Genomic DNA, 230,686 nt, shown 5'->3' on the forward strand with positions numbered 1-230,686 from the left:
ACATCTACCAGAAGCGCCTGCATCCGGACGTCACGGAGAAGAAAATGGTGTGGATCGGCCGCGTCACCGTCGTCGTGTCGATGCTGCTGGCCGTCGTGATCGCCCCGCTGATGGGCATCGACAAGAAGGGCGGCTTCCAGTACATCCAGGAATACACGGGCTTCGTCTCGCCGGGCATCCTCGCCATGTTCCTGCTGGGCTTCTTCTGGAAGAAGACGACGTCCAGCGCCGCGATGTTCGCCACCATCGGCGGCCTCGTGTTCTCGATCATCCTGAAGTTCCTGCCGACCATGATGGACCTGTCGTTCCTGGCGCCCATCGGCTTCGCCCACGACAACGGCAGCGGTGTCTACGAGATCCCGTTCCTGGACCGCATGTTCATCGTGTTCTGGCTCGTGGTTGCCGGCATGGTGCTGCTCTCGACCGTGTTCGCTCGCGGTAAAGTGAAAGCGCTGATCGTCGATACGAAGCTGTTCAAGGTCGACGGTGCGTTTGCGCTCGGGTCGGCTGTCATCTGCGTCGCGCTGGCCACGATCTACGGCATGTGGTGGTGATTCGGTCACGCACACATCCGCGTGGGCACGGGGTGCCCACCCTACCAAGGTCGACGGTGCGTTCGCGCTCGGCTCGGCCGTCATCTGCGTCGCGCTGGCCACGATCTATGGCATGTGGTGGTGATTCGGTCACGCACACATCCGCGTGGGCACGGGGTGCCCACCCTACCAAGGTCGATGGTGCGTTCGCGCTCGGCTCGGCCGTCATCTGCGTCGCGCTGGCCACGATCTACGGCATGTGGTGGTGATTCGGTCACGCACACATCCGCGTGGGCACGGGGTGCCCACCCTACGGCAGCGTGCTGGCTGTAGGGTGGGCTCCCCGAGCCCACAAAACGTCCGCGTTATCCGCGACATCGAGGCAGCCCGCGAGCTGCTTTTTTTATGTTTCTCACCAGGCTATACGAACTTCGTATATACGCTGGTAAAAAACATAATGGTTGCACTCCTTGCAAGACGACAGAATGCCGGTCAGTCGCCCGATTGGTTCGCCGCGTGCACCAACGACGACGCATACCGATAAGTCAAAACGACAAAGCAAGGAGATTACATGCAGCAGACAACCCTGAGCGTACTCGTACGCTCGCTCTTCCCATTATTGGTCCTCCCCGCCGTTCCCGCCCTTGCCCAGCAAGCCGCGCCCACCGGGTCGTCCGAACCCGCCGCGGGCGGCGACACGGCCGTGCAGCAGGTCGTCGTCTCGGGCATCCGCGCGTCCGTGCGCAGCGCCCTGTCCGTCAAAGAAAACTCCAACAGCATGGTCGAAGTCGTGGCGTCCGAAGACATCGGCAAGCTGCCCGACACGACGATCGCGGAATCGCTCGCGCGCCTGCCGGGCCTCGCCGCCGGCCTCGATCGCGGCAACGCGAGCCAGATCGTCGCGCGCGGCATGGGCGAACGCTTCATCGGCGCCACGTTGAACGGCCGCGAACTGGCGTCGTCGGAACCCAACCGCGCCGTGCGCTTCGAGCAGTTCCCGTCCGAGTCGCTGTCCGGCGCCATCGTCTACAAGACGCAGAACGCGGACCTCGTCGAAGGCGGCATCGCGACGACGATCGACCTGCAGACCGTGCAACCGCTGAAGTACAAGGGCCGCCAGGCGTCGCTGAAGGCCGACGCGCTGTACTATCCTCTCGCGAAGGACGTCGACACGCAATCCGTGCGGCCGCGCCTGGGCGGCATCTGGATCGACCAGTTCGCGGACAGGACGATCGGCGCTGCCGTCGCGTTCAGCTACCAGAAGCAGCCGTCGATCGAGGAGCGCAAGAACCATTGGGGCTTCAACGAAGACCACTCCGTCGACATGAACGGCGACGGCAAGGTCGACAAGACGCCGTGGGGCTTCGAGGATGAACTCAAGCGCGGCACCAATGAACGCAGCAGCGTGCTCGGCAAGCTGGAATGGAAGGCAAGCCCGGACGCGCTGATCACGGCCGACCTGTACTTCGCCCGCGACAAGATCCGCGAGCCGAGCGTCCAGCACTGGACGGGCGACGTCGGCAACTGGGACGGCTGGCAGACGGCGAACTATTCGAACCTCGACATCCGCAACGGCTACGTCGTGGGCGCGACCGTCAAGGACGTGAGCCTGTCCACGCACAGCACGCGCTGGATCCAGAACATGGACAACGCCGCCGGTGGCCTGAACGGCAAGTTCAACGTGGGCGACTGGAAGGTCGAGGCGGACGTCGCGACGTCGCGCGCGAGCCGCGCCAGCCAGTGGGCCGACGTGCGCAACACGACGGCGAACAACGGCACCCTGTCGTGGTCCTTCACGGGCAACGAGCGGCAGTCGTATGCGTTCAGCGAAGACACGGGCAACCTCGCCAACTTCAACGCGCCGCAGCTCTACATCGACAACGACGGCCACGTGCACGACCGCCTCGACTCCGCCCACGTCAGCGGCGCGCTGCCGCTGGAACTGGGGCCAATCAGCCGCATCAAGATCGGCGCGCGCTTCGCCGAGCGCGAGAAGTCGTACCACCAGACCACGTGGAACATCTCGCCAACGAATGCGTCGATTCCCCTGTCCGCGTACCAGACCCTCAACGTGCCCGGCTACTTCCCGGCACTGAGCCTGCGCGATTTCGAAGGCACCGTGTCGTCCGTGTTCGGCGGCAGCGCCCTCGACGCGAGCGGCCGGCCGCAGACGGCGAACGACCTGCTCGCGGGCTGGAAGGTCAAGGAACGCACGAGCGCCCTGTACGCGCAGGCGGACCTGGACGGCGAATTGTTCGGCCTGAAATACCGCGGCAACGCGGGTGTGCGCGTCGTGCACACGCACCAGACGGGCGAAGGCATGGAGTCCGTCAACGGCGCGGCGCCGACGCCCGTCGAAGGTGGCGCCTCGTACACGAAGGCGCTGCCCAGCATGAACCTGATCTTCGGCCTCGATGCGGAGCAGGCGCACCAGCTGCGCTTCTCGCTCGCGCGCGCCATGTCGCGCGCGCCGCTGGACGAGATGCGCGCGTCGCGCCAGATCTCGATGGACACGACGCCGGGCTCGCAGGCGCCGCTGACGGGCAGCGCGGGCAATCCGGGCCTGCTGCCGATGATGGCGAACCAGGCGGACCTCGCGTACCAGTGGTACTTCGACAAGGGCTCGCTGTTCTCGGCCGCGCTGTTCTACAAGCAGATCGACAGCTACATCGGCATCACGACGGACACCACCACCCTCGACGGCCGCCAGGCGATCGTCACGCGCTCCATCAACGGCGAAGGCGGCTATGTGCGCGGCCTGGAACTCGTCTACCAGCACGCGTTCACGCACCTGCCTGCACCGTTCGACGGCCTCGGTGTCGCCGCGAACTGGTCGTACAACGAGAGCGACATCCACGAGTACACGAACCACTACCCGATGGAAGGCCTGATGCGCAACAACGGCGGCGTCACGCTCTGGTATGAAAAGAACGGCTTCGAGGCGCGCGTATCGGCCAACTACCACAGCCCGTTCGTGCGCATGCCCCGCTGGACCGCGGGCTATATGGCGGAGAACGGCGAGGAAACGTATGTCACGGCGAACGTGTCGTACTACCTGACGCCGCAGCTGCAACTGCGCGTGGGCCTGGACAACATCACGAACCAGAAGGTCGTCTACACGCAGAACGCCAACGCGTACATGCAGAACGTGATGGAATACGGCCGCCGCTACAACGTGGGCGTTTCGTACAAGTTCTGATGAGGACGATCACGCAACCCACGCTGCTCCGCGCCGCCGTGCTGCTGGCCCTCGCCGGCCCCGCCGCGGCGGGCGCGGAACAGCTCCTTGCCGTCGACGCCAGCGCACCGGCGCCCGACCCGCGCACCGGCACGGTCAAGCTGGGCACGGCGAAGGCGCCGGGCGGGCACGCGCTCGGCATCAACAACCAATACCTCACGCGCGACGGCCAGCCCTGGCTGCCGGTGATGGGCGAGTTCCACTATTCGCGCAGCCCGGCCGCAAGCTGGAATGCGGAGCTGGCCAAGATGAAGTCGGCCGGCATCGACGTCGTGGCCACCTACATCATCTGGAACCACCACGAAGCGCGTGACGGGCAATTCGACTGGACCGGCAACCGCGACCTGCGCCGTTTCGTCCAGCTGGCGCACAGGCACGGCCTGGACGTCGTCGTGCGAATCGGCCCCTGGTCGCATGCGGAAGTGCGCTACGGCGGCTTCCCCGACTGGGTCGTCGACGCGATGCCCACGCGCGGCAACGACCCCACGTACCTGCGCTACGTCGAGCGCTTCTACCGCGAGGTCGGCCGCCAGCTGGACGGCCTGCTGTACAAGCAGGGCGGTCCCGTGATCGGCGCGCAGATCGAGAACGAGTACAACCTCGCCGGCCCGGGGCACGGCGCGGATCACATCCGCACGCTGAAAGGTCTCGCCGTGAAGGCCGGGATCGACGTCCCCTACTACACGGTCACGGGCTGGGACCAGACCCTGTATCCGTCCGGCGAAGTCACCCCCGTCTTCGGCGGCTACCCCGACGAGCCGTGGGCGACGAGTACGAACGAGCTGCCGCCCAAGGAGACGTACGCGTTCCGCTTCGGCACGCGCGTGAGCGGCGACCTCGGGGCGCAGACGCGCGCCAGCCAGCAGGGCACGGCGGAGACGGACGTCGACAGCACGCCGTTCCTCGGCGCGGAATACGGCGCGGGCCTGCCCGCCATGTACCGCCGGCGCACGCTCGTTTCGAGCGACGACATCGCGTCCATGCTGCCCGTGCAGCTGGGCTCCGGCGTCAACCTGATGGGATACTACATGTTCCACGGCGGGCGCAATCCCGTCGCCGGCACGACACTGGAAGAGAGCACGAAGAGCGGCGGCTACAACGACGTCCCCGCCATCAACTACGACTTCAACGCGCCGCTCGGACCGGATGGCCAGCAGCGCCCCGTGCTCGCGGCGCTGCGCCCGTTCCACTGGTTCCTGCACGACTTCGGCGCGCGCCTGGCGCCGATGACCGTGCGCAGGCCGGACGTCGTGCCGACGGATCCGGCCGATCTCGATACGCCGCGGTGGTCCGTGCGCAGCCGCGGCGACGCCGCCTTCCTGTTCTACAACGGCCACGTGCGCCAGTACCCGACACCCGCGCGCGCACTGGTCCGCTTCGCCATCAAGCTGCCCGGCGGGACGGTCACCCTGCCCCGCAAGCCGGTCGACCTGCCGGCCGGAGCGTACTTCGCGTGGCCCGTCAATTTCGACATGGACGGCATGAAGCTGACGTATGCGACGGCGCAGCCGCTGGCACGGCTCGGCGACGGGACATGGGTCTTCGCGGCGCAGGACGGCGTCCCGGTCGAATTCGCGTTCGGCGGCCGGGCCCGCGGCTGCGTGCACGCGGCTCGCGCCCACGTCGACGACGCGGCGGACGCTGTCGTGGTCGACGGCATCGAACCGGGGCTGAACGTTGCGTTCACCGTGGGCTGCGGCAGCAAGGCGCCGCAGTCCGTGCTCGTGCTGTCGCAGGCACAGGCCCGGCAGGCGGTCATCGGCACGTTCCAGGGCCGGCGTCGCCTCGTGCTGAGCACTGCGCAGGCGTACGTCGATGGCGGCCGCCTCGTGCTGCGCAGCACGGGCGAGCCGCACGTCCGCGCGGCCGTCTATCCGCCGTTGACGACGCCACCGACAGCCAGCACCGTCGTGAAATGGGATGGGCGCGACGGCCTGTTCCAGGTGATCGAGGCGACGCTGCCCGTGCACGATGCCGCCGTCACCGTAAAACCGCTGCGCGCGGCGCAGGCGGCGCGGCCCATCCGCATCGGCGGCAACGCCAAGGCGGCCGTGCAGCCCGACCCGGAAGCGTTCGGCGCATCGGCGGCGTGGCAGCTCGACGTGGCAGCGGCCAGCAGGACGAAGGACGTGGACGGCCTGCTGCTCGACGTGGACTTCACGGGCGACGTGGCCCGGCTGTTCGATGGCACGCGCATGGTCGACGACTGGTACTACAACGGCCAGCGCTGGCAATTCGATCTGGGTAACCTGCCGTCTAAACGCCACGGTCCGCTCACGCTGACGGTGCTGCCGCTGCGCGCGGACGCGCCCATCTACCTGCCGCGCGAACACCGGCCCGACTTCGGCGGCAAGCCGCAGCTGGCCGAGCTGAAGGCGGTGAGGGTCGTACCGGTGTACCGGGTGGAGATCGGGCGCTAGCCAGGATGCCCCCACCGGTGGGGCATGACGATCCATGGCGCGCCTGTCAACATGCGCGCCATGGATACGCCAACCACCGGATGCTTCCCCCGCCGCGCCGTCCAGTACACGGTCGAGCAGCACCCGGGCTTCGTGCCCGCGCCGACCGCGCCGGGGGACTACCTCGACGGCGCATGCCGCCGGGCCGGCCGCGTCGGCGTCCGCCTCATCGCAACCCTGGCCTGTGCCGCAACCCACCGAGGACCACCATGATCTTCCACGCTTCCATCCCCGCGCGCGATCCCGAGCGCGTCGCCGCCGTCATCGCCGAAATCTGGGGCGGCCAGTCGTTCCGCTTTCCGCCATGGCCCGGCGCCTGGGTCGCCATGGCCGGCGACGCGCGCGGCTCGATGGTCGAGGTCTATCCGCACACGATGCCGATGGCGCCAGGGAACGGCGCCGAGATGGCGCGGCCGCATCCGGACGCCGCGCCCCGTCCCTACGCCTGCTTCCACCTGGCGATCGCCACCGATCTGTCGGTCGACGACATCCTCGCGATCGGCGCGCGCGAAGGCTGGCGCGCCGTGCCCTGCTCGCGCGGCGGCGTGTTCGACGTCGTCGAGCTGTGGCTCGAGAACGGCCTGATGTTCGAGGTTCTTACGCCGGAGATGCAGGACGACTACCGCACCGGGGTCACCATCGACATGTGGCGCTTCACCCGCCGCGCGGCGCCGGTGCCGGCCTGACGGGGCCCGGCAGGGTAATTTTCTTCAATACCGGCCGGGCGGCGGCCGCTATCGTCTGCGCATCCCTCGACATGAAAGGAAACGCAGATGAGCATCATCGCTTCGATGGCCGCATTCGCCCTGGCCACCTCGATCACGCCCGGCCCCGTCAACGTCGTCGCCCTCGGCAGCGGCGCCCGCCACGGCTTCGCAGGGAGCCTCGCGCACGTCACGGGCGCGACCGCCGGCTTCTGCCTGCTGCTCGTGCTGGCCGGCCTCGGACTCCACGAAATGGTGGATGCGTGGCCGCAGGTGACGGCCGTCGTGCGCTGGGCCGGCGTCGCCTTCCTGCTGTACATGGCGTGGAAGCTGGCGGCCGACACGGGCGAGCTGGGCGCCGGGCAGTCGCCCGCACGTCCGTCGCTGCTGCAGGGCGCCGCGATGCAATGGCTGAGTCCCAAGGCCTGGCTGGCCGCGCTGGCCGGCATGGGCACGTACGCGGCCGCCGGCGACGCGGCGGCCGTCTGGCTGTTCGCCGCCATCTACTTCGTCGTGTGCTGGGTGTCCGTCGCCGCCTGGGCGTGGGCCGGCAGCCGCCTGCAAGCGCACCTGCGCGCGCCGCGCCGCATCCGCCTGTTCAACCGCACGATGGCGGGCATGCTCGTGATGAGCGTCGTCTACCTCGCGGCCGCGTGACCGTCAGTCGCGGTATTGTCCTGGCGTGGCAGCCGTCATCCGCTTGAACACGCGCTGGAAATGGGCCTGGTCGGAAAAGCCGACGTCCAGCGCGACCTGGGCCAGGGACGCCCCGTCGCGCAGCCGCGCTTTCGCGTACTGGATGCGGCGGTTCGTCTGGTATTCGTGCGGCGCGACACCGTAGCGCTTCTTGAACGCACGGATCAGGTAGGAGCCGGACAGTTGCGCGGCGTTGCACAGGTCCTGCAGCGGCAGCGGCTGGGCGAAATGCGCGTCGATGTAGTCGGCGAGCCGTTCGACCTTCTCCGCGGCGGCGGCGCGCCGCCGCCCCGGCGCGAGCGCGCCGTCGAGCAAGGCGACGAAGTCGACGACGGCCGCCTCGCGTTCGGCCACGCTGCACTGCGCATCCGCGAGCAGCGCGAACAGATGCACGCCTGCGTCGACCACGTGCGGCACATGCACCGCGGGCACGTCGTATGGCCGGAACGTGGTGTCCGCCGCGCCGCGCAGACCTGCCTGCACGCGGCCCAGCCAGGCGGGATCGATATAGAACATCACGTACGACCACGGCGCATCGGCCACGGGATTGCAGCCATGGACGTCGCCCGGATTGACGACGACGACGGCGCCCTGCTCCACCACTTCGGCATGCGTCCCGTTGACGTAGGTGCTGCGGCCGCCCGTGATGACGCCGATGGAGTGCGTCTCGTGCCAATGCCGCCCGTAGTGCAGTTCGCGCCCGTCCGTGACGTGGCGGGCTTCGATGAACGGCAAGGCGGGGTCGCGCCAGAAGACCTGTTGCGCGGGCTGTTGGAAGGTACGAGACATGGACGCATTCTAGCGAAAGAAAAAGCGCCCCGCAGGGCGCAAAGTGCCGAAACGCCGAACGCGGTTCAAGCGCGCCATGCGTGCGCGAAGGCCCGCGCCCGCGCCGCGAGATCATCGAGCGCCACGCCGGGCGTGAACAACTGGCCGCCGATCCCGGCCCCCGTCGCCCCCGCCGCCTTCCACGCGGGGATCTGCTCGGGCGTGACGCCACCCACGGGCCACAGCGGCGTCCCGGCGGGCAGCACGGATTTCATGGCCTTGAGGCCCGCGGGGCCGATGGACTCGGCCGGGAACAGCTTCAATGCGTGCGCGCCCGCGTCCAGCGCCGCGAAGGCTTCCGTGGGCGTTGCGACACCGGGCGCGCACAGCATGCCGGCCGCGCGCGCCTGCGCGATCGCCTGCGGGTTGCAGTTGGGCGCCACGAACAGCCTGCCGCCGGCCTGCGCGACGGCGTCGACGTCGGCCACGCTCAGCATCGTGCCGCCGCCGACGATGGCGTCCGGCGGGGCCATGTCGACGAGGATGCGGATGGCATCGAGTGCACCGGGCCGGTTCAGCGGGACTTCGAGCAGGCGCCAGCCCGCATCGAACAGCACGCGGCCGACGGCGGCGGCGTCGTTCGGGTCGAGGCCGCGCAGGATGGCGACGAGAGGCAGGTCGGGCAAGGCAATGGTCATGATGGGATGCGATCGAGGAAGCGCGCCAGCGCGGCGCAATAGACGCGGTCGGGGTCGAGCGCGTCCAGGGTCATGCCGAAGTGCCCGGCAGCGCGGACGTAGCGGTCGCGCAACGCCGGCGAGCCGATGCACGTCAGCGGCGCGCCGTCCACGTGGCCGCAGGCGACGAACTCCGTCCCGACGAGCAGGCCGCTGACGAACGAACGCGCTTGCGCGGCCGGCATGGCGCCCGTCACGACGCGCGCCCGCACGCCGAACAGCGTATTCGACAGCGGTGCGCCGCGGCGCGCGTCATCGAGGCCGGCAACGAACGCGGCGTCATCGTCGACCTCATCGTCGACATCATCGGCCATCAGCGGCGCCAGCGTGCCTTGCCGGGACAGCGTCGCGAACAACTCGCCGGTCATGAACGTGGCGATGCGGCGGATGACGCCCTGCTCCACGCGCACCCACTTGCTGTGCGTGCCCGGCAGGACGAACCAGCCGTCGCGCCGGCCCAGCGCCACGGCGCCGAGCAATTGCGTTTCTTCGCCGCGCATCACGTCGAGCTCGGCGCCGCGCTGGGCGTAGCCGGGCACGAGCCAGCACGGACGGCCCGCAAGCGGGTCGTCGACGCGCACGAGCCGGTCCGGCAGCGCATCGAGCGGCACGGCGATGTCGAGGTAAGGCACTTCGCGCCAGCCCTGGGCGCTGCCGATCATGCCGGAGGCGACGGCGGGAACGCCCGGGTCGACGTGCAATGCGTCCAGCAACGTCGCGAACGAGCGGGCGAAATCGGGACGCGCGGCCAGCATGCCCTGGTCGTCCGCGCGCGTGGCCAGGCAGGTGCCGGCCGCATCGACGAGGTAGGCGCGGCGGTTGCTCGTGCCCCAGTCGATGCCGAGCAGGCGCCGTGGCGTGGCGGGTGCGGACGTGTTCATGGCGTCATGCTACCCGCTCGGCGCCGCGGCCGCCCATCGCGTGTGCGCGTGCTGCTATCCCGATTTGATATACGTGACGCGCGCCGTCGGCTTCGGGCGCGTGGCCGTCTCGCGCAGCGCGCCCAGCATCGCTTCCGCCGCCGGCGACAACTGGTGATGGCGGCGCGTGATGATGCCGTAGACGTCCATGCGCAGGTTCAGTTCGTACGGCAGCACGGCCAGCAGGCCGCTGTCGAGATAAGGCTTGACGAGCTCCACGGACATCGGCGCGACCATGTCGCTGCCGAGCAGCAGCGCCGTCTGGACGGGCAGCTCGGCCGTCGACACCGTCTCCGCGGGCTGCTCGAGGCCTTGCGTGAGGAACAGCGACGCGATCCGGTCGCGCACCATGCTGCCCGCGGGCGGCACGATCCACGCCTGGCGCGCCAGGTCGGCCAGGTCCAGGCCGCGCGCACCCAGCAACGGGTGGCCGGCGCGCACGATCAGGCAGTGCGGCTCGTCGGTAATGGGCTCGAAGTGGAATTCATCGGCAATGGAACCATCGACGACGCGGCCGATCACGATGTCCAGGTCGCCCGCGCGCAGGTGCTCGACGAGCTGCTTGCTGCTGTTGACTTCGATGGACACGTTCAGGCGCGCGTGCCGCGTCTTGAGCAAGGTGACGGCCGCGGGCACGAGCGTCGTCGACGGCGTCAGGATCGCGCCGACGGCGACGCGTCCGCGCAGGCCGGACATCAGTTCCATCACTTCCTGGTAGGCGGCGTCCATCTCCGCGAGCGAGGCGCCAGCGCGGCGGATCAGCACCTTGCCGTACCACGTGGGCTCGACACCGCGCGGCAGGCGCTCGAACAGCGTGACGCCGAGCGCGTGCTCCAGTTCACCGAGCAGCTTCGACGCGGCCGGTTGGGTCAGGTTCGCGGCCTGCGCGGCCTGCATGATCGAGCCGTGCCGGCCCAGTTCCACGAGCAGCACGAGGTGGCGCGTCTTCAGGTAGGCGCGGACGAAACGGTCGGAGCGTGGATCGGACATGGCGGTGCGGCGTGGGCCCTAAAAGTTTCCACAATGATAGTTGCCCATCCGGTCAGGGTCAAACGCCGGGTGGTACGCGCGTATCCGGAATAACACTTAGCGCGCTGACCAACCGTTCGACGTACCGCAAACGGATGAGCGAGCATGCAGGCGCCGCCAGCCACCAACCTTTCACTATCGACCACAAACTGTCGATACCGGAGGCGCGTGCTGCCAGACGAATACGAGCACCGGTTGGCGAGATTTGACGTCGCGTCTATTTTCAGACAAAATATCTCACACAACCAATCGAGCGGGTCATGAGTACACCGCCCCCTTTACATGCCTACGATCCCTGCCGATATCCTGCAAGCGCACCAGGCCTCGCTAATCGATCAGCTCGAACAGATCGCGCAGGGGCTGGCCCAGACATTTGCTCCGTTTTGCGAGGTTGTCGTGCATGACCTCCGCGATCCCAAGCACGCCGTGCTCGCCATCCACAACAACTTGTCCGGCCGCGCAACCAGTGATCCGGCGACGGAACTCGGCTTGGCACGCATCGCCGACAACGACTATCCGCAGATCCTCGCCAACTACGCCAACCAGTTCGCGGACGGCCGTCCTGCCAAAAGCACGTCGATCGGCATCAAGGATGCGGAGGGCCGTTATGTTGCCGCGCTGTGCATGAACGTGGACCTGACGCTGTTCCGCTCGATGCAGAATGCGCTCGAACAATTCAGCGCGACCGATGCGTCGCCGGTGCAGGAATCCCTCGATCCGGCCAACGCCGAGGCGATCCGCCGGCGGATCGACCAGTATGCCGCGAGCCTGGCGTCGTCTCCGCAACTGCTGAAGGCCAGCGAACGGCGCGCGCTGATGCGCGAGCTGAAGGTCGGCGGCTTTCTCGAAGTCCGGCGCGCCGTCGAGATCGCCGCCTCGCACCTTGGCATCTCGCGCGCCACCGCCTACAACGACATCAAGTAATCGAATAAACCCAAGATGAACACGCTCAACTTACCTACGTACGACGACGTCGTCCAAGCCGCCGGACGCATTGCCGGCGCCGCCAACCGCACCCCCATCCTGACCTCGCGTACCGTCAACGAAGCGTTCGGCGCCGACGTCTACTTCAAAGCCGAAAACATGCAGCGCATGGGGGCATTCAAGTTCCGCGGCGCCTACAACGCGCTGTCGAAGTTCACGCCCGAGCAGCGCCGCGCAGGCGTTGTCGCTTTCTCGTCAGGTAACCATGCCCAGGCCATTGCCCTGGCAGCCAAGCTGCTGGGCATGCCGGCCACGATCGTGATGCCGCACGATGCGCCGGCGGCAAAGGTGGCGGCGACCAAGGGCTACGGCGGCAACGTCGTCGTCTACGACCGCTATACAGAAGACCGCGAGAAGATTGGGCGAGATCTTGCGGACAAGCATGGCCTGACCCTGATCCCACCCTACGACCACCCGGATGTCATCGCCGGCCAGGGCACGGCGGCCAAAGAGCTGTTCGAGGAAGCCGGGCGCCTGGATGCTTTTTTCGCCCCACTTGGCGGCGGCGGCCTGCTGGCCGGATCGGCGCTTGCGGCCCGCGCCCTGGCGCCGCGGTGCAAGGTGTTTGGTGTCGAGCCCGAGGCCGGCAACGATGGCCAGCAATCGTTCCGGTCGGGCACCATCGTCCACATCGACGCGCCCAGGACGATCGCCGATGGCGCCCAGACCCAGCATCTCGGCCACTGCACCTTCCCCATCATCCGGCGTGACGTCGACGACATCCTGACCGCATCGGACGATGAGCTGGTGCAGTGCATGCGCTTCTTCGCCGAGCGCATGAAGATCGTGGTCGAGCCGACCGGCTGCCTCGGCTTCGCGGCGGCGCAGCGCATGAAGGACCAGCTGCGCGGCAAGCGGATTGGCATTCTCCTTAGCGGTGGCAATATCGACATGGCGCGCCTGAGCGGGTTCCTGGCGGGCTGATGATCAAGGCGATCCTTGGTCGCCCCAAACGGGCGAGCTCGGTCCATCGAACGGCGACAGGTTCAGGCAGTATTTGACGACCAATCCCTGAGTGGTCGGATACACGAGATGCTTGATCGAATGGACCGTGTAACGCCTGGGGCGCTCCGGCGACGCGACGAGGCCGACGCCGTCGACGCGGTTCCAGCCGATGTCGTCGAAACGCTCGCCGACGGCGACCGCATGAAACGGCGCATCGGATTCGAAGGAGGCGATCGGCTTGTGGGCGCCGGACGTGTCGCACACGTCAAGGATATATCGGGTTGGCATGACGGAATATATTACCGAATATAGTCCACGGCATGGCCTGGCGCCGCATGGCGGACAACGCGATAACCGGATGCGGTCGCTTCGCCGGGGACGTTTATGCGGACCAGTTCCGCAAGAACGGCAGCACGCTGCGCGTCGGTCTCCACGGCGATCTCGACCCATTGTATGGATGCGCAGCCACCGCTGCGAAAGCGGTAGAACCAGTCACGATCCCATTCGGACACATAGCCGGTGCCGACATCTCGGGTGCGCCAACGGGGCGTCAGCGCATGCAGGCCATGCATGGCCCTGCGCGCAGTTCATCCCACTTGGTATCGTTCATCAATGGGTACATCGTCGTTCAACACGGCGGTTTGCTGTGAAACCCGAGATAGAGCTTCTTTAACAGATCGGGCATTCGAGCCCAATACGGGCGGGCACGGTCCGGCGACACCTCCCAGTACAGGTTTTCCACAAACGACACGTCGATACAATTCCGCACTTCCCCACAACCGATCATGAATTGGTCGCGCATGTAATCGAAGACAGCCCCTGCATCGTCTAAGCGGGCGCTCTCGCGCATATTCGCGTTGAACATGTCGGCAAGCGAATGAAACCACATGTATGCGTCCTCATCGTCCAAATCCCAGGTTTTCAGATGCACTTTGTCCGTCTCCGCCAGTATGTTCGGGAAGCGGTCTCGCGTCTCGCGGTAGAACTGCACAATTGGATCCATAGACAGGCCCTTCAGTCCAATGTTCCCGACGTCAGGGCACATACACCATATGGATGGCCACGACATATCCGGCATCGGCTTCCGATACGTCCACCTCCAGCACAAGGTCGCTTCGGCCTTCGTCTTCGGTCCAGAGATCGACGAGGGCGTCCCAGCGATTCCCCATCCAGATACACACCGACGTGTCCCAAGACTGCGGCGGCAGTTCGATGAGTTTCGCGCCGTAGTCCTGAATGTACTCGCGCACTTGCCGGGCCGTTTCTCCGGATACCGGAGTAACGCCAGACAGCCCATCTTTCAGTTCATAGTCTCCCCGTGCGAATGCATCGACGACGCTTTTCAGGATCGGTCGCCACGCAGAAGGAATCGGTCCCTCGTTGTGGGCATCCTTGGTCACGGGGACGTCGATGTTTTCGTTGCCAGGTCGCATTCGTACGCCCTTCGATGGCATCACGGGAAATCAAAATCCGCCGCATAGCCGCGAAACAGCCGCCACGCCCGATCCTCGTCGACCGAATACGAAAAACGCTCGTCGGGAAAGCGATCCTGCGCGTGCCGAATGAAGGCGTCGGCATCGAACAGTGGAGCGAGATAAACGTAGTAAGTCCGCTTTCCCGCAAATGTTTCGATCAGCGCGATCACGCCGTTCGTTTCGTCTTCGAACGGCGCGGCGAGGGTCATGTCGAACGATTCGAGGGATGCGTTGTAATCGCTCCGCGGCAGACCGTTTTCTTCGACATGCTTCAGCACGTGGGTGACGATCAATAATCGCGGATACCTGGGCTGGAGCGTCGCAAACTCCGACACCTCGATGTGCGGGCGCCGGAAATAGATCGGAAAGCCTTCATGCTCGGTGTTGGCGGTCAGCCAGGTTCGGGCCTGTGTCATTCGTGTTCGTCGTCCTCTTCCGCCTCGAGCGGCTTCTCCCAGCACTCCCAATAATGATGGGTATGTTCGGCCATGTCGGCGTAAAGGATCGGGTTCAACGGCGTCGCCACAGTGTAGGCTCATAGTTGCACAAAGGCAAGTTCTCAGACGCCCGCCGCTTGTCAATCGTGATACACCTGGCTCCGCCCGCCATCGACCAGCAGGTCCGTCGCATTCACGAACCGCGCCTCGTCACTGGCCAGGAACAGCGCCGCGTTGGCGACGTCGGCCGGTTCGCCGATCCAGCCGCATGGCAGCAGTGCAGCCTGGCGGCGGCGTTCCGCGTCCGGGTCGGGAAAGCCGGCCAGCCAGGCCTCGATGCGCTCCGTCAGGATCAGGCCGGGCGAGATCGAATTCACGCGGATGCCCCGCGCCGCGTACTCCACGCCCAGCGATCGCGTGAGGCCGATCAGCCCGTGCTTGGCGACGGGATACGGAAAACACCCTTTGATAACCTTGTGCCCGTGCACGGACGCGATGTTGACGATGCTCCCGGCACCCCGCGCAAGCATCGCGGGCAGCACGGCGCGGCAGGCGTTCCACGCGCCTTCCAGGTCGAGCGACAGGCAGCGCCGCCAACCCTCGGCATCCAGCTCGAGCGGGTCGGCGAACACGTTGACGCCGGCATTGTTGACGAGGATGTCGATCCGGCCGAAGCGCTCCAAGGTCAGCGCGGCGAGCCGCTCCATCGCCGCGGCATCCGTGATGTCCGCCTGTACGAACAGGCTGCGTGCGCCGCCGAGCGCCTCGCGCAGCGCCTTCGCGGCCCCGTCGTCGACGTGGCTGTTGATCACCACACGCGCGCCCTCGGCCGCGAAGCGGCGCGCCACGGCCGCGCCGATGCCCATGGTGGAGCCGGTGACGATCGCCACCTTCCCTTCGAGTCTTCCGTTCATCGCTTGCTGTCGTCCCCGGTTTTGTATGTTTTATATACCGTACATCGTACACCAGGGCCCGACAGGTCTACCACTCCGCGATGCTGCCGTCCGCGTGGCGCCAGACGGGATTGCGCCAGTCCGGCGCGGTGCGGCTCGCCTCGATCACGCGTTCCTCGTCGATCTCGACGCCGAGACCCGGCTTCGTCAGCGGCCGGATCCAGCCGCCGCTCAGGCGGAAGTCGTCCTTGTTCTTCACATAGTCCAGCAGGTCGGCACCCTGGTTGTAGTGGATGCCCATGCTCTGCTCCTGCAGCACGGCGTTGTGGGCGACGAAATCGACGTGCAGGCACGACGCCAGCGCCACCGGTCCGAGCGGGCAATGGGGGGCGAGCGCGATGTCGTGCGCCTCGGCCATCGCGGCGATCTTGACGCATTCCGTGATGCCGCCCGCGTGCGACAGGTCGGGCTGCACGATGGCGAGGCCGCCCCGGTCGAACACGCGCTTGAAGTCGAAGCGCGAGTACATGCGCTCCCCCGCCGCGAGCGGGATCGACGTCGCGTCGGACAGTGTCCGGTAATACTCGTCCTGCTCGGCCAGCACGGGCTCCTCGACGAACAGGGGACGGTACGGCTCCAGTTCGCGCAGCAGCACCTTCGCCATCGGCGCGGACACGCGGCCGTGGAAGTCGACGCCGAACTCGATCTCGTAGCCGAACTTCGCGCGCACCTCGGCCACGCGGGCGACGGCCTGGTCGACCTTGCGCGCGTTGTCGACGATGCCCAGCTCCTCGGTGCCGTTCATCTTGAAGGTATCGAACCCGGCCTCGCGCAGCGCGGCGATGCCGGCGATGAGTTCCGCCGGACGGTCGCCGCCCACCCAGCTGTACGTCTTCATGCGGTCGCGCACGAGACCGCCCAGCAATTCGTACACGGGCTGGCCCAGCACCTTGCCCTTGATGTCCCACAGGGCCTGGTCGATGCCGGCGATGGCGCTCATCAGGATCGGGCCGCCCCGATAGAAGCCGGCGCGGTACATCGTCTGCCACAGGTCGTTGATCCGGGCCGGGTCGCGGCCGACGAGGTAGTCGGACAGCTCGTGCACGGCCGCTTCGACGGTGCGCGCGCGCCCCTCGATGACGGGTTCGCCCCAGCCGGTGACGCCCTCGTCGGTCTCGATCTTCAGCAGCATCCAGCGCGGCGGGACGCGGTAGGTGGTGAGTCGCGTGATTTTCATGGGGCCCAGTGTAGCCCCGGTCGGCGCGATTCAAGCATTCGCAATCGTGGGCGATCTATACCGTTACGATATAGACACCCCAAGCCGACGCCATGCTACGCCATGCCCAACCCTGTACGTGAAACCACGCGAGCGTCGGCGCGCCCCGACAGCCGTGGTGGCAACCGACATCGACGATCTTTCTCCGGCCCGCAGCGCCGGCAGCCGCCGCGATACATCGGGATTACCGCCCCGGCATGCACGGCAATGTGAACCGCAGCATGACTGGAAGTGGTGCGGCCGGCCTCGCGGGCGGACAGCGGAGTCGCGACGTTCTGCCTCGGGGAAGGAAATGTTAAATCGCGGATAATACCGCCAGCGCGCAACGGCGTCCACGCGCGGCAGGCGGCACCGCCCACGCTGGAGACAGCGCGGACGCGCGCCGTTCAGATCTTGAACTCGTCCAGCGACCTGCCGCAGGCCAACGCCTCCGCGATCCAGCGCGGCTGGCGCCCCCGCCCCGTCCACGTCTGACCGCTGTCGGCCGGGTTGCGATAGCGCGGCACCGCCTTCGCGATCAGCGCGTCCAGCGGGATGCCCGCGTCGGCCGCCAGCGCGTGGATGCGGGCGCGCGCGCGCTCCCGCTCGTCGCGCGCGCGGCGCTTGATTTCCTGCTCGATTTCGAATTGCAAGCCTTTCAATTCGGCGAGGTCATAACCGGTGAGATCGAAGCGTGCCATGGGTCGATGTCCTTTTGGCAGGAGGGGAACGGAGCGCCCATTCTACTATGACAAGGGCATATGAATATGTGAACTGCAACGTCGCCGGCGCGCCACATTCTTCCATGCATTTCGACTTTCTGCAAAGAATTCCGTGTACGATGCCTGTTGGACGTCGGCCCCGATTCCCGGCAGCGTCTCCTCCTGCGGCCCTTGCCTCGCCGCCGTTCACCCGCCTGGAACGGCCATGCTGATGACCTCGACGATTTCCGAAACCAAACGCCTCGCGGCCCTGGCCGCACTGGACTTGCTCGACACCCAACCGGAGCCCCGCTTCGACCGCTACACGCGCCTGGCCGCGATGACGTTCGGCGTGCCGATCGCCCTCATCACGCTCGTGGACGGACAGCGCCAGTGGTTCAAGTCGCGCTGCGGCCTGGACGCCGACGAGACGCCCCGCGCCATCGCCTTCTGCAGCCAGGCCATCGCGCAGCGGGAGATGCTCGTCATCGAGGATGCCGCCTTTGACACCCGCTTCGCCGACAACCCGCTCGTCAAGGGTGACCCGCACATCCGCTTCTATGCCGGACAGCCCGTGTTTTGCGATGGCCACGCCGTCGGGACGCTGTGCATCGTCGACCGCAATCCGCGCCGCTTCGACGCCGCGCAGCGCGACAGCCTGCGCGACCTCGCCGACCTCGTCGAGGCGGAACTGAACCAGGCCCGCGTCGCGACGGCGCGCGTCATGGCCGAGCAGGCCCTCAAGTCGCTCAACGCGGAACTGGAACAGCGCGTTGCGCAGCGCACGGCCGAGCTGGAAGCCCGTCTCGTCGAACTGTCGGCGGAAGCCGCTCAGCGCAAGGCCGCCGAGCTGTCGTTGCGCGACGCCGAGGCGTGGAACCGCACGATCGTCGCGACGTCGTACAGCGCGTTCATCGGCGCCGATGCGGAAGGCCGCATCACGGAATGGAACCCGGCGGCGGAACGGATCTTCGGCTGGAACCGCGCCGAGGCGCTCGGCCGGCCGCTGGCCAAGCTGATCGTGCCGGAAGAACTGCGCGCCACACACTTCGCCGGCATGGCCCGCTACCTCGCGACGGGTGCGAGCAACGTCGTCGACCGCCAGGTCGAGCTGCCCGCGCTGACGGCCAGCGGGCGCCGTATCACCGTCGAGATGAAGGTCGGCGCCTACGAATGGCAGGGCCGGCGCTGCGTGGGCGCGTTCCTCGACGACGTGTCCGAGCGTAACCGCACGCGCCAGCAGCTCGAGGAAAAGCAGGAACTGCTGGACGCTGTGCTGGAATCGATCGACGTGGCCGTCGTCGCCTGCGACGCGGACGGCAACCTCACGCTGTTCAACAAGAAGGCGCGCATGCTGCACGGCCTCGACCGCGAGTGCATCAAGTCGCCCGACTGGTCCCGGCATTATTCGCTGTACGAGGCGGACGGCCACACACCCCTGGCCCCCGCCGACGTGCCGCTCGTGCGCGTGCTGCGCGGAGAAGTGGTGCGGGAACAGGCGATGACCGTCGCGCCGGCGGGGCGCCCGCCAACCACGCTGCTGGCCAGCGGCCGCCCGCTGAAGAGCAACACGGGACGTGCGCTCGGCGCCGTCGTTGCGATGCATGACATTACGGAACGGAACGCGGCGCGCGAACAGCTCGAAGCGAGCGAACGCCGCCTGCGTGCCATCACGGAAAACCTGCCCGCGCTGATCGGCAAGGTGAACGCGGCCGGCAAGTTCGTGTTCCTGAACGGCCGCGCCATCCAGTTCTACGGCAAGCCGCCCGAGGCCCTGATCGGCCACGACGTGCGCGATGCCTATTCCGAGCCGGAGTACGCCAAGCTCGAGCCGCACCTGCGCCGCGTCCATGGCGGCGAGCGCAGCACGTTCGAGGACGTCATCGAGGTCGGCGGCCGCCAGCTGTACTACCAGTGCGTGTTCGTGCCGCAGCGCGCGCCGGACGGCACGCCGGACGGCTATTACGCGATGGCGTTCGACATGACGGCCAGGAAGCTCAGCGAACTGCGCCAGGCCGAGAGCGAGGAACGCCTGCGCACGATCACCGACAACGTGCCCGTGCTGATCGCCTACCTCGACGCAGAGCGCCGCTACGCGTTCGCGAACGCCGTGCACGCGTCGTGGCTGGGCGTGCGTCCGGACCACATGCTCGGCCTCACCGTCGAGGAAGCGTTCGGCCCCGCGTTCCACGCGCCGCAGGCGAACGCACTCGAACAGGCCTGGCTCGGCAATGCGTCGCAGTGCGAACACGAGATCGTTCGCAAGAACCACACGCGCATCGTCCACTCCACGTTCCTGCCGCAGTTGCGCGACGGCCGCGTGGCCGGCGTGTACATCCTGACGACCGACGCGACGGCGTCGCGCCTGCACGAGCGCAGCCTGCACGCGCTGGCGCACACGGACCCGCTCACGCAGCTGCCGAACCGCCGCCGCTTCGAGCAAGCGCTGGAGGGGGCGACGAGCCGGTCGCGCCAGGGCGACCGCGATTGCGCGCTGCTGTACCTGGACATCGACTTCTTCAAGCAGATCAACGACCGCTACGGCCACGCGACGGGCGACGACGTGCTCGTCGAGTTCGCGCGCCGCCTGCGCATCTCGGTACGGTCGACGGACCTCGTCGCCCGCCTCGCCGGCGACGAATTCACGGTGTTGCTCCACGATGTGCGCAGCGAGGCCGACGCCGAACGCGTGGCCCGCAAGATCCTGGAAGCCGTCGCGGAACCGTTCGTGCTCGCCGCCCACACGCTGAAGGTCGGCACGACGATCGGCGTGGGCCTGGCGTCCGCCGGCGCCCTCGATCCGCGCACCTTGATGGAGACGGCCGACCGCGCGCTGTACGCCGCCAAGAAAGCGGGACGCCACACGTACGCCATCCTGCACACGGGCGAATACGCCTGAGCGGGACTGCCCTCCCCGCTACATGTCGAGGCGGGTGTCACGCCGCAGCATGTCCTGCAGGCCGTCCCGCGCGAGCGCGGCGCTGAAATAATACCCTTGCATCTGGTCGCAGTCGTGGTCGCGCAGGAACGTCAGCTGCTCGCGCGTCTCGACGCCCTCCGCGATCACCTGCAACTGGAGGTTGTGGCCGAGCGCGATGATGGCGCGCGTGATCACGGCATGGCCATTGTGCAGGTCGCCGGTCCCGCCGAGGAAGGAGCGGTCGATCTTGATGCAGTCCACGGGGAAGCGCTGCAGGTGGCTGAGGCTCGAATATCCGGTGCCGAAATCGTCGATCGACAGGCGCACGCCCAGCAGCTTGAGCTGGGCCAGCGCCTCGCGCGCCTCTTCCGGGTGGTCCATCAGCTGGCTTTCCGTCACTTCCAGTTCCAGCCGCCCGGGGGCCACACCATGCCGGGCCAGCGTCTCCGCGAGGCGGTTCACGAAGCGGCGCTGGCGCAGCTGGCGCGCGGACAGGTTCACCGCGATCACGAAATCGTCGATGCCCAAAGCGCCGAGCGCCCGCAACGTGCGGCACGCTTCGTCGATCACCCAGTCGCCCAGCGGTACGATCAAGCCCGTCTGCTCGGCCACGGGGATGAACACGTCCGGCGGGATGATGCCGTCGACGGGATGCTGCCAGCGCACGAGGGCTTCCGCGCCCACGACCCTGCCCGTGCGCAGGTCGACCTTCGGCTGGTAGCCGAGCACGAGTTCACGGTTGCGGATCGCCCGGCTCAGGCTCGCTTCCAGCAGCAGGTGCTGGTGCACGACCTGGTTCAACTCATCCGAATAGAACTGCACATTGTTGCGGCCCAGCGTCTTCGCGTGGTACATGGCGGCGTCGGCGGCGCGCATGATCTGGTCGACGTTGCGGCCGTCCTGCGGGAACAGGCTGACGCCGATACTGGTACCCGGCTGGATTTCCTTGCCGTCCACGACGATCGGCGCCGACACCCCCTGGCGGATCCGCTCGACGAGCATGCCCAGCTGGGCCAGGTCGGGCTGCTCGGCGATCACGAGCACGAATTCGTCGCCGCCGAGACGCGCCACCGTGTCTTCCTCGCGCATGCTGGCGCGCAGGCGCAGGGCGATCTCGCGCAGCACGGCGTCGCCGGCCTCGTGCCCGAACGTGTCGTTGATGTGCTTGAAATTGTCGAGATCGAGAAAGGCGAGCGCACCCTGCTTGCGGCGCGCGGTGGCGGAGTCGATCGCGGACTTCAGGCGTTCCTGCAGCAGCGTGCGGTTGGCCAGGCCCGTCAGCGCATCGTGGTGCGCGAGGTGCTGCAGCCGGCGCTCGTAGTGCTTGGCCTCGGTGACGTCGCTGATCACGCCGACGAAGTGCGTCACCTTGCCCTCCATGCTGGCGACCGGGTCGATGCGCAGGTCGTTCCAGAAGATCTCGCCGTTCTTGCGGCGGTTGCGCAGCACGGCGCGGACGCTTTGCTGGCGCGCCAGCGCGTCGTGGATCCGCTGCCGCTCGTCCACGTCGCAATCGTCGACGCGCATGAAGCGTGGGTTCTTGCCCTTGACCTCGGCCAGCGTATAGCCCGTGATCTGCTCGAACGCGGGGTTCACGTACTCGATCACGTTGTCCGCATCCTCGCAGCACGTGATGACGATGGCGTTCACGCTCGAATACATCGCCCGCTCGCGCACGCGCAAGCCGTGTTCCGCTTCCTTGCGCGCCGTGATGTCCAGCCCGGTACCGAACACGACGGGCAGGCTGCCGAGGTTCGTGCGCGCGCAATGGAACAGGAACGGCGTGCGCTTGCCGTGCCGCCCGATGAGATCGGACTCGTGCGACGACGTCCCTTCTTCGAACGCTTCCAGGATCTTTTGCACGATCTTCGCCTGGACGGCCTCGTCGAAGAAATTCTTGACGTTATAGGTCGGCAATTCGTCGCTCGTCATCTCGAGCGCGTCTTCCAGCTGGTGATTCCACAGCAGCAGATGCCCGCTCTGGTCGATGACGTAGAACACGCACGGCAATTCCTCGATGATGTCGGCGATGGGCAGGTCCTGGATGAGCGCGTAGCGCGTGGGGGCAAGGCCGGAGCGCGGCACGACGATCACGCTGTATGTGCCGGGCTGGTCGGGATCGAGCGATTGCGGGGCGACGGTCACGCGGACGGGCACCCGGCGCCCGTCTGCACAAATCAGTTCGCCCGTCGAGTCGGCGTTGACCCGGTCCGCGACCCGGTTCACGGCGGCGGCATCGTCGAACGCGATGATCGTGTCGAGCCCGCGATTACGGATGTCCTGCGCGCCATAGCCCGCCAGCTTCTCGCACGCACGGTTCCAACTCGTGATGGACCCTGTCGCGTCGACGACGAATACGGCGAGGGGCAAAGGCGAAAGGTTCACGGGTTCCTCCTGAGCACCGGCCGGGCTCGTATTGCATGACGTCCGGCAGGAAAACATCATAGCGCAGTCATGAAAGCCGGGGCGCCGCATTTGCCGTGCATGGCGCGCTGGCCCACCCTCGCCCTGGTGGCGCTGTTGGAAGTAGTCTGGCGCATCTGTCGGTTAGTTGCAAATTACCCGGACAACGATGCGCCTCTATGATGGGCACCGGGCATGCTTGCCGCGCCCGATGCCCGCCCCGCTTCAGCGCGATGCCTGCGGCGCCAGCGCCTCCGCGCCCGCGCACGCGTCCGCCTGCCCATGCGCGCTGCCCGCCTGGCCGGACGCGTCGTCCGGGACCGCATCGCGGCGCCGCAGCGCGTAGCGGTTCAGCCCCGCCATATGGATGCGGCACATGTACTCTTCCCAGTCGATCAGCCGGGCGTCGACGGGATACACCCGCCGCGTCTCTTCCCCGCAGCGCGCGGCCAGCGCCAGCAGGTTCGCGTTGTGGAAGCGGTAGCGCGGATGGGCGTAAAACGCGAACGTGACCGCCAGCGTGCGCGTCGTCCGCAGCTTTTCCATGGCGCGCGTCGTGCCGGGCGCGCCGACGAGGCGCCGCAGGCCGTTCCACGCGGCCGCGCCGAGGCCGAACGCGCCCATCACGAAACGGAACGTGCCCTCGCCCACGGTGCGGAAATCGTGCTTTGGCTCCGCATGAAACAGTCTGTCGTACTTCCGCCAGTTGCGTTTCGATTCCGCCAGCAGCAGGCGGATCAGCTCACCGAGCGCCAACGGATTCGTCGAGCCGCTGCAGCACTGGTAGATGCGCCGGCCCGGCCCGCCGGACAGCGCTTCCGCGCCCGCCAGCACGATGGCATTGGCGACGAGGTCGACGGGGACGATGTCGATGATGCCCTCGCGCCCCGCGGGGAAGAAGCTCGTCTTGCCGCGCGCGTAGGCGAGAATGACGGCGTCCGCCACCTTGACGCCCTCGATCCAGCCGGGCGCCGGATCGCGCAAGGTGCTCTCGATGATCGCGGGCCGCACGATCGTCAGCGTGCGCCCGTGCATCGCGCGCAGCGCGACCTGTTCTCCCAGCCATTTCGTGAACGTGTACGTGTCGTTCCAGCCGTAGCGCTGGGCCTGGGCGATACCGAGATCGGTCAGGCGGCGGCGCACGCGTTCGGGATCGTCGCCGCGCGCGCGGACGCGGGCGATCTTGCGCTGCAGCGATTCGATCAGCGCGTCGACGTCGTACCAGCCGTCGCCATGGCGCGGGATAGCGTCCTTCGCCGCGCCGGCCGGCCCCACGATCTCCTCGCGCATCTCGCCGCGGTTGTAGCCGTTCACGTAGCAGGTCGAGACGTGCACCAGCGGCGCGTCCGCCACGCGTGCGAACGCGGTCACGTGGCCCAGGCTCAGCGTGTTGATGGCCAAAGCCTCGTCGAGCGGTTCGCGGAAATCGACGCTGGCGGCCGCGTTCACGACGATGTCCACGCTCTCCGCCAGTGCCGCGAAACGCTCGGCAGACAGGCCGAAGGCGGGCGCCGTGATCTCGCCCGTCACGCATTCCACGCGCTCGGCGAAGAAGCGCTCCAGCCAGGCCGGCCGCACGCCGCGCAGGTGGTCGAACACGGACGATGCCGCGATCTCGCGCTCGAAGCGTGCGCGGGCATCGCCGTGTTCACCCGGGCGGACGAGCAGCAGGACGCGCCCCAGGTCGGGCACGGTCCGCACGAGCTTTTCCAGCACGACCTTGGCAACGAAGCCCGTCGCGCCCGTCAGCAGGATGCGCTTGCCGGCGAAGGCGTCGCGCGCGTCCGGTACGGCCGCAGCCTCCAGGGTAGTTCCGGTCATTGAATGCGTCATGGTGTCTCCATTGTTGTGGGCCAGGATGCTCCGCGTCGGGCGGAGCGCCGGCGTGGTGGCGCGCCCGGGCGGCGGCGAAACGCCGTCCCGGCGCACCCCGGCAATTCGGTCATCGGTCGGGCTTGCGGTCGGAAGCGCTGGCGCGCGTTGCGGCGCGCCGTCTCAGGCCGGGTCGCGGCCAGTGGCCGCCCTGGCGCCGGCGTCCGGTGGCTCGTGGCGCACCGGTGCGCCGGCCTGGCGGCCGGAGGTGGAGAAGCCGGAGGCCCCGTGCGGGTGACGGGAACCGCCGGCTCGGGCCGTGGCGCGCCGTCGTGGGCGCCGTCCGGCGGGACGGCGGGTGGATGCGGCGCCGCACGACGCGCCGGCCCCGTCGCGGGCCGGCCCTGCGGGCCTGTGGTGGTCTCTCATCGTTGCCCCTTCGGTCTTTCCGACCTTTGTTCTTGTATTGCGTGTCTCCTCGCGCCCGATCGTTGCAGGAACGTCAAGCAGTATTAGAGTAATGGAAAGCATGGATTTCCACGGGCCGGCGCCCTGTCCTTGCGAGCCAAAACACTGGCTTTGCAGGTCATCGCGTCAATACGGCCCTGCTCAATGCGCTGATTAAATGCGGTCGGCAGCCGGCCGTTCATTGACACTTGCGCCACCCGGAATCGATACTCGGCGGGCATGCTGTTCCCGACCCACGACCTCGCACTCACGGACGCACGATGACGCTACCCGCCCGCTTCCACCTGTCGCTCTGCGCATTCGCAGTGACGCTCGCCACCGGCGCCGCCGCCGCCGACCGCCTGACCATCACCGTCACCAACGATCTCGCCATCGCGCGCCCGGCCGAGACGATCGCCGTGCCGTGGAAAAGCGTCAACGACGCGCTGCCGCACGCCGGCGTCCAGCACATCGTCGTGAAGGACGCCACCGGCCGCGTGCTGCCGCACCAGGTGACGAACGTGGCGCCGGAAGCGAAAGACCCGCAGCGCAACGGCGTGGCGTACGGCGAACTGCTGTTCCAGCACGACTTCGCACCCGGCGAGAAGACGGCCACGTTCACCGTCGAACCCAGCGAGGCCGTCACGGGGCCGTTTCCGACCAAGGTCTTCGCCCGCATCGTGCCGGAACGCCTGGACGACTTCGCGTGGGAAAACGACAAGGTGGCGCACCGCACGTACGGCCCCGCCCTCGCCGCGCCGGCGCCGGCCGGTTCCGACAAGGAGGTGCTCAAGACGAGCGGCCTCGATATCTGGTTCAAGCGCGTGCCGTATCCCATCGTCGACCGCTGGTACAACGTCGGGCACGACCACTACCACCACGACGAGGGCGAAGGCCTCGACATGTACAACGTCGGCACGACGATGGGCGCCGGCGGGACGGGCATCTGGGCCGGCGGCAAGCTCTACTCGGGCATCAACTTCTCGCACTGGAAGGTGCTGGCGAACGGGCCCGTGCGCGCGATCTTCGAGCTGACGTACGACGGCTGGAACGCGGCGGGCACGCAGGTGTCCGAGGTCAAGCGGTTCACGGTCGACGCGGGCCACGACTTCGACCGCATCGACAGCACGTTCACGTTCGCGGGCAGCCGTCCGCTGCAGGTGGCCGTCGGCCTGAACAAGGACCCGGCCGACAAGGGCGAGGACGCCAAGGTCACCTTCACGCAGGACGCCGCGGCGAAAGCCCTCGTGCAATGGGTTGCGCAAAACAGGAGCGGCGATTTCGGCGTCGCCGTGATCATGCCGGCAGCCGGCAGTCCGGCATTCGGTGCCGACGCGCGCAACGCGTTCATGCTGGCGCCGGCCACGTCCGGCCAGCCGCTGCGCTACTACGTGGGAGCCGCGTGGACGCGCGGGGGCGACATCACGTCCGAGCAGCAGTGGAAGCGCCATGTCGCCGACGAGGCGGCCCGCGTCGCGGCGCCCGTGCGCGTGACGCTGTCCGCGCACTGACATGGCCGACACAGACGGCACGACACGGGGCTTCACCCGCCGCGACTTCTTCCGCGCCACCACGCTGGCCGCTGCCCTGCCGCTGGGGCGCGCCGCACCGGCGGCCCCGGTCGCGGGTCCCGCCGACGGCGCCAGGGTCGCGTGGCTGGAAGGCCGCCCCGCCCGCATCGGCGGCACGACGTTCGGCGTGCCGTGGCCACGCGGCGCGTTGCGCAAGGACCAGGCGTTCGTCGTCGAAGGCGCTTCCGGCCCCGTACCCGCGCAAAGCTGGCCGCTCGCGTACTGGCCGGACGGCTCGCTGAAGTGGACGGCGCACGCGCTCGGCGCGACGGACAAGCCGGACGCCGCCCTGCGGGTGCGCCCGGGCACGTCGCGCGCCCCCGCGGGCGGCGTCGTCACCGTACGCCGCGACGCCGACAGCCACGTCGTCGGCACCGGTGTCGTCGACTGCGTCGTCCCGTCCCGCGGCCCCGTGCTCGTGCACTCCGTCCGCCGCGGCGGACGCGACGTCCTGCGCAACGTGCGCCTCGTCGCGCTGTGCGACGACGCGCCGGAAGGCAGCACCCGCCGCACGGAATTCGAGAGCGTCGTCCAGACGGCGACCCTGGAACAGGAAGGCCCCATCCGCAGCGTGCTTCGGCTCGACGGCAAGCACCGCGGCGCGGGGCGCGACTGGCTGCCGTTCACCGTCCGCCTGTATTTCTACGCGGGCGCCGCGTCCGTCCGCATCATGCACACGTTCGTGTTCGACGGCGACGAGCAGCGCCACTTCATCCGCGGCATCGGCCTGGCGTTCGACGTGCCGATGCACGACGAGCTGCACGACCGCCACGTGCGCTTCGCCGGCGCCGACGGCGGCGTGTGGGCCGAGGGCGTGCGCAACCTGACGGGCCTGCGCCGCGACCCCGGTGCCGCTGCGCGCCGCGCGCAGCTGGCGGGCGAGCGCTGTCCGCCCGTGTCCGACGAGGTGCGCCCCCTGCTGCACCTCGTGCCCGCATGGGGCGACGTGTCGCTGTCGCAGCTGTCGGCCGACAGCTTCCGCATCCGCAAGCGCACGAAAGCCGGCTGCGGCTGGGTCGACGCGGCGTGGGGCGGACGCGCGGCCGGCTGCGGCTATGTGGGCGGCGCCTCGGGCGGCGTCGCGTTCGGCCTGCGCGACTTCTGGCAACGCCACCCGACGCAGCTCGACATCCGCGATGCCCACGCGGACACGGCACGCGCCACCGTCTGGATGTGGTCCCCGGACGCGCCCGCGATGGACCTGCGCTTCTACCACGACGGCATGGGCATGGACACGCACGCGCAAGAGCTGCAGGGTTTGCAGATCACGTACGAGGACTACGAACGGGGCTACGGCACGCCGGCGGGCGTCGCGCGCAGCAGCGAGATCACCTTGTGGGCATGCGACGCCACGCCGCCGCGCGAACGTTTCGCGCAGTTCGCAAGGGACCTGCAGACGCCGCCGCAACTGGCGCCCGCGCCGACGCACCTGCTGGCGACGGCAGTCTTCGGCACGCTGTGGTCGCTGCCGGACCGCAGCACGCCGGCCCGCGCCGCCATCGAGGACGAGCTGGATGCCCGCTTCGACTTCTACCGCCGCGAAGTCGAGCAGCGCCGCTGGTACGGCTTCTGGGACTACGGCGACATCCGCCACACGTACGACGCCGACCGCCACGACTGGCGCTACGACGTGGGCGGGTTCGCCTGGGACAATTCGGAACTGTCGCCCGACCTGTGGCTGTGGTACACCTTCCTGCGCACGGGACGGGCCGACGTCTTCCGCATGGGCGAGGCGATGGTGCGCCACACGAGCGAGGTCGACACGTACCACCTGGGCCCCTTCGCCGGCCTGGGGTCGCGCCACAACGTCCAGCACTGGGGTTGCAGCGCCAAGCAGGCACGCATCAGCACGGCCGTCTACCGCCGCTACTATTACTACCTGACGGGCGACGAACGCATCGGCGACGTCATGCGCGAGGTACTCGACGCGGACCGCAAGCTGGACGCCGTCGACCCCGTGCGCAAGCTGCCGAACGTACCGCCCAAGGGGCCGTATCCGGCGCGGATCAGCTTCGGCACGGACTGGGCATCGCTCGCCGCCAACTGGCTCGCGGAGTGGGAACGCAGCGGCAGCCCGCGCTGTCGCGACAAGATCCTGACCGGGATGCGCGACATCGCCGCCATGCCGCACGGCTTCTTCAACGGCGACCGCATGGGCTACGAGCCCGACACGGGCCACCTGCACGACATGATCGGCGCGGACGTGAAGGCATCGCACCTGAACGCCGTGTTCGGCGCCGTCGAGATCTTCGACGAACTGATACGCCTGACCGGGTACGCCGCGTTCGAGCGCGCGTGGCTCGACTACTGCGAATTGTTCAACGCGCCCGTCGACGAACAGCGCCGCCGGCTGGGCGCCCCGCACGGCGCCACGCACGCGCTGTACGCGGCCCACTCGCGCCTGACCGCGTACGCCGCGTGGAAGCGCCGCGATCCCGCGCTCGCGCGCCGTGCGTGGCGCGAGTTCGCCGGCGACGGCAAGCCGCGGCCATTCCGCACCGTCCATGTGGCGCCACCGCACGTGTTGCGGCCCGTCGACGAAATCCCGTGGGCCAGCACCAACGAGACGGCGCAATGGGGCCTGGCCGCCATCCAGAACCTCGCGCTGATCGGCGACCTACTGCCCCGCACCTAGGAGACTTCATGTACCGCTTTCTCGTCCTCGCCGCGGCCTTTATCGCCGCGCCCGCAACCGCCGCGACGTACTACGTGGCCCCGGCGGGCAACGACACGGCCGCCGGCACGGAAGCCGCACCGTGGCAATCGTTCGCCCACGCGCAGGCGCTGGCGCGTCCCGGCGACACCGTGCTGTTCCGCGGCGGCCGCTACGCGTACACGCATGCGACGACGAGCTGCGCGTCGCGCCGCGCCGCCGTCGCCGGCATCGCGATCGACAAAAGCGGCACCGACGGCCAGCCGATCCGCTACGAAGCGTATCCGGGCGAGACACCCGTGTTCGACTTTTCCGGCATGAAGGACGATTGCCGCGTCAAGGGCATCGAGGTCGCCGCCGACTGGATCGTGTTGAAAGGCCTGGAGATCACGGGGGCGCCGCAGCAGCCGGACAACCGGCTGAACCACGAATCGTGGGGCGTGTGGATCAACGGGAACCACAACGTCTTCGAACGGCTCGACCTGCACCACAATATGGGCCCGGGCCTGTTCATCAAGGACGGCGGCTGGAACCTCGTGCTGAACAGCGATTCGCACCACAACTACGACCCGTACACCTCGAACGGCGCGGGCCAGAGCGCGGACGGCTTCGGTGCCCACGTCAGCGCGGGCCACCCGGGCAACGTGTTCCGCGGCTGCCGCGCGTGGGCGAACACGGACGACGGCTTCGACCTGATCAACGCCTACTCCCCCGTCACCATCGAATACTCGTGGGCATGGCAGCACGGCTACCTGCCCGGCACGCACACACCGCTCCCGGCGGGCAACGGCAACGGCATCAAGGCGGGCGGCTACGGCGGGCGCTACGTGCCGAACGGCGTGAAGCACGTCGTGCGATTTTCCGTCGCCTTCGACAACAAGGTGTCCGGCTTCTATGCGAACCACCACCCGCTGGCGCTCGACTTCTTCAACAATACGGCGTTCGGCAACGCCATCGACTTCAACATGCTGGGCATCGCGCCCGACGGCGGGCCCGTGTACCTGGGCACCTTGCGCAACAACGTGGCCTACCCCGCGGGCACGCGGCTGAAGGTGGCGGGCGCGGACAGCGCCTCCAATTCATGGGACCCGGGCCTTACCCTGTCGCCGTTCGATTTCGACAGCGTCGCGGCGACCGGCTGGGACGCGCCCCGCAAGCCGGACGGCGCCCTGCCCGACGTGCCGATGTTCCATCCCCGCGCGGGCAGCCCTGTCGTCGACCGCGGGGTCGACGTGGGCCTGCCGTATCATGGCCGCGCGCCGGACCTGGGCGCCTTCGAACGCTGACCCTTTGCAACGACGGAGACACATGCACACAATCACTCGCGCCGCCTGCGCCCTTCTCGTCGCGGCCTGCGCTGCCAACGCCCCTGCCGCCGACGCCCGGCAATTCGCATTCGGCCCCGGCAAGCCGCCGGCCGGCTACACGGCCGTGACGGCCGACACGGTCTACACGCCCGCGCGCGGCTACGGCCTCGAGCCGGGCACGGCGCCCGATGGCGCGCACCCCTACTATTTTTCCGTCGACCTGCCGGAAGGGAATTACACGGTAACGGTCACATTGGGCGACGACACCGCGCCGGCCACGACGACCGTGAAAGCGGAGCTGCGCCGCCTGATGCTGGAAAACGTGGCCACGGCAAAGGGCCAGGCCGTGACGAAGACATTCACCGTCAACGTGCGCACGCCGCAGATCGCCAACGGCGGCGAAGTGAAACTGAAAGTCCCGCGCGAGACTGTCGACGAGGCATGGAACTGGGACCGGCGCCTGACGCTCGAAATCAACGGCGCGCACCCGGCCGTGCGCACGATCGCGATCGCGCCGGCCACCGTGCCGACCATGTTCCTGCTGGGCGATTCGACCGTGTGCGACCAGCCGGCGGAACCGTACGCCAGCTGGGGCCAGATGCTGCCGCGCTTTTTGAAACCCGGCATCGCCGTCGCCAACCACGGGGAGTCGGGCGAGACCTACCGCGATTCGATTGCGCGCCGGCGCCTGGACAAGGTCGTCTCCGCCATGAAACCGGGCGACGTCGTCCTCATGCAGTTCGGCCACAACGACCAGAAGCAGATCAAGGAAGGCAAAGGCGGCCCGTTCACCACGTACAGGGCGGAAATCAAGGTCCACGTGGACGCGGTCCGCGCGCACGGCGGCCTTCCCGTGATCGTGTCGTCGATGGAGCGCCGCGGCTTCGATGCGGACGGCCACGTCATCCCGTCGCTGAAGGATTATGCGGACGCGGCGCGCCAGTCCGCGCAGGAGCTGCACGTGCCGTTCATCGACCTGAACGCGTTGAGCATGACGTTGTACGAGGCGCTGGGACCGGAAGGCTCGAAGGCCGCGTTCGCGGAACCGGCACCGGGCCGCCTGGACAACACGCATCACGACAATTATGGCAGCTACGAACTGGCGAAGGCCGTCGTGCTGGGCCTGCGCGACGCGAAGGTGCCGGCGGCCGCGTACATCGTCGACGACTTCGCATTCGACCCCGCCCATCCGGACCCAGTGGCCGCATTCGCCGTGCCCCCGAGTCCGCACCGCACGGCGCAGCGCCCGCTGGGCGACGAGGCACACCGATGAAGCGGCGCGCGGCATTGGCCGCCATCGCCGCGGCCGCGGCCCTGCTTGCCGGCTGCGCGAGCGTCGCGCCGTCCGGCGACGCCTACGTGTTCGCCTACTTCGTCGACAACGGCCAGGACGGCCTGCACCTCGCGGGCAGCCGCGATGGCTATCGGTGGGACGCACTGGGCGGCGGCGCCAGCTTCCTCGCCCCGCACGTGGGCAAGGCGAAGCTGATGCGCGACCCGTGCATCGTGCGCGGCCCGGACGGCATCTACCACATGGTGTGGACGAGCGGCTGGAACGAGACGGGCATCGGCTACGCGTCGTCGACCGACCTCGTGCACTGGTCCGCGCAGCGCGAACTTCCCGTGATGGCGCACGAGCCGACGACGCTGAACGCGTGGGCGCCGGAAATCGCGTGGGACGCGAAGCGGCGCGAATACCTGATCTTCTGGTCGTCCACGATCCCCGGCCGCTTCCCGCAATCCGAGGCGGCCGGCGACGACGCGGGCGCGGCGAAGTACAACCACCGCATCTACGCGACGACGACGCGCGACTTCGTCACGTTCACGCCCACGCGCCTGTTCTACGACCCGGGCTTTTCCGTCATCGACGCGACGTTCGTCCGCACGAGCCAGGGCGACTGGCTCCTCGTGAAGGACGAGACACGGCACCCGCCGCGCAAATACCTGCAGCTCGCGCGCGCAGCCAGCCTGCAGGGGCCGTTCGAGCCGCTGGGCGCGCCCATCTCGCCCGCCGGCTTGTGGACGGAAGGCCCGACGGCGCTGCAAATCGGCGGCGACGTCATCGTCTACTACGACGCCTACACGGCGAAGCACTACGGCGCGCTGCGCTCGCGCGATCTCGTGCACTGGGAAGACGTGACGGCGCAGATGCACTTCCCCGACGAAGGCACGGCGCGCCGCATGCGCCACGGCACGGCGCTGCGCGTGCCGCCCGCATTGCTGGACGCGCTGCGCGCGCGCTGAACCACCCTGGCCGCGCACGGTGCCTTGTTGATGGGCAATGGTGCGCGGATGCGCGGCCGGATGGAGTACCCTCGCCTCTCCAACGTCGCGACCCCGGAGGCGGACCGTGTCCCTTGACCCAGCGAAACCCGAAGAGGAACAGCAGGAGCGCCAGGAACTCCTGAGGGTTCCCGTCGTACGGGAGGAAGCGTGGGTCGAGAAACGGATCGTCGACACGGGGCGCGGCGTGCGCATCCATAAGACCGTCGCCGAGCACCCATGCCAGATCGACGAGAGCCTGGCGCGCGACGATGTGCAGGTCAGGCACGTCGCCGTGGACCGCATCGTCCCGCTCGACCAGGCGCCCGCGACGCGCTACGAAGGGGACACGCTCGTCGTCCCGATCCTCGAGGAAGTGCTGGTCGTCGAACGACGCCTGCGCATCAAGGAAGAGCTCCACATCACCCGCACCCGCCGCGAAGAGCGCCACGTCGACACCGTCGTGCTCCGCGCCGAACAGGTCAGCGTGGAGCGCTTCGACGAGCACGGCGACACACCATCTACATGAATCTACCGGAGGACGCATCATGCAACATACCCTAGTGGCGGTTTTCGACAACCGCAGCGATGCCCAGAGCGCGATGGACGAACTGCTGGCATCGGGCTTCACCCGCGATAACGTCAACGTCTCCAGCGCCGACCTGGCCGCCGGCTCGTCCGCCACGACGGCGGCGACCACCACCGCCACGGCCCAGGAGGAAGGCGTGGGCGCATCGATCAAGAACTTCTTCGAGAGCCTGTTCGGCACCGACCACGACCAGCACGCGATCCGCTACTCGAATGCCGTCACGTCCGGCCGGCACGTGCTGACGCTCACCACGACGTCGGAACCGGAAGTGGAACGCGCGGCCGACGTCATCGAGCGCTTCGGTCCCATCGACATCGACGAGCGCCACGACCTGGCGGGTAACGCCGCCACGCTGGGCGCCAGCGCCTACCAGGGCGCCCCGTCCGCGTCGCTGCAATCCGGATCGCAATCGGGATCGCAACCGGGCAACCTGGCCGGAAGCCGCGCCGAATCGGCCGACCTGCGCACGGACTCGCAGCAGCGCGAAGCCACCGCCATGCAGACGGGTAAGGCCGCGATCCCCGTCGTGCAGGAAGAAGTCCACGTGGGCAAGCGCCTCGTCGAGCGGGGCGGCGTGCGCGTGTTCTCCCGCGTCGTCGAGACGCCCGTGAACGAAACGGTGGCGCTGCGCGAAGAACACGTGAGCGTGGAGCGCCGCCCCGTCGACCGCCCCATCGACCCGGCCGACGCCGCCGCGTTCAAGGACAAGACGATCGATCTGCGCGAAACGGCCGAGGAAGCGGTCGTGCAGAAGTCGGCCCGCGTCGTGGAGGAAGTCGTCGTCGGCAAGGAGGTCAGCCAGCGCGAGCAACAGATCAGCGATACCGTACGCCGCACGCAAGTCGACGTGCAGCCGCTGCAGGGCGCGGCCCGCGACGACGACACGTATTACCGCAACGACTGGCAGCAGAACTACGCGAGCCTCGGCGGCACGTACGACGACTACGCGCCGGCCTACCGCTACGGCTACGACATGCGCCGCGACGCCCGTTACCAGGGCCGTAACTGGGACGACGTCGAATCCAGCCTGCGCAGCGACTGGGATGCACGCTACGGCAGCGCCGGCGCGTCGACGTGGGAACGGATGAAGGCGGCCGTACGGTCGGGCTGGAACCGCATGACGTCCTGACGGGCTTGCGGGTGCAACGGGAGCCGGTAGCTCAGGCGGTCCGCCACCCGTTGCGCCCCGAGGCCGGCATAGAAGCGGATGCCGGCCTCGTTGGACGCCTTCACATGCCAGTCGATGCGGCCGCAGCCCTGCTCGGCCGCATGGCGCGCGATCCACGCCATCAGGGCCCGGCCCACGCCGCGCCCGCGACTGTCCGCGCGCACGAACAATTCCTTCATCATGCACTGGCGGCGGTTGGCCGGCGTCGGGTCGACGAGCGAATACAGCAGCACGACGGCCGCGAATCCGGCCACCGTCCCGTCTTCATCCGTCGCCACGACGAGCCGCAGCGGCGAGTCCGGCGCGAGCAGGTTGTGCAGCAGATGGTCGCGCACGGCGGCGCGCGCCACCTCCGCGTCGTCGTGGTAGTCGCGATACAGCTCGCACAGCAGGTCGACCAGCGATTCGTGCTGGTCGGGCGACACAAGAAACACTACAGGTGACACTACAGGGGACACGCGCATGACAGGGCCCGATCCGATCCGGTGGAAGACGGGAACGATACCAGAAACGGCGGAGCCCATGCAGGGCAGGCCTAGCCCGCCAGCGCCGCGACCTGGGCGGCGCTCAGCGCCCCCGCGTGAATGCGGAAGTCCTGGATGCGGCCGTTGAACGACGGATGCCCCCAATTGCGGCCCAGGAACGTGACCTGGTCGCCGACCTGGCGCGGCGACAGGAGGATCTCGTCGGACTTCGCCACTTCGGTGCCGTCCACGTAAAGCCGGCACGTGTTGCCCTGCAGCGTGACCGCCACGTGGACCCAGCGCCGCAACGGCAGCGGCGCCGGCGCTTCCACGGACTGCGCGTCGTTGCCCGTCGCGCCAAAGATCACGAAACGCAGCCCGCCCCGGCCGGACTGGGGCGCGAGCGCCATGGCTGCGTACGCATCCTGCCCGGCGAAGAACAGGCAGCTGTCCCAGTGCAACCCGTTCGCGTACGCCCACAGGGACACGCTGAAGTCGTCGAGGTCGCCGAACAACCCCGACGGCAGCTGCAGGCCCGCCTTCTTGCCGTCGAACGCGACGGCCTTGTCGTTGCGGCGCCCGTCGCCCCAGGTCGCGCCGTCCAGCAGTTGGCCCTCGACGAGACTCATGGCGCCGGCCGAGTCCAGCTTCAAGCCGACCGTGCCCGTGCCGTCCGGGTTATTCAACGGCAGCATCAGGCGATCTTCGCCAGGAACGGCGATACGGGCCACATTGGAATCGGCGGCCGGCGCCGCGGCGGTCGGCGCACCGTCGCCCTGGCTGACGACCTGGTAGAACCAGACGCCGTTGGGCGGCGTATCGCTGTAGGTGAGCAGGTCGCTGGCCGACACCGTGCCCAGCAGGTTGAAGGGGCCGCCGGCCCGGCTTGCGCGCTTGACCGCATACGACGTCGCGCCGACGCTGCCCCACCACGACAGCACCACGCGGTTGCCGCGCTGGTGGGCGGTGAGGCCCGAGGGCGGCTTCATCGGCCCGGGATAGGCCGGGCGGCGCAGCGCCAGCGTAGGGAACACCACGTCATCCCCGCCGCTGGACCATTGGTTCGGCTCGCACAACGCCAGCATGCGCGCGACGTTGGGCGCTGTCAGGCCCATGCGGTTCACGTAGTGGTTGTAGATGGGTTCCCAGGCGTTGCGGCCGTTCCCGAACGACTGGTTCACCGCCGTCCAGAAGGACGGATGCGGCGCCGTCGGGTTCTGTTCGCGCACGTACGGCATCGGGTAGGGCTGGCCATTCTCGTCGTGCAGGTTCGAGCGTGCCACGTATTCGGCGGCGGCGAGGAAGCGGTTGTTGTACAAACCGTAGAGGTCGTCGCCCTGGTTCCACGCCATCTCCAGCAGATCGCCGCCGAGCGACATGCCCAGCGTGGAGTGGCCCTGGTCGCGGCCGCTCTCCTCCCACTGCCCGAAGTGGCCCGGGTGCATGAAGTACACGCCGTGCACGATGGCGCCGTTGCCGAAGGTCCTGAGCTTGCCGCGGTTGTTGCCCGCGTAGCAATCGCACGCCAGCCGGTACAGGTCGGGGTTGTCGCAGAACACGCCGATGGCGAGCGCACCCGCCAGCGAGGCCATGTCCCAGTTGGCATGCGAGCCGATGCGGCCGTCGCTGAGGAACCACGACGAGACCGGGGCGAAGATGTTGGCCAGCATGTCCTGGAAACGCTTCAGGTTCGCCGGCGCCCAGCCGGCGTACCCGCGCATGATCTCGCCGGCCTGTGCCCATTGGTGTCCCTGGATCCCGGCCAGCAGGATGAACGTGTGATCGTCATGGGCGGTCGATCCCGGGCGCACGGTGCCGATCACCTGCAGGGTGTTCGCCCAGGCGTCCAGGGTTTCCACCGCCTTGTCGGCATAGCGGGTGTCGCCCGACAGCTGCCAGCGCAGCGCCAGGCACCACGCGCGCTGGATGTCGCGGTACATCGCGTACTTGCTGCCGTCCTGGCGGTAGACGCCCTGCTGCGGATTCGGCTTGCCGTCCAGGCTGGTGAGGCTGTCGGCGCACAACTTGTTCCACCAGCCCGTCCACGGCGCCAGCCCGGCCTTGATGTGCGCACGAATGCGCGCGAAGTCGTCGTCGGTCACCAGGAGGCCCGGGTGGCGGAAGACGCCGCTCTCCGAGGCCGGCGTGGCGGCGGGCGCAACGCCGGCAGCCGTGCCCGACAACGCCGCCGTTGCAACGCCGGCCGCCTGGCGGCTCTGCACCGACGGGTCGGCACCCTGCCCACCACCGCATGCGGTGAGCATGGGAATCATGGGCAACAGGCCCAGGCCCAGCGTAAAAGCCCGCCGGGCGGGGTTGCGCAATTCGTCTTCTTGATCCATTTGATTCAGGCCTTCGGCGCAAGTCTTCGACATCGGCATTTCCTCATTTAAAACAACCGTTACGTGGTGGTAGTCGCAGGATACGGTCCCGGCATGACCGAATCATTACGATTGTGACATTTCCCAAAAGAAATATCAACAATTCACGCTTCCGTGGCCGCGTGGGGACCGGGCACGCTGCGGTAGAATCGCGCCCATGTCCATGCAGCCCCCTTCCTTCGACACCATCGTGGCCGGCACCGGTCCCGGCGGCGCCAGCGTCGCGCGCGAGCTCGCGCGGGCCGGTGCGCGCGTGCTGATGCTGGAAGCGGGCGGCGACGCGCCCCTGGCCGGCACGCTCACGCAGATGGCCGGCATGGCCGCGGTGCCCGGCAAGGGCGCGTTCCTGCACCGCGACCTGTCGCTGCTCGTGCGGGCACTGACGACGGGCGGCACGTCGACGATCAACTTCGCCACCGCCGCGCCGCCACCGGCCGCCATGTTCGCCGCGCACGGCATCGACCTGGCGCCCGCCCTCGCCGCCTGGCGCGCCGAACTGCCGATGGCGCCGTTGCCGGATACCCTTGTCGGCCCGATGGCCGCGCGCATCATGGACGCCGCGCAGGCGGCCGGCCTCCCCTGGCGCAAGCTGGACAAGATGATCCGCCCGGCCACGTGCCGCACGGGATGCTGGCGCTGCGTCTACGGCTGCCCGTTCGGCGCCAAGTGGTCGGCCCGCGAGCTCGTCGACGACGCCCGCGCGCATGGCGCGCAGCTGCGCACGGGCGCGCGCGTGACGCGTGTGATCGTGGACGGCGGGCGCGCCGTCGGGGTGGAAGCCGTCGTGGACGGACGTATCGAAACGTTCCGGGCGGGACGCGTCGTGCTGGCGGCGGGCGGCATCGGCAGCCCGCGCATCCTGCGCGCGTCGAACCTGCTGGCGGGTCCCGTGCCGTTCTTCAGCGATCCGGTCGTCGCCGTGATGGGCACCGTCGACGGCATCGAGGGCGGCGGCGCGGAAGTGCCGATGGCGGCCGGCGCGATGCTTCCCGATGCGGGCATCAGCCTCGCCGACCTCACGTTGCCCCGTCCGATGTACCAGGCGTTCGCCGCCCAGGCGGGCCGCGTCGACCGGCTGTTCGCGCATGCGCGCACGTTGACGATCATGGTCAAGATCCGCGACGAGATCGGCGGTGACGTCGGTCAGCGCTGGGTCGACAAGGTGCTGCATCCGCGCGACCGCGGCCGTTTCGACGAGGGCATCGGGATCGCGCGGGACATCCTCGCCCGCGCGGGCGCCCGGCACGTATTCGCGAGCCACCACTTCGCCGCGCATCCCGGCGGCACGGCACGTATCGGTCACACGGTCGACGCCGACCTGCGGACGGCCACGCGCGGCGTGTACGTGTGCGATGCCTCCGTCATTCCGGAACCGTGGGGCCTGCCGCCCACGCTGACCCTGTTGTGCCTGGGCTGGCGCCTGGGCCGCATGCTGGCCCAGGCACCCGGCGCCGTCAGCGCGGACGCACGGGCAGCGTCGCCGTCAGCTTGATGTCGGCGGACGATTCGCCCACCATCAACTTGACTGGCACCGCTTCCACGTCGAAGCGGCCTGCCTCCGTGTTCCAGTACGCGAGGCGCCGCGCCGCGAGCGGGATGCGCACGGTGCGCGTCTCGCCCGGCTTCAAATTCACCCGCTGGAAACCGACGAGCGCCTGGCGCGGCCGCTCGACCCGCGACTTCGGCCACGCGGCGTACAATTCGACGACGCTGTCGCCCGCCACCTTGCCCGTGTTCGTGACGTCGACGTCCACGCCGACCGTACCGTCCGCCGCCAGCGCCGGCGCGCTCGTGCGCAGCTTCGTGTACTTGAACGTCGTGTAGGACAGGCCGTGCCCGAACGGGAACAGAGGCTCGCCCTTGAAGTACATGTACGTGCGGCCGTGGCGGATGTCGTAATCCATCATCGGCGGCAGCTGGGACTCGGCCGCGGGCCACGTCGCCACGAGCTTGCCGCCGGGATTGTAGTCGCCGAACAGCACCTGCGCGAGCGCCGTGCCCTGGTCCTGCGATGCATGCGCCATCTGCACGATCGCGGGCACGTGCGCCTCGGACCAGTTGATCGTGAACGGGAAGCTCGACACGAGCACCATCACCGTCCGCGGATTCGCCGCGAGCACCTGCTTGACGAGGCCTTCCTGCGCCAGCGCCAGCGATTCGCGGTCGCGGCCTTCGCGGCCGTCGCCCGGGTCCGCGCAGCGCTTCGTGCCCGCGTCCGTCCACTCCTGGGCCATGTTCGGACCGCACGTGGGGTCGTTGCCGACGACGACGATCACCACGTCGGCAGCGCGCGCCGCCTTCACGGCCGCGCCGTCCTTGTCGTCGGGCGCGTACGTCACCGTCACGCCGGGGCCCGCGGCCGCCCTGATGCCTTGCAGCGCCGTCACCGTGTACGGCGCGATGCCGCCATACCAGTCCCAGTGGACGCTGTCCGCGTGCGGGCCGATCACGGCGATGCGCTTGATGCGGTCCTTCGCGAGCGGCAGCGCGTGGCCATCGTTCTTCATCAGCACGATCGATTCCAGCGCCATGCGCAGCGACACGGCCTTGTGCGCGGCACCGTCCCACGGGGCGGGACCGTCCTCGATGGCGGCGTACGGGTTGCCGGCCGGCGGATCGATGAGGCCCAGTTTGATCGTCGTGCGGAACTTGCGCGCGAGCGCCTCGTCCAGGTCGGCGACCGTGATCGTGCCGTCCTTCAGCGCTGCGCGCAGCTCGTCCTGGTATTTGTCCAGGTATTGGTTGACGCCGGCCTTCAATGCGGCGACCGCGGCCTCTTTCTGGTCCGGATACCGTTTATACAGTTTCACGAGGGTGGAAATCGCGCCGCCGTCGCTCGAGATCACGTCCGCGCCCCACTCCTTGATGACGAGGCTGCGCAGCACCGGGTGCACGTCCATCGGCGTGCCGTTCCACGCGTTGTACGCGGCCATCAGCGCGCGCGCACCGCCGTCCTGGAACGCCATGCGGAACGGCGCCGCATAGTATTCATGGAACAGCCGGTCGTCGAAATTCGACGACGAATTGCCGCGCCCATCCTCGTTGCTGTTGGCGAGGAAGTGCTTCAACAGCGCCGCGCCGCGCCAGTATTTGGGGTCGTCGCCCTGGATGCCGCGCGTGTACGCCGTCGCCATCGTGCCCACGAGGAACGGGTCTTCGCCATACACCTCTTCGCTGCGGCCCCAGCGCGGGTCGCGCGCGAGGTCGGACTGCGGGCCCCATTGCATCAGCATCGGGTGCTTGTATTTCGTGCTTTGAGTGATGTAGCGCGCTTCCGTCGACTGCACGGCGCCGGCCTGGCGCACGAGGTCCGGGTCCCACGTCGCGCCCATGCCGGGCGGTTGCGGGAACTGCGTCGTCGTGATGCGCTCGCGCTGGCGCGTGCTCTCGCCCCGCTGCACGAGGCCGTGGATGCCTTCCGTCGCGCCGAAGCTGGGGATGCCGAGGCGCGGCACGCCCGAATCCGGCGACAACGCGGCGATCTTTTCGTCCGGCGTCATCAACGACAGGATGTTGGCGATGCGCTGCTGCGGCGGCAGGGCCGGGTCCTGGAACGGGTAGGTGGCCGCGTGGGCGGCGACGCCGGCGCCGAGCGCGGTTGCCAGCACCGCGGCCCGGGCTGCGGCCGCCAGAATGTTCGTCTGCATGGATGTCTCCTAGGGTTGATCTTGTTAGCGCAAACAGACAGATGATACCCCAGCAAGGAAACCGATTTCACCATAGCGTTGCAAAACCCGGTGTTCGGCGCTAAAAGTTTCTTGCGCCTCGTAAAGACGGCGGTACAATCGAATGCATACGAAGAGCGGCTGGACCGTACGCGGCCGCCATGAACACTGAACGGAGACAGCATGAGTTACGAACGCATCGTGGTCCTCGGCGGCGGCACGGCCGGCTGGATGACGGCAGTCGCCCTGGCCACGGGCCTGCAGGGGACGCAAGTGGAGCTGGTGGAATCGGAAGACATCGGCACGGTCGGCGTCGGCGAGGCGACCTTCCCCTCGATCCGCAATTACCACCAGATCGTCGGCATCCAGGAGGCCGACTTCCTGCGTGCCACGCAAGGCACGTACAAGCTGGGCATCCGCTTCTGCGACTGGCGCGTGCGCGGCGAGGACTACTACCACACGTTCGGCGACTTCGGCGAACTGGATGGCCCGCACGCGCTGTGGGGCCAGTATCGCCGCCACGTCAACGCGGGCCTGCCGAAGTTCGGCGAGCAATGCCTGCCGACGGTGATGGCGATGCGGGACCGCTTCTGCGCGCCGGGCCAGGGCGCGGCCAGTTTCAATTATGCGTACCACTTCGACGCCAACCTGTACGCCCGCTTCCTGCGCGACATCGCCATCAAGCGCGGCGTGCGCCGCACCGAGGGCAAGGTCGTCGACGTCACGCGCCGGGCCGACGGCGGCGTGGCGTCGTTGCGGCTCGACGACGGCCGCGTCGTCGCGGGCGATCTGTTCATCGACTGCTCCGGCTTCGTCTCGCTGCTGCTGGGCCGCACGCTCGAGGAACCGTTCCTCGACTACAGCCGCTGGCTCCCCGTCGACCGCGCCTGGGCCGTCCCCAGCGCCCGCACGAGCACGGCGCTGACGCCGTACACGCGCGCGACGGCGCTGGAATCGGGCTGGGCGTGGCGCATCCCGCTGCAGGACCGCACCGGCAACGGCCATGTGTTTTCCTCGCGTTTCATCGACGAGGACAAGGCGCGCGAACAACTGCTGCAGCAGCTGGACGGCGAGGCGCTGGCGGAACCCCGGCTGCTGCGCTTCACGACGGGGCGGCGCGAACGCTTCTGGGTCCACAACGTCGTTGGCATCGGCCTTGCGACGGGCTTCCTCGAGCCGCTCGAATCGACGAGCATCTACCTGATCCAGGCAGGCCTGGGCAACCTGATGCCGCTGCTCGTGCCGCGCACGCGCGTGGCGCCGGAAGCCATCGAGGCATACAACCGCGGACTCACGCGCCAGTTCGAACGCATCCGCGACTTCATCCTGCTGCACTACTGCCTGACGGCGCGGCGCGACACGCCGTTCTGGAATGCGATGGCGCACGTGGAGCTCCCGGACACGCTCGCGTACAAGCTGCACGCATGGCGCCAGACGGGCGTGCTGCACCAGTACGACGTGGAAGGCTTCGACGGCCACAGCTGGCTCGCGATTTACGCGGGCATGCACTGCTGGCCCGAGCGCGCCGACCCGCGGCTGTCCGACCTGCCGCTGGCCACGTCGCTCGACTGGGTGCAGACGCGCGCGCGCCAGCTCGCCGAAGCCGTCGCCCCGCTGGCCACGCACGACACCTACCTCGCGCGCATCCTCGGGCGCTGATCCCGCGCGGCCCCGTCAGCGGCCGCCAGCGTCTCCAGCCACGCGCACAGCATGTCGGCCAGCGCATCGGCATACGCGGCGATCTCGGCGCCCGTGCGCGGCCGTTCCGAGAATCGCTTGCCGACGGCGGATAACGTGTCCATCAGCAGATCGGCCGCGAGCGCCCGCAGGCGCGCGTGCGGCGGCTGCGTCGCATCTTCGAGGATGGATCGCAGCGGCGCCGTCGTGCGGCGCCATTCGTCGGCCTGCAGCCGGAACAGGATCGCCGCCTTGTTCGGGAAGTACTGGTACAGCGAGCCGACACTCACCCCCGCCTGTTCCGCCGCGCGCGACGTCGTGAAGCGGGCCGCGCCTTCCGTCGCCAAGACCCGAAGGGATGCCTCCACCACCGCGGCGACGAGGTCGTTCGAGCGGGCCTGTTTCGGCTGCTTGCGCGAGGCAATCCGGAAGCGGCCGGCCTCGCGGACCTCGTCGATATCCGGACGGGCGACGCACTGCAGACGCTCGCCGGCGACCTGCCCGCCACGATCGACCTCGTGCTGCTCGATGGCGCGAAAGCGCTGTACCCTGACGTGCTCGCGCTGCTGGAAGGGCGACTGCGCGCTGGCAGCATCGTCGTCGCCGCCAACGCGGACCACAGTCCGGACTACGTCGCGCGCGTGCGCGACACGGCGTCGGGCCATGCCAAAACGACACTATCCATAAACGCAATACCACTTTTCGTATAGTCCCTATGCGCTGCGCCGATATGTCGCCGGTGAGCTTCAGGCCTAAGCTTCACCACTCATAACGACGAGACACCCCGTCGGCACGCCCTTGCGGCGCGATCGGCGGGTCAATAACACAGAGGAGCAGCCGCTATGTCCCAGCCCCAAGTCCAACGCGTGGAGCGCGTGGAGACTTTCACGCCACCGTCCGACCCCATCGGTAAAATCGACAAGATCGACCACTACTTCCAGATCACGGCGAGGGGCAGCACGCAGCGCCGCGAAGTCATTGCCGGCATCACGACGTTCCTGGCGATGGTGTATTCCGTCTTCGTCGTCCCGGGCATGCTGGGCCAGGCCGGCTTCGACGTCAGCGCCGTGTTCGTCGCCGTGTGTCTGACGGCCGCATTCGGCTCGTTGCTGATGGGCCTGTGGGCCCGGCTGCCGATCGCCGTCGGCTGCGCCATCTCGCTCACGGCATTCACCGCGTTCGGCCTCGTGCTGGGCAAGGGACTCACGCCCGCCATCGCGCTGGGCGCCGTGTTCCTGATGGGCCTCCTGTTCACGGCGATTTCCGTAACGGGCGTGCGCTCGTGGATCCTGCAGAACCTGCCGTCCGGCGTCGCGCACGGCACGGGCGTCGGCATCGGCCTGTTCCTCCTGATGATCGCGTCGAGCGAGGTCGGCCTCGTCGTCAAGAACGCGGGCGCGGGCCTCCCGGTCGCACTGGGCCACGTCACGGCGTTCCCCGTCGTGATGAGCATCCTGGGCCTGGCCGCGATCTTCGGCCTCGAACAGCGCAAGGTTCCGGGCGGCATCCTGCTCGTCGTGATCGCCGTGTCCGCGCTCGGCCTCGCGTTCGATCCGAACGTGCACTTCAAGGGCATCTTCTCCTGGCCGCAGTTGAGCGCACCGGGCCATCCGTCGCTGATCGGCGCGATGGACGTCAAGGGCGCGCTGAGCATGGCCGTGCTGCCGAGCGTCCTCGCGCTCGTGATGACGGCCGTGTTCGACGCGACGGGGACCATCCGCGCCGTGGCGGGCCAGGCGGGCCAGGTCGATGCGCGCGGGTACATCCACAACGGCGGCCGCGCGCTGACGGCCGATTCCCTGAGCTCGATCTTTGCGAGCCTCGTCGGCGGTGCGCCCGCCGCGGCCTATATCGAGTCGGGCGTGGGCACCGCGGCCGGCGCCCGCACGGGCCTGACGGCCGTCGTCGTCGGCCTCGGCTTCCTCGGCCTGATCTTCTTCTCGCCGCTGGCCGGCCTCGTGCCGTCCTACGCCACCGCACCGGCGCTGATGTACGTGGGCCTGCTGATGCTGAGCAGCGTCGCCCACATGAACATGGACGACAAGCTCGACGCCCTCGCCGGCCTCGTGTGCGCCGTGTTCATCCTCCTGACCTGCAACATCGTCACCGGGATCATGCTGGGCTTCTGCACGCTGGTCGTCGGCCGCGTGCTGGCGGGCGAATGGCGCAAGCTGAACGTCGGCACCGTCAGCATCGCGCTGGCACTGGCCGTGTTCTACGCGGGCGGCTGGGCCATCTGATCCGTCAGAACATCCCGTCCCCATTCGCCATCGGGACGGGTGCCGGCTGGGCGATGTCCCACATCTCGGCGATGCGGTCGCCCTCGAAACGCAGGATGTGGACGATCGCCAGCTCCGTCCCACCCTCCTCCAGCACGGCGCGCGAATGCACGGCCACCAGCGGGCCCTCTGCAATCGCGCGCTTCACCTCGAACACCATGTGCGGGAACCGTCCCGCGTTCTCCTTCATTGCCGCCTGCAAGGTCGCCATGTCCGCCGCGAAATGTGGGTTGTGGTGGCGAAACCCCGGCGCCGCGTAACGCGCAAATGCCTCGTCGACTTGTCCGTGCGCCGTCAACCGCAGGAAGTCGGTCGCCGTTTCCTTCAATGTGATCGTGCCGCTCATGCCGGTCGCCTTTGTGGTCTGGATCCGGCATCGTGCCACCGCGGGGGCGGCGCGGCAAGGGGCGACGCAGGGCGCAGGCCAACCCGGCCGTATCGTACGCCGCGTCTCGACGGAATTGTGTAATCTAAGTGACAACTTCTTACAGGAGAAACCATGAAAGCCACTACCATTTCGAGCATCATGCTGGCCGTCGCCGTTCTCGTGACGGGCTGCCATAAAGCCCAGGACAAGGACGGCATGGGCCCTGCCCAGTCCGCCGGCAAGGCCATCGACGACACGGGCGCCAAGGCCGCCGCCGAGTCGAAGGAAGCCGCCGCCAACGCCAATGCGGCCGCCCAGCAGGCCGGCCGGAACGCGAAGGAAGCGGCCGAGCAGGCCAACGCCAACGTCAAGGCCGCGGCCGACCGCGCCGGCGACCAGATGCAGAAGGCCGGCGCCGAAGTCCGCCAGGAATCGCACGAAGCCGCGCAGAACGTGAAGGAAGGCGCGAAAGACGCGACGGCCGCCACGGGCCGCGGCCTGGAACGCGCCGGCGAGAAGATGCAGAACGCGGCCGGCAAGTAAGCCAGGCGCCGCACCCGGATGCGCGCGGCGGAGTGACCCCGGAAGGCGGTATACTCCGGCGATGCGCATCCAGCTCTTCTCCGACCTCCACCTCGAACGCGACCCCGGGTTCCAGCCGACCATCTTCCCCGACACGGACGTCGTCGTCCTCGCCGGCGACATCGGCTCGTACCAGGCCCGGTCGCGCCTGACGTCCGACGACTTCGGCCTCGCGCGCTTCGCGCCCGCCACCACGGGCGCCGGCGCGCGCGTGCTGTACGTACCGGGAAACCACGAATTCGACGGCCTCGATTTCGCCGAGACGCAGGCCCGCCTGCGAGAAACGTGCGCCGCATTCGGCATCACGTGGCTCGACGGCGAGATCGTCACGCTGGGCGACGTCCGCTTCGTCGGCACCACGTTGTGGGCCGACTTCGACGCGCTCGCGTCCGGCGAAACGGACATCAGCCGCCAACTGAAACAGCGCGACAAGGCGTTCCGCGCCGCGAACTACTACCTGAGCGGGAACACGACGCTCGTCGACGGCGAACCGCTGCTGGCCGAGGGCCAGCGCGAATTGTCGTTCGCCTGCCAGGCGTGGTTGCGCGACGCGCTGGCCACGCCGTTCGACGGCACGACGATCGCCGTCACGCACTACGCCCCGACATTGCGCAGCGCCGACCCGCGCTACGGCATCACGCCCGGCACGGCCGGCTTCTGCAATGCACTGGACGACCTGCTGCCGTTCGCCGACGTGTGGATGCACGGGCACCTGCATTGCGCGAACGATTACGTCGTCGAAGGCACGGGCTGGCGCTGCCGCGTCGTCGCGAACCCGCTCGGCTATGCGAACAAGGGCGAGCAGGCCGCGTTCCGCGAAGACCTGGTGATCGTCGTGTGAACCAGCGCGGCCCGGCGCCTCAGTCGCGCACGCCCTGGTACATCAACGCACTGTCGTTCAGGCCGAACTTGAACTTGCGGTTCATGGCGATGATCTCCGCGCCGGCCAGCAACGTGGGGCCGTAGCCATGCGCGGCCTTCACGCTCGTCGGCCGGTAGGCGTAGAACGCGGGGTCGAACGCCATGCCCGTGCCCACGCAGATGCCGGCGATGCGGCCGTCCGGCCCGACCTTGCCCGCGACGGCATTCCATGCGAGGTTCGCCATCGGGCCGTACGCCTGCGCATCCACGTAGCCGCGGTTGACGGCGCGTGCGATGGCGTACGCGTAGATCGCCGTGGCCGACGTTTCCTCGTACGTGTCGGGACGGTCGATCAGCTGGTGCCAGAAGCCGTCCTTCGTCTGGTAGCTCGCGAGGCCCTTGACGTGCGCGCGCAGCTGGTCGAGGACGGCCCCGTAATCCTTGTGGTCCTTCGGCAGCACCTCGAGCACTTCGACCATTGCCATCACGGCCCAGCCGTTCGCACGCGCCCAATGCAGTTCCGGATGGTCGCGCAGGCCTTCCACGTAGCCGTGCATGTAGATGCCGAGGTTCTTGTTGAACATGCGCTTCGAGAACTGCAGCACCTGGCGCGCCGCGTCGTCGTAGTAGCGCGCATCGCCTGTTGCCTTGCCCAGGTACGCGATCGTCGGCACGCCCATGAACATGTCGTCCAGCCACAGCGTGTCCGGCAGCGGGCGCATCTTCGCGCCACCATGGCCGTCCGGGCCGCCCCGTGCCAGCGTGCCGTCCTTCAGCCGGTACTCCTTCTTCGTGACGAAGTCGGCGCAGACCGGGATCATCTGGCCATAGTCGACGGGCGCCCCCGCCAGCTTCGCCTTCAGGAAGCTGTGGCACAGCGCGCCGGCATCGTCCAGCGCGTGCGGATTCAGGAAGCTCTTGATGGGCGCGGCCGCATGGTCGCGATCCGCCTGGACGAGCGGCAGATAGGTCTTCGTCAGCCGGGCCAGCAACTGGTGACGCTGGATGGCATAGTCCGTGTAGCGGCGGTCGCCCGTCGCGGCACCCGCGGCCAGCATGCCCGTGTACGTCACGCCCCACTCATAGCTCGTCAGGCGGAAGTCGCCGGGCTTCAGCACGGCGTTCGCGTCGGGCCTGGACACGTCCGCGATCGGGGCGCCCGTGCGCTGGTCGATCACTTCCGCGGGCGTCACCTTGTCGAGGTAGTCGAACACGCGGTCCAGCACGGCCTTGACCTCGGCCGCATCCATCGCGCCGTACGGTGTCGGGTAATGCACTTGCTGCGCATGCAGCAGCGCGTCCGCCGCCACCGGGCCCCGTTCCTGCGGCGCCGGCGCCTGCTGTGCGGATGCGGGCAAGGCGCACGCCGCGGCCAGCGCCAGTCCCAGCCCACGGCGCGCCATCGTTCGAGTCTTCACACTGTCTCCTGTCATTCGAGTCGTTGTATCGTCAGGTCGTCCACCGTCTGGCGCGACCACGTCGTGCGCAAGCCCAGGTAGCCGCGCGCGAGCGGATGCGGGTCGCGGTAGGTGAACCAGTCGGCGCCGTCCACGCGCACGCGCGTGCAGCCGTCGAACACGGCGATCTCGATGCGGTAGTCGCGGTTCGGCACCAGCAGATGGGCAGTGTCCGTGTATTCGCCCACGAGTTCCCGGCGGCCGTCACCGTAGCGGCGCAGACGTGTCGTCGTGTTGCGGTTGCCGCCGATGCCCACGTAGTACATGGCGAGGTCGTCGTAGTCCTCGAACTTGCCGCTGCGCGTGAACAGGCTGTCCCGCTGCGGGTCGCGCGCCATCCAGAACACGTTCAGGTCGGACAGCCGGTCGTTCGGGCCGCCCTCGACGACGACCTTGCGCGTGAAGCGGATCAACACGTTGCCGGACAGCGGCCGGTCCAGCCACACGGTGGCGCCGCCGTCCACGTCGATCAGCAGGCGGCCGTCGCGGACGTCCACGACGTTGCCGGGCTTGCGCGCATACTCGGCCACGTACGCGTTGGACGGCGCGCTGAAATCGTCGGCGAACAGCACGGCGCCCGGCCGGCCCCAATGCGTGCACGCGGCGGGTTCGGCAGCCGCCGCCGCGCCGGACGCCAGTACCAGCACGGCGAGCGCAATCCTCATCGGCCGGCCACCGTCTTGTCGGCGAAGTAAGGCCCCAGTGGATTGCCCGGCAGCGCCTTCAGGCCCGCGACGACGCGCTCCGCGGTGAAGGCGGCGCCGGCCTCGTTCGTGTGCGTACGCGCGTCGGCGAAGAAGGTGTTCACGCGGTCGGCGCCGATCTGCTTGTAGCCATCCGCCACGAGCAAGGTCAGGTCCAGGAACAGCGCGCCGTTCGCGTCGGCTACCTGGCGGTCCCAGTCGGCGAACGTCGCGAAGTCGCGCCCGTCCTGCCAGCGGTCGCGATGCGGCACGGGCGCCGCGAGGATCACCGTCGCGCCCTTCGCCTTCGCATCCGCCACGTAGCGCGCCATGTACCAGCCGAACGTGTGGACGGCTTCCTTGCTGCCGTCCGGGCGCGTGTCCTCGACAGTCTCGGAAGCGGTGCCGGGGGCAGAGGCACGGTTCTTCATCGCCGGGTCGCCGATGCGGCCGCCGTCGTTGTGGCCGAACTGGACGAGCACGATATCGCCCTTTTTGAGCTGGTCGCGCACTTTGTCCCAGCGGCCTTCCGTGAAGTAGGTGCGGCTGCTGCGGCCGCCGATGGCCGCGTTCACGACGTTGATCCGGCGTGGATCGAACCACGGTGCGATGCGCTCGCCCCAGCCGATGGCGCCGTGCAGGCCGCCGCTCTTCACCGTGGAATCGCCGACGAGGAACAGCGTGGGCAGCGCCGGATCGCGCGGCGCCTCGTCGCGGACGCTCGCCGCATCGACGACGGGACGGTCGTCCTCGCGCGCGGGCGGCAACGGATTCACGGGCGGCTGCGGCTTCAGCCACGCAGCGATGCGCGGGTCGCCCAGCGCCTTCAGGCCGGCGGCCACGACCTGCGCATTCAGCGCGGCGCCGGCCCAGTTGGTGTGCGTGTGCTCGTCGGGCACCGTCTGCGGGAACAACTGCATGACGGCGTCGTGGCCCAGCGCGTCGTAGCGGCGCGCGACCTCGTCGTTCAAGTCGATGAAGCCGGCACCCTGCTCGCGCGCGACGGCCGCGGCCCAGCCGCCGTACGTGTCGCGGTCGCGCTTCGTACGGCCTTGCGCATCCCACTGCTTGTGCGGGATCGGCGAGCAGATCACGGGCGTGGCACCCTTCGCGCGGATGTCCGCGACGTATTTGCGCAGGTACCAGCCGTAGGTATGCACGACCTCGTGCTGGTGCGTGAGCAGGTTGTCGATCCCCTCCGTCTCGTCCCCCGTGCCGCGCAAGGTGCCGCGCGCGCGGCTCGCATCGTTCACGGCGCTCGCGTCGTTGTGGCCGAACTGCATGACGACGACGTCGCCGCGCTTGACGACCGCCAGCGTGCGCTCCCAGTGCCCGCTCGTGATGTACGTGCGGCTCGACAGGCCGCCCACGGCGCGGTTGACGACGTTGACCTTCGCGGGATCGAACCAGGCGGCGATCGGATTGCCCCATCCCCACTGGCCGGCCGCGCCCTTGCCCTGGCCGTCGTCGCGGCCGTTGCGCACGGTGGAGTCGCCGATCAGGATCAGCGACGGCAGCGCCGGATTCGCGGGCACCGGCAACGTCACCTGCGCGCGCGCAGGATCCGTATTGACGGCAGTCGGCAAGGATTGCCCGTGGGCGCTGGCGATCGCCAGGAGAAGCAGCGCGGCGACGGCGCGCAGCACGTGGGGCAGCAGCATGGCGGTGTTCCTGTCTCGTTGTTCTGTTCCGCGGTCCATTCTATGCGAGGGGCGTGCACGGCCAGAACGGCCCAGGCGAAAGAATCAGGAACATGAGCGGATACGCGCGCCTGCCGCTGCAACAATGAGCGGATGCCAACCACGAGGAGACGGGCATGCGCCCCATCGCCATATTGACACTCTGCGCCCTGCTCGGCGCGGCCACCGACGCCTCCTGCGCCATCGGCCGGCGCTTCCCCTCCGAACGCCGCGAAGTCGTCGACCCCGTCACGGGCACCCGTCTGACCTTCCTCACGAGCCGGCCGCACGGCGACTCGAAGATCTACCAGACGCACCCGCAGTGGACGGCGGACGGCCAGTGGCTGATCTTCCGCTCCCACCTGGCCGGCAACGAGGCGATGGCCGTCAACGAAACGACGGGGGCCATCGTACAGGTCACGGAAGGCGCCTACGAAGGCATGCTGAACGTGGCGCGCAAGTCGATGAAGCTGTATTTCCTGCGTCGCGCCGGCGACGACAAGCAGGTCGTCGAGGTGGACCTCGCGCGGGTACTCGCCGACAGCGCGGCCGGCCACATGGACGACGCGGCCCGCTACCAGCGCGTGGCCGCCACCTTGCCGGCCGCGCGAGAAGCCTTCGGCGACACGGCGCTCGACGCGGACGAGGAATGGCTGTACGTGCGCGTCGGCCCGCACGAGGCGGCACGTCACCTGGCGCCGGGCACGACGCTGGAACCCGCATTCGGTCCGCGCCACATGGGCGCGGGCCCCGCGGGCATCGCCCGCGTGAACGTGCGTACGGGCGAGGTGCGCCACGTCGTGTCGGTGCCGTTCCAGGTCGGCCACATCCAGGCGAACCTGTGGAGCCCGGGCGAGATCGTGTTCTGCTGGGAGACGGGCGGCAAGTCGCCGCAGCGCACGTGGACCGTGCACGCGGACGGCAGCGGCCTGCGTCCCCTCTACCCGGAAGCGCCGTACGAATGGGTGACGCACGAAGCCGTGATCGGCAAGGACGAAGTGGCGTTCGCCATCATGGGCCACCGCCCGATTCCCGGCGCGGCCGCGGCCATCGACGCGCCCGCGACGGACGTGGGCGGCGCGAACCCCGGCCAGGACGACGGCTGGGGCGCCACGGGCACGCGCGCAAAACCGAGCGGCCTCGCGATCGTCAACCTGCGCACGCGCCAGATGCAGATCGTCGGGCAGACGCCGTCCGGCAGCGGGTTCTGGCACGTGCACGGCTCCAGCGACGGCCGCTTCGCCGTCGGCGACGATTTCAGCCGGAGCCTGTACCTGATCGACCGCGCCAGCCACGAGATGATCCTGCTGACGACTGGCCACAAGACGACGGCCGCCGACCATCCGCATCCCACGTTCAGCCCGGACGGCACGCGCATCGAGATCCAGTCCGCGATGCTGTCCCCGGACGGCCGCACCCTGAACATCTGCATCGTGCCCGTGCCTGACGCGTGGCTCAAGCGCGGCGCGCGCTGATGCGGACAACCCTACAGGCGCTCGACGTGCAGGTTGCGCAGCTCGTAAGGCGTGCCTTCGAGCTGGAAGCCGATGCGCCCCGTCGCGGGCTGCGCGAGCGTGACGGCATTCTGCGCGACGCCGTTGATCGTCACGTCGATGCAGCCGCCGCGCACGAGCACGTCCATCGTGTTCCATTCGCCGGGCGCCCGCTCGCTGTCGGACGCCGTGTGCGCCTTGATCGGCGGGTACGCGCCGGGCGCCGTCGTCAACGGTTCATGGAACGTGGCGCCGGCCATCGGCAGCAGGTCGCCCACGCTGCCATGCTTCGTCTGCACCTGGACGCTGTAGGGCCACACGCCGTCCTTTGGCCCCGACGCCACGTGCAGCAGCACGCCGCCGTTGCCCGGCTTGCCGGTCCAGCGCCATTCCACGTGCAGGCGGTAGTCCGTGTAGACGTCGCGCGTCGCGATGAAACCGGACGGCTTGCCCGCGACCGCGATGACGCCGTCGGACCGCGCTTGCCAGACCGTGTCCAGCGCCGCGGCCGGCGTCGTGACGATGTCCAGCGCGCCGAGGCCCCCCTCCGCGCGGGGCTGCGGCGCGGCGCAACCGAACACACCCGCGCACAACAGCGCGCCACCCAACCACCCAAGCTTTACCATGTCAGGACCTCACGATGAATCGTTCGAATGAATACAGGAGACATTACATGAAACTCGCCGCCGGCGCGTTGCTGGCCGCTGCCGCCGGTCTCGCCGTCGCGGCGCCCACGGCCGTGATCCCGCTGTGGCCCGAAGGCGTGCCGGACGCGAAGCCCGGCCTGGGCCCGGAGCGCGTCGACGACGGCCGCGTGGCCAACGTCAGCGAACCGACGCTGACCATGTACGGCCCCGCCGTCGACCGGCCGAACGGCACGGCCGTCATCGTCTGCCCGGGTGGCGGCTACGTGCGGCTGTCGATGCAGCGCGAAGGCGAGCAATACGCGGCGTGGCTCGGCACCCTCGGCGTCACCACGTTCGTGCTGAAGTATCGCATGCAGGAATTCGGCCATCCGGCGCCGCTGCGCGACGTGCTGCGCGCCGTGCGCCTCGTGCGCGCCAACGCCGCCACGTACCGCATCCGGCCCGACCGCGTCGGCGTGATGGGCAGCTCGGCCGGCGGCCACCTCGCGGCCAGCGCCGGCACCCTGTTCGACCATCCGCTCGGGCGTACCGGTGCGGAGCTGGACAAGGTCAGCGCCCGGCCGGACTTCCTCATGCTGCTGTACCCCGTGATCACGATGGACGGCCCGGCCGTGCATGCGGGCTCGCGCAAGGCACTGTTGGGCAGCAATCCGGCGGCGGAAGCGATCCGCCTGATGTCGGTGGACACGCAGGTGACGTCGGCCACCCCACCCACCCTGCTGATCCACACGCAGGAAGACGGCACGGTCCCCGTCGAGAACAGCATCCTGTTCTACCAGGCGCTCACGCGGGCGAAGGTGCCGGCGGAGATGTACCTGTTCGAGCACGGCGGGCACGGCATGGGGATGCGCGCGGGTCTCGGCACCTCGTCCGACTGGCCGAAGCGTGCGGAGGAATGGCTGAAGGCGCGGGGTCTGCTGGACCCGGCGTCCGCTCACGGCAGGTGAAACACGCGGCGCAGCGCCCACTCGCGGGGCCGGTTGTCCGGCGCCACGTCCATCAGCGGCGCCATGTGGTCCCACCAGCGCCGCATGACGGGGTGCTCGGGCAGCGCGCCGATCGCGTGCCCGGGCCGCAGCTTCAGCACGGCGAACAGCTGCAACGTATCCTCATCGAGGAAGATCGAATAATCGTGGATGCCGGATGCGCGCAGCAGGTCCGCGAGCTCGGGCCAGATGGCATCATGGCGACGCTCGTACTCCACCACGTTGCCGGGCTTCAGGCGCATGACGAATGCGCGGGTCTCAAACTGCTCGCTCATCGCGGGCCTCCCTGTGCCATGCGCTTCAGCTCCGCCGCCGCCAGCATGACGCCGCCGACGCCGTAGTCGTAGCTCGACGTGGGCCGGTAATACGCCGGCTCCGCGCCGGTCTGCTGGATATTGCCGACGCGGCCATCCGCGTACACGTTCTTCAGGATGCCGGCCCAGGCCTTGGCGATCACGGGACGGTAGCGGGCGCCGTCCAGCAGGCCGTGGTTCACGCCGTACGCCATGCCGTACACGAACAAGGCGGACCCGGAAATCTCCGGCAGCGGGTACGACGCCGGGTCGAGCAGGCCCGCGTGCCACAGGCCGTCCGCTCCCTGCAGCGACGCGAGCCTGTCCGCCATCTCGCGCAGCTGCGTCACGTAAAAGCCGCGCTGCGGATCGTCGGCCGGCACGTCGTCCAGCACGCGCGCCAGGCCGCCCATCACCCAGCCTTCGCCGCGCGACCAGAAGACCTTCTTGCCGTTCGGCTCGCGCTTCGTCTTGTAGCCCGCGTCGCGCGCGTACAGGTGCTCGTCCTGGTCGTACAGCTGGTCGTACGTGCGCTTCCAGTTCACGTGCATGTAGTCGAGGTATTTGCGCTCGCCCGTCGCGCGGTACATCTTCGCCCACACCGGGGGCGCCATGAACAGCGCGTCGCACCACCACCACGGGATGCGGGCATCGTTCGGCTTGACCGTCGCCAGCGGCAGCAGGTCGTCCATCTCCGCCTTCGTCAGCCGCAGCATGCCGGGATTCTTCTCTTGGAAGTACAGGTCGAGGTAGGTCTGCGCGATCGACAGGTCGTCCGCGTTCGGCAGGCGGTCGCGTTCCTGGAAATCGAAATGGCGCGCCATCGCGAGCATCGCGTCGCGGTAGCGCGGGTCGCCGGTCGCGTCGGATGCGGCCATGAAGCCCGTGTACATCACGCTCTCCGTCCAGAGGCGCGAAAAGTATGGCTGCGCGCGCGCCAGCTGCCAGTCGGCCACACGGCGCAATACCTTGTCGATGGCGGCGGGCGTCAGCTCGGGCGACAGGTCCGTCGCGAGCGGCCCCGCATCGACCGGCGCATCGCCGAAATGGCGCGCCACGTCCTTGTCGATGACGGCCTGCATCGCGGGCGTGGGCAACGGGTACGCCGGGGCGGTCTGCGCGAACGCCGGCAGCGCCAGCGCGGTGCCGGCCGCCAGCAGCGAATGTCGTAATGTCTTTTTCAAGATCCGGTCCTGTTCTGCGAAATGATCATCGTGTGGCCGCACCCATGAGCTTCACGGGGCCAAGCAGGCCGGAAGGCTGCGGCGCGATCAAAGCGGTATCCTGGGGCACGAAGCGCTGGCCGTAGCGGGCGGACAGCAGCCGGTAGTCCGGCAGCGCGCGGCCTGCCAGCACGTTCAGCGCCGAATTACCCACGCGGACTTCGATGCGGTTGCGGCCAGGCCGCAGCAGGCCCGTCACGTCGACGGCATACGGCGGATGCCAGACGGCGCCCGCATGGCGGCCGTTCACCCAGACTTGCGCCGCTTCGCGAACCGGGCTGTCGAACATGGCCCGCATGCCCGCCGGGACCTTGGGCGTCGTCGCCAGCGGCGTGCCGGAGCCGAAGTCCAGCACGAGCCGCGCCAACGCCAATTGGGCCGCCGTCAAGTCGACCTCCTTCTCGTACGTGGCGACGCCCGAGAAGTAACGCGTGGCGTCGACGTCGGTCCACGAACGCAGCGTGTCGAGCCGCTGCGCCTTGTCCTGGCCCGGGAAGCGCAGCGTCCAGCCGCGGCCCAGGTCCGCGACTTCCGTCGTCGCGGCGACGGGCGCGGGCACTGCCGGTAACGCATCGGCCAGCACCAGCACGCGCGATTCGTACGGCGCCAGGTCGAGCCGCGCAGGCAAGACGGCCGCCGTCATGCGACCGCTGTCCGGATCGAGCCATGCGGCCGCCTTCCGCTGGGCCGCGAAGCTCGCCTGCGCGTGCACGGGGTGATTGCTCGTGTTGGCGATGAAGTAAAGGTCCGCGTCGGCCAGCTTGCGCCGCACGAAGCCCACGTCCGCCACCTGCGCGGACAAGCGCATGTCCGGCGCGAGCACGGCCGTCAATGCGGCGCCGACGGCATCGTCGTCCGCGACGACGCGCACGTTCGGATGCGCGAACAAGGCCTGCGCTTGCGCGGCGACCGTTGCGGACACGCGCGCCGCGTCGAGCCAACCGGGCGCCAGCGACGGCGGGCCGCCCACCGCGACGATCCTGCCGCCCCCGCGCACATACTCGGCAAGTTTGTCGAGGACGGCGGGTGCGAGCCGCGTCACGTGCGGCATCACGAGGACGGGATGGCGCACGCCCAGCGCGAGGATCGCATCGGCGTCGATGTAGTCGAGGTTCTGGCCCGCGTCGAGGATCCGGCCCGTGAGCGCCGGCGTTACGTATTTATGCATCTCGGCCGACAGCGACACCTTGCCGGGCACGAGCGACGCGTAGACGTCGTCGTTCGGCAGCAGCACGGCGACCTGGTTCGCGGGCTCGCCCTGGCGCATCAGCCAGCTCATGCGGGTCAGATAGCCCGTCACCTCGGGCATCACGTTCCACCACGGGTTGTGGTCGTCGAACACGGCCGCCGCGTAGAACGCATAGCCGGGTTCCGGCGTGCCGGGCGGCGTGTACGGCCAGCCGTGGCCCACGAACTGGTTCACGCCCTGCAGCAGCATGCGGTCCGCTTCCGCCTTCATGTCCAGTGGCGTGGCGGCGAACGCGGGCGAATGGAGCCACGTCCACGTCTCGGCCGAGATCACGGCGCGGCCGTACAGGTGGCCGGCCGATGTCGCGAGGCGCGTGAACGAGAATTCGCGGAACTGCGGCCCCTCGCCTTCCGGCAGCGCGACGAGGCGGGTGCTGGACAACGACACGGCCGGTTCACCATACGTCTGCGAGCGAAAGCGGGTGCCGTGCGCGCGCGCCCAGTCGTCGATCGGTGTCAGGTAGCGCTCGTTGGCGAGTTCCGTCTGCGTCAGCGCCCAGTCGCGGCGGACGGCGGCGGCGTCCGGGCCCTGCCCCGTGAACACGGCCGGCAGGTGCGGCACGATGTCGTAGCCGCGGCGCTTCCTGAATTCCGCGGCAAAGTCGTCGGTCCAGTCGGTGTTGTAGACCTCGAGGCTGTCCGAGAACACGGCATACGGCGGCGTGTCGCCGAACGCCTTCAACAACGGTTCGGCGACCGTCGCCAGGTGATGGTCGACCGCATTGCGGCTCAGGTGGTCGAGCACGAAGCCTTCCGCGCCCAGCGCCGCGCGCTTGACCTGCTGGCCCGTGCGACTCGCGATGTAGGCGACGACCTTGCGTGGCATGTTCGCAGGCGCGATCGGCGCGCGGCCATCGAGGCCGGCCCGCAGCGCGATCGGCGTCAATGCGGCGGGATCGACGGCCGTGCCGACGAACGCGGCGATCAGCGTTTCGCCATTCGTCACGGCCGGCAGCGCAACGCTCGTCGCGCTGGCAGCCACCTCGACGACGGCCTGGCGCAGCCGCGCCGCCGCGTGATCGACGGTGACATGCGGCCCGCCGTACGGCCAGCCACTCGCCAACGTCATGTCGACGCGCATGCCGTTCGCGCGGCCCGTCCTGTTGGCGAACGCCACGGCGTCGAGGAAGTCAGGGGACAGGTACGGCACGTTGCGGATGCCGCGCGCGGCATCGTCCAGTGCCATCGGATAGACGGGCTGGATCTCGAAACCGCCGATACCGCCCGCCTTCATCGCGAGGATCTCGCGTTCCAGCTCGGGTTTCTGGACGGCGGGGCCGAACCACCACCAGCGCATCATCGGGCGGGCATCGGGCGGCGGCGCCTGGAGATGGGCCGCCACGTCGGCGAAGGTCGTCGACGGCGTGGCGGCGTGCGCGGCGAACGCGCACGACAGGACCGCAGCCAGCAAGGGATTGCGCATGCAACGAACCCCGCTCACACGATGCCGCTGCTGCTTGCCCCCGCCTTGGCCGGCCGGCTCGCGGCCACCTTGTCCCGGTAACCGCTCGTCCGGTAGCACGCCACCGGATCGGCCGCACCGCCCGCGCGCACGCGCGCCATCGCGAGGATGGGCGAGACGTCCGTGCGGAACGCCGTCTTCAGCGCCTGCGCCGACAGCAGCACGTCGTTCGCCTCCTGCAACTCGGCCAGGCGTGCACGGTCGACCAGCGCCGCCTGTACGTACGCGCGCTGCACTTCGACGGCGCTGTTCATCAGGCTTTCGATCGGGTCCGTCACGTTGTGCGACTGGTCCAGCATGTACGCCGGCTGGAAGGCGGCGCCGTCGCGCTGCGCCGCATCGGCCAGCTCGTTGAAGACCAGGAACAGCTGGAACGGATTGATGGAGCCGGAATCGAGGTCGTCGTCGCCGTATTTACTGTCGTTGAAGTGGAAGCCGCCCAGCTTGCCGAATTGCGCGAGGCGCGCGACGATCATCTCGATGTTCGTGTTCGGCGCGTGGTGGCCCAGGTCCACGAGGCATTTCGCCTTCGGGCCCAGCGTCGTCGCGCACGCGAAGCTCGTGCCCCAGTCGGCGATCGTCGTCGCGTAGAACGCCGGCTCGAACAGCTTGTGCTCGATGAAGACGTTCCAGTCGTCCGGCAGCGCGGCGTAGATGGCGCGCATGCTGTCCAGGTAGCGTTCCAGCGCGCCGCGCAGATTGCTCTGGCCGGGGAAGTTGGCGCCGTCGCCGACCCAGACCGTCAGCGCCTTCGAGCCAAGCGCGCGCCCCAGCTCGATGCAATCGATGTTGTGCGCGACGGCCTGCGCGCGCGTCGCGGCACTCCCCGCCGTCAGGCTGCCGTATTTATACGTGTGTTCCTGGCCCTGCTGGTCCTGGAACGTGTTCGAGTTGACGGCGTCGAACGCGAGCCCGAGGTCGTCCGCCTTCTGGCGCAGCTCCTTCGCATCCGTTGGCCTATCCCACGGGAAGTGCGGCGACACCGATGGCGTCGCCCGCGTCAGCTGGTGGATGACGGCACAATCGTCCAGCTTCTCGAACACGTTGCGCGGCTCGCCGCGGCCGGGGAAGCGCGCGAAGCGGGTGCCGCCCGTGCCCACGCCCCAGCTGGGCACGGCGACGGCGAAGCGCTGCGCGAGCGTCGTCAATACCTCGATGTCCTGGCCGCGGCGCGCCAGCATGCCGCCCAGCGCGTCGTAGTCGGCCTGCAGCTGGGCCGCGAGCTTGTCGTTGTGGTCCGCTACCTGCGCGGCGTCGATGAGGGTCGTCATTCTGTCTCCTGTTCGTCGGCGGCACCGCGCCCTGCGGCGCCGCTCATCTTATTCGTACTGTTCGATTATCGCGTGAAAGCGGCCGCGTTGCCCGCGTCGACGTTCAGCACATTGCCCGTGCTCTTGCCGGACTTGTCGCTCGCGAAGAAATACACGGCTTCCGCGATATCTTCCGGGAAGACGCTCTTCTTCAACATGCTGCGCTTGCGGTAGAACTCCTCGACGTCGTCCGCGCCGATCTTGTTCGATGCCGCGCGCTCTTCCTTCCACTTGCCGTCCCAGATGCGCGAACCGCGGATGACGGCGTCCGGATTGACGACGTTGACGCGGATACCGTGTTCCGCCCCTTCCAGCGCGATGCAGCGCGCCAGGTGGATCTCGGCCGCCTTCGCCGTGCAGTACGCCGATGCGCCGGCGGACGCCACGAGGCCATTCTTGCTGCCCACGAAGACGATGCTGCCGCCCAGCTGTTGACGCTTCATGATCTGGAACGCGTTGCGGCTCACGAGGAAGTAGCCGGTGACGAGGATGTCCTGGTTGCGCTTCCACACTTCCAGCGACGTCTCGTCCAGCGGCGCGGCGGACGCGATGCCCGCGTTCGACACCAGCAGGTCGACGCCGCCGAAGCGCAACGCCGTCGCGGACAGGATGCCGGCCACGTCGTCCTCGCTCGTGATGTTCGCCTGCACCGTCGCCACGCCGTCCTTGCCCGCCACCTTGACGAGGTTCTGACGCGCCTCTTCCAGCGCGTCGCCGTCGATATCCGTGAGCATCACGCACGCGCCTTCCTGCAGCAACTGGCGCGCCACGGCCTGGCCGATGCCGCCGGCGCCGCCCGTCACGAGGGCGATGCGGCCCGCAAGGCTCTTCGGCTTCGGCATGCGCTGGAGCTTCGCCTCTTCGAGCAGCCAGTACTCGATGTCGAACGCTTCCTGTTCCGGCAGGCCGACGTATTCATCGACACCGTTCGCGCCGCGCATCACGTTGATCGCATTGACGTAGAACTCGCCGGCGATGCGCGCCGTTGCCTTGTCCTTCGCGAACGACAGCATGCCCACGCCCGGGATCAGGTAGATGATCGGATTCGCGTCACGGACCTTCGGGGAATTCGACCGCTTGCAGCGCTCGTAATATGCGGTGTAGTCGGCGCGGTAATCGCTCAGCGCCTGATCGAGTCCGCTCACGAGGCGATCGAAGTCGGGCGCGGCCGGATCGAAATCGAGCACCAGCGGGCGGATCTTCGTACGCAGGAAATGGTCGGGGCACGAGGTCCCGAGCGCCGCCAGCGGCGCGAGGCCGGCGCTGCAGACGAATTCCAGCACGGCGTCGGCATCGTCGAAGTGCCCCAATTTGTATTCCTGCTGGCTGATCTTCCCGCGCAGCAGGGGCATCAGGCGCGCGGCCAGCGCCGCGCGCTCGGCTGCCGGCAGCGGCTGCGCGACCTGGCCGCCGAACACGGGCTGCCTGACGTTCGCGGCAAGCCACTCGTCGGCGCGCTTGATCATCGCGAGCGTCGTCTCGTAGCACGACTTCGCCGTATCGCCCCACGTGAACAGGCCGTGGCCTTCGAGGATGATGCCTTTCAGGTGCGGCTGTTCCCGCGACAGCTTTTCCAGTTTCAGCCCGAGGTCGTAGCCGGGACGCTGCCACGGCAGCCATCCCAGTTCGCCCTCGAAGATCTTTTCCGTCAGCGCGCGGCTGTTCTTGCAGGCGGCGATCGCGATCACGGCGTCCGGGTGCATGTGGTCGACGTGCCTGCGGTCGATGTAGGCATGCAGCGGCGTGTCGATCGACGCGGCGCGCGGATTCAGGTCGAACGTGCAGTGCGGCAGGTAGCCGACCATCTCGTCCTCGTGCTCCAGGCCGCGGTAACGCCCTTTCAATGCCTGCAGCTTGTCCATGTACAGCGTCGAGAAGCCGTCCAGCCTGATCGAACCCAGGTCGCCGCCCGAGCCTTTCACCCACAGCACGTCGACTTGCGCGCCCGTGAGCGGATCGGTCATCGCGATCTTGGCCGAGGTATTGCCGCCGCCGAAGTTCGTGATGCGCAGGTCGGAACCGAGCAGGTTGGAACGGTACAGCAGCAGTTCCGGCTCGCTCAGCGCAGCCGCGTGCTGGTCGTCCCAGCGTGACGTGATCGGTTCCTTGTGCTTCGTGTCGCTCGGTGCACCCATTCAAAATTCTCCATATGCGTTGTGTGTCGTCGCCGGACGGCGATCCCGTCTCCTTCGCCCGTGCCGTGGCGGACCACGGTCGCGGCATCCGGCACAGTAGAATTCAGCGGGCCAAGGGGTGTCAACGCGGAACCGATCAACATCGTGACCAAGAACGATTTAATCATCAGGTTGATCGAAACGCGCATTTCGCGGCATCGGGGCGGCCAAATAATCAACCGTTTGATCATTTAACGATTGACGCACTGTTAACTCCTCATTACTCTTTTTCCCACACAACGCGACCAACGGTACGACGTTGTCAGGCCGCTTCACAAAAACAGACGGCATCAGGAGGAGACAATGGTGAATCACAAACGCCGCAAGCGTTTGCTGAAACTGCTCGCCGAGCACCAGACGGCGACGGTCCAGCAACTCGTCGAATGGCTCAACGCATCGCCGGCCACGGTCCGGCGCGACATCAGCTGGCTCGCAGCCCGCAACCTGCTCACCCGCACCCGCGGCGGCGCCGAGAACCTGCTTCCGAAGAAGCGCCAGTTCCCGCTGTCGAGCGAAACGTTCCAGAACAACATCCAGTGCTTTGCGGCGCGCAAGCGCGCGATCGCACGCCACGCGGCCGGCATGTGCGCGGACGGCGAAACGATCATCATCAACGGCGGCACGACGACGTTCATGATGGCCGAATTCCTGGCCGACAAGCACCTCAAGATCCTCACGAATTCGTTCCTGATGGCGGAGCGCCTGCTCGTCTCGAGCGAGAACGAGATCATCGTCCCCGGCGGGAAGGTCTACCGCGAGCAGAACGTGATCCTGTCGCCGTTCGATAACGACATCACCCAGCACCACTACGCCGGCAAGATGTTCATGAGCGTCTACGGGCTGTCTTTACTGGGACTGATGGAAGCTGACCCGCTGCTGATCCAGGCCGAGAAGCGCCTGATCAGCCAGGCCGAGGAACTGGTCGTGCTGGCCGACAGTTCGAAGTTCGCGCGCAAGGCGGGCCTGATCCTGTGCGGACTCGATCGCGTGTCGACCGTCATCACCGACACGGGCGCCTCCGACAAGGCCGTACAGACCCTCGAGCAATACGGCGTCAAGGTCGTCGCCGTCGAACCGGACGACGTGGCGCCGGACGTCGGTGCACCTTTTTTTAATCCGCAATACGACCTGCAGTCCGCCGCGCTGTTCCAGCTGGACGCGCAGCTCGACCCGCGGCTCGACACGCAACTGGAGGCCGCACATTGAAGCTGAAAACCACCCTGCTTGCACTGGCGGCTGTCGGCATCCTCGCCGGCACGGCCGGCTGCGGCCAGAAGAAGCCTGAAAAGACCCGGATCGCGATGGTCGTGAAAAACCTCGGCAACGGCTTCTTCGACGCCGCGCACACGGGCGCCGACGAAGCGGCGAAACAGCTCGGCAACGTGGAAGTGATCTACACGGGACCGACGACGCCGAGCGCCGAAGGCCAGATCGAGATCATCAACGCCCTGATCAGCCAGAAGGTCGACGCCATCGTCATCTCCGCCAACGATCCGAACGCGCTCGTCCCCATCGCGAAAAAGGCCATGCAGCGCGGGATCAAGGTCATCTCGTTCGACAGCGGCATCGCGCCGGAGGGCCGGCAAATGCAGCTGAACCCGTCGAACGCGCAGCTGATCGGCGAGAAGCAGATCCAGATGGCGGCCGACGAGATCGGCGGCGCGGGCGAGATCGCGATCCTGTCGGCGTCCGCGCAGGCGACGAACCAGAACATCTGGATCGGCGTGATGAAGAACGTCTTGCAAAAGCCGGAGTACGCCAACGTGAAGCTCGTGGCCACCGTGTACGGCGACGACCAGTCGGACAAGAGCTACCGCGAGGCGATCGGCCTGCTGCGCAGCCATCCGCAACTGAAGGCGATCATCGCGCCGACGACCGTCGGCATCGTCGCCGCGAGCAAGGCCGTCGCGGACGAGCACCTCGTCGGCAAGGTGTACGTGACGGGCCTCGGCCTGCCGTCCGAGATGGCGGGCCATGTGAAGAGCGGCGCTGTGAAGGAATTCGCGATCTGGAACCCGATCGACCTGGGTTATGCCGCGACGTACGCGGCCGACCAGTTCGTGAAGGGCAAGGCCGAGGCGAAGCCGGGTGCCAGCGTCGCCGTCGGCCGCCTGGGCAACGTGACGCTCGACGCCAACGGCGAGGCCGCGCTCGGGCCGCCGTTCACGTACAACGCCGACAACGTCGACAAGTTCGCCAAGCTGTTCTGAGCAGTACCTCGCGCAATACCTTGATGCATCGCGCCGTTCCGCCTGCGCGGAACGGCGGCGTTTTCAATCACTCCGCACCACTATGCCAGCCACCGACACCACAAGTCCGCGAACGGACACGCCTCCGGTCCTGCAACTGACCGGCATCAGCAAGCGCTTCAACGGCATCCACGCGCTGAACGGCGTCGACATCACGATCCGCGCCGGCGAATGCATGGCCCTCGTCGGCGAGAACGGCGCAGGCAAGTCCACGCTCGTGAAGACGCTGACCGGAATCTACCGCCCGGACGCCGGCACGCTCTCCCTCGACGGCCGGCCCGTGACCTTCGCCAGCCCGCAGGAAGCGATGGCCGCCGGAATCACCGCCGTGCACCAGGAAACCGTGATGTTCGACGAGCTCACGGTCGCCGAGAACATCTACGTCGGCCGCCAGCCGGTGCGCGCCGGCCGCATCGACTGGGCTCGTATCGAGCGCGAAGCCGAAGCGCTGTTCGCCCGCCTCGAAGTCACGCTCCCGGTGAAGGCGCGCGTAAAAGACCTGTCCGTCGCGCAGCGCCACTTCGTCGAGATCGCGCGCGCCCTCGCGCAGGATGCCCGCGTCGTCATCATGGACGAGCCGACGGCCGCGCTGTCGCAGCGCGAGATCCGCGAACTGTACCGCATCATCGACCAACTGAAGGCCGCCGGCACCGCCGTGATCTTCATCTCCCACAAATTCGACGAGATCTTCGCCGTCGCCGACAGCTACACGGTGCTGCGCGACGGCCAGTTCGTCGCCGCCGGCCGCCTCGCCGACATCACGGAAGGAGAACTCGTCGCGCTGATGGTCGGCCGCGCCGTGCACCAGGCCTATCCCAAGGCGGAGGCCACCGTCGGCGCGCCGCTGCTCGTCGTGCAGAACCTGTCGCACCCGACCGAATTCGACGACGTCAGTTTCGCCCTGCGCCGCGGCGAAATCCTTGGTTTCTACGGCCTCGTGGGCGCCGGTCGCTCGGAAGTGATGCAGGCGCTGTTCGGCCTGACCCCTGGCGTGTCCGGCTGCGTCACCCTGGACGGCAAGCCCGTCGTGGCGCGCTCGCCGGGCGAGGCGATCGCCCTCGGCATCGCCTACGTGCCGGAAGACCGCCAGCACCACGGCGCCCACCTGACGATGACGATCCAGCAGAACATCACGCTCCCCATCCTGTCGCGCATCGGCTTCTTCCTGCGCGGGCGCCGTGCACAGGAGACGGCGACCGCGCGCCATTTCGCGGAGCAGCTGGAACTGAAGGCGAGCCACCTCACGCAGCACGTGGCCGAACTCTCCGGCGGCAACCAGCAGAAGGTCGTCCTCGGGAAATGGCTCGCCACGGCCCCGAAAGTGATCATCCTCGACGAGCCGACGAAAGGCATCGACATCGGTTCGAAGGCCGCGGTGCACCGCTTCATCAGCGAACTCGTGGCGCGCGGCCTGTCCGTCATCCTCGTGTCGTCCGAATTGCCGGAAGTGCTGGGCATGGCCGACCGCATCGTCGTCATGCACCACGGCCGCGTGCAGCGCGAGTTCACGCGCGACGAGGCGACGCCGGAAGCCGTCGTCGCCGCCGCGTCCGGCCTCGTTCTCGACCCCATCAGCGCGCCGGAGGCCGCATGAATTTCCTGAAACAACGCGAGCCGCTACTGGCCGCGATGATCGTGCTGCTCGTCCTCGCCGTCGGCCTGCGCGCGCCCGCCTTCCTGTCCGCCGTCTCCCTGGCGAACGTCGTCACGGACAGCACCCTGCTCGTGATGCTGGCACTCACGCAGATGCTCGTCATCGTCACGCGTGGCGTCGACCTGTCCGTCGCATCGAACCTGGCGCTGTCGGGCATGGTCGCCGCGATGCTGGGCGCACACGTGCCCGGCCTACCGCTGCCCTTGACCATGCTGGCGGCCGTCGCCGTGGGCCTCGCGCTGGGGCTCGTCAACGGCTGGCTGATCGGCTGGCTCGAACTGCCCCCGATCGTCGTCACCCTCGGCACGATGAGCGTGTACCGCGGCGCCGTATTCGTGCTGTCGGGCGGGGCGTGGGTGTCCGCGCACCAGATGCCCGCGCACTTCATCGCCTTCCCGCTGGACCGCCTCCTCGGCCTGCCGCACCTCGTGTGGATCGCGGCCGCCACCGCGGCAGTCTTCGCCTGGGTCGCGCGCGGCACGCGCTTCGGCCGCGACCTGTACGCGATCGGCAACGCGCCGCAATGCGCCGGCTATATCGGCATCCCCAGCCACAAGCGCCTGCTGTGGACGTATGCGCTGTCCGGTGCGGTGGCCGGTTTATGCGGCTACCTGTGGGTCGCCCGCTATGCCGTCGCCTACACGGAAATCGCGTACGGCTTCGAGTTCACCGTGATCGCCGCGTGCGTGATCGGCGGCGTCTCGATCGGCGGTGGCGTGGGCACCGTGCTCGGTGCGGTGCTCGGCGCGCTGTTCCTCACCGTGATCGGCAACGCATTGCCGGTGCTGCAGGTATCGCCGTTCTGGCAAAGCGCCCTCACGGGCCTCGTGATCCTCGTCGCCGTCCTGATCAACGCCCGCGGCGCGGGCCGCCGCAGCCGCCAGATCCTGCCCCTGCACGGCACCGCCGCCCAACCCGAACGGAGTGCCGCGTGAATCCGACCACGACCATGCAAACCGAAACCAAGTCGTCCTCGCGCTATACGATCCTCGACCGCGAAGCGCCGCGCCTTGCGACCTTCCTCGGCCGCTGGGAAACCCTGCTGGCGCTGCTGTTCCTCGTCGTCTTCGTCGTCGACAGCATCGCGCTGCCGCAATTCCTCGACCTGTACAACCTGCTGGACGGCACACAGAACTTCAGCGAGAAGGCCCTGATCGCATTGCCGATGGCGTTGCTGATCATCTGCCGCGAGATCGACATCTCCGTCGCCGGCACGCTCGCGCTGTCGTCCGTCGCGATGGGCCTCGCGCAACGGGCCGGCTTCCCGCCGGCCGCGCTGCCGTTCGTCGCACTGGCGACCGGCACCGCGTGCGGCTGCCTGAACGGCGTGCTCGTCACGCGCTTCGCGTTGCCGGCGATCGTCGTCACCATCGGCACCGTCTCGCTGTATCGCGGCCTGGCCAGCGTCGTCCTCGGGGACAAGGCGTTCACTGGCTATCCGCAACTGCTGGCCGACTGGGGCCAGGGCTACTTCTTCGGGATCGTCCCGCGCGAATTCGTCGTCCTGCTCGTGTGCGCCGCGCTGTTCGCGGTCCTCCTGCACACGACGACTTGGGGCCGCCGCATCTACGCCATCGGCAACAATCCGGACGCCGCGCGCTTTTCCGGCATCGCCGTCGACCGCTACCGCCTCGCGCTGTTCATGCTCACAGGCGCGATGGCCGGCCTCGCCGCCTTCCTGCTGACGGGCCGCATCGGCAGCACGCGGCCGAACATCGCGACCGGATGGGAGCTGGAAGTCATCACGATGGTGATCCTCGGCGGCGTCAGCATCGCGGGCGGCGCCGGGACGATCGCCGGCGTGATGCTGGCCGTGCTCACGATGGGCACGGTCACGTACGGGTTGTCGCTCGCGAACATCCCCGGCATCTACATGACGATCGTCGTCGGCGTGCTGCTGCTGGTGACGATCGCCGTGCCGCGGCTCCTGCGCAGGCGGCGCACGCGATGAGCGCCCCGCACGACGCGCTGATCGTCCTGGACATCGGCAAGACGAACGCCAAGCTGGCGCTGATCGATGCGGCCGGCACGGTGCTGGCCGAGCGGCGCCGCCCGAACGCAGTGCGCACGGACGGGCCGTATGCGCACCACGACACGGACGGCTTGTGGGACTGGATGCTGGGAACGTGCCGCGAGTTCGCGCCGCTTGCACGCGTGTCGGCCATCGTGCCCGTGACGCACGGCGCCACCGCGGCGCTGGTCGACGACGGGGGCCTCGTGCTGCCCGTGCTCGACTACGAAGCGGACCTGCCCGGTCTCGACTACGACGCCCCGCCGTATGCGGAGACGCTGTCGCCAAGCCTGCCGGCGGGCCTGAACCTGGGCCGCCAGCTCGCGTGGCTGCACGCCCGTTTCCCGGACGCCTTCGGCCGCGCCCATCACATCCTCATGTATCCGCAGTACTGGGCGTGGCGCCTGTGCGGCCGGGCCGCGTCGGAAGCGACGTCGCTGGGCTGCCACACGGACTTGTGGGACCCACGCCGGCAAGCGTATTCGAGCCTCGTGGCCCGTGCCGGCTGGACGGCCCTGATGCCGCCACTCGCGCCGCCGCACGCGGTGCTGGGCACGTTGCTGCCCGACGTCGTTGCGGCAACGGGCCTGCCGCCGGATTGCCGCGTCCTGTGCGGCATCCACGACAGCAACGCGTCGCTGCTGCGCTACCTCGGCAACGGAGAAGGCACCGTGCTCTCGACGGGCACGTGGGTCATCGCCGCCGCATTCGGCGCGCCATTGGACGGCTTGCGCGAACACGCCGACATGCTGGCCAATACGAACGCCCTGGGCCAGCCCGTCGCGTGCATGCGCTTCATGGGCGGGCGCGAATTCGGCGAGCTGGCCGGCGCCGCGCCCGTACCTTGCGGCTTCGACGACCTCGAACGCCTCGTCGCGCAGGGCACCGTGGCGCTGCCCTGCTTCGCCGCCACGGGTGGGCCGTTCGCGGGCCGCGCGGGTGCCATCGCGGGCCCTCACCCGGCGGACGCATGCGAACGCTATGCGCTGGCCACGCTGTACTGCGTGCTGGTGACGGACTACTGTCTCGACGCGCTGGGCGCCGCGGGGCCGCTCGCCGTCGAAGGCAGCTTCACGGCGAACCCCTGGTTCGGCCCGCTGCTCGCGGCGCTGCGGCCCGCGCAGGCCGTGTCGTATTCCGACGACGCGAGCGGCACCACGTGCGGCGGGTGGATGCTGCGCTACCGCGACGCGCCGCCGCCGGGCGGGAGCACCGTCGTTTTCGCGCGCACGCCCGAGGGCTTCGCTGCCTACAAAACCCGCTGGCGCGCAGCGCTGGCACGGGGCCAATGATAGACTCGATGGATCACAAGCACGGGAACCCGCCATGAGCATCGACTCCGTCGCCGCTTTCTTCGCCACGAACGCCCCCGACATCGCCGTCGAGCGCTACGCCACCAGCACGGCGACGGTCGCGCTGGCCGCTGAAGCACTGGGCGTCGAACCGGGACAGATCGCCAAGACGCTGTCGCTGCGCCAGGGGGACGACGTCGTGCTCCTCGTCGCGCGCGGCGACGCGCGGCTGGACAACCGCAAGTACAAGGACCGCTTCGGCCAGAAGGCCCGCATGCTGGGGTTCGAAGAAGTGGAGCGGGAGACGGGCCATCCCGTCGGCGGCGTGTGCCCGTTCGGGCTGGCGCGGCCGCTGCGCGTGTTCTGCGACGTGTCGCTGCGGGACTTCGACGTCGTGTATCCCGCGGCAGGCGCGCCGGATGCGGCCGTGCGCATGACGCCCGACCGGTTGGCCCTTCTCACGAATGCCGAGTGGGTCGACGTCGTGTGACGCGTACGCTGCGGCCGTGCGGACGTCCGCGCGACGAATGCGTTACGCGTGGGCTCGGGGAGCCCATCCTACGAGATGCGGGCGCGCCGGCGCGATACATACGTACACACCCGCCAGCCGTAGGGTGGGCACCCCGTGCCCACGCGGACGTCGGCACAGTGAAAACGTGACCGGCAGCCTGCGACTTTAGCCTCACACGCCGCGGTTCAAGCGTGCGACCAGATCGTCCAGCGGCAACGGCCGGCAATACAGGTAGCCCTGCATGCACGGCCGCCCGTTATCGGCGAGGAAGCGCGCCTGCGCTTCCGTCTCGATGCCCTCGGCGACGACGCGCAGGCCCAGGTGGTCCGCCATCGCGAGAATCGTCTGCACGATCGCCGTGCCGTTGGCGTCGTGCGGCGTGTCGCGCATGAAGCTCTTGTCGATCTTCAGCTCGTACAGCGGCATCTTCTTCAGGTAGCCCAGGCTCGAGTAGCCGGTGCCGAAATCGTCGATCGAGAAGCGGATGCCCAGCGCCGCCAGCTCGCGCATCTTCGTCGTGATCATGTCGAAGTCCTCGACGAGCAAGCCCTCCGTCACCTCGAACACGAACGCCTGCGGTGGCACCCCCGATTCGTCGAACGCGGCACGCACCTGCGCGACGAATTCCGGCTGGCGGAACTGGCGCGGGCTCACGTTGATCGACAGCTGCAACGGATGGCCGGCCGCTTCCAGCGCGAGGCGTGCGAGGCAGGCCTGGCGCAGCACCCACAGGCCCAGCGGCAAAATCATGCCAGTCGTTTCGGCGACGGGGATGAAGACGTCGGGCGGGACGAACGTGCCGTCGCCGCGACGCCAACGCATCAGCATCTCGGCGCCGACCGGCGTGCCGGCATGGTCGACTTGCAGCTGCAGGTGCATCGACAGCTCGCCGTTGGCCAGCGCCGCCGACAGGTCGCGCCCGAGGGTCAGCTGGCGTTCGGCCGCGGCCAGCATCGACGTCTCGAACATGGCCGCGCCGTTGCGCCCGGCCGCCTTGGCGTGGTACATGGCCAGGTCGGCGTCGCGCAGCAGGTCGGCGACGGACTGGCCGGGCCGCGTGGGCAGCGCGACGCCGATGCTCGCCGTCGAGCGGTAGGCCTGGTCGTCGATCGTCACGTCCTCCGCGAGCGCGGCACGGATCTTGTCCGACACGGCCAGCGCCGCAGCGGCGGCGCCCACGGCGTCGGTGCCGAGGCCCTCGAGCAGCACGACGAATTCGTCGCCCCCCAGGCGCGCCACCGTGTCGCCCTTGCGCACGACGTTCGCGAGGCTCTTCGCCGTGTGCTTGAGCAGCGCATCGCCCGTTGCGTGGCCGCGCGCGTCGTTCACGTGCTTGAAGTTGTCCAGGTCGATGTACAGCACGGCGCCGAGCCCGCGGCCCGCGTTCGCCGCCGCCACCATCGCGTCCAGGCGCTCCGTCATCAGGCGCCGGTTCGGCAGTCCCGTCAGGACGTCGTAGTACGCGAGGCGGTGGATCGCGTCGGCCGAGTGGCGGCGCTCCGTGATGTCGCGGCCCACGACGACCCAGTGGCTGATGTGGCCCGCGTCGTCCGTGAACGGCATCAGTTCCATCTCGACCCAGTACGGATCGCCGGCCTTCGTGTAGTTGACCATTTCCGCCGTCGCAGCCCTGCCCTGGTGCATGGAGTCGATGATCCGTTCCACGACGGCCGGATCCGTGCCCGGTCCGTGCAGCACGCGCATGCTGCGGCCGACGATCTCGGCGTCCGTATAGCCGGTGCGGCGCTGGAACGCTTCGTTGGAAAAGATGATCGGTAGGTCGCGATCGGGCGTGTCGACGGCGCGCGCGATCAGCACCATGTCGTTCAGGCGGGCCAGCGCGGCCGACGTCAGGCGCAGTTCCGCGTTCACGGCGTGCAGCGCGTCCTGCCCGCTCTCCAGCGACTTCGCGAAGCCGCGCACGTCGTCCAGTGACCGCGACAACCCCTTGAGCAATGCGCCGCACGAGAGCGTGAGCAGCGCGCCGACGCAGGAAAAGTTCAACGTGACGAGAAGCGCCGTCACGAGCGGATCATGGCCCAAGCCCACCAGCGTGGACGGGAACTGGGTGATGCCGAAGACAAGGATCACGGCGCTGGCCGCGAGGGCCAACAAGCTGGGTACGGTGCCGAGCAGCATCGCCGCCATCACGGGGGGCGCCATCAGGTAGTTCTGGCTGACCGGCCCGACATTCAGCATCAGGCAGATCGCGACCATGTAGATGATCGCGAGGAAGTTCAGCACGCGGAACGTGTACGGCACGCGCTCCAGGCGCCACAGGGCGAACAGCCACGCCAGCGCCGCGCCGTCCATCACGGCGACGGTCCAGACGCCATGGCGGACGACGACGAACACGCTGGGGATGGCGGCGATCGTGCCCAGGACGAGCACTACCGCCAACAGGCGCGAGAAAATCCGCGCGCGCCATTGTGCGATATCGTCAAACCCTAGCATCGAATGTATCCTCGCGGCGCGCCCGGGTGCTGATCCGGCACGGCCAATGTTCTCGTGAGGCAACATTGTAAGTGCCGGCCCCAGCCCTGTCACCTTTTTTACCACGAGGTGTTGCGATGCGGTGACTATTAGTTCAATAACTCAGGCCGGCCGGCGCGCTTCCCGCATCGTCGGCCACGCCACCGCGGACGGCGCGCAACACCACGAGCCGCACGGGCTCCAGCGCGTTGCCCGGCTGGCCATCCGTCGTCACGGCAAGCGCGATCGTGTTGTCGCCGTGCGGGTCGAGGATGCCGGGCGGGATCACGAACAAGCGCTGCGGTCCCACGTGGGCAATGAACTGCCCCATGTTCCAGCCGTTCACGAAGATCAGCGCGCGGTTTTCGCGGTCCGAGCGCGGCTGGTCCGTGACGCCGAACGCGAGGCCCAGCTGCACGTCGTGGTCGCGCGGCAGGTCGAGCGGCACATGGGCGCGCAGCCAGTACGTGCCCGGCGCGGGCGGCGCGTCGCCGGGATGCGCCGGCGCCCAGCCTTGCGCGGACGCGCCGGGCAGGTGCCAGCCCACGCGCTCGCCGTACAAGCCGCCGTCGTTCAGCGGGCCGCGCACGGGGTCGGCGCCGTCCTCGCCGCCGCGGTTGCCCTGAATGCGCCAGTCGATCTGCACGGCGAAACGGCGGCCCCCCTTCGCTGCCAGCGACGCCGCAATCAGGCCGCGCGCCTCGCGGTGGGCGTCGTCCCCCATCAGGTCCCAGTTGTGAGAGTCGTTGCGGACCATGACGGCGAGGACATGCCGGCCAGGCGCCATGTTGCCGAGGTCGAAGCGCGCCGTGTCCGTCGTCTCCGGGAACGCACGTCCCGTGTCCAGTTCATGCTGGCCAAGGAAGCGGCCGTCGACCCACGCCTGCAGCATGCCCGCGCCACCGCCGCCGTAGAACAGCTCGAGCCGCCGCGCGGCCGGGTCGGTCGTATCGAAGCGGCCGCGGTACCACACGTCGCCGTGGTGGAAGCCGTAGTCGCTCATCGCCAATGTGGGCTCCCCTCGCTCCGGCTGGGTCCACGTCTGCGCGGCCGACGTGCGGCCGTCCGCATGCGCCCAGTCGCTGTCGTCGAAACCGGGGTGCGCTTCCGGGCTGTCCATGCGGCGCGTCCATGCCAGCGCGGCGAGGTCCGGCACGGCCACGTGCGCGGGTCCCGCGAGCGGCTCTGCGCTGCGCAGGCTGCCGTCCGGCTGGCGCGCCAACCGCAGCGGCGTGCCATTGAACGTGGCCGCCGTCACGTTCGCACCCCAGATGTCCAGCGGGCTCGCGGCCTCCGTATCGCCCGCGAGATGCAGGCCGGCGGCGTCGATGCGGGCCGAGCGCACGAGCGCCGGCGTCAGTTCGAGGAGTCGACCGGCGCCCGTGTCCTGTGTCCAGAAGTGCTGCGACGTGGCCTCGTCCGCGATCAACAGCAGCAACGGCGGGCGCCCGCCGCCCGTCACGCGCACGCGCACGAGGCCCGCGTGCGTGTACGCCAGCCGCAGGTCGCCTCGTGCCGCGTCGAACGTGTGGCGCACGTCGCCCGCCAGCACCTCCACGCGCGGGGCGGACGCGTAGCGCAGCACCGTCTCGCCCTGTTCGCCGGCGCGGCCGTGCATGAGGACGACGTCGCGTTCGCCGTCGCGCAGCTGCGCCTGCAGCTCCGACGTCGAGTACACGAGGTGCTGGCGCTCCAGCGCGTAGTCGGCCAGCAGCATCTTCGCGTCCTGGCCGTCGACCCGCGCCGCCACGCGATAGGTGCCGTCGCGCGTGGTCACGTCGAACGCGAACGCGTCGTCCGTCAACAGGTCGGATGGCGCGTGGACGGCGAACAGCACGTGCGTCCCGAGTTCCGCATTGATGTTGTGGTAGACCCGCACCCGGGGATTCGTCGTCCGGATCTCCGGCCCCTTGTCCATGTGCGCCAGCACCGGACCGGCCGCCTGCACGAACATGCCCTGCTGCTTCAGCGCCAGCGCCTTCGGACGCAGGCCGCGGTCTTCCGCGATCGGCGCGCCGTAGTCGTACGACGTGTAGACGATGGGCCCAGGCAGCCAGCCCCACGACGTGCCGCCGAATGCCATGTAGAGGTTGTGGATCGTGATGCGGTTGATGAGGTTCGTGCCGTAGAACACGCGCTCGTAACCGTTACCCTGGCGCGCCGCCGTGCACGCATACGTGCCGTTCGAGCCCCAGTAGTCGAACCAGCCGGCGCCGACTTCGGCCGCGAAGCCGGGCGTGCCCGGGGAGCTCTGCGCGCCCGCCTTCGGCCCCGGCGCCGCGTAGATGCCCCAGTCGGGCGCCTTGTTCGGCCCGGCCGGATTCGCATGCACGTCGCAACTGCCGCCCGGGTAGCCGTCGAACGCGTACAGGTCCGTCGGTCCCGGGTTCGCCCACGGCGCACTGGACCCGCGTGGGGTCCAGTCGGGCAGCCGCCCGGCCGCGTTGTGGAAGAACGGCACCGTGATGCCGTCCGCGCGCGCCTTCGCGGCCAGGTGCGCCATCTGGCGCGCATGCTTGGTCTCCACCCTGCCCAGTTCGTTCTCGAGCTGGTAGGCGATGACGGTGCCGCCGCCCGTCGTCACCTGGTGGCGCGCGACGACGGCATCGATCTGCGTCATCCATTCGTCGACGGCGGCCAGGTAGGCCGGATCGTCCGTGCGCGCTTCCGCGCGGTTGCGGAACATCCAGCCGGGAAAACCGCCGCCGGACAGCTCGGCATTGATGTACGGCCCCGTGCGCGCGATCACGTACATGCCCTCTTCTTCCGCGATCTCGAGGGCCCGCTCCACGTTGCGCACGCCGGAGAAATCGTAGACGCCAGGTGCCGGCGAGTGATAGGCCCAGTCGAAGTAGAACGACACGCCATTGAAGCCGAGCGCCTTCATCTTCTGGATCACGTCGCGCCAGCGCGCGGGATCGGGCAGCCGGAACGGGTGGATCTCGCCCGACCACACGACGATACGCTTGCCGCCGACGATCAGCGAGTAGGCGTCCCACGCGACCGTCTGCGGTGCGCGGGATGGCGCCGCGGCGGCGGCAACGTCGGCCGCGGATTCGGCCAGCACGTCCGGTGCGGCCACGCGCGCGGCAACGCCGGCGAGCGCGCGCCTGGCCGTCCACGTCGCCATGCCGTCGCGGCTGTCCGCCTCCCACGCATGGCCTTCCACATCGGCGAACACGGCGCGCCAGCCGCCGTCGGCCCGATGCGCGAGGCCGACACCGGCGGCCGTCCGTCCCAACGCGGCAAAGGAACGCTCCACTGTCCACGGCCCGGCGACGTCGCGCGCGCGGGCCAGCGCGAGGACGCCGTCGGCGCGCCGGCGCGCGAGCGCCACATAGCCGTCGCCGTCCTGGACGACGGACGCATCCTCGTAGGCGTCCTGCAAGCCCGCGAGCCCGCGTGGCGCCGCGGTTGCGTCGGGCGACAGCACGGCCGGCCCGTGCGGCAAGGCGACGACGAGCCGCATGGCGCCGTCGCGCGCACGCACCCAGCGCGGCGCACGCACGGGGCCCGGCATCCGCACGGTGCGTTCGTATGTCCAGTGTTTCAGGTCCGGCGAGCGCGCGAGCCCGATCTCGTTGCCCGCGCCGGCCACGTACGCGACGCGATACCCGGCGCCCGCACGCGCGATGGCCGGGTCGCGCAGCATGCCCTGCGGCGGCGCGTACGCCTCCGAGGCCTGCGTGACGAACGTCGTGCCGTCATCCGAGCGATGGATGCTCAGGCGGTCCGGCAGGCCGGGCGCCGCGGCAGCCATCAGCCACGTCGTAGCGGACGCCTGCGGCCTACCCGCCTGCTGCGCCGCCGCGGGCGCGAGCACGAGTGCGGCAGCGAACGCCGCGAGCAGCCTTGCGGCGCTCATGCCGGCACGTCCGCGCGGTTCTCGAAGCCGACCACGTGTTCCGTGACGACGGGCGTGCCGCGCACCGCGCGTACCGCGACGTCGCGCAGGTGCACGTCGCGCACGGGGAGTTCCGCCTCGCCCTTCACGAGGCAGACGAAGCCCGCACAGTCGACGCGGATGCCGGATACGAACAGGCCCTCGATGGGCGTCAGCCGCCGCTCGAGCGTCGGCACGAGCGTCCTCCACTGGTACAGCACGTCCGTCTCGACGGCCAGCACACCGCCCTTGATGCGCGTGGCGCTCACGTTCGTCATGTGGATGTTGCGGACGTAGCCGCCGCGTCGTTCGTTCGTCTTCACGTACAACAGGTTGTTGATGGTGCTCGGCACGGAGGAATCCGCGTGGTCGAAATGACAGTCGTCGACGAACACGTTTTCCACGCCGCCGGACAGTTCGCTGCCGATGGCCATCAGCTGGTGGCCATTCTTGATGCGGCAGCGCCGCATGACGATGTTGCGGCACGGGACGCCGATGCGCCAGGCGTCGCGGTCGCGCCCCGATTTCACGGACACGGCATCGTCGCCCTGGTCGAACGTGCACCCGTCGACCAGCACGTTCTCGCTCATCTCCGGATCGACGCCGTCGTTGTTGTGACCGTGCGCGGCGATGTCGACGCGGCGGATCACGATGTCCCGGCACAGATAGGGATGCAGCACCCAGAACGGGCTGTCGACGATGTGGACGTCCTCCACGAGCACGTGGCGGCAGCGGTTGAACTGGATGAAGTGCGGACGCAGGTTCGCTTGGCCCGTCGTCATGTCGCGCCGCTCGACGGGCACCCCGTCGCGGCAGGCCATCCCGTACAGCGCGACCAGCGCATCCATGTGCGCCTGCGGCCGCGCGTACCACAGCCGCCACACGTCGAGCCGGGCGCGCAACGTGCCGCGGCCCGTCAACGCCACGTTCTCGCACTCGAACGCGTAGACGAGGGGCGAGTAGTTCATGCACTCCAGGCCTTCCCAGCTCGTCGGGACGGGCGGCAGATAGTCGCGCGGATCGGGCGAGAACAGCAACGTCGCACCCTCTTCCACGTGCAGCGCGACGTGACTCTTCAAGTGAATCGGGCCCGTCGGCCACGTGCCCGGCGGGACGACGACGACACCGCCGCCGGCGGCATGCGCGGCGGCGATGGCGCGCGCCAGCGCGGCGCTCGTCGCAGCCTGGTCGTCGCGGGCGGCGCCGAACGCGGTGATGGCAAAGCGCGGACAGACCGAGAAATCGGGGACGGCGATCGCGGGCATCGCAAACGGGGCGGTCACGCGTACGTCCGTCCGCGGCAGCGTGCCGGCCGTCTTCGGCATGAGGGACTGGCAGCCGGCCAGCACGGGCATGGCGAGGCCGGCGCGCAGCAGCGCGCGCCGTGAGAGAAAGCTTGGCACTGGACGTCTCCTTTGATTGCGCACCGCGCACGGGCAGCACGTATTGTGCCCCCAGTGTGAGCGCCGTTGTCGATGCGAACCGCAAGCGCTCAACAACGTGATTTTTACGGCGTTCGCGCCGGAACAGCCGTTCGCGGCCGGATGCTTGGCGCTACCATCGCCGTCCATGACCTTGCCAGTCATCGATAACTACATGGAGACTACAACGATGCGCCACATCGCAATTCCCTGGAACGTTCATCCACGCGCGCGTCGCAGCCGCATCAGCGTCGGCGTGCTGGCCATGCTCGCATCGCTGCACGCGCACGGGCAGGAAACCGCCGCGGCGGCCGATGCCGCGACCACGGCCGACGCCAAATCGCAGGACAGCGTCGTCGTCGTGACGGGCTTTCGCGCGAGCCTGAACAGCGCGCTGAACACGAAGAAGAACAGCGACGGCATCGTCGACGTGATCAAGGCCGAGGACATCGCCAAGTTCCCCGACGCGAACCTTGCGGAATCGCTGCAGCGCGTGCCCGGCGTCGCGCTGGCGCGCGGCGACGGCGGCGAAGGCAAGCAGATCACCGTGCGCGGCCTCAACGCCGGCTTCACGCGCGTGCGCATCAACGGCATCGAAGGCGTCGCGGCGACGGGGGCCTCCGACATCAACGGCAGCACGAACCGCGGCCGCGGCTTCGACTTTTCCGTGTTCGCGTCGGAGCTGTTCAACAGCCTCGAAGTGCGCAAGACATCGGAAGCCGACATCGAGGAAGGCTCGCTCGGCGCCACCGTCGACCTGCGCACGGCGCGTCCGTTCGACTTCAAGGGCCGCACGTTCAGCATCGGCGGCCAGGAGATGCACAACTCGCTGTCGCGCAAGACGCAGCCGCGCGTGACGGCGCTGCTGTCCGACCGCTGGGACACGGGCCATGGCAAGGTCGGCGCGCTGCTGTCCGCCGCGTATTCGAAGCGGCGCGCGACGGAAGAAGGCTACGAGGCCGTGGAACTGCTCAGCGCCAGCAATGACGGGGGCTTCTGCTCGCCGGTCGGCGTGACGCCGCAGAATCCGGCCAACGACGCGGTCAAGGGCATCACGGCGACGACGTGCGGCACGGGCATGCCGCGCGCGACGGACCCCACCGCGTACAACGACGTCATGGGCCGCAAGGACAACTACGGCGGCACCGTCGCCAACCCGGCCGCCGGCTCCGGCGCGTTCGCGCCGCGCATCCCCCGCTACCGCCGCTCGCAGACCGATTACGAGCGCACGGGCATCACGAACTCCTACCAGTGGCGCAACGCAGACAGTGAGCTGAATCTGGACCTGATGTACGGGAAGTTCGCCAATAAACGCTACGACAACTACATCGAAGCGATCTCGTTCGGCCGCAACCTCGGTTCCAACGGCAAGCCGCAGACGTCGATCCTGGACGCGCACTTCGACCCGAACGGCAGCTGGGACTACGGCAGGTTCAACGGCGTGGACGTGCGCACGGAGGGCCTGCTCGACGTCTACACGACCAAGTTCCGCCAGCACGTGCTGTCCGGCAGCCACCGCTTCAGCGACACGGTGAAGGCCGACTTCATGGCCGGTAATTCGAACTCGAACCTGAACGAGCCGATGCGGGCCACCGTGCAATTCGACGCGCCGAACGTCAACGGCTTCTCGTGGGACTTCCGCAACAACCGCAACGTGCCGACGCTGAATTTCGGCATCGACGTGGCGAACCCCGCCAACTTCCAGTTCGCCCCGCAGGACACGGCCGGCAACGTGCGCGGCATGTTCGTGGGCCGCTACCTCGACACGACGAACAAGCTGCAGACGCAGGCGGCGAACCTGCACTGGGAGATCAACGACCACCTGACGAGCCACGTCGGCATCTCCAGCCGAAAGAACATCTGGACCAATTACGAGATCGGCGACAGCGCCAACGCGGTGAATCTCCCGGCCGGCGTGACGATGGCCGACATCTCGCGCCGGATCGGCGGGTTCGGTGCGGGCCTCGGGGGCACGGGCGTGCCGTCGTCATGGTCCGCCGTCGACCTGACCAAATTCCTCGGCGTCGTCAACACGGAGTGCCATTGCGACGCGGTGCCGGGCTCGCAATATAACTACCTGAACCAGACGAACCGCCGCGTCGAGGAAAAGATCGACGCGCTGTACGGCATGGTCGACTTCAACTACGACCTGTTCGGCCTCACGTGGCGCGGCAACTTCGGCGTGCGCGGCGCCGAGACGACGGCCACGTCGACGGCGATGATCAACGTGCAGGGCAAGCTGCAACCGAACACGGGAACGAAGAAATACCGCGACTGGCTGCCCGCCCTGAACCTGACGGCCCAGCTGCCGAAGAACGTGTACCTGCGCTTCTCGGCCGGCAAGACATTGTCGCGGCCCGAGTACACGGACCTTGCGCCGAACGCCACCGTGTCGCCGATCGCGCAATCCGTCTCGATCGGCAATCCGAACCTGGACCCGATCCGCGCCAACACGTACGACCTGCAGGCCGAGTGGTATTACGCGAAGAATGCGATGATCTCGCTCGGGCACTTCCGCAAGGACATCAAGAGCTTCATCCAGAGCGTGAACGAGCGCGTGCCGTACAACACGCTGGGCCTGCCGAACGAATTGCTGATCCTGAACGGCTGCTCGCTGACGGGCGCCCCGATCTGCCAGACCTTGCCCACGACGGAAGTCAACGTGAGCCGCAAGGTCAACACGGCGGGCGGCCCCCTGAAGGGCTGGGAATTCAACCTGCAGGCGCCGTTCAGCTTCCTCCCGGGCTTCTGGAGCAATTTCGGCCTGCTCGCGAACGCGACGCGCGTGAAGTCGCGCATCACCTATATCACCCGCGTCGACAACCCGGCAACGCCGCAGAACGAGCAGCTGACGCAGGTGGCCGACTTCACGGGTCTGTCCCCGCGCACGCACAACCTCACCGTGTACTACGAGGATGCGAGGTTCAGCGCGCGCGTGTCCGCGGCGCACCGCTCCAGCTATATCTACGCGGTGCTGGGCGACGTGGCGGGCCACGACTACACGATGGTCGACGGCTCCACCAATATCGACATGAGCGTCTCGTACAACATCACGCCGCAACTGCGCCTGTCGCTGGAGGGCCAGAACCTGAACGACACGCCGCTGCGCTACGGCCGCGACACGCAACGCAACGACACGCTGCTGTACGTGCACTCGGGCCGCACGTTCGTGCTGGGACTGAATTACAAGTACTGACGGCGCACCCGCAGCGCGCGCCGATCTGGTATGCTTTCCGGTTCGACCACGATCCCGTCCGCCGGCGGGATCGCGGCGACTGAATCGAGCAAGGAGGCATCATGTACACCCTGTCCCGCGTCACCCCCATCCTGCGCATCTTCGACGAGGCGAAGGCCCGCGAATTCTACGTCGACTTCCTCGGCTTCAAGGTCGACTGGGAGCACCGCTTCGAAGGTGGCGACTTCCCCGTCTACATGCAGGTATCGCTGGGCGAATGCGTGCTGCACCTGTCCGAGCACTACGGCGACGGCAGCCCGGGCGCGTCGATCCGGATCGCCGTGCACGACCTCGACGCCTACCACGCCACCTTGCTGGCCAAGGAATTCAAGTACGCGCGGCCCGGCATCCAGACGATGCCGTGGGGGACGCGCGAGATGACGATCCGCGATCCGTCCTCGAACCGCCTATCGTTCGAGGAACCGATTCCGCCGCAGGCTTAACGGGGCGGTTGGCGCGTGCCGTCCAGCACGGCGAGCACGTCGTCCACGCTGATCCGCGTCACCCAGTCGTCGAGCGCCGGCACCATGAGCACGGTGCTGCGTTCGCGGTCGATCGGCGCCCACTCCGGGTGATTGCGGCGCATGAGCGCCACGACGGGCACGCCGACGGCGTTCGCCAGATGCATCACGGCCGTCTCCACCGAGATCACCAGGCGGCACAACGCCATCACGGCCGGCAGCTGGAAGAAATGCTCTTCCGCGCTGAACAGGCGCACGTGCGCCAGCGCGGGGTCGGCGCGCCGCTCCAGCACGCGGCGCGCGTCGTCCAGCGCTTCCGGCACGACGTTGACGACGACACCGGCATCGCGCCATTCGGCCCGCTCGCGCAGCGCGCGCGCGAGCGCGGCCACGCGCTCGAGGGGCCACGTGCGGTCCGGCGATTTCGAATACGCGTTCACGAATACGACGCTCTGCCCCGGCGCGAAGCCCCAGGTTGCGAACTGTGCCTGCGCCGCCTGCGCCCACCGCTCCGGCACGTCCAGCTGCGGCAGGCGGGCGGCGGGCGGCACGTCCACGCCGAAGCAGCGGGCGAACCAGCCCGCGTAGATGTCGCTGATGTGCTGGTGCGCGCAATCCTCCGGCCGGTACACGGCCAGCGCGGCATCGAGCTTGCGGTAGCCCGACCAGCGCGACACCATGTGCAGCAGCCGCTCGGCGGGCTTCGTGAGGCCCACGACGAAACCGTCGGGGCTGATGCGGCGCGCCAGGTGTGCGTAGCGGTGGCAGTCGACGACGGCCAGCGATGCGACGACGGGGTAGCGGGCCGCGCGCGCCTCGTCGATCGACTGCGCCAGCAAGGCGGGGCTGTACGTGCTGTCGTACACCTTGTCGATCCACGGACAGGCCGCGAGCCAGTCGTACAGCGCGTACTTGCGCAGATGCGGCCAGGCCTCCGGATCGGCCGTGCGCCGGCGCTCGTCGACCCACAAATGGATGCGCGTGTGCGGGTGAGCGCGCGAGAACGCGCGCAGGCAGGCCTGCAGGTAGGTGAAGTCGCCGATGGCGAGGTGCGTGACGAGCAGGATGCGGTCGGCCCGCGCCAGTACGGCGGGAGGCACGAGGGGCGCGCCTTGCGGCATGGCGGGAGCCGGCCGCGTGGCGCGTACCGGCATCGTTGCGGCGCGTGCGCGCGCTGTGTTTTCCATCGTCCTTTTCCGTCCGAGTGATTGCAAGGTTATCGATTACGTAACGCGATTATGCACAGTAAGGCCGACAGGAGGGCCAATCTGTACACTTTTTAATACTTCTTAACACTTCCTTACCGGTACACCGCGCGACAAAGGGCCGATACAGTGCCGGTCGGATTCCGCCGACTGTGCCTGTCCGCGCTTGCCGGCCGCGCATAGACTCGTCCCATCACAACAACGCGAGTCCCGCATGGCACACCTTCCTTTCAAGACCGTCGACGTGTTCACCGCCGTCCCGTTCATGGGCAACCCCCTCGCCGTCGTCTTCGACGCCGACGACCTCTCGACCGCGCAGATGCAGCGCATCGCCAACTGGACGAATCTGTCGGAAACGACGTTCGTGCTGCGCGCCACGCAGCCTGGCGTGGACTACCGCGTGCGCATCTTCACGCCGGGCGCCGAACTGCCGTTCGCGGGCCACCCGACGATCGGCACGGCGCACGCGCTGCTGGAAGCGGGCAGGATCGCGCCGCGGGACGGTGCGCTCGTCCAGGAATGCGCGGCGGGACGCGTGGCGCTGGCCGTGCGCCATGCGGACGACGGCGCGCGCTGGCTGTCGTTCGACCTGCCGCCCCCCGCGATCACGCCGCTCGACGCGGCCCATGCCGACGACCTCGCGCACATGCTCGGCACGCCGCTGGCGCCGGGCGCGCAGCCGTGCCTCGTCGACGCGGGCCCGCGCTGGGTCGTCGCGCAACTGCCGGACGCGACGGCCGTGCTCGCGGCCGCGCCCGACCTGCAGCGCATGAAGGCGAACGATCTGCGGGATGGTCACACGGGCGTGCTCGTGTTCGGCCCGCACGCTGCGGGCAGCAAGGCGCGCATCGAAGTGCGCGCGTTCGCGCCAGCGCACGGCATTGCCGAGGACCCCGTGTGCGGCAGCGGCAACGGCGCCGTGGCGGCCTACTTGCGCCACACGGGCCAGCTCGACACGTTCGGCAGGGACTACATCGCAAGCCAGGGCGCCGCGCTGGGTCGCGCCGGCTTCCTGAAACTGTCGATCGATGCGGCAGTGATCCGCGTCGGCGGCAATGCCGTCACCTGCGTCGACGGGCACCTCGCGTTCTGATCACCCTTGCCCGCGCGCCGCGTTCCCGCTACGCTGGCGGCTCGATCACGGCAAGGGAAAACGAGCATGGCAACGGAACGCAGTTTCATCGACTACGTCGCGGAAGTGGTGGGATTGGGTGCGCGGCTGACGCACCGGAAGATGTTCGGCGAATACGCGCTGTACGTGGACGACAAGGTGGTCGCCTTCGCCTGCGACGGCAGCCTGTTCGTGAAGCCGTCGGACGCGGCCGCGCGGCTCGCGCCCGACCTGCCGCAAGGCCCGCCGTATCCCGGCGCGAAGGATTATCCGGTCGCCGACGAATTGCTCGACGAGCCGGACGCCCTGCGTCGGCTGCTGCTCGAGACGGCGGCGCTGATGCCGCCGCCGAAGCCGAAGAAGCCGGCCGCCGCGGGCACGAAGCGGCCGGCCGGCTGACTTGACGCCGCCGCGTCAGGCGGCCGTCTTGCCCGACAGGCGCTTCAGGCGCTCCAGCGCGCTCTCGCCGGCCGTCTCCGGCTGGCTCACGGACTTGCGGATCGCATCGAGTTCCGCCTGCTGGTCCAGCGGCTTCTGGCCGATGTCGGCGACGATGCGCAGGCCCGACGCCTCGTTCGTCACGGACTGGGCGCGGCGCGTCAGCGCGGACAGCGCCGTCGAGCTGCCGTGCATGCTGGACAGGCCCGCCAGCTGTTCCTGCCTTTCGATGCGCAGTTCCTGCAGCTCCTTCTGCGCCTTCGCCGCGGCCAGCGCCTGCATCGCCTTCTTCGCTTGCGCGTCGAATTCCGCCAGCTGCTTGCTCAGCGCGTCGACGATCTTCTGCAGCTCGTCCATGTAGGCCTTCGCGTCCGCCTCTTCCTGGATTTCCTGCGGCAGGCGCGCCTTGTTCGCTTCCAGCTCGTCGCAGAACATGGTGACGGTCGCTTCCGAGATCGAGCCGGACGCCAGGCGTTCGGCCAGCTTCTCCGCCGCGCGCTCGTCGTTGGCGATCAGGGTCTGCAGGTTGACGACGTCGCCGTGTTCCTTGTCGAACGACGCGCGCGACGTGGCCAGCAGTTGCGCCGTTTCGCGCAAGGTGGCGACGAGGCGGTCGCGGTCGGCCTCGGTCGCGGTCTCGGGGTCGAAGTTGGCGATGGTTTCCGCGATGCGGTTGCCCAGTGCGCCGAAATGCTTCGTGACCAGCCGTGCGGTCAGGCCCCATCCACTAGCGTTGCTCATTGTTGTTCCTTTCGTCGGTGAAGAAAACGGTTTAGCTTATTTACTGAATGACGATGCGTTCCTGCTCCAGCGGGATGCCGATCACGAAATCGACGTGGATCCCCCGCTTGCTCGCGTCGCCGTCGACGCTCTCCACGATCTCAGTCGTGATGAGGAGGTATTCACGGCTGCCGTCCGCCAGCTTGCGCACGTACGGCATGAAGTACATTTCCTGGCGCAGGCCGTGCACCCCTTCCGCGTCGTCGATGCGCGTCTCGCGGCCGTGGAACGGCGTCACGAACTGCGCGTCGGGCGCGCCCGCGTCGCGCGCGTACTCGACGCGGTCGGCGCTGCCGAACACCGTGGCGAGGCTGGCGTCATCGAGCGTGTCGGCCAGTTGTTCGCGCCACAGCGTGTAGCCCGCGTCGCCCAGCCCGTAGCCGGCGGCGCCCGTGTACGCGTCCTGGTCGTCGGCCGTCTCGGGGATGATGCGCGCCAGCTGCGTGCAATACAAAACTTCCGCCACCTTGCCGTCGTCGCCGCAGAACACCTGCAGGAATTTTTCCTTCGCGTCCGCGTCGCCCTTGTCGAGGTAGAGGCGGTACAGTTCCGTGTCCGGCTCGAGCTTCACCTGCGACACCGCGAGGATGCGCGTGTCACCCGCCTCCGGCATGGCGATCATCGAACCGTTCGCCTGCGCACGGATCACCGGAGAGCACTGCATCTGCACGACGCTGCCGATGCGCGCGCCCATCGGCAGCGCGTCGTCCGCGTGGGCGTCGCGCTGCGTCACGCCCTTGGCGGCGGCGACCGCCCGCACATAGCTGAAGACATCCTTCCAGGCCATTCTCGTCAATTCCTTTCGAACGAATAATTCTGTTTCTTCGCGTTCGCGGCGCGGGCACGCTGCACGCGCCGCCACATGAAGTACACGCCCCAGGCGATGGCCACCAGCACGCACAACGTGAAGAACAGGCCGATGAACGACGTGCCCCCGCCGCGCGCGGGCGCCGTCACGCCGCCGCCACCCGAGGACGGATACGCGCCCGGGTACCCGTTGTTGCTCGCATGCGCGCCGCGCGCCGCGTTCGCGATCATGGCGCCCGCCAGCACGTGACCGAGGCCGCTGTCCTGGCGCACGACCACGGGCGCCTGCTGCTGGGGCGGCGGCGCGTACGTGGGCGCAGGCTGGCTAGATGCGCCCTGTTCGTAGCCAGGCACGGGCCGCGTGTCGCGCGCCGAGTCGGCCTGCGCCTGCCGGCGCGCGTCCAGGGTGCGCAGCGCGTTCGCCTCGGACGCGTTCTTGTTCAGCTTTTGCGACAGCGCGGAGTCCGATTTCTGCGGGGCCGCCTGGCCGCCGCCGAACGAGCCGAAGCCGCCGGACGGCTTGGCCGCAGGTGCGGTCGCATCGGACGGCGCGGCGCGCTTGCCGAACGAGCCGAAGCCGCCGCTCTTGGCCGGCGTGGACGATGTATGCGGCGCCGACGACGAGCGTTGCGACGAGAACCCGCTCTTGAAGCCGCTCGACGACGGCTTGGCGTCGACGGCATGCGCCAGCGGCACCAGCAGCGACAGCACGAGGGCGACTTGATAAGTCTTCAACATGGTCAGGTGTGCGATCAAAAGTTAAAATCAGGATAACGACCGGCATGTTGACACGCACCGGTAAAATTAGCAAAGGATTACCATGACCCGACGTTACCTCGACATGAACCAGCACGATGCCCTGTACACGGTGGCGCGCAAATACCCCGGCGGCATCGACGCCCTGGCGCGCGCGCTGGGCATGTCGGCCAACGTGCTGCGCAACAAACTGTCCCCCACGATCGCATCGCACTATCCGTCGTTCGAGGAGGTTTCGCTGATCGTCGAGTGCTGCCACAAGGCGGGCGTCACGGATGCGCACCTGCCGCTGCATGCGCTGCTCGTCCGGCACGGGATGGCGGCGTTCGTCGTGCCGCAGCCCGAGGCGGCGCGCCAGGACGACCTGTCGCAGACCGTGTGCCGCGTGATGAGCGACGTGGGCGCCGTCGCGGAAGCCGTGTCGACCGCCCTGCTCGACGGCGTCGTCACCTCGGTCGAGGCCGACCTGATCGAGAAGAAGTTCCATGCCGCGCTGTCCGCCCTCGGCGCCTGGCGCGCGCGCCTGCGCCAGGACGGCGAAGCGGGACTCCGCTGATCAGGAGCGCAGGCGGCGCGCGGCCGCCTCTTCGTCGCGCGCGGCGCTGCGCAGCGAACGCAGGAACAGCCCGAGGCCGCCGAACGCCAGCGCGAGGATGCAGATGAGTTCAAACGCCGACATCGTCCGCAGCGACAGGTTCACGGACGCGATCACCCCGAACACGAGCGCCGCGAACGCGCAGATCGAAAGCAGCCAGCCGATGGCGCTCTTCGCGTCGTAGAAGATGATGGCGATGCCGATCACGAGGGGGATCAGCACGATGCCGCCCCTGATGCCGTAGCCGCCGACGCCGAACAGCCGTGTGCCGAGGCCGAACCCGGAACTCACGACGACGCTCTCCAGCAGCAGATAAAACCCGCCGCACATCATGACGAGGCCAAGGAAAAACTGGCCAATGCCTCCGTTCGTACCGCCCGCTCCGTTCATCGCGTCCTCCACCGGATATTGTTATGACGGCGACAACAATACCAGAGTTGGCCGCGGCCCCGCTACTGGCGCGGACGGTGAAGCAACGGCCGTTTTACCGCGGCAGGTCCGCCACGGGTTCGCCGAAATCGGGCATGCCGTCCGCGCGCCAGTGGATGACCTGGGCGCGCGTGTGGCGGTTCGGGTCGTGCAGCGAGTCGCCCTGGATCTCGCGGTAGTTGCGCGCGTGGTAGACGAGGATGTCGGTCTTGCCGTCCGGCGTCGTCGTGAACGCGTTGTGGCCCGGGCCCCACTGGCCGTTCTTCTCGCTGCTGCGGAACACGGGCTGCGCCAGCTTCGTCCACGATTTCGGGTCGAGCAGGTCGGCGTCCGCCGGCGCGCTGACCATGCCGAGGCAGTAGTTCGCGTCCGTGGCGCTCGCGGAGAACGTGACGAACACGCGGCCGTGGCTCACCAGCACGGCGGGACCCTCGTCCACGTCGAACTTCACCTTTTCCCAAGCATACTCGGGCTTCGACAGCAGCACGGCCGGCCCCGTGATCGACACGGGCGTGTCCATCTTCGCCAGGTAGATGTTGGTGCCCTTGCTGCCGTCGGGCGCCGTCTGCGTCCACACGAGGTAGCGCTGGCCGCGGTGCTCGAACGTCGTGGCGTCCAGCGAGAACGATTCCCAGCCCGTCTTGATCTGGCCGCGCTCGACCCACTCGCCCTGGAACGGGTCAAAGGACGCGTTCTCAAGCGCATACAGGCGGATCTCCCACGGGTGCTCGGCGCTGCCCGCCGTGAAGTAGATATACCACTTGCCGCCGATGCGGTGCATCTCCGGCGCCCAGATGTGCGCGCCCATCACGCCCGTCGCGTGCTTGCGCCACACGGTCCTGGCGGGCGCCGCGCCCAGGTCGTCGAGCGAACGGGCGCGGCGGATTTCGATGCGGTCGTATTCGGGCACGGTCGCCGTGAAGTAATACCAGCCGTCCGGCTGCAGGCTCACCTGCGGGTCGGCGCGCTGCTGCACGAGCGGATTGTGGAACACGGGTTCGGCGGCGCGCGCGGGCGCGCACGCGGCGGCAAGGCACAAGGCCAGCGCCGGCAAGGCGCGTACGGTCAAGCGAAACATCGACACTCCCATTGGTTAGCCTGGCGGATCGAGCCGGATGCGCACGGGCGCGTCGCGGTCCGTACGAATGATACCGCCGTCGTCGAGCAATTCGGTCACCTGGATCAGGCTGCGGCGCTGTTCGACGCCGTCCGCCTTCGCATCCGGCCCGCGCCTGCCGGGGTGCACGAAATAAAAGAGATAGGCACGCTCGCCGCTGACGACGACGTCCGCGTGCCCGCCCATCACGCCGTCGTCCGGCCCTTGCCCCGGCTGTTCCAGCAAGGTAGCGTCCTGCTTGCGCCACGTGAGCGCATCGTCGGAGCGGAACACGCCGAGGCCATGCCACAGGTCGACGATCATCCACCACGCACCATGCCAGCGGAACACCTTCGGCCCTTCGCCGCGCTGGGCGACGGCGCGCCCGCGGTCCGTCCAGTGCTCGAGGTCGGGGCTGTCGGCGTAGTACGTATTCTTGTGATCGCGCTCGTTGTTGTACCACATGCGCCAGGAGCCGTCCGGCAGCCGGGCCAGCGACGGGTCGATGACCTTGTCATTCGCCAGCGGCACGACGGCGGGATGGCGCCACGTGCGCAGGTCGGTGCTCGTCAGGTGGACGATCACGCGCGGGTGCCCCCAGTCCTCGAACACGCCCGGCACGACGGTGACGAACATGTGATAGGTGCCGTCGCCGGCACGCACGACGTCCGGCGCCCAGTGCGTCGTGCCGGCGCCGCCGAGATCGGGCGGCAGCTCGATGTCCGCGGTGCCCACATAGGTCCAGTGCGCGCCGCCGTCGGGCGATTCCGCGATACCGATCCGTGTGCCGTGCACCCACGTCACGCCGGGCAGGCCGGCCGCCGTCGCGCGGCGGTTCGTGTAGAACATCCACCAGCGCCCGCGCGCCTGGTTCCACACGAGCGTGGGATCGGCGGCGCCGTCGTACACGGGGTCGCGGAACAGGGGCTTCGCGGCGACGGCGCCGGCAGGCGGTACCGCCGGCACGGCCGCGCAGCCGGCGAGCGCCACCAGCACCGCGGACAGGGCCGCGTACGGCCTGAATGTGGACAGCAAATCGTCTCCTTTGATGGCGGCTCGGGACCGCTCGATTCGCCGCGATGATAGCCCTCGGCGCGGGCGCCGACCAATGACATTTTTCGCGCGACCGATACGATTATTGCACGGGCTTGCGGCGGCGCCGCGGTCCGTCGTCCATGCCCGCCTCGTCGACGTCGGCCGACGTGGAGCGCGAGCGCTGGTATTCCAGTTCTCCCGCCTCGTCCGGCAGCGCGGGACCCGCATACAGCACCGCGACGTCGGCCAGCGCGCTCGCGCGGTCGGCGCCGAAGCCGGACAATGGCGTCAGGCGCAGTGCGCGCGCCGTCACCGTAGCGTCGAAGCGCACCGTCTGCGGATCGAACGTGGAGCCCAGCACGGGCCGCGCCACGTCGCGCCAGTGCTCGCCATCGTCGCTCGCCTCGATCCGCCATTCGTGCACGTCGCCTTCGTGGTCGCGATGGTTCTGGCGGGGCATCAGCGCGAGGCCGTCGAACGGCACGGCGTGCGCGAACGCGATCGTCAGCGGCGGCTGCGGCCGCGGCGCATCGCCTTTCACGGCCACGAGGGCGTACGTGTTCGGATCGCCGTCGACGACGTTCGCCGCACCGGGCCAGCCGCTGGCCGCCGCGCCCAGCTTCTTCATCACGCGCGTGTCGAACAGGCTCGCGCGCAAAGCAGCAGGGTCGATGTCCGCCGCAGGCCGGAAGCGGGCGCTCGCCATATAGTCGAGCAACGAGCGGCGCAGCTGGCGCGCGGCCGGGCGCTCATCCAGGCGGCTCTCCAGGTCGAACGTCGACACGACGAGGCGGCCCCGTCCCACGTTGGCCTCGAACACGGCACCCAGCCGGTAGTTGCGGTTCCAGTCGTCGATCGGCTGCACGATGGGTTTCAGGGCAGCCGGCAGGCGCTCGAGGTTGAACGCGCGGGCGCCGGACACCAGCTCGCTCCACTGCCAATCCATGTGGTCGGCCGTGGGGAAACCGGCCAGCGCCGGATGCGCGCGATCGACCCACAGGCCCAGCATGCGGCTCCAGGCCGGGTTCATCGAGCGGTTCCAGAACACGGGCACGTCGGCGAGCGGCGGCGACGTCCAGTCCAGGTCCGCCTTGCGCGGCAGGTACAGCACCTTGCCGCCGTCGGCCAGGCGGCGCTCCGCCTCGGCCCACGCATGCGTGACGAGCACGCCGTCCGGCACGGTCCCGTCCACAGCGGCCGGATACAGCCAGAAGTTCCAGTCGTTCGCGACCGCCGTCCCGTCCAGGCCCACGACGAGCTTGTAATGCGCGGGCGCCGGCAGCCGGGCGAGGTCCGCCGTCACGCGGCCCAGCGGGATGTTCTTGCCGATCGGGATGGCGAGCGCCTCGAACCGCCCGTCGACGACGGCATGCCCGGCATCGTCCTCGATGCGCCACCACGGCCGCGCGCCGGGCAGCGGCTTTTCGCCGTAGTGCGCGATCTCGACGGGGACATCGAACGCGTCGCGCGTCGTGAGCACGGTGCGCGTGAGGCGGGCCAGCGGCACCGTCTCGCCGTTGAAGCGGCGGAACGCGTCCGGCGTCGCATAACCCTTCGGTTCCCAGAACGTGTCGAGCAGGCCGACGAGCGCCGTGCCCTGGCCCAGGTAGTCGTGCAGGTCCAGCAGTTGATAGCCGCTCATGCCGCGCGTGCGCAGCGCGGCCTCGATCTCTTCCTTGTAGCACGCCAGCTGCCAGCGGCCGGACGCCAGCGCGAAGTCGTGGTCGCGATCGAGGATGCCGTGGCGGCGCGCGGACTCGCGGAAGATCTCGTAATTACCCGGTCGCAGATAGCCTTTGAACTTGTCGATGATCGTAAAGTCCGGGTAGGCGACCCACTGGCCCATCTCGTGCGCGAGCACGGGCACGCGGATGCCTTCGAGCGATGCCGCGTAATCGCGCCCGAACCAGCCCGTCTTGTTGCGCAGCGGCTTGGGGCCGATGCGCTGCACGGCCAGGTAGTCCGTGTCCTGGTCCAGGTCCGGCACGGCGGGTTCCGTGTGGCCCGTGCCGTTCGTGTACAGGCGGCGCGGGTCCTCTGCGCGGAAGCGCGCGCGCCATTGCGCGAACACCTCTTTCCACCGGCCGGACGGCTCGTTGCTGGGACTGAGCAGCAGGAACGACGGGTGGTTGCCGTAGGCGCGGATCAGGCGCTCCGTTTCCTCGGTCAGCATCGCGGAAATGGGCGAACCGGGCTCGAACCGGTTCCACATGCCCGGTTCCGGCTGCAGGTAAATCCCCACTTCGTCCGCGGCCTGGAATGCCGCTTCCGGCGGCGTGAACGAGTGGAAGCGCACGTGGTTGATGCCCCATGCCTTGTTGACGGCGAAGATCTTCTTCCAGTACCCGACGTCCGTCGGCGGGTAGCCGGTCAGCGGGAAGTCGCCGCCGTGGTGCGTCCCGCGCAGGAACACGGGACGGCCGTTGACGAGGATGTCCGTGCCGCGCGCCGCCACCTGCACGAAGCCGAACGACACGTCGCGCGCATCGTCGGCGCCGGGGCCGGCCAGGCGCAGCTTCAGCGACTGCAGCACGGGATGCCACTCGTCCCACGTCGGCGCGTCCTTCGGATACGCGACGCGGATCTCGGCACTGCCGCCCTGCGCGCTCCAGCGCACGGGAAAGCGCCGGCCGTTCGCGGCGATCGTCCCCTGCCCCGCCTTGCCGCCGCCGTTGCCGATGGCGACCTTCACGAGGACACTGCGGTCCGCCACGTCCGGGAACACTTGCGCATCGTCGATGTACACGGGCGACGTCGCGCGCAGCTCGACGGCGCCGACGATGCCGTTCCAGCTCATCCCGAGCGAGTCCGAGACACTGTGCGAATCGGGCCGGTAGGCCATCAGCACGCGCGAATCGACGCGCACCGTCACGCGATGCCGGCCCGGCGCGAGCGGACCGAGGTCGTAGTCGTGCGGCGCGACGAGGCTCAGGTTGGTGCCCAGCGCGCGGCCGTCGATCCACGCGGATGAACCCCAGCGCGGCCGCTCGAGATGCAGCACGATCCTGCGGCCGGCCCAGTCGCGTGGTACCTCGACGTCGCGCTGGTACCATGCCGGGCCGAGATAGTGGCGCGGCGGCTGGCTCAGGAACGGCACCTTCACGTGGCCGGGCGCCGTGAACGCCTGGTACTCGTCGCGCAGGTTCCAGTGCTTGTCGTACAGCGACAGCACCCAGGGCGTCTGCGCCGTGATCTCGTCGCCGTATCCCTGTGCGTTGAGGATGCCGGGCACGTGGATGCGATCCGGCAGCGCGCGACCTTCCCAGTGCGCGGCCACGCCCGCGTCGTCGCGGTCGAGGGCGAAGCGCCAGTCGCCGTCCAATGCCATCGTCGTGGCGGCACCGGCCGGCAACGCGCAGGCCAGCGCCATGACGGCGCCGGCGCAGCGGACGAGCAACGGTCGCGCCATCGTCAACCGCCGAAGCGGAAGTCCGCGCCCACCATGATGCGGCGGCCGGCGTAGCTGTAATCCAGGACGCTCGGCGCGCCGCTGGAGAACGGGACGTATTGGCCCTGGCTGGAGCTCGTCGCCGCATTGCCCAGGTTGCGCCCTTCGATGAACACGTCGATCTCTGGCGTGATGCGGTACTGGATCTTCGCGTCCACGAAGCGGGTCGCGTCGCGGAAGTTCGGCGAGCCCGGGTTGTACGCGGGCGGACGCGGGTTACCGCTCGCGTTCGGGTAGTTGTTCGGCGCCGTGCCGCTGGAACCCGCGAGGTTGTTGAAGTAGCTCGACACACCCTGCACGGCGACGCGCGCCATCAGGCGGCCGTCGTCGTACCAGAACGCCCAGTTGTACTGGAACTTCGATTCGCGCAGCGGCGGAAGCGGGTTACCCGTCAACAGGTCGACGATGTTCTGCGTCGACGTGACCGACGCGAGCTTCGTGTAGTTGCCGTCGAATCCGAGGTAGCGCAGGCGCCACGGCAGGAACGTGAATGCCGTTTTCGTGTTGAATTCCCAGCCCTTGCGGGTGGTCGGCACGCCGTTCTCGTAGGTCGGGAACGAGAACGGCAGGTCGGCGAGGTTCTTGCCCGTCGTCGGGTCGATGAGGGCCAGGCCCAGGGTGCCGGTCACGTTGCGCACGAGCGACGGGCCGACGATGCCGCGCTGGTTGAAGTAGGCCAGCGAAAACATCGTGTCCTTGCTGGGGTAGTACTCCGCGCTCCAGTTCTGGTTCAGGTTCTTCTGCGCCTGCAGGGCCGGGTTGCCGACCGTCCTGGTGCACGTCTGCGTGCCGTCGGCGTCAAGGCGCTCGTCGTAGCGGCACAGGCCCGACGGTAGCATGCTCGTGACCGGCGGACGCGCGACCGTGCGTGCGCGGTTGTAGCGCAGCACCAGCTGGTCCGGCACGAGCCACATGGCGAGGTTATAGCTGGGCAGGAAGTCGTGCGTCGTCGCGTCGACGGCCGTGTTGGTCGCCACGATGACGTCGTTGATGCCGGCCGGCGCGTTCGGGTTCGCGGGGTCGAAGCTCGCCGTGCGCGTGATCGACTCGAACTGCATGTTGCCGACACCGTGCACCTTCGTGCGGACGTAGCGGTAGCCCATATTGCCTTCGAGGTCCCAGCCGAACGGCAGCGCGCTGCTCGTGAACGGGACGTGGTCGAGGTTGAAGTCGCCCATCACGTACAGGGCCTCCGTGCGCTCGCTCATCTTCGTCAGTGGCTGCTGGTACGTGTTGCCGTCCGTGCCCTTGCAGCTGTAGACGCAGTTCAGGTTCGCGTTCGTGATGCCGGCCATCTGCAGCACCTTCGCCGGATTGATGTTCGGCCAGTTGGTCACGGCGCCGCCGAATTGTCCGTTCGCGCCGTTGAAGAACTTCGTCTTCGTCATGTTGCCGTCGATCGCCTGGCCGATGAGGTCCTGGAACTGCTGCGGCGTCAGCGTGACCGTGCCGGAACTCTGGCTGTCGTAGCGGATGCTCGGCACATAGCCGTACTGGCACTTGTTGCCGCCCGCGCCAAGCGAACCCGGCGTGTCCTGGCAACCCGTGAGCGTGCTCCGGACGATCGCCGTGTTCGCCCACACGTTCGGGTTGCTGCTAACCTGGTAGCCGCCGTTGCCGTGGGTGTCGTAGCGCGTATCCCGGAAGTTGAAACCGGTCTTGAAGCGCGTGAAGAACGGGACGGCTTCCGGCGTGCGGAACGCGAAGTCGGCCTTCGCGGTACGCTCCTCCGTGTCCGTCACGACGGGCGTGTACGTCAGCTGCGGCTGCGAATACGTCAGCAGCGGCTGCTGGGCGGCCGTGTACGCGGGCACGGCCCGGATGTTCGTGCTGCCGGCCGCCGCTGCCGCCGACGCCGCGGGCTGCACGAGCCGTGCGTAGTTGGCGGCGTTGTACAGGTCATAGCTCGAGCCCTGCGGGAAGTTGTAGGTCCACAGGCCGTTCGGCGTCACCGACAGCTGCGCCGGGCCGTAGGCGGTACTGAACGTCGTGCGGAACTGCTCGCTCACGTAGCTCGACTTGGCGTCGCCCACCATCCACTCGGCCGTCACGCCGTCGCGCTTCCACTCGCCACCGGTCTGGAAATACTTCGTCGTGACCTGGGCCTTCTGGTAGATCTGGTCGACGGTGGCCGCGCCGTCGCTGATGCCGAACGACGTCACGTGGTGGCTGGCGTCCACGGTGACGGTGGACGGATCGATGTTGGTGACGGCGCCTTTCGCGGCGGGCTGACCGCTCACGAAGCTGGCCGTCGTCGGGTACAGGTAATAACCGGCGCCGGCGGCGCCCGGGGCGACGGCGCGCACGCCGTTCGTGTCGACGAAGGTCTTGGCCAGGTTGGCGTTCATGCCGCCCAGGCTCAGGAACGACGTGTTGTTCTCCGTGCGGCGCCGCGAATAACTGCCTTTCGCGTACACCGTCATGTCGCGGTTGACCTTGAAGTCGGCGCGCAGGTCGAGGTCCTGGCGGCGGTCGATCTCGGTCTGGATCTTGTTGCGGATCGACGAAGGCGTGTAGTCGTTCCACTGGTTCAGGCAGCTGAGCAATTCGTTCGACCGCTCGACGACGGCATTGGTGCGGTTCGTCGCGCTCAGGTTCTTCAACGTCGCATCCGTCGTCGCGATCTGCGGGAACGCGGCATAGCAATCGGCCTTGGTCTTGGCAGCCGCCGACGTGGTCAGGATCTCGAGCGGCGTATGGGTCAGGTAATTGCCGGTGCCGTTCGTGTACGGATAGATGCCCGTCGAGCCGACCGCAGGCCCGGCCGGCGTCGTCGACGCCGGGTCGGCCATGTTCAACGTGGACGGGTTGAAGGTGAACGTCTTTTCCGGCGAATTGTCGAAGTCGATCGCGCGCAGATAGCCCTGGTTGGCGCTCGTCGCCACCTGCATCTGGTGCTGCTCGTTGGCGGTCGTCGACTTCGACGCGTTCAGGATGACGCCGAGGCGGTTGTCGAGGAATTTGCGCGACAGGATGACGTTCGTGTCGGGCTCCCACTTCTTGTTCAAGTTGTTGGTCGTGCCGGCCACCCGCACGGAGACGAACGGCTCCTTGAAGTCCAGGCCCGACCTCGTCTTGATGACGATGCCGCCGCCCAGCGACCCCTCGACCATGTCGGCCGTCGAGCCCTTGACGATGTCCACGCTCTTGATCAGGTCCGCCGACAGCTGGCGGAATTCGTTGCCGCGGCCGCTGCTGCCCGGACCGACGCTGTTCGCGGACTGCACGGCCTGGCCGTCGATCTCCACGCGGGTCAGGTCCGGACCGTTGCCGCGCACCGCCACGCTGACGCCTTCGCCGAAATCGCCGCGGTCGAGCGCGATGCCGGCCATGCGCGAGATCGCCTCGCCGATGTTCCGGTCGGGCAGCGAGCCCACGTCTTCGGCGACGATGGAGTCGATCGCCGTCGCGGCATTCTTCTTGCGGGCGATCGACGACTGCTGCGATTTGCGGGTCGACACGACGACCGTCGCGATGCCGCTCGCGACCTCGTGGTTGCCCTGCGGCGCGGCGCTGCCCGTGGCCGCTGACGTGGCCGATGACGTGGCGTCCGCGGGCGCCTGCGCGCTCGTCGCTTCCTGCGGTGGAGGGTTGTCCTGCGCCAGCGCGGCGTGGCTGGCCACCAGCGAAGCCAGCGCCAGCGAAACGGCATAGGCGACGCGTGTGGGACGGATGACCTTGCGGATGTCGTGCATTTTTCTGTCTCCAAGTGGACCGTGGTGAGCGGTCTGTCTTTTTTTGATGGTGACGCCCCGGGTCTGTGCCGCGGTCGTCGACGCTTCGACTTGGAAACAGTGTAGGGTCGCTCGCGCCGGCGGTGATATATCAGCAAGAAATACTCATCCGCGTGATCGAAGTGCGTGCACGAACGGTGCTCGAATCGCTCAATCCCTCGATTGCGATTCCGTTTTCGCGCGCGATGTGACATTTATCGCGCCTGCGGTTATCGCGGGGCCCTCCTGCGCCCCGCCGCGCTGCCGGAACGATCAATTCCGTGATCGAATCGCGCGGCGGCGTGCGGGCTGCGCGCCGTGCGCTATCCTTGCCGCCACCACCGCACCGCGCCCACGAGGACATCGATGAAGCCACCGATCCGCCGCACCGTTCCCGCCCTGCTCTCCCTGCTGCTGTGCGCCGCGCATGCGCAGACACCCGCGCCCGTCCCCGGCACCGTGGTCGTTAAGGGCGCGCGCGGCGGCGCCGGCGATCCGCACGCGATCGACGCGGCGAAGGACCGCATCCTGAACGGCAAATCGGCATCGTCGTGCGCGTTCATGGACCGGCGCCATCCCGCCAACGACCCCGTCACGCTCGCGTACCGGCGCGACTTCGACCTCGACGCCCCGCTGTCCGACGACGTCGTGCGCATCGACGCGCTCGCGCCGGATGGCGATGTGTCGAACCTGATCGATTCCTCCGGCATCGACAAGCACGGCGGCATGCCCGCGCCGCTCGCGGGGCCGAAGACACGCGGCTGTACGGTGGCCGACGTCCGCTTCGCGGCGGGCCGCAACTACATCGCCCGCAACGACAAGACGCTCGCGCTCGGGTTCGAAGCGTACGACAACGGGAACTACGCGCGGGCGCTGCAGTTGTTCGAGACGGCATGGAACAAGATCGGCTACGACGAGGCGGCGCTGATGCTCGCGCGCCAGCACCTGTACGGCCAGGGCACGCCAAAGGATGGCGCGGCGGCCGCCGCGTGGCTGGAAAAAGTGGACGACAAGCCATACGCGCCGGGCGACCGGATGCGCTTCGACCCCGCGCAGCCCGACGCGATGACGCCGCGCGTCGAGGCGGCGTTCATGCTGGCGCGGATGTACGACCGCGGCATCGGTGTGGCGCGCGACCCTGCGCGGGCGCGCACGTGGTACGACAAGGCGGCCGCCTATGGTTTCGTGCCTGCCCTCGACATTCTCGGCGAACGTGCGCTGGCCGGCACGGACCGGCCGCGCGATCCCGTGCGCGGCCTGTCACAGTTGAAGGAAGCGGCCGACGCGGGCTATCCGGCCGCGCAATTCCACCTCGCCCGCGCCTACTACGACGGCGACGACGTGCCGCGCGATCTCGCCATGGCGCGCTCGTATTTCGACGCAGCGGCCCGCGCCGGGATACCCGCCGCGCTGTTCGCGGCGGGCCGCATGCGCGACCTGGGCGAAGGCGTGAAGGCCGATCCCGCGCAAGCGATCGTCTTCTACAAGGATGCGGCGCTGAAGGGCGACCGCGATGCCCGCTTCGCACTCGGCACGTATTTCTACAGCGGCGAGGTCGTCGGCAAGAACCTCGCGACGGCACGGCAGTGGTTCGGCGCCGCAGCGCGCCAGGGCCAGCCGGACGCGCTGTTCAATCTCGGCGTCATGACGGCTGCCGGCGAAGGCGGCGCGAAAGACCCTGCAATGGCCTACGTCCTGTTCACGCTGGCGCAACAGGCCGGCCATGATGGCGCGGGCGCCGCGCTGAAGGCCCTCGCGCCCACGCTGACGCCGGAAGACCGCAAGCGCGCGGACGCGGTGCTGCATCCGCGCGTGGCATCGGCCAAATGAGGCGCGGCGACCGGCGCGGCGCACTGGTCAACGGGACGGGAAGGCTGTTAGCATTGGGCTTCCCAATCCGTATCAACGCAAAACGATGACGAAACCATTCAAACGTATCCTGTTCACCGGCGCCGCCGGCAACCTGGGCCGGCGCCTGCGCGAACGCCTGCACGAATTCGCCGACATCGTGCGCCTGTCCGACGTGGCCGACTTCGGCCCGGCCGCGCCGCACGAAGAAATCCACCTGTGCGACCTTGGCGACCGCGACGCCGTCCTGCGCATGTGCGAAGGCGTCGACGCCATCCTGCACTTCGGCGGGATCTCCACCGAAGAGGAATGGGCGCCCATCATGCAGGCGAACATCCTCGGCATCGTGAACCTGTACGAGGCCGTGCACAAGCTGGGCATCCGCCGCGTCGTCTTCGCCAGCACGAACCACACGATGGGCATGTACAAGACGACCGACCTCGTCGACGCCTCGATGCCGCCGCGCGCGGACGGCTACTACGGCGTGTCGAAGGTGTTCGGCGAGACGCTGTCGCGCTATTACTGGGACCGGTTCGGCGTGGAGACCGTCTGCATCCGCATCGGCTACTGCTGGCCGGAGGCGACGAATTACCGCCAGATGACGACTTGGCTCTCCCTCGACGACCTGATGCGGCTGCTGCACCGCGCACTCGTCACGCCGCGCGTGGGCCACACGATCGCGTTCGGCATCTCCGACAACGACGGCCGCTGGTGGGACGACCGCCATGCCGCCTTCCTCGGCTACAAGCCGCAGGACAGCTCGCGCCAGTTCGCGGACAAGCTGCCGCCGACCGTCGAGTACCCGGCCGCCGACGACATCGCGACGTTCTACCAGGGTGGCGTGTTCCTGCACAACGGGCCGAAGTACAAGCCGTAACGAGGCCGCATTGCAGGCAATCGCATGCTCGATGTCGTCTGACGTCCGATCTCAGCGAGGTGGGCGATTTTTTTGCGAACTTGTCAGACAAGTGAGTCCGCACGGCTATAATCGTGCCCTGGACCCACTGTTTACCACGCCCGCATGAACTCGCCGACCACCCTGCTTCCCGCCCGCAAGAAATACCGCAACCTCGCCCAGGGCGTCGTCGAAGAGCTGAGCAGCCGCATCCGCCGCTCCGAGTTCAGCCCCGGCGACAAGCTGCCGCCGGAATCCGCGATCATGGAAACCTACGGCGTGTCGCGCACCGTCGTGCGCGAGGCGATCTCGCAGCTGCAGGCTGGGGGACTCGTGCAGACGCGCCACGGCATCGGCACGTTCGTGCTGGAGCCGCCGGCCACGGGGCTCGGCATCGGCGCGGACAGCGTCGTGACGGTGCGCGACGTCCTCGCGATCCTCGAGCTGCGCATCAGCATGGAGACGGAAGCCGCCTGGCTCGCGGCGTCGCGCCGCACCGACGAGCAAGTGGCGCGGATGGGCGAGGCGTTGGGCGAGATGCAGCGCGCGCTCGAGAACGGCCGCACGTCGGTCGAAGCCGACGTACGCTTCCACCAGCTGATCGCGGAAGCGACGGACAACCGCTACTTCGTCGAGCTGCTCGGGCAACTGGGCAGCGCGATCATCCCGCGCGCGCGCCTGAACACGCCGGGTCTCGGCGAGGACAAGCCAACGGACTACCTGGAACGCGTGAACCGCGAGCACGAGGACATCTACAAGGCGATCCTCCGGCGCGACCCGGAAGCGGCGCGCGCCGCCATGCGCACCCATTTGTCCAACAGCCGCGAGCGGCTGCGCGAGGCGCAACAGCGGCTGCAGGACCGGCCCGCGTCCTGAGCGCGCGGCGCGGCAGCGGTATTGTCGCTACGCCGTCCGCACGAGTTTCAACGTGGGGCGGCCTGGCGCGAGCGCGGGCCGCGCGGGCACGCGGGGCAGTCCTCCCTGTTCCAGGGTGAAGATGCCGACGGCCTGCAGCAGCGCCTGCGCCTGTTCCTTCAAGCTCTCGGCTGCGGCCGCGGCCTGTTCCACGAGGGGCGCGTTCTGCTGCGCGATCCCATCCATCTGGTGCACGCCCGTGCTGACGTCCGCGATGCCGTTGCCCTGCTCCGCGCTGGCGCGGACGATGGCGCCGAGGATGCCGGACACCTGGCGGATGGCGCCCATGATCCCGTCCATCGCGTCGCCCGCCGTGTCGACGAGGCGGCTGCCCGTCTCGACGCTCTGCACGGCGTCGTCGATCAAGACCTTGATCTCGCGTGCGGCCGCCGCGCTGCGCTGGGCCAGGCCACGCACTTCCTGCGCGACGACGGCGAAGCCGCGTCCCTGCTCGCCCGCGCGGGCCGCTTCCACCGCCGCGTTCAGCGCGAGGATATCGGTCTGGAGCGCGACGCTGTCGATCACGCCGATGATGTCGCTGATGCGCGCCGAGCCGTCCTTGATCTGGCCCATCGTCGACACGACCTGCGCCATCACGTCGCCGCCCTTGCCGGCCGCGGTCGACGAACACGCAGCCAGTTCGTTGGCGTTCTGCGCGTTGGCGGCGTTGCGCTTGACCGTGTCCGGCAGCGCTTCCATGGCGCCCGCGCTTTCCTCGAGCCCGCCCGCCCGGGCCTCCGCGCGCGCCGACAGGTCGGCATTACCCGTCGCGATTTCGTCGGTGGCCGTCGCCATGCTTTCCGTGCTCAGGCGGATCTTCGCCAGCATGTCGTGCAGGTTGCCATTGATGGCGGCGATGGCGCCCATCAGCCGCCCCACCTCGTCGTCGAATTCGACGGCAACGTCGCCCGCATGAGGTCGGCCATCAAGAGGGTCAAGGCCAACAGGGTGATGAACGTCTGTTTGATCGTAAGATGGCGCATGGTTGTCTCCTCCTCGACAACACCAATCTATCCAAATCCATCCAGGCGAAACCGCTGGATCGCATAAAAGAAACTTTATGTTTTTATGCGCAACATTAATTATCGATTTGGAAATCAAGGAGGAGACGGACGCCGTCAGAAGCGCATGCGCACCCCCGCGCGGTAAGTACGGCCGATCACGTCGTAGATCGCCGGGTTGACGCCGATGCTCAGGTTCGTCTGCGGGACGAGCGCCGGGCCATGGTCGGCCAGGTTGTCGATCTTGAAGTACAACATCGACTCCTTCGCGAACTGGTACGCGGCACCCACGTCGACGTAGGTCGCGCCCGGCAAATGGTTGTCGTAGATGGTCGGATGCGCGGCCGTCGGCAACGGGCAATTCGCCTGGCATTCGATGTACTCGTTGCTGAACACGCCCGCGCTGACCCAGCGCTCCGTCAGGCTGAGACTCAGTTTGCCGTTGTCCCACGTTTCCGTCACGAGCGCCTTCCACTTCGGCGTGCTGCCCGCCATATTGCCCGCGCCCTCGCTCGGCGTGGTGCCGGGCAGGCCCGGATCGGACACGGCGTGGATCGTGCGGCTGGCCATGCCGCGCAAGGTGAACGCGCCCGGCAGCCCGAAGTCGCGCAGGTTCGTGCGGTACGTCGTCTCGATGTCGACGCCCTTCGTGTGCAGCGACGCGAAGTTGAAGCTCTGCGCCAGCACGTAATTCGTGCCGGCCGGCCCGTTGATCGACACGGCCGAGCACACGTTCTGGTAACCGGCGTAGCACAGGTCGACTTCCTGCTGGGGGCCCAGCGAGTTGATCACGTTCTTGACCTTGATGTCGTAGTAGTCGACGGCCAGGTTGAAGCCGCGCGCCCACGACGGCTGGCTCAGCACGATGCCGAACGAGTTGTTGCGGGCGACTTCCGGCTTCAGGTCGGGGTTGCCGACGTTACGCTGCTGGATCTGCACCGACGATCCCTGCGCATTGTTCACGGCCTGGTTCGTGACCGTCATCGCGGCGAACAGCTCCGACAAGTTCGGCGCGCGCACGTCCTTCGAGCTCACGGCGCGCAGGCGCAGGCCGTCGATCGGCGTCTTCCACGTGGCGCCGACCTTCCACGCGCTGGCGTGGCCCGCCGTGCTGTATTTTTCCTGGCGGTCCGCGACGTTCAGGTTCGCCTCGCCCCACGTGGCGGACTTCAGGAACGGCACGTTGAATTCGACATAGGCCTCCTTCACGTTGAACGCGCCGCGGCCGTTGTGGTAATTCCCCGCGAACCAGTTGTCGCCGCCCGTCGACAAGGTCGTGTCCAGCGGGTAGCTCGGACCGTAGCGCGACTGCAGGTCGACGCCGGCGCCGTACGGATCGCCGTGCACGGAATAATCCTCGCGCCGCCATTCTGCGCCGGCCGCCATCGACACGGGACCGGCCCAGCCTTCGAACACGTCGCCGTGGATGTTCCCGCTGACGACGTTCTGGCTCGAATCCGTGTGCTGCATCGGGCCGTTCTGCGGCGCGATGTACGACCAGCCGGCCATGTTGATCGGCACGGCGCCGAGGATATCGATCGGCTGGCAGCCGTTCGCGCGCGCGTTCGCGTCGCGGCAGACGATGTTGCCGCTCGCGTCGCGCACGGCGTCGATCGCGTAGTTGTAGCGGCGGTTCAAGGTGATGTCCTGCACGTGGATGACGGTCGTGTTCTCGCCGTGTTCCGCGTACGCGTCGTACGACCAGTCCTTGCCGAACAGGGCGAAGCGGCCGTCCGCGCCCACGACGAAGCGCCGTTGCGTGCGCGTCGGGTGCACGGTGATATTGGCGGGGAATTCCGCGTTCGCCGTGCCGACCTGCATGGCGCCGCTCGGGTAACCGGCCGCGCAATCGGCCGCGACGGACGCCGGCAGGTAGGCGTTGTCGCAGCGGATGTTGAGGTTCGCCTGCTTGGCCGCGCCCGGGTTCGGCGAGAACACGGATGTCACCTGCGCCCAGTTGCCCGTCACGTAGATCTCGTTGTCGGGGTCGAGGTCCCACGACACGCGCGTGTACGCGACCTGGCGCTTGAAGTTCATCGCGAGATTCGTACCTGCTCCCACGCTGCCGGACAGGTCGCCGCCGACGCAGAAGTTGCCGACGCAATCCGTCCCGTACTGGAACGGGAACGGCGTGCCGCCCGCACCGAACGCCGTGCCTTTCAGCGGTCCGTTCGTGATGAGGCCATACTTCGCATACTGCACGTGCTGCGCATGGAGGATGCTCTTGTAGCGGGGCGCGCCCGCGGCCTGCATTGCCTTCGTCGATTCCTGCAGCGCAGGGTTCATGTACCACGTGCGGCCGTTCGCGCCCACTTCGCCGAAGCCCGGCGAGTCGATGCCGTTCTCCTTCGTGAATTCGCCGCTCGCCTCCACGTGCAGCCGGTCGTTCATGAAACCGCGGCCCCACGCGGCTTGCAGCGTGCCGTTCTTGTCGTCGTGGTACGTCGTCATGCCCCCTTCGGCGTTGAACTTGAAGCCGTCGAACTTCTTGTCCGTGATGAAGTTGACGACGCCGCCCACCGCGTCCGACCCGTACGATGCGGACGCGCCGCCCGTCACGACGTCCACCCGCTTGACGAGCAGTTGCGGGAACTGGCTCACGTCCGTCACGCCCGTGACGTTGGCGCCGACGACGCGCTGGCCGTCCAGCAGGGTGAGCGTCCGGATGGTGCCGAGGCCGCGCAGCGACAGCGACGACAGGCCCTGCACGCCGCTCGACGTGCTGTACGTGAACGTGGTGCGGCCCGTGCTGCCCTGCAGCGCGGGCAGTTCCGTGAGGGTCTCGAACAGGTTCGGCTTGGCGGCTTTCGCCAGGTCGTCCGCCGTCAATGTCGTCGTCGGCGTCGGCTGGTTGAATCCGCGCGCGGCGATGCGCGAGCCGGATACGACGACGGTGCTCACGCCGTCGTTGGCGGCCGGCGCCGGCGCCGCCGGCGTGGCGCCGGGCGCCGCGTCCGGCGGGGTGTCCTGGGCGTGTCCCGGCAGCGCGAGCGCGCCGCAGGCGCCGACGACGGCGAGATGGATCAGGGTCTTGCGAAACTGCGTTGGCATATCGTCTCCGTTCTTGTGATGGTTATCGGGTCCGCGTGGCGGACCCCGATGCCGGGACCGGCGGTTGTCGCCCCGCCTCGTCCCGGATCGCTGCCTCTCCTTCTACTGCTTTCAACCTGGCTTCCATAGCGATGATACCGCTACCTGTTACCGCTATCATCGCAATGTAGCGCATTTCTTACGATTTGGTAAATACCCTGTCCAATCATTTTTTTCGCGTCTACGATACCCGGTTCCGCATCAGTGGCGCCGGCGCCGCCGGGGTAAGATTTTCTGCTTGCGGTTTTCGCGACCCACTTGTACGATGACTGACAATTGTAGGCAAACCATTATTTCGCATCTTTCTGGAGCACGAATGAATCCGCAAGAACTCAAACAGGTCATGTCGTCCGGCCTGCTGTCCTTCCCCATCACCGACTTCGACGCGGAAGGAAACTTCCGCCCGAGCACGTACGTCGAGCGCCTCGAATGGCTCGCCCCGTATGGCGCGACGGCCCTGTTCGCGGCCGGCGGCACCGGCGAGTTCTTCTCGCTCACGCACGACGAGTATTCGCAAGTGATCAAGACCGCGGTCGACACGTGCGCGGGCAAGGTCCCGATCCTCGCCGGCGCCGGCGGCCCCACGCGCAGCGCCATCGCGTTCGCCCAGGAGGCGGAGCGCCTCGGCGCCAAGGGCGTGCTGCTGCTGCCGCACTACCTGACCGAAGCGAGCCAGGACGGCCTCGTCGCCCACGTCGAGCAGGTCTGCAAATCCGTGAACATCGGCGTCGTCGTGTACAACCGCGCGCAATGCCGCCTGACGCCCGATTCGCTGGAAAAGCTGGCCGACCGCTGCCCCAACCTGATCGGCTTCAAGGACGGCATCGGCGACATCGAACTGATGGTGTCGATCTGGCGCCGCATGGGCGACCGCTTCAGCTACCTGGGCGGCCTGCCGACGGCGGAAGTGTATGCCGCCGCGTACAAGGCGCTGGGAGTCCCCGTGTATTCGTCGGCCGTGTTCAACTTCATGCCGAAGCTCGCGATGGATTTCTATCGCGCGATCGCGAAGGACGATTACGCGACGACGAACCGCCTGCTGGACGAATTCTTCCTGCCGTACCTGGCGATCCGCAACCGCAAGGCCGGCTACGCCGTGTCGATCGTGAAAGCGGGCGCCCGCCTCGTCGGCCACGATGGCGGCCCCGTGCGTGCGCCGCTGACGGACCTGACGGACGAAGAATGCGACATGCTGCACAAACTGATCGTCGCCCAGGGCGCGCAATGACCTCGAAGGAGAACGAACAAATGACGATTCAGGGCGAGATGATCATCGGCCGCCGTGTCGTGCGCGGCAGCGCCGGCACCACGCGCGCGTTCAACCCGGCCACGCGCGCGGAGATGGAGCCGGCATTCGGCCTGGCGACGGCGGACGACGTCGCCGCCGCGTGCGCGCTGGCGGAAGGCGCATTCGACACCTACCGCAACCTGCCGCTGGAGCAGCGAGCGCGCTTTTTGGAAACCATCGCCGACCGCATCATGGACATCGGCCCGGCGCTCATCGAGCGCGCCTCGGCCGAATCCGGCCTGCCGCCGGCGCGCCTTGAAGGCGAACGCGCACGCACGTGCAACCAGCTGCGCCTGTTCGCGAAAGTCGTGCGCGACGGGCACTTCCTCGAGGCGACGCTAGACTCCGCTCTGCCCCAGCGCACGCCGCCCCGTGCGGACCTGCGCATGCGCAAGATCCCGCTGGGCCCCGTCGCCGTGTTCGGCGCATCGAACTTCCCGCTCGCGTTCTCCGTCGCCGGCGGCGACACGGCATCGGCGCTGGCCGCCGGCTGCCCCGTCGTCGTGAAGGCGCACAGCGCCCATCTGGGTACGTCGGAACTGGTCGGCAAGGCGGTGCGCCAGGCCGCCGAGGACTGCGGCATGCCGGACGGCGTGTTCTCGCTGCTGATCGGCGAGGGCCGCGTGGCCGGCCAGGCGCTGGTCGCCCACCCGGCCATCCAGGCCGTCGGCTTCACGGGCTCGCGCCAGGGCGGCCTCGCCCTCGTGCACACGGCGAACGCGCGCAAGCAGCCGATTCCCGTCTATGCGGAGATGAGCAGCATTAATCCCGTATTCATGCTGCCGGGCGCCCTCGCCGCCGCCGGCGCCAAGCTGGCGCAGGGCTTCGTCGATTCGCTCACCCTGGGTGTCGGCCAGTTCTGCACGAACCCGGGCCTGGTGATCGGCCTGGCGGGCCCCGACCTCGACGCGTTCCGCGCTGCCGCTGCCGACGCGCTGGGCGCAAAAGGCGCGGGCACGATGCTCACGGCCGGCATCCACAAGGCCTATGTCGACGCCGTCGGCCGCCGCACCGGCATCGATGGCGTCGCGCTCGTCGCGCAAGGCGCCAGCGAGGGCGCGGGCTGCGCCGCGCAGGCCGCACTGTACGCGTGCGACGCCGCCACCTACCTCGCGAGCCCGGCGCTCGATGAAGAGATCTTCGGCCCCGCGTCGCTGCTGGTCGCCTGCCGCGACGAGGCCGAGATGCTGGCGGTGGCGCACCACCTGGAAGGCCAGCTGACGGCCACCGTGCACGCCACCGGCGCCGACCGCGAACTGGCGGCGGGCCTGCTGCCCACGCTGGAGCGCAAGGCCGGCCGCGTGTTGTTCAACGGCTTCCCGACCGGCGTCGAGGTATCTCACGCGATGGTCCATGGCGGCCCGTTCCCGGCCACGTCGGACAGCCGCACGACGTCCGTCGGGGCCACCGCCATCGACCGGTTCCTGCGCCCCGTGTGCTACCAGGACGTGCCGGCCGAACTGCTGCCGGACGCGCTGCGCGACGACAATCCGCTGCACCTCGCGCGCATGATCGACGGCGAGCTGCGCGGCGCGAAATAATCATCATGTAGACGCATCGCAGTATCGGGTGGCTGGTACGATGTGCCCGCCACCCGCAACGGCCGAGGGAGACATCGGCCGCACACGTCAGCAAAATCACTACAAGGCCTGACCATGACACGCAACCGCACGGGCGACGCCACCGTCGCCAGCCCCGCCACCCGGCCCGCCGGCGGCAACTACCGGTGGACCATCTGCGCCCTTCTGTTCTTCGCCACGACCGTCAACTACCTCGACCGCCAGGTCCTGAGCCTGCTGGCGCCGTCGCTGTCGAAGGAATTCGGCTGGTCGAACACGGACTATGCGAACATCGCCGCCGCCTTCCAGTTCATGTACGCGATCGCCCTGCTGTTCGCGGGCCGCATCGTCGACCGCCTCGGCACCAAGACCGCGTACCTGCTTGCCATCGTCGTGTGGTCGGGCGGCGCCGTCGCCCACGCGTACTCGCTCGAACTGGGTGCGGGCGTGAAGGCACTGCTGGGCCTTGCGGTGCCGGCGTCCGTCGTCGGCTTCATCGTCGCGCGCACGATCCTCGCGATCGGCGAGGCGGGCAACTTCCCGGCCGCGATCCGCGCGACGGCCGAGTATTTTCCGAAGTCGGAGCGCTCGTTCGCGACCGGCATCTTCAATTCCGGCGCCAACATCGGCGCGATCCTGGCGCCGCTGACGGTGCCGATCCTCGCCGCGATCTGGGGCTGGCAGGCGGCGTTCATCTGGATCGGCGCCATCGGCTTCCTGTGGGTCGTGTTCTGGGTCTTCCTGTTCGACGAACCGGCCCGTCAGCGCCGCCTGTCGTCCGCGGAACTCGCGTACATCCGCAGCGACGACGGCGGCACCGCGCCCGTCGCGGCGACCGGCCCCGCACCTGGGTGGCGCACGTTGCTGGGCCTGCGCCAGACGTGGGCGTTCGTCGTCGGTAAATTCCTGACGGACGGCGTGTGGTGGTTCTTTCTCTTCTGGCTGCCGAAATACCTGACCGATAAATACGGCATGGCGACGTCCGATCTCGTGCTGCCGCTGGCCGTCCTGTACAGCATGACGATGGTCGGCAGCATCGGCGGCGGCGCCCTGCCGTCGCGCTTCATGCGCGCGGGCAGCGCACCGTACGACAGCCGCATGAAAGCGATGCTCATGATCGCGTTCTTCCCGCTCGCCGTGCTGCTCGCGCAGCCGCTGGGTCACCTCGGCTTCTGGGTACCCGTGATCCTGATCGGCATCGGCGCTTCGGCGCACCAGGCGTGGTCGTGCAATCTGCTGACGATCACCTCCGACCTGTTCCCGCGCCACTGCGTCGCCTCCGTCGTCGGCATCGGCGGCCTGGCGGGCGGCATCGGCGGCGTGCTCGTCACGAAAATCGGCGGACGCCTGTTCGACTACTATGGCGCGCAAGGCCAGATACAGACGGGCTATATGATCATGTTCGCGTTTTGCGCGCTCGCCTACCTGCTCGCGTGGGGCATCATGAAAGCGCTCGTCCCCACGCAGGCGACGGCACGGCTGCCCGAGGAGCTGGCGCATGCTTGAGGCGAGCGTGGAACGCGTGCCCGGCGTCGCGTGCGCCGTGGGCGAAAGCCCCGTGTGGCATGCTGGCGAACTGGCCTGGTACTGGGTCGACATCCCCGCCCGGCGCATCTGGCGCCTCGACCACGCGACGGGCGCCACGCGGTACTGGACGGCGGACGAGATGGTCGCGTGCATTGCGCCGCGCGCGGCCGGTGGGCTGATCGCCGGCATGGAGACGGGCATCTTCGCCGTCGACCTGAAAGACGACGGGAGCGTGCGCGCCGAGCGGCTCGCCGCACCGTCCGAGCTGGCGCCGGGCATGCGCTTCAATGACGGCCGCACCGACCGCCAGGGGCGCTTCTGGAGCGGGACGATGTGGATGGACATGGCCGCCGCGCTTCCGGTGGGGTGCCTGTACCGCTACGACGCGCAGGGCCTGTCGGCACCCTTGGTTTCAAGCCTCGTCACGCAGAACGGCCTGGCGTGGTCGCCCGACGGGCGCACGATGTACCTGTCCGATTCGCACCCGGCACGCCGCCGCGTGTGGGCATTCGACTACGACATCGACACGGGCGTGCCGCACGACCGCCGCCTGTTCGTCGACATGGCCGTGTACACGGGGCGCCCGGACGGCGCGGCGATGGACAGCGACGGCTGCTACTGGGTCGCGGGCAACGACGGCGCCAGCCTGCTGCGCTTCACGCCCGCCGGAAAACTGGACCGCGAACTGGCGCTGCCGGTCGCCAAGCCGTCGATGCCCTGCTTCGGCGGGCCCGATCTCGACACGCTGCTCGTCACGTCGATCGTGCAGCCGGGACGGGAAGACGATGCGCTCGCGGGGGCCGTGCTGCTCGTGCGGCCGGGCGTGCGCGGCGTGCCGGAGACGCCGTTCGGCGGCTGAGTGACTCGGCACGCGTTTCCGGCGGATGCGGTATCGTATCCGGATGACCGACAACATCCATTTTTACGAACCGCGCGCAGGCCACGGTTTGCCGCACGATCCCTTCAACGCCATCGTCGGCCCCCGGCCCATCGGCTGGATCTCGACCAGGAGCCGCGCCGGCGTCCCGAATCTCGCGCCGTACAGCTTTTTCAACGCCTTCAATTACACGCCTCCGATCGTGGGCTTCGCCAGCATCGGCTACAAGGACACCGTCCGCAACGTGGAAGAAACGGGGCAGTTCTGCTGGAACCTGGCCACCCGCACGCTCGCCGAGCGCATGAACGCGACGTGCGCCGCCGTGCCGCCCGACGTCGACGAGTTCGGGCTGGCCGGCCTCACACCCGCCCCGTCGCGGCTCGTGGACGTGCCGCGCGTGCGGGAAGCGCCAGTCTCGTTCGAGTGCCGGCTCACCCAGCTCGTGCGCCTCCAGGACGCGGAGGGCCGGCCGGCGCCCTCCTGGCTCGTGCTGGGAGAAGTGGTCGGCGTGCACGTCGACCGCGCGCTGCTCACGGACGGCGTCTACGACACGGCACGCGCAGGCCACATCCTGCGGGGCGGCGGTCCGGCCGATTATTTCGAAGTCGGGCCCGAACAGTTGTTCCGGATGTTCAGGCCTACGTGATATTCCCAATATCTGGCTTAGTAGGCAACATCGGCCGCGATCACGTATGATCGCGTATCGCCGTTGACCACGGCGCCCCGTCCACGCCTGCGCCAGGAGCGCGCGTGCAGCCCCGGCCACCCGCGCCGCGCGGGCGACGGAGGCGCACCACCACCCGCCGCCGACTCGGAGCGCGGCGGCGGTCCCGGCACGCGTCCGCGCGCGGTCCCTGCCGCGCGCCGGACGCCGCAAGAATTCACAACATCGTCCGCGCAAAGCGGCAAGGAGAAACCATGAGTACTGAGAGCAGCCTGAACGAGGCTAAAGACACCCAGCTGCGCGCCGACGCGCTCGAATACCACCGCAGCCCCGTGCGCGGCAAGATCGAGGTCGTCGCCACGAAGCCCCTGTCGAACCAGCGCGACCTGTCGCTGGCCTATTCGCCCGGCGTCGCCTACGCCTGCGAGGAGATCGCCGCCGATCCGTCCACCGCGGCCGACTACACGTCGCGCGGCAACCTGGTCGCCGTCATCTCGAACGGCACCGCCGTCCTCGGCCTGGGCAATATCGGTCCGCTGGCCAGCAAGCCCGTCATGGAAGGCAAGGGCTGCCTGTTCAAGAAATTCGCCGGCGTCGACGTGTTCGACCTGGAACTGGCCGAGAACGATCCCGATAAACTCATCGACGCGATCGCCATGCTCGAGCCGACCGTCGGCGGCATCAACCTCGAGGACATCAAGGCGCCCGAGTGCTTCTACATCGAGAAGAAGCTGTCCGAACGGATGAACATCCCCGTCTTCCACGACGACCAGCACGGCACCGCCATCATCTCCAGCGCCGCGCTGCTGAACGCACTGAAAGTCGTCGGCAAGGACATCGGCACCGTGAAGCTGGTGGCGTCCGGCGCAGGCGCCGCGGCCATCGCCTGCCTCGACATGATGGTGAGCCTGGGCGTGAAGCGCGAGAACGTCTTCGTCACCGACTCGAAAGGCGTGATCTGGCAGGGCCGTGAAGCGAACATGGAAGCGAACAAGGCCAGGTACGCGCAAGCGACGGACGCGCGCACCCTGGCCGACATCGTCGCCGGTGCGGACGTGTTCCTCGGCTGCTCGACGGCGGGTGTGCTCACGGGCGACATGGTCAAGACGATGGCCGACCGCCCCGTCATCCTGGCGCTGGCGAATCCGGAACCGGAGATCCGCCCGGAACTGGCGAAGGCCGCCCGCCCGGATTGCATCATCGCGACCGGCCGCTCGGACTATCCGAACCAGGTCAACAACGTGCTGTGCTTCCCGTACATCTTCCGCGGCGCCCTCGATTGCGGCGCCACGCGCATCACGACGGAGATGAAGCTCGCCTGCGTGAGCGCGATCGCCGACCTGGCCGAGGCGGAAGCCAACGACGCCGTCGCCGCCGCCTACGCCGGCCAGGACCTGAACTTCGGCCCCGACTACATCATCCCGAAACCGTTCGACCCGCGCCTGATGGCCGCCATCGCGCCGGCCGTCGCCAAGGCAGCGGAAGCGTCGGGCGTCGCCACGCGCCCCATCGCCGACATGGACGCCTACCGCGACAAGCTGGGCGAGATGATCTACCACACCGGCTTCTTCATGAAGCCCGTGTTCGCGAAGGCGAAGGCCGCGCCGAAGCGCGTCGCCTACGCGGACGGCAGCGAGCCGCGCGTGCTGCGCGCCGTGCAGACCGTCGTCGACGAGGGCATCGCCAAGCCCGTGCTGATTGGCCGCGCGGCGGAGGTCGAGCAGGCGATCAAGCAGTCGGGCTTGCGCCTGAAGGCCGGCGTCGACTACACGCTCGTGGAAGCCGAAGGCGACACCACGTTGCAGGGCACGCGCCTGCTGAACGCGGGCGAGGTCGACTCGCTGATCTGCGGCATGCAGGGTCGCTACGACGACCACCTCGCGCACGTGAAGAACGAAATCGGCCTCGCGCCGGGCGCCGACGTGCTGGCCGCGATGAACGCGCTCGTGCTCGACAAGATGACCTTGTTCATCACCGACACCTACGTGAACGACAACCCGTCCGCGCAGGAACTGGCGGCGATCACGAAGCTCGCGGCGACGGAGATGCGCCACTTCGGCCTCGAGCCGAAGGCGGCCCTCGTGTCGCACTCGATCTTCGGCTCGTCCGAGCGCCCGTCCGCGCAACGCATGCGCGACGCGCGCGCGCTGCTCGCGCAATCGGCACCGGAACTGCCGGTGCTGGGCGAAGTCCACGGCGACGCGGCGCTGTCGGAAGACATCCGCCGCATCTATCAGCCGAAGAATGACTTCGGCGGCAGCGCCAACCTGCTCGTGATGCCGTCGCTGGATGCCGCCAACATCCTGTTCAACGTTCTGAAGGTCACGTCGGGCAAGGGCGTGACGGTGGGCCCGATCCTGCTGGGCGCGGCGAAATCCGTGCACATCCTGAGCCCCAGCGCGACGGTGCGCCGGATCGTCAACATGACGGCACTGGCGGTGGCGGAAGCCCGCTAAGCGCCAGGGTGCGCGCCGGCCCGCGGCGCGCACCGCCGATCGAAGGACTGCGATGATTCCCGATTCCACAATCCGCGCCGCGCTCGCCCCGACGGGCGTACTGCGCGCCGCGATCAATCTCGGCAACCCGATCCTCGCCCATGCGACGGCCGATGGCGCCGCAGGGGTCTCCGTCGACCTCGCGCGCGAACTCGCCCGCCGGCTCGGCGTGGACCTGTCCCTCGTCGTCGTGGACACGGCCGCCAGGTCCGTGGACGCCGTCGTCGCCGATGCGGCCGACGTCGGCTTCTTCGCCATCGACCCCGCGCGCGGTACCGAGATTGCGTTCACGGCGCCGTACGTGCTGATCGAGGGCAGCTACCTCGTCCGCGACGGTTCGCCCATCCGCGCCAACGACGACGTCGACCGGGCCGGCCACCGCGTCGTCGTCGGCAAGGGCAGCGCGTACGACCTGTACCTGACCCGCAACCTGCAGCACGCGGAGATCGTGCGGGCGCCCTCCTCGCCCGCCGTCGTCGCCACGTTCCTTGATGCGGACGCCGCCGTGGCCGCCGGCGTGCGCCAGCAGCTGGAAGCGGATGCGCGCACGCGGCCCGGCCTGCGCCTGCTGGACGGCCGCTTCATGGTCATCCGCCAGGCGATGGGCGTGCCCAAGCGCCGTGGCGAGGCGGCCGCCGCGTTCGTCGCCGGCTTCGTGGAAGCGATGAAGGCGGAAGGCGTTGTCGCCGCCGCGCTGGCGCGGCACGGCATCGAAGGCGCATCGATCGCCCCGGCCGGCTGATTCTTTGCTAAGCTGTCGGTCTGAAACCGATTTCAAACCAACCGACAGCCCATGTCCATACCACGCAAGACTGCCCTCGCGCTGGCCCTGCCCTGCGCCCTCGTGGCCGCCGCCCACGCGGCGGCCGACCTCCCGGTCCACACCCTCGACAACGGCAGCGTGCGCGCGACCGTCACGGACGCCATCGGTGGCCGGCTGCTGTCGTTCGCGCTGGCCGGCCATTCCAACTTCCTGAAAGTGGACACGGCAGCGGGCGATGCATCCGCCGCCGTCGACGCCACCGCGGACAACGTCGGGTGGCTCGGCCACGAGATCTGGGTCGGGCCACAAAAGGAATGGTGGTCGCACCAGGACGTGAATCCGGCGCGCGCCGGCGCGCCCTGGCCGCCCGATCCTTACCTGAGCCTCGCGCGCTACAAGGTCGAGGACAAGAGCGCCGACGCCGTCACGCTCGCGAGCCCGGCCAGCCCCGTGAACGGCCTGCAGCTCGTCAAGCGCTACAGCCTGGTGCCGGGCAAGCCGCACAGCCTGCGCCTGGACGTGGATGCGGCCAACGTCCGCAAGGCGCAAGTCGCGTGGGACATCTGGTTCAACACGCGCGCCCACGCGGCCACGCGCGTGTACGTGCCCGTCGCGCGCCGCGCGGACGTGCGCCAGCAGGCGATCGAGCCGAAGCCGGACATGCAGCCACTGACGTGGACCCTGGCCGACGGCCTGTTCTCGCTGGACGCCTTTCCGGCCGGCGCGGGCAAGCCGCACCGCAACGGCAAGATCCTGTTGCAGCCGGCGGCCGGCTGGATGGCGGGCTTCCACGACCGCCAGGTGCTCGTGATCCAGTTCGCGCACCAGCCGCGCACGGCGATCCACCCGGACCAGGGCCAGGTCGAGCTGTACAACGACTGGCAGCCGGACGCGCCGGACAAGGGCCTGATGGAGATGGAGGTGCACGCGCCGTACGAGAAGCTGGCGCCGGGCCGGCACATGCAGGCGTCCGAGCTGTGGACCCTGCTGCCCTACGACGGGCCGGACACGCGCCGCGCGCACGTGGCGTTCCTGCGCGCGCACGCGAAAGAGTTGGGGTTGAACGGCCTGTAACGCAAACGGTCGGTGGGCACGGGGTGCCCACCCTACGAATGTCGAAGTCCGCAGGGTGGGCTCCCCGAGCGCACCATGCATCAGCGTTCAACGATCGCGAATATCACCGCAACGCATGCGGGAGTTGGACGCGTGGACGGGAAGCCCGTCCACCCTACAAGTCTGTAAAAAGAACGCCCCGCGAACGGGGCGTCTGTCCCAGCGGTCCGACTACACTACATCAGAAGCTGTAACGCATCAGCGCCGTATAACGCGGCCCGGACACGAACCACGCGCGGCCCTTGAAGCCGATCCCCTGCTGCATCAGCTGACGGGTCTTGGAGTCCGTCAGGTTCTGCGCCTCCAGGCCGATCGACAGGTTCTCCGTGAAGTTGTACGTGATGGAGCCGTCCAGCTGGCCGTAACCGTCCATCCACACGGGCAGCGCCCACGCCACGTTGTGCTGGCCGAACGTCGCGCTGTCCGGATTCGTGTCGGTACCATCCGAACCCTGCGTGCCGTTGACGTTCACGTTCTGCAGGTTCTTCGAGCGCCAGTTCCACGCGAGGCGCGCCGACAGCGGGCCCTTGTCGTACATGAGGGCCAGGTTGTACGCCTGGCGCGACAGGCCGATCAGCGGCAGGTCGCCGAACGTCTTGCCATCGATGTCGCAGCCGTTCAGGTTCAGGTTGAAGTTGGAGGCCGAGTTCCCGCCCGAGCAGTACACCGCGTGCACCGGCTGGTGCAGCGACGTCTTGCTGTCGACATACGTGAAGTTCGCCTGCACGCCGAAGCCCGACAGCCAGCCCGGCAGCTTGTCGAAGTACTGCTGGTACGTGATCTCGGCACCGCGCGCGTGGCCATCGGCGCCGTTCACCGGGCCCGTCACGGCGAACGTATACGGCTTGCCCGAATTATCCGAGACGTTGTAGCCGTAGGACTGCTTGATGATGACGTCCTTCAGCTGCTTGTTGAACAGCGCCACGGTGAACGAGCCGGACGGCGCGAAATACCACTCGCCCGTCAAGTCGACCTGGTGCGAACGGACGGGACGCAGGTTCGGGTTGCCCGTGCCGGTGCCCGTATAGGTGACCTGGCCGGTGGCGTTGTCCACGTTCTGCGACAGCGTCGTGTAGCCCTGCAGGTCGGTGAAGTCCGGGCGCGAGATGCCCGTCGACACGCTGGCGCGGAACTGCAGTTTATCGGTCGCCTTCATGCGCAGGTTCAGGCTGGGCAGTACGTTACCGTAGTCGTTGCTGAAGTCCTGCTTTTGCGAGAACTTGGTGAACACCGGAATGCCCGGGCCCGTCGACGAGCTCGGGTTGAAGACCGTGTAGCCGTGCGCCGTCATCTTCGTCTTCACGTAGCGCACGCCGATGTTGCCGTCCACGGGATACTTCAAGTCGTCGAAGCCGAAACGCAGCTGCGAATACAGCGCGCCGGTGCGCTCGGACTGGTCGTTCAGGCCGGCGGGGTCGGTACCGAAGGTCGCCGGGTTCCACGACGTGCACTTGCCGGAGCCGTCCGTGCACAGCTTGTTCGGGTACGTGTGCAGCAGCGCATAGCTGTCCGGGTAGCCCGTCGTCAGGCCCACGCCTGGGAAGACGAGCGCGGGCACCGACGTGTTGTTGTTGAAGAAGTTGTTGAACGAGTGGACCTGGACCTGGTTGGCGAAGCGCGAATCGCCCAGGTACGCGAGGCCCGTCAGCGTGCCGCCCACCTGCCACGGCTGCGTGATGGCGGCCCAGTTGTAGCTCGGGTTCGAGTTCTCGTTGCGCGAATCGCGGTCCGTCAGGCGCACGCCGAAACGGATGTCGCGCAGCACCGGATGGTCGAAGTCGTACTTCGCATCCGTGCGCCATGCCCATTCGCCGGCCTTGCTGCGGTCCTGGTGTTCCATCGTGAACGCCCAGTAGTAGTTCGCCGGATTGGCGAGGTATGCGCGGTCCGCCTGCGTGAACGACAAGCTCGGCACGTCGCCGCGCAGGTCGATCGTCTCGCTGGGCATCGTCACACCGGTGGCGACGGTCGAATCGAAGCTGCTCGTCGTGGCGCGGATGCGCTGCAGGTCGGTGTCGATCGTCCAGCGGTCGTTCGCGCGCCAGTGCACGTGCCACGCGATGTCCGTCGTGTCGGACTTGCGGTCGGCCGAACGCGTGTCGCCGCCGAAGTTGATGCCCTTGTCGGCCGGGTCGGTCAGCGTGCCCGTCAGCAGCGCGCCTTTCGAGTCGAACGTCGCGTCGGGGCTGACCTGGATGTTGTAGGGGCTGGACTGGGCGAAGATCGCCTGCTCGTCCCAGTGCATCTTGTAGCGCGACTTGAAGAACGTCAGGCTGGAACTCAGCGACGCATCCTTCTTCCACTGCAGCGCGCCGTAGGCGCCTTCGCGCTTGCGGTCGAATTGCAAGGTGCGCCACTGCGAGCCCTTCGGTACCCAGACGGTCTTGCCCGGCACGACGTCCGTGCGCGGATAGTAGGGCTCGACCTGGAAGGCGTCCGTGCGCGTGCCGCTTTCCGAATACGCGAGATCGACGAGGGCGCCGATCTCGCCGAAGCCCGTCTTCCAGCGGTCCGAGAACATGAAGGAGCCGGACGGGGACGTCTTGCCCTTCTTGAGCGTCGAATACGTGTCCTGCAGCGACGCGGCCATCTTGCGGCCCTTGAAGTCGAACGGCAGGAACGTGCGCAGGTTCACGAGACCGCCGACGGCGCCTTCGATCTGTTCCGCCGACGGGTTCTTGTAGACGTCGAGGCCGGCCATCAGTTCCGGCGGCACGTCTTCGAAGTTCAGCGCGCGGCCGCCGTTCGCGGAGAACGAATCGCGGCCGTTGAGTTCCGACCGGACGTACGACAGGCCGCGCACGTTCACGCTCGAGCCTTCGACCGAGTAGTGCTCCGGGTCGCCCTTCGTCATCGTGCGATCGATGGTGACGCCGACCACGCGCTGCAGCACTTCCGTGACGGAGCGGTCCGGCAGCTTGCCGATGTCGTCCGCGACGATCGAATCGACGATCTCGTCCGAATTCTGCTTGAGCTTTTGCGCGGATTGCAGCGCGGCGCGCTGGCCCGTCACGACGACGACGTTAGCACCAGAGGCGTTTTGAGCCGCCTCCTGTGCCAGCGCCGTCGTGCCGGCGAGCAGCGCGATCTGGCTGGCTGCCACGGCGATCGCGGTTCGTTTGAATCGAGTCATTGTTATCTCCTATGCTATGCGCATAATTCGCCCCATCTCGATGGCGGGGCTTAGTTTCAACTACAGAAAAAACGACCGCCGTGCGACGGCCGCGGACACGTTCGTTACCGATCCAGCGTGTAGTGCGCCGGTAGCGCCACGCCGGGACGGTAATGGGAATGGAATGCGAAAGCACCGCGGATCGCGGCGAGGGGGATTGACAGAATCAGTATCGGCATCCTTGTCTCCACGCTGTATTTATTGCGTTGGCGTTGTAGTCTTTATGGTTATGTAATCGTTTTCATGAGTGTAGTGATCATGCGTGAGTTTTGTCAAACCCCATAACTTCTTGTTGTGCGCTAACATCGTATGTATGCATTCTTTGCAAGAAAGTATATCGAAAATTGATAGCTCAGCAATTCGACGCAAAACGACGTTGCGTCGGTATGGCGCGCCGGCAGAGAAACCGTCCAGCGGACGCATGAGCGAATCGGTCGCCACGCGCCGGCGCGCGCGGGGCAATCACCCAAGCCCGGGCATACATGGCATGGGGGCACGGTTCACGGCCGATCGCGACCGTTCGCCGTCGTTCGCGACTACACCTGAACGCACTGGCCATTAGGATGGTAGCGCAATCGGCGTGCTAGCCGGTCGCCGCCTGCGTGCACAAGCTTGAATTGAGTGCAATTGAATCGACGCGCAAATAATTCGAATTCGATGGTAGCGCAATCATTCGAATCCGGCGATAAATGGGAAACGTTTCCCACCTTGTTCATGAATCCGCAACTCATTGGACTAAGGCTTGCCGCTATCCATGAGAGCACGTAGAGTCCGAACTATTTATTTCAGTAGGCGATCGTATTTCGAAAAGGAGATCGTAATAGAGACATGGTAGCTTTCCAGAAATTCCAATACCGAACGTGTCCGGCCGCGCCGACCGCCCGCGTCGCGCGTCGCGGAGACGGCGCATGAACATGCCTGCCGAACCGCCGAAGCGGACACGCCGCTCGAAAGGCGGCCTCACGCTCGTCGACGTGGCGCGCGTCGCCGGGGTGGCGCCGATCACCGTGTCGCGCGTGCTGAACTCGCCGGAAAAAGTGTCGCCCGACCTCGTGCAGAAAGTGCGTTCGGCGATCGAACGGACGGGCTACGTGCCGAACCTGCTGGCAGGCAGCCTCGCCTCGACGCACAGCCGGATGATCGCGGCGATCCTGCCGACCATCGCCGGCTCCGTCTTCCTCGACACGGTCCAGTCGCTGACGGAGACGCTCGCGGCCGCCGGCTACCAGCTCATCCTCGGCCAGGCGGGCTACGAGAATTCGCGCGAGGACGAGCTGCTGGAAGCGATCATCGGGCGACGCCCGGACGGCATCGTCCTGGCCGGGATCATGCGTTCCGCGCAGGGCCGCCGCCGCCTGCAGGCCAGCGCCATTCCCCTCGTCGAGACGTGGGACCTGACGCCGACCCCGGCCGACATGCTGGTCGGCTTTTCGCATGAAAGCGTGGGCGAGGCGGTCGCGGAATTCCTGTACCAGCGGGGACGCCGGCGCGTCGCCGTGATCAGCGCCTCCGATGAACGGGCGCAGCGCCGCAACCGCGCGTTCGCGCAGGCGGCCGTGCGGCTCGACATGCAGGGTCCGGACGGCGCCATCCCGTTCCACACGACCTCCGCGCCGGGCACGGCGGCGGGCGGACGCGCGGGGTTGCGCGCGTTGCTCGCGGCCAGTCCGGACATCGACGCGGTGTTCTGCAGCTCCGACATGGTCGCGCTGGGCGTGCTGACGGAAGCGCACGCGCTGGGCATCGCCGTGCCCGACCGCCTGGCCGTCGTCGGCCTCGGCGACCAGGCATTCGCGGCGGACACCTGGCCTGCCCTCACGACCGTGCACCTGGATGGCCGCGCGATGGGCACCATTGCCGCGAACTTCCTCATCGACCGGATCGCCGGCAAGCACATCCCGGAGGTCGTGCGCGACATCGGCTTCACGATCGTCGAGCGGGACAGTGCGTAGCAAAATTACTTTGACGATGGCGACGCCTGATCGAGAAAGCAGCTTTACTTGATCGCGATTAAGTAGTTTAATTACATCCTTGGTGTACCAACGACAAGGACAACCATGGATGTGCAATTCCGCGCCGACCCTGCCCTGCTGCCCCATGCGGTGTCCGGCGGCGTGCGCTTCATGCTCGACGCCGCGCCCGACACGCGCCATGTCGCGCTCGCGGGCACGTTCAACAGCTGGGCAGGGGACGCCTGCATGCTGGAACGCGTGTCGCCCACGCGCTGGCAGGCCGTGCTGCCCGTGCCGGCGGGACGCCATCTGTACAAATTCGTCGTCGACGGCACGGCGTGGATCGTCGACCCGGCGAATCCATGGGTGTCGGAAGACGGCCAGAACAATTCCTGCCTGACGGTCGACGAGACGGGCGCCGTGCTGATGCGCCACGCCGGCCTCTCTGCCGCTACGCCCGGGCCTCTCCATGCGCGCCAGGCGCTCGCGAGCCCCGCGTGGCTGCGCGACGGCGTGATCTACCAGTTGTCCGTACCCGCTTTCGGCGGCGACTTCGCGGGCGTGCGCGCCAAGCTGCCGTACCTGGGCGAACTGGGCGTGGACGTATTGTGGATCATGCCCATCCACCCCGTCGGCCCGTCTGGCGATCCGTACGACGTGCTCGATTTCGACGCCATCGAGCCGCGCCTGGGCGATGCCGCCTCCCTGCGCGCGCTCGTGGACGCCGCGCACGCGCGCGGCATGCGCGTCGTCCTGGACTGGACCCTGAACCGCAGCAGCATCGACCACCCGTTCACGCGCACGCATCCGCACTGGTACACGCGGCGCGCCGACGGCAGCGTCTACTACGCCGTGCCGAACCGCGAGGCGTTCGCCGGCTTCGACTTCAGCGACCGCGCGCTGCGCCACACGCTCATCGCCAGCATGCGCCGCTGGATCGAACGGTTCGGCATCGACGGCCTGCGCTTCGACGACGCCGACATCACGCCCTGCGATTTCCTCGACGAGATCCGTGCGGCGCTGGCGGAGGTCCGGCCCGACATTGCCCTGATCTCGCAGTCTTACGACGAATTCCACCACCTGGCCGCGTGCGACCTGACGTACGAAGGCGGCACGCGCGAGATGCTGCGGCGTTGCGCGCGCGGCGAAGCGGACGGCGCGGCGTTCGCGCGCTACTGGACCGAATCGACGTACAGCTTTCCGCGCGGCGCGTTGCGCATGCGCTGGCTGGAAGACAAGGAACAGGGCCGCGCGTCGGCCTTCCTCGGCCGCGCCGTCCACCGTCCGGCGGCGGCCGTGCTCATGGCCATGGACGGCGTGCCGCACATCCTGATGGGCCAGGAATTCGACGAACCGACGTGGACCGGGTGGCAGGTCCTGGCCGGCGCCTGGAAGCTCGACTGGAAAGCGGGCGATCCCGATCTGTACGACCACTACCGCAAGCTGATCGGCGTACGCCGCCACCACGCCGCGCTGCGCCACGGCGCGACGGCGTTCCTGGACGACGTGCCGCCGGGCGCCGTCGGCTTCATGCGCAGCGACGAGCAGGAGGACATCGTCGTGCTGGCCAACCTGTCGTCGACGACATGTGCGTTCGCTTCCGTTAGGGCGGCCGTCGAGCCCCTGTGCGCGTCCGGCTGGCAGCCCGTGGAGGCCACGCTGGCGCCGTACGGCTGGCTGATCGGCATCATAAAAAAAGGGCGCCACGAGGGCGCCCTGAAGTGATATCGAGAGTAAGTAAGTCGAGGCCGTGCTGATGGCCACCACGCCACCGCACGAGCCACCATGTTAATGCGCCGCCGCATGCCACGCTTATCACTTATTCACCATTTGTTATCAGTTTTTGATATAGCCTGCGCGGGCCCGGTCGGCCTGCGCAGCCCGGTGCCGGCACAGGCGCCGGCACGGTGTACAATCGCCTGTTCCAGGACACAGGCGCACCCATCCCGCCCGACCGCGGCGTCGCCGCCCGGCCACAAGCCGGCCCGCAACGTCCGCCGCCGCACGCTGGCCGTCCCGACACACGGGTCTGCAGCGGGTTGCATCCGTCACGCCCTGGCGGACGCTCATCTCAACTCCTACGATCCAGAACAACATGCAGACCCACTCGACTGAAGCAGACCACGGCCTCCCCCTCGACATGATCATCTTCGGCGGCATGGGCGACCTTGCGATGCGCAAGCTGCTGCCGGCCTTGTACATGGCCTTCCTGCACGGGAACCTGGCGCCGACGACGCGCATCCTGTCCACCGGCCGCCAGGACTTCGACCGTGAAGCCTATCTCGCCCACATCGAGGCGAATTCGCGCTCGTTCATCGCCGCCAGCAACTTCAACGAGAAGACCTGGGACGGCTTCCTCAAGCTGCTCGAGTACGTGCGCCTGGACGTGCAGGCCGCGCCCGACTTCTCCGCCCTCGCGCAGGCGTCGCGCGCCGGCGCCCAGCGCGTGTTCTACCTGTCGACGGCACCCTCGCTGTTCACGATGATCTGCGACAAGCTCGCGGCCAGCGGCCTCGTCGACGCCAACGCCCGCGTCGTGCTGGAAAAGCCGCTCGGCACGGACCTGTCGTCCGCGATCGCCATCAACGAAGACGTGGGCCGCCACTTCGCCGAGTCGCAGATCTACCGCATCGACCACTACCTCGGCAAGGAAACCGTGCAAAACCTGATGGTGCTGCGCTTCGGTAACTCGATCCTGGAACCGCTGTGGCGCGCGCCGAACATCGCGAGCGTGCAGATCACCGTGGCCGAGGAAGTGGGCGTGGGGAGCCGCGCCGGCTTCTACGACGGCGCCGGCGCGATGCGCGACATGGTCCAGAACCATCTGCTGCAGCTGCTGTGCATCGTCGCGATGGAGCCGCCCACGTCGCTGGCGCCGGACGCCGTGCGCGACGAGAAGCTGAAGGTGCTGCGCTCGCTGCGCCGCATGTCGCTCGCCGACATCGCGCGCGACACGATCCGCGGCCAGTACATCCACGGCGTGTCGGGCAACCAGGAAGTGCCCGGCTACCACGAAGAGAAGAACGTCCCGGCCGACAGCAAGACGGAAACGTTCGTCGCGCTGCGCGCCTTCATCGACACGTGGCGCTGGTCCAAGGTCCCGTTCTACCTGCGCACCGGCAAGCGCATGGCGCGCCGCTCGTCGAAGATCGTCGTCGAATTCGCGAACCCGCCGTTCCCCCTGTTCCCGCAGACGGCTGGCGCCGTCGCCAACCGCCTCGTCATCGAACTGCAGCCGGAAGAAGCGATCAAGCTGCAGATCATGGCCAAGCAGCCCGGCAGCGGCATGGAGATGCAGCAGGTGGCGCTGAACCTCGACCTGCAATCGGCTTTCCAGCAGCGCCGCGCCGAGGCCTACGAGCGCCTGCTGATCGACGTCGTGCGCGGCCGCCTGACCCACTTCATGCGCCGCGACGAGCTGGAGGCCGCGTGGGAATGGGCCGACCCGATCATCGACGGCTGGCAGACCCTCGACGAGAAGCCGCACCCGTACGCGGCCGGCTCGTGGGGCCCCGCCGAAGCGTTCGCGCTGCTCGCGCGCGACGGCCACAGCTGGGTCGAGTAAGGCCGCGCGCCCTGGCCAGCCTTAATCGTGCACAATAGCCTCTCGGCATCGTGCACGCGGCGCATTTAATGCGCCGCAAAGGCTGGCCAGGTCCCTTCCGTGCGCCCTTGGACGCGGCAGGCCGTTGGCGTAGAGTGCGATGTCTTCCACTCACATCGGACGAACGCCATGCAGGCAAGCAACTGGAATGCGATGGGCGCCCTCGGCGCACAGGCCCTGAAACACATGGACCGCAGCCGCAAGGCCCGCGGCGACATGCTGGACCGCGCCGGCTACGGCCCGCAGCAGACACCCTCCACCCTGCTGTACACGGAACCCGGCCTGGCCCTGCGCCGCTACGGCGCGCCGGCCGAGGTCACGGCGAACGGCGGCCCGGCCGTGCTGATCGTGCCGGCACCCATCAAGCGCCCCTACATCTGGGACCTCGCGCCCGAGGTGAGCGTCGTGCGGCGCTGGCTGGAACACGGCTACCGGGTCTACCTGGCCGAATGGCTCGCGCTGCCCGATACGCACGACCATTTCGGCCTGGACGACTACGGCGACCACTTATTGACCGCCTGCCGCCGCGCCATCGCGGCCGACGGCGGGCCCGGCCAGGTGGTCATCGCCGGCCATTCGCTGGGCGGCATCCTGGCGGCGATCCACGCCTGCCTGCACCCGGACGCCGTCCGCGCGACAATCCTGCTGGAATCCCCGCTGCACTTCACGCCCGCGTCGAGCTGTTTTGCGCGCCTCGTCGACGCGACGCCGCACGCGCGCCCGATCGCCGACGCGTTCCGCCAGGTGCCGGGCGTCTTCCTCAACATGATGAGCGCGCTGGCGGAGCCGCAGGCGTTCCAGTGGGAGCGCTGGGCGGACCGCTGGCTGTCGCTGGCCGACCCGCAGGCATTGACGACGCACATGCGCGTGGAACGCTGGACGCACGACGAATTCCCGCTGCCGGGCCGGCTGTTCACCGAGATCGTCGAATCGCTGTACCGCAACGACTCTTTCATGCAGGGCAGGCTCGTCGTCGGCGGCCGGACGATCGGCCCGGGCGACCTGCGCTCGCCGCTGCTGTCCGTCGTCGACTCGCGCAGCAAGCTGATTCCGCCGGAAGCACTGGTGCCGTTCCACGACGCCACGGCCAACCCTCGCAAGCAAGTGCTGCATTACGAGGGCGACGTCGGCGTCAATCTGCAGCACGTGGGGGTGCTCGTGGGCCGCAACGCGCATGCGCGCATCTGGCCGCAGATCTTCGACTGGCTCGAGGGCGCCGACCGGGCGGCGTGACGCCTGCGAATCGCCGCGGCGCGGCAGTGCCCGCCGTGGCGCGTGTGGGTTCGCGCCACGCCGCGCGGGCCGCATTCACTCCTCGGCCGCGTCGTCCTTGTCGTCCTTGTCGTCGCGACCCAGCAACTCGCTGGACCACTCCTGCCAGCTGCAGTTGGGGCAGCGCCGCCATAGCAGGATCACGAAAAACGTCGCAAAGCCGGCCGTGAGCACGACCGCGTGCAGCGACAGATCCGGTTCGAGGCCGTAGAGAACATCCAGCATGGCACACCTACCTTCCCGGCGGCATCATTGATGGCGACACCGCATGATTTCACTCTAGACCAAGCGGATAGCGGTGTCCAGCACACGGCTGAGGTGTGTGTCAGAAAGGCTTCAGGAACAGGCCGACGGTGAGGGCGATGCCGATGCAGACGATGGCCACGCGCAACGCCCGCTCGTTCACGCGATGCAGCGCCCACGCGCCCAGCAGCCCGCCGATGATGGCGCCCGCCGCGAGCACGCCGCACTGCAGCCAGTGCAACTGCGGCGACGTGAGGAACAGCACGACGGCCGACGCATTCATCACGCCGGCCAGCACGTTCTTCGTGGCGCCGGCGTTGCGCGCCGAGAGACCGGCCATCGTCAGCGCGGCCAGCATCAGGATGCCGATCCCGCCGCCGAAATAGCCGCCGTAGACGGCGATCAGGAATTGGGCGACGGCCGTCCCCGCCTTGCCCAGGTGAACGGTGCCGTCGGCGCGCGGCTTGCGGAAGAAACTCCCCCACGTGAACACCGCGGTCGCGAACAGGACGAGCCACGGCACGAGGCGCGCGAACACGGCCGGTGACGTGTGCAGCAACAGCAATCCACCCGCCGCGCCGCCGGCGATGCTCAGCACGAACAGCGCCCAGAACGGCAGCCCGCCCGCGCCGCTGACGAGTTTGCGTCCGGCGAACCCGGACGTGACCTGCGCGGGAAACAGCGCGACGGTCGACGTGATGTTGGCGGCCAGCGGCGACATGCCGGAGACGATCAGCGCGGGCAAGGTGACGAACGATCCGCCGCCGGCCAGCGCATTCTGCACGCCGGCCCACAGGCCTGCCAGGAAGACGAGCAGCAGCATCACGATGCGGCTCCGTCGAGGTGAATACGGGATGGGGCGATGGCGGGACGGTCGAGTGTGGGCATGGTGCGGCCGGCGCGCACAGGCCGGCGATGAACGTGGACACTCATCTTACACCGCCTGCGTGCGCATGGGCCGGCCGCATGCGGCCGGGCGCACGCGTCAGTGGCCGCCTTGGTCGCCGTGCTGGTGGCCGTGGTCTGCGCCCTTGTCCGCGCCCTTCTCCGCGCCGTGGGCTGGCGGCGCCGGATGCGGATGCGGCGGCTCGTGCGGCGGCTGCGGCGCCGGACGCGGCGGTTCATGCGGGCGTTGCGGCGGTTGCGGTACCGGATGCGGCGGTTCATGCGGAGCGGGCGCCACCGCTTGCGGACGCGGCGCGGGCTCGGACGCCGCGTGTGCCGGCGGCAGCGCCGGCGCACGAGGTGCCTCGTGCCCCGCTGGCACCGATGCCGTCTGCGGCGGCGGGAATCCATGGCGATCGGCGGCGGCCATCGGCACGGCTGGCGCCTGCGCTTGGCGGTTCATGCCCCGCGCCGCCAGCGCGTCCCGTCCCGGGCCGTGTTGCACCAAACGCTCCGGCGGACGCGCGGGCGGGGGGATCTGCGGCACGGCGGGATGCGGCACGTCCGGCCGGGCCGGGCCCAAGGGCGTCGCGCCATGCGGCGCTACCATTGCCGCTTCACGCGGGCCATGCGTGGGCGCGCCGCTCGCCAGGCCGGGTCGCCCGGGGACGGCTGCGCCGCCCGGTTGGCCCGGCCGCACCTCGGGCTGCCCGGCCATCGTTACGGCCGTCGACGACGCGCCGTGCGCGGCAACGCCGCCTTGCGCGGGCGCGCCCGCGGGTCCGCGCGGGCCGGCAACGACCGGCATACCGGACGCGGACTGCAGGCCGTGCCGACCCTGTACGGCAGCAAGGCCGGGGCCCGTCGCCGGGTGCGTGCCGGCTGTCGGCAGCGGGCCGTGCGGCCCCGGTGCAGGGACCGGTACGCGGCCTGCTGCCCAGGGCGTGGCAGCGCCGGGCCGTGGTCCATGCGGGCCCTGTTCAGCAACAGGCCCGGAACCCGCCGCCGCAGGCATGCGGCCTGCAAACTGCTGTCCATGCGGTCCAGGCACGGGGACAGGCCCGCGTCCGGCCGCCGGCGGCATCCCGACCAGGCCCTGCGGCCCATGCGAGGCCGCCGGTCCGGCGGGCGGCGTCCCCGGACGCCCGCCCTGCGCGAACTGGCGGCCGGCGGCATCCACGCCCGGCACGGGTCCGCGCGCCGGCTGCGGCACCACGGGCTTGCCGATGGCCGGCCGCAGCACGCGCAGCGGCGGCACGGGGCCGTGGACAGCCAACGGCGCGCCATGCCGCGCCGGCGCCGCCGCATGCGCAGCGGCGGCGCCGGCCAGCGCAGCGCCCGACACGAACGCCGCCCGCGGCAACGCACGCGCCACCGCCACGCGCTGCTGCACGGGCGCGGGCGGCAAGCGTCCCGCCAGCGGCATGCCGAGGCGGCTCTGCGGCAGCGGCCGCGCCTGCGGTGCCGCCAGCACGGGGGCCGCGCGCGCGACGCCGGGCGGCAGCAGCATGGCGGCGCGCGCCGTCGGCACGGCCTGCGCGAACTGCTGCGCGGGCATCGCGACGATCGCACCGGGCACCGTGCGGTTCACGTAGCGGATGTTGGTGACGTTATTGACGATGTTCGTCTGCTGGATGACGGTGTTCGTCACGTTGACGTTCGTGATGTACGTCGGGCTGGCGTGATAAGGCGGCCGGTATGGCTCGTGCGGGGCGAGCGGGAACCAGCCCACGCCCGGGTCCGAGCGCCCGCCGACCGCCAGCACGGCGCCCACGAATGCCACCAGCGCGGGCGCGTACACGGGCCGCGCCTGCACGGGCGCCGGCACCCACGCCCACGTGTCCGGCGTGCGCACCCAGCGGCCGTAGTGGGACACGGCATAACCGTATGGCTGGTCGTCGATCCACGTCCAGCCCCACGGATCGATCCACGCCCAGTGGCCCGCGTGGTACGGCGCCCAGCCTTGCGGCGCCCGGTCGGGCACCCACACGGTGCCGTAGTCGGGCACCTGGCGCCAGCTGCCGTAGTCGTCCAGGTCTTCGGCGCCGACGACGCCCTGCGGCACGTAGCGGCGCGCAACGGCGCGCGCGTAGCGCTGGTCGCGGCCCATGGCCCAGCGGTCGAAGTCGTCCGGCGGTACCGGTTGCAGCAGCACGTAGTTGTTCAAGTCCTGGCCGCCGAAGCGGTAGCCCTGCCCCGGCGCGAGCGCGAGCGCGCTGCCGTCGCCGTACGCGTCGCCCGCGCCACGCAGCACGGTGACGTCGGTCGTGCTGCCGTCCGGCGCGACGGCGAGCCGGTAATCGCCCGGCTGTCGCGCGACGAACGCGAGGTTCGGCGTGTCCACCTCCACCGTTTCGCCGGGTGCGAGGCGGGGCACGTGCACGTCGACGCGGCCTTGCGAGACCTGCAACTGCGTCGTGCGGTCGTCCGCGGCGAGCACGGTCAGCAACGTGCCAGCGTCCATGCGCGCAACGGCGGAACCGAACTGCGCTTCGTCGCGCGCACCGGCGTCCGTCCACAGGCGGTCGCCGGCGACGAGCGGGCGGTTCAGCGGCGCCTGGGCCCAGTCGGCGGCGCCCGCGGGAGAAAAGCTGACGGGGCCGGCGACGTAGGCGATGCGGCCCACGCGCGCGGGCGGGTCCTGCGCGAGCGCGGGCGCGGCCGAGGCGGCAAGCGCGAGGCCGAGGCCGGCCATCCAGGTGGTTTTACGTGCGGTCATGATCGTCGATGAAGCTTGGGATGATGGCCGATCATAGCCCCGGCACGCAGGGCGCACCGTTCGCTGTCACACCGTGTTACAGAAGTTGCACCTCAGTGCGTAAGCGCCGGATACGTGAAGGCGACGAAGTGGACGGCGTTCAGGGAGAAGTGCGTGAGGATCGCGCCTTCGATACGCCCGCTGCGCACGTAGGCGGCCGCGTAGCCGAGGCCCGCCAGCGCGGCCAGCACGACGAGGGCCGGGCCGCCACGTGCGTGCGCGAGGCCGAACAGCACCGTCGAGACGACAACGGCCACGAACGTGCCGTAGCGCCAGCGCGCCATGCCGCGCGCCAGCCCGCCGAGGATGAAGCCGCGGAAGAACGCCTCCTCCGTCACGCACGTGAACAGCAGGTTCAGCGCGAGGAACCAGGGCGTCAGCGGCGTCCACTTGAAGTCCGGACGCACATAGCCGAGCGCCGTGCCGGCGCCGAGGACGACGACGAGCGTCGCGACCAGCACGGGCGCAGTACGGCGCAGCATCGGCAGCCAGGCGCCGCGCGCGCGGATCGGCACGCAGAACATGCCCATCAGGACCATGCCGGCGACGGCCGTGTCGAAGTTGGCGTGCAGGGTGAACGGGGCGGCGCCGGCCGACACGCGCACGGCGTCCGCCAGCACGGGATTGTGGAAGCCGGGGAAGCGGTGCAGCGCGAACAGGAAGGCGCACAGGCCCGTCGGCACGAGCAGCGGGATGCGCAGCCACGCGCGTTCGCTCGCGCGCGCGCCGAACGCCAGCGCCAGATACGCGGCCGTCGCGGCGACGCCGCGCCAGTCCAGCACACCGGACGCCAGGCCGGCCGCGCAGGCGACGGCGAGGCCGGCGCACCAAGCCCAATCGCGGCTGCCGCGCACGGCCGGCGCCGGCACCCAGCAGCAGCACGGCCAGCGCCAGCGCGCCGAACGCCGGCACGAGGTGGGGCGCGAGCAGCATCGTCAACCGTGCCCGCGCTTGTGCATCTGCTTGTGCATGCGGCGCAGTGCCAGCCACACGACACCGGCCACCACGGGCACCAGCGCTCCCGTGAGCATGTCCGGGTTGACGGGCACGCCGAGGCTCTTCAAGCCCTTGCCCGCATAGCCGAGCAGGCCGACGACGTAGTACGAGATCGCCGCGACGGACAAGCCCTCGACCGCCTGCTGCAGCCGCAGCTGCTGGGCCGCGCGCCGGTCCATCGACTGCAGGATCTGGCGGTTCTGGTTTTCCTGCACGATCGACACGCGCGTGCGCAACAGGTCGTTGACGTTGGCGATGCGGCGCGCCAGCGCGTCCTGGCGGGCCGCCGTCGCCTCGCACGTGTTCATCGCCGGCGTCAGGCGGCGGTCCATGAATTCCTCCACGGTCGGCACGCCTTCGATGCGGACCTCGCGCAGTTCCTCGATGCGTGCCTTCACGAGGCGGTAATACGCCTTCGACGCGGAGAAGCGGTAGCCGTTGTCGAGCGAGAGCTTTTCCAGCTGCGCGGCCAGGCGCGTGATCTGCTGCAGCAGGTCCTGGTCGCCCGCGACGGCCTCGCCGGCGACCATGCGCTCCGCGAGCGTGGCCAGTTCGGCCTCGATGTCGTCCAGCGCGGCGGACACGGCGCGCGCGGCGGGCAGGCCCAGAAGCGCCATCATGCGGTACGTGTCGATCTCCAGCACGCGCTGCGCGAGGCGGCCCGCCTGCTGCGCGCGCATCTCGACGTCGCGCAGCACGAAGCGCGAAAAGCCGTCGGACTGGATCGCGAAATCCGTCCACACCTCGCCGCCCTGCATGACGCGCGAGCCGACCAGGTTGCTGCCCGCGAATCCGTCCTGCAGCGCCGCCGGATCGGCGGCGCCGCGCTCCAGCAGCACGTGCGCGGCGGACATCAGCCGGCCATGCAGGCCGATGATCCACGCCTGCGGCAGGTGCGCGAGCGGCATGCGCGCGAACGCGTCTGCCAGCGGCAATCCGGGCGCGATCTTTTCCGTGAACGTGTACGTCGCGAACTCCGTGTGGCATTCCCACTTGAGGCGGAAGCGGCCGAAGTCGTGATAGAAGTGGTTCGCCGTCACGTTCGGTGCCGCGACGCCGAAATGGCCGCACAGCGCGGCCAGCAGCGCGTGCTGGTTGGGACCGTGGGTGCTGCGCGACCCGGATTCGCTGGCGCGGTACACGGCCAGGTGGGTGATGGCTTCGGGCGCTTCCAGCCGGAGGAAGGGGCGCGAATGGATTTCCGCGGCCAGCGGAATGCGCTGGGCGTGGCTCAGGCTCGGGTAGGCGGTGGTCATGGTTCGGTTCATCGGCTGTCGGGGTCGTGCCGGGCTTCTGAGCGACCTGGCAATATTTCCATTGTACATGCGTATGCACGTCGCCGGGCAGCAGCCGCCATTCGTCGGTTCGACGTGCAATTTGGTCCGACCACTTGCAACATTATCCGGGCCAAACTAAGATGCGACCTTGGCAATCGCCTTCACATTTTCCTGGACTGCACACAATGAGAAAAACGCCCGCGCCACACGATGCGATTGCGACGGAACCGCGACTGTATCGCGTGGTATCGGGCCGGATCGAAGCGCTGATCCGGGAAGAGGACATCAAGCCGGGCGAGCGCCTGCCGGCCGAACGCGACCTCGCGGCGAAGCTGGGCGTGTCGCGCACGTCGCTGCGCGAGGCGCTGATCGCGCTGGAGCTGGGCGGCGTCGTCGAAGTGCGCGGCGGCTCCGGCGTGTACGTCAGCGAACAGGCGGCGCAGAAGTCGGCGCGGCCCGCCGCCGGCCCCGGTCCGTTCGAAGTGCTGGCCGCGCGCCGGATGGTGGAGGTCGAAGTGGCGGCCCTCGCCGCGAAAAATGCGACGCCGGCCGCCGTCGACGCGATCCTCGTCGCCGTCGAACAGATGGAGCAGAACCAGGACAACCGCGGCGAGAACGAGTCGGCCGACCGCGACTTCCACCTCGCGATTGCGCGCGCGGCCGGCAACAGCGCCCTCGTCGGCGTCATCGAATACCTGTGGAACCAGCGTGGCACCCTGTGGCACAAGCTGACGGAGCACTTCCAGACCGAGGAATTGCGCCAGCAGACCCTCCTCGACCACCGCGCCATCCTCACCGCGATCGCGTCGCAGGACGTGGCCGGGGCGCGCACGGCGATGCGGGCGCACCTCGACCGCGTCACGCGCACGTTCTCGCGCGGCTGAAGGGCGCAACGCCATGCCCATCTGGGTCGACGCCGACGCCTGCCCCGCCGTCGTCAAGGACATCCTGTTCCGCGTGGCCGACCGCGTGCAGATCGAGGTGACGCTCGTGGCGAACCAGTTGATCCGCGTGCCCGGCTCGCGCTTCATCCGGGCGCTGCAAGTCCCAAGCGGCGCGGACGCGGCCGATGCCGAAATCGTCGCGCGCGTACAGCCGGGCGACATCGTCGTGACGGCCGACATTCCCCTCGCTGCCCTCGTGCTCGACAAGGGCGGCCTCCCGCTGAACCCGCGCGGCGACTGGTTCACCAAGGACACCATCGCCCAGCAGCTGACCATGCGCGCGTTCATGGAAGAACTGCGCGGCAGCGGCGTCGACACGGGCGGCCCGGCCGCCTTCGGCCAGGCCGACCGCCAGCGGTTCGCCAACGCGCTCGACCGTGAGCTGGCCAAGCGCGCGCGGCGCGACCCGTCCTAAGCTCTTCCCTCATCCAAGCCGCATGGGGAGCAAAAATACAACACTTTTGCGTGTGCCGGACTCGTATAGACATTAAATCTGGTTTGTAATTAGTTGTAATTTGACCTTTGTGTCTGGGAATGGTCAGATCGACATGGTTGTGTTAAATGAAACACATCGCCTATTTATTTACCCAGGAGATTGCCAGTGAGTTCCAAGCCTCGCGTCAAACTGATCCGTAGTCCCCTCGTCGTCGCCGTCCAGCTCGCCCTCGCCTCCCTCGCCCTGCCAACCATGGCCACCGCCCAGGACGCGACCACGTCCACGACGACCGAAACCACCGCTACCGCCGCCCCCATGAACCGCGTCGAGATCACGGGCTCGCGCATCCGCCGCACGGACATGGAAACCCCGAGCCCGGTCCAGGTCATCACGGCCAAGGACTTGAAGGAATCCGGCTACACGTCCGTGTCTGAAGTGCTGCGCAACATCACCGCCAACGGCCAGGGCACCTTGTCGCAGGCGTTCCCCGGCGCGTTCGCCGTCGGCGCCTCGGGCATCTCGCTGCGCGGCCTGACGGTGGGTGCGACCCTCGTCCTCATCGACGGCCAGCGCATGGCCCCGTACGCGCTGTCGGACGACGGTCAGCGCAGCTTCGTCGACATCAGCCAGATCCCGATGGAGGCCGTCGAGCGCATCGACGTGCTGAAGGACGGCGCGTCGTCGATCTACGGTTCGGACGCCGTCGCGGGCGTCGTCAACGTGATCCTCAAGAAGCGCTACAACGGCGCCGAAGCGACGGCCGACGCCGGCGCGACCGGCCATGGCGACGGCCGGACCGCGCACGTCTCCGGCATCTACGGCTGGGGCGACCTGGACGCGGACGGCCACAACGCCTACCTCGCGCTCGAATACCGGCGCCAGGGCAAGATCCTCTCCTCCAGCCGCCATGGCCTGTTCACGAATACCGACTGGACAGCGTGGGGCGGCAAGAACCTCACGCGCGGCGTCCCGACGGCCGCCAACGGCTTCCAGCCCGCCAGCATCACGGGCTACCTGATCGACCCGGGCACGGGCGCCACGACCATGCTGCCGGGCTGCACGACGGCGCAATTCAACGCCGGCCAATGCGCCTACCGCGATCGCGACCTCGAGCTGCAGCCCACGACGAAGAACATCAACCTGCTCGGCTCGTTCGTGCAGAAGCTGGGCGGCGACTGGCAGCTGAACCTGAAGGGCTCGTATTTCCGCTCCGAGGCCGAGCAGCTGGCCCGCTACGCGAACACGCTCGGCACGAGCGGCCTGTCCGCGCTCGCGTACGGCCCCGGCATCCCGCCGCAGGCCACGCCGCCTGGCGCCCCCATCGTGATCACGGTGCCGGCCACCTACCCCGGCAACACGACGGGTACGCCGCAGATCCTGCAATACAACTTCCCCGAACTGGGCGGCAGCCGCACGGGCGTCAAGTCCGACACGTTCCGCCTCGGCGCCGACGTTGCCGGCACCATGGGGGCTTGGGACCTGACGGCGGCCGTGGGCGCATCGCAGAACACCGTGAAGCAGGAAATCACGAACGGCTTCAACATCCTGAACCTGCAGGCCGCGTTCAACGACCCCGTGCACCCTTACCTCGTCGGCCCGGCGGCCAGCGGCAACACGCAAGCCATGCGCGACGCCATCGTGCCGCTGCAGCATGCGAAGGCGACGGACAAGCTGCAGTTCGTGCGCTTCTCGGCCGGACGCGAACTGATGCCGCTGGCGGGCGGCTCGCTCGCGCTGAACCTCGGTGCCGAATACACGCACCGCGACCTCGACGCCGAGGCGCCGCCTTCCGTGGCCAACGGCACCCAGAGCGGCAACAACGCGTGGGCGATCGGCACGCAGAACATCGCCGCCGTATATGGCGAGATCGTGGCGCCCGTGCTGAAGAACCTGGAACTGGATGCATCCATCCGCCACGACAAGGTCATGACGATCGGCCAGGCCACCACGCCGAAGGCCGGCTTCAAATGGTCGCCCATCAGCCAGTTCACGCTGCGCGGCACGTACACGGAAGGCTTCCGTGCGCCGAACCCCGCGGAAGTCGGCAACACGGGTAACTATTTCTTCGCCAATACGCAGCCCGACCCCGTGCTGTGCGCGAACCCGGGCCCCGATCCGACGACGGTCCCGGGCAACTACCCGCAGCAGTGCAACGTGTCGATCGCGGGTGTGCAGGCCCCGGGCAAGGGCCTGAAGCCGGAACGGTCGCGCTCCTACACGCTCGGCACGATCATCGAGCCGACCCGCAACCTCAACGTGTCGATCGACTACTACCGCATCCGCATCAACAACCAGATCATCAGCGCGCTGAACGATCCGAACTACGATCCGACGCCCTTCCTCGTGCGCGGCACGCCGACGGCGCAGCCGTTCGTGAATCCGGACGGCTCGATCTCCACGCAGACGCCGGCCGTCGGCAACGCGCTGTTCGCACCGTACCCGTACGAGAACGCGCAGTACACGCAGACGAGCGGCATCGACCTGGACGCGCGCTTCACCTGGCCGTTCGCCGGTGGCAAGTTCAGCGCCGAGCTGACGGAGACGCACCTGCTCACGTACAAGCAGGGCACGGCCGGCGGCACCGCCGTCGAACTGGCGGGCACGCACGGCCCGTCCGGCGTGTCCGGCGACACCGGCAACCCGAAAGACCGCGCCCAGCTTAAACTCGGCTGGGACCAGGGCCCGCTGACCGTCTCGTCGACCGTGAACTGGATCGGCAGCTTCTCCGTCGTCGACCCGTCGTCGGCGTCGGCCGCCACGTGCGCGGACGCGATCTCGTTCGTGTACGCGAGCACGCCGCCGCAACAGTTCTGCAGCGTGCGCTCGTTCACGACCGTGGACCTGTTCGGCGAGTACCGCTTCTCGGACAAGCTGAGCCTGCACGCGTCGATCCTGAATCTGTTCGACAAGGAACCACCGCTCGACTTCCAGACCTATGGCAGCGCAGCGTCGACGTTCTATAACCCCGCGCTGCACCAGGCGGGTGCCGTCGGACGGTTCTTCAACGTGGGCTTGACCTACAAGTTCTGACGCCCCGACCGTGGATGTGGCCCGGGCCGCGCCCGCGGCCGCATCTGCACGGCGGCGCCGTCAGTCGTCGTCGCCGGTCCGGGAGTCTATCACCGGCATGAACGCCATGGTGTCACGGTCACGCTCGAACGCGGCGCCGGTGGGGGCATCGAGCAGGTCGATGAACGAATCGTCTTTCGACAGCACCGCGCCGACCGAGACATACGCCGCGTTATCGGCATCGTCCATGTACTCGTCCGACTCGTCGCCTGCCGTGAACCGCCAACCGCTGTCGTCGTCCCGGTCGGGCGCTTCGCGATACAGGTAGCCGACCTTCGCCCCGTCCCGTAGCACCCGTTGCGTCACGTAGCAGCGCTTGATGTAGCGCTCGACGAGGTTGTCTTCGCTGTCGTACCGCGTGTTGATGATGTGCCGGGCGTCGAACGCCACGTCGTCGCCAGCCTTCAAATCCTTGATCCACCGCGGCTGGTTGTCCAGGCGACCGAAGAAGCGCCCGTCGCCGTCGATGCGGTCGACAATGACCCACATCCGCTCCGCGCGCGGCGCTTCGGGGTCGCTCGACTCGAACACGAAGATCAGCTTGACGATGTCGCCCGGCCGCACGAGGGCAATCGCCTCACGGGGCGACTTGAAGAACGTGTACTTGTTTTGCGCGGCCACGTCGTCCGCGTTTTCCAGAGTCCAGGTGGGCATGGTTCAGGAGGCGTGCCGTTCCGGCGCCTTCGCGGCGATCATCGCCTGCAGTGCGCGCGAGCGGAGGAAAAAACCGGCCGATACGAGGTAGAAGATGGCGAGCCCGCCGAAGAGAACGGCAAAGGCCGGCCCCGTGCCTGCGCGCAGCGCGGAAACGATCATGAGTACGCCACCAAGGAAGTACAGGACACCGAGTGCGTAACGGGCGAAGCGGTAGCCGTTCAACAGCAACGCCAGCAATAGCGCCAGCACAAGCAAACGGACGATGCCCTGGACGGAAAAGGCGCCCATCGCCCAGGTCAGCAATTCGAGCGTGACACTCGTGCCGACGATCAGGCCGAGGCGACTCAGCGTTGAGATTTTCTTCATGAAGCAATTCTCGAGGTGGGTAATCGGCCGGCCAACGGGTTTCGTGTCGACCCGCATCGATCATACGGCGAAAATGCGGATGAAATCTCACGCATACTCACGCTGGCGTCGTGCGGCCGCGGGCCGGGTTACCGGTGTTACGACGAACTGGCGAAGTTCGTCGCAGACACGTCATAACCGCCGAGATCGGCCAACTGCTGCCGGTCGTGATAGTTCGTGACTTTTCCGGTTTGGTAACCTGGTAAGCTCAGCTAAACGGCCGAGATTGGCCGGAGCGAACGCAAGTCGGCCTAACCGACGAAGGGGCTGACTCTCTGCGGTCGCACCTGCGCAACCGTGCCGACCCGCTGACGAAGAACATGCGCCGATCGATTGACAACCAACTTCAGAACCCGATGAACCTGTGTCGTTACTTTGTCATGAGCGTCTTGATGGTCCTGGCTGCATCACACGCCATCGCCGCGGAATACAATGGCTTCGAGATCGATGAGTCCAGGGGAGGCCTGTCGCGCGAGGCGCGCGAGTCGCTGTTCAAGCAGATCGACATCATTGAATCCGCTGCTCTGCCTCGGGCGGTGCTCGACGCAATGAAACAGACCCCGATTATCGTGGACCCTGATTTGCGCGGCAATCCGGGCATATTTGCGGTGCGCGATGGCGTCGCGTCCGTGTATGTCCAGCCTATCGAATTCCCTCCGAACAAACCGATATTGCTGCACGAATTTCTGCACGCTTATCACTTCCGCGTGATACACCTGGACCGTCCCGAAATTCAGGAAGAGTTTCAACTAGTTAAGCATTCGAGCCTGTTTCCCGCCCGCTTTCAATCGTCGCATTTCCTCGAAAATGCAAAGGAATTCTTCGCAGTCACCGGCACCTTGTACTTGTTCGGGAATATTCAGCAGCCGCCGTTCGACTGTACGGCACTGGCGCGCCTGCGTCCTCAATACCTGAAATTCCTGGACAGCCAGTTTGGCCCGCCGCGTTGCCCTGGACTCGCGGACGCGGCGGTTGGCGATCGTGATCATTGATGAGCCTTGGGCGAAGCGTTGCATGATGGGTTAGCAGAATTTCTCGACGATCAGGCGCAGATCGATTCGTCCGATCGACTGCGAACATGCGTCGCATGGACGTCCCTCGGCAACGCCCGTCCAAGGTCTCGATCCGAACAACAAAACATGAAAACTATTTCAACTGCACTATTTGCATCGTTTTTTGCGATGACGACTTCCTGTTTCGCTGCAAATCCGAGTTCCTCCTGCTGAAGAATTGGTGCGTCCAGCGCGATTTGACTTCGCCATCATTGATGCTATGCAGGATTCGAAAGGACGAAGCCTTTTCTAAGTGACGCAATATGAAAGACTTGCGCCATGCATTTCGGCCCGAGGCGCCGCCCTGATAACGTCTATTCTTGCCAACAGAATAGCCGAGGGCATGAATGGAGATGACATTTGCGCTGCGCGGCAATTCTACGAGGCCCCTACTGGAAAGAAATTTACGGAGGCGTCGCTTATCGCAGTTCATCACGAACACCAAATAGAAATGGGAAAAGATATTCCAGCAATTTTGCCGGAGGAAGAAAGCGTTATCACCAAATTCGTGGCAAGTCCCATCCGACAAAAGATCGCGAACTCGATCACTGATCGGACTGCCGTGTTCGACGCAGCCAAGCGTGAAATTCTTCGCGCGCGGGCCAACCTGGAAGCTGTGCTGCGTATAGACCCGGCACGCCTGTCGATCAGCGACACGGCTTTCAGCGTGACCGATCCCGCACACCAGAACTAGCGCTATCGCCGCCCAACGGTATGCCGCTTTCCCCGCCACTGGCATCCAAAACCGACAAGACCGGCGCCCGTCCGCGCCTTAGCCTTGCAGGACCATGAAAACAATCAAGATCATCGATTCCCACACGGGCGGCGAACCGACCCGCCTCATCGTCGACGGCGGCCCCGACCTGGGCGACGGCCCGCTGTCCGCGCGCCTCGCGCGCATGCGCGACGCGCACGACCACGTCCGCACGGGCACCGTGTGCGAACCGCGCGGCTCCGACGTCCTGGTGGGCGCGCTGCTGTGCGAACCCCATGCGCCCGGATGCGCGGCGGGCGTCATCTTCTTCAACAACGTCGGTTACCTCGGCATGTGCGGCCACGGCACGATCGGCCTCGTCGTGTCGCTGGCGCATATGGGACGCATCGCGCCGGGCCGGCACCGCATCGACACACCCGTCGGCGTCGTGACGGCCGAGCTGCACGCGGACGGCACCGTCGGCGTCGACAACGTCCCGTCATTCCGGGCCCGCAAGGCCGTGACGGTCGACGTCGCCGGCCACGGTACGGTGACGGGCGACGTCGCCTGGGGCGGCAACTGGTTCTTCCTCGTCGAGGACCACGGCCTCGACGTCGTCCCGGCCAACATTGCGGCGCTGACGGCGTTCGCGGAAGCGGTCATGGCCGCCCTGCACGCGCAAGGCGTGACGGGCACGGGCGGCGCCCCCATCGACCACGTCGAACTGTTCGCGCCGTCCGCCACCGCCGACAGCCGCAATTTCGTCCTGTGTCCCGGCAAGGCGTACGACCGCTCGCCGTGCGGCACGGGCACGAGCGCAAAGCTCGCGTGCCTGGCCGCCGACGGCAAGCTGGCGGAAGGCGCCGCCTGGCGCCAGGAGAGCATCATCGGCAGCGTCTTCGAAGGCAGCTACCGGCGCGACGGCGACCGCGTCGTGCCGACGATCCGCGGCCGCGCATGGGTCAGTGCCACGTCGACGCTGCTGTTCGACGATGGCGACCCGTTCGCATGGGGCATCCCGACGGGCGGCTAGCCGGCCGCCTTGCGCATGTGCAGCCCGTAATCGGTCGGGCTCATGCCGACGTAGGACTTGAACTGGCGGCTGAACGCGCTGTGGTCCGTGTAGCCGCACTCGTACGCGATCTCCGCGATCCGCGCCTGCGGCTTCTGCTCGATGAGCGTGCGCGCGGCCGCCAGCCGGCACTGCACGAGGAACTGGCGCGGCGAATGCTGGAACACCTTCTGGAACAACCGTTCCACCCGCGACAGCGACAGCCCCGCCTCTTCCGCCAGCGCCTTGAGCGACACGTTCTGCTGGTAGTTCTCGCTGATGTGTTGCGCGATGCGCGCGATCTGGCGGTAGGCGGGATGCAGTTCGTCGAGCAGGCCCAGGTCCTGCGACGTGCCGATCAGGCCGACGACGGCGCCATCCTTGCCGAACAACGGCATCTTCTTCGTGATGCACCATCCGCGGCTGCGGCCCGGATAGATGTGCAGTTCCAGCTGCTTGTCGATGGGCGCGCCCTGGTCGATCACCTTGCGGTCCTGCGCGAGGTAGGTTTCGGCCAGCGCGCGAGGGAACAGCTCCAGCGCCGTTTTCCCCAGCACGTCGCGCTTGTGCCGAACTCCGCAACGCCGCACCATCGTGCGGTTGATGCTGAGGTAGCGGCCCTCGCGATCCTTGACGAAAAACGCGATGTCGTCCAGCGCGTCGAACACGGCCTCCACGGCCTCAATACCAATGGCTTCAATGGCCCGCACAGTCGTAGCGTCGATCATGTCTCCTCCTGGCGCCAATATAGGCGCGTCGCGCCGGCATGGCAAACGGGAACCCGGCGTTGTGCCGATTTCGGCGTGTCGACGCATCACCAGGCGCAAGACCCGGCGCCCGTTCCGGCCTACCATGGACGCTTTCAATCGCCCCCGAACCAAAGGAGACAAACAGCATGTGGAAAGGTGTTCTTCCGGCCGTCACGACGAAATTCAGGGAAGACGGCTCGCTCGACCATGACGAGATGCGCCGCTGCTTCCAGATCCAGATGGATGCCGGCGTCGATGGCCTCGTCGCCTGCGGTTCGCTCGGCGAAGGACCGATGCTGTCGCACGACGAGCGCATCGCCGTCCTCAAGCTCTGCAAGGAAGCCAGCGGCACGAAGCCCGCGCTGCTGACGGTGGCCGAGGCGGCGACGCGCGACGCGTGCACGCTGGCGCGCAAGGCCAGGGAGGCCGGGGCGGACGGCCTGATGGTCGTGCCGAGCACGATCTATCACACGGACCCGCGCGAGACCGTCGCCACGCTGAAGGCGATCGCCGCTGCCGGCGACCTGCCGATCATGATCTACTCGAACCGCCTTGCCTACCGCGTCGACGTGACGGTCGAGATCATGGCGGAGCTGGCCGATGATCCTCGCTTCGTCGCCGTGAAGGAATCGTCGGACGATATCCGCCGCGGCACGGAGATCATCAACCGCTTCGGCGACCGCTTCGACCTGCTGACGGGCGTCGACAACCTTGCGTTCGAAGCCCTCACGGCCGGCGCGACGGGCTGGGTGGCCGGCCTGTGCCTCGCGTTCCCGCACGAGACGGTGGCAATCTGGCGCCTCGTCCAGGCGAAGCGCTACGACGAGGCGCTGCGCATCTACCGCTGGTTCCGGCCGCTGCTCGACCTGGACGTGTCCACGTACCTCGTCCAGAACATCAAGCTGGCGGAAGCGCTCGCCTTCGGTTCCAACGAGCGCGTGCGCGCGCCCCGGCTGCCGCTCGCGGGCGAGCGGCGCGAGCAGGTCGAACGGACGATCCGCGCCGCCATCGCCTGCCGGCCGTCGCTCCCCGCGCTGCCGTGATGCATCCGGACGTCATCGTCGTCGGTGCCGGCATCGTGGGCGCGGCCTGCGCGGCAGAGTTGCAGGCGTCGGGCCGCAAGGTGCTGCTGGTGGATGCGCGCCACCCCGGCGCGGGCGTCACGTCGGCCGGCATGGGCCACCTCGTCGCCCTCGACGAGACGGACGACGAACTCGATCTGTGCCTGCTGTCGCTGGCACGCTGGGACGAATACCTGTCGACGCGGGGCCGCGAGGCGGAACACGTCCGCTGCGGTACGTTGTGGGTGGCGGAGGACGAGGCGCAGATGGCCCATGCGCTGGCGCGCGCGGAGCGCCTGGGCCGGCGCGGCTGGGACGCGCAAGCGCTGTCGGGCGCGGAACTGGCGCGCACCGAACCCTCGCTGCGCCCCGGCCTCGCGGGCGGCGTGCGCGTCGCGCGCGACGGCGTCGTGTATCCGCCCGCCGTCGCGCGCGACCTGGCCGAACGCCTTGTCGCACTGGGTGGACGCTCGCTGTTCGGCGCGGACGTCGCCAGCGTCGCGCCGGGGTCCGTCACGCTGGCGACGGGCGAGCTTATCGCCGCGGGCGACGTCGTCGTCGCGACGGGTACGCACGTCCCCCGCCTGCTGCCCGGCACGCCCGTCTTCCCGCGCAAGGGGCACCTCGCCATCACGGCCCGCTATCCGCGCCGCCTGTCGCACCAGGTCGTGAGCATGGGCTACGGCCAGACGGAGGCCGGCAGCGACGCCCTCGCCGTCGCCGCCAATGTCCAGCCGCGCATCACGGGCCAGTGGCTGGTCGGCTCGTGCCGCCAGGACGGCATCGTCGATCATGACATCGACCCGCGCGTGCTCGCGCACGTGCTGCGCACCGCGATCGCGCTGCTGCCCTGCCTCGCCGACATGACGATCATCCGCAGCTGGACGGGACTGCGGCCGGCGACGCGCGATGGCCGGCCTCTGATCGGACGCCATCCGGCGCTGGACCGCCTGTGGCTCGCATGCGGCCACGAAGGCCTCGGCGTGACCACGGCGTTCGGGACGGCGCAACTGCTCGCCGACCTGATGCAAGGCCGCACGCCCGCCATCGACGCCGCACCGTATTCCCCCGCGAGGTTCGCGCATGAACACGCGTGACACGACCTGCCGCGTGACCATCGATGGCACCGCGGTCGACGTGCCATCCGGTGCCAGCGTCGTCGCGGCGCTCGTCAGCGCCGGCTCGATGTGCACGCGCCGCGCCGTGACGGGCAAGCCGCGCTTCGCGTTCTGCGGCATCGGACAGTGCCAGGAATGCCGCGTGACGATCGACGGCCGCGCCCATCGACTCGCCTGCCGCACCGTGTGCGCGCCGGGCATGAACATCGAGACGGGAGGCGACTGGTGACACGAGACGCTTTGCTGCACATCGTCGGCAGCGGCCCTGCGGGCCTGGCCGCCGCGCATGCCGCGCTGGACGCCGGCGCCGCCGTGTGCCTCATCGACGACAACCACGCGCCCGGCGGCCAGATCTGGCGCGGCGGGCCTGGTCGATGGACCGATGCCCGCGCGACGCGCATGTGGACCGCGCTGCACGATCATCCGCGCTTCACGCACCTGGCGGGCACCCAGGTCATCGGCTGCGCCGACGCGAACACCTTGCTGGTGGAAGCGGCGGACGGCGGCGCGACCATCCCCTTCCAACGCCTGCTGCTCTGTACCGGCGCGCGCGAACTGAGCCTGCCATTCCCCGGCTGGACGCTGCCCGGTGTTACGGGGGCAGGCGGTCTGCAGGCGCTGATCAAGGGCGGCATGCCCGTGCGTGATCGCACAGTCGTCGTCGCCGGCACGGGCCCGCTGCTGCTGGCCACGGCGGCGACCGCGCTGCAGGCCGGTGCGCGCGTGGCGGCCATCGTCGAGCACCAGCCCTGGTCGCGACTCGGCGGCTTCGGGCTCGCGCTGCTGGCCCGGCACAAAGCCAAGTTCGCGCAGGCCGTCTCGCTGTTCGCGGCATTGCGCACCGTGCCATACGTAACGGGCGCGCGCATCGTCGCGGCGGCCGGTGACGATATACTGCGCGGCGTGACCGTCACAGTACAAGGCAGAGAAACGCACTATGCCTGCGACTTCCTGGGCGCAGGCTTCGGCCTCGTGCCCAACACGGACCTCGGGCGCGCACTCGGATGCGCGACGGCAGACGGCGCCATCCTCGTCGACGCGATGCAAAAGACGAGCCGCGCAAACGTGTGGGCCGCCGGCGAATGCACGGGCATCGGCGGCGTGGACAAGGCTGTCGCGGAAGGCCGGCGCGCGGCCCTCGCTGCGCTGGGCCTGCATCCGGCCGCGCGCGACGCACCGGCGCTGCGCGCGGCACACGCGTTCGCCGGACTGCTCGCGCGTACCTTTGCGCCGAACGACGCGCTGAAGACGATGTACCGGCCCGACACGATCGTGTGCCGCTGCGAGGACGTCACGGCAGCGCAGCTGCTGCCCCATCGCGACTGGCGCGAAGCGAAGCTCGCGACGCGCGTCGGCATGGGCCCGTGCCAGGGCAAGACGTGCGGCCCGGCGTGCGCCTTCCTGTTCGGATGGACGCCGCCCGACAGCCGCATACCCATCCTGCCCGCCAGCGCGCGGGCGCTATCGAGTATCGAATGACACAAGGAGAACCATGACCATCGGAGGAACGGACAAGCAGGCGGCCCTCGCCGCGCTGACGGACATGACGGCAGGCGCCGTCCCCATCGCACGGGCCGAATACCGGTCGCGCATCGCGCGCGCACAGGGCGCGATGGCGGCGACCGGCATCGCCGCGCTGTATCTGAACGCGGGCAGCAATCTCACCTACTTCACCGGCACCAGGTGGCATCCGAGCGAACGCATGGTCGGCGCCGTGCTGCCGGCGGCGGGCGACCTGGTGTACATCGCGCCCGCGTTCGAGGAAGCCACGATCCGCGGCTTCATGGGCGTGGAAGGCGACGTCGCGTGCTGGGACGAGCACGAGAACCCTGCGCTGCGGCTGCGCAACGTGCTCGAAGAGATGGGCATCGCCGCGAACGACGCGGCCACGCCCGTGCTCGCGATCGACGACAGCACGCCGCTGTTCCTGTTCGATGCCATCCGCGCCGCGACGGAAGGTTATGCGCTGCAGAACGCGCACGCCGTGACGTCGTTGTGCCGCAGCCGCAAGTCCGACGCGGAGATCGCCCTGATCCAGCGCGCCATGGACATGACCCTCGCCGTGCACAAGGCGGCGGCAGCCATCCTCCACGAAGGCATCACGACGACGGAGGTGCAGGAATTCATCCACCTCGCGCACCGCCGGGTCGGGGCGAGCGGATCGTACTTCTGCATCGTGCTGTTCGGCGGGGCGACCGCGTATCCGCACGGCGTGAACTACGTGCAGACCTTGAAGCGCGGCGACATGGTGCTGATCGACACGGGCTGCAAGGTCCACGACTACATCTCCGACATCACCCGCACCTATGTGTTCGGCGAACCGACGGCACGCCAGCGCTTCGTGTGGAACGCGGAACAGGCGGCGCAGCGCGCTGCGTTCGATGCGGCCAAGGTCGGCGTGCCGTGCGAGGACGTGGACAAGGCCGCGCGCCGCTCGCTCGAGGCAAACGGCTTCGGGCCCGGCTACAAACTCCCTGGCCTGCCGCACCGGACGGGCCACGGCATCGGCCTCGACATCCATGAAGGCCCCTACCTCGTCGGCGGCGAACGGCGCCCGCTCGAACCCGGCATGTGCTTCTCGAACGAGCCGATGATCTGCGTGCCGGGCGAATTCGGCGTCCGCCTGGAAGACCATTTCTACATGACGGCGGCGGGACCGGCGTGGTTCACGCAGCCGGCGGCGAGCCTGGACGACCCGTTCGGGGCGGGATGACTTCGCGCAGGAACGCGTCCGTCGCATCGACCGTAGGTGCCAGCCACGGGTCGAACAGCCAGAAACTGTGCGGCGTGTCCGGCACGAGCACCACGCGGTGCGGCACGCCCAGCGCCCGCAGGCGGTCGACCATCGCGTCGCGCCCCACGCTGAAGCGGCGCTGCGCGCTGCCGATGAACAGCACGGGCGGCGTGTCCGGGCCCACGTGGAACAGCGGCGACGCGTCGCGCCACAGCGCCGTCTCCTCCGCATAACGCCCGCCGAACCAGGCGCCAGCCGACGACGGCTGCTTCGCCGGATCGTCCTCGTATCTGCGCGCTTCTTCCGACGTGAAGTCCGACAGGCCGTCGATGTTGACGATCGCCTGCACGGCGCTGGACACGGCACCGGGCCCGCCATCCGGATCGAAGCGGCCTTCCCCGTTCGTGACGCCCGTGAGCGCGGCGATCTGCCCGCCGGCCGAGCCGCCCGCGATGACGATGCGGTCGCCGTCGATGCCGTACGCGCCCGCATGCGCGCGCACCCAGCGCACGGCCGCCTTGGCGTCGTGGATCGCCGCCGGATACGGTGCTTCTCCCGCCAGCCGATAGCTGATCGTGACGGCCGCGTAGCCCCGCTCCGCCATCCGGATCGCCATCGGCGCGAAATTCGCGCGCACGCCGGCGCGCCAGCCGCCGCCGTGCACGAACACGATGGCGGGCCGCGGCGCCGTGGCGGCGGCCGCGGGGAGGTACAGGTCCAATTGCAGGTCGTGGCCCGCGCGGCGCACATACGTGACGTTCGTGATCGCGCGCACGGTGGGCGGCACGGCGCGGCTCGCGATGCGGATGAACGGATACGCGGGCGCCAGCTTCGCGTAGGTCGTCTCCGCCGTATAGCTTTCCGGCGCGGGGGCCGGCGGTGCCGGCGACCGTGCGGCGCAGGCGGCCAGTGCCAGCGTTGCAGCCAGCGCGCACATCATTGCGCGTCCCGATCCGTCCATGCTGCGCCCTCCTGCGCGTCCATCGTCCGGGCGAGTATGCCACGGAACAACATATCGCGGCTAGTCCGCCTTGCCAAAGTGGCCAGACCAACCTAGAATGGTCCGACCAGATATAGAACGGCCCGGCCACAGGCACGAGGACCGTCACTCCGAACAACGATTGGAGACTACGTTGCAACCGCCAACCAGACTGCTTGCCATGCTGGCCGCTCTCGCGTGCCTGGCCGTTCCCGCGCACGCGGACGGCACCTATCGCAACCCCGACAACAAGAACGCGAACGACGCGGCCGAGGGCACGTATCCCGTCCCGTACAAGAAGCCCGTCGTGGCCGAGATCGCGGCGGCGCTGCAGCGCATCCGCGGCTACGTCGACGTCCAGACCCCGACGCGCATCGTGCACAAGGCCAGCGGCGCGCCCGTCACGGATTTCCGCACGCCGGTCGCCGACGCCGTCGTCGAGGAAGGCGATGCCGGCTTCGGCCTGCAGGCGTACGAGATGGGCGTGGTGCACGCGGGCCTCATCAAGGCGGCCGCCGTCACGGGCGACAAGAGCTACACGGCGCTGACCGCGCGCCACCTGCAGTTCTTCGCCGACCGCCTGCCCTATTTCCGCGCGCAGGAACAGCGTTTCCGCCTCGAGCGCGCGAACAGTTTCGCCCACTTCCTCGACCCGCGCGCCCTCGACGACGCCGGTTCGATGTGCGCCGCGATGATGCGTGCGCGCAGCACGGGCATCGGCCCGGACCTCGCAAGCCAGATCCGCGTGTGCGGCGACTGGGTCGCGAAGCGCCAGTTCCGCCTGCCCGACGGCACGCTCGCGCGCCAGCGCCCGCAGGCGATGTCGCTGTGGGCGGACGATATGTACATGGGGATTCCCGCGCTGGCCGAACTGGGGCGCATGACGGGCGAGCGCGCGTACTTCGACGACGCCGTCAGGAACGTGCTGCAGATGACGGGCTACCTGTTCGATCCGCAGGCGAATCTGTACACGCACGGCTGGAACGCAAGCAATCCGGACGCGCCCCGCTTCTACTGGGGCCGCGCGAACGGCTGGGCCGTGCTCGCGATGTCCGACCTGCTCGACGTGCTGCCCAGGGACCATCCCGGCTATCCGCAAGTGCTGGCGCAGTTGAAGAAGACGCTGCGCGGTGTCGCCGAACGCCAGTCCGGCGCGGGGCTGTGGCACCAGATGGTCGACCGCGACGATTCCTACCTCGAGACGTCGGCCAGCGCCATGTTCGTCTACGCGATCGCGCACGCCGTCAACGAGGGCTGGATCAGTCCGACGACGTACGGCTCGATCGCGCAGGCCGGGTGGAACGCGCTGTCCGCCCGCATCGACGCGCAGGGCCGCGTGGAAGGCACGTGCGTGGGCACGACGTTCGCGAGCGACCAGGTCTATTACTACAACCGTCCCACCAGTACCACCGCAATGCACGGCTATGGCCCGATGCTGCTGGCCGGCGCCGAGATGATCCGCCTGCTGAACAACCCGGCGATCGACATCCAGTACCGCGTCCGCACGTACCACTACGTGCCGAAGGACGGCGGGCAGACCAGCTACCGCGAACACCTCTGACCACGTCACGATGAAAGCCCCGACCATGCAAGCGAACTTCCTGTTCTGCGCCGCAGGCGCCCTGCTGGCCGCGCACGCCGTTGCGGCCGACCGATTGACCGTCACGGCGAGCCACGACCTCGACGCGGCGCGCCCGTCCGAGACGATCGTGGTGCCGTGGCGGGACGTGAATGCCGCGCTGCCCGGCGCGCTGATCCAGCACCTCGTCGTGAAGGACGCCGCGGGCCACGTGCTCCCGTACCAGGTGACGAATGTCGCGCCGCTCGCGAAGGACCCGCAGGGCGTGGGCGCCGCGTACGGCGAACTCCTGTTCCAGCACGACTTCGCGCCGGGAGAACGGACGGCGACGTTCGTCGTCGAAAAAAGCGATGCGCTGACGCCGCCGTTCGCACCGAAGGCATTCGCGCGCTACGTGCCGGAACGCCTGGACGACTTCGCGTGGGAGAACGACGTCATCGGCCACCGCACGTACGGCCCCGCGCTCGCCGCGCCCGCGCCACCCGGCAGCGGCAAGGAAGTGCTGGAGACGAGCGGCCTCGATATCTGGTTCAAGCGCGTGGACTATCCCGTCGTCGACCGCTGGTACAACAAGGGCCACGACCACTACCACAAGGACGAAGGCGAAGGCATGGACATGTACAACGTCGGCCGCTCGCGCGGGGCCGGCGGCACGGGCGTATGGGACGGCGGGCACCTCGCCATCAGCGGCAACTACGCGACGTGGAAGGTGCTCGCGAACGGCCCCGTGCGCACCGTGTTCGAGCTCACGTACGACGCATGGGATGCGGCGGGGACGAAGGTCGAGGAAGTGAAGCGTTTCACCGTGGACGCGGGTCACCAGCTCGACCAGGTCGACAGCACGTTCACGTTCGCGGGGCCGGCGGCGCTCACGGTGGCCGTGGGCCTGAACAAGACGCCCGCGGACAAGAAGCAGGCGGCCCGTGTCGCGCTCGTGCGCGACGCGGTGAACCACGCGCTGCTGCAGTGGGTCGAGCAGGCGACGAACGGCGCGTTCGGCACGGCCATCGTGCTGCCGCCAGCGACGGGATATGCGGACGATGCGCTGAACGACCTCGTGCTGGCCAGGGTCGAATCGGGCCGGCCGCTGCGCTATTGGGTGGGCGCCGCCTGGGATCGCGCCGGCCGCATCACGTCGAAGGCCGCGTGGCAGGCGTACGTGGCGGCGGAAGCGCGCCGCATCGCGCATCCCGTCCGGATCACGGTCATGCCGGCCCCGCACTGAGCGTGCGCCCCTCGCGCCCTGTCGATTTCCCAACACATAATTCACTATAACCGGCCCGACCACATTGATCTTGTGGTCAAACCAATTTAGAATGGTCCGACCAGTCAGGATCCCGAGCGTCTGAAGAGGATCCCTACCTAGCCAGGCACCGTTTAGCAGGAAGCATCCATCGGCGCCGCCTCCCCGGGGCGCCGACACGTCATCGAAAACAACAGGAGACAGCTTCATGAACCACCCCCGCAGCACGCAGCCCCGCCCCACGTCCCGCCGCTTCGTCATGTCGTCGATCGCCCTCGCGGTCCTCGCGCTCGCCCAGCAGGCCCAGGCCCAGCAGGCCGACGCGCCGATCCAGCGCGTGGAAGTCACGGGCTCCAGCATCAAGCGCCTCGCCGCCGAGGAAGCCCTGCCCGTCACGACGATCAAGGCCGAAGAACTGGTCAAGCAAGGCATGACGACGCTGGCCGACGTGATGATGGCGCTGCCGCAATCGGCATCGCTGCAGCCGTCGAACGCGGGGTCCGGCACGAACATCAACCTGCGCGGCCTGGGCGTGAACCGCACCCTCGTGCTGCTGAACGGCCGCCGCCTCGCCAACGAGGCCATCGCCGACGGCTACGCGAACCTCGACACGATCCCGTTCAGCGCCCTGCAGCGCGTGGAAATCCTGCGCGACGGCGCGTCGTCGATCTACGGCTCGGACGCCATCGGCGGCGTCGTCAACTTCATCACGAAGCGCGAGGTCACGGGCGGCAACTTCACCGTGCAGGTCGTGGAGCCGCAGCGCCACGGCGGCGGCGACGAGAAGCGCCTGCAGGCCACGTTCGGCAAGGGCAGCCTGGAGCGGGACGGCTGGAACGTCTACGGCACCGTCGACTTCCACCAGCGCAGCCGCCTGCTGCTGTCGGACCGCGCCGGCTTCGTCCCGGACGCGGCTGCGCTGGCGGCGATCGGCCTGCCGCCGAGCGCCGCCAGCGGCGGCTATGCGACGCCCGCCAACTTCACGAGCTCCGCCAACAAGAACGCGGCGAACCCGTACTACGCGAGCGGCTGCCTGGCCCCGTACTCGATCCAGGGCGCGAAGAGCACCTGCGTGCTGGACAACGACACGTACGGCACGGCGCTGTACCCGAACAAGCAGCTGTCGATGTACGCGAAGGCGACGAAGAAGATCGACGCCGACAACACCGTCACCCTCGAATACACGCGCGGCGACGAATCGATCTTCGCGTCCAAGAACCCGACGCAGGCCCTCGCCGTCGGCAACGCGAAACCGATCCTGCCGGCGACGAGCAAGTGGTATCCGGGCAAGAGCGGCGGCGTACCGGCCGTTGCCGGCATCACGAACCAGCCGCTGACCGTCTCCTGGGCCGTCGCCGACTTCGGCCCGGCCGTCACCCGCGACAACCAGATCAACCAGCGCCTGCTGCTGTCGGCCGACGGCCATCTCGGCAACTGGGACTACAAGGCCGGCATGAGCTACGGCCTGTCGCTGCGCAAGGGCTACTACAAGTCCGGCTATTTCTCGGGCATCGGCTTGATCAACGGCCTCGCGAACGGCATGTTGAATCCGTTCGGCCTGCAGGACCAGGCGGGCCGCGACTACCTCGAATCGATCGCCGCCGATGGCATGCAGAACCGCAGCTCGAAGAGCGCCTACTACGGCGTCGACGCCACGATCAGCCGCTCGCTGATGGCGCTGGCCGGCGGCGACCTCGCATTCGCGCTGGGCGCCGACCTGCACCGCGACACCAACGAAGACACCAAGCTCGCGCAAGCCGCCGACATCACGTACGCGAAGAGCGTGCCCGCCCACGGCGAAAGCGCGCGCAACGTGGCCGGCATCTACACGGAGATCGACGCCCCCGTCACCAAGACGCTGGACCTGAACGCCGCCCTGCGCGTCGACAAGTACAGCGACGTGGGCTCGACCGTCACGCCGAAGGTCAGCTTCCGCTGGCAGCCGACGAAGACGATCCTGTTCCGCGGCTCCGCCAACACGGGCTTCCGCGCGCCCACGCTGTTCGACCGCTACGGCTACCGCACGACGGTCGCCAACACGACGACGGCCGGCCGCTGGGACGACCCGGTGCTGTGCCCGGGCCCCACGCCAGCGATTCCCGGCACCGGCACGGCCGTCGCCGGCTTCAACGCGGCCGACGTCTGCAACGCGAAGCTGAACAAGCTGACGGGCTCGAACAACACCCTGCAACCGGAGCGCTCGAAGGGCGGCACGTTGGGCGTCGTGTTCGAACCGGCACGCACCTTCACGGCGTCGCTCGACTACTGGCAGGTCAACATGAAGGACATGCTGGCCAACCTGCCGGAGAACGTCTACTTCACGAACTACGCCGACTACAAGAACCTGTTCGTGCGTAACCCGGACAACTCGCTCGCGTACATCAACAACACGACGATGAACCTGGGCGGCCAGATCGCGGCCGGCGTCGACGTGTCGGCCAACTGGGACATCGCGCGCACCCGCTACGGCCAGTTCGCCGCCGCCATCGACGGCACCTACCTGACCCGATTCGACAACCAGCTCGTGCCGGGCGGCCCGTGGATGTCGAACGTCGGCCAGTTCGGCTGGGCCAGCAACGGCACGACGTCCAGCTTCCCGATCATCACGTTCCGCTGGAAGCACAACCTGCGCCTGACGTGGCAGAGCGGCGATTACTCGGCCCAGCTGACGAACAACTTCAACAGCACCTACCGCGACGCCAACACGGCCGTCACGTCGCAGTACTACCGCGACATCCCGTCTTACTCGACGTGGAACCTGACCGGTTCCGTGCGCGTGCAGAACCAGCTGCGCGTCACGCTCGGCGTCACGAACCTGTTCGACAAGGCCCCGCCGATCACCAACAACACGATCTACAGCAACGGCTACCTGAGCAGCGTCGCGAATCCGATCGGCCGCACGATGAACGTGCGCATCAGCTACGACTTCGACTGAACGCGCCCACACCGAAAGGACCACGATGCCATTCCAAAGTACCACGCTGGCCGCACTGGCCGCGCTCGTCCTGGCCGGCCACGCCGGCGCGGCCGACGCGCCCATCCGCGTCATCCTCGTCGGCGATTCGACGATGGCCACCAAGAGCGGCTACGGCGACGCCCTGTGCGCGCGCTTCACGCGGGACGTCACCTGCGTGAACCTCGCGCGGGGCGGCCGCAGCTCGGGCAGCTTCCGCGCCGAGGGCCGCTGGGACGAGGTCGAGCGCATGCTGAAGGACGGCGCCGGCTTCAAGGCCACGTACGTCCTCGTGCAGTTCGGCCACAACGACCAACCGGGCAAGCCGGGCCGCTCGACGGACCTCGTCACCCAGTTCCCCGCCAACATGACGCGCTATGCGCAGGAGACGCGGACGTTGGGCGGCGTGCCCGTGCTCGTCACGCCGCTCACGCGGCGCACGTTCAAGGGCGCCTATCTCGCGGACGACCTGGGGCCATGGGCCGCGGCAACGCGCCGCGTCGCCGCGCAGGAACACGCCGCGCTGCTGGACCTGAACCGCGACAGTGCCGCCGCCGTCCAGGCGATGGGCCAGGACGAGGCGGATACGCTGGCCGTCGTGCCCCGTCCGCCGGGGTACGGCCAGCCCGCGGATCCGAACAAGGTCGAACCCGCGGGCGCCGCCAAGTCGGCGTTCGACCGCACGCACCTGGGCGCCAAGGGTGCGGACTTCTTCGCGCACATGGTCGAACGGGAGCTCGTGGCGGCGCGCCCCGAAACGGCTGCCTATTTCAAGGACGGGGGCAAGCCTTGACACGCACCGCCCTGCTCGCGTGCGCGCTCGCGGCTGCGCACGCGCATGCGCAGGACGGGCGCGCCGTGCGCGAGCCCGTCCTGCCGCCCGCCTGCGCCGTCCTGACCGGCGCCGCGTCGACGTCCGGACGCGACGACGCCGCGCGCATCCAGGCCGCCATCGACAAATGCGCGCCCGGCCACGCCGTCGTGCTCGCGGCCAGCAACGACGGCCGCAACTTCGTGTCCGGCCCGTTACGGCTGCGCGACGGCGTCACCCTGCTCGTCGATAGGGGGGCCACGCTGTACGCCAGCACGGACCCGCGCCTGTTCGACCGGGGCGCGGGCACCTGCGGCACGAACGATGCGTCGGGCCGCGGCTGCCGCCCGTTCATCACGCTCGACGGCGTGCGCGGCGCCGGCATCATGGGCGGCGGCACGATCGACGGCCAGGGCGGACAGGCGATTCTCGGCAAGACGGAGACGTGGTGGCAGATCGCGCGCCGCGCGCAAAAGGAGAAGACCCGGCAGAACGTGCCGCGCCTGATCCAGGCCGACAACGCGCGCGACGTGACGCTGTACCGCATCCGCCTCGTGAACTCCCCGAACTTCCACGTCACGCTGAACGGCGTCGACGGCTTCACGGCGTGGGGCGTCACCATCGACACCCCGCACGACGCGCGCAATACCGACGGCATCGATCCGATCTCGTCGCGCAACGTCACCATCGCGCACAGCGTCATCGGCACGGGTGACGACAACGTCGCCATCAAGGCGGGCGGCGCGGGGCCGACGGAAAACGTCTCCATCGTGCACAACCTCTTTTACAGCGGCCACGGCATGTCGATCGGCAGCGAGACGAACGGCGGCGTGCACGACGTGCTCGTCGACGACCTGACGATGGACGGTACGACGGCTGGCCTGCGCATCAAGAGCAACGACATGCGCGGCGGCCGTGTGGACGGCATCGTCTATCGCGACGTATGCCTGCGCGACATCCGTTCCCCCATCGAGGTCACCACGCATTACGAACAGCCGGCGCAGCCCGGCAACCTCGTCCCCGACTATGCGGGGATCCGTATGGAGCGCGTGCGCAGCACGACGCCGGGCCGGATCCTGCTGCAGGGCTATGACGACGCGCATCCGCTCGCGCTGGCGTTGCAGGACGTGGCCATCGCTCCGGCATCCGACGTGAAGCAGGAGCATGCGCGCGTGGCGGGCGCCTTCGACGTGCGCGACGCCCGCGCCGACTGTGCGGCGCGCTTCCTGCCGTTCCCGGAGCGGACCGCCCGCGATCCTCGCCCGCAACTGACCGCCGCGCAGGCCCGCGCCTACGATTACCGCGAGGTGCTGAAGTACGTCGGCCCCGTCGGCAACGAAAGGATCGAACCTTGGGACCCGCTGGCCGACCCGCTCGCGTCGAAGGCACCGCTGCACGCCGACTACACGGTCGACGCGCACGCACCGCCTGACGGCGCGTCCCGTTTCGCGACCGTGCAGGAGGCCGTCGACCAGGCCGTGGCGGCCGGCGGCACGCGGCGCGTCGTCATCCGCATCGCGCCCGGCACGTATGAGGAACTCGTGTACCTGCCGCCCGGTGCCCCGCCGATCACGCTGGACGGCGCGGGCGACGCCCCGGGCGCCGTGCGCATCCGCGCGGCGCTGGATGCCTCGACGGCGGGCGCGGCGTACCGCTCGCGCTACGCCGCGCAGTTCGAGCACGCGCCCGCGTCCGTGCGCGCGATGTACAACGCACTGAAAGACCTGCCCGCGCTGCAGACGACGGGCTCCGCCACCGTGTGGGTACGCGCGGACGGCTTCCAGGCCCGCAACCTGACGATCGAGAACGCGTACAACCGCGCCGCCACCGCGCCACGCGCGGAGTGCAGCGGCGACAACTGCCCCGACACGACGGGCGGCAGCCGCGTGCACCACCAGGCCGTCGCGCTGCGCGTGGACGGCGCGGACAAGGCGCAGTTCGAGCGCGTGCGCCTCCTCGGCCTGCAGGACACGCTGTTCCTCCACTCGACCGACGGCAGCGCGACGGGGCGCAGCTTCTTCCATGACACGCACGTCGAGGGCGACGTCGACTTCATCTTCGGCGACACGATCGCCGTCTTCAAGGAGTGCGATATCCATGCGATCGGCGGCCGCTCCGCCTCGTACGTGGCCGCGCCGGACACGAACCGCCATGCGAAATATGGCTTCGTGTTCGACGGCTGCCGGTTCACGAGCGACCTGCCTGCCACCGCCGGCACCCGCTACTATTTCGCGCGCCAGTGGTTCCACAACGAACGCTGCACGCCGTACGGCTTCGTTCCCGTCGACGGCTACGCCTGCAAGCTGGGCGACGTGGACGTGTACGAGGCGCCGCGCGGCACGATCCGCAAGCGCACTCTGGAAGCGGTCGGCAAGGTCGTGATCCTCCGTTCGCGCATCGGCCCGTATTTTGACAAGACGGCGCCGTGGTCCGAATGGAACCGCAACGGCACCCTGGCGCACCGCCCGGCGCAGTTCAGCTCCGACGACTATTGGGACAATCTTGCGGACACCCCGTTCGATCCCGCCACGGCGCTGGGCGACGGCCGGCGCCCCGTTCCGGCCGACATCTACCTCGGCGAATACGAGAACATCCAGGAATAACGGAGACACCATGAAGCAGCAATTCCAAGCACGCCGCGTGTTCCTGAAAACGGCCGCCGTCACCGGCCTCGCGCTGTCCGGGCCCGCGCATGCACTGGCGGCCGCGCGCAAGGCGGCGGCCGCGGGCGACCCGTGGCGCCAGGCCGATGCCATCGCCAAGCGGCTCGCCAACCCCGTGAAATTCCGCAAGGCGGAGTACGTCGTCACGGACTTCGGCGCGGCACCGTGCCAGCTCGCGCCCGTGCAGGCGTGGATATCGTTCGAGGACCAGGCAACGTTGCAGACCCCGGCGCCCGGCGCGCAGGACTGCCATGCCGCGTTCAAGGCCGCCATCGAACGCTGCCATGCGGAGGGCGGCGGCCGCGTCGTGATCCCGCGCGGCGACTGGTTCTGCGCCGGCCCGATCGTGCTGCTGTCGAACGTGAACGTGCACCTGGCCGCCGGCGCCCACGTCTACTTCAGCAACGACCCGGCCGATTATGCGAAATACGGCGACGTCGATTGCGGTCCGAACGGCAAGCTGGTCGTGTCGCGCTGGCAGAGCAACGACTGCCTGAACTTCTCGTCGATGATCTATGCGCGCGACCAGCACAATATCGCGCTCACCGGCGACGACTGGACGGCGATCCTCGACGGCCAGGGCGGCGTCCCGTTCCCCGGCCGCGCCGACTGCTGGTGGACGTGGAAGGGCAAGAACGCGACGATCAACTCGGTCGCGCAGGACAAGTCGCCGAACTACGTGCCCGGCAAGCTGGCGCAGAACCAGGTCAACGAACTGAATCCGGCGTCGCTGGCCGACGTCGCGCCTGGCCTGCCGGATGAAATGCGGCTGCTGATCCAGGGCGCGGGCGACAAATGGCGCGCGGACGACGCCTACCTGCCCGCGCTGTCGGAAGCGGGCGTACCGCTCGCGCGGCGCGTGTTCGGGCTCGGGCACTACCTGCGCCCGCCGATGATCCAGCTGATCGGCTGCACCGACGTCCTGCTCGAAGGCTACCAGGTGACGCACACGCCGTTCTGGCAGCACCATCCCGTCGCGTGCCGCAACCTCGCGATCCGCAACGTGCACGCGAACAGCCTCGGGCCGAACAGCGACGGCTTCGATCCGGAAAGCTGCGACACGGTGCTCGTGGAGGGCTGCCAGTTCAACACGGGCGACGACTGCATCGCCATCAAGGCCGGCAAGAACCGCGACATCCAATACGGCGCGGCGCGCAACATCGTCATCCAGAAGTGCACGATGCAGAGCGGCCACGGCGCCGTCACCCTCGGCAGCGAGATGGCGGGCGGCATCGAGAACGTGTACGCGCGCGACCTCGTGTTCGAGAACATGAACTGGGCGACGAATCCGCTGAACACGGCGATCCGCCTGAAGACGAACATGAACCGCGGCGGTTTTCTCCGCAACTTCCACGTCCATAACGTGAGCATCCCGAACGGCGTGCAGACGAGTCCCTCGTTCTACGCGCCGCTGCCCGGTTCACCGATCGAGCCGAAGACCGTCGCCGCGGCGGCCGGCGCCGTCGTGACGTTCGATTGCGACTACACGCCGCGCGCGGACAACGTGCGCGTGCGCCCGCCGGAGGTGCGCAACGTGCACATTTCGAAGGTCACGGTCGGCAACGTCAGGACGAAGGCCGGCGCCACGGCGTCGTGCTACCAGGCGTTCGTCATCCTGGGCCCCGTCGCCTCGGACTACAACGGCCCGGCACCCGCACCGGCCGTGCTGCCCGTCCGCGACGTCACGATCACGGACTGCGACTTCGGCGCGCCCGCCAACGCGGCGCATCCGTGGTACACGTATCACGTGCGGGGCCTGAAACTGTCCAACGTCGTCATCGGCGGCAAGCGCTACGACACGACGCTGTCCGCCTGAAGACCGGCGCCCGCGCGGCGCATGCTCTACAATGCCGTCACCAAAAATCTCGATGGGATGGATGATGGCGACACCGGCGTTCAACTACGGCTCCGACGTCTCGGGCCTGGTCTGGGGCTTCCTGCTGGAGGACGGCGCGGCGACGCCGCTCGACGCGCAGGACGCTGCCCACTGGTTGCGCGCGCCGGCCGCCGGGCAGTTCGTCTGGCTCCACTTCAACCTGTCGAACGCGGCCAGCGAGCGGTGGCTGCGCGCCCACGCCGGCCTGCCCGACGAATTCTACGAGACCCTGCACCAGGGGTCGCGCTCCACGCGCATCGAGGTGGCGGACGATGCCCTGATCGCGGTCGTCAACGACGTGCTGCATAATTTTTCCGTCGACACGGCCGAGATCTCCACGTTGTGGGTGCACGTGACGCCGCGCGGCGTCATCACCGCGCGCCGCAAGCCGCTGGAATCCATCGAGCGCCTGCGCCAGGACGTACTGCAAGGCGCGCCGCTGCGATCGAGCGTCGAACTGCTCGTGCACCTGCTGCGCGACCAGGCCGACGTCCTCGTCAACATCGTGCGCGACGCCGTGGCGCGCGTCGACGCGACCGAAGACCAGCTCCTGGCGGGCCGCCTCACGCGCCGGCGCGAGGACCTGGGCGCGCTGCGGCGCGTGCTCGTGCGCTTGCAGCGGCTGCTGGCACCGGAGCCGGCCGCCCTCTTCCGCCTGCTACAGCGGCCACCCGCCTGGGTCGCGCCGGACGACCGCCAGGAACTGCGCCAGTCGACCGAGGAATTCACCGTCGTGCTGTCCGACCTGGCCGCGCTGCAGGAACGCATCAAGCTGCTGCAGGAAGAGATCGCGGCGCAGGTCAACGAGGACAACAACCGCAGCCTGTTCCTGCTGACGATCGTGACGGTGATGGCGCTGCCCATCAACCTGATCGCGGGCCTCCTGGGCATGAACGTGGGCGGCGTGCCGCTGTCGCAGCATCCGCACGGATTCTGGGTCGTGCTGCTCTTCACCGCGCTCGTCACGGGCGCCCTCGCGTGGCTGCTGCTGCGGCTGCAGCGGCCCCGGTAGCCCGTAACACGGGCGTACCATATGAAAACAAGATATTTTCGGCCGCATTGGGCATAACTCGTTTCCCGCCGTCACGCTAAGCTTCTTGCCTCAGGAAAAGCCCGCACGCCAGTGCAGCCGTGCGCGCCGCCGGCGACGGTAGAATGGCCGCAAACACCGGCACGAGCCTCTGCTTCGCCCGGTCCGCGCGCCGCTCCGCCTGCGGCTTTTCGAGCATCCTATTTCCGAATCGCAGAAGAAGACCATGTTCAATCCATCCGACCATCCGCACCGCCGTTACAACCCCCTCATGGGCGACTGGGTTCTCGTGTCCCCGCACCGCGCCAAGCGGCCGTGGCAGGGGCAGCAGGAAGCCGTCGACCGCTCGGCCAGGCCGTCGCACGACCCGACCTGCTACCTGTGCCCGGGCAATACCCGCGTCAACGGCGAAAAGAACCCCGACTACACGGGCACCTATGTGTTCGAGAACGACTTCGCCGCGCTCATGCCCGACACGCCGGAAGCGGCGCCGGGCGCCGATCCGCTGTTCCAGACGATGAGCGCGCGCGGCACGAGCCGCGTGATCTGCTTCTCGCCGGACCACGCCAAGTCGCTGCCGCAGCTGTCGGTACCGGCCATCGAAGGCGTCATCGACACGTGGTGCGCGCAGGCCGCGGAACTCGGCGCCAAGTACCGCTGGGTCCAGGTCTTCGAGAACAAGGGCGCCGTGATGGGCTGCTCGAACCCGCACCCGCACGGCCAGATCTGGGCCACGAGCTATGTGCCGAACCTGCCCGCCGCGGAAGACCGCCAGCAGAAGGCGTATCACGCCGAGCAGGGCCGCCGCCTGCTGCTGGACGTCGCCGAGCGCGAGATCGCCGCGCAGGAACGTGTCGTCGTGCAGACGGAACACTGGGTCGCCATCGTCCCGTACTGGGCCGCCTGGCCGTTCGAGACGCTCGTGCTGCCCCGCTTCGCCGTGCGCCGCCTGGAAGAGCTGCAGCCCGCCCAGCGCGCCGACCTGGCCGTCCTGCTGAAGCGCCTGACCACGCGCTACGACAACCTGTTCCAGACGTCGTTCCCGTATTCGATGGGCTGGCACGGTGCGCCGTACGGCGTGTCGGACGCGGACGCCGAAGGCTGGCAGCTGCACGCCCACTTCTACCCGCCGCTGCTCCGTTCCGCCTCGGTGCGCAAGTTCATGGTCGGCTTCGAGATGCTGGCGGAAGCCCAGCGCGACCTGACCCCGGAACAGGCGGCCGACCGCCTGCGTGCGCAATCCGAAGTGCACTACCTTGAATCCGACACATCTGCCAATACCTGACATGACCGACCACCGCCTTTCCCGTACCGCCGCCGCCTTCGAAACCGCATTCGGCGCCGCACCGACGCTGTTCGTCCAGGCGCCCGGCCGCGTCAACCTGATCGGCGAGCACACCGACTACAACGACGGCCTCGTGCTCCCCTGCGCCATCGACTACCGCACCGCCATCGCCGCGAAACCGCGCAGCGACCGCAAGGTGCGCGTCGTGGCGGCCGACTACGGCGACGCGCTCGACGAATACGACCTCGACGCCCCCATCGACCGCGTCGGCCAGCCGATGTGGGCCAACTACGTGCGCGGCGTCGTCGACCAGTTCGTCAAGCGCGGCCTGCCCGTGCAAGGCATGGACATGGCGATCGCCGGCGACGTGCCGCAGGGCGCGGGCCTGTCGTCGTCGGCGTCGCTGTCGGTCGCCGTCGGCCGCCTGTTCGCCACGTTACCCGGCTTCGAGGCGCTGTCCCCGATCGACATCGCCCTGATCGCGCAGGCGTCGGAAAACGACTTCGTCGGCACCAAGTGCGGCAACATGGACCAGATCAGCTCCGCGTGCGGCGTCGAAGGTCACGCACTGATGATCGACTGCCGTTCGCTCGACGTGAAACCCGTGCCGATGCCGGACAACGCCGCCATCATGATCTTCAACTCGAACGTCACGCGCGGCCTCGTCGACAGCGCGTACAACGTCCGCCGCGAACAGTGCGAGACGGCGGCCCGCCACTTCGGCCTCCCCGCCCTGCGCGACCTCGACATGGCGACGCTGCAGGCGCGTGCCGGTGAACTCGACCCCGTCGTGCTGCGCCGCGCGCGCCACGTCGTCACGGAAGACGACCGCGTGCTGGCCGCGGCCGACGCGCTGGCTGCCGGCGACCTCGAACGCCTGGGCGAGCTGATGGCCGCGTCGCATGCGTCGATGCGCGACGACTTCGAAATCACCGTGCCCGCCATCGACAACCTCGTCGCCATCGTCAAGGACGTGATCGGGACGCAAGGCGGCGTGCGCATGACGGGCGGCGGCTTCGGCGGCTGCGTGGTGGCCGTCGTGCCGCACGCGCTGGTCGACGCGGCACGCGCGGCCGTCGAGCGCGAGTACCGCTCGCCGGACGGCAAGCCGGCCACGATCTACGTGTGCAAACCGGCGGCAGGCGCCGGACGCGTCACGCCATGATGTACCAGGCGGCGGCCGACCGCTACGGCAGCATGCCGTATCCGCACTGCGGCCGCAGCGGCTTGCGGCTGTCCGCCGTGTCGCTGGGGTTGTGGCACAACTTCGGCGGCAATGACGATTTCGACCGCCAGCGCTGGATCGTGCGCACGGCGTTCGACAACGGCGTCACGTGCTTCGACCTCGCCAACAACTACGGCCCGCCGCCCGGGTCGGCCGAGGAAAACTTTGGCCGCCTGCTCGCGCGCGACCTGAAGCCGTATCGCGACGAGATGGTCGTGTGCACGAAGGCCGGCTACACGATGTGGCCGGGTCCGTACGGCGACTGGGGCAGCCGCAAATACCTCGTCGCGAGCCTGGACCAGAGCCTGAAGCGCATGGGCCTGGACTACGTCGACATCTTCTATCACCACCGTCCCGATCCGAACACGCCGCTGGAGGAAACGATGGCGGCGCTGGACACCATCGTGCGCAGTGGCCGCGCGCTGTACGCGGGCATCTCGAACTACGACGGCGAACGCACGGCGGCGGCCGCGGCGGAACTGCGCCGCCTGGGCACGCCGTTCGTGATCCACCAGATGCGCTACAACATGCTCGTGCGCCAGCCGGAGACGGACCTGCTCCCGGTGCTCGAACGGGAAGGCATCGGCGGCATCGCCTTCTCGCCGCTGGCGCAGGGCCTCCTCACGGACCGCTATCTCGGCGGCGCCCTGCCGCCTGACTCGCGCGCGGCCGGCTCCGTCGGGTTCCTGAAGCCGGAGCACATCACGCCGGAACGCCTCGCGACCATCGCGGCGCTGAACGAGATCGCACGCACGGGCGGGCGCACGCTCGCGCAACTGGCGCTCGCGTGGGTGCGGCGCCAACCGTCGATCGCTTCCGTGCTGATCGGGGCCAGCAAGCCGCAGCAGGTGCTCGACGCCGTGAAGGCCGTGCAGATGGCGCCGCTGGCGGGCGATGAGATCGCGGCGGTGGAGGCGATATTGGGCGGGCAGTCGTAACGGCAGCCTGCCACGACGCAAAGTTATTCCGACCTGCGCGCGAACCAGGTCGCCAGCGCCGAGCCGGACGGGTTGTGCCACACGCTGAACAGCGCGCTGGGCACTGCGGCCAGCGCGCTGAAATGCGCGGCCGCGAGCGCGGCGCCAAGGCCGGAATTCTGCATGCCCGTCTCGAACATCACGGCCTTGCGCTTCGCGAGGTTCATGCCGAACGCGCGGGCAAAGACGTAGCCGAGCGCGAAGCCCAGCAAGTTGTGCAGGATGACGGCCGCGAACATCAGCAAGCCGTTCGTCAGCAGCTTGGGCTGGGTGAGCGCGACGATGATCGCGATGATCAGCACGATGGCCACCGTGGACACGAGCGGCAGCGCCTGCGCGCTGGCCGCCGCCTGCCGGCGGAACAACGTCTTGACGACGAGGCCCAGCGCGATCGGCACGATCACGACCTCCACGATGTCCTTGAACAGCGAGGCCGTGTTAATGGTCATCCACTGGCCAGCCAGCAGCGACACGAGCGCCGGTGTCGCAAACGGCGCGATCAACGTGGACACCGAGCCGATCGACACCCCGAGCGCGACGTCGCCCTTGGACAGGAACGTCATCACGTTGGACGCCGTGCCGCTCGGGCAGCAGCCGACGAGGATCACGCCGACGGCGATCTCCGGCGGCAGGCGCAGCGCGACGGCCAGCACGTAGGCGATGCCGGGCATGATGAGGTAGTGGCCAACGACGCCGATCGCGACGTCCTTCGGCCGCCGGAACACGTCGCGGAAGTCCGCGGCCGACAAGGTCAGGCCCATGCCGAACATGACGATGCCCAGCAGCGGCGCGATCCACGTCTTGTAGCCGATGAACAGCGGCGGCGCGAAGAACCCGAGGGCGGCGAACAGCAGCACCCACAAGGAAAAGGTCTTGCCGACGAAGGCGCTGGCTTTTTCGACTGCGTTCACGCGGGTGGTCTCCTCGTTCGATAACTGATCCGTTCCGCATTATATGTCCGCCGCCCTCACCTTCGGCAGATGTGCTGGTGATCCGCATGGGCGATCCGGCGACGCTGGGCCGGGTCCGTGTCGCCTTGCGGCCGAGCGCATGCTGGCGGACGGCAGGCTCGCCCGTGCGCCGGCACTGCACGTTCGACGTGGGACCGCCGCGCCTGTGCGCGGACGACCGCTAGCGCCGCAGCGCCAGGTCTGCCACGAGCGCCAGCACGAGCGTGAACGACATCGCCTTCCAGAACAGCAGCGGGCTCCGTTCGATCAGCGGCGTACGTCGCTGCTCGAGGAAGGCGCCGTTCGGATGGTGCAGGTCGTACACGAATTCGGACACGTCCTCGTAGCGCCGGCGCGGGTCGATCTGCAGCGCCTTGCGCAGCGCGGCGTCGACCCAGGCGGGGATGCCCGGGTCGTGGTCGCGCGCGGACCGGTACACGAGCTTGCGCTGCGCCGCGCGCGGGATCTCGACGCCGTACGGCAGCTCGCCCGTCAGCATCAGGTACGTGAGGACGCCCAGCGCGAACACGTCCGAGCGCACCGTGCCGTGCTCGCCGAGGAAGTACTCGGGTGCGGCATACAGCGCGGCGCCCTGCAGGGTCCAGTCCTCCGCATGCGGTGCCATCTCGACGACGCCGGCCACGCTCACGGACCCGAAGTCGATGATGCGGGCGTTGCCGTCCCCGTCGATCATGACGTTTTCCGGCCGCACGTCCTGGTGCAGCATGTCGAGGCGGTGGAAGGCGCGCAGCCCTTTCGCCACCTGGTCGACGATGCGGCGCACGGCGTCCAGGCCGGGACGGGGCCGGTCGCGCAGCCATTGCGCGAGCGTCACGCCGTCGATGTATTCCGTGGCAACGTACACGCAGCTGCGCCGCCGCGCGGGCGCCGGCCGGACGACGTGCGGACTGCGCACGCGCCCCATGACCCACTCCTCCATCACGAAGCGTTCCATGTGGGCGCCGTCGCCGGCCAGGTCAGTCGAGGGCGTCTTGAGGATCACGTGCGCGCCGCTGTCCGGGTCGAGCGCGAGGTAGACGTGGCTGCGGCTGCTGCCGTGGACCTCGCGCACGATGCGGTAGCCGTCGAGCTCCGCGCGCGGCTCCAGCTGCGGCGGCAGCGGCAGGCCCGCCATCTGGCGCAGCAGCTCGGACGCCTCGCGCGCCTGCAGCGATTCGATGCGCACGAACTGCACGGTGAGGTTGTCCGGGCTGCCGTTCTCCAGCGCGCGCTCCACGAGCCGGCATGCGGCCGCATCGAGGTCGGGCGCGTCCTCCAGCGCGGCGTGCACGTCGGCCCCCGTCACGTGCTCGTAAACGCCGTCCGTCGCGAGCATGAACAGGTCGCCCGCGTCGAGGGCGACGGAGCGGTAGTCGATGTCGATCCGGTCCTGCACGCCCAGCGCGCGGCTCAGGTAGCTGCGCTCGGGCGATACCCACACGCGGTGGTCCGTCGTCACCTGTTCCAGGCTGGCGCCCTGCGCGCCCATGTGGACGCGGTACAGGCGGGCGTCGCCGACGTGGAACACGTGCGCCGTGTTCGACTTGATGACGAGCGCAGTGAACGTGCAGACGTAGCCGCGGTCCTGGTCGTAGCGGTCCTGGCTCTGGCGCGTCTGCGCGTACAGCCAGGCGTTGACCGCGGCCAGCACGCGTTCGGCGGACGTCCTGACCGACCAGGCGTCCGACGTGGCGTAGTAATCCTCGAGGAACGAAGCCACGGCCGTGGCGCTGGCGACGTGGCTCACGTCACTGCTGCCGATGCCATCCGCCAGCGCGAGCGCCGCGCCCTTCGTCGCGCGCAGCGATTCGCGCGGCAGCGCGGCCCCGTGGCAATCCTGGTTCGAGGGCTTGCGGCCCCGGTCCGTGTGCTGGCCGACGGACAGGGTCAGTGGTGTCGACATCAGGCGCCGGCCCGCGCGTCGTACGCGCTCAGTTGAACGAGCGCTTCGGCGCCGTCTTCACGTGCGTCGAGTACAAGGTGAGGCCCGTGAACGCGAGGCCGCCCACGAGGTTGCCCAGCACGGTCGGGATCTCGTTCCACAGCAGGTAGTCGAGGAACGTGAAGTGCGCGCCGGTCAGGATCCCGAACGGGAACAGGAACATGTTGACCACCGAGTGTTCGAACGCCATCGCGAAGAACAGCATCACGGGCATCCACATGGCGATGACCTTGCCGCCGACGGTGGTCGAGATCATGGCGCCCACGACGCCCGTCGACACCATCCAGTTGCACAGCATGCCGCGGATGAACAGCGTGACCATGCCGGCGAAGCCGTATTCCGCATAGCCCAGCGTGCGCTTCTCGCCGATCGTGCCGATCGTCTTGGCCAGCGCGCCGCCGTCCGTGTGGTAGCCGAACGTGAAGACGTACGACATCAGCACGGCCACCGTGAGCGCGCCGAGGAAGTTACCGGCGAAGACGATGCCCCAGTGCTTGATCACGCGCGGCAAGGTGACGCCGGGGCGCTTGTCGATCAGCGCGAGCGGCGTGAGGACGAACACGCCCGTCAGCAGGTCGAAGCCGAGCAGGTACAGCATGCAGAAGCCCACCGGGAACAGCAGCGCCCCGATCAGCGGCACGCCGGTGGCAACCGAGCAGCTTACCGCGAACACCGCCGACAAGGCAAGGATGGCGCCGGCCATGTAGGCGCGGATCAGCGCGTCGCGCGTCGACATATAGATCTTGGACTCGCCCGCGTCGACCATCTTGGTCACGAATTCTGAAGGCACCAGGTATGCCATGAAACTTCTCCCTCGGGGCCGCGCTGGGCGGCATTGATTGAACGACGATTCGGCGTCGGTTGCGCCGTCGTAGGGAGTGATGCAAGAAGCGGGCCTGATGAGACTACGCTGGCGGCCCGGCGCGGACGGGCACGCGGCGCACCGGCAGCGTGCGCCTGCCGCGCGCTGGTGCATGGTCGCACCAGGCCGGCAACGACTGTCACCCGTCATGCACACGAACGGCGCACGCCCGCCGCCGCGGCGCCTTTGTCGTGCGTGCTGCACGAAAACGGGACGGGGCCGAGCGCGCGTAGCCTTGTGGCGGCCTGTGTGTCAGGCGCCGAACCACGTGTGCATGGCGTCGCGCAAGCCTTGCGCGTCGCCGTCACCGGCCCATGCGACGTACCCGTCTGGCCGGACGAGCACCGCCCCCGGCAACGGGACGGCGCCGATGACGGGAAGTTCGCACGTCCCTGCAAACGTCGCGCCGAACCGCCGGACGCGGTCGCCACCCGGGCGGGCCGTCCCCGCGAAGTCGAGCAGCACGGGCCGCGCGTCGCGCAGCAATGCGTAGACGCGGGTCGGACCGTCCGCCGTCACGATGTCCAGGTCGGGCATGCGCCGGCCGACGAGCGGGTGGTGCGCGTCAGGGGCGTAGGTGACGTCCATGCCGGCGATCATGGCGCCAAAGCGCCGGCGCGGCTCGTCCATCGAGAGCATCTCCGCGACGAATTCCCCCAACACCGGCGTCCGATCGTCCGGCCGCCGAAGGACGCCCTGCGCGATCGTATTGCGCAGCACGCGCGCCGCGGCGGGATGGCGCTCTGCCTCAAAGGTATCGAGCAGCGCGTCGGGCGAGACGTCCTGAACGACCTGCGCCAGCTTCCATCCCAGGTTGACGGCATCCTGCACGCCGAGGTTCAAGCCCTGCCCGCCCAGTGGCGGGTGGATGTGCGCGGCGTCGCCAGCGAGCAGGATGCGCCCCTTGCGATAGGCGTCCGCTTGCCGCGTCGCGTCGGAAAAGCGCGACAGCCACGTGGGCGCGTGGACGCCGAAATCGGTGCCGTAGATCGTTTTCAAGCCCGCCGCGAGTTCGTCCAAGGTCGGTTCGCCGGCCGCGCGCGGATCGCGTCCCGCCAGCACGACGCCGACCGTCTCGCCATCCTCCATCAGCGACATCGCATGGCGGCCGGACGCGTCCTCGTGGAAGCCGAGCACGGGCTTCTCCGTCATCTTGACCTCCGCGATGATCCAGCTCGTGGACGCATCCCAGCCGGGGAAGCCGATGCCGGCCTGCTTGCGCACGGTGCTGCGCCCGCCGTCGCAGCCGACGAGCCAGCCGGCCCGCAGCGTGTCGCCGTGCGTCGTCGTGACGTCGACACCGTCCGCGCCGCACGCGATGCGGGCGAGTTCGCGGTCGCGATAGATCGGCACGCACAGTTCGTCGGCCCATTCGGCCAGCAATCGCTCGGTCTTTTCCTGCGCCAGCGCGAGCAGGTAGTTGTGCCGGGTCGGGGCATCGCCGATGTCGAGCGGGACGTGGAAGCTGACGCGGGGATGGGTCCTGCCCGCGGCGAGGAAGCGGTCGACGATCCCGCGCTGGTCCAGCAGTTCGAGCGTGCGCGCATGCAGGCCACCCGCGCGTCCGCCCGCGCGCGCCTGTGTCGGCTTGCGCTCGACGATGGCGGCGTCCACGCCCGCGAGCGCCAGTTCGGCGGCCAGCATCAGGCCGGTGGGTCCGGCGCCGACGATGATGACGTCATGGTCTGTTCGCTGCATCCGGATCTCCTTGGTGGTGTGACGCGAGGTCGGGAAGAATGGCCGCCGGCGCCGCCGGCGCCAGGCGGGGCAAGGGCCGTCAGGATACACCAAAAAAAACGGCGCGCCGCCCGAAGGCAAGCGCGCCGCTGGCAGCGGCAGGACGGCACCGCCGTGCCGCCTTGCCCCGTCCGGAAAATCAGAAGTGGATCAGAAGTGGTATTCGGCCTTCACCATCGGCGTGCTGGCCGACGCGCCCGGCACGTGCTTGCTGTCGTTGCCGAACTTGTTGTGCCAGTACTGGTAGGCGACGCCCGCGCGGAAGGTCTTGGCCTTGGCGCCCATCAGCGGGCCCAGGTCGTACATCAGCTGCATGTCGATGTTTGTCTCCGGCGCCGTCTGGTTGCCGAATTCGTCCTTGCCTTTCGACGCGATCCAGTTCGCGAAGCCTTCCCACGACAGGCCCGTCGTCCCGATCGGGAACGCCCACACGGCGCCCAGCATCGGGTGCGTGTCGTAACGGTAGCGCGGCGTGGAGACGCCCGTGAACTGGTTCGTCGGCGCGTTGCTCTCCCACAGGCCGTACACGCCCACGTTCAACAGGCCAGGCACCTTGAACGCGAGCGTCGGGCCGACGACCAGCATGCGTTTCTTCGAGTTGTAGCCGGCGTCGTTCTTCGTATTGACGTCGAAGCCGAAGGTCATGCCGACGTCGCTCACGGGGCCATACGCGAATTCCTTGCCGCTCACCTTGCCCAGCGAGACCGTGTTGCGGTACACGAGGTAGAACTCCTGCGCACCCGAGCTGGCGCCGGGGGCCGACGGGTCGGACTTGTTCGACAGCAGGACGTCCAGGTTGAAGAAGTTCGTGCCGTAGGCATAACCGCTCACGTGGTTGATGTCGATGATGTCCTTGTGGATCTCGTCGGCGTTGAACGGCTCGCGGAAGCGGCTGCCGGTGCGGTAGCCGATCGACGTGTCGCTCCATTCGGCGGCCTGGACGGACGTTGCCGCGCACGCGCACAGCGCCATGGTCAGGACGGTTTTTTTCATGCTTTGCTCCCTTGGACGATAGTTGGGTTGTTGTTGGTGGCGCCCGCGTCTCCATGGCTTTCGGCCGGGATGTCGCGGGTACCGTTGAAGAAGAGGTTCAGTGCGACCGCGGCGACGGCGGTCAACAGAATGCCCGACTCCAGCAACGGATGCAGGCTGTGGGCCATCTGCTGGGCCCAGCGCGGCGCCACCAGCGGGATCAGGCCGAAGCCGATCGACAGGGCGACAATATACAGGTTGTAGCGGTTGTTCCGGAAGTCCACGCGCGTCAGGATGCGGATGCCTGCTGCTGCAACCATACCGAACATCACGAGACCGGCACCGCCCAGCACGAACTGGGGGATCGCCTCCACCAGCGCCGCCATCTTCGGCAGCATGCCCAGCACGATCATGATGCCGCCACCGGCCACGCACACCCAGCGGCTCTTCACTCCGGTCACGGCGACGAGGCCGACGTTCTGCGAAAAACTCGTGTGCGGGAAGGTGTTCAACAGGCCGCCGAGCAGGGTGCCCAGGCCGTCCGTGCGCAGGCCGGCCGCGAGCTGCTTGCGGTCGAGGTCCTTGCCCGTCAACTCCGAGAGCGCGAGGAACATGCCGGCCGACTCGATCATCACGACGATCATCACGACGGCGAACGTGACGATCATGACGAGGTCGAACGTGGGCGCGCCGAATGCCAGCGGCGTCACGAGCTGGAACCACGCGGCCTTGCCGACCTTGTCGAAGTTCATATCACCGAACGCGAACGTGACGACACAACCGGCCACGATGCCCAGCAGGACGGAGATATTCGCGAGGAAGCCGCGGCAGAACCGCACGAGGCACAGCACGACGACGAGCACGAACGCGGCGATGCCGAGGTGGTCGAGGGCGCCGTAGTTCGGGTTCGGCGTCATCGGCACGGGGCCGGCCAGCTTCAGCGCGGGCGCCTCGGCTCCCGGCGGCAGCGCGGCCGCGGCTTGGGCGCTGCTTGCGCGCGCCGCATCGACCATCGCGGCCAGCTTGACCGTGTCGACGCTTTGCGCCGTGTTGTCCGGACCGCCCATGGCCCAGCCCACGCCCACGCGCATCAACGTCACGCCGATGATCAGGATGATGGTGCCCGTGACGACGGGTGGAAAATAGCGCAGCAGGCGGCTCATCAACGGTGCGATCAGCAGCGCAATGGCGCCCGCGCCGATGCCGGCGCCGAAGATCGCCCGCGCCCCGTCCACGCCGGGCACGGCGTTCGCGATGGCTACCATCGGCCCGACGGCCGCGAAGGTCACGCCCATCATCACGGGCAGGCGGATGCCGAACCAGGACGTGAGGCCGAGGGATTGGACCAGTGTCACGATGCCGCAGCAGAACAGGTCGGCCGAGATCAGCATGCTGACCTGTTCGGGAGGCAGTTTGAGTGCGCGTCCCACGATGAGCGGGACTGCGATGGCGCCGGCGTACATGACGAGGACGTGTTGCAACCCGAGCGCACCGAGGCGCGCGAGGGGCAACCGTTCGTCCACCGGGTGGCGGGACGGCTGATTCATGCATAGTCTCCTGATATGTTTTTTATGAACTGCTGGTACTGCGGTACTGCGTGTACTGCTGGACTGCGTTCGAAACAAAAGAAGCATGCCGCCCGCCACGTGCCGGCCGCGTGGGCCGGGGCGCGAGCGTGTCCGACGGCCACCGTGCGGGCCGCCGGACAGGGTACGACGGGTCAGTTGGTCGGCGCGCCCTCTTCGTACCAGCGCTTGATGAGGTTGCGCTCATCGGGCGTGATCTGCGTCGCGTTATTCAACGGCATCAGCTTGAGTACCACGGCCTGCTGGTACATCTGCTGGGCGTGACGCTTGATCGAGTCGGGCGAATCGAACGAGATGCCCTTGCTCGCCATCGCGGCCGAGTGGCACATCGAGCAGCGCTGGGCGACGACGCCTTTCACCTGTTCGAAGCTGACGTTCTGCGCGGTGGCGCCGACGGCCGCCGCGCTGTTGGCGGGTGCGCCGACCGGGGCCGCGGACGCGATCGTCGGCGCCTCGATCTCGGGTTTCGGGACCAGGTACACGATGAGGCCCATCAGGGCGGCGACGCCGAAGCCGGCATATTCCCACGGCACGCGCTTGCCGTGCACCATGGCCTTGTGGCGGGCGACGAAGCTCTGGCGGATCAGGGCGCCCGTCAGCATCATGAGGACCAGCACGACCCAGTTGTTCTCGCCCGAGTACAGCCAGCCGTAGTGGTTCGACAGCATGGCGAACAGCACGGGCAACGTGAAATACGTGTTGTGGACGCTGCGCTGCTTGGCGCGCCAGCCGTAGATCGGGTCGACCGGCTGGCCGGCCTTCAGCTGGGCGACGACCTTGCGCTGGCCCGGGATGATCCAGAAGAACACGTTGGCGCTCATCGACGTCGCGAGCATCGCGCCCACCAGCAGGAAGGCGGCACGGCCCGCGTACAGCTGGCACGCGAGCCAGGCGGCGAAGACGACGAACACGAAGATGATGCCGCCGACGATGGCGTCGCCGTTCTTCTTGCGACCGAACGTGCGGCAGATGGTGTCGTAGACGAGCCAGAACGCGACGAGGAAACCGAGCGCGGTGCCGACGGCGGCGCCTGGCGTCCAGTCGTGCACCTGCTTGTCGACCATGAACGTGCCGGCATTGAAGAGGTATAGCACGGTGAACAAGCCGAAGCCGGACAGCCACGTCGCGTAGCTCTCCCAATAGAACCAGTGCAGGCCCTCGGGCATGGATTTCGGCGCCACGAGGTATTTTTGCGGGTGGTAGAAACCGCCGCCGTGGACGGCCCACAGTTCGCCGTCGACGCCCTTTTCCACGAGGTCGGGAGACGTGGGCTTGGTCAGCGAATTGTCGAGGAAGACGAAGTAGAACGAAGCGCCGATCCAGGCGATCGCCGTGATGACGTGGGTCCAGCGCAACAGCAGGTTGGCCCAGTCGAGCAGATAGGATTCCATAGAGCCTCTAAGACAAAGGAAGCATGGCGCGAACGGCACACCATACTGTCCCATCACCACAGCGGGCTCTGTGAGGGGCAAATCATCGCAACCACCGGCGCCGGGTTCGATCCCGATACCGATGTGCTCCGCGGCGACATCTACAACTGTATACGATCTTTCAAAAAATGTGGAAAGTTTTTATGACAAGAACAAGAACTGGTGCTTACGAGCCACGGTAGGTCGAGTAGGCCCACGGGCTGACGAGCAGCGGCACGTGGTAGTGGCCGTTCGCATCGGCAATACCGAACTCCAGCGGCACCACGTCGAGGAACGCGGGCTCGGGCAGGTTCACGCCCTTCTCGCGGAAGTACGCGGCCACCGCGAACGTCAGACGATAGCGGCCGGCCGCCATCGTCTCCGCATTCAGCAGCGGGCCGCCGTCGTTGCGGCCGTCGCTATTCAAGGTGAGCGTCTTGATCGTGCGCGCGCCGCCGTTGCCGTCGAGCGCTTCGAGCGTCACGCGCATGCCGGCCGCGGGGCAGCCGTTCATCGTATCGAGCACGTGGGTGCTGAGGTGTCCCATCTGTTTTCCTTTCACGGTTGAGAAATTGCATACACTTTGTGTTTTCTTTTTTTCGAAAAGTGTATACACTCCAAGCACGATGTCAATCACTTATTGTGTGAACGCCCCATGAGCCGAGCCCGTACTCCCCTGCAGATCGTCCCGCTGACCAACGCTGCCAAGAACCATGATACGCCCGCTGGCGTACCGGCCGGCAGCGCCACGCAGCGCATCGTCGATGCCATCACGACCGCGATCGCGGAACGCCGCCTGATGCCGGGCACGAAACTGTCCGAACAGAAGATCGGCGACATCTTCAAGGTGTCGCGCACCGTCGTGCGGCAGGCGTTCAACCAGCTGTCGCGCGACCGCCTCGTCGTGCTGGAACCGGCGCGCGGCGCGTTCGTCGCCACGCCCACGGCCGAGGAAGCGAACGACGTGTTCGAAGTGCGCGCGATCCTCGAGACAGCCGTGACGAAACAGTTGTGCGCGACGATCACCGACGCGCAAGTCAGGCAGTTGCGCGACCACCTGGAATTGGAGCGCGCCGCCGTCGACAACGCCGAAGTGCCGGGGCGCACCCGTTTGCTGGGCGACTTCCACCTCGTGCTGGCGCAAATGCTCGGCAACCAGGTGCTCGTGCAGATGCTGTCCGAACTCCTGACTCGCTCCTCGCTGATCGCGCTGATGCGCCAGTCGTCGCAGTCGGCCGAAGAATCGCTGGACGAGCACGTGGCCATCGTCGACGCCTTCGAAAAGCGCGACGTCAAGACAGCCGTGCGCCTCGTCTCGAAACACCTGGCCAACGTGCAGCACAACCTGCACCTCGATCCGCAGCGCGTCGACCTGGCCGACATCCTCCACCCGTGAACAAAGACAAAGCCATCATGACCCAGCACTATCCACGCGATCTCGCCGGCTATGGCCGGGAGCAACCGTACGCCGACTGGCCGGGCCACGCCCGCGTCGCCGTGCAATTCGTCCTGAACTACGAAGAAGGCGGCGAGAACAGCGTGCTGCACGGCGACGCCGGCAGCGAGCAATTCCTGTCCGAGATGTTCAACCCGCCATCGTTCCCGACGCGTCACCTGTCGATGGAAAGCATCTACGAATACGGGTCGCGCGTGGGTGTGTGGCGCATCCTGCGCGAATTCGAGAAGCGCGGCCTGCCGCTGACGATCTTCGGCGTCGGCATGGCGCTGGAACGCTCGCCCGACGTGACGGCGGCATTCAAGGCGCTGGGCCACGAGATCGCCTGCCACGGCCACCGGTGGATCAGCTACCAGAACGTCGACGAAGCGACGGAGCGCGCCGACATGGCGCGCGGGATGGACGCGATCGAACGCCTGACGGGAGAACGGGCGCTGGGCTGGTACACGGGCCGCGACAGCCCGAACACGCGCCGTCTCGTGGCCGACTACGGCGGCTTCGAATACGACAGCGACTACTACGGCGACGACCTGCCGTTCTGGCTGAAGGTGCGCAAGACGGACGGCACGCACGCCCCGCAACTGGTCGTGCCGTACACCCTGGACGCGAACGACATGCGCTTCGCCCTGCCGCAGGGCTTCTCGCACGGCGACCCGTTCCTGTCCTACCTGCGCGACGCGTTCGACGTGCACTACCAGGAAGGCGGCGACCGCCCATCGATCATGAGCATCGGCATGCACTGCCGCCTGCTGGGCCGCCCCGGGCGCTTCCGCGCGCTGCAGCGGTTCCTGGACTACATCGAACAGCACGACCGCGTGTGGGTCGCGCGCCGCGTCGACATCGCGCGCCACTGGAAGACCGTACACCCCTACAACCCCGACACCGCATTCGCGTGGGAGTAAACAAGACATGCTGACTTTGGAGACACTCAACGCCGCCGACGAGGCGGGCTTCACCGCCTTGCTGGACGGCGTCTACGAACACTCGCCGTGGATCGCAGGCCGCGCGTGGGCCAAGCGCCCGTTCTCCACGCTGGCCCGGCTGAAGCGCGGCCTCGTGGAAGCCGTGCGCGCCGCATCGCGCGACGAGCAACTGGGCCTGATCCGCGCCCACCCGGAGCTCGCGGGCAAGGCGATGGTCGCGAAATCGCTGACGGCGGAATCGACGAATGAACAGAACAAGGCCGGCCTGACGAATTGCACGCCCGAGGAATTCGCGACCATTCAACAGCTGAACGCCGACTACAACGCGAAGTTCGGCTTCCCGTTCATCCTCGCCGTGCGTGGCCCGCGCGGCCTGGGCTTGCCGAAGGCGGAGATCATCGCCACGTTCGCGCGCCGCCTCGCGAACGGCCCGGACTTCGAATTCGCGGAAGCCCTGCGCAACATCCACCGCATCGCCGAGATCCGCCTGGACGACAAGTTCGGCCAGGAGCCCGTGTTCGGCAACCTCGTGTGGGACTGGCACGAACAGCTGGCCGTCCACAGCGAACCGGGTTACGCGGAACGCGGAGAGCTGTGCGTCACGTACCTGACCGATGCGCACCGCGCGACGGCCGCCCAGCTGGCGCAATGGATGCGCGAAGACTGCGGTTTCGACGACGTCACCATCGACGCCGTCGGCAACGTGGTCGGCATCTACCACGGCGCCGACCGTTCCGCGCAACGCCTGTTGACCGGCTCGCACTACGACACCGTGCGCAACGGCGGCAAGTACGACGGCCGCCTGGGCATCCTCGTGCCGATGGCCTGCGTGCGCGAACTGCACCGCCAGGGCAAGCGCCTCGCGTACGGCATCGAAGTCGTCGGCTTCGCGGAAGAGGAAGGCCAGCGCTACAAGGCCGTGTTCCTCGGGTCGGGCGCCTTGTGCGGCGGGTTCGACACGGCATGGCTCGACCAGCAGGACGCAGACGGCATCACGATGCGCGCCGCGATGGCGAACGCGGGCCTGAACGTGGACGACATCGCGGCGCTGAAGCGCGATCCATCCAAGTATCTCGGCTTCGTGGAGACGCACATCGAGCAAGGTCCCGTGCTGAACGACCTCGACCTGCCGCTGGGTGTCGTCACGTCCATCAACGGCAGCGTGCGTTTCGTCGGCGAGATCGTCGGTGTCGCCAGCCACGCGGGCACGACGCCGATGACGATGCGGCGCGACGCCGCCGCGGCTGCAGCCGAACTGGTGCTGTTCGCAGAGCGGCGCGGCGGCGCGGTATCGGACCTCGTCGCCACCGTCGGCATGCTGGAGGTGCCGAACGGTTCCATCAACGTCGTGCCGGGCCGCTGCCGCTTCTCGCTGGACGTGCGCGCCACGACGAATGCCGTGCGCGACGCGGCGGCCGCCGACATCCAGGCCGAACTCGCGGCAATCTGCGCGCGCAGGGGCCTGCAATTCTCGCTCGAAGAGACGATGCGCGCCGCAGCCGCGCCCTGCGCGACCGAGTGGCGCCAGCGCTGGGAACGCGCGGTGGAGACGCTGGGTCTCCCCGTCTTCCGCATGCCCAGCGGCGCCGGCCACGACGCCATGAAGATCCACGACATCCTGCCGCAGGCGATGCTGTTCCTGCGCGGGCTGAACGCGGGCATCAGTCACAACCCGCTCGAATCCATCACCAACCACGACGCCGACCTGTGCGTCCGCGCTTTCCAGACTCTTCTCGACCAACTTGCCACGGAAGCCTGACATGACCACGACCGCAAAGACCCCATACGAGGCGCTCGACGCCTGGATCGACACCCATTTCGACGAGGAAGTGCGCTTCCTGCAGGAGCTCGTGCGCGTGCCGACCGACACCCCGCCCGGCAATAACGCACCGCACGCCGAGCGCACCGCCGACCTGCTGCAGGCCTTCGGCTTCGAAGCGGAAAAGCACGCGGTGCCTGCGCCCGCCGTGCACGCCGCCGGCCTGGAAACGATCACGAACCTCGTCGTGCGCCGCAAGTACGGCCCGGGACGCACGGTGGCGCTGAACGCCCACGGCGACGTCGTGCCGCCGGGCGAAGGCTGGACGCACGATCCATACGGCGGCGACGTCGAGGGCGGCAAGCTGTTCGGCCGCGCGGCCGCCGTCAGCAAATCCGACTTCGCCACGTTCACGTTCGCCACGCGCGCGCTGGAAGCGCTGGGCGCCACGTTGAAGGGCGGCGTCGAACTGTACTTCACGTACGACGAGGAATTCGGCGGAGAACTCGGCCCCGGCTGGCTGCTGCAGCAAGGCCTCGTCAAGCCCGACCTCCTGATCGCGGCTGGCTTCAGCTACCAGGTCATCACGGCGCACAACGGCTGCCTGCAGATGGAAGTGACGGTCAACGGCAAGATGGGCCATGCGGCCGTGCCGGAAACGGGCGTCGACGCGCTGCAGGCCGCCACGCGCATCCTCGTCGCGCTGTACGACCAGAACACGCAGTACAAGCAGGTCAAGAGCCAGGTCAAGGGCATCAATCACCCATACTTGAACGTGGGCCTGATCGAAGGCGGCACGAACACGAACGTCGTGCCCGGCAAGGTCGTGCTGAAGCTCGACCGCCGCATGATCCCGGAAGAGAACCCGGCGGAAGTGGAAGCGACGATCCGCAAGGTGATACAGGACGCCGCCGCCGGCCAGCCGGGCATCACCGTCGAGATCAAGCGCATGCTGCTGGCGAACGCGCTGCAACCGCTGGACGGCAACCGTCCGCTGGTCGACGCGCTGTCGCGCCACGCCACGAACGTATTCGGCGAGGAGATCGGCGCGGCCGGCACGCCGCTGTACACGGACGCGCGCCTGTTCGGCGAAGCGGGCGTCCCGGCCGTGCTGTACGGCTGCGGCCCGCGCACGGTCGGCGAAAGCAACGCCAAGCGCGCTGACGAGCACATCGACCTGGAAGACCTGCGCCGCGCGACGAAGGTCGTGGCGCGCGCGCTGTTCGACCTGCTCGATTGACGTTTTGATTTGGACGTGACGCGGCCTGCGGACGCGGCACCCGCCCCGACAAGACTTCGAGCGGTGTTCAGTAGGGTGGGCACCCCGTGCCCACGCGTGACGCCTGTATGACGCAGACATTCGCGTGGGCGAAGGGGTGCCCTCCCTACCCGTCATCGCCCGAACGTTGCCAGATACACCGTCGGTATCGCGACAGGCACCACCTTCCCCATCAGCGTGGCGACGATCACTACCGCGACGATGACACCTGCCCCCGCCGTCCACGCGACGACCACCCCGCCCCGCCGCAGCGCGCAACCGAGGTGCGCGAACAGCGCCGCCACCGCGAGAAAATAGTACGGCGCGAAGAACAGCACGAACGGCCACACGTGCAGCCCGGCCGCGGCGAAATAGAAATTCGTATCGAGCCCGCCGACGATCCGCGCGGCCAGCACCGCACCCACGTGGATGGCCAGGAACAGGGCGATGTAGGCGCCGGACCCGGCCTGCAACCAGGCGATGAGCATCCTGCGCCGGTGCCTTCCCGTCCACAGCATCGACAGGCCGCTCGCCGCTTGCAGCGCGGCGCACGCCAGCAGCACGGCTTCGACGACGGGGTGCCGGTACACGAACCGCCCCTGCTCCATGAAGCGCACGTGTGCGTCGACGCCGGCCAGTGCGGCCAGGTGGTTCGCGATGTGCACCGTCACGAACACGGCCAGGACGGCACCGGCGGCCCGGTGCAGGCGGCGCGGCGCGATCATCGCGGGCGGGCCGCGAGACGCAACGTCAGCGGCGTCCGCGGCCTGAGCGTGATGTTGAAGACAGGCTGCGGCGGCGCCATCCCGGCCGGCACCGCGACCGTGTAGCGCTGCAGGAACTGCGCGGCCAGCACCGTCATTTCCGCCAGCGCCAGGTGCTGGCCGAGGCAGACGCGCGGCCCCGTCCCGAACGGCATGAACGCGCCGCGCGGGATGGCCGGCGCATCGGCGGCAAAGCGTTCGGGCCGGAACGCGTGCGGCTCGGGAAACCAGCGCGCATCGTGGTGCATCAGTTGCAGCGGCACGGCGAAGATCGTTCGCGCCGGCAGTTCCCAACCGCCCAGCGTGACGGGCCGCACCGCGCGGCGCGAGATCAGCACGGGCGCCGCCGGGTACAGCCGCAGCGTTTCCTGCAGCGTGCGCCCGAGATAGGCCAGCGACGGCAGGTCAGCGGCCGTGGGCACGCGGCCCTGCAGCACGGCGTCGACCTCGGCGTGGGCGAGCGCCTGCGCGTCCGGATTCGCGGCCATGCACCACGACCACCAGGTCAGCGTGGCCGCAGTCGTCTCGTGGCCCGCAAGGAAGGCGGTCATGCATTCGTCGCGCACGGCTTTCAACGGCCACGTGGCCGGATCGGCGACGTGCAGCGCGAGCAGCCGCGTGAGCAGATCCTGCGGCCACTCGGCCTGCGGCACGCGCATGCGCGCACGCACGTGGCCGCCGATCAGCCGGTCGAGCGTGGCGATCGCGCGCCGCTTGGTGCGCTTCCACGGCATCCAGTCGGGCCAGCTGGCGGGCCAGTACATCTCCGCGTTCCCCGCGACGCTCGCCGCGTGCACGGCGAGTTCGGCGTCGCGCGCATCGGCCGTGATGCCGCTGCTGAACATCATCCGCAGGATCACGTCCATGCCGAGCGACGTGAACGCGCTTTCGATGGGCCAGGCGTCGGCAGCGGTCGGCCACTGTGCGAACGCGGCATCGGCCGCCTGCGCAATCGCGGGCACGAATGCCTGCACGGGCCTGGGCGCGAACGGCGGCTGCAGGGCCTGGCGCTTCGTCCGCCATGCGGCGCCTTCGCTCGTCAGCGTGCTGTGTCCGTGCACTTGCGAGAACACGTCGATGGCGCGCTCCCAGCGCACGAGCGCGTCGTGCTGGTCGACGAGAAGTTCACGCACGAGCTGCGGATCGGTGACGATCACCTCGTGTTCGGGCCAGATGCGCACGTGCACCAGGTCGCCGTACGCGCGGCGCCAGCCGTCGAGCGTCCCGAACAGGTCTTGCTTCATCCGGGGCAGGAACTGCCAGCCCGTCAGGCCGGAAGGCGGGCCCGGAGGCCAGGTGCCGGGTGGATGGGATGCCAGCGGCGCGGACGCCGCGCCGGCGTGGAAGGGGCAGGATGGGGGCGTGGTCGGTTTCATGTCGCCCATTCTCGGCCGGCGGCCCGGCGCCGTATTGAACGGAAACGACATCACCGGGATGAGTTTTCGTGAGTTTTTCGCCCCGTCCCCGCGCTTATACTTGGGGTCCACTTTTCAGGAGGCCGCATGGACATCCATACCCGCATCGTCGCCGTACTCCACATCGTCCTCGGCGTGCTCGGCGCGGCCGTTCCGCTGCTCATGGGCCTCGTGCTGGGCGGGGCTGCCGCTTTCATGCGGGACGCGCAGTTGCCGGGGTTCGTCCTCGGCCTCGGTGCCGTGTTCCTCGGCTTCTTCATCCTGCTGGCACTCGTCGACGTGGTCGCCGGCGTGGCGCTGCTGAAAGGCAGTCGCACTGCACGCGTGTTCGTCATCGTCATCAGTGCGCTTGGCCTGTTCAGCTTTCCGTTCGGGACGCTGGTCGGCGCCTATTCGCTGTGGGCCTTGCTGCGCAAACAGACGACGCTGGACATGGCCTGACGGCAGTCGGTGGGCCGTTCAGGCCCGCCGCGCAAAGATCAGCTGCACGAGATCGTCCGCGACGGCCTGCAACTGGGCCGGATCGCGATACACCCGCTCCAGCACGACCATGCCCCGCGTCGTCGTCGCGACGAGACGCGCGGCCGATACGGGCGGTAGCGCGAGCCGTCCCGCTGCGTCGGGCCGCGCCAGGCGCTCGACCAACTGGGCCTGCACGCTGTCCAGCAGGCCGCGCAGCGCGGCGCGGATCGCATCGTCCATTGCCGTCTCGTCGGTCGCCGTCTTCGTCGACAGGCAACCGCGCGTGATCGCATCGTCGTCGACCGCGGTCACCGTGTCGATCGTAAAGCGCAGGTAGCGCCGCAGCGCCTCCTCCGCCGTGGGCGCGTCGAGCGCGTCGCGCAGGCGCGCGAGGAACCACGTCCGGTAGCGCTCGAAGATCCGCAGGAACAGCGCCTGCTTGTCGCCGTACGCGTGGTACAGCGAACCGCGCAGGACGCCCGTCGCCTGGGCGATGTCCTGCATCGACGTCGCGCCGAACCCGCGTCGCCAGAACAGCAGCATCGCACGGTCCAGCACCTCGTTTTCGTCGAATTGTTTAGTGCCTGCCATGGCAAGGATTGTCGCCATTCTTGACACACCTGTCAAGTTTGACTAACCTGTCAAACATACGCCGCCATCCGCGCCGCGCCACTCGACAAGGACGAAGCCATGGATACGAACCCGGACACCACGCTGGACACCGCCGCGGCCACGCGCGCCATCCTGGCCGGCCTGTGCGCGAGCCTCGTCGGCATCGGTCTCGCGCGCTTCGCGTACACGCCGCTGATACCGCCGCTGATCGAGGCGCACTGGTTCGCGGCGCGCGACGTCGTGTTCCTCGGCGCCGCCAACCTGCTCGGCTACCTGGCCGGCGCGCTCGCGGGCCGGCCGCTGGCCGCACGCATTGGCGCGCGGCGCACGCTGCAGGCCATGATGGCGCTCGCGTCCCTCGCCTTTTTCGCCTGCGCCGTGCCGCTGTCCGTCGCGTGGTTCTTCGGCTGGCGTTTCCTCTCGGGCCTCGCGGGCGGCATCATCATGGTGCTGGCCGCACTCACGATCCTGCCGCGGCTGCCGGCGGAACGGCGCGGCGCCGCGGGCGGCGCGATCTTCCTCGGCCTGGGCCTCGGCATCGCGGCATCGGGCACCGTCGTGCCGCTGCTGCTGAACGAAGGACTCGCCGCCACCTGGGCCGGCCTCGGTGCGTTGTCCCTGCTGCTCACGTTGGCCAGCTGGCGCTGGTGGCCGCATGGCCCGGCGTCCGCGTCCGTTGCGGCCGGCGGCAAAGCGCCCGCGCGCGCGGCCTTTGCGCTGAAGCTCGTCTACGGCCAGTACGCACTGCAGGCCGTCGGCCTCGTGCCGATGATGGTCTTCCTCGTCGACTACGTCGCGCGCGGGCTGCACATGGGCACGCACACGGCGGCGCTGTTCTGGATCGTCTACGGCATCGGCGCGACGGCCGGGCCGATGCTGTACGGGATCGCAGGCGAGCGCATGGGGATCGGCAACGCAACGCGTCTCACGCTGGCCCTGCAGATCGGCGCGGCGGCAGCGCTGGTCCTCGCACATCACGTGGCCATCCTCGTTGCCGCCACGTTCGTCATCGGCACCTACCCACCCGGCATCGTGCCGCTGACGCTCGGCCGCATCCGCCACACGCTGCCGCAGGACGTGCCTGCCCAGGGCGCCGCGTGGAGCCGCGCGACGACCGTGTTCGCCCTGTTCCAGGCGCTGGCCGGTTACGCGTATTCCTGGCTGTTCGCGGCGACCGGCGGCGACCACCGCTACCCGATGCTGGTCGGTGCCGCCGCGTTCGCACTGGCCCTGGTGGCGGACCTGCTGCTGGCGCGCGCGGCGTGGCAGCCCGCGCGGCACGCGGGGGCGATGCCCGTCGCGGCGACCGGCGGCGAGCGCGGCACGACCTCCTCGTAGTCGTACGGCGGCGCGACGCGCCAGGTCCAACGTTGGCAGAAAGACACCACGGCGTCAACGGAGCCTTTACAATGCAAGCTCGCGCTCGATCAGGCGAACATATGACTGCATGTCGAGGAGGCCAGCTTGTACCACTACCGCACACCGTTCATTGCCGTTGCCGCCATGGCAGCGATGGCACACGCCTGCGCCGCGCCGGTTCCCGGGGACGAAGCCGGGTTCACGGATGTCGTGGCCGCGCAGATCCGGCAACAGCCGCTCGGCGGCGAGACCGTCGCGGTGATAGGCCCCCTCACCCTTTCCATCGGCGCGATGCAGGCGAATCTCGATCGGGTCTACCGGTACTGCCACAACAGCGCCGACGATTGCCAGGCCGAGATCGACCGCTTCGCGCGCGGCGTGGCCCAGGTGATCGCGAGCCGAAACGCACCGCCGGCCAAGGAAGCCGTGCGCCTCGTGGTCCGACCGGAAGAATACATCCGCCAATATGACGCGGCCGCGGGCCGGAAAATCCAGACCTGGCCCCTCGCCGGCGGCTTCGTCGTCGTACCGGTGCTGGATACGCCGCGCGCGATGCGCACGATGACGAGCGACGATGTCAAGCGCCTCGACATGAATGCCGACCAGGTGCTCCAACTCGGCCTCGACAATCTGAAAGCGACACTCGAACCATTGATGCCCAAGGCGCCCGTTGCGAAACCGGGCGAGATCGGACGCGTGGCCGGCGATGCGTACGATTCCAGCCGCCTGATCATGCACGACAGCTGGGCACCGTTGGCCGAGGCGCAAGGCGGCGTCCTGATCGTCGCCGCGCCCGCGAAGGACGCCGTGTTCTACGTCGGCGAAGACTCACCGAAAGCCATCGATGCCTTGCGCGGTCTGACGAAGCAGGCGATGAAAAACGTGCCCAATCCGCTGTCGCCGACGCTGCTGCGCTGGACGAAGACGGGATGGGAGCCCGTCCAATGAGCCCGGACGGGTCCTGCGCAGGGCCGGATCGACGCGCCCCCTGCCCCGACCCGCTCACGCGCGCACCCCGCTTCACCACGCCGTCCGGCGCGCCCACCGACTGGCTGCGCCTGCCGCCCGCGTCGCTGCAGGGCGCGCTCGTCGCGCTGGTCGGCCGCGACACGCGGGGCCTGCAGCTCGATGCCGCGCAGCGCCTGTCGCACTATCCGTCGTCGCCTTGCGTCTCGCTGTCCTGGCTCCACGGCATCGACGTGGGCGCCGTGCGCCAGGGTCCGCACGGCCCTGAATGGGAACCGTTGGGCGCCGACTGCATGGTCTCGGGCACGCAGGCACATCCCGTCACCACGTGGGCCGAGACGACGGGCCACGGCTGCATGGCGATCTTCCGCGCGGACGCGGCGCAGGCACTGTTCGGGCTCGACCTCGCGAGCATCCAGGACCGGTTCGTGCGCGCCGCCGACGTCATGGGCCCCGAGTGGACACCGATGTGGGACGCGCTGCTCGCCAGCCCCGACGCCGACCTCATCGCCGTGCTCGAACGCCACCTCGCGCGCCGCTGGCAGGCGGTGTGCGGACGCGCGACGGACCAGCCGTCGCTGCGCCAGATCGGACGGCATTGGGTGGAGCGGCTCGCCTGGCACGCGCACGAATGGCGGCGCGAGCACAGCCCGCGCCAGGTCGAGCGCCGCATCAAGTCGTTCAGCGGCCGCTCGCTGCGCGAATGGCAGGCCATCGTGCGCACGGAAGGCCTGTTCTTCGCCGCGCGCGACCGCCACGAGGCGGGCCAGCCGTTCGACTGGGCCGCGCTGGCGCTGGACGAAGGCTTCGCCGACCAGGCCCACATGACGCGCGCCGTACGCCGCATCACGGGTTTCACGCCGACCGAATTCGCGCGCCGCTTCGTCGAGGACGAGTCGTTCTGGCTGTACCGGCTGTGGGCGTGAGACCCGTTCACTCGAACGCATAGCGCACGCCCACGCGCACGCTGCGCGGCGCACCGGGCGCGTAAAATGCCGAGTGCACGGGGCGACCGCTTGCGCCCGCGAACGTACCATCTGCCGTGAAGCCCGTCACGCCCAGCTGCGCCGCCGTCGCGTAGCGCCGGTCGAACACATTGTCGACCTGGACGAATACGCGCAGGCGCGGCGCCAGGTCGTACGTCGCGCCGAAGTCGACGACGGCATGGCCCGGCGTCCACCCGCTGCCAAGGAAACCCTGGCCATCCGGCCGGTGCAGGCCGTTGTCGTTGCCGCGCGCCGGCGCAGCGGACACGGCGAGCATGTCCGCTTCCAGCGTCCACGCGGGCGTCACGCGCCACTCGGCCCGCGCCTTCAGCACGTGGCGCGGCAGCAGCGGCAGGCGGTCACCGGGCCGCACCGCGATATTGCCGGCGGCGTCCGCGCTGCTGTTCCCCGGGCTGCCCACGGTCTCGCCGCTGCCGAACGTCGCGTCGAGGTACGTATAGCGCGCGGACAGCGCCACGGGACCGGCGCGGCCTTCGGCGCCCAGCTCGACGCCGCGACGCCGCGTCCGGCCGACGTTGCGAAAATAGCCGTAGCCCGCGGCATTGTCGGCCACGAACAGGATGTCGTCGTCGTTCGTCGCGTGGAACACGCCGGCGGTCCAGCGCACGCCGTGCGCCGTCCCGCGCAGGCCCGCCTCCCACGTGCGCGTGACGACCTGCTTCAGCGGCGGGTCACCGGCCATCGCGTTCGGCAGCTTGCATGGATTGGCGGGGTCGGCGCAACCCAGTTCCACCGCCGTCGGCGTGCGGCTGCCCTCGTCGTAGCCCGCGTACGCGTTGAGGTGCCGAACGGGCGACCAGGTGATGCCGATGGCGGGATTGAAGCGCGCGAAGTGGTGGTCGCCGTCGAGGGAGCCGGGGCCGCCGCCGGGGTGGCTGCGGTCGCGGCTGTGCACGGCCGTCGCGTTGTACCGGCCGGACAAGGTGACGTGCAAGCCGTCGCGCACGCGCACCTGCTCCGCCGCGTACACACTCCACGTGCGCGTATGCCCGACGAGATCGACGCGGGAGTCGTCCGCGAACGCGGCGACGGGCGACACGCTGCGGTCCGCGTTCACGACGCCGTATTGCGCGCCCTGGCGGAAGTCCGCGCGGCTCGCGTCGAACGCCGCGCCCACCGTCAAGTGTCCGCCGACCGTCGCCTGCGCACCCATGCCGTAGTTCGCCTGCGTGCCGGCCGTGCGGTTGACGTGCCCGGTCCACGCAGCCCCGCTGTCGCCCAGGGCGTCCTCGTTCACGTCCCCGTTGAGCGTCGACGTGCGGATGTGGCGATAATAGGCGTTCGCGGACACCAGCACGTCGTCGCCGAAGTCGTGGCTCAGCGTCGCATTGAACAGCATGGCGCGGTTGCGCGTGATGTCCGGCGTCGTGTACACGCTCGCGTAATCCCGTGCCAGCAGCCGCTGTTCCTGCAGCCCGTTGCCGGCCAGGCGGCTGGCGGAGAATGCCGCGCTCAATGCCGCGTCGGTCGTGGCATCGTGCCATCCGACCTTGCCGAACAGCTGGCCCAGGCGCGTGGGCGACGCGGCGCGCCAGCCGCCGTCGCGAAATCCGGTGCCCGTGGCAAACCAATGCAGGCCACGGTCGTCATGGCCGCCCTGTCCGAACCCGATCTCGGCGCGGCCCGCGCTGCCGCCCTGCGCCGAAACAAAGGTGCCCGCATCGTGCCGGCCGTCCTTCGTGCGCACGGCGAGCGCCCCGCCCAGCGTGTTCAGTCCGAACAGCGGGTTCGAGCCCGGCATCAACGTCAGCGACGCGATCGCGGCGCGCGGGATCAGGTCCCAGCTGACGACGTCGCCGAACGGCTGGTTCATGCGCACCCCGTCCACGTAGACGGACAATCCTTGCGGGGTGCCGAGCAGTGGGGATGCCGTGAACCCGCGGTAACTGACGTCCGGTTGAAACGGATTACCCTGGATTTCGTGCACGACGACGCTGCCCAGCCGGCGGTTCAGCGCATCCGTCAGCGTGGCGCCGCCGTTGACGGCATCGGCATCGAGCGTCTGCACGTTCGCCGGCATCCGCTCGCGCGCGACGGATGCACCGTGCAGCGGCGTCGTGCCCACGATCTCGACGACGGCGATCGGCACGTCCGGCTCGGCAGCGGCGCGCGCGTGCCAGAGAGCCGCGGCCGCGAACGCAGCCCGGCGCAGATGTGTGCGAGATGCCATGATCGGTGGTGCCCCTGTCTCCGTGATGGTCGGTGCCGGCGCTTGCCGCCGGTCTGCCTACGGTCATTGCAGGAACCATTCCATGGCACGACACCACCGTCGCACGCGGAGGCCGCCCCGAACTGTGCCGTCCTGGATCACCCGGCTGTTCCGTTCCGGTACAGCGAGGAACACAGCGGCGGGGAATCAGCCCGGCGGTGCGAAGATGCGGTTCAGGTCCGCGGCCTCCATCGCCTCCGCCGCGTAGCCGAACGTGCCATGGTCCAGCATCTCGCGCGCGCCGCGCATCAGCGCGCCGTACGCGGCCCGCGCGAGCGACGCGCCCGTGCTCACGCGCGTGACGCCCAGTTGCGCGAGGGTCGCGACGTCCAGGTCGAAGCCGGGAAAGCCGACCATGACGTTCACGGGCCGGTCGACCGAGCTCACGACGGCCGCGATGTCCTCGCGCGTGCGCAGGCCGGGTGCGAACAGCACGTCGGCGCCTGCGTCCTGGTAGGCCTGCAGGCGGCGGATCGTGTCGGCGAGATCAGGGCGGCCCACACGGAAGTTTTCCGCGCGTGCGGTCAGCGTGAACTTGAAGTCGAGGCCGCGCGCCGCCTCGGCCGCGGCGCGGATGCGTTCCGTCGCGAGACCGATGTCGAACAACGGCTGGTCCGGGTCGTCGGTCGCATCCTCGATGGAGCAGCCGACGATGCCCGTCGCCGCCGACTCGACGATCGTGCGGGCCGCATCGGCGGGCGCCGGACCGAGGCCCGCCTGCAGGTCCGCGGACAGGGGCACGTCCGTGGCGGCCGCCAGTTCGGCCAGGTGCGGGAACATGTCGCGCACGGCGATCGTCGGATCCGTCTTCGCTTTCGAGAACGCGAACCCGGCGCTGGTCGACGCGAGCGCCGGGAAGCCCAGGTGTTCCAGCAGCTTCGCCGAACCGGCGTCCCACGGGTTCGGAATGACGAAGCAGTGGCCGCGTCGGTGCAGTTCGACGAATGCTCTCGATTTTTCCGCCTGGGTCTTCATGCGCATCTCCTGTCGGTGGTGGGCCTGCTACCTTACCAGAGCCGCCGCCGCGAAGTTGCGCACAAACTCACGGCGCCCCTTCCTCGCCCACGCGCACGACGTGCAGCAGGTTCGTGCGTCCCGGCCGGCCGGACGGGAAGCCCGCCACCACGACGACGTCGTCGCCGGCGTCGGCCAGGCCGTGGAAGCGCGCCGCCGCAACGCCGTCCGCCACCATGCGATCGAACCCTTCCGCTTCCTGGAACGCCACCGGGTGCACGCCCCACACGAGCGCCAACCGGCGGGCGATCGCGCTGTGCGGCGTCAGCGCGAGGATAGGCGCGGACGGCCGCTCGCGGCTCGCACGCAGGCACGTGGCGCCGCCGGACGTGTACGTGACCGTCGCGGCCGGAGCCAGCAGGTTCGTCACGCGGCGCAGCGCACAACAGATGGCGTCCGCAGTCGTCTTGTCGGCGCTCTGGTGGCTCGCGTCCAGGCCGTCGCGCCAGCGCGGGTCCTGCTCGACTTCGCGGATCACGTCGTCCATCACGGCCACCGATTGCACCGGATACTGGCCGGACGCCGATTCGGCCGACAGCATGACGGCGTCGGCGCCCTCGTAGATGGCGGTCGCGACGTCGGACACTTCCGCGCGCGTGGGCACGGGTGCGGCCGTCATCGATTCCAGCATCTGCGTGGCGACGACGACGGGACGCCCGGCCGCACGCGCGGCATGCACGATCCGGCGCTGCAGCACCGGCACCTGCTGCGGCGGCAGTTCGACGCCCAAGTCGCCGCGCGCGACCATGATGCCGTCCGCGAGCTGCACGATGCCGTCCAGCGCATCGATGGCGGCCGGCTTTTCCAGCTTCGCCATGATCCACGCGCGGTCGCCGATCAGGCCGCGCGCCTCGACGATGTCCTCGGGGCGTTGCACGAACGACAGCGCGACCCAGTCGACGCCCAGCTCGAGGCCGAACGCGAGGTCGGCGCGGTCCTTCGCGGTCAGCGGGGAAATCGGCAGCACGACGCCGGGCACGTTGACGCCCTTGCGGTCCGACAGCGCGCCGCCCGCCATCACGGTCGTCTCGGCGAAGTCCGCGCCACAGGCGTCGACGCGCAGGCGCAGCTTGCCGTCGTCCAGCAGCAGGTCGGTGCCGGGCCGCAGCGCCGCGAAGATCTCGGGATGCGGCATGCCGGCGCGCGTGGCGTCGCCTTCTTGCGGATCGAGGTCGAGGCGGAAGCGGCTGCCCGTCTCCAGCATGGCGCGGCCGCCGGCCATGCGGCCCACGCGCAGCTTCGGGCCTTGCAGATCCATCAGGATGCCGATGGGGCGGCCGATGTCGCGCTCGACGTTGCGGATCGCGTGGTAGCGCGCGGCGTGGTCGTCGTGGCTGCCGTGGCTGAAGTTCAGGCGGAACACGTCGGCGCCGGCGAGCGCCAGCGCGTAGATCTGGTCGGGAGTGGAACTGGAAGGGCCGAGTGTGGCCAGGATGCGGGCACGGCGTTGGCGTAGCATGGGCTGTCCTAGTAATCGGGTAATTCGGGGTCAGAGCACGAATTTCATACTCGGGGTCAGAGAGCGAGTTTCACGAGTGCGCTCTGACCCCGACTGATCAAGCGGTGGCCTAGGCCACGTAGATCGCGCGAAAATCGTTCACGTTGGTCAAGGTCGGCCCCGTGATGAGGGAATCGTCCAGCGCGCGGAAAAACGTGTGCGCATCGTTGTTCTCGAGGCTCGCACGCGGCGGCAGGCCGCGTTCCCAGCCGCGCGCCAGCGTGTCGGGCGTGACGAACGCGCCGGCGATTTCCTCGGCGCCGTCGACGCCGTCCGTGTCGCCGGCCAGCGCGTGGATGCCGGGGGCGCCGTCCAGCGCAACCGCGAGCGCCAGCAGGAATTCCACGTTGCGCCCGCCGCGGCCGTCGCCGCGGATGGTGACGGTCGTCTCGCCGCCGGACAGCAGCACGCACGGCCCGGCGACCGGTTGGCCGTGGCGACGCGCCTGCAGGGCGATGCCGGCCATGACCTTGGCCACGTCGCGCGCCTCGCCCTCGATGCTGTCGCCGAGGATCAGCGGCGTGACGCCGGCCTTGCGGGCGACGTCGGCCGCCGCCTCGAGCGCCATCTGCGGCGAAGCGACGATGTGCGTCGTGACGTTTTCCAGGCGGCGGTTGCCCGGCTTGACCGTCTCACCAATGCCCGATTCCAGCAGGTGGCGGCTGCCTTCGGGCAAGTCGATGCCGTAGCGGCGCACGACCTCGAGCGCGTCCGCGCACGTCGTCGGGTCGGCGACGGTGGGGCCGGACGCGATGTCCATCGGGTTGTCGCCGGGAACGTCGGAAATGAGGAGGTTCACGACGCGCGCCGGGTGGCACGCGGCGGCCAGCCGGCCGCCCTTGATGGCGGACAGGTGCCGGCGCACGCAATTCATTTCCGTGATGCTGGCGCCGGACGCGAGCAGCGCGCGGTTGATCGCCTGCTTGTCTTCCAAGGTGACGCCTTCGCCCGGCAGCGGCAGCAGCGCGGAGCCGCCGCCGGAGATCAGGCAGATCACGAGGTCGTCCGCCGACAGCCCGCGCACCGTGCGCAGCATGCGCTGGGCGGCTTCGCGGCCGGCCGCGTCGGGCACCGGGTGGGCGGCTTCGACGATCTCGATGCGCTCGCACGGCACGGCATAACCGTAGCGCGTGACGACGAGGCCAGACAACGGACCCGGCCAGCTTTGCTCGAGCGCCTGCGCCATCGCGGCGGACGCCTTGCCGGCGCCGATCACGACCGTCCGGCCCTTCGGCGGCGGCGGCAGATTGCGCGGAATGCACAGTGCCGGCTGGGCCGCGTCCACGGCGGCGGTGAACATGCTGGCCAGCAGTTCGCGCGGATTCATTGTCGTTGTTGTCGTCATGTTCGTCTCCTCTCGTAGGGTGGGCACAGCGTGCCCACCCTACGGCCGTTCGGTTCCGGTGCTTACGCCTGCTTCTGGCCGATCTCGAAGTTCGACATGATCTCGAGCGCCCGCACCATCGCCGAGTGATCCCACCCGCCGCCATCATGCGCGGCACAGGTGTTGAACAGCTCCTGCGCGGTGGCGGTGTTCGGCAGCGCGACGCCCAGCTGGCGGCCGGTGGTCAGCGCCAGGTTCAGGTCCTTGCGGTGCAGGTCGATGCGGAAGCCCGGCGCGAACGTGCGCTTGACCATCCGTTCGCCATGCACTTCGAGGATGCGCGACGCGGCAAAGCCGCCCATCAGTGCCTCGCGCACGCGCGCCGGATCGGCACCGGCCTTCGCGGCCAGCAGCAGCGCCTCGCCCACGGCCTCGATCGTCAACGCCACGATGATCTGGTTCGCGACCTTCGTGATCTGGCCGTCGCCGTTGCCGCCGACGAGCGTGATGTTCTTGCCCATCTTCTGGAACAGCGGCTTGACCGTGGCGAACGCCGCCTCGCTGCCGCCGACCATGATCGTCAGGCTCGCGGCCTTGGCGCCCACTTCGCCGCCGGATACCGGGGCGTCCAGGTATTCGCAGCCAAGCCCATTGATGCGGCGGGCGAAATCCTTCGTCGCGACCGGCGAGATCGAGCTCATGTCGACGACGATCTTGCCGGCCGACAGGCTCGAGGCGACGCCGTCCTTGCCGAACAGGACCTCGTCCACCTGCGGCGTGTCCGGGACCATGATGAAGATGATGTCCGCCTGCGACGCCACTTCGGCGCCGTTCAGGCACACGCGGGCGCCTGCCTCGACGAGGGCCGACGGGGTCGGGCCGACGGTGTTCGTGAACAGCGTGTGGCCGTCGGCGATGAGGTGTCCCGCCATCGGGGCACCCATGATGCCCAGGCCGATGAATCCGATGTTTGCCATGATATGTCTCCTTGCGTGTTGTGATTAACCGGCCAGCCTGGCGATCCAGCCCAGGCCCGCGCGGGTGTCGGCGGCAGGCTTGTACTCGCAGCCGATCCAGCCGTCGTAGCCGATGCGGTCCAGGTGAGTGAACAGGAACGGATAGTTGATTTCTCCGGTACCCGGCTCGTTGCGGCCCGGGTTGTCCGCGACCTGGATGTGCGCGATGCGGGCCAGGTTGCGTTCGACCGTCTTCGCCAGCTCCCCTTCCGTGCGCTGGGCGTGGTACACGTCGTACTGGACGAACAGGTTGTCCGCGCCGACCGACTCGATCAGGTCCAGCGCCTGCCTGGTCGTCGTCAGGTAGAAGCCGGGAATGTCATACGTGTTGATCGGCTCGATCAGCAGCTTGATGCCCGCCTGCTTCAGTTGCGTGGCCGCGTAGCGCAGGTTCTCGACGACGGTGCGGCGCAGCGTGCCCGCGTCGATGCCGGCCGGCGCGATGCCGACGAGGCAGTTGACCTGGCGGCAGTTCAGCGCCTTCGCGTAGTCGATGGCGCGGGCGACGCCTTCGCGGAACTCGGCCTCGCGGCCCGGCAGCACGGCGATGCCGCGTTCCCCCTTGTCCCAGTCGCCGGCCGGCAGGTTGTGCAGCACCTGCGTGAGGCCGTACTGCTGCAGGCGTTCGGCCAGCGCCTCCTTTTCGAAGGCATACGGGAACAGGTATTCGACGCCCTTGAACCCGGCCTCGTACGCCGCCTCGAAGCGGTCGAGGAACGGCAGGTCATTGAACAGCATCGTCAGGTTGGCTGCGAATCTTGGCATGTCAGTCTCCTCGTGTTGCTGCGTCAGACGCAGATGGCGGTGGGCGCGTCGCCGGGATGGTCGGCCAGTGCCTCGAATTCGTTGATGGCGTCGATCTCCGTGCCCATCGAGATGTTGGTCACGCGTTCCAGGATGATCTCGACGATCACGGGCACGCGATGCTGCGCCATCAATCTGCGCGCTTCGGCGAATGCGGGCTGGATGTCGTCCACCTGGCGCACGCGGATCGCCTTGCAGCCGAGGCCCTCGGCCACCGCGACGTGGTCCACGCCATACGCGCCGAGCTGCGGTGCGTTGATGTTCTCGAAGGCCAGCTGGACGCAGTAGTCCATGTCGAAGCCGCGCTGCGCCTGGCGGATCAGGCCGAGATAGGCATTGTTCACGACGACGTGCAGGTAAGGCAGCTTGAACTGCGCGCCGACCGCGAGCTCCTCGATCATGAACTGGAAGTCGTAGTCGCCGGAAATCGCGACGACGTCGGTCTTGGCGCCGGACGCGACGACACCCAGTGCCGCCGGCACGGTCCAGCCCAGCGGGCCCGCCTGGCCGCAGTTGATCCAGTTACGCGGCTTGTACACGTGCAGGAACTGCGCAGCGGCGATCTGCGACAGGCCGATCGTGCTGACGTACGTCGTGTCCTTGCCGAACGCGCGGTTCATCTCTTCGTACACGCGCTGCGGCTTGATCGGCACCGCGTCGAAGTGGGTCTTGCGCAGCAAGGTGCGCTTGCGCTCCTGGCACTGCGCGGCCCAGGCGCTCCTGTCCGGCAGGCCCCCGATCGATTGCATGCCGCGGGCGACGTCGATGAGGAGGTCCAGCGCGGCGCCGGCGTCGGAGACGATGCCGTAGTCCGGGCCGAACACGCGGCCGATCTGCGTGGGTTCGATGTCGATGTGGACGAACTTGCGGCCCTTCTTGTAGACGTCGACGGAGCCCGTGTGGCGGTTCGCCCAGCGGTTGCCGATGCCGATGACGAAGTCCGATTCCAGCATCGTCGCGTTGCCGTAGCGGTGCGACGTCTGCAGGCCGACCATGCCGGCCATCAGCGGGTGGTCGTCGGGGATCGCGCCCCAGCCCATCAATGTCGGGACGACGGGCACGCCGACGATCTCGGCGAATTCCTGCAAGCGGGCCGCGGCGTCCGCGTTGATCACGCCGCCGCCGCAGACGATCAGCGGACGCTCGGCGGCGTTCAGCATCGCGAGGGCCTTCTCGGCCTGGGCGCGGGTCGCGGCGGGCTTGTAGACGGGCAGCGGTTCGTAGGTGTCGATGTCGAATTCGATCTCGGCGACCTGCACGTCGAACGGCAGGTCGATCAGCACGGGGCCCGGACGGCCGGAGCGCATGATGTGGAACGCCTGCTGAAACACGCGCGGGACGAGGTCGGGCTCGCGCACGGTGACGGCCCACTTGGTGACGGGCTTGGCGATCGTCTCGATGTCGACCGCCTGGAAGTCTTCCTTGTACAGGCGGGCGCGGGGGGCCTGGCCCGTAATGCATAGGATAGGTATCGAATCGGCCTGGGCCGAGTACAGGCCCGTGATCATGTCGGTGCCGGCCGGACCCGACGTGCCGATGCACACGCCGATGTTGCCGGCCTTGGCGCGGGTATAACCCTCGGCCATGTGCGACGCGCCTTCCACGTGGCGGGCGAGCACGTGCTCGAAGCCGCCATTCTTCTTCATTGCCGAGTAAAACGGGTTGATCGCGGCGCCGGGCACGCCGAACACCGTGCTCACACCTTCCTTGCGCAGCACTTCCGCCGCGGCGTCGATCGCTCTCATTCGGGCCATGTTCTCCTCCGTTGGTATGGTTGGTCTTGGATGATGGACCCAGCATATCGATAAGCCTGCACAAGTTGAATTGCTGCTATTATCGGCACTGTCGATACTTTAAGTATTGAATCAGGGAGAGAGCATGGATCGGTACACGGAAATACGCAGCTTCGTCCTCATCACGGAAAAAGGCAGTTTCGCTGGCGCCGCGCTGGCCGAAGGGGTGACGCCCGTCGTCATGGGCCGCCGCCTCGATGCCCTCGAACAGCGTCTCGGCGTGCGCCTCATGCACCGCTCCACGCGGGGCCTCACGTTGACGGCGCTGGGCGAACAATTCATCGAGCCGTGCCGCCAGCTGGTGCGCGATTTCGACATCACGGAAAACAGCATCAGCGCCGGCCGCAGCACGGTGCGGGGCCACCTCGTCGTCTCGGCACCCGCGGCGTTCGGCCGCAAGCACGTCGCGCCGCATGCACCCGCGTTCCGCGCGATCCACACGGAACTCAAGATGTCGTTCAACTTCACCGACAGCGTGGTCGACCTCGTGCGCGAAGGCTACGACATGTCGATCCGCATCGGCGAAGTCACGGACCCGAACTACGTGGCGATCCCGCTGTTCCCGAACCGGCGCGTCGTGTGCGGCACGCCCGACTACTTCGAGCGCAACGGCGTGCCCCGGACGCCGGAAGACCTCGCGCGCCACAACTGCCTCGCATTCAACCTGCAGGGCGGCCAGCAGCGGGGCTGGACGTTCCAGCGCGACGGCAAGCTGTTCGCCGTGCGCGTGGACGGCGACCTCGCCTGCAACGACGGCGAACTGCTGTTCGACTGGGTGAGGCAAGGCCTCGGCATCGGCTGGCGCTCGACGTGGGAAATCCAGGCCGAGCTGAAACGGGGGGAACTGGCGACGGTACTGGACGACTTCGCGGTCGGGAACTACCCGATCCAGGCAGTATTCCCGCAGCAGCGCTACCTGCCGGCCAAGATCCGGCATTTCATCGACCATTTGAAGGCTGTCTACAACACGCCGGGGTATTGGGAGCGCCAGCTCGGCGCGGGATGACGTGAAACCGGGACCGCGGGCCGTCAGGCCGGCATCTTTTCGCCGGCCCGCAACGTGAGCACGCGCGCATCCGTGCGCGTGACGGCGACCGTGTGCTCGAACTGCGCGGACAGCGCGCCGTCGCACGTGCGCACGGTCCAGCCGTCGTCCTCCGTGCGCACCGCATGGCGGCCCGCGTTGAGCATCGGCTCGATCGTGAACATCATCCCTTCGCGCAGCACGAGGCCCGTGCGCGGCCGGCCCCAGTGCAGCACCTGCGGCGGTTCGTGCATCTCGCGCCCGATGCCGTGTCCGCAGTACTCGCGCACGACGGCGTAGCCGTGGCGCGTGGCGTGGCGCTCGATCGCATGCCCCACGTCGCCCAGGCGCGCGCCAGGACACACGGCGCGGATGCCCTGCCACATCGCCTCGTACGTCACGCGCACGAGCCGCGCCGCTTCCGGCGCCACGTCGCCCACGAGATAGGTCTTGCTGGAGTCGGCGATGTAGCCGTCCTTTTCCAGCGTGATGTCGAAGTTCACGATGTCGCCGTCTTGCAGCACCTCCGCGGGCGACGGCACGCCGTGGCACACGACGTCGTTGCGCGACGCGTTCAGCGCGAACGCGTAGCCGTACTGCCCCTTGCTGGCGGGCCGCGCGAACACGTCCGCGAGGAGGTTGCCCGCGGCCGCGAGCAGCGCGACCTCATCCGGCCGCTTCGTCATGACGCGATCTTCAGCGCCTGCGGCACCACCCCGGCCGCGCGCAGCTCGCGCGCCATGATCTCGTTGAAGCTTTGCGTCGGATGCAGTTCGCACAGCATCCCGATGCGCACCCAGAACGCGGCCTGCGCGTTGATCGAGCGGCACGACACGGCGCTCGCCTTGCGGATCTGGTCGTGCAGCTCCTCGTCGATGTTCACGATACCCATCATCTACGCCAATATATGATTCATATACGGAGTATGTATTCAGGATTCACTTCCACGCAATGCTTTCCAGCTCGTCCGAAATGACCTGCTGGCCGTGCTCCACCATGAATTCGTGGAACGACGCCGCGACCGTGGGAATCGCGCGCGCGGCCTTGTGCATCACGTGCCACTCGCCCTGCACGACGACACCGGGCACGGGGAGGACGCTGAGCAGCCGGTTGCGCACTTCGAGCGTGCACGCGTGGACGGACAGGAACGCGACGCCGAGGCCCGCCGCCGTCATCTGCTTGATCGCCTCGTTGCTGGACAGCTCGGACCCGATCGCGAGCGCCACGCCCTCTTCCTCGTAGCGGCGCTCGATCGCCGCGCGCGTGCCCGATCCGCGTTCGCGCACGAGCAGGTTGTGCGCCGCGATGTCGGCCAGCGTGACGGCGCGCTGCGCGAGCAGCGGGTGGCCGGGTGCGACGAAGAAGGCCATCGGGTGGCGCGCGAAGCGGCTCGCACTCGTGGGGAATTCGCGCGGCGGCGTGCCCATGATGGCGAGGTCGATTTCGTCGCGACTGAGCATGCCGATCACTTCGGGGCGCGAGCCCACCTGCAGCTTGATACGCACGTGCGGGCGGCCCGTCGTGAAGCGCACGAGCATCGGCGGCAGCAGGTGCTCCGCCGTCATCACGGCGCCGATGCGCAAGGTACCGGACGTGACGCCCTTCAGCGCCGCGATCTCGTCGCCCGCTTCTTCCCACAGGCCGAGGATGCGCTCCGCGTAGCCCACCAGCAGTTCGCCCGCCGCGGTCATCTGGATGTTGCGGCCCTGGCGCCGCGTCAGCGGCACGCCGGCCGCATCCTCCAGCTGTTTCAGGTGCAGCGACACGGCCGGCTGCGTGACGTGCATCGCCTCCGCGGCACGCGACACGCTCTGGTGGCGCGCCACGAGCTGCAAGGCCTGCAGCTGTTTGAAGCTGGCTGGATACATAAGGGTTTCCTTATCGTTCGTAAGAATTATTTATTTTTATTTTATCCCGCCCGGCCGTATAGTAAAAACAATTCGAGCAACAACGACTGGCAAAAGGAGAACATCATGACGACACAAGCGTTCATCTTCGACTTATCCGCATTCCGGACGGCAGGCGTACCGGCCGACGACGCCGATCGCCTCCTCGACAAGGCGATCGAAGACGGCCTGCCGTGTGCCCTGATCTCCGAACTGCCGCACGACCAGGCCGGCGAACAGCTGCGCCACCGCTTCGGCGACACGGCGCACCACATCTTCTCCGTCGTGTTGACGGGCGCCGATTTCGAAGCGCGCGGCCACAAGGCCCCGTATTCCGTCGTGCTGGATCAACTGGGCGTGCAGCCCGACGCGGCGCTCGCGGTGACGACGTCGCCGCGCGCCATCGCGGCCGCCCGCACCGCACGCATCGGCGTACAGGCGTCCAAACCGGTCGTCATGCGCAAGGACGTACGTAAGGTAGTGATGCCGGTCACCCGGCACTGATCGCAGTCTTCCCGGCATCCGCGGGCACTGCGCCGGCGGATGCGCGAATGCAGCGCGGCGCCGGCGGCCTTCCCGCCCCGCCCCATCGATTCGTAAAAGAAGGGAGCACACCATGCAGTCCATCGTCATCGTCGGAGGCGGCGTCGCCGGCCTCGAACTCGCCACCCGGCTCGGACGCCGCCTAGGCAGCAGCCACAAGGACCGCGTCATCCTCGTCGACAGCGCGCCCACCCACTTCTGGAAACCCCTGCTGCACGCCGTCGCCGCCGGCACCATCGACCCGGCCGACCACATGATCGACTACGCGCGGCAAGCCGTCGACAACCACTTCACGTTCGTGTGCGGCGAAGTCGTGCACGTCGACCGCGCCCGCCGCACGCTGACGGTCCGCAGCAGGTTCGACGACGCGCCCGACGCGCACACCGTCATCGACTACGACCGCCTCGTGCTGGCGTACGGCTCCGTGACGAATTTCTTCGGCATTCCCGGCGCACAGGAGCACTGCCTGGCGCTCGACAGCGTGGCGGGCGCGGAAGGCTTCCGCCAGCGCTTCCTGGGCCTGTGCGCGCAGGCCGGACGGCGCCGCAACGCCCGCACCGACGCGGGCGCGCCGCTGATCGACATCGTCATCGTGGGCGCCGGCCCCACCGGCATCGAACTGGCGGCCGACCTGCGCCACACGGTCGACACGCTGGCCCACTACGGCCTCGCGGGACTGGAATCGCCGCACCAGGTGCAGATCCGCATCGTCGAGCGCGGCCCGCAAGTGCTGCCGTCGCTGGACGCGCAGGCCGCGGGCCTCGCCGTGCGCAAGCTGCGCGCGATGGGCATCGAGATCTGCACGGACACGGCGGTGGCCGAAGTGCGCGCGGACGAAGTCGAGACGACGGACGGCCGCGTGTTCCCCGCCGCGATCACCGTGTGGGCGGCCGGCGTGAAGGGCCCGCGCTTCAGCACGAGCCTGAACGTGGCGCTGAACCGCAACGACCAGGTCGTCGTGGACGCACAGCTGCGCAGCGTGACGGACCCGGACATCCACGCGATGGGCGACTGCTGCACGCTGCTCAATCCGGACAAGACGGCGATGGCGCCCCCGAGCGCCCAGGCCGCGCGCCAGCAGGCCGTCTACCTCGCGCAGGTGCTCGCGCACAAGGCGCCGGAATCGCTGCCCGGCTTCCAGTACCGCGACTACGGCACGCTCGTGTCGCTGGGCCGGGCGGGCGCCGTCGGCATCCTGCACCGCGCGCTCGGCATCCGCCAGCTGCACGTGAATGGTCCGTTCGCCCTCGCGATGTACGGCCTGACGTACCAGCGCCACGTGATGGGCCACCTGGGCATCGTGCGGATGTGCGGCAACCTGCTGGCGCGCTGGTTCCGCTCGAAGATGCTGATGCCCGTGCGCTGGCACTGAAGGGCTGCGCGTGATTGATGCCCCCGGCATCAATCACCCCACCCTACAAACGCGCCAGGCGCGCGCCATCGACGCGCAACGAGGTGCCGTCGACGAAGCGGGCATCGTCCGCCAGCAGGAAAGCGATGGCGGCGGCGAGGTCCTCGGGGGCACCCACGTCGGCCTTGTCGATGATTTCCACGCCCGCCGCCACGTTCGGATTACTCCACAACATGGGCGTGTCGACGGCGCCCGGCAGCACGGCGTTCGCGCGGATGCCCTTCGCCTTGCCCTCCAGTGCTGCCGACCGCGTGAGCGACAGCAGCGCCGCTTTCGCAGCCGCGTACGGCGCGACGAGGGGCTCCGTCTCGACGGCGTGCACGCTCGACACGTTGACGATGGCGCCGCCGCGGCGCATGCGCAGGAACGCCTGCTTGGTGAAGAAGAACGCGCCCAGCAGGTCGACGTCGAGGATGTCGCGCCAGTCCTGCTCCGTCTGCGTTTCGATGGGCTTGAACAGCATCCGGCCGGCGTTGTTGACGACGTAGTCCCAGGCGCCGAACTGCTTGATCGTCGCGTCCACGGCGGCGGCGACGAGATCCTCGCGCGACACGTCGCACGCCGCGGTGCCGATGCGGGCGATGTCGAAGTCGCGCCCGAGCTCCGCGCGCGTGGCATCCAGGCGGTCCTGGTGCAGGTCCGCCAGCATCACGCTGGCCCCGTCGTGCAGCAGGCGCCGCACCAATGCCTGCCCGATGCCGCCGGTCGCGCCCGTGACGATGGCGATGCGCTGGTCGACACTCATGTTCCCTCCTGTGCGTACTGGATCCGGCCCGACGATAGCACGAGGGCCACGCCGGGCGGCGCATCGGTCATAATCGCGGTCGTCCACCGGATTTGCCCAAGGAAAAGCCAATGTTCGAGATCAGCCAGCTCCGCTGCTTCGTTGCCGTTGCCGAGGAATTGCATTTCAGCCGGGCGGCCGAGCGCCTGAACATGACGCAGCCGCCGCTGAGCCGCCAGATCCGCCTGCTCGAACATCACGTCGGCGCCCGGCTGCTGGAGCGCAACAGCCGCTCCGTGCGGCTGACGGCGGCCGGCAGGGCCTTCTTCCCGGAAGCGGCGCGCATCCTGCGCATCGCCGAGGAAGCGGCATTCGTCGCCCGCCGCGCCGCCAAGGGCGAGCAAGGCACCCTCGCGATCGGCTTTACGTCGGCGTCCGGCTACAGCCTGCTGCCGGAAGTCGTGGGTCGGTTGCGCGCGCGCGCGCCCGGCGTGTCGCTCACGTTGAAGGAACTCGTGAGCACGGTGCAGGTGGAAGCGCTGAACGCGGGCGAACTGGACCTGGGACTGATGCGCCCGCACCCCGTGAACGGCGAGCTGGCCAGCCAACTGATCGCCACCGAATCGCTGATGCTCGCGATCCACGAGCGCGACGCGGGCGACTGGCCCCTCGAGCCGACGCTCGCCGACCTGCACGGCCGCCCGTTCGTCATGTACTCGCCGCACGAGGCGCGGCCGTTCCACCAGATGCTGACCGAGCGCTTCGCCCGCGCCGGCATCGTGCCGGACGTCGTGGAGTACGTCGGGCAAGTCCACACGATGCTTGCGCTCGTGCGCGCGGGCATCGGCGCCGCCCTGATCGCGGAAGGCGCGGCCCGGCTCAAATTCGACGGCATCGTCATGCGCAGGATGGCGACGGAGCCTGTCGACATGGTCTGCATGTACCGGCGCAACAACGACAATCCCGTGCTGGACCTGTTCCTGCACGACGTTCTCCCCACGTTCCGCGCGGATTAATTCAATTCCTATATTCTTGGCATCATCCTTTGGTTTGATCGTGTATCGATCACGGCTTATGATCATTTGCAGAACATAAGCCACCCGGGCACTCGATCCGGGTTAGCATCCGAGACACTCAAACTGCGGTCGGCCGGCCAGGTAACAGCATGTCTCTCTTCTTTAACCATGACCGGAAGAGACTATGAACAACGCACACACCGTCAAGGCCGCAAGCGCCGTGCAGATCCGGACCCGGACCCGCTGGCTGATCCTCGCCATGCTGTTCGCCATCACCACAATCAACTACGCCGACCGCGCGACGATCTCGCTCGCGGGACCCGACATCAAGAAGGAACTGGGCCTGTCGGGCGTCCAGATGGGCTTCGTGTTCTCCGCATTCGCCTGGTCGTACGTCGTCGCCCAGCTGCCGGGCGGCTGGCTGCTCGACCGCTTCGGATCGAAGATCACCTATTTATTCAGCATCTTCCTGTGGTCGACGTTCACCTTGTTCACCGGCGCGGCCGGCATCACGACGCCCATCGCCATCGGCTACATCGTCGACGCGACCGGCTCGTTCGCCGGCGCCCTCGTCTACGTCGGCGCCAACGCGGCGCTGGCCATTGCCTGCTACTTGTTCGTCGTCGGCGATATCACGCGCGTCAAGCTCGTGACATCGCTGTCGGCCCGATAACACACTCCACCCTCGACACAACACCATGAACACCATCGTTACCAGCGCCCCCGTCGTCACCGAGCTCCGCGTCGTCCCCGTCGCCGGCCAGGACAGCATGCTGCTGAACCTGTCCGGCGCCCACGGCCCCTGGTTCACCCGCAACATCGTCATCCTCAAGGACAGTGCCGGCAACACGGGCCTCGGCGAGGTGCCGGGCGGCGAGAACATCCGCCGCACGATCGAGGACGCGCGTCCCCTCGTCGTCGGCAGGACGCTGGGCGAATACAACAACGTGCTGAACACGATGCGCGCGGCGTTCGCCGACCGCGACGCGGGTGGCCGCGGCCAGCAGACGTTCGACCTGCGCACGACGATCCACGCCGTGACCGCCGTGGAATCCGCCCTGCTCGACCTGCTCGGCCAGTTCATGGGCGTGCCGGTCGCCGCGCTGCTGGGCGAAGGCGTGCAGCGCAACGCCGTCGAGATGCTGGGCTATCTGTTCTACGTGGGGGACCGCACGAAGACGGACCTTGCGTACCGCGCGGAGCCGGACGCCGCCGACGACTGGCTGCGCCTGCGCAACGAGGAAGCGCTGACGCCGGACGCCGTCGTGCGCCTGTGCGAGGCCGCGCGCGCGCGCTACGGTTTCAACGACTTCAAGCTGAAAGGCGGCGTGCTCTCTGCAGACGAAGAGATGGATGCGATCGTCGCGATGCACGAGCGCTTCCCCGACGCGCGCATCACGCTGGACCCGAACGGCGCGTGGTCGCTGGCGGAAGCGGTGCGCGTGTGCCGCGACAAGCACGGCATCCTCGCGTACGCCGAAGACCCGTGCGGCGCGGAGAACGGCTTCTCCGGCCGCGAAGTGATGGCCGAATTCCGCCGCGCGACGGGCCTGCCGACGGCGACGAACATGATCGCGACGGACTGGCGCCAGATGGCCCACTCGATCCAGCTGCAGTCGGTGGACATCCCGCTCGCGGACCCCCACTTCTGGACGATGCAGGGCTCCGTGCGCGTCGCGCAGCTGTGCCAGATGTTCGGCCTGACGTGGGGCTCGCACTCGAACAACCACTTCGACATCTCGCTCGCGATGTTCACGCACGTGGGCGCGGCGGCGCCGGGCAAGGTCACCGCCATCGACACGCACTGGATCTGGCAGGACGGCCAGCGCCTGACGAAGGCGCCATTGAAGATCGAGGGCGGCCACGTGCACCTGCCCACACGGCCGGGCCTCGGCATCGAGCTGGACGAGGTCGAGCTGGAGAAGGCGCACCAGGCCTATAAGAACATGGGCCTCGGCGCACGCGACGACGCGGCCGCCATGCAGTTCCTGATCCCTGGCTGGAAGTTCGACAACAAGCGCCCCTGCCTCGTGCGCTGATCCACGCTGCCGGCGCGCAGGCCCTACGCCGCGTAGGGCCTGCCGTTGACGACGACGTTCTCCATCGTCGGGCTGGGCGCGCCTTTTACCTGCAGGCGCTCGTCGGTTAGTTGCAAATTTATATTCCGCAGCACGACGCCCCCGATGTCGGTCTGGCCCGGATTCGGCGCGACGATGCCGAACGCGCCGAACCGCCCGCGGATGCCATCCAGCACGAGGCCGCGCACGGACGAATGCGGGGGCGCCTCGCCCTTCAGGTCGAAATACTGGCTCCACGGCCGGATCGCCACGATCTCGCCCTTGGCGGAATCGAGCACCAGGTCGCGCATCACGATGTTCTCGTAGCGTTGCGGCGTGTCCGGCCGCAGCTTCAGGTGCGCGACGGCGCCCACCTCCCGCACCGTGCAATGTTCGACGAGGACGTCACGCACGACGGTCGCCTCGCTGCCGCACGTGAACATGGCGTGGCCGCGCCGGAACACGCAGTTGCGCACGCGTACGCGCTCGACGGGCGGGCTGGCCTTGTCGTCCGGCGCGTGCGGCCCCTTCGATCCCTTCGCGGCGATGCAGTCGTCCGTCACGGAAAAATAGCAGCCGTCGACGAGCACGTCCTGACAGCTGTCGATGTCGATCCCGTCCGTGCTGGGCGCCTGCACGTAATCGTCGGGCACCTCGAAACTGCAGCCGCGCACGACGACGTCGCGGCACCGGTACAGGTGCAGGTTCCAGAACTGGGAATCCTTGAACGTGATCCCGTCCACCGTCACGCCGCGCGAGCCCTCGATGACCGCGAGGCGGGCGCGCGGCACGTCCAGGTTGCGGAACGCGGCCTTGTCCTTGGCGGCATTGCGCAGCTGCCAGAACCGGTCCCAGATCGGCCGGCCGGCGCCGTCCAGCGTGCCCGCGCCCGTGATCGTCAAGCCGTCGCAGCCCGCCGCGTTGATCAGGCCCGGATTGAAGTGCTCCTCGACGTGGCCCTCGATGCGCGTGCGCTGGACGGGGAAGTGGCGCATGTCCGTCGAGCAGCGCAGCACGGCGCCCCGCTCGAGATGGAGATGGACGCCCGGCTTCAGGAACAGCGCGCCGCTGACGAACACGCCCGCGGGCACGACGACGGTGCCGCCGCCCTGCCCGGCCGCCCGGTCGTTCGCGACCCGGTCGATCGCGGCCTGGATCGCGCGCGTATTGACGGTGGCGCCGTCGCCGACGGCACCGGTATCAATGATCGAAATGCGTTTGCCATCCGGCTCGGCGGCATGCGCCGCGCGGCGCGACAGTGTGAGGGACAACAGCGGCAGGGACAGCAGCGCCAGGGCGGCGCGGCGGCGGGCGAAAACAGGTACGGGCATGGCAATCCGGATCGGAAGTCGATATCCGGATCATGCTAAAGCAGCCGCGGCCCGAACGCGGCTCAATGTGCTGATCGATTCACTGCTCAGCCGAACAGTCTTTCGAACAACCACACGATCGATTTCGCCACGAATTGCGCGAACGGCAAAGCCAGCGCGACCAGCAGGACGATCTGGCAGACGCGCAGCACGGGTTCGAACGCGTGCCAGTCGCGGTGCACGTGCGGCAAGTGGACGTGCGGCAGGTGGATGTGCGGCCGGTGGATGTGGGACAGATGCAGGTGAGCCTTCATGCGGGCGGGCGTCGGACCGAATTTCATCGTCGTCTCCGTATATGTATATACGAATTCAGCATATGCTCATGCGCTGCGCTCTGCCGATGATTTTTTCGATCGCGCGGGCCAACGGGATTGGCAGAATCAATCAGCACTTCCGCCAGTCCGCCGAAATCAACTGATTCGGGCGTTTTTGAGGTAGATCAAACGAAACGCAGGCGTCAACCGAGACACTGCTTGTCACCACCGACAAGTTTGAGGCCTATCATGCGAATCACCGATCCCGGCCTGGCACGCCCTGCCGCGACGGCAGCCCTGCAGCGCTGTCGCCGCGACCTCCGCGCCCGCGTCGCGAGGCTGCGGGCGCAACCCGACGACCTGTTCTCGCAAGAGTTTCCCGCCGTCGTGACGGCCGTGGAAGCCGGTTTCCGCCACGAGGAAACGCTGCTCGAACTGCTGGGCGACACCTGCCTGCACCCGCGCCGCGCCGACCATGCCATCATCTTGTGCGCGCTGCACCGGACCCTGTCGCAGGTCGAAGGCGGCGACGTCGCGCTGGGCCGGCAGGTGGCGGACGCGCTCGACGCCGTGCTGGCCCTAACCTGCGAGCCGGCACCGGCGCACGCGCCGGGCCGCGCGCCGCCGCGCCGGCACGCCCGCCCGCGCCGGGACCTCGTCCACCACGCGCACTGAGGCCCGCCATGGACTACAAGACGATCGTCGTGCATGTGGACGAATCGCGCCACGCGCACGTCCGCATCCGTTACGCGGCCCGGCTCGCGCGCGACCATGGCGCCCTGCTGCTGGGCGCCGCGTTCACCGGCGTGTCGCGCGCCGTGTTCCCGACCGGGTTCGACATCCGCCCCGCGACGCTCGAAGCCAGCTATTTCGAGCCGCTCGAGGGCAACGCCCGGCGCGCGCTGGCCGCGTTCGACCTGATCGCCGCCGAGGAACGCACGGCGCACGACAGCCGGCTCGTGTGCGACCAGGCCGACGAAGGCCTGGCCCGGCTCGCGCGCTTCGCCGACCTCGTCGTCGTCAGCCGGGACGATCCCGACGAGGCACCCGCCGGCAGCGTCGTGCGCATTCCCGACTACGTGATCCTGAATGCCGCCCGTCCCGTCGTCATCGTGCCGTACCGCGCCGAAGCGCCCGCCCTGCCCGGCCGCATCCTGCTCGCCTGGGACGGCGGCAAGGAAGCGTCGCTCGCCCTCTCCGCCGCGTTGCCGCTGCTGGAGCGCGCGGACGCCGTCGTTGTCGCCGACCTGGCCGGCACTGCGGGCGGCGACTTCCAGGCGCAGCTGGCCGACGTGCGCGACTGGCTCGCCCGCCACGGTGTCCAGGCCGAGACGCTGCTGGGCACCGCTGCCCGCGACGAAGGCGCCGCCCTGCTCGAGCTCGCGCGCGCGCAAGCGGCGGACCTGCTCGTGATGGGCTGCTACGGCCACAGCCGCCTGCGCGAACTGTGCCTGGGCGGCGCGAGCCGCACCGTGCTGGCCGAGGCGGACATCCCCGTCCTGCTGGCGCACTGAACCCGGCATGGGGACCCGCTCGGCCCCCGCCGCGCCGGCCACGCCCGATCTCGCGGCCGTCGCCGCGCTGGCGCCCGACGCCGCGCTCGCCCTGTTGGGCAGCCGCGCCGCCGGGCTGTCCGCCGCGGAGAGCCAGGCACGCCTCGCGTCGTTCGGGCGCAACGGCGTCGCCGCCGAGCCGAGGCGCCACATCATCGTCGACCTGCTGACCCAGCTGGCGCGGCCGCTGCCGCTGCTGCTGCTCGCGCTGGCCGGCGTCGACGTGGCAACGGGCCAGCCCCTGGGCGCCGCCGTCATCGGCGCCATCGTCGTCCTGTCCGCCCTGCTGGGCATCGTGCAGGAGCGCCGCTCCGGCAGCGCCGTGCGCCGCCTGCGCGCGCTCGTGCACACGACCGTCCGCGCGCTGCGGGCCGACGCGAACAAGGCAGGCGACACCGTCGAGGTGCCGCTCGAGCAGCTCGTGCCGGGTGACGTCGTCGTGCTGTCCGCGGGCGACCCCGTGCCGGCCGACGTGCGCTTCCTCGACACGAACGACCTGTTCGTCGACCAGGCCGCGCTGACCGGAGAATCGCTGCCCGTCGCCAAGCATGCGCGCGCGCTGCCGGATGCCGCCGCCCGCGCCGGCGACGCCGCCGCGCTGGCGAACGTCGGCTTCATGGGCGCGCACGTCACGAGCGGCGGCGCGCGCGCCCTCGTCGTCGCGACGGGCGCCGCGACGGGATTCGGCCACGTGGCCGCGGCCCTCGCGCAGGCGCGCGAGACGACGCCGTTCGAGCGCGACATCGACCGCGTGATCGCCTTGCTGCTGCGCTTCATGGCGCTGATGGCGCCGCTCGTGTTCGTGCTGAACCTCGTCACGAAACACGACTGGTACGAGGCGCTGCTGTTCGCCACCGCGGTCGCCGTCGGCCTCGCGCCGGAGATGCTGCCGATGATCGTCACCGTCAACCTGGCGCGCGGCGCGCTGCTGCTGGCCGGACGCAAGGTCATCGTCAAGCGCCTCGGCGCCGTGCAGGCGCTGGGCGCGATCGACGTCCTGTGCACCGACAAGACGGGGACACTCACCCAGGACCGCGTCGTGCTGCTCAAGCACGTCGACATCGACGGGCGCGATTCCGATCGCGTGCTGGACTACGCCTACCTGAACAGCCGCCACCAGACGGGGCTGCACAACCTGCTCGACAAGGCCGTGCTCGACCAGCCCGGCCTGCCCGCGCGCCTCGATGCCGGCTGGCGCAAGCTGGGCGAGATGCCGTTCGACTTCGAACGGCGCCGCATGTCGGTCGTGCTGGAGGGCCCCGACGGCGCGCGCATCCTCGTGTGCAAGGGCGCCGTCGACGAGATCACGGGCGTGTGCAGCGCCGCGGAGCGCGCGGGCGCGCGCGTGCCGTTCGAGCCCGCGCACGCCGCGACGCTGGGCGCGACGGCCGACGGGCTGAACGAGGACGGCCTGCGCGTGATCGCCATCGCCTGCCGCACGCTCGGCCCCGACGAAGCGATCGACCACGACCCGGCGGCCGAGCGCGACCTCACGCTGATGGGGTATATCGCGTTCTTCGATCCGCCGCGCGAGTCGGCGGCGGCCGCGATTGCCGGGCTGCGCGCGCACGGCGTCGACGTCAAGGTGCTGAGCGGCGACGTCCCAGCCGTCTGCGCCCACGTGTGCCGGCTCGTCGGCATCGACGCCACCGCCATCCTCGACGGCGCCACGCTCGAGCGCTTGTCGGACGACGCGCTCGCGCAGCGGGTCGCGACGACGCAGGTGTTCGCGAAGCTGAACCCCGGGCAGAAAACGCGCGTCATCCAGGCGCTGCAGGCGCGCGGACGCGTCGTCGGCTTCCTCGGCGACGGCGTCAACGACGGCCCGGCGCTGAAACGCGCCGACGTGGGCATCGCCGTCGACAGCGGCACGGACGTGGCGCGCGACGCGGCCGATCTCGTGCTGCTGGAAAAAAGCCTGCTCGCCGTCGACGAGGGCATCGCGATCGGCCGCACCGTGTTCGGCAACATCGTCAAGTACGTGCGCATGAGCGCCAGCTCGAACTTCGGCAACATGCTCAGCGTCGTCGGCGCCAGCGTGCTGTTGCCGTTCCTGCCGATGGCGCCGCTGCAGGTCCTGCTCAACAACCTGCTGTACGACTGCTCGCAGACCGCGGTGACGACCGACCGCGTCGAGGCGCACTACCTCGCCGCGCCGCGCCGCTGGGAACTCGGCAGCCTGCGCCGCTACGTCCTGTGCTTCGGGCCCCTCAGCTCCCTGTTCGACTACGCGACGTTCGCGCTGCTGTGGTTCGGCCTCGGTGCCGCCCGTGCGCCCGCGCTGTTCCAGTCGGGCTGGTTCGTCGAATCGCTGCTGTCGCAGGCGCTCGTCGTGTACGTGCTGCGCGCGAGCGCCGCACCGTGGGCCGCCGTGCCGCCATCGCGCGCGCTGGTGGCCGCGACGCTGGCCGTGTGCGCGGCCGGCGTCTGGCTGCCGTACGCACCGTTCGCCCACCTGTTCGGCCTCGTGCCGCTGCCGCCGGGCTACTGGTGGGGTCTTTCCGCCATCCTGCCCGGCTACCTCGTGCTCGTCCAGCTGGCCAAGGCCGCGCTCGTACGCCGCTTCGGCATCGACCGCGCGCTGCCCGCCGTGGCCGCGCCGCGGCTCGATACCGGGACGGCCTAGGGCAGCAGCACGGCGGCGCCGTCGATGCGGCCGGCGCGCAAGTCGTCCAGCGCCGTGTTCGCGGCGGCGAGCGGATACGTCGTGACCGTCGTCGCGATGCCGCCCGCACCCACGAGGTCGAAGAACGCGGCGCCGTCGGCGCGCGTGAGGTTCGCCACGGAGCGCACGCAGCGCTCGCCCCACAGCAGCGCGTACGGAAAGGAAGGGATGTCGCTCATGTGGATGCCCGCGCACACGACGGTGCCGCCGCGCGCCGTCGCGGCCAGCGCCTGCGGGACGAGCGCACCGACAGGCGCGAACAGGATCGCGGCGTCGAGCGGCTGTGGCGGCGCCGTGCCGGACGGGCCGGCCCACGCGGCGCCCAGCGTGCACGCGAACGCTTGCGATTGCAGGTCGCCGGGACGCGTGAAGGCGAACACGGTGCGGCCCTGCAGGCGCGCCACCTGCGCGACGATGTGCGCGGCGGCGCCGAAGCCGTACAGGCCGAGACGGCGGGCCGCGCCCGTCATCGCATAGGCGCGGTAGCCGATCAGGCCCGCGCACAGCAGCGGTGCCGCATGCGCGTCGTCGTAGGCGGCAGGCAGCGGGCAGCAATAGCGCGCGTCGGCCAGCGTGTACTCCGTGAAGCCGCCGTCGCGGTCGTACCCGGTGAACAGCGCCTGCTCGCACAGGTTCTCGCGTCCTTCGACGCAGTACGCGCAGACGCCGCAACTGCCGCCCAGCCACGGCACGCCGACGCGCGTGCCCGGCGCGAACCGGTCCGCGAGGGCGCCCGCCGCCACGACGTCGCCGACGATCTCGTGGCCCGGCACGAGCGGCAGCCGGTGCGGCGGCAGGTCGCCGTCGACGATGTGCAGGTCGGTGCGGCAGACGGCGCAGGCGCGCACGCGCAGCAGCACGTCGTGCGGGCCCGGTTGCGGAACGGGACGGCGCTCGGGGCGCAGCGGCAGCCCGGGGCCGTCCAGCACCATGGCCATCATCGACGCGGCCATGAGGTCAGGCCAGGTACTGGCCGCCGTTGACGTCGAACGTGGCCCCGGTGACGAAGCCCGCGGCCTCGTCGGCCAGGAACGCAACCATGCGCGCCACGTCCTGCGGGGTGCCGAGGCGGCCGACGGGGATGCCGGCGACGATCGCCTGCAGCACTTCCGGCTTGACCTTCGCCACCATGTCGGTGTCGCAGTAGCCGGGCGCCACCGCGTTGACGGTGATGCCGTGCGCCGCGTTTTCCAGCGCCAGCGATTTCGTGAAGCCGAAGATGCCGGCTTTCGCGGCCGCGTAGTTGCTCTGGCCCATCTGGCCCTTGCGGCCGTTGATCGAGCTGATGTTGACGATGCGCCCGTAATGGCGGGCGCGCATGCCTTCGATGACCTGGCGCGTCACGTTGAACATCGACCCGAGATTCGTGCGCAGCACGTTCCACCACTGGGCCTCGTCCATCTTGTGGAACATCGCGTCGGCCGTGATGCCCGCGTTGTTCACGAGCACGTCGACCGGCCCCAGCCGCTCGGCGACGCGCGCGACACCCGCGCGGCAGGCATCGAAATCGGCCACGTCCCAGCGGAACGTGGCGATCCCCGCCTCTTCCTCCAGCCGCCGCGCCGCGGCCTCGTCGCCATGCCAGGTCGCGGCCACCTTGCAGCCGCGTTCGCGCAATGCCAGCGCGATCGCCTTGCCGAGTCCGCGCGTACCGCCCGTTACCAGTGCCACCTTGTCGTCCATGGAAGCCTCCTGTCAGTGTCGATCGGATCTCCCATTCTGCTCCGCTCGTACGGGCGGCGCCAGCGGTGCTCCCGCACGCGCGCTGTCGGGTATCCCCTACGCCACGGTCAGCATGCGGACCGGGTCGGTCGCGGCGGTGCGGCGCATGCCGGGCGCCTGCGCATCGAGCCGGAACGCGCCGACGGCGAGCGCCAGGCTTTCCGCCTCCTCGCGCAGTGCCTGGGCGGCGGCCGTGGCCTCCTCGACCAGCGAGGCGTTCTGCTGGGTCGTCTGGTCCATCTGGACGATGGCGCGGTTGACTTCCTCGATGCCGACCGACTGTTCCTGGCTGGCCGCCATGATCTCGGCCATGATGTCCGTCACGCGGTTGATGCTGCCGACGATCTCGCCCATCGTGGCGCCGGCCTGGTCGACGAGCGCCGAGCCGTGATTGACCTTCTGCACGGAGTCGGCGATCAGTCCCTTGATTTCCTTGGCCGCGGCCGCGCTGCGCTGCGCCAGGTTGCGTACCTCGGACGCGACGACGGCGAACCCGCGGCCCTGCTCGCCCGCGCGCGCCGCTTCCACGGCCGCGTTCAATGCGAGGATGTTGGTCTGGAACGCGATGCCGTCGATGACGCCGATGATGTCCGCGATGCGGGTGGCCGACGTATTGATCGCACCCATCGTCGACACGACCTGCGTCACCACCGTGCCGCCCTTCGCGGCCACCGCGGATGCCGACTGCGCCAGCACGTTGGCCTGGCGCGCGTTGTCCGCGTTCTGGCGGACGGTCGACGTCAGCGCTTCCATCGACGCGGCGGTGCGCTCGAGCGACGCGGCCTGCTGCTCGGTGCGCGTCGACAGGTCCAGGTTGCCGCTCGCGATCTCGCCCGACGCGGACGCGATGGTGTCGGTGCCCGCGCGCACGCGGCCCACGAGACGCGCGAGGCCCGCGTTCATGTCGCTCAGCGCGCGCATCAGGTGGCCCGTCTCGTCGTTGGCGCGGACGCGGATGTCCTGCGTCAGGTCGCCGGCGGCCACGGCGCCGGCAATGCGCACGGCTTCGTCCAGCGGATGCACGATCCCCTTCACGAGCATGGCGCCCACGATGGCGGCGAGGATCAGGCCCAGGGCCACGCCGGACAGGCAGACGAGACGCACCATCTCGTACGTCGACCGCGACTTGTCGTTGGCTTTCGCGGCTTCGTCCAGTTGCAACTGGATCAGGGCATTGATCGCCGCGCGGACCGGCGCGAACACCTCGATCATCGGGCCGTGCACGAGCGCGGTCGCGCGCGCCACGTCGCCGGCGCGCAGCGCCTCCACCAGCGGACGCTGGGCGTCGGCGACGAACCTGGCGCGCGCCCGCAGCAAGCGATCGGCGGCCTCTTTTTCGCCGTCCACCATCTCCGTGGCCGAATATATCTTCCACTGCTCGTCGATGACGGCATCGTTGCGCTCGACGTCGGCCAGCAGCGCGGGGACCTTGGACGGTTCGACCGTGAGCGCGCGCGCGAGGGCCAGCTGGTTCAGGTTCATGCTGCGCACGACCTTGTCCAGCTGGCCGAGGCACACGAGCTGGTTGGCGTACATCGCCTGCATGCGGCCGTTCGCCTGGCCCAGGCTGACAATGCCGACGGTGGCACCGACGATCAATTCGAAACCGAGGAGCGCGATCACGAAGATCAGGCGCGTTTTGATGGTGACATTTTTAAACATGGGGGGCGATGAAAACGGAAGGTACTTGGATTATAGAAACAGACCGATCCATGTGGAAATGAACCAGGTCTGTATTGATCCGTTTTCGTCGATACGTGGCCGATGCGCAACGAACCGTTGCCGCTCCGCCAACGCCGGACGCCGGGGTCAGCGCAGGTTGCCCGTGTGGCCCAGCGAATAGCGGCCCGGCTGCGGCCACACGGTCAGGCCGTGGGGTTCGCCGCCGACCTTCACCTTCTGCATGTCGCCCGTCTTCGTGTCGATGCGGTACACGACGTCGTCGTAGCGCCCCGACAGCCACAGCCACTTGCCGTCCGCGCTGACGTTGCCCATGTCCGGGCTGCCGCCGCCCGGCACGGGCCAGTTGGCGACGATCTTGCCAGTCGCGAAATCGAGCACGGCCACGCTGCCCGGGCCCTTGCGCTTGCCGTGGATGCGGTGCGTGCCGCGGCTCGCGATGTACAGGAATTTGCCGTCGCGGCTCGGATACAGCCCGTGCGTGCCGATGCCGACGGGAACGAAGCCGATTTCCTTCAGGTTGTCGCCGTCGACGACGTGCACGCCGTCCGCGTCCATGTCCGCGATGTAGAAGCGCTTGCCGTCCGGGGAGCTGCGGATGTCCTGCGGCATGCCCTTCTTCGCCGAGCAGATCTCGGTGGCGCCGGGCGCCGTCGGGTCGACGCCTTCGCGGAAGCGCGTCGACGGCATCGACAGCTTCAGGTAGCCCAGCACCTTGCGGTTCACGAGGTCGATCTTCGCGAGGCTGCCGTCGAACTCGCACGTGAACAGCGCGTAGCGGCCGTCGATCGAAAAGTCGGCGTGGTTGATGCCGCCGCATTGCGGCACCTCGATCGCGTACTGCATCGCCATCGTGTGCGGATCGCGGAAGTCGAGCCGGTGGCGCGCCTCGGCCACGACGATGGCCGACCTGCCGTCCGGCGTGAAGTACATATTGTACGGATCGTCCACGGTGACGTTCGCGCCCGGCTTGCCGGTGCGCGGGTCGATGGGCGTGAGGCTGCCGTCGCCGTGGCGCTCGGCATTGTTCGCGACCCACAAGGTGCGCAGGTCCCACGACGGGATCACGTGCTGCGGGCTGCGGCCCACCTTGAACGTGTCGACGACCTTCATCGTCGCGGGGTCGATGACGCTGACGTCGTTCGAGCGCAGGTTCGGCACGTAGATGCGTTCCAGGTCGCCCTTCACGGCGGGACTCAGGTGCGTGGGGCCGATCTCGCTGTACAGGTTGCGCGCATCGACGACGGGCGGCATGCCGGCCACGGTCGTGACGGTGGCGATGGCTGGAGCGGGCTTCACGGCCGCGGGCGGCGCGGAGGCAACGCCGACACGCGAGACGACGGCCCCACCGGCCAGGACGGACAGTGCCAGGACGGCACCAACGGTAACTTTGGATGACACGATGGCTTCTTTACTTTCGTTTGGTTGAATTCGGAGTCGGATCGGATGCCGGCTGCCGGGCGGCGCGGATGGCGGCGACGGACGCGTCGACGATGCGCTCGACGCCCATCCGGCCCAGTTCCGCCGTCGCGCGGCTCGGATCGCCGTGCACGCCTGCGCTCGCGCCGCCGCGCGCACCGGCCGCCACCTGCGCCGGCCGCACGAGCGCCGGGTCGACGGCCAGCGACAGCGCCGTATCGGCCAGGCCCGCGTGCGTGCCGATCTCGGCGTCGGCGAAGCCGCGCCGCTTCAGGTCGGCGAAGAATCCCGCCGTCGCGGCATCGTAGTACGCCGCCAGCGCGTGGGCGCGGCAACCGCCGGCGCGGTTCACGCGCGCGGCGGCAAGTTGTTCGTTCTTCTGGTAGCCGCCGTGGTCGCCCAGGAAAAAGACGTCGCGGATGCCATGCTGACACAGGCTCTTCGCCGTCGCTTCCAGCAGCGCTTCGAACGCGGCGTCCGGGATCGACAGGGTGCCCGCGAACCGCATATGGCCGGCCGGCGGCGCGATCGCGCCTTCGGGGACGTACGCGACGACGGGCGCGACGACGGCATCGCCGAGGCGCGCGGCGATGCGTCCCGCCAGCACGCGGGCGCGGACATTGTGCTTGCCGAGGACGATGTGAGGACCGCTCTGCTCCGTGCCGCCGATGGGCACGAGGGCCGTCGTCGTGCCGGCCGCGATGCGGTCGCGCAGTTCGGGCGACGTGAGGTCCTCGAGGTAGACGCCGGGCGCGGCAGGCGCGGCGAAGGCATGCGGCGCCGCGAACAGGGCCAGGCAGGCGAGCGCCAGCGCATGGCGGCGTGCCGAGTTGTGCAGGTGAAGCATTGATCCGAGTTCCTGATGCTTGCGCGCGCAGGCACGAACGCCTAGTGACACGCGACCGAACACCTATTGTAGAGCATCAACTAGTACCAGGCGGGCGGGGCGCCGGATTTTTTTCGCGGCCATGCGGAAACGACACGACCTCGTTGTTCTGACAGGTATGAAAACCTTTTCATATCGCAGATTTCCCGCTAGGATACCGATTCGCTCATTACATAATTACGTAATATAAACGAGGAGACGTATGAGTACCACGGAAATCTTTCTGCTTGCATTGCTGATCATATTCGTCGTGCCCTATCTGGTCTGGCGCCTGGGCCGCACGGACTATTTTGCCCCGCTCGTCATCGTCCAGATCATCATGGGTGTCTTGCTGGGCCCCGGCGTGCTGGGCGCCGCCTTCCCCGACTACCACCGGTTCGTGTTCAACCCGGACGTCGTCAAGACGCTGAACGGCATCGCACAATGGGGCGTCATGCTGTTCGTGATGCTGGCCGGTATCGAGCTCGACCTGAAAAAGGCGTGGACCTACCGCCGCGAAAGCGCGACGACGGCCGGCCTCGCGCTGGGCACCCCGCTGCTGTTCGGCTGCGCGGCCGCCGCGCTGCTGATGGGCTATCCCGGCTGGATGGGCGCGAAGGCAGCGCCGTGGCAATTCACGTTGGGCACGGGGATGGCCTGCGCCGTGACGGCGCTGCCGATCCTCGTGCTGCTGATGCAGAAACTCGACATCCTGCGCCTGCCGATGGGCCAGCGCATCCTGCGCTACGGCAGCCTGGACGACGTTGCGATCTGGGGCGTCCTTGCCCTCATCCTGCTGGACTGGGAGCGCATCGGCCGCCAGCTGGGCTTCCTCGCCGCGTTCGCGGTGCTGACGTTCGTGTTCCGCCGCCTGATGGCACGGATCGGGCAGAGCGACCGCTGGTACGTGGCGCTGATCTGGCTGATCGCCTGCTCGTTCGGCGCCGACTGGGCCGGCCTGCACTTCATGGTGGGCGCGTTCCTCGCCGGCGTCGTGATGGATGCCGACTGGTTCAAGCAGGAGCACCTGGATACCCTGTTCCAGAACGTGCTGCTTGCGCTGATGCCCGTCTTCTTCCTGAGCACCGGCCTGCGCACGAAATGGGACCTGGGCGGCTACGCCGTCTTCTTCGCGGCCGGCCTGCTGCTGTTCGCGTCCGTCGGCGGCAAACTGGCCGGCGCCCACGTCGCCGGCAAGCTCCTGAAGTGGAAGGACGGCGAAGCGTCGATCATCGGCTGGCTGCTGCAGACGAAGGGTCTCATCGAGATCATCTTCGCCAACATCCTGCTCGACAAGCAGATCATCACGAACGAAACGTTCACGGCGCTCCTGTTGATGGCGGTCGGCAGTACAATGCTGACCGTCCCGGTCGTGCATCCGAAACTGAATCGCGCACAGCACCGCGGACTGGTGAATCAGGCCAGTTCCTGATCGGCGCAGGCAACCACGGAGCAACGGATGGCACGCAGCGGACTCACGAAATCTCAGGTCAGGGAAGCCCGCGACCGCCTGCTGGCGGAAGGGCGCCATCCGTCCGTGGACGCGCTGCGCCACGCGCTGGGCGACATCGGTTCCAAGTCGACCATCCACAAATACGTCAAGGAGCTGCGCAACGAGGACGGCGACGCCGGCACGCGCCGCGAAGACACGGGCCGCGCGCTGCAGGCCCTCGTCGACGAGCTGGCCGACCGGCTGCATGCGGACACGGACGAGCGCCTGCGCCAGCTCCGGCTCGACCACGAGCACGCGCTGCGCGAACGCGACCGCGAACTGGCCGCGCTGCGCAGCACCGTCGCGACGCTCACCGCGCGCGTGCGGCAGCTGGAGGCGGAAGCGCAGTTCGGCGCCGACGAGGCACCGCTGCGCCACTGGCACGACCGCCAGGCCGGCCACAGCGGCTTCGGCCACTTCGACATGAGCCTCCTGAATTCGCGCTCGTTCGTTGCCGACGCCTCGCCGTTCGACCTGATCCGGGCCGCCGCACGCTCGTGAGCGACCTGGCGTGCACGACGGGCGCAGCGCCCGCGCGCCTCGCGGTACGCGGCCTGCGCTCGCCGTTCGGCGGACCGTTCACGTTCGACGTACGCGCGGGCGAATGCATCGCGATCCAGGGCCCGTCCGGCGCGGGCAAGAGCGTCCTGCTGCGCATGCTGGCCGACCTCGACCCGCATGACGGCGACGCGCTGCTGGACGGCCGCGCCGCCACGTCGATGCCGGCGCCCGACTGGCGCGCGCTGGTCGTCTACCAGGCCGCCGAACCGGCATGGTGGGAGCCGACGGTGCGCGCCCACTTCGCCGCTGCCGACCTGCCGTTCGTGGAAAGCACGCTGTCCGCGCTGGGCCTGGCGCCCGCGCTGCTGGACGCGCCGATCGAGCGCCTGTCGACGGGCGAGCGCCAGCGCCTCGCCCTCGTCCGCTCGCTGGCGCGTAGGCCGCAGGTGCTGCTGCTGGACGAGCCGACGGCCGCTCTCGACCCGGACGCCGTCGCGCGCGTGGAGGCGCTGCTGCGCGACCGGCTCGCGCACGGCATGGCCATGCTGGTCGTGACGCATGCGGCCGAGCAGGCGCGCCGCCTCGCGCAGCGCGTCTTCCGTCTCGAGGACGGCCAACTGACGGCCGACGGGGAGCCGCGATGAACGCCGTGCACCTCGGTACGTGGGACCTGCTCGCGGCCGCCCTCCTCATCGTGCTGGACGCCTTGTTGTCGCTCGCGCTGCGCCTCGGCCTGCACCGCCAGATCCTCGTCGCCGCCGTGCGCATGGTGGCGCAGCTGACGATCGTGGGCCTCGTGCTGCGCCACGTGTTCGCGACGGCGTCCGCGCCGGCGACACTGGCCGTCGTCCTCTTCATGATCGCCGCGGCCGCGCGCGAGGTGGCCACCCGCCCGCGCCAGCGCCTCGCACATCACATGAATTACCGGATCAGCGCCGCCGTCGTGTCGTGCGCCGGCTTCGCGACGGTGCTGCTGGCGCTGGCGACCGCCGTGCGGCCGACGCCGTGGTACGAGCCGCGCTACGCCATCCCGCTGATGGGCATCGTGCTCGGCAGCGTGCTGAACGCCGCCAGCCTCGCGCTGGACGGCATCCTCGACGGCGTCCAGCGCGAGCGCGCCCGCATCGAGGCGCGCCTGGCGCTCGGCACGCCGCTGCGCACGGCGCTCGGGCCACTGGTGCGCAGCGCGACGCGGCGCGGCATGATCCCCGTCGCGAACCAGATGTCGGCCGCCGGCATCATCACGCTGCCCGGCATCATGACGGGCCAGCTGCTGGCCGGCATGGACCCGATGGACGCCGTCAAATACCAGATCCTGCTGATGTTCCTGCTGGCCGGCGCCAGCGGGCTGTCCTCGGTGGGCGCCGCCTTGCTGGCCGTGCGCGCGCTGTCCGACGACCGCCAGCGGCTGCGCATCGACCGCCTCACGGGCTGACCGTGTTCAGCAGGCCCTGGCGACGACCAGCGCCGTGTCGACGGTGAAGCTGCCGTCGTCCGCCAGCGCGAAATGGTCGCGCACCTCCGCGGGCGCGCGCCGCTGCAGCGCGCGGATCGCGGCCACGTGGACGTCCGGTGTGCGCATGCGCTCGATCCATGGCCCGAATTCGAGGCGCAGCCGGTACGTGACGACGTCTTCCACGGCGAAGCCAACGGACGCCAGCGTCGCGCGCCACTCGGCGACCGACGCATTGCGCACGTGCGACGGGTCGCGCAGCAATTCCAGCGTCTGCAGCCAGGTGTCCAGCAACGGCACGCCGGGCGACACGACGTCCGTGAACAGCGCGAGGCCGTCCGGCTTCAGCACGCGCCGCATCTGCGCGAGCCCGTCCGCGAACGCGCCCCAGTGGTGGGCGCTGTAGCGCGTGGCGACGACCTCGAACGCGGCGGAGGGGCACGGCAGCGTCTCGGCCGCGCCCTGTTTCGTCACGATGTTCTCCAGGCCGCGCCGCTGCGCTTCCGCGGCGACCGTGTCCAGCATCGGCGCCGACAGGTCGTACGCGACGACCGTGCCGACGAGGCCCGCGAGGCGGAACGCCACGTGGCCGCCGCCGCACCCCATGTCGAGTGCGATGGCGTCCGGGCGACGGCCGACCAGCGCGGCCATCCGCTCGAGGTCGGCGCCGGCGGCGTGGACGGCGCTGGCCAGGTAGGCCTGCGCGCGGGAATCGTATTGTTCGAGGACGGTGGCATCGTGCGTTGCGGGGGTGGCGGTATCCATGGCGGCTCCGGTCGTGGAAAGAAAACCCATTGTCGGGCAGCCCGTTTCCTGTTACAAGGAGCCTAGTTATCCTGGTATAAGGAGCACCATGCACGATGCACACCGGCGCCAATTGCTCGGCGCCTTCATCCGCGCCCACCGCGCCCGGCTGACACCCGCAAGGCCCGGCGGCCGGCGCCGTACGCCGGGCCTGCGCCGCGAGGAACTGGCCGATGCGGCCGGCCTGGGCGTCACCTGGATCACGTGGCTGGAACAGGGCCGCGACGTGCAGGCGTCCGCCGCGGCGCTGGGGCGGCTCGCGGAGGCGCTGCAGCTGTCGGTTGCGGAGCGCGCGTCGCTGTTCGACCTCGCGGATCGCAAGGACCCGCGCGCGGCAATGGACCACTCGGACGGCCTGGCGCCCGCCCTGCTCGCGCTGCCGGCGCTCGTGAGCGCGCCGGCGTACCTGCTCGACCACGCGTGGACGGCGCGCGCATGGAACGAAGCTGCGGCCGCGCTGTTCGCCGGCTGGCTCGACGACGACGCCGGCGACCGCAACCTGCTGCGCTATGTCTTCCTCCATGCGGCCGCACGCGACCTCATCGTCGGGTGGGAAGCGCGGGCGCGCCGGCTCGCCGCGGAATTCCGGGCCGACTTCCACCGGCGCCCGGCCGACGCGGCCATGCAGGCACTCGTCGACGGGCTACGGCGCGACAGCACCTTGTTCGCGCAGTGCTGGGACCAGCAGGACGTATTGCACCGCGAAGGCGGCGAGCGCCGGTTCAGGCATCCCGTGCGCGGGGAGCTCGGGTTCGTGCAGACGACGCTGCTCGTCGCGGCGCAGCTCGAGATCAAGCTCGTGTGCCTGGCGCCTCAATCCTTGTGACGGATCGCGTCCAGCACGACGGCCAGCGCGCGCGACGCGTGCCGGCTGCTCGGGTAGTACGCATGCAGGCCCGGGAACGGGTGGCACCAGTCTTCCATCACGCTGACGAGGCGTCCCGCGCGCACGTGTGGCCCGGCCACGTCCTCGGTGAGGAACGCGAGACCGCAGCCGCTCAGCGCCGCCTCCAGCATCTGGTAGACGCCGTTGAACGTGAACTGTCCGCCGACGCGCACCTCGATCGGTTCGGCGCCGTCGTGCAGCTCCCACGCGTACAGGCCACCGCCCGCGAGGCGCAGGCGGATGCAGTCGTGCTTCACGAGGTCGCGCGCCGACGTGGGGACGGGGCGGTGCGCGAAGTACGCGGGCGCGCCGACGATCATCGTCCGCGCGTCCGGCGTCAGGCGCACGGCGACCATGTCCTTCTCGACCTGGTCGCCCCAGCGCACGCCGATGTCGTAGCGTTCCGCGGCCACGTCCACCATGCGATATTCGGCGCTGATCTCCACGTGAACGTCCGGATACTGCGGCAGGACGGCGGCCAGGCGCGGCCACAGCACGTTGTCGATCACGTGGTCCGTCGCCGTGATGCGGACGGTGCCGGCGGGCCGGTCACCGAGCTCGCTGACGGCGGCGATCTCGGCGTCGATCTCTTCCAGCCGCGGCGCCACGTTCTGCAGCAGCCGCTCGCCCGCTTCCGTGGGCGAGACGCTGCGGGTCGTGCGCGTGAGCAGCCGCACGCCCAGCCGGCCCTCCAGCGCGCGGATCGTGTGGCTGAGGGCCGATTGCGTCATGCCGAGCTTGACGGCCGCACGCGTGAAGCTGCGTTCGCGCGCAACGGCGAGGAAGACGAGGATGTCGCTGAGGTTGTCGCGTGCCATGCCGTGATTCTAAGCGCGCGCGGCCTTGCCGGCCAGCGCGGCCGCGACGACGAGCAGCACGGCCCCCAGGCCGAACGTCGCGCGGTAGCCCCACGCATCGAACAGCACGCCGCCCAGCATGGCGCCGAGCCCGATCGCCAGCTGGACGACGGCGACGATCAGGCCCCCGCCGGCCTCCGCGTCGTCCGGCAGCGTGCGGGAGAGCCACGTCCACCAGCCGACCGGCGCGGCCGTCGCGACGAGCCCCCACAATGCCAGCAGCACGGCCACCACGGGCGCCGATCCGCCAAACGCGACGAGCGCGCCGGCGAGCGCGGCCATCACGAGCGGGATGACGACGAGCGTGCGGTACAGGTGGGCATCGAGGAAGACACCGATGGCCGTCGTGCCGACGAAGCCGGCCACGCCGATCGCGAGCAGCATCCCCGTCAGGCCCGCCACGCCGACGTGCGTCGCCCCTTCGAGGAACGGACGCAGATACGTAAACAGCGCGAACTGCCCCATGAAGAACACGCTGACGCCCGCCATGCCGTACGCGACGGCCGGGCGCTTCAGCAGCACGAACACGTTGGCGGACTTCGCGCCTGCCGCGGGGGGCAGCGCGGGCAGGCTCGCGAACTTCCACGCGAACGCCACCGCCGCGACGGGGACCACGGCGAAGAACGCGCCGCGCCAGCCGACGAGCGCGCCGAGGAAACTGCCCGCGGGCGCCGCGACGACGGTCGCCAGTGCGTTGCCGCCGTTGACGATCGCGAGCGCGCGCGGCACGAGGTGGTCCGGCACGAGCCGCATCGCGGTCGCGGCCGACAGCGACCAGAAGCCGCCGATGGCCACGCCGATGAACGCGCGGGCCGCCATGAACACGGCGTGATTCGGCGCGCACGCGGCGATCGCGCCGGACACGATCATCGTCAGGCACAGGCCCAGCAGCAGCACCTTGCGGTCGAGGCGACCGGCCAGCCGCGCGATGCACAGGCTCGTCGCGAGTGCGAACGCGCCCGAGACGGCGATGGCCTGCCCCGCCTGCCCCTCGCTGATGCGCAGGTCGGCCGCGATGGGGCTCAGGAGGCTGACGGGCATGAACTCGGACGCGACGAGCGCGAACGCGGCCAGCGCCAGCGCGAACACGGCGCCCCACGCCGCGGGCGCATCCTGCGCGGCGCGGCCGGGAAGGATCGACACCGGGGACTGCATCGTCAGGCCCCCAGGGTCGCGTTGTCGATCACGAAGCGGTACTTGACGTCGCCGCGCAGCATGCGCTCGTACGCGCCGTTGATCTCGTCGGCGCGGATCATCTCGATGTCCGCGACGATGCCGTGCTCGGCGCAGAAATCCAGCATCTCCTGGGTTTCCGGGATCCCGCCGATCATCGAGCCGGCCAGCGCGCGCCGCTTCATGATCAGGTTGAACACCTGCGGCGACGGATGCGGCGTGGCCGGCGCGCCCACGAGCACCATCGTGCCGTCGCGCTTGAGCAGCGTGAGATACGCGTCCAGGTCGTGCGGCGCAGCCACCGTGTCGACGATCAGGTCGAGGCTCCGTGCCCGCGCGGCCAGCGCCGCCGCATCGCGCGACACGACGACCTCGTGTGCGCCCAACGCCGCGGCATCGCCGCGCTTCGATTCGGACGTCGTGAACGCGACGACGTGGGCGCCCATGGCACGGGCCAGCTTGATGCCCATGTGCCCCAGGCCACCGATGCCGACGATGCCCACCGTCTTGCCCGGTCCTGCGTTCCAGTGGCGCAGCGGGGAATACGTCGTGATGCCCGCGCACAGCAGCGGCGCGACGGCGGCCAGCTGCTCCTCCGGATGACGCACGCGCAGCACATAGCGCTCGTGCACGACGATCCGCTCCGAATAGCCGCCCAGCGTGTGGCCCGGCGCGTCGGCAGTCGGTCCGTTGTACGTGCCGACCATGCCGTCGCAATAATTTTCCAGGCCGTCCTCGCAGTCGGCGCAGTGCCGGCAGCTGTCGACCATGCAGCCGACGCCGACGAGGTCGCCGGGGAGGAATCCGTGCACGTGCGCGCCGACGGCGGACACGCGGCCCACGATCTCGTGGCCCGGCACGCAGGGATACACCGTGCCCGCCCATTCGGCTTTCACCGTGTGCAGGTCGGAATGGCATACGCCGCAGTACGCGATCTCGATCTGCACGTCGTGCGGACCCGGCGCGCGGCGGGTGATGGCGAGGGATTCGAGCGGCTTGTCGGCGGCGTGGGCGCCGTAGGCGTTGACGGTCATGGTGGTCCTTTCGTGGCGTTGGTCGTTCATCGCAGGTCGACGATGGTAACGGCAAACGCCCGCGGCATGACCGGCCGGGATTGCTTGACCTTATGAACTCCGCTCATGAATCCGCGGCGGCATCATGTCCGCCGGGTCATGAAATCAGGGACGGCGCGCGCGTGCCGGCAGCAATCCCAGCATGCCCTTCAACAAGTACAGGACGACGATCGCACCCAGCATGTCGCCGACGGCCATGACGACGAAGCCCTGCGCCAGGTCGACGGGATCGCCGTGGAGCCAGAACCACAAGTGGTGCATCAACGGGCTGGCGACGCCGAACAGGGGCACGAGCAGCAGCAGCCGGCGCGACGTGAGGTTCGTGAGCGACGCCTGCATGCCCAGCACGTTCAGCGCGAACAGGTACACGAGGTACGGGGCGAGGGCCGAGCTGAGGCCGCCCGCGAGCGAGCGCACGGGATCGTCCGGATACAGGTGGAAGAAGCATTCGCACCACGAGCCCACGAGCACGCCGACCGCGCCGGGCAGGCCCAACAGCAATGGGCACAGCAGCCGGGCACCGGCCGGCAGGTAGATCCAGCCGACGCCGCGCACGAATTCCACGTGGGGAAAGGCCCAATCCTGCAGGCGCGCAAGGGTCAGGTAGAACAGGCCGGCGCCGACGATGCCGGCGCACGCGAGGCCGGCGCGTTCGGCGGCGCCCTGCACGACAGCGTCGCGTGGAGTATATGGTCTGGGCATGGCAGGGATCGTCGCTGATGGATGGAGTTCGGTAGGCAGTCGCATTATAATCCGTGCATGAGCAAATCTAACCGGCCGGCCGACATCTATCTTCGTTTCCTGCAACTTGCGGAGGCGTTGCGCGGCTTGCCGTCGCTGCCCATGCTCGACCCGCTGGAAGAGCGCATCCTCGGGACCGTCGCCCGCGCGATGCAGGACGGCGAACGGCTGTGCGTGCGCGACATGATGGCCAAGAAGGAACTCGGCGCGCCGGCCACGGTGCACAGCCGCCTCACGTCGATGCGCGAAAAAGGCTGGATCATGCTGACCGACACCGAGGACACGCGGCGCAAGCAGGTCACGCTCACGCAGGCCGCGCTGGCCCATTTCGACAAGCTGTCGAAATGCATGGTCAAGGCCGTCGAAAAGACGGGCTGACGTTCGACGGGGCGGCCGCAGCCGCCCTCCCGCTCAATCCCCCGACGTATACGTGTAGACGCGCTTGCGCTTCGAGGTGATCGCCGGGCGGATGCGCTGCGGCGAGATCGCCACGCTGGCGCCGGCCGCCCCGGCACCGCCCTTCTGCACGGCGCCCAGCACGACGGACACCGCCTTGCCCCCGATCGGCACGCTGTTCGCCTTGACGGGCGACGGCGGCAGGCCGCCGCCCACGAACACGGACGAACGATTGCCGCCGCACAGGCCGGGCACGTTGATGGCGCCCGAGCCGTTCAGCAGGTTGACCCAGTAGCCGCGCGCCTCGCCCAGCGCCGTCGAGCAGCTGGCGTTGTCCGCCGGGACGGGACGGTTCGTGCTGAACGTGACCATGCCGCTCGCGATCAGCGCGGACGTCACGACCTGCTCGCCCTGGCCGTACTGGTTCAGGTTCATGTACCAGCCCTTGGCGCTCGAATTGGGCAGGATCTTCGTCGTCGAGCAGTCCGTTCCGCTGGTGTAGTCCGTCATGCCGTCGAGGTTCGTGGCCGGCGTGCCCGTGGCCGCCGTCAGGTCGTCGAGGTAGACGTAGAAGCGGTTCGTCACGTTCGAATACGGGTATTGCGATTGCAGCGGATGCTCGCGGTCGCCGCTGCCCAGCGCCACGTAGACCTTGCCCTGGATCGCGAGCAGCGCCGGCGTGAACAGGAACTTGCGCCCCGCCCCGGACGTGTACGCGACCTTGCGCGACGTCCAGGCGTCCGGCGCGGCGGGCACGCGGCCCGCATAGCTGGCGAGGAAGTCGATGCGGTAGATATTGCCGCCCGTGTCCGCCGCGTACGCATAGTCCGGATAGCCGTCGTTGTCGACGTCGACGAGCGCGACGTCGGCCGCCACGGCGCGGTCGGTCTGGAACGAACGCAGGACGGCACCCGTGTTCGCATCCAGCACGTACACGAAGCCACCCTTGCCGGCACCGCACGACGGCGACGCCGTGTTGGCGTCCTCGCAGGCGTCATAGCCGCCGCCCACGACGAGCACGGGCGTCGTCGTCGAATAACCCTTGATGAAGCCGACGTTCGGCGTCGACCACGTCTGCCCGACGCCGGACATGCCGGCCGTGCAGCCCGTGTCGTCGCCCAGGTTCGGGCAGCCGGCCTTCCACTTGTACACGGGGCTGTCCGGGTTCGACACGTCCAGGCCGTACAGCATGCGGCCGCCGCGTCGCATCGACGGGAAGATCCACACTTTCGAATTGTCGGCGTTCTGGTACAGGCCGATCGACCCGTCGAAGAAGTAATCCTTGGGCGTCGGCGTGGGCGTAATGGACGTCGACAGGTTCGGGTAGCTGACCAGCGGCGTGTTGTTCTTCAGGCGCTGCAGGCGACCGAAAAACTCGGGCGCCACGAACGACCAGCTCTCGACGCCGCTCGTCGCGTTCACCGCGTGCAGCGCGCCGTCGTTGGCGCCGTAGAACACGCGCACGCCGATCGTGCCGCCGTAGTTGACGGGCAGCGGGCGCGAGTGGATGACGTCGCCGTGGATCGAGGGCCGCGTCGTCGTCGTGCTGCCCGTGCCCTTTTCGTTGTTGACGTCCGCACCCTGGATGAAGCTGACGACGTCGGCGGACAGGCCCGACGTGGCCTGTCCGAACGATGCCAGCGCCGTGCCGGACAAGGTCAGCATGTTGCGGTTGACGGCCTGGCCTCCCGTCCACGCGCCGCTGATGTTCCCCTGGCGCAGGATCTCGGCGGCCCCGCCCTTTTCCACTTGCGGGCCGTCCGGCACGTCGGAATACGGGCTGCCGCCGTTCGTCGCGCAGGCGCTGGCCGGGTCGGGATTGATGCCCAGGCCGCTCCAGTACGCGCCCGAATCCGACGTCCAATAGCTCGTCGCGCACGGCGTGACGAAGCCCGTCACCGTGTTGACGGCGATGTTGCCGTTCGCGTCGCCCAGCTCGATGTTGGCGCCGCTGGCGATCAACTGGTAGCGCTTCAGGTTGCCGAACCAGCGCGGGTGGGCGTCCGGGTCCGGGCGGAACATGCCGATGAAGACCTGGTTCTCGTTCTGCGAACGGTTCGTCGCGTTGACCGGCAGGCTGGTCGACGCGAACGTCGAGTTCACGGCCTGGATCTCGATGATGATCTGGCGCAGCGCATCGAGGATCGCCTGTTCGCTCTTGGCGGCGAAATACTTGCCGCCGCCCGCCTTGGCCATGCTCATCAGGAGGGACGTCTGGGTGGCGTTCTGCTGCGCATTGTAGACGTCGATCGTATAGGTCGTCACGGACGAGCGCACGGACGATCCCGCGACCGGTATGCCACGGTCGTGCATCAGGCGCGCCCACTCGTCGGCGTTGAACGGGGCCGTGTCCGTCGTCGTCGTGCCGGTCGGGGTGTCCGTCAGGATGATGTTCGTGCCGACGATGTTGTACGCGCTCGTGCCGGCCGGGCAGGATGCCAGCGTGGTGCTCGTCGGCGCGTTGCCGTACGTGCAGCTGATGTTGGTGCCCGTGCAGGACGACGCATAGTCGGACGTCGACGCCGGCGGGCTCGCATAGCATTGCGACGTCTTGCCGAGGTTCGTCGTCGTCGTGTAGGCCGGCGTCGTCGTGTTGCTGACGGACGTCGGCGTCACGGTCTGCGTGACCGTGTACTGGCGCTTGCTCGTCGCCGTCTGCGTCACCTGGACCAGGCGATAGCCGGAACCCCTGCAGCTGCCGGCGTTGCCGGACAGCGCGCCCGAATACGTGCACGTGCTGTTGGTCGGGCACGACAGGCCGCCGAAGTCGGTCGTCGTCGCCGGATTCCAGTTGCCGGCCGCCGAGCCGACACCGTTATAGCAACCGGCGCCCTTGCCGTTCGCGTCCTGGGTAGTGCTGGCGCTGCTCGTCGCCGTGGTCACGCTGCCGACTGCGGCGCCGACCGTGTACGAGCAGCTGTAGGTCGTCGTCGTCGTGCTGGTGCCGCTGGTCGTGGTCTGCGTCTGCGGGCAGTCGTGCAGGTCACCGTGGTCGCTTGCCGGCACATCGGCGGCCGTCGAGTAATACCCCGTCGTCGTGCCGGTGTACGTCGTGACGGTGCCCTGCACGGGCTGGCCGGGGCTCGTCGTGGCCGGATGGTAGACGGATTGCGTGACCGTGTACGCCAGGCTGCCGGCCGGGCAAGCGATGGGATTCACGTTGGCCGTCGCCCCGCCGATCGAGCACCCTTCCGTGAACGCGGCGCACTGCGTCGCGTATGCATCCCGCTCCGGCAACGCAGCCGTCGCGCTCGCATAGCAGGCGGCCGTGACGCCCACGTTGCTCGTCGTCGTCGCGTTCTGCTCCGTGAAGTTGGGCAATCCCAGTTGCGACACGGTGCTGCCGTTCAGTGCGTTGAGCGCGGCCGTGTTGGGATCGCTGTCCTTGGTGGGACCTCTCGAGTCCGTATTGCCGATGAAGATGACGAAGGTCTTGCCGCACGTGTTCGCGGCCGTCAGCGGCGAGCGGAACGTGGAATACGGCGTCGTGTAGCCGGCCGAGTCGGCAATGCTGGCGATGACGCCGCCGGGCGAAAACGCGTTGGCGCCGGCAAAATAGTTGTAGACGTCGTACATCAGGTCGCCGTACGGCGTATTCGCGTTGCGCTTCTCGTTCGGCGACGTGATGTTGTTGTAGATGGTCCCCAGCTGGCTCGTAAAGCTGGCCTTCGCCGTGGTGTCCAGCGGGCGGATGGCGGAGCGGATGAAACCGCCGTCGTCGTTGGCGTTGCCCCCGGTGACGAATTCCATCAGTCCCATGCTGACCGAGCTGTCCAGCGTGGGCAGCAGGTTCGAGATCGCGCGCGCTTCCGACTGGCCCTGCTGCAGCCCGCCCGGCCATTGCTGGCTCTGGCGCGACCAGTTCGCCGTATTGTCGAGCACGATCAGGATGCGCGGATTGACGGCACTGCCGCCGGAGGCGCCCGTGAAGATGTCGATGTCTTCGGCGGCCGCGCGGATCGGCATGAAGGCCAGGTTCGTGGACAACGCCAGCGCGAGGGCCGCGGCGGGGCGGGAACGGGTCATGGGCTTGCTCCGGGTTGCGGACAGTTGGTGGCGATTTCGTCCCTGCCGACGCGGACGGAGACGCCCTGGACGACCTTGACCGAGGTTTGCGTGGCCGTGTCGGTGGCGACGGCGGTCACGTCCCAGACGCTGTTGTCGCAGCTGGAATTGCCGTCGTTCGCGCCGGACACGCCGTACAACTGCGGGGTCCCGTCCGAACAGCCGGCGTCTTCGGCACTGCTCATGTCGAGGTCCGTGTTCTTGATGGGCTGGACCTTCAGGCAGGCCGGGGGCGGCGTGAGCGTGACCTTGACGTCCGTCTTGCCGTCGCCGTCCGTGTCGACGCAGCGCTGGTTCGGCGCGCCGCACGGATTCGCCAGCGCCGCACCCGGCGTCGTCGTGAAGTTGGCGGTACTGATCGTCTCTTCCAGCACGGAACGGGCGGCCGAGAGCGCCTGGTCGCGCCGCTGCATGTTGCCGACCACCTGCAGGTTCGAGTTGCCCAGGTTGACGCTGGCCAGCGCCAGCATCGTCAACAGCAGCAGCATGATCAAGGCGGTCACCAGCGTGATGCCCTGCTGGCGGCGTGGGTAGGTCATGGCTGTTTCCTTCCGACGGGATTCGACAGCGACACGACGGTCTGGAACACGTGGCGCTTGCGGCCGTCGCTGAACGGACCGGCCGTGCGCGCGCTGCCGTCGGCCGCCGTGCCGAGGGCGTACGTCTTCGTATCCGTGTAGCCGGGCGTCGCGCTCGGGCTGCGCGCCAGCACGTGCAGCCGGACGGCGACCACGTTGCGCCAGTTCGCGGCCGCGCAGCCGGGCTGGCCGCAGCCGTTCGCATTCGCCGGTGCGCTCGTGTACAGGCCCACCGTGCCGTCGCCGACCGTGTCGATGCCGTATTCGAACTGCACGTTCTCGATGTCTTCCGCCAGCGGCACCGTCACGAAGCGCAGCCCCGTGTCCGTGTTGCGCAGCTCCGCGCGCTTCAAGGTGGGGATGCCGTCGCCGTCCTGGTCGTTGTTGGCGACGAAGTAGATATGCGTCTGGTAGCGGCGCGTGACGGCCAGCGTGCCGGAGCCGGCCGCGCTCGTGCAGTTGCGCTGGTGGCGTTGCAGCTGCGACGTGTCGACGTCCAGCGCGTACCAGTCGGCCGGGTTGGCGGAACCCAGTTCGCTCGAATTGCCGCACAGCGAGGCCTGGAACAGCGGGCCGGCCGGATCGTTGGCGCTGCAGTTCGGGTCGCCCGCCACGCAGGCGCGCGTGTGGCGCACGACGATCAGCGTCGTGCCCGGGCGCACGTCGCTCACGCAGGACGGCAAGGTGTCGCCGACGTCGAAGCCCTGCACGTGCAGCGGCAGCATGGCCTTCAGTGCGGCCAGCGTGGCGGCGCACGGGTCGGGCACGGCCGCCGGCGTGGCCAGTGTCGTCGGGTCGAATTCGCCGTAGAAGCCGGCGTTGCGCAAGTCGTTCGCGAGCGTGTCGACGGCGTAGCGCCCGTTCTCGATCTGGCGGTTGGCGCGCTCGATCTCGGCCTGCGCGCGGCTGTTGTGGAAGAACAGCGTGGTCATGGCGACGACGATCAACAGCCCCATCGTCACGGCGACGAGCAGTTCGGGCAGGGAAAAGCCGGCGGCGCGGCGGACGGTCAAGGGGGTGGAGGCCATCGTGGTTCCTAGCTGCAGTCGGGCAGGCCGATCGTCACCTGCACGGCGATCGCGCGCCGGTTGGCGTCCGGGCCGTACCGGTTGGCGCCGCACGACAGAGAAGGCGCCAGGGTCGCATGCAGGCCCTGCCAGGCGACGCTGATGCGATAGATGCCGGGCTGGCACACGCCCGCCGCGGGGTTCGGCGCCTGCAACTGTTCGACGCAGCCGCGCGCGCCGACCATCGCGCCGGACGCACTGCCGGCGCTCGTCTTTTCAGCGCTGCCCTGCAATGCCTGGCTCCACTCGCACTGGTCGCGCGCGGCGCCGATGGCAAGCGACGTGCAGTCCGTCGGCGATGAGTCGCCCGTGCCGAGCGGCGCCGTGGTGACGTAGTCGGGCGCGTGCGCGGGGTTGCCGAGCAGGCGGGCGCGCATGTCGTCCAGCAGCACGACGGCCTGGGCGCGCTGGTACGACTCGACGGTGCCGACCTGCATCTTGGCCTGCAGCGCCGCGATGCCGAGCAGGCCGAAGGCGAGCACGACGACGGTCACGAGGACCTCGACCAGCGTCAGGCCCGCGTTGGCGGATGGGCGCGCCGGCTGCCTCACGTCAGCACCCCGTGGACAGCAGGCGCGGACGCCCACTGAGATCGACCTGCACGCAGCGGTGCGTGGAGGCGCCGTCGACGGCGATGTCGAACGACGGCGACGTGTCGCTCGCCACGCGGCCGTTGGACAAATAGACGACCGAGGCCGGCGCCGTGATCGTCGCGCCCAACACGGGGCCGTGGTTGGCAATCGGGTGGCCCGTGTCGGTCGGGTTCGGGATGCTCCAGCCGGCCTGCCAGCCGGCCGCGGCGCTCTGCAACGTCACCTGGGCGTTGCGCTTGATCGCTTCGCTGCGCGTGAGCATCAACGCGGCGTACAGGTCCGTGCTGGCGTTGCGTGCGCGCTGCCCCGCCACGAGGCTCTTGAACGCGGGCGCGGCCATCGCGGACAGGATCGCCGTGACGGCCACGACCGCCAGGAGTTCGATCACCGTGAAGCCGCCGCGGCGCGAGGTCACCATAGGTTCGACGGCGTCCGGGCGCCGCTGTTGTCGATCGTGAGCACGCTGTCGCCGGCCTGGCGCGTGCCCGCGATCGGCGCGGCCGTGATCGTGAAGCTGGGCGGCGGGCCGTCCGACGCGTCGATCTGGATCGAATAATTCGCCGCGACGTCGCTGGGCGGCGGCAGGTTCAGCGCCGTGGTGGTGGTCGCATACGCGTGCGCATCGGCGAAATACTGCGCCTGCGCCTGCGCGAGCGTCAGCAGATAGCTTTGCGCGGCCGAGCGGTGGCCGCGCACCAGGTAAGAGCCGTAGGTGGGATAGGCGATCGCGGCCAGGATCGCCACGATGGCGACGGCAGCCAGCAGTTCGACGAGCGTGAAGCCGCGCGGGCGGCGTTTCGGTATTTGAGGAACCATGGGACCAAGACTATACATTGCCACACGGAAATACTATCACAATGTATCAATTTGTGGCATCGGTACGACATTCGATCAACACATTACGGTAAGGTAATTCTCATGCTGCGCGTTCCATTTCAACCCTGGAAGTGGGTACGATGGCATTCCCTGGACAACCTGCCGCACGGCCCCGCATGAACATCGTCAAGCGCATCATGAAAGCCAACGAGGACCGCGACCCGCAGCGCCTCGCGATGAAATACCGCGCCTTGCGCGACAACCCGTTCTCCTTCCTGCGCGGCACGTGCCAGCTGTTCTACGACCGCCTGGCGGAAACCGGCTTCGACACGGCGGCGCCCCCCGTCTGGTGCTGCGGCGACCTGCACCTGGAAAACTTCGGCAGCTACAAGGGCGACAACCGGCTCGTCTATTTCGACATCAACGATTTCGACGAAGCGGCCCTCGCGCCGGCCACGTGGGAGCTGGTGCGCCTCGCGGCCAGCCTGCACGTCGGCCTGGAAGCGCTCGGCCTGCCGGCGGAGCGCGCCGGCGCACTCGTCGAGCACCTGCTGGACCAGTATACGCTCGCGCTCGCCTGCGGCAAACCGGGCTGGATCGAGCGCGACACGGCCCACGGCACCGTGCGCGAATTGCTCGACCAGTTGCGCGACCGCTCCCGCATCGACTGGCTGAACGGCCGCACGCGTGTCGTGCGCCGGCGCCGCCGACTGCTCGTCGACGGGCGCCGCACGCTGGCCGTGTCCGACGCCGAGCGCGCCGCCGTCACGGCGACCGTGCACGCGTTCGCGGCCAGCCAGCCGGCGCCGGCGTTCTTCCACGTGCTCGACGTGGCGCGCCGCATCGCCGGCACGGGCAGCCTCGGGGTGGCGCGCTGGGTCGTGCTCGTCGAAGGCCATGGCTCGCCCGACCGCAACTACCTGTTCGATTTGAAACAGGCCGTGCCGTCGTCGCTGGCCCACCTGTTTCCGCGGCTGCAGCCACGCTGGCATGACGACGCGCACCGCATCGCCGGCGTGCAGCAGCGCATGCAGGCCGTCACTGCTGCATTCCTGCATCCCGTCACGCATGGCGGCCGGCCGTTCGTGCTGCGCGCCTTGCAGCCGAGCGAGGACCGGTTGCCGTTCGACCGCTTCGGCACCCAGGCGGAACTCTGCGACGGTGCCATCGCCATGCTGGGGCGCTGCGTCGCGTGGGCCCAGCTGCGCAGCGCCGGCCGCCAGGGGTCGGCGATTGCGGACGAATTGATCGCGTTTGCCGGCAAGAAGAAATGGCGCCGCCGGGTCGCGCAGGCGGGCGCCGCGGCGGCGCGGCAGGTATTGGCCGACTGGAACCTGTTCGCGGCCGCGTACGATGCGGGACAATACCGGATCGCGAACGAATCGGAAACCTGACATGGATTACCCGGAAATCATGCTACGCCTGACGGCGTCCCTGCTCGTCGGCGGCTTGATCGGCCTCGACCGCAACCTGCACGGCAAGCCGACGGGCATCCGCACGCTGGGCCTCGTGTGCGTGGGCGCGTGCGCCCTCACCCTGGCCGGCGCCGACCTCGCGACGGGCCGCGAGGCCGACGCGGCCGCCGTCAGCCGCGTGATCCAGGGCCTCGTGACGGGCATCGGCTTCCTCGGTTCAGGTGTCATCATCCGCGAGAACGGCAGCGACCGCGTGCGCGGCCTGA

Annotated in this window: 188 protein-coding genes and 2 pseudogenes (1 of these 190 cut by a window edge); 98 read left to right on the top strand and 92 right to left on the bottom strand. The window is 68.7% G+C overall.

Going from position 1 to position 230,686, the window contains the following annotated elements; translation table 11 throughout:
* The 6 genes from HAV22_RS00005 to HAV22_RS00030 all read left to right on the top strand — a co-directional run.
* The coding region (locus HAV22_RS00005) for a sodium:solute symporter family transporter (RefSeq protein ID WP_443098485.1) at positions 1–554 on the top strand (554 nt) is incomplete at its 5' end.
* 550 nt (positions 555–1,104) lie between these two features.
* Positions 1,105–3,732, top strand: a complete 2,628-nt coding sequence (locus HAV22_RS00010) for a TonB-dependent receptor (protein WP_166855258.1) — start codon at positions 1,105–1,107, stop codon at positions 3,730–3,732.
* Positions 3,732–6,191: a beta-galactosidase gene (locus HAV22_RS00015; RefSeq protein ID WP_166855259.1), complete on the top strand. Its 2,460-nt coding sequence runs from the start codon at positions 3,732–3,734 to the stop codon at positions 6,189–6,191. The genes HAV22_RS00010 and HAV22_RS00015 overlap by 1 nt, the downstream gene beginning before the upstream one ends.
* Positions 6,192–6,251: 60 nt before the next feature.
* Complete coding sequence (locus HAV22_RS00020) at positions 6,252–6,443, top strand: hypothetical protein (protein WP_166855261.1); 192 nt, start codon at positions 6,252–6,254, stop codon at positions 6,441–6,443.
* Complete coding sequence (locus HAV22_RS00025) at positions 6,440–6,916, top strand: hypothetical protein (protein WP_166855263.1); 477 nt, start codon at positions 6,440–6,442, stop codon at positions 6,914–6,916. The genes HAV22_RS00020 and HAV22_RS00025 overlap by 4 nt, the downstream gene beginning before the upstream one ends.
* 87 nt (positions 6,917–7,003) lie before the next feature.
* The gene (locus HAV22_RS00030) at positions 7,004–7,591 is read left to right on the top strand and encodes a LysE family translocator (protein WP_166855265.1); all 588 of its coding nucleotides are present in this window, start codon (positions 7,004–7,006) and stop codon (positions 7,589–7,591) included.
* Between the two features lie 3 nt (positions 7,592–7,594).
* Here HAV22_RS00030 and HAV22_RS00035 read toward each other — a convergent pair whose 3' ends face one another.
* The 4 genes from HAV22_RS00035 to HAV22_RS00050 form a co-directional block, all read right to left on the bottom strand.
* On the bottom strand, positions 7,595–8,419 hold the full coding sequence (locus HAV22_RS00035; RefSeq protein WP_166855267.1) for a helix-turn-helix transcriptional regulator: 825 nt from the start codon (positions 8,417–8,419) through the stop codon (positions 7,595–7,597).
* Between the two features lie 65 nt (positions 8,420–8,484).
* The gene (locus HAV22_RS00040) at positions 8,485–9,096 is read right to left on the bottom strand and encodes a 2-dehydro-3-deoxy-6-phosphogalactonate aldolase (protein WP_166855269.1); all 612 of its coding nucleotides are present in this window, start codon (positions 9,094–9,096) and stop codon (positions 8,485–8,487) included.
* Positions 9,093–10,016, bottom strand: coding sequence for a 2-dehydro-3-deoxygalactonokinase (locus tag HAV22_RS00045; RefSeq protein ID WP_166855271.1), 924 nt, complete (start codon positions 10,014–10,016; stop codon positions 9,093–9,095). Before HAV22_RS00045 ends, HAV22_RS00040 begins: the two co-directional genes overlap by 4 nt.
* Before the next feature lie 54 nt (positions 10,017–10,070).
* Complete coding sequence (locus HAV22_RS00050; RefSeq protein WP_166855273.1) at positions 10,071–11,045, bottom strand: LysR substrate-binding domain-containing protein; 975 nt, start codon at positions 11,043–11,045, stop codon at positions 10,071–10,073.
* Between the two features lie 321 nt (positions 11,046–11,366).
* Here HAV22_RS00050 and HAV22_RS00055 point away from each other — a divergent pair, with 321 nt between their 5' ends.
* Together HAV22_RS00055 and HAV22_RS00060 are read left to right on the top strand one after the other, a co-directional pair.
* Positions 11,367–12,008 carry a helix-turn-helix transcriptional regulator gene (locus HAV22_RS00055; protein WP_166855275.1) on the top strand — a complete coding sequence of 214 codons (642 nt, stop codon included), beginning with the start codon at positions 11,367–11,369 and terminating at the stop codon, positions 12,006–12,008.
* 15 nt (positions 12,009–12,023) lie between these two features.
* Entirely contained in the window at positions 12,024–12,992 is a 969-nt protein-coding gene (locus HAV22_RS00060; RefSeq protein WP_166855277.1) for a threo-3-hydroxy-L-aspartate ammonia-lyase, read from the top strand.
* A gap of 3 nt (positions 12,993–12,995) precedes the next feature.
* On the opposite strand, the gene HAV22_RS00065 is transcribed toward HAV22_RS00060, so the two are convergent.
* From HAV22_RS00065 to HAV22_RS00100, 8 genes are all read right to left on the bottom strand, one after another.
* The gene (locus tag HAV22_RS00065; protein ID WP_166855279.1) at positions 12,996–13,301 is read right to left on the bottom strand and encodes a hypothetical protein; all 306 of its coding nucleotides are present in this window, start codon (positions 13,299–13,301) and stop codon (positions 12,996–12,998) included.
* A gap of 11 nt (positions 13,302–13,312) precedes the next feature.
* Positions 13,313–13,585, bottom strand: coding sequence for a DUF6678 family protein (locus tag HAV22_RS00070; protein WP_208295993.1), 273 nt, complete (start codon positions 13,583–13,585; stop codon positions 13,313–13,315).
* Between the two features lie 56 nt (positions 13,586–13,641).
* Complete coding sequence (locus tag HAV22_RS00075) at positions 13,642–14,004, bottom strand: DUF7674 family protein (protein WP_166855280.1); 363 nt, start codon at positions 14,002–14,004, stop codon at positions 13,642–13,644.
* 43 nt (positions 14,005–14,047) lie between these two features.
* The gene (locus HAV22_RS00080; protein WP_208295994.1) at positions 14,048–14,413 is read right to left on the bottom strand and encodes a DUF7668 domain-containing protein; all 366 of its coding nucleotides are present in this window, start codon (positions 14,411–14,413) and stop codon (positions 14,048–14,050) included.
* A 53-nt stretch (positions 14,414–14,466) separates the two neighbouring features.
* Positions 14,467–14,904 (bottom strand): DUF695 domain-containing protein, encoded by a 438-nt coding sequence (locus tag HAV22_RS00085; protein WP_166855282.1) that lies wholly within the window; start codon positions 14,902–14,904, stop codon positions 14,467–14,469.
* Positions 14,905–15,065: 161 nt separating this feature from the next.
* Positions 15,066–15,839 carry an SDR family oxidoreductase gene (locus HAV22_RS00090; protein WP_166855284.1) on the bottom strand — a complete coding sequence of 258 codons (774 nt, stop codon included), beginning with the start codon at positions 15,837–15,839 and terminating at the stop codon, positions 15,066–15,068.
* A gap of 67 nt (positions 15,840–15,906) precedes the next feature.
* Positions 15,907–17,055: a galactonate dehydratase gene (gene dgoD, locus HAV22_RS00095; protein ID WP_166855286.1), complete on the bottom strand. Its 1,149-nt coding sequence runs from the start codon at positions 17,053–17,055 to the stop codon at positions 15,907–15,909.
* Between the two features lie 425 nt (positions 17,056–17,480).
* Positions 17,481–17,774, bottom strand: a complete 294-nt coding sequence (locus tag HAV22_RS00100; protein WP_166855288.1) for an H-NS histone family protein — start codon at positions 17,772–17,774, stop codon at positions 17,481–17,483.
* A 226-nt stretch (positions 17,775–18,000) separates the two neighbouring features.
* On the opposite strand from HAV22_RS00100, the gene HAV22_RS00105 reads away from it, so the two are divergent.
* On the top strand, positions 18,001–20,673 hold the full coding sequence (locus HAV22_RS00105) for a sensor domain-containing diguanylate cyclase (protein ID WP_166855290.1): 2,673 nt from the start codon (positions 18,001–18,003) through the stop codon (positions 20,671–20,673).
* Positions 20,674–20,691: 18 nt separating this feature from the next.
* Here the strand turns inward: HAV22_RS00105 and HAV22_RS00110 are convergent, their stop codons facing one another.
* Positions 20,692–23,079 carry a sensor domain-containing protein gene (locus HAV22_RS00110; protein WP_166855292.1) on the bottom strand — a complete coding sequence of 796 codons (2,388 nt, stop codon included), beginning with the start codon at positions 23,077–23,079 and terminating at the stop codon, positions 20,692–20,694.
* Positions 23,080–23,322: 243 nt separating this feature from the next.
* Positions 23,323–24,930 (bottom strand): fatty acyl-CoA reductase, encoded by a 1,608-nt coding sequence (locus HAV22_RS00115; RefSeq protein ID WP_229420985.1) that lies wholly within the window; start codon positions 24,928–24,930, stop codon positions 23,323–23,325.
* Between the two features lie 707 nt (positions 24,931–25,637).
* On the opposite strand from HAV22_RS00115, the gene HAV22_RS00120 reads away from it, so the two are divergent.
* From HAV22_RS00120 to HAV22_RS00150, 7 genes are all read left to right on the top strand, one after another.
* Complete coding sequence (locus HAV22_RS00120) at positions 25,638–26,867, top strand: BT3233 family polysaccharide utilization protein (protein WP_166855294.1); 1,230 nt, start codon at positions 25,638–25,640, stop codon at positions 26,865–26,867.
* 1 nt (position 26,868) lies between these two features.
* Positions 26,869–29,562: an exo-rhamnogalacturonan lyase family protein gene (locus tag HAV22_RS00125; RefSeq protein WP_166855296.1), complete on the top strand. Its 2,694-nt coding sequence runs from the start codon at positions 26,869–26,871 to the stop codon at positions 29,560–29,562.
* A gap of 8 nt (positions 29,563–29,570) precedes the next feature.
* Complete coding sequence (locus tag HAV22_RS00130) at positions 29,571–30,866, top strand: right-handed parallel beta-helix repeat-containing protein (protein ID WP_166855298.1); 1,296 nt, start codon at positions 29,571–29,573, stop codon at positions 30,864–30,866.
* A gap of 22 nt (positions 30,867–30,888) precedes the next feature.
* Positions 30,889–32,160: a rhamnogalacturonan acetylesterase gene (locus HAV22_RS00135; protein WP_166855300.1), complete on the top strand. Its 1,272-nt coding sequence runs from the start codon at positions 30,889–30,891 to the stop codon at positions 32,158–32,160.
* Positions 32,157–33,131: a glycoside hydrolase family 43 protein gene (locus HAV22_RS00140; RefSeq protein WP_166855302.1), complete on the top strand. Its 975-nt coding sequence runs from the start codon at positions 32,157–32,159 to the stop codon at positions 33,129–33,131. Before HAV22_RS00135 ends, HAV22_RS00140 begins: the two co-directional genes overlap by 4 nt.
* 106 nt (positions 33,132–33,237) lie before the next feature.
* Entirely contained in the window at positions 33,238–33,678 is a 441-nt protein-coding gene (locus tag HAV22_RS00145) for a DUF2382 domain-containing protein (protein WP_371869493.1), read from the top strand.
* A gap of 19 nt (positions 33,679–33,697) precedes the next feature.
* Positions 33,698–34,867, top strand: coding sequence for a YsnF/AvaK domain-containing protein (locus HAV22_RS00150; protein ID WP_166855306.1), 1,170 nt, complete (start codon positions 33,698–33,700; stop codon positions 34,865–34,867).
* On the opposite strand, the gene HAV22_RS00155 is transcribed toward HAV22_RS00150, so the two are convergent.
* Both HAV22_RS00155 and HAV22_RS00160 read right to left on the bottom strand, forming a co-directional pair.
* Positions 34,789–35,331, bottom strand: a complete 543-nt coding sequence (locus tag HAV22_RS00155; protein ID WP_371869494.1) for a GNAT family N-acetyltransferase — start codon at positions 35,329–35,331, stop codon at positions 34,789–34,791. The genes HAV22_RS00150 and HAV22_RS00155 overlap by 79 nt on opposite strands.
* 110 nt (positions 35,332–35,441) lie before the next feature.
* Positions 35,442–37,745 (bottom strand): LamG-like jellyroll fold domain-containing protein, encoded by a 2,304-nt coding sequence (locus HAV22_RS00160; protein WP_229420986.1) that lies wholly within the window; start codon positions 37,743–37,745, stop codon positions 35,442–35,444.
* 163 nt (positions 37,746–37,908) lie between these two features.
* Here HAV22_RS00160 and HAV22_RS00165 point away from each other — a divergent pair, with 163 nt between their 5' ends.
* The gene (locus tag HAV22_RS00165; protein WP_166855310.1) at positions 37,909–39,243 is read left to right on the top strand and encodes an FAD-dependent oxidoreductase; all 1,335 of its coding nucleotides are present in this window, start codon (positions 37,909–37,911) and stop codon (positions 39,241–39,243) included.
* Here HAV22_RS00165 and HAV22_RS00170 read toward each other — a convergent pair.
* Positions 39,206–41,398, bottom strand: a complete 2,193-nt coding sequence (locus tag HAV22_RS00170; protein WP_166855312.1) for a glycoside hydrolase family 3 C-terminal domain-containing protein — start codon at positions 41,396–41,398, stop codon at positions 39,206–39,208. The genes HAV22_RS00165 and HAV22_RS00170 overlap by 38 nt on opposite strands.
* Positions 41,399–41,599: 201 nt before the next feature.
* Here HAV22_RS00170 and HAV22_RS00175 point away from each other — a divergent pair, with 201 nt between their 5' ends.
* Positions 41,600–43,075: a tryptophan halogenase family protein gene (locus HAV22_RS00175; RefSeq protein ID WP_166855314.1), complete on the top strand. Its 1,476-nt coding sequence runs from the start codon at positions 41,600–41,602 to the stop codon at positions 43,073–43,075.
* Here the strand turns inward: HAV22_RS00175 and HAV22_RS00180 are convergent.
* Positions 43,048–43,551, bottom strand: a complete 504-nt coding sequence (locus HAV22_RS00180) for a TetR/AcrR family transcriptional regulator (RefSeq protein WP_371869510.1) — start codon at positions 43,549–43,551, stop codon at positions 43,048–43,050. The genes HAV22_RS00175 and HAV22_RS00180 overlap by 28 nt on opposite strands.
* On the opposite strand from HAV22_RS00180, the pseudogene HAV22_RS30970 reads away from it, so the two are divergent.
* Positions 43,507–43,803 (top strand): annotated as a pseudogene (locus HAV22_RS30970) (O-methyltransferase); the annotation flags it as partial. The gene HAV22_RS00180 and the pseudogene HAV22_RS30970 sit on opposite strands and share 45 nt — an antisense overlap.
* Positions 43,804–44,016: 213 nt before the next feature.
* Positions 44,017–45,333 (top strand): annotated as a pseudogene (locus tag HAV22_RS00185) (NCS2 family permease); the annotation flags it as partial.
* 4 nt (positions 45,334–45,337) lie between these two features.
* On the opposite strand, the gene HAV22_RS00190 reads toward HAV22_RS00185, so the two are convergent.
* A complete protein-coding gene (locus HAV22_RS00190) occupies positions 45,338–45,718 on the bottom strand; it encodes a nuclear transport factor 2 family protein (protein ID WP_166855320.1) in 381 nt (126 codons plus the stop codon).
* A gap of 153 nt (positions 45,719–45,871) precedes the next feature.
* Here HAV22_RS00190 and HAV22_RS00195 point away from each other — a divergent pair, with 153 nt between their 5' ends.
* Together HAV22_RS00195 and HAV22_RS00200 are read left to right on the top strand one after the other, a co-directional pair.
* On the top strand, positions 45,872–46,282 hold the full coding sequence (locus HAV22_RS00195) for a hypothetical protein (protein ID WP_229420987.1): 411 nt from the start codon (positions 45,872–45,874) through the stop codon (positions 46,280–46,282).
* A gap of 61 nt (positions 46,283–46,343) precedes the next feature.
* Positions 46,344–47,162 (top strand): metallophosphoesterase, encoded by an 819-nt coding sequence (locus tag HAV22_RS00200; RefSeq protein WP_166855322.1) that lies wholly within the window; start codon positions 46,344–46,346, stop codon positions 47,160–47,162.
* A 19-nt stretch (positions 47,163–47,181) separates the two neighbouring features.
* Here the strand turns inward: HAV22_RS00200 and HAV22_RS00205 are convergent, their stop codons facing one another.
* From HAV22_RS00205 to HAV22_RS00215, 3 genes are read right to left on the bottom strand one after another with little or no spacing between them, the layout of a single operon-like run.
* Positions 47,182–48,600 (bottom strand): glycoside hydrolase family 88/105 protein, encoded by a 1,419-nt coding sequence (locus HAV22_RS00205; protein ID WP_371869495.1) that lies wholly within the window; start codon positions 48,598–48,600, stop codon positions 47,182–47,184.
* An 11-nt stretch (positions 48,601–48,611) separates the two neighbouring features.
* Positions 48,612–49,304 (bottom strand): DUF6250 domain-containing protein, encoded by a 693-nt coding sequence (locus tag HAV22_RS00210; RefSeq protein WP_166855326.1) that lies wholly within the window; start codon positions 49,302–49,304, stop codon positions 48,612–48,614.
* A complete protein-coding gene (locus HAV22_RS00215; RefSeq protein WP_166855328.1) occupies positions 49,301–50,983 on the bottom strand; it encodes a rhamnogalacturonan acetylesterase in 1,683 nt (560 codons plus the stop codon). Before HAV22_RS00215 ends, HAV22_RS00210 begins: the two co-directional genes overlap by 4 nt.
* Positions 50,984–51,138: 155 nt before the next feature.
* On the opposite strand from HAV22_RS00215, the gene HAV22_RS00220 reads away from it, so the two are divergent.
* Positions 51,139–52,476: a TolB-like translocation protein gene (locus HAV22_RS00220; protein WP_166855330.1), complete on the top strand. Its 1,338-nt coding sequence runs from the start codon at positions 51,139–51,141 to the stop codon at positions 52,474–52,476.
* Between the two features lie 11 nt (positions 52,477–52,487).
* On the opposite strand, the gene HAV22_RS00225 is transcribed toward HAV22_RS00220, so the two are convergent.
* On the bottom strand, positions 52,488–53,120 hold the full coding sequence (locus HAV22_RS00225) for a 3-keto-disaccharide hydrolase (protein WP_166855332.1): 633 nt from the start codon (positions 53,118–53,120) through the stop codon (positions 52,488–52,490).
* A gap of 47 nt (positions 53,121–53,167) precedes the next feature.
* On the opposite strand from HAV22_RS00225, the gene HAV22_RS00230 reads away from it, so the two are divergent.
* Positions 53,168–54,088: an alpha/beta hydrolase gene (locus tag HAV22_RS00230; RefSeq protein ID WP_166855334.1), complete on the top strand. Its 921-nt coding sequence runs from the start codon at positions 53,168–53,170 to the stop codon at positions 54,086–54,088.
* Here the strand turns inward: HAV22_RS00230 and rhaM are convergent.
* The 5 genes from rhaM to HAV22_RS00255 form a co-directional block, all read right to left on the bottom strand.
* Positions 54,076–54,402 (bottom strand): L-rhamnose mutarotase, encoded by a 327-nt coding sequence (gene rhaM / locus HAV22_RS00235; protein ID WP_229420988.1) that lies wholly within the window; start codon positions 54,400–54,402, stop codon positions 54,076–54,078. The genes HAV22_RS00230 and rhaM overlap by 13 nt on opposite strands.
* On the bottom strand, positions 54,399–55,604 hold the full coding sequence (locus HAV22_RS00240; RefSeq protein ID WP_229420989.1) for a glycoside hydrolase family 88/105 protein: 1,206 nt from the start codon (positions 55,602–55,604) through the stop codon (positions 54,399–54,401). The genes rhaM and HAV22_RS00240 overlap by 4 nt, the downstream gene beginning before the upstream one ends.
* 25 nt (positions 55,605–55,629) lie before the next feature.
* Positions 55,630–58,314: a glycosyl hydrolase gene (locus HAV22_RS00245; protein WP_166855336.1), complete on the bottom strand. Its 2,685-nt coding sequence runs from the start codon at positions 58,312–58,314 to the stop codon at positions 55,630–55,632.
* A gap of 14 nt (positions 58,315–58,328) precedes the next feature.
* On the bottom strand, positions 58,329–59,624 hold the full coding sequence (gene rhaI, locus HAV22_RS00250) for an L-rhamnose catabolism isomerase (RefSeq protein ID WP_166855338.1): 1,296 nt from the start codon (positions 59,622–59,624) through the stop codon (positions 58,329–58,331).
* A gap of 65 nt (positions 59,625–59,689) precedes the next feature.
* Complete coding sequence (locus tag HAV22_RS00255; RefSeq protein ID WP_166855340.1) at positions 59,690–61,798, bottom strand: bifunctional rhamnulose-1-phosphate aldolase/short-chain dehydrogenase; 2,109 nt, start codon at positions 61,796–61,798, stop codon at positions 59,690–59,692.
* A 342-nt stretch (positions 61,799–62,140) separates the two neighbouring features.
* On the opposite strand from HAV22_RS00255, the gene HAV22_RS00260 reads away from it, so the two are divergent.
* From HAV22_RS00260 to HAV22_RS00290, 7 genes are all read left to right on the top strand, one after another.
* Positions 62,141–63,043, top strand: a complete 903-nt coding sequence (locus HAV22_RS00260; protein WP_166855342.1) for a DeoR/GlpR family DNA-binding transcription regulator — start codon at positions 62,141–62,143, stop codon at positions 63,041–63,043.
* Positions 63,040–64,047 (top strand): rhamnose ABC transporter substrate-binding protein, encoded by a 1,008-nt coding sequence (gene rhaS / locus HAV22_RS00265; RefSeq protein ID WP_166855344.1) that lies wholly within the window; start codon positions 63,040–63,042, stop codon positions 64,045–64,047. The genes HAV22_RS00260 and rhaS overlap by 4 nt, the downstream gene beginning before the upstream one ends.
* Before the next feature lie 82 nt (positions 64,048–64,129).
* On the top strand, positions 64,130–65,680 hold the full coding sequence (locus HAV22_RS00270; protein ID WP_166855346.1) for a sugar ABC transporter ATP-binding protein: 1,551 nt from the start codon (positions 64,130–64,132) through the stop codon (positions 65,678–65,680).
* Entirely contained in the window at positions 65,677–66,675 is a 999-nt protein-coding gene (locus tag HAV22_RS00275) for an ABC transporter permease (protein ID WP_166855347.1), read from the top strand. The genes HAV22_RS00270 and HAV22_RS00275 overlap by 4 nt, the downstream gene beginning before the upstream one ends.
* Before the next feature lie 14 nt (positions 66,676–66,689).
* Positions 66,690–67,691, top strand: a complete 1,002-nt coding sequence (locus tag HAV22_RS00280) for an ABC transporter permease (protein ID WP_166855349.1) — start codon at positions 66,690–66,692, stop codon at positions 67,689–67,691.
* On the top strand, positions 67,688–69,043 hold the full coding sequence (locus HAV22_RS00285; protein ID WP_166855351.1) for an FGGY-family carbohydrate kinase: 1,356 nt from the start codon (positions 67,688–67,690) through the stop codon (positions 69,041–69,043). The genes HAV22_RS00280 and HAV22_RS00285 overlap by 4 nt, the downstream gene beginning before the upstream one ends.
* A gap of 34 nt (positions 69,044–69,077) precedes the next feature.
* Entirely contained in the window at positions 69,078–69,533 is a 456-nt protein-coding gene (locus HAV22_RS00290) for a YbaK/EbsC family protein (RefSeq protein WP_166855353.1), read from the top strand.
* 192 nt (positions 69,534–69,725) lie between these two features.
* Here the strand turns inward: HAV22_RS00290 and HAV22_RS00295 are convergent, their stop codons facing one another.
* From HAV22_RS00295 to HAV22_RS00305, 3 genes are all read right to left on the bottom strand, one after another.
* Positions 69,726–72,008: a putative bifunctional diguanylate cyclase/phosphodiesterase gene (locus HAV22_RS00295; protein WP_166855355.1), complete on the bottom strand. Its 2,283-nt coding sequence runs from the start codon at positions 72,006–72,008 to the stop codon at positions 69,726–69,728.
* Positions 72,009–72,141: 133 nt separating this feature from the next.
* Positions 72,142–75,891, bottom strand: coding sequence for a beta-galactosidase (locus HAV22_RS00300; protein WP_208295995.1), 3,750 nt, complete (start codon positions 75,889–75,891; stop codon positions 72,142–72,144).
* Positions 75,888–77,312: a glycoside hydrolase family 28 protein gene (locus HAV22_RS00305; RefSeq protein ID WP_371869496.1), complete on the bottom strand. Its 1,425-nt coding sequence runs from the start codon at positions 77,310–77,312 to the stop codon at positions 75,888–75,890. Before HAV22_RS00305 ends, HAV22_RS00300 begins: the two co-directional genes overlap by 4 nt.
* Before the next feature lie 208 nt (positions 77,313–77,520).
* Here HAV22_RS00305 and HAV22_RS00310 point away from each other — a divergent pair, with 208 nt between their 5' ends.
* Positions 77,521–80,526 (top strand): TonB-dependent receptor, encoded by a 3,006-nt coding sequence (locus tag HAV22_RS00310; protein ID WP_166855357.1) that lies wholly within the window; start codon positions 77,521–77,523, stop codon positions 80,524–80,526.
* Positions 80,527–80,627: 101 nt separating this feature from the next.
* Positions 80,628–81,008, top strand: a complete 381-nt coding sequence (locus HAV22_RS00315) for a glyoxalase superfamily protein (RefSeq protein WP_166855359.1) — start codon at positions 80,628–80,630, stop codon at positions 81,006–81,008.
* Here the strand turns inward: HAV22_RS00315 and HAV22_RS00320 are convergent.
* The gene (locus HAV22_RS00320) at positions 81,005–82,213 is read right to left on the bottom strand and encodes a glycosyltransferase family 9 protein (protein WP_229420990.1); all 1,209 of its coding nucleotides are present in this window, start codon (positions 82,211–82,213) and stop codon (positions 81,005–81,007) included. The two genes, HAV22_RS00315 and HAV22_RS00320, sit on opposite strands and share 4 nt — an antisense overlap.
* A gap of 232 nt (positions 82,214–82,445) precedes the next feature.
* Here HAV22_RS00320 and HAV22_RS00325 point away from each other — a divergent pair, with 232 nt between their 5' ends.
* Together HAV22_RS00325 and HAV22_RS00330 are read left to right on the top strand one after the other, a co-directional pair.
* Entirely contained in the window at positions 82,446–83,324 is an 879-nt protein-coding gene (locus HAV22_RS00325; protein WP_166855361.1) for a PhzF family phenazine biosynthesis protein, read from the top strand.
* Positions 83,325–83,390: 66 nt separating this feature from the next.
* A complete protein-coding gene (locus HAV22_RS00330; RefSeq protein WP_166855363.1) occupies positions 83,391–83,741 on the top strand; it encodes a TfoX/Sxy family protein in 351 nt (116 codons plus the stop codon).
* A 15-nt stretch (positions 83,742–83,756) separates the two neighbouring features.
* Here HAV22_RS00330 and HAV22_RS00335 read toward each other — a convergent pair whose 3' ends face one another.
* The 3 genes from HAV22_RS00335 to HAV22_RS00345 are packed head-to-tail and all read right to left on the bottom strand — an operon-like array spanning position 83,757 to position 86,105.
* Positions 83,757–84,521, bottom strand: coding sequence for a hypothetical protein (locus HAV22_RS00335; RefSeq protein ID WP_166855365.1), 765 nt, complete (start codon positions 84,519–84,521; stop codon positions 83,757–83,759).
* A gap of 40 nt (positions 84,522–84,561) precedes the next feature.
* Entirely contained in the window at positions 84,562–85,347 is a 786-nt protein-coding gene (locus HAV22_RS00340; RefSeq protein WP_166855367.1) for a hypothetical protein, read from the bottom strand.
* A gap of 5 nt (positions 85,348–85,352) precedes the next feature.
* Positions 85,353–86,105 (bottom strand): hypothetical protein, encoded by a 753-nt coding sequence (locus HAV22_RS00345; protein WP_166855369.1) that lies wholly within the window; start codon positions 86,103–86,105, stop codon positions 85,353–85,355.
* Between the two features lie 82 nt (positions 86,106–86,187).
* Here HAV22_RS00345 and HAV22_RS00350 point away from each other — a divergent pair, with 82 nt between their 5' ends.
* Positions 86,188–86,679, top strand: coding sequence for a phage regulatory CII family protein (locus tag HAV22_RS00350; protein ID WP_166855371.1), 492 nt, complete (start codon positions 86,188–86,190; stop codon positions 86,677–86,679).
* Here the strand turns inward: HAV22_RS00350 and HAV22_RS00355 are convergent, their stop codons facing one another.
* From HAV22_RS00355 to HAV22_RS00375, 5 genes are all read right to left on the bottom strand, one after another.
* Positions 86,680–87,108: a hypothetical protein gene (locus tag HAV22_RS00355; RefSeq protein WP_166855373.1), complete on the bottom strand. Its 429-nt coding sequence runs from the start codon at positions 87,106–87,108 to the stop codon at positions 86,680–86,682. It abuts the gene before it with no gap.
* Between the two features lie 94 nt (positions 87,109–87,202).
* On the bottom strand, positions 87,203–88,225 hold the full coding sequence (locus HAV22_RS00360; RefSeq protein WP_208295996.1) for a glycoside hydrolase family 43 protein: 1,023 nt from the start codon (positions 88,223–88,225) through the stop codon (positions 87,203–87,205).
* Positions 88,226–88,240: 15 nt separating this feature from the next.
* On the bottom strand, positions 88,241–89,278 hold the full coding sequence (locus HAV22_RS00365; RefSeq protein ID WP_166855256.1) for a family 43 glycosylhydrolase: 1,038 nt from the start codon (positions 89,276–89,278) through the stop codon (positions 88,241–88,243).
* Positions 89,279–89,378: 100 nt separating this feature from the next.
* Complete coding sequence (locus HAV22_RS00370) at positions 89,379–92,687, bottom strand: DUF8487 domain-containing protein (RefSeq protein ID WP_166855377.1); 3,309 nt, start codon at positions 92,685–92,687, stop codon at positions 89,379–89,381.
* A gap of 2 nt (positions 92,688–92,689) precedes the next feature.
* The gene (locus HAV22_RS00375) at positions 92,690–96,421 is read right to left on the bottom strand and encodes a TonB-dependent receptor (RefSeq protein WP_166855379.1); all 3,732 of its coding nucleotides are present in this window, start codon (positions 96,419–96,421) and stop codon (positions 92,690–92,692) included.
* A gap of 384 nt (positions 96,422–96,805) precedes the next feature.
* Here HAV22_RS00375 and HAV22_RS00380 point away from each other — a divergent pair, with 384 nt between their 5' ends.
* The 3 genes from HAV22_RS00380 to HAV22_RS00390 all read left to right on the top strand — a co-directional run bounded on the left by HAV22_RS00380 (position 96,806) and on the right by HAV22_RS00390 (position 100,058).
* The gene (locus HAV22_RS00380) at positions 96,806–98,269 is read left to right on the top strand and encodes an SEL1-like repeat protein (RefSeq protein ID WP_166855381.1); all 1,464 of its coding nucleotides are present in this window, start codon (positions 96,806–96,808) and stop codon (positions 98,267–98,269) included.
* Positions 98,270–98,354: 85 nt separating this feature from the next.
* Complete coding sequence (locus tag HAV22_RS00385) at positions 98,355–99,164, top strand: NAD-dependent epimerase/dehydratase family protein (RefSeq protein ID WP_166855383.1); 810 nt, start codon at positions 98,355–98,357, stop codon at positions 99,162–99,164.
* Positions 99,165–99,308: 144 nt separating this feature from the next.
* Positions 99,309–100,058: a FadR/GntR family transcriptional regulator gene (locus HAV22_RS00390; RefSeq protein ID WP_166855385.1), complete on the top strand. Its 750-nt coding sequence runs from the start codon at positions 99,309–99,311 to the stop codon at positions 100,056–100,058.
* Positions 100,059–100,085: 27 nt separating this feature from the next.
* Here the strand turns inward: HAV22_RS00390 and HAV22_RS00395 are convergent, their stop codons facing one another.
* Both HAV22_RS00395 and HAV22_RS00400 read right to left on the bottom strand, forming a co-directional pair.
* Positions 100,086–100,964 carry a methyl-accepting chemotaxis protein gene (locus HAV22_RS00395; protein ID WP_166855386.1) on the bottom strand — a complete coding sequence of 293 codons (879 nt, stop codon included), beginning with the start codon at positions 100,962–100,964 and terminating at the stop codon, positions 100,086–100,088.
* 251 nt (positions 100,965–101,215) lie between these two features.
* Positions 101,216–104,149 carry a TonB-dependent receptor plug domain-containing protein gene (locus tag HAV22_RS00400; RefSeq protein ID WP_166855387.1) on the bottom strand — a complete coding sequence of 978 codons (2,934 nt, stop codon included), beginning with the start codon at positions 104,147–104,149 and terminating at the stop codon, positions 101,216–101,218.
* Positions 104,150–104,504: 355 nt separating this feature from the next.
* On the opposite strand from HAV22_RS00400, the gene kdgD reads away from it, so the two are divergent.
* The 8 genes from kdgD (at position 104,505) to HAV22_RS00440 (ending at position 114,435) form a co-directional block, all read left to right on the top strand.
* Entirely contained in the window at positions 104,505–105,416 is a 912-nt protein-coding gene (gene kdgD / locus HAV22_RS00405) for a 5-dehydro-4-deoxyglucarate dehydratase (RefSeq protein WP_166855389.1), read from the top strand.
* A gap of 20 nt (positions 105,417–105,436) precedes the next feature.
* The gene (locus HAV22_RS00410) at positions 105,437–107,017 is read left to right on the top strand and encodes an aldehyde dehydrogenase (NADP(+)) (protein ID WP_166855391.1); all 1,581 of its coding nucleotides are present in this window, start codon (positions 105,437–105,439) and stop codon (positions 107,015–107,017) included.
* A gap of 114 nt (positions 107,018–107,131) precedes the next feature.
* The gene (locus HAV22_RS00415) at positions 107,132–108,541 is read left to right on the top strand and encodes an MFS transporter (RefSeq protein WP_166855393.1); all 1,410 of its coding nucleotides are present in this window, start codon (positions 107,132–107,134) and stop codon (positions 108,539–108,541) included.
* Positions 108,534–109,421, top strand: coding sequence for an SMP-30/gluconolactonase/LRE family protein (locus HAV22_RS00420; protein ID WP_208295997.1), 888 nt, complete (start codon positions 108,534–108,536; stop codon positions 109,419–109,421). Before HAV22_RS00415 ends, HAV22_RS00420 begins: the two co-directional genes overlap by 8 nt.
* A 43-nt stretch (positions 109,422–109,464) precedes the next feature.
* On the top strand, positions 109,465–110,085 hold the full coding sequence (locus tag HAV22_RS00425) for a flavin reductase family protein (RefSeq protein ID WP_166855394.1): 621 nt from the start codon (positions 109,465–109,467) through the stop codon (positions 110,083–110,085).
* A gap of 272 nt (positions 110,086–110,357) precedes the next feature.
* Positions 110,358–112,559 (top strand): NADP-dependent malic enzyme, encoded by a 2,202-nt coding sequence (locus HAV22_RS00430; protein WP_166855396.1) that lies wholly within the window; start codon positions 110,358–110,360, stop codon positions 112,557–112,559.
* A 52-nt stretch (positions 112,560–112,611) separates the two neighbouring features.
* Positions 112,612–113,340, top strand: coding sequence for a transporter substrate-binding domain-containing protein (locus tag HAV22_RS00435; protein WP_166855398.1), 729 nt, complete (start codon positions 112,612–112,614; stop codon positions 113,338–113,340).
* A gap of 51 nt (positions 113,341–113,391) precedes the next feature.
* A complete protein-coding gene (locus HAV22_RS00440; protein WP_166855400.1) occupies positions 113,392–114,435 on the top strand; it encodes a DUF4380 domain-containing protein in 1,044 nt (347 codons plus the stop codon).
* A gap of 220 nt (positions 114,436–114,655) precedes the next feature.
* Here the strand turns inward: HAV22_RS00440 and HAV22_RS00445 are convergent, their stop codons facing one another.
* Positions 114,656–117,607: a TonB-dependent receptor gene (locus HAV22_RS00445; protein ID WP_166855402.1), complete on the bottom strand. Its 2,952-nt coding sequence runs from the start codon at positions 117,605–117,607 to the stop codon at positions 114,656–114,658.
* A gap of 947 nt (positions 117,608–118,554) precedes the next feature.
* Between HAV22_RS00445 and HAV22_RS00450 the strand changes: the two genes are divergently transcribed.
* From HAV22_RS00450 to HAV22_RS00465, 4 genes are all read left to right on the top strand, one after another.
* Positions 118,555–119,598 carry a LacI family DNA-binding transcriptional regulator gene (locus HAV22_RS00450; RefSeq protein ID WP_166855404.1) on the top strand — a complete coding sequence of 348 codons (1,044 nt, stop codon included), beginning with the start codon at positions 118,555–118,557 and terminating at the stop codon, positions 119,596–119,598.
* Positions 119,599–119,703: 105 nt separating this feature from the next.
* The gene (locus HAV22_RS00455) at positions 119,704–121,323 is read left to right on the top strand and encodes an alpha-amylase family glycosyl hydrolase (RefSeq protein WP_166855406.1); all 1,620 of its coding nucleotides are present in this window, start codon (positions 119,704–119,706) and stop codon (positions 121,321–121,323) included.
* A gap of 370 nt (positions 121,324–121,693) precedes the next feature.
* Positions 121,694–123,163, top strand: a complete 1,470-nt coding sequence (gene zwf, locus HAV22_RS00460) for a glucose-6-phosphate dehydrogenase (protein ID WP_166855408.1) — start codon at positions 121,694–121,696, stop codon at positions 123,161–123,163.
* A 168-nt stretch (positions 123,164–123,331) separates the two neighbouring features.
* The gene (locus HAV22_RS00465) at positions 123,332–124,435 is read left to right on the top strand and encodes an alpha/beta fold hydrolase (RefSeq protein ID WP_166855410.1); all 1,104 of its coding nucleotides are present in this window, start codon (positions 123,332–123,334) and stop codon (positions 124,433–124,435) included.
* 75 nt (positions 124,436–124,510) lie between these two features.
* Here HAV22_RS00465 and HAV22_RS00470 read toward each other — a convergent pair whose 3' ends face one another.
* From HAV22_RS00470 to HAV22_RS00490, 5 genes are all read right to left on the bottom strand, one after another.
* The gene (locus HAV22_RS00470) at positions 124,511–124,699 is read right to left on the bottom strand and encodes a hypothetical protein (protein WP_166855413.1); all 189 of its coding nucleotides are present in this window, start codon (positions 124,697–124,699) and stop codon (positions 124,511–124,513) included.
* Between the two features lie 100 nt (positions 124,700–124,799).
* The gene (locus HAV22_RS00475) at positions 124,800–125,540 is read right to left on the bottom strand and encodes a sulfite exporter TauE/SafE family protein (RefSeq protein ID WP_166856306.1); all 741 of its coding nucleotides are present in this window, start codon (positions 125,538–125,540) and stop codon (positions 124,800–124,802) included.
* 162 nt (positions 125,541–125,702) lie between these two features.
* Entirely contained in the window at positions 125,703–128,321 is a 2,619-nt protein-coding gene (locus HAV22_RS00480; protein ID WP_166855415.1) for a DUF6600 domain-containing protein, read from the bottom strand.
* A 92-nt stretch (positions 128,322–128,413) separates the two neighbouring features.
* Positions 128,414–129,214, bottom strand: coding sequence for a CPBP family intramembrane glutamic endopeptidase (locus HAV22_RS31745; RefSeq protein ID WP_166855417.1), 801 nt, complete (start codon positions 129,212–129,214; stop codon positions 128,414–128,416).
* 81 nt (positions 129,215–129,295) lie between these two features.
* Positions 129,296–130,612 carry a DUF3422 family protein gene (locus HAV22_RS00490; protein WP_166856308.1) on the bottom strand — a complete coding sequence of 439 codons (1,317 nt, stop codon included), beginning with the start codon at positions 130,610–130,612 and terminating at the stop codon, positions 129,296–129,298.
* Between the two features lie 206 nt (positions 130,613–130,818).
* On the opposite strand from HAV22_RS00490, the gene HAV22_RS00495 reads away from it, so the two are divergent.
* The 3 genes from HAV22_RS00495 (at position 130,819) to HAV22_RS00505 (ending at position 135,043) form a co-directional block, all read left to right on the top strand.
* Entirely contained in the window at positions 130,819–131,517 is a 699-nt protein-coding gene (locus HAV22_RS00495; RefSeq protein ID WP_166855419.1) for a FadR/GntR family transcriptional regulator, read from the top strand.
* Positions 131,518–131,530: 13 nt separating this feature from the next.
* Positions 131,531–131,992 (top strand): YaiI/YqxD family protein, encoded by a 462-nt coding sequence (locus HAV22_RS00500; protein ID WP_166855421.1) that lies wholly within the window; start codon positions 131,531–131,533, stop codon positions 131,990–131,992.
* A 186-nt stretch (positions 131,993–132,178) separates the two neighbouring features.
* Entirely contained in the window at positions 132,179–135,043 is a 2,865-nt protein-coding gene (locus tag HAV22_RS00505; protein WP_166855423.1) for a TonB-dependent receptor, read from the top strand.
* 60 nt (positions 135,044–135,103) lie between these two features.
* On the opposite strand, the gene HAV22_RS00510 is transcribed toward HAV22_RS00505, so the two are convergent.
* Together HAV22_RS00510 and HAV22_RS00515 are read right to left on the bottom strand one after the other, a co-directional pair.
* Positions 135,104–135,736: an immunity protein Imm33 domain-containing protein gene (locus HAV22_RS00510; RefSeq protein ID WP_166855425.1), complete on the bottom strand. Its 633-nt coding sequence runs from the start codon at positions 135,734–135,736 to the stop codon at positions 135,104–135,106.
* Positions 135,737–135,739: 3 nt separating this feature from the next.
* The gene (locus HAV22_RS00515; RefSeq protein ID WP_166855426.1) at positions 135,740–136,105 is read right to left on the bottom strand and encodes a hypothetical protein; all 366 of its coding nucleotides are present in this window, start codon (positions 136,103–136,105) and stop codon (positions 135,740–135,742) included.
* A gap of 359 nt (positions 136,106–136,464) precedes the next feature.
* Between HAV22_RS00515 and HAV22_RS00520 the strand changes: the two genes are divergently transcribed.
* From HAV22_RS00520 to HAV22_RS00530, 3 genes are all read left to right on the top strand, one after another.
* Positions 136,465–137,136 (top strand): hypothetical protein, encoded by a 672-nt coding sequence (locus HAV22_RS00520; protein ID WP_166855428.1) that lies wholly within the window; start codon positions 136,465–136,467, stop codon positions 137,134–137,136.
* A gap of 403 nt (positions 137,137–137,539) precedes the next feature.
* Positions 137,540–137,890: a hypothetical protein gene (locus HAV22_RS00525; RefSeq protein ID WP_166855431.1), complete on the top strand. Its 351-nt coding sequence runs from the start codon at positions 137,540–137,542 to the stop codon at positions 137,888–137,890.
* 94 nt (positions 137,891–137,984) lie between these two features.
* Positions 137,985–138,923 carry a 4-hydroxyproline epimerase gene (locus HAV22_RS00530; protein WP_166855433.1) on the top strand — a complete coding sequence of 313 codons (939 nt, stop codon included), beginning with the start codon at positions 137,985–137,987 and terminating at the stop codon, positions 138,921–138,923.
* Here the strand turns inward: HAV22_RS00530 and HAV22_RS00535 are convergent.
* Entirely contained in the window at positions 138,920–139,669 is a 750-nt protein-coding gene (locus HAV22_RS00535) for an AraC family transcriptional regulator (RefSeq protein ID WP_208295998.1), read from the bottom strand. The genes HAV22_RS00530 and HAV22_RS00535 overlap by 4 nt on opposite strands.
* A 167-nt stretch (positions 139,670–139,836) precedes the next feature.
* Here HAV22_RS00535 and HAV22_RS00540 point away from each other — a divergent pair, with 167 nt between their 5' ends.
* Genes HAV22_RS00540 through HAV22_RS00560 form a run of 5 tightly spaced genes read left to right on the top strand, consistent with a single transcriptional unit; the run spans position 139,837 to position 144,582 of the window.
* Positions 139,837–140,733 (top strand): dihydrodipicolinate synthase family protein, encoded by an 897-nt coding sequence (locus HAV22_RS00540; RefSeq protein WP_166855435.1) that lies wholly within the window; start codon positions 139,837–139,839, stop codon positions 140,731–140,733.
* Positions 140,733–141,848 carry an NAD(P)/FAD-dependent oxidoreductase gene (locus tag HAV22_RS00545; RefSeq protein WP_166856311.1) on the top strand — a complete coding sequence of 372 codons (1,116 nt, stop codon included), beginning with the start codon at positions 140,733–140,735 and terminating at the stop codon, positions 141,846–141,848. Before HAV22_RS00540 ends, HAV22_RS00545 begins: the two co-directional genes overlap by 1 nt.
* The gene (locus HAV22_RS00550) at positions 141,835–142,098 is read left to right on the top strand and encodes a 2Fe-2S iron-sulfur cluster-binding protein (protein ID WP_166855437.1); all 264 of its coding nucleotides are present in this window, start codon (positions 141,835–141,837) and stop codon (positions 142,096–142,098) included. Before HAV22_RS00545 ends, HAV22_RS00550 begins: the two co-directional genes overlap by 14 nt.
* Positions 142,095–143,348, top strand: coding sequence for an FAD/NAD(P)-dependent oxidoreductase (locus tag HAV22_RS00555; protein WP_166855439.1), 1,254 nt, complete (start codon positions 142,095–142,097; stop codon positions 143,346–143,348). The genes HAV22_RS00550 and HAV22_RS00555 overlap by 4 nt, the downstream gene beginning before the upstream one ends.
* A gap of 13 nt (positions 143,349–143,361) precedes the next feature.
* Positions 143,362–144,582, top strand: a complete 1,221-nt coding sequence (locus tag HAV22_RS00560; RefSeq protein WP_166855441.1) for a M24 family metallopeptidase — start codon at positions 143,362–143,364, stop codon at positions 144,580–144,582.
* Here the strand turns inward: HAV22_RS00560 and HAV22_RS00565 are convergent.
* Positions 144,536–145,564 (bottom strand): alpha/beta hydrolase, encoded by a 1,029-nt coding sequence (locus HAV22_RS00565; RefSeq protein WP_229420991.1) that lies wholly within the window; start codon positions 145,562–145,564, stop codon positions 144,536–144,538. The two genes, HAV22_RS00560 and HAV22_RS00565, sit on opposite strands and share 47 nt — an antisense overlap.
* Before the next feature lie 172 nt (positions 145,565–145,736).
* On the opposite strand from HAV22_RS00565, the gene HAV22_RS00570 reads away from it, so the two are divergent.
* From HAV22_RS00570 to HAV22_RS00615, 10 genes are all read left to right on the top strand, one after another.
* Positions 145,737–147,143 (top strand): glycoside hydrolase family 88/105 protein, encoded by a 1,407-nt coding sequence (locus tag HAV22_RS00570; protein ID WP_229420992.1) that lies wholly within the window; start codon positions 145,737–145,739, stop codon positions 147,141–147,143.
* 10 nt (positions 147,144–147,153) lie between these two features.
* Positions 147,154–148,386, top strand: a complete 1,233-nt coding sequence (locus HAV22_RS00575) for a DUF4861 family protein (RefSeq protein WP_229420993.1) — start codon at positions 147,154–147,156, stop codon at positions 148,384–148,386.
* Positions 148,387–148,612: 226 nt separating this feature from the next.
* Positions 148,613–151,339 carry a TonB-dependent receptor gene (locus tag HAV22_RS00580; protein ID WP_166855443.1) on the top strand — a complete coding sequence of 909 codons (2,727 nt, stop codon included), beginning with the start codon at positions 148,613–148,615 and terminating at the stop codon, positions 151,337–151,339.
* Positions 151,340–151,364: 25 nt separating this feature from the next.
* On the top strand, positions 151,365–152,150 hold the full coding sequence (locus HAV22_RS00585; protein WP_166855445.1) for a rhamnogalacturonan acetylesterase: 786 nt from the start codon (positions 151,365–151,367) through the stop codon (positions 152,148–152,150).
* A complete protein-coding gene (locus HAV22_RS00590; RefSeq protein ID WP_166855447.1) occupies positions 152,147–154,771 on the top strand; it encodes a pectinesterase family protein in 2,625 nt (874 codons plus the stop codon). The genes HAV22_RS00585 and HAV22_RS00590 overlap by 4 nt, the downstream gene beginning before the upstream one ends.
* Positions 154,772–154,781: 10 nt before the next feature.
* Positions 154,782–156,647, top strand: coding sequence for a glycoside hydrolase family 28 protein (locus tag HAV22_RS00595; RefSeq protein WP_166855449.1), 1,866 nt, complete (start codon positions 154,782–154,784; stop codon positions 156,645–156,647).
* Between the two features lie 64 nt (positions 156,648–156,711).
* Positions 156,712–157,719 (top strand): transporter, encoded by a 1,008-nt coding sequence (locus tag HAV22_RS00600; RefSeq protein WP_166856318.1) that lies wholly within the window; start codon positions 156,712–156,714, stop codon positions 157,717–157,719.
* A gap of 244 nt (positions 157,720–157,963) precedes the next feature.
* Complete coding sequence (locus HAV22_RS00605; protein WP_166855451.1) at positions 157,964–159,022, top strand: UDP-glucose--hexose-1-phosphate uridylyltransferase; 1,059 nt, start codon at positions 157,964–157,966, stop codon at positions 159,020–159,022.
* A 1-nt stretch (position 159,023) separates the two neighbouring features.
* A complete protein-coding gene (gene galK / locus HAV22_RS00610) occupies positions 159,024–160,187 on the top strand; it encodes a galactokinase (protein WP_166855453.1) in 1,164 nt (387 codons plus the stop codon).
* A complete protein-coding gene (locus tag HAV22_RS00615) occupies positions 160,184–161,185 on the top strand; it encodes an aldo/keto reductase (protein WP_166855456.1) in 1,002 nt (333 codons plus the stop codon). The genes galK and HAV22_RS00615 overlap by 4 nt, the downstream gene beginning before the upstream one ends.
* Before the next feature lie 23 nt (positions 161,186–161,208).
* Here the strand turns inward: HAV22_RS00615 and HAV22_RS00620 are convergent, their stop codons facing one another.
* Positions 161,209–162,135 carry a bile acid:sodium symporter family protein gene (locus HAV22_RS00620; RefSeq protein ID WP_166855457.1) on the bottom strand — a complete coding sequence of 309 codons (927 nt, stop codon included), beginning with the start codon at positions 162,133–162,135 and terminating at the stop codon, positions 161,209–161,211.
* Between the two features lie 86 nt (positions 162,136–162,221).
* Here HAV22_RS00620 and HAV22_RS00625 point away from each other — a divergent pair, with 86 nt between their 5' ends.
* Entirely contained in the window at positions 162,222–162,359 is a 138-nt protein-coding gene (locus HAV22_RS00625; RefSeq protein ID WP_166855459.1) for a hypothetical protein, read from the top strand.
* On the opposite strand, the gene HAV22_RS00630 is transcribed toward HAV22_RS00625, so the two are convergent.
* The 7 genes from HAV22_RS00630 to uraH all read right to left on the bottom strand — a co-directional run bounded on the left by HAV22_RS00630 (position 162,356) and on the right by uraH (position 171,229).
* Complete coding sequence (locus tag HAV22_RS00630) at positions 162,356–164,077, bottom strand: bifunctional protein-serine/threonine kinase/phosphatase (RefSeq protein WP_166855461.1); 1,722 nt, start codon at positions 164,075–164,077, stop codon at positions 162,356–162,358. The genes HAV22_RS00625 and HAV22_RS00630 overlap by 4 nt on opposite strands.
* Before the next feature lie 28 nt (positions 164,078–164,105).
* Positions 164,106–164,918 (bottom strand): formate/nitrite transporter family protein, encoded by an 813-nt coding sequence (locus tag HAV22_RS00635; protein WP_166855464.1) that lies wholly within the window; start codon positions 164,916–164,918, stop codon positions 164,106–164,108.
* A gap of 312 nt (positions 164,919–165,230) precedes the next feature.
* Positions 165,231–166,676 (bottom strand): FAD-dependent oxidoreductase, encoded by a 1,446-nt coding sequence (locus HAV22_RS00640; protein ID WP_166855466.1) that lies wholly within the window; start codon positions 166,674–166,676, stop codon positions 165,231–165,233.
* A 189-nt stretch (positions 166,677–166,865) separates the two neighbouring features.
* On the bottom strand, positions 166,866–167,708 hold the full coding sequence (locus HAV22_RS00645) for an outer envelope protein (protein ID WP_166855468.1): 843 nt from the start codon (positions 167,706–167,708) through the stop codon (positions 166,866–166,868).
* On the bottom strand, positions 167,705–169,234 hold the full coding sequence (locus tag HAV22_RS00650; protein WP_166855470.1) for a nucleobase:cation symporter-2 family protein: 1,530 nt from the start codon (positions 169,232–169,234) through the stop codon (positions 167,705–167,707). Before HAV22_RS00650 ends, HAV22_RS00645 begins: the two co-directional genes overlap by 4 nt.
* 173 nt (positions 169,235–169,407) lie before the next feature.
* Complete coding sequence (locus HAV22_RS00655; protein WP_166855472.1) at positions 169,408–170,664, bottom strand: urate hydroxylase PuuD; 1,257 nt, start codon at positions 170,662–170,664, stop codon at positions 169,408–169,410.
* A 205-nt stretch (positions 170,665–170,869) separates the two neighbouring features.
* Positions 170,870–171,229: a hydroxyisourate hydrolase gene (uraH, locus tag HAV22_RS00660; RefSeq protein ID WP_166855473.1), complete on the bottom strand. Its 360-nt coding sequence runs from the start codon at positions 171,227–171,229 to the stop codon at positions 170,870–170,872.
* A gap of 108 nt (positions 171,230–171,337) precedes the next feature.
* Between uraH and HAV22_RS00665 the strand changes: the two genes are divergently transcribed.
* Genes HAV22_RS00665 through HAV22_RS00680 form a run of 4 tightly spaced genes read left to right on the top strand, consistent with a single transcriptional unit; the run spans position 171,338 to position 176,060 of the window.
* A complete protein-coding gene (locus tag HAV22_RS00665) occupies positions 171,338–172,078 on the top strand; it encodes a GntR family transcriptional regulator (RefSeq protein ID WP_166855475.1) in 741 nt (246 codons plus the stop codon).
* Positions 172,079–172,095: 17 nt separating this feature from the next.
* Positions 172,096–173,040, top strand: coding sequence for an allantoinase PuuE (gene puuE / locus HAV22_RS00670; RefSeq protein ID WP_166856320.1), 945 nt, complete (start codon positions 172,096–172,098; stop codon positions 173,038–173,040).
* Between the two features lie 7 nt (positions 173,041–173,047).
* Positions 173,048–174,820: a 2-oxo-4-hydroxy-4-carboxy-5-ureidoimidazoline decarboxylase gene (gene uraD, locus HAV22_RS00675; protein ID WP_166855477.1), complete on the top strand. Its 1,773-nt coding sequence runs from the start codon at positions 173,048–173,050 to the stop codon at positions 174,818–174,820.
* Position 174,821: 1 nt separating this feature from the next.
* Positions 174,822–176,060: a M20 family metallopeptidase gene (locus HAV22_RS00680; protein ID WP_166855479.1), complete on the top strand. Its 1,239-nt coding sequence runs from the start codon at positions 174,822–174,824 to the stop codon at positions 176,058–176,060.
* A 152-nt stretch (positions 176,061–176,212) separates the two neighbouring features.
* Here the strand turns inward: HAV22_RS00680 and HAV22_RS00685 are convergent, their stop codons facing one another.
* Together HAV22_RS00685 and HAV22_RS00690 are read right to left on the bottom strand one after the other, a co-directional pair.
* On the bottom strand, positions 176,213–176,803 hold the full coding sequence (locus tag HAV22_RS00685) for a hypothetical protein (RefSeq protein ID WP_166855481.1): 591 nt from the start codon (positions 176,801–176,803) through the stop codon (positions 176,213–176,215).
* Positions 176,800–178,218: a cytochrome P450 gene (locus HAV22_RS00690; RefSeq protein WP_208296000.1), complete on the bottom strand. Its 1,419-nt coding sequence runs from the start codon at positions 178,216–178,218 to the stop codon at positions 176,800–176,802. Before HAV22_RS00690 ends, HAV22_RS00685 begins: the two co-directional genes overlap by 4 nt.
* Before the next feature lie 126 nt (positions 178,219–178,344).
* Between HAV22_RS00690 and HAV22_RS00695 the strand changes: the two genes are divergently transcribed.
* Positions 178,345–178,698, top strand: a complete 354-nt coding sequence (locus tag HAV22_RS00695) for a hypothetical protein (protein WP_166855485.1) — start codon at positions 178,345–178,347, stop codon at positions 178,696–178,698.
* A gap of 18 nt (positions 178,699–178,716) precedes the next feature.
* Here the strand turns inward: HAV22_RS00695 and HAV22_RS00700 are convergent, their stop codons facing one another.
* Entirely contained in the window at positions 178,717–179,310 is a 594-nt protein-coding gene (locus HAV22_RS00700; protein WP_166855487.1) for a TetR/AcrR family transcriptional regulator, read from the bottom strand.
* A gap of 99 nt (positions 179,311–179,409) precedes the next feature.
* Here HAV22_RS00700 and HAV22_RS00705 point away from each other — a divergent pair, with 99 nt between their 5' ends.
* From HAV22_RS00705 to HAV22_RS00715, 3 genes are all read left to right on the top strand, one after another.
* On the top strand, positions 179,410–180,669 hold the full coding sequence (locus HAV22_RS00705) for a YbfB/YjiJ family MFS transporter (protein WP_166855489.1): 1,260 nt from the start codon (positions 179,410–179,412) through the stop codon (positions 180,667–180,669).
* Between the two features lie 126 nt (positions 180,670–180,795).
* Positions 180,796–181,638 (top strand): DUF1444 domain-containing protein, encoded by an 843-nt coding sequence (locus tag HAV22_RS00710; protein ID WP_166855491.1) that lies wholly within the window; start codon positions 180,796–180,798, stop codon positions 181,636–181,638.
* A complete protein-coding gene (locus HAV22_RS00715) occupies positions 181,620–182,582 on the top strand; it encodes an AraC family transcriptional regulator (RefSeq protein ID WP_229420995.1) in 963 nt (320 codons plus the stop codon). Before HAV22_RS00710 ends, HAV22_RS00715 begins: the two co-directional genes overlap by 19 nt.
* 7 nt (positions 182,583–182,589) lie before the next feature.
* Here the strand turns inward: HAV22_RS00715 and HAV22_RS00720 are convergent, their stop codons facing one another.
* The 7 genes from HAV22_RS00720 to gcl form a co-directional block, all read right to left on the bottom strand.
* Positions 182,590–184,833 carry a TonB-dependent receptor gene (locus HAV22_RS00720; RefSeq protein ID WP_166855493.1) on the bottom strand — a complete coding sequence of 748 codons (2,244 nt, stop codon included), beginning with the start codon at positions 184,831–184,833 and terminating at the stop codon, positions 182,590–182,592.
* A gap of 186 nt (positions 184,834–185,019) precedes the next feature.
* Entirely contained in the window at positions 185,020–185,847 is an 828-nt protein-coding gene (locus HAV22_RS00725; RefSeq protein ID WP_166855495.1) for an isocitrate lyase/PEP mutase family protein, read from the bottom strand.
* A gap of 67 nt (positions 185,848–185,914) precedes the next feature.
* Complete coding sequence (gene pyk, locus HAV22_RS00730) at positions 185,915–187,345, bottom strand: pyruvate kinase (RefSeq protein ID WP_166855497.1); 1,431 nt, start codon at positions 187,343–187,345, stop codon at positions 185,915–185,917.
* A 109-nt stretch (positions 187,346–187,454) separates the two neighbouring features.
* On the bottom strand, positions 187,455–188,729 hold the full coding sequence (locus HAV22_RS00735; RefSeq protein WP_166855499.1) for a glycerate kinase type-2 family protein: 1,275 nt from the start codon (positions 188,727–188,729) through the stop codon (positions 187,455–187,457).
* A 62-nt stretch (positions 188,730–188,791) separates the two neighbouring features.
* Positions 188,792–189,685: a 2-hydroxy-3-oxopropionate reductase gene (locus HAV22_RS00740; RefSeq protein ID WP_166855500.1), complete on the bottom strand. Its 894-nt coding sequence runs from the start codon at positions 189,683–189,685 to the stop codon at positions 188,792–188,794.
* 24 nt (positions 189,686–189,709) lie between these two features.
* On the bottom strand, positions 189,710–190,489 hold the full coding sequence (gene hyi / locus HAV22_RS00745; RefSeq protein WP_166855502.1) for a hydroxypyruvate isomerase: 780 nt from the start codon (positions 190,487–190,489) through the stop codon (positions 189,710–189,712).
* A gap of 23 nt (positions 190,490–190,512) precedes the next feature.
* Positions 190,513–192,282, bottom strand: coding sequence for a glyoxylate carboligase (gcl, locus tag HAV22_RS00750; protein ID WP_166855504.1), 1,770 nt, complete (start codon positions 192,280–192,282; stop codon positions 190,513–190,515).
* 124 nt (positions 192,283–192,406) lie between these two features.
* Here gcl and HAV22_RS00755 point away from each other — a divergent pair, with 124 nt between their 5' ends.
* Positions 192,407–193,327 carry a LysR family transcriptional regulator gene (locus tag HAV22_RS00755; protein ID WP_166855506.1) on the top strand — a complete coding sequence of 307 codons (921 nt, stop codon included), beginning with the start codon at positions 192,407–192,409 and terminating at the stop codon, positions 193,325–193,327.
* Between the two features lie 23 nt (positions 193,328–193,350).
* Here HAV22_RS00755 and map read toward each other — a convergent pair whose 3' ends face one another.
* The 3 genes from map to HAV22_RS00770 are packed head-to-tail and all read right to left on the bottom strand — an operon-like array spanning position 193,351 to position 195,213.
* Entirely contained in the window at positions 193,351–194,031 is a 681-nt protein-coding gene (map, locus tag HAV22_RS00760; RefSeq protein ID WP_166855509.1) for a type I methionyl aminopeptidase, read from the bottom strand.
* Entirely contained in the window at positions 194,028–194,237 is a 210-nt protein-coding gene (locus HAV22_RS00765) for a ParD-like family protein (protein WP_166855511.1), read from the bottom strand. The genes map and HAV22_RS00765 overlap by 4 nt, the downstream gene beginning before the upstream one ends.
* Before the next feature lie 46 nt (positions 194,238–194,283).
* On the bottom strand, positions 194,284–195,213 hold the full coding sequence (locus HAV22_RS00770; protein WP_166855513.1) for a LysR substrate-binding domain-containing protein: 930 nt from the start codon (positions 195,211–195,213) through the stop codon (positions 194,284–194,286).
* A gap of 105 nt (positions 195,214–195,318) precedes the next feature.
* Between HAV22_RS00770 and HAV22_RS00775 the strand changes: the two genes are divergently transcribed.
* Complete coding sequence (locus HAV22_RS00775; RefSeq protein WP_166855515.1) at positions 195,319–195,735, top strand: HAD hydrolase-like protein; 417 nt, start codon at positions 195,319–195,321, stop codon at positions 195,733–195,735.
* 112 nt (positions 195,736–195,847) lie between these two features.
* A complete protein-coding gene (locus tag HAV22_RS00780) occupies positions 195,848–197,146 on the top strand; it encodes an NAD(P)/FAD-dependent oxidoreductase (RefSeq protein WP_166855517.1) in 1,299 nt (432 codons plus the stop codon).
* 43 nt (positions 197,147–197,189) lie between these two features.
* On the opposite strand, the gene HAV22_RS00785 is transcribed toward HAV22_RS00780, so the two are convergent.
* Positions 197,190–197,930, bottom strand: a complete 741-nt coding sequence (locus tag HAV22_RS00785) for an SDR family NAD(P)-dependent oxidoreductase (protein ID WP_166855519.1) — start codon at positions 197,928–197,930, stop codon at positions 197,190–197,192.
* 110 nt (positions 197,931–198,040) lie between these two features.
* Here HAV22_RS00785 and HAV22_RS00790 point away from each other — a divergent pair, with 110 nt between their 5' ends.
* The 3 genes from HAV22_RS00790 to gudD all read left to right on the top strand — a co-directional run bounded on the left by HAV22_RS00790 (position 198,041) and on the right by gudD (position 200,964).
* Positions 198,041–198,925 carry a LysR family transcriptional regulator gene (locus HAV22_RS00790; RefSeq protein WP_166855521.1) on the top strand — a complete coding sequence of 295 codons (885 nt, stop codon included), beginning with the start codon at positions 198,041–198,043 and terminating at the stop codon, positions 198,923–198,925.
* Positions 198,926–199,109: 184 nt separating this feature from the next.
* Positions 199,110–199,598 (top strand): MFS transporter, encoded by a 489-nt coding sequence (locus tag HAV22_RS00795; protein WP_166855523.1) that lies wholly within the window; start codon positions 199,110–199,112, stop codon positions 199,596–199,598.
* Positions 199,599–199,623: 25 nt separating this feature from the next.
* Positions 199,624–200,964 carry a glucarate dehydratase gene (gudD, locus tag HAV22_RS00800; RefSeq protein ID WP_166855525.1) on the top strand — a complete coding sequence of 447 codons (1,341 nt, stop codon included), beginning with the start codon at positions 199,624–199,626 and terminating at the stop codon, positions 200,962–200,964.
* A gap of 23 nt (positions 200,965–200,987) precedes the next feature.
* Here the strand turns inward: gudD and HAV22_RS00805 are convergent, their stop codons facing one another.
* A complete protein-coding gene (locus tag HAV22_RS00805; protein ID WP_166855527.1) occupies positions 200,988–202,313 on the bottom strand; it encodes a glycoside hydrolase family 28 protein in 1,326 nt (441 codons plus the stop codon).
* Between the two features lie 86 nt (positions 202,314–202,399).
* On the bottom strand, positions 202,400–202,633 hold the full coding sequence (locus tag HAV22_RS00810; protein WP_166855529.1) for a hypothetical protein: 234 nt from the start codon (positions 202,631–202,633) through the stop codon (positions 202,400–202,402).
* 222 nt (positions 202,634–202,855) lie between these two features.
* Here HAV22_RS00810 and HAV22_RS00815 point away from each other — a divergent pair, with 222 nt between their 5' ends.
* Genes HAV22_RS00815 through mgtA form a run of 3 tightly spaced genes read left to right on the top strand, consistent with a single transcriptional unit; the run spans position 202,856 to position 206,785 of the window.
* Positions 202,856–203,281 carry a hypothetical protein gene (locus HAV22_RS00815; RefSeq protein WP_166855530.1) on the top strand — a complete coding sequence of 142 codons (426 nt, stop codon included), beginning with the start codon at positions 202,856–202,858 and terminating at the stop codon, positions 203,279–203,281.
* 8 nt (positions 203,282–203,289) lie between these two features.
* Positions 203,290–204,120, top strand: a complete 831-nt coding sequence (locus HAV22_RS00820) for a universal stress protein (RefSeq protein ID WP_166855532.1) — start codon at positions 203,290–203,292, stop codon at positions 204,118–204,120.
* Positions 204,121–204,127: 7 nt separating this feature from the next.
* Positions 204,128–206,785, top strand: a complete 2,658-nt coding sequence (gene mgtA, locus HAV22_RS00825; protein ID WP_166855534.1) for a magnesium-translocating P-type ATPase — start codon at positions 204,128–204,130, stop codon at positions 206,783–206,785.
* On the opposite strand, the gene HAV22_RS00830 is transcribed toward mgtA, so the two are convergent.
* From HAV22_RS00830 to HAV22_RS00850, 5 genes are all read right to left on the bottom strand, one after another.
* Positions 206,782–207,765, bottom strand: coding sequence for a zinc-dependent alcohol dehydrogenase family protein (locus HAV22_RS00830; protein WP_208296021.1), 984 nt, complete (start codon positions 207,763–207,765; stop codon positions 206,782–206,784). The genes mgtA and HAV22_RS00830 overlap by 4 nt on opposite strands.
* Positions 207,766–207,781: 16 nt before the next feature.
* Positions 207,782–208,507: an acetoacetyl-CoA reductase gene (phbB, locus tag HAV22_RS00835; protein ID WP_166855538.1), complete on the bottom strand. Its 726-nt coding sequence runs from the start codon at positions 208,505–208,507 to the stop codon at positions 207,782–207,784.
* 96 nt (positions 208,508–208,603) lie between these two features.
* Positions 208,604–210,208: a methyl-accepting chemotaxis protein gene (locus HAV22_RS31590; RefSeq protein ID WP_166855540.1), complete on the bottom strand. Its 1,605-nt coding sequence runs from the start codon at positions 210,206–210,208 to the stop codon at positions 208,604–208,606.
* A gap of 147 nt (positions 210,209–210,355) precedes the next feature.
* Complete coding sequence (locus HAV22_RS00845; protein WP_208296022.1) at positions 210,356–211,480, bottom strand: YncE family protein; 1,125 nt, start codon at positions 211,478–211,480, stop codon at positions 210,356–210,358.
* A 157-nt stretch (positions 211,481–211,637) separates the two neighbouring features.
* On the bottom strand, positions 211,638–212,492 hold the full coding sequence (locus HAV22_RS00850) for a creatininase family protein (RefSeq protein ID WP_166855544.1): 855 nt from the start codon (positions 212,490–212,492) through the stop codon (positions 211,638–211,640).
* 241 nt (positions 212,493–212,733) lie between these two features.
* On the opposite strand from HAV22_RS00850, the gene HAV22_RS00855 reads away from it, so the two are divergent.
* Genes HAV22_RS00855 through HAV22_RS00870 form a run of 4 tightly spaced genes read left to right on the top strand, consistent with a single transcriptional unit; the run spans position 212,734 to position 215,938 of the window.
* A complete protein-coding gene (locus HAV22_RS00855; RefSeq protein ID WP_166855546.1) occupies positions 212,734–213,942 on the top strand; it encodes a cation:proton antiporter in 1,209 nt (402 codons plus the stop codon).
* Positions 213,943–213,969: 27 nt separating this feature from the next.
* Positions 213,970–214,503 (top strand): DNA-binding protein, encoded by a 534-nt coding sequence (locus HAV22_RS00860; RefSeq protein ID WP_166855548.1) that lies wholly within the window; start codon positions 213,970–213,972, stop codon positions 214,501–214,503.
* Positions 214,500–215,147 carry an ABC transporter ATP-binding protein gene (locus HAV22_RS00865; protein ID WP_371869497.1) on the top strand — a complete coding sequence of 216 codons (648 nt, stop codon included), beginning with the start codon at positions 214,500–214,502 and terminating at the stop codon, positions 215,145–215,147. Before HAV22_RS00860 ends, HAV22_RS00865 begins: the two co-directional genes overlap by 4 nt.
* The gene (locus HAV22_RS00870; protein WP_166855550.1) at positions 215,144–215,938 is read left to right on the top strand and encodes an ABC transporter permease; all 795 of its coding nucleotides are present in this window, start codon (positions 215,144–215,146) and stop codon (positions 215,936–215,938) included. Before HAV22_RS00865 ends, HAV22_RS00870 begins: the two co-directional genes overlap by 4 nt.
* A 6-nt stretch (positions 215,939–215,944) precedes the next feature.
* On the opposite strand, the gene HAV22_RS00875 is transcribed toward HAV22_RS00870, so the two are convergent.
* The gene (locus HAV22_RS00875) at positions 215,945–216,721 is read right to left on the bottom strand and encodes a class I SAM-dependent methyltransferase (protein ID WP_166855552.1); all 777 of its coding nucleotides are present in this window, start codon (positions 216,719–216,721) and stop codon (positions 215,945–215,947) included.
* 88 nt (positions 216,722–216,809) lie between these two features.
* On the opposite strand from HAV22_RS00875, the gene HAV22_RS00880 reads away from it, so the two are divergent.
* Positions 216,810–217,586, top strand: coding sequence for a helix-turn-helix domain-containing protein (locus tag HAV22_RS00880; RefSeq protein WP_166855554.1), 777 nt, complete (start codon positions 216,810–216,812; stop codon positions 217,584–217,586).
* Here the strand turns inward: HAV22_RS00880 and HAV22_RS00885 are convergent.
* From HAV22_RS00885 to HAV22_RS00900, 4 genes are all read right to left on the bottom strand, one after another.
* Positions 217,574–218,464: a LysR family transcriptional regulator gene (locus HAV22_RS00885; RefSeq protein ID WP_166855556.1), complete on the bottom strand. Its 891-nt coding sequence runs from the start codon at positions 218,462–218,464 to the stop codon at positions 217,574–217,576. The genes HAV22_RS00880 and HAV22_RS00885 overlap by 13 nt on opposite strands.
* A 9-nt stretch (positions 218,465–218,473) precedes the next feature.
* The gene (locus HAV22_RS00890; RefSeq protein WP_166855558.1) at positions 218,474–219,658 is read right to left on the bottom strand and encodes an MFS transporter; all 1,185 of its coding nucleotides are present in this window, start codon (positions 219,656–219,658) and stop codon (positions 218,474–218,476) included.
* Positions 219,659–219,660: 2 nt separating this feature from the next.
* The gene (locus tag HAV22_RS00895) at positions 219,661–220,710 is read right to left on the bottom strand and encodes an NAD(P)-dependent alcohol dehydrogenase (RefSeq protein ID WP_166856326.1); all 1,050 of its coding nucleotides are present in this window, start codon (positions 220,708–220,710) and stop codon (positions 219,661–219,663) included.
* Positions 220,711–220,854: 144 nt separating this feature from the next.
* Positions 220,855–221,451 carry a hypothetical protein gene (locus HAV22_RS00900; protein WP_229420996.1) on the bottom strand — a complete coding sequence of 199 codons (597 nt, stop codon included), beginning with the start codon at positions 221,449–221,451 and terminating at the stop codon, positions 220,855–220,857.
* A gap of 57 nt (positions 221,452–221,508) precedes the next feature.
* Here HAV22_RS00900 and HAV22_RS00905 point away from each other — a divergent pair, with 57 nt between their 5' ends.
* Positions 221,509–221,868 carry a winged helix-turn-helix domain-containing protein gene (locus HAV22_RS00905; protein ID WP_166855560.1) on the top strand — a complete coding sequence of 120 codons (360 nt, stop codon included), beginning with the start codon at positions 221,509–221,511 and terminating at the stop codon, positions 221,866–221,868.
* Positions 221,869–221,901: 33 nt separating this feature from the next.
* Here the strand turns inward: HAV22_RS00905 and HAV22_RS00910 are convergent, their stop codons facing one another.
* The 6 genes from HAV22_RS00910 to HAV22_RS00935 are packed head-to-tail and all read right to left on the bottom strand — an operon-like array spanning position 221,902 to position 229,005.
* On the bottom strand, positions 221,902–225,912 hold the full coding sequence (locus HAV22_RS00910) for a pilus assembly protein (RefSeq protein WP_166855562.1): 4,011 nt from the start codon (positions 225,910–225,912) through the stop codon (positions 221,902–221,904).
* Complete coding sequence (locus tag HAV22_RS00915) at positions 225,909–226,490, bottom strand: PilX N-terminal domain-containing pilus assembly protein (RefSeq protein WP_166855564.1); 582 nt, start codon at positions 226,488–226,490, stop codon at positions 225,909–225,911. The genes HAV22_RS00910 and HAV22_RS00915 overlap by 4 nt, the downstream gene beginning before the upstream one ends.
* Positions 226,487–227,557, bottom strand: a complete 1,071-nt coding sequence (locus tag HAV22_RS00920) for a PilW family protein (protein WP_166855566.1) — start codon at positions 227,555–227,557, stop codon at positions 226,487–226,489. The genes HAV22_RS00915 and HAV22_RS00920 overlap by 4 nt, the downstream gene beginning before the upstream one ends.
* An 8-nt stretch (positions 227,558–227,565) precedes the next feature.
* Positions 227,566–228,147: a type IV pilus modification PilV family protein gene (locus HAV22_RS00925; RefSeq protein ID WP_166855568.1), complete on the bottom strand. Its 582-nt coding sequence runs from the start codon at positions 228,145–228,147 to the stop codon at positions 227,566–227,568.
* 1 nt (position 228,148) lies between these two features.
* Positions 228,149–228,607, bottom strand: a complete 459-nt coding sequence (locus tag HAV22_RS00930; RefSeq protein WP_166856329.1) for a GspH/FimT family pseudopilin — start codon at positions 228,605–228,607, stop codon at positions 228,149–228,151.
* Positions 228,601–229,005, bottom strand: coding sequence for a type IV pilin protein (locus HAV22_RS00935; RefSeq protein WP_166855570.1), 405 nt, complete (start codon positions 229,003–229,005; stop codon positions 228,601–228,603). The genes HAV22_RS00930 and HAV22_RS00935 overlap by 7 nt, the downstream gene beginning before the upstream one ends.
* 140 nt (positions 229,006–229,145) lie before the next feature.
* Between HAV22_RS00935 and HAV22_RS00940 the strand changes: the two genes are divergently transcribed.
* A complete protein-coding gene (locus HAV22_RS00940; RefSeq protein ID WP_229420997.1) occupies positions 229,146–230,399 on the top strand; it encodes a DUF2252 domain-containing protein in 1,254 nt (417 codons plus the stop codon).
* A 1-nt stretch (position 230,400) separates the two neighbouring features.
* Positions 230,401–230,686, top strand: partial view of an MgtC/SapB family protein gene (locus HAV22_RS00945; protein WP_166855572.1) — the 5' portion only. 197 nt of this gene lie beyond the right edge of the window; 286 of the gene's 483 nt are visible here — the first part of the coding sequence; the start codon lies at positions 230,401–230,403; its stop codon lies beyond the right edge, outside the window.

Origin of the sequence: Telluria antibiotica, assembly GCF_011682055.1 — a bacterium.
Classification (GTDB): Bacteria; Pseudomonadota; Gammaproteobacteria; order Burkholderiales; family Burkholderiaceae_D; genus Telluria; species Telluria antibiotica.

Bases quoted from the DNA above. Each gene is read 5' to 3' on its own strand.
- HAV22_RS00645 (WP_166855468.1), bottom strand. From the start codon at position 167,708: ATGAAAAAAACCGTCCTGACCATGGCGCTGTGCGCGTGCGCGGCAACG.
- HAV22_RS00285 (WP_166855351.1), top strand. From the start codon at position 67,688: ATGAGCGCCCCGCACGACGCGCTGATCGTCCTGGACATCGGCAAGACG.
- HAV22_RS00275 (WP_166855347.1), top strand. From the start codon at position 65,677: ATGAATTTCCTGAAACAACGCGAGCCGCTACTGGCCGCGATGATCGTG.
- HAV22_RS00415 (WP_166855393.1), top strand. From the start codon at position 107,132: ATGACACGCAACCGCACGGGCGACGCCACCGTCGCCAGCCCCGCCACC.
- HAV22_RS00200 (WP_166855322.1), top strand. From the start codon at position 46,344: ATGCGCATCCAGCTCTTCTCCGACCTCCACCTCGAACGCGACCCCGGG.
- HAV22_RS00480 (WP_166855415.1), bottom strand. From the start codon at position 128,321: ATGACCGCACGTAAAACCACCTGGATGGCCGGCCTCGGCCTCGCGCTT.
- HAV22_RS00245 (WP_166855336.1), bottom strand. From the start codon at position 58,314: ATGCGCAATCCCTTGCTGGCTGCGGTCCTGTCGTGCGCGTTCGCCGCG.
- HAV22_RS00390 (WP_166855385.1), top strand. From the start codon at position 99,309: ATGAACTCGCCGACCACCCTGCTTCCCGCCCGCAAGAAATACCGCAAC.
- HAV22_RS00065 (WP_166855279.1), bottom strand. From the start codon at position 13,301: ATGCCAACCCGATATATCCTTGACGTGTGCGACACGTCCGGCGCCCAC.
- HAV22_RS00475 (WP_166856306.1), bottom strand. From the start codon at position 125,540: ATGCTGCTGCTCGTCTTCCTGGCAGGCCTGTGGGCCGGCGTGCAGAAT.
- HAV22_RS00055 (WP_166855275.1), top strand. From the start codon at position 11,367: ATGCCTACGATCCCTGCCGATATCCTGCAAGCGCACCAGGCCTCGCTA.
- HAV22_RS00870 (WP_166855550.1), top strand. From the start codon at position 215,144: ATGAACGCCGTGCACCTCGGTACGTGGGACCTGCTCGCGGCCGCCCTC.
- HAV22_RS00940 (WP_229420997.1), top strand. From the start codon at position 229,146: ATGGCATTCCCTGGACAACCTGCCGCACGGCCCCGCATGAACATCGTC.
- HAV22_RS00465 (WP_166855410.1), top strand. From the start codon at position 123,332: ATGCAGGCAAGCAACTGGAATGCGATGGGCGCCCTCGGCGCACAGGCC.
- HAV22_RS00585 (WP_166855445.1), top strand. From the start codon at position 151,365: ATGCCATTCCAAAGTACCACGCTGGCCGCACTGGCCGCGCTCGTCCTG.
- HAV22_RS00580 (WP_166855443.1), top strand. From the start codon at position 148,613: ATGAACCACCCCCGCAGCACGCAGCCCCGCCCCACGTCCCGCCGCTTC.
- HAV22_RS00565 (WP_229420991.1), bottom strand. From the start codon at position 145,564: ATGGACGGATCGGGACGCGCAATGATGTGCGCGCTGGCTGCAACGCTG.
- HAV22_RS00545 (WP_166856311.1), top strand. From the start codon at position 140,733: ATGCATCCGGACGTCATCGTCGTCGGTGCCGGCATCGTGGGCGCGGCC.
- HAV22_RS00035 (WP_166855267.1), bottom strand. From the start codon at position 8,419: ATGTCTCGTACCTTCCAACAGCCCGCGCAACAGGTCTTCTGGCGCGAC.
- gudD (WP_166855525.1), top strand. From the start codon at position 199,624: ATGAACACCATCGTTACCAGCGCCCCCGTCGTCACCGAGCTCCGCGTC.
- HAV22_RS00895 (WP_166856326.1), bottom strand. From the start codon at position 220,710: ATGACCGTCAACGCCTACGGCGCCCACGCCGCCGACAAGCCGCTCGAA.
- HAV22_RS00135 (WP_166855300.1), top strand. From the start codon at position 30,889: ATGCACACAATCACTCGCGCCGCCTGCGCCCTTCTCGTCGCGGCCTGC.
- HAV22_RS00115 (WP_229420985.1), bottom strand. From the start codon at position 24,930: ATGACGCATTCAATGACCGGAACTACCCTGGAGGCTGCGGCCGTACCG.
- phbB (WP_166855538.1), bottom strand. From the start codon at position 208,507: ATGGACGACAAGGTGGCACTGGTAACGGGCGGTACGCGCGGACTCGGC.
- HAV22_RS00400 (WP_166855387.1), bottom strand. From the start codon at position 104,149: ATGCCAACGCAGTTTCGCAAGACCCTGATCCATCTCGCCGTCGTCGGC.
- uraH (WP_166855473.1), bottom strand. From the start codon at position 171,229: ATGGGACACCTCAGCACCCACGTGCTCGATACGATGAACGGCTGCCCC.
- HAV22_RS00040 (WP_166855269.1), bottom strand. From the start codon at position 9,096: ATGACCATTGCCTTGCCCGACCTGCCTCTCGTCGCCATCCTGCGCGGC.
- HAV22_RS00830 (WP_208296021.1), bottom strand. From the start codon at position 207,765: ATGATGGCCATGGTGCTGGACGGCCCCGGGCTGCCGCTGCGCCCCGAG.
- HAV22_RS31590 (WP_166855540.1), bottom strand. From the start codon at position 210,208: ATGTTTAAAAATGTCACCATCAAAACGCGCCTGATCTTCGTGATCGCG.
- HAV22_RS00020 (WP_166855261.1), top strand. From the start codon at position 6,252: ATGGATACGCCAACCACCGGATGCTTCCCCCGCCGCGCCGTCCAGTAC.
- HAV22_RS00790 (WP_166855521.1), top strand. From the start codon at position 198,041: ATGTTCGAGATCAGCCAGCTCCGCTGCTTCGTTGCCGTTGCCGAGGAA.
- HAV22_RS00765 (WP_166855511.1), bottom strand. From the start codon at position 194,237: ATGGGTATCGTGAACATCGACGAGGAGCTGCACGACCAGATCCGCAAG.
- HAV22_RS00375 (WP_166855379.1), bottom strand. From the start codon at position 96,421: ATGCACGACATCCGCAAGGTCATCCGTCCCACACGCGTCGCCTATGCC.
- HAV22_RS00355 (WP_166855373.1), bottom strand. From the start codon at position 87,108: ATGAACGGAGCGGGCGGTACGAACGGAGGCATTGGCCAGTTTTTCCTT.
- HAV22_RS00735 (WP_166855499.1), bottom strand. From the start codon at position 188,729: ATGACGACAACAACGACAATGAATCCGCGCGAACTGCTGGCCAGCATG.
- HAV22_RS00320 (WP_229420990.1), bottom strand. From the start codon at position 82,213: ATGGAAAACACAGCGCGCGCACGCGCCGCAACGATGCCGGTACGCGCC.
- kdgD (WP_166855389.1), top strand. From the start codon at position 104,505: ATGAATCCGCAAGAACTCAAACAGGTCATGTCGTCCGGCCTGCTGTCC.
- zwf (WP_166855408.1), top strand. From the start codon at position 121,694: ATGCAGACCCACTCGACTGAAGCAGACCACGGCCTCCCCCTCGACATG.
- HAV22_RS00125 (WP_166855296.1), top strand. From the start codon at position 26,869: ATGGCCGACACAGACGGCACGACACGGGGCTTCACCCGCCGCGACTTC.
- HAV22_RS00705 (WP_166855489.1), top strand. From the start codon at position 179,410: ATGGATACGAACCCGGACACCACGCTGGACACCGCCGCGGCCACGCGC.
- HAV22_RS00845 (WP_208296022.1), bottom strand. From the start codon at position 211,480: ATGCCGCCCGTCGTCGATGCGCGCAACCTGTACAGCGAGATCGGCCCC.
- HAV22_RS00795 (WP_166855523.1), top strand. From the start codon at position 199,110: ATGAACAACGCACACACCGTCAAGGCCGCAAGCGCCGTGCAGATCCGG.
- HAV22_RS00640 (WP_166855466.1), bottom strand. From the start codon at position 166,676: ATGCAGCGAACAGACCATGACGTCATCATCGTCGGCGCCGGACCCACC.
- HAV22_RS00130 (WP_166855298.1), top strand. From the start codon at position 29,571: ATGTACCGCTTTCTCGTCCTCGCCGCGGCCTTTATCGCCGCGCCCGCA.
- HAV22_RS00385 (WP_166855383.1), top strand. From the start codon at position 98,355: ATGACGAAACCATTCAAACGTATCCTGTTCACCGGCGCCGCCGGCAAC.
- HAV22_RS00755 (WP_166855506.1), top strand. From the start codon at position 192,407: ATGGATCGGTACACGGAAATACGCAGCTTCGTCCTCATCACGGAAAAA.
- HAV22_RS00010 (WP_166855258.1), top strand. From the start codon at position 1,105: ATGCAGCAGACAACCCTGAGCGTACTCGTACGCTCGCTCTTCCCATTA.
- HAV22_RS00500 (WP_166855421.1), top strand. From the start codon at position 131,531: ATGCCCATCTGGGTCGACGCCGACGCCTGCCCCGCCGTCGTCAAGGAC.
- HAV22_RS00635 (WP_166855464.1), bottom strand. From the start codon at position 164,918: ATGGCATACCTGGTGCCTTCAGAATTCGTGACCAAGATGGTCGACGCG.
- HAV22_RS00470 (WP_166855413.1), bottom strand. From the start codon at position 124,699: ATGCTGGATGTTCTCTACGGCCTCGAACCGGATCTGTCGCTGCACGCG.
- HAV22_RS00105 (WP_166855290.1), top strand. From the start codon at position 18,001: ATGCTGATGACCTCGACGATTTCCGAAACCAAACGCCTCGCGGCCCTG.
- HAV22_RS00360 (WP_208295996.1), bottom strand. From the start codon at position 88,225: ATGTTTCGCTTGACCGTACGCGCCTTGCCGGCGCTGGCCTTGTGCCTT.
- HAV22_RS00315 (WP_166855359.1), top strand. From the start codon at position 80,628: ATGTACACCCTGTCCCGCGTCACCCCCATCCTGCGCATCTTCGACGAG.
- HAV22_RS00520 (WP_166855428.1), top strand. From the start codon at position 136,465: ATGCGCCGATCGATTGACAACCAACTTCAGAACCCGATGAACCTGTGT.
- HAV22_RS00350 (WP_166855371.1), top strand. From the start codon at position 86,188: ATGACCCGACGTTACCTCGACATGAACCAGCACGATGCCCTGTACACG.
- HAV22_RS00325 (WP_166855361.1), top strand. From the start codon at position 82,446: ATGGCACACCTTCCTTTCAAGACCGTCGACGTGTTCACCGCCGTCCCG.
- HAV22_RS00775 (WP_166855515.1), top strand. From the start codon at position 195,319: ATGACGACACAAGCGTTCATCTTCGACTTATCCGCATTCCGGACGGCA.
- HAV22_RS00515 (WP_166855426.1), bottom strand. From the start codon at position 136,105: ATGAAGAAAATCTCAACGCTGAGTCGCCTCGGCCTGATCGTCGGCACG.
- HAV22_RS00190 (WP_166855320.1), bottom strand. From the start codon at position 45,718: ATGAGCGGCACGATCACATTGAAGGAAACGGCGACCGACTTCCTGCGG.
- pyk (WP_166855497.1), bottom strand. From the start codon at position 187,345: ATGCTACGCCAACGCCGTGCCCGCATCCTGGCCACACTCGGCCCTTCC.
- gcl (WP_166855504.1), bottom strand. From the start codon at position 192,282: ATGGCCCGAATGAGAGCGATCGACGCCGCGGCGGAAGTGCTGCGCAAG.
- HAV22_RS00295 (WP_166855355.1), bottom strand. From the start codon at position 72,008: ATGCTAGGGTTTGACGATATCGCACAATGGCGCGCGCGGATTTTCTCG.
- HAV22_RS00560 (WP_166855441.1), top strand. From the start codon at position 143,362: ATGACCATCGGAGGAACGGACAAGCAGGCGGCCCTCGCCGCGCTGACG.
- HAV22_RS00345 (WP_166855369.1), bottom strand. From the start codon at position 86,105: ATGTTGAAGACTTATCAAGTCGCCCTCGTGCTGTCGCTGCTGGTGCCG.
- HAV22_RS00510 (WP_166855425.1), bottom strand. From the start codon at position 135,736: ATGCCCACCTGGACTCTGGAAAACGCGGACGACGTGGCCGCGCAAAAC.
- HAV22_RS00770 (WP_166855513.1), bottom strand. From the start codon at position 195,213: ATGTATCCAGCCAGCTTCAAACAGCTGCAGGCCTTGCAGCTCGTGGCG.
- HAV22_RS00740 (WP_166855500.1), bottom strand. From the start codon at position 189,685: ATGGCAAACATCGGATTCATCGGCCTGGGCATCATGGGTGCCCCGATG.
- HAV22_RS00120 (WP_166855294.1), top strand. From the start codon at position 25,638: ATGACGCTACCCGCCCGCTTCCACCTGTCGCTCTGCGCATTCGCAGTG.
- uraD (WP_166855477.1), top strand. From the start codon at position 173,048: ATGCTGACTTTGGAGACACTCAACGCCGCCGACGAGGCGGGCTTCACC.
- HAV22_RS00380 (WP_166855381.1), top strand. From the start codon at position 96,806: ATGAAGCCACCGATCCGCCGCACCGTTCCCGCCCTGCTCTCCCTGCTG.
- galK (WP_166855453.1), top strand. From the start codon at position 159,024: ATGACCGACCACCGCCTTTCCCGTACCGCCGCCGCCTTCGAAACCGCA.
- HAV22_RS00300 (WP_208295995.1), bottom strand. From the start codon at position 75,891: ATGAGCGCCGCAAGGCTGCTCGCGGCGTTCGCTGCCGCACTCGTGCTC.
- HAV22_RS00850 (WP_166855544.1), bottom strand. From the start codon at position 212,492: ATGCTTCACCTGCACAACTCGGCACGCCGCCATGCGCTGGCGCTCGCC.
- HAV22_RS00085 (WP_166855282.1), bottom strand. From the start codon at position 14,904: ATGACACAGGCCCGAACCTGGCTGACCGCCAACACCGAGCATGAAGGC.
- HAV22_RS00655 (WP_166855472.1), bottom strand. From the start codon at position 170,664: ATGGAATCCTATCTGCTCGACTGGGCCAACCTGCTGTTGCGCTGGACC.
- HAV22_RS00915 (WP_166855564.1), bottom strand. From the start codon at position 226,490: ATGACCTACCCACGCCGCCAGCAGGGCATCACGCTGGTGACCGCCTTG.
- HAV22_RS00335 (WP_166855365.1), bottom strand. From the start codon at position 84,521: ATGAGCAACGCTAGTGGATGGGGCCTGACCGCACGGCTGGTCACGAAG.
- HAV22_RS00935 (WP_166855570.1), bottom strand. From the start codon at position 229,005: ATGGTTCCTCAAATACCGAAACGCCGCCCGCGCGGCTTCACGCTCGTC.
- dgoD (WP_166855286.1), bottom strand. From the start codon at position 17,055: ATGAAAATCACGCGACTCACCACCTACCGCGTCCCGCCGCGCTGGATG.
- HAV22_RS00525 (WP_166855431.1), top strand. From the start codon at position 137,540: ATGAATGGAGATGACATTTGCGCTGCGCGGCAATTCTACGAGGCCCCT.
- HAV22_RS00600 (WP_166856318.1), top strand. From the start codon at position 156,712: ATGGCGACACCGGCGTTCAACTACGGCTCCGACGTCTCGGGCCTGGTC.
- HAV22_RS00160 (WP_229420986.1), bottom strand. From the start codon at position 37,745: ATGTCGAAGACTTGCGCCGAAGGCCTGAATCAAATGGATCAAGAAGAC.
- HAV22_RS00855 (WP_166855546.1), top strand. From the start codon at position 212,734: ATGAGTACCACGGAAATCTTTCTGCTTGCATTGCTGATCATATTCGTC.
- HAV22_RS00015 (WP_166855259.1), top strand. From the start codon at position 3,732: ATGAGGACGATCACGCAACCCACGCTGCTCCGCGCCGCCGTGCTGCTG.
- HAV22_RS00875 (WP_166855552.1), bottom strand. From the start codon at position 216,721: ATGGATACCGCCACCCCCGCAACGCACGATGCCACCGTCCTCGAACAA.
- map (WP_166855509.1), bottom strand. From the start codon at position 194,031: ATGACGAAGCGGCCGGATGAGGTCGCGCTGCTCGCGGCCGCGGGCAAC.
- HAV22_RS00070 (WP_208295993.1), bottom strand. From the start codon at position 13,585: ATGCATGGCCTGCATGCGCTGACGCCCCGTTGGCGCACCCGAGATGTC.
- HAV22_RS00330 (WP_166855363.1), top strand. From the start codon at position 83,391: ATGGCAACGGAACGCAGTTTCATCGACTACGTCGCGGAAGTGGTGGGA.
- HAV22_RS00495 (WP_166855419.1), top strand. From the start codon at position 130,819: ATGAGAAAAACGCCCGCGCCACACGATGCGATTGCGACGGAACCGCGA.
- HAV22_RS00625 (WP_166855459.1), top strand. From the start codon at position 162,222: ATGGGCGATCCGGCGACGCTGGGCCGGGTCCGTGTCGCCTTGCGGCCG.
- HAV22_RS00530 (WP_166855433.1), top strand. From the start codon at position 137,985: ATGAAAACAATCAAGATCATCGATTCCCACACGGGCGGCGAACCGACC.
- HAV22_RS00195 (WP_229420987.1), top strand. From the start codon at position 45,872: ATGAAAGCCACTACCATTTCGAGCATCATGCTGGCCGTCGCCGTTCTC.
- HAV22_RS00045 (WP_166855271.1), bottom strand. From the start codon at position 10,016: ATGAACACGTCCGCACCCGCCACGCCACGGCGCCTGCTCGGCATCGAC.
- HAV22_RS00165 (WP_166855310.1), top strand. From the start codon at position 37,909: ATGTCCATGCAGCCCCCTTCCTTCGACACCATCGTGGCCGGCACCGGT.
- HAV22_RS00175 (WP_166855314.1), top strand. From the start codon at position 41,600: ATGAGTTACGAACGCATCGTGGTCCTCGGCGGCGGCACGGCCGGCTGG.
- HAV22_RS00455 (WP_166855406.1), top strand. From the start codon at position 119,704: ATGGATGTGCAATTCCGCGCCGACCCTGCCCTGCTGCCCCATGCGGTG.
- HAV22_RS00100 (WP_166855288.1), bottom strand. From the start codon at position 17,774: ATGGCACGCTTCGATCTCACCGGTTATGACCTCGCCGAATTGAAAGGC.
- HAV22_RS00920 (WP_166855566.1), bottom strand. From the start codon at position 227,557: ATGGCCTCCACCCCCTTGACCGTCCGCCGCGCCGCCGGCTTTTCCCTG.
- HAV22_RS00150 (WP_166855306.1), top strand. From the start codon at position 33,698: ATGCAACATACCCTAGTGGCGGTTTTCGACAACCGCAGCGATGCCCAG.
- HAV22_RS00695 (WP_166855485.1), top strand. From the start codon at position 178,345: ATGGACATCCATACCCGCATCGTCGCCGTACTCCACATCGTCCTCGGC.
- HAV22_RS00215 (WP_166855328.1), bottom strand. From the start codon at position 50,983: ATGCTGCTGCCCCACGTGCTGCGCGCCGTCGCCGCGCTGCTTCTCCTG.
- HAV22_RS00630 (WP_166855461.1), bottom strand. From the start codon at position 164,077: ATGTCGACACCACTGACCCTGTCCGTCGGCCAGCACACGGACCGGGGC.
- HAV22_RS00650 (WP_166855470.1), bottom strand. From the start codon at position 169,234: ATGAATCAGCCGTCCCGCCACCCGGTGGACGAACGGTTGCCCCTCGCG.
- HAV22_RS00370 (WP_166855377.1), bottom strand. From the start codon at position 92,687: ATGGCGCGACCGTTGCTCGTCCGCTGCGCCGGCGCCGTCATGGCGCTG.
- HAV22_RS00785 (WP_166855519.1), bottom strand. From the start codon at position 197,930: ATGAGTGTCGACCAGCGCATCGCCATCGTCACGGGCGCGACCGGCGGC.
- HAV22_RS00490 (WP_166856308.1), bottom strand. From the start codon at position 130,612: ATGACCACCGCCTACCCGAGCCTGAGCCACGCCCAGCGCATTCCGCTG.
- HAV22_RS00220 (WP_166855330.1), top strand. From the start codon at position 51,139: ATGCGCCCCATCGCCATATTGACACTCTGCGCCCTGCTCGGCGCGGCC.
- HAV22_RS00060 (WP_166855277.1), top strand. From the start codon at position 12,024: ATGAACACGCTCAACTTACCTACGTACGACGACGTCGTCCAAGCCGCC.
- HAV22_RS00860 (WP_166855548.1), top strand. From the start codon at position 213,970: ATGGCACGCAGCGGACTCACGAAATCTCAGGTCAGGGAAGCCCGCGAC.
- HAV22_RS00910 (WP_166855562.1), bottom strand. From the start codon at position 225,912: ATGACCCGTTCCCGCCCCGCCGCGGCCCTCGCGCTGGCGTTGTCCACG.
- HAV22_RS00225 (WP_166855332.1), bottom strand. From the start codon at position 53,120: ATGGTAAAGCTTGGGTGGTTGGGTGGCGCGCTGTTGTGCGCGGGTGTG.
- HAV22_RS00440 (WP_166855400.1), top strand. From the start codon at position 113,392: ATGTCCATACCACGCAAGACTGCCCTCGCGCTGGCCCTGCCCTGCGCC.
- HAV22_RS00395 (WP_166855386.1), bottom strand. From the start codon at position 100,964: ATGGGCGCCATCGCCGCCATCAATGGCAACCTGCACGACATGCTGGCG.
- HAV22_RS00815 (WP_166855530.1), top strand. From the start codon at position 202,856: ATGCGAATCACCGATCCCGGCCTGGCACGCCCTGCCGCGACGGCAGCC.
- HAV22_RS00690 (WP_208296000.1), bottom strand. From the start codon at position 178,218: ATGAAACCGACCACGCCCCCATCCTGCCCCTTCCACGCCGGCGCGGCG.
- HAV22_RS00425 (WP_166855394.1), top strand. From the start codon at position 109,465: ATGACCGACAACATCCATTTTTACGAACCGCGCGCAGGCCACGGTTTG.
- HAV22_RS00445 (WP_166855402.1), bottom strand. From the start codon at position 117,607: ATGACTCGATTCAAACGAACCGCGATCGCCGTGGCAGCCAGCCAGATC.
- HAV22_RS00885 (WP_166855556.1), bottom strand. From the start codon at position 218,464: ATGGCACGCGACAACCTCAGCGACATCCTCGTCTTCCTCGCCGTTGCG.
- HAV22_RS00540 (WP_166855435.1), top strand. From the start codon at position 139,837: ATGTGGAAAGGTGTTCTTCCGGCCGTCACGACGAAATTCAGGGAAGAC.
- HAV22_RS00820 (WP_166855532.1), top strand. From the start codon at position 203,290: ATGGACTACAAGACGATCGTCGTGCATGTGGACGAATCGCGCCACGCG.
- HAV22_RS00230 (WP_166855334.1), top strand. From the start codon at position 53,168: ATGAAACTCGCCGCCGGCGCGTTGCTGGCCGCTGCCGCCGGTCTCGCC.
- HAV22_RS00715 (WP_229420995.1), top strand. From the start codon at position 181,620: ATGGGAGCCCGTCCAATGAGCCCGGACGGGTCCTGCGCAGGGCCGGAT.
- HAV22_RS00290 (WP_166855353.1), top strand. From the start codon at position 69,078: ATGAGCATCGACTCCGTCGCCGCTTTCTTCGCCACGAACGCCCCCGAC.
- rhaM (WP_229420988.1), bottom strand. From the start codon at position 54,402: ATGAGCGAGCAGTTTGAGACCCGCGCATTCGTCATGCGCCTGAAGCCC.
- HAV22_RS00090 (WP_166855284.1), bottom strand. From the start codon at position 15,839: ATGAACGGAAGACTCGAAGGGAAGGTGGCGATCGTCACCGGCTCCACC.
- HAV22_RS00685 (WP_166855481.1), bottom strand. From the start codon at position 176,803: ATGATCGCGCCGCGCCGCCTGCACCGGGCCGCCGGTGCCGTCCTGGCC.
- HAV22_RS00615 (WP_166855456.1), top strand. From the start codon at position 160,184: ATGATGTACCAGGCGGCGGCCGACCGCTACGGCAGCATGCCGTATCCG.
- HAV22_RS00280 (WP_166855349.1), top strand. From the start codon at position 66,690: ATGCAAACCGAAACCAAGTCGTCCTCGCGCTATACGATCCTCGACCGC.
- HAV22_RS00025 (WP_166855263.1), top strand. From the start codon at position 6,440: ATGATCTTCCACGCTTCCATCCCCGCGCGCGATCCCGAGCGCGTCGCC.
- mgtA (WP_166855534.1), top strand. From the start codon at position 204,128: ATGGGGACCCGCTCGGCCCCCGCCGCGCCGGCCACGCCCGATCTCGCG.
- puuE (WP_166856320.1), top strand. From the start codon at position 172,096: ATGACCCAGCACTATCCACGCGATCTCGCCGGCTATGGCCGGGAGCAA.
- HAV22_RS00780 (WP_166855517.1), top strand. From the start codon at position 195,848: ATGCAGTCCATCGTCATCGTCGGAGGCGGCGTCGCCGGCCTCGAACTC.
- HAV22_RS00905 (WP_166855560.1), top strand. From the start codon at position 221,509: ATGAGCAAATCTAACCGGCCGGCCGACATCTATCTTCGTTTCCTGCAA.
- HAV22_RS00665 (WP_166855475.1), top strand. From the start codon at position 171,338: ATGAGCCGAGCCCGTACTCCCCTGCAGATCGTCCCGCTGACCAACGCT.
- HAV22_RS00535 (WP_208295998.1), bottom strand. From the start codon at position 139,669: ATGATCGACGCTACGACTGTGCGGGCCATTGAAGCCATTGGTATTGAG.
- hyi (WP_166855502.1), bottom strand. From the start codon at position 190,489: ATGCCAAGATTCGCAGCCAACCTGACGATGCTGTTCAATGACCTGCCG.
- HAV22_RS00410 (WP_166855391.1), top strand. From the start codon at position 105,437: ATGACGATTCAGGGCGAGATGATCATCGGCCGCCGTGTCGTGCGCGGC.
- HAV22_RS00880 (WP_166855554.1), top strand. From the start codon at position 216,810: ATGCACGATGCACACCGGCGCCAATTGCTCGGCGCCTTCATCCGCGCC.
- HAV22_RS00255 (WP_166855340.1), bottom strand. From the start codon at position 61,798: ATGGGTGCACCGAGCGACACGAAGCACAAGGAACCGATCACGTCACGC.
- HAV22_RS00805 (WP_166855527.1), bottom strand. From the start codon at position 202,313: ATGCCCGTACCTGTTTTCGCCCGCCGCCGCGCCGCCCTGGCGCTGCTG.
- HAV22_RS00890 (WP_166855558.1), bottom strand. From the start codon at position 219,658: ATGCAGTCCCCGGTGTCGATCCTTCCCGGCCGCGCCGCGCAGGATGCG.
- HAV22_RS00595 (WP_166855449.1), top strand. From the start codon at position 154,782: ATGAAGCAGCAATTCCAAGCACGCCGCGTGTTCCTGAAAACGGCCGCC.
- HAV22_RS00700 (WP_166855487.1), bottom strand. From the start codon at position 179,310: ATGGCAGGCACTAAACAATTCGACGAAAACGAGGTGCTGGACCGTGCG.
- HAV22_RS00340 (WP_166855367.1), bottom strand. From the start codon at position 85,347: ATGGCCTGGAAGGATGTCTTCAGCTATGTGCGGGCGGTCGCCGCCGCC.
- HAV22_RS00210 (WP_166855326.1), bottom strand. From the start codon at position 49,304: ATGAGGATTGCGCTCGCCGTGCTGGTACTGGCGTCCGGCGCGGCGGCG.
- rhaI (WP_166855338.1), bottom strand. From the start codon at position 59,624: ATGACGACCCTCATCGACGCCGCGCAGGTAGCGGACCACAACGACAAG.
- HAV22_RS00170 (WP_166855312.1), bottom strand. From the start codon at position 41,398: ATGCAGACGAACATTCTGGCGGCCGCAGCCCGGGCCGCGGTGCTGGCA.
- HAV22_RS00270 (WP_166855346.1), top strand. From the start codon at position 64,130: ATGCCAGCCACCGACACCACAAGTCCGCGAACGGACACGCCTCCGGTC.
- HAV22_RS00450 (WP_166855404.1), top strand. From the start codon at position 118,555: ATGAACATGCCTGCCGAACCGCCGAAGCGGACACGCCGCTCGAAAGGC.
- HAV22_RS00900 (WP_229420996.1), bottom strand. From the start codon at position 221,451: ATGCCCAGACCATATACTCCACGCGACGCTGTCGTGCAGGGCGCCGCC.
- HAV22_RS00605 (WP_166855451.1), top strand. From the start codon at position 157,964: ATGTTCAATCCATCCGACCATCCGCACCGCCGTTACAACCCCCTCATG.
- HAV22_RS00575 (WP_229420993.1), top strand. From the start codon at position 147,154: ATGAAAGCCCCGACCATGCAAGCGAACTTCCTGTTCTGCGCCGCAGGC.
- HAV22_RS00140 (WP_166855302.1), top strand. From the start codon at position 32,157: ATGAAGCGGCGCGCGGCATTGGCCGCCATCGCCGCGGCCGCGGCCCTG.
- HAV22_RS00030 (WP_166855265.1), top strand. From the start codon at position 7,004: ATGAGCATCATCGCTTCGATGGCCGCATTCGCCCTGGCCACCTCGATC.
- HAV22_RS00435 (WP_166855398.1), top strand. From the start codon at position 112,612: ATGATTCCCGATTCCACAATCCGCGCCGCGCTCGCCCCGACGGGCGTA.
- HAV22_RS00930 (WP_166856329.1), bottom strand. From the start codon at position 228,607: ATGGTGACCTCGCGCCGCGGCGGCTTCACGGTGATCGAACTCCTGGCG.
- HAV22_RS00050 (WP_166855273.1), bottom strand. From the start codon at position 11,045: ATGTCCGATCCACGCTCCGACCGTTTCGTCCGCGCCTACCTGAAGACG.
- HAV22_RS00810 (WP_166855529.1), bottom strand. From the start codon at position 202,633: ATGAAATTCGGTCCGACGCCCGCCCGCATGAAGGCTCACCTGCATCTG.
- HAV22_RS00680 (WP_166855479.1), top strand. From the start codon at position 174,822: ATGACCACGACCGCAAAGACCCCATACGAGGCGCTCGACGCCTGGATC.
- HAV22_RS00725 (WP_166855495.1), bottom strand. From the start codon at position 185,847: ATGAAGACCCAGGCGGAAAAATCGAGAGCATTCGTCGAACTGCACCGA.
- HAV22_RS00420 (WP_208295997.1), top strand. From the start codon at position 108,534: ATGCTTGAGGCGAGCGTGGAACGCGTGCCCGGCGTCGCGTGCGCCGTG.
- HAV22_RS00310 (WP_166855357.1), top strand. From the start codon at position 77,521: ATGCGCCACATCGCAATTCCCTGGAACGTTCATCCACGCGCGCGTCGC.
- HAV22_RS00430 (WP_166855396.1), top strand. From the start codon at position 110,358: ATGAGTACTGAGAGCAGCCTGAACGAGGCTAAAGACACCCAGCTGCGC.
- HAV22_RS00260 (WP_166855342.1), top strand. From the start codon at position 62,141: ATGGTGAATCACAAACGCCGCAAGCGTTTGCTGAAACTGCTCGCCGAG.
- HAV22_RS00550 (WP_166855437.1), top strand. From the start codon at position 141,835: ATGAACACGCGTGACACGACCTGCCGCGTGACCATCGATGGCACCGCG.
- HAV22_RS00720 (WP_166855493.1), bottom strand. From the start codon at position 184,833: ATGGCATCTCGCACACATCTGCGCCGGGCTGCGTTCGCGGCCGCGGCT.